Raw genomic sequence first — 200290 nt, 5'->3', positions numbered from 1 at the left:
CACCGACGTCGATGGCGACGCGCTGACCTATGCGGTCACGACCGCGCCGGCGAACGGCAGTGTCACGGTCAACCCCGACGGCAGCTATACCTACACGCCGAACGCCAACTTCAACGGCGCCGACAGCTTCACCGTGACGGTGAGCGATGGCAATGGCGGCACGGTGCTGGTGACGATCCCGGTGACGGTCACCCCGGTGAATGACGTACCGGTCGCTTCGGCGCCGCCGGTTTCGACCCCGGAAGATACGCCGGTGAGCGGTCAGGTCACGGCCTCGGATGCCGATGGCGATCCGCTGACCTACGCCGTCACGACGGCGCCCGCGAACGGCACGGTCACACTCAACCCCGACGGCAGCTATACCTACACGCCGAACGCCGACTTCACGGGCAACGACAGCTTCACCGTGACGGTGAGCGACGGCAATGGTGGCACCGTGCTGGTCACCGTGCCGGTCAGCGTCGGTGCGGTGAACGACGCGCCGGTCGCGTCCGCGCCGCCCGCGACGACGCCGGAAGACACACCGGTCGGCGGACAGATCTCGGCGTCGGATGCCGACGGCGACCCGCTGACCTATGCGGTCACGACCGCGCCGACGCACGGCAGCGTGACGGTCAACCCCGACGGCAGCTACACCTATACGCCGGATGCCAATTTCAACGGCGCCGACAGCTTCACCGTGACGGTGAGCGACGGCAACGGCGGCACGGTGCTGGTGACGGTCCCGGTCACGGTCACGCCGGTCAACGATCTCCCCGTCGCATCGGCACCGCCCGTCTCGACGCTCGAAGACACGCCGGTCAGCGGCCAGATCGCCGCATCGGACCTCGACGGCGATATGCTTGGCTATGCGGTCACGACCGCGCCGACTAACGGCAGCGTGACGGTCAACCCCGACGGCAGCTATACTTACACGCCGAACGCGAATTTCAACGGTGCCGACAGCTTCACCGTGACGGTCAGCGACGGCAATGGCGGTACGGCGGTGGTGACGATCCCCGTCACCGTGACGACGGCGAACGATGCCCCGGTCGCCTCGGCCCCGCCAGCGACGACGCCCGAAGATACGCCGGTCAGCGGCCAGATCACCGCGTCGGACCCCGACGGCGATCCGCTGGCCTATGCCGTCACCATCGCGCCGACGCATGGCAGCGTGACGGTCAATCCCGACGGCAGCTACAGCTACACGCCCGACGCCAATTTCACCGGTGCCGACAGCTTCACCGTGACGGTGAGCGACGGCAACGGCGGCACGGTGCTGGTCACGATCCCGGTCACCGTCACGCCGGTGAACGACGCGCCCACCGCGTCGGCGCTGTCGATCACGACGGGCAGGGATGTACCGGTTTCCAGCCAGATCGTCGCCGCGGATGTCGATCGCGACCCGCTGACCTATGCCGTCACAACACCGCCAGCCAACGGAACGATCGTCATCAATCCGGACGGCAGCTACACCTATACGCCCGGCGCCGGTTTCACCGGAAACGACAGCTTCACAGTCACGGTGAGCGACGGCAACGGCGGCACCGCGCAGGTGACGATCCCCGTCACCGTTATAGCGGTGAACGACGCGCCGGTCGCGACCGCGCCGCCGGTGTCGACGGCGGAAGATGTCCCGGTCAGCGGCCAGATCGCCGCATCGGACCCCAACGGCGACCCGCTGACCTATGCGGTGACGACGCCGCCCGCGAACGGCGTCGTGACGGTCAATCCCGACGGCAGCTATACCTACACCCCGAACGCCGATTTCAATGGCAGCGACAGCTTCATCGTGACCGTCAGCGACGGCAATGGCGGGACGGTGCAGGTTGCCATCCCGGTGACGGTCAACCCCGCCAACGACGCGCCGGTCGCGTCGGCGCCACCCGTTTCGACGGCCGAAGATACGCCGGTGAGCGGCCAGATCGCCGCATCGGATCTCGATGGCGACGCGCTCGGCTATACGGTGACGACGGCGCCGGCGAACGGCGTTGTCACGATCAATCCCGACGGCAGCTACACCTACACGCCGAACGCGAACTTCACCGGCGGCGACAGCTTCACCGTGACGGTGAGCGACGGCAACGGCGGCACCGTGCTGGTGTCGATCCCGGTGACGGTGATCCCGGTCAACGACGCGCCGGTCGCCGCGGCGCCGCCCGCGACCACGGCCGAAGACACGCCGGTGAACGGTCAGATCGCCGCATCGGACGCCGACGGCGATCCGTTGGCCTATGCCGTATCCATCGCGCCGACCCACGGCGTCGTGACGATCAATCCCGACGGCAGCTACACCTATACGCCCGATGCCGGCTTCAACGGTGCCGACAGTTTCACCGTGACGGTGAGCGATGGCAACGGCGGCACGGTGCTGGTGACGATCCCCGTGACGGTGACCCCGGTCAACGACGTCCCGGTCGCCTCCGCGCCGCCCGCGACGACCGCCGAAGACACGCCGGTGAACGGCCAGATCACCGCGTCCGATGCCGACGGCGATCCGCTGACTTACGCGGTGACGACGCCGCCGGCGAACGGCGTTGTCACGGTCAACCCCGACGGCAGCTACACCTACACGCCGAACGCCAACTTCAACGGGCCGGACAGTTTCACCGTGACGGTCAGCGACGGCAACGGCGGTACGGCTCTGGTGACGATCCCGGTGACGGTGACCCCGGTGAACGACGCGCCGGTCGCTTCGGCCCCGCCAGCGACGACGCCCGAAGATACGCCGGTGAGCGGCCAGATCGCCGCGTCGGACCCCGATGGCGACCCGCTGGCCTACGCCGTCACCACCGCGCCGACCCACGGCAGCGTTACGGTCAACCCTGACGGCAGCTACACCTACACGCCGAACGCGGGCTTTAACGGTGCGGACAGCTTCACGGTCGCGGTGAGCGACGGCAATGGCGGTACCACGCTCGTCGTCATCCCCGTCACCGTCACCGCGGTCAACGACGTCCCCGTCGCCTCGGCCCCGCCCGCAACGACTGCCGAGGATACGCCCGTCGGCGGCCAGATCACCGCGTCCGACGCCGACGGCGATCCGCTGACCTATGCCGTGACGACGCCGCCCACGAACGGCATTGTCACGATCAATCCCGACGGCAGTTACACCTACACGCCGAACGCCAACTTCAACGGCGCCGACAGTTTCACCGTGACGGTCAGCGACGGCAATGGCGGTACGGCGCTCGTCACCATCCCGGTGACCGTCACGCCGGTGAACGACGCGCCGGTCGCTTCGGCCCCGCCGGCGACAACGCCCGAGGACACGCCAGTGAGCGGGCAGGTTGCGGCCTCCGACGCCGATGGCGACCCGCTGACCTATGCGGTCACCACCGCGCCGACGCATGGCAGCGTGATGCTGAATCCCGACGGCAGTTACACCTATACCCCCGACGCGAATTTCAACGGTGCCGACAGCTTCACCGTGACGGTGAACGACGGCAATGGCGGTACCACGCTCGTCGTCGTCCCCGTCACCGTCACGCCGGTCAACGACGTCCCCGCCGCCTCGGCACCGCCCGCGACGACCGCCGAGGATACGCCGGTGAATGGCCAAGTCACCGCGTCGGACGCCGACGGCGATCCGCTGACCTACGCCGTCACGACGCCGCCCGTGAATGGCGTCGTCACGGTCAATCCCGACGGCAGTTACACCTACACACCGAACGCGAACTTCAACGGCGCCGACAGCTTCACCGTCACCGTGAGCGACGGCAACGGCGGCACTGTGCTGGTGACGATCCCGGTCACCGTCACGCCCGTCAACGACGCGCCGGTTGCGTCGGCGCCGCCGGCGTCGACGACCGCCGATCGGCCGGTTGGGGGGCAGGTCACCGCCACCGACGTCGATGGCGACCCGCTGACCTATGCGGTCACGACGGCACCGACGCACGGCAGTGTCACGCTGAACCCCGACGGCAGCTATGTCTTCACGCCGGAACCGGGCTTTGTAGGAAGCGACAGCTTCGCCGTCACGGTCAGCGACGGCAATGGCGGCACGGTTGTCGTCGTCATTCCGGTGACGGTGCTTCCGGCGAACGTCGCACCGATCGACGGCGACGAAAATGTCACCGCGCCGCAGGATGCGCCGGTGACCGTCCCCGTGCTGGCCAACGCCAGCGATGCCGATGGCGATCCGCTGACGGTGATTGCCGCGAGCGCGTCGGTCGGCAGCGTGACGATCAATCCCGACGGCACGATCACCTTCCTGCCGCCCGCGGGCTTCACCGGAACGGCTACGATCAGCTATACCGTGTCCGACGGCCGCGGCGGCGAAACCGTGTCGCAACTCGTCGTGACGGTGGTCAATGCCGGGGTCGACATGAATGCGCTGCTCGACGGGGGCGATCCCTTCGGCGATGAGGTCGAACCGCTGCGCCCCGCCGAACCCGGTGAGTATCGCGCGCCGCTGGTCGTCCTCGATGCCGTCAATGGCGTGCGTTCGCTGGGCGGCACGCCGATCTTCGGTTCGGCGCCGCCGCTGCTGACCGCGGTCAACGACATCGACCCGCTCAACGGTACGCGGTCGCTCACCGACGTGTCGCATCCGATCAACGCCGTCGTCCATTATCTCGACCGGTTCGCGCCGTTCCGGTCCGACGTCGACCGCCTGTTCGAAAACCGCTTCGACGCGACCGACATCCAGCGGCCCGAAGGCTTTTCGGTGCGCACCGTCGGCAGCGCCGATCACCAGTTGGTGATGGAATCGATCGTTCGCGGCCATGTGATCTATCTCGAGCTGCGCGACGAAGGGGAGGCCGATACGCCCCCGATCGTCGAATATCAGCTGCGGACGCGCGACGGCAGGCCGCTTCCCGACTGGATCCGCTTCGACGCGCGCGGGCTCGCGATCATCGAACGCCCGGCCGACGCCGACGAACTGCGCCTCATCGCGATCGGCATCCGCGCCGACGGAAGCCGTATCGAGGTGCCGGTGCTCATCCAGGGCGCGACGGGCGAGATCCAGCTCGATGCCCCCGTCGCTCGGCGCGAGGTCGGCGCCGCGGCGCCGCTGGGTGCGGTCATGGCGAGTGCCGGCGCGTCGAGTTCGTCCGAAACGGCCCTGCTTCTGGGGGCATTCGACGGTTAGATGGAACAGACTTCAGTCCCGTTCGTGTTGAGTACTTCGTTGGTAGTTTGAGGTGGGAGCAACGATGAATAGCAAATTTCTCCTTGGCGGAATGTCCACAGCGGTCTTGCTGGCCGGATGCACCGTCACGCCGAAACCGCTGACGCCGAGCGAAATCGCCACCACGGCCGAACGCAATATCCAGGCGGTCGATGCCGATCAGGAACCCGTCGGTGGGCCGATCGACCTCTATGAGGCGATGGCGCGCGCGCTCAAATATAACCTCGATTACAAGGTCGAGATGGCACAGGAAGCGCTCAAGGGGCGCGAACTGGACTCGGCGCGCTTCGACATGCTGCCGCAACTCGTCGCGAGTTCGGGCTATGCCGGACGCAGCAATTATTCGGGCGCCAGCTCGCTCTCGCTTCTGTCGGGGCGCCAGTCGCTCGAACCGTCGACTTCGTCGGAAAAGAATGTCTTCACGGCCGACCTCGGGCTCAGCTGGGACGTGCTCGATTTCGGCCTGTCCTATGTTCGTGCGCAGCAAAAGGCCGACGAGGTGCTGATTTCGATGGAGGCGCGGCGCAAGGTCGCCAACCGCATCATCGAGGACGTCCGGACATCCTATTGGCGCGCGGTCAGCGCCGAACGGCTGCTCAAGAAGCTCGGCGAACTCGAAACGTCGGTAACGACGACGCTCGGCAATTCGGAACGGCTGGCCGAACGCCGGCTGTCAGCGCCGCTCACCGCGCTCACCTACCAGCGCGAACTGGTCGACATCCAGATCCAGATCCGCCAGCTCCAGCGCGAACTCGTGATCGCGAAGGCGCAGCTCGCCGCGCTCATGAACCTGAAACCGGGGACGGAATTCACGCTCGTCCTCCCCGACCGCGCGCAAAAGCTGCCGGAAATGCGGCTCAGCGGCGAAGACATGATGATGACCGCGCTGCGCAACCGCTCCGAACTGCGCGAGGTGACCTATCGTCAGCGGATGACCGAGAAGGAGCTCGACGCCGTGCTCCTCCGCGCGCTGCCGAACCTCAAGGCGGTCGTGGGGCTCAACTATGATTCGAACGATTTCCTTTACAACAACGACTGGCTGAACGTCGGGGCGCGGGCGAGCTGGAACGTGCTCAACCTGTTCAAGCTGCCGGCACAGAAAAAGGCGGTGAAGGCGCAGCAGGAACTGCTCGAACAGCGGGAGCTTGCCCTGACCATGGCGGTGATCACGCAGGTCAATGTGTCGCGCGCGCGCTTCGGCCACCTGTCGCAGGAACTGCAGTCCGCCGACCATCAGTACCGGGTGCAGGACAAGATCATGTACCAGATCCGGTCGGGGCATAAGGCGGGCGCGATCAGCCAGCAGACGCTGCTGCGCGAGGAGATGAACACCCTCGTCAGCGAAGTGAAATACGACATCGCCTATGCGGCGGCGCAGAACGCCTACGCCAATCTTTTCGGCTCGATGGGGATCGACGACTTCGGCCCCGATGTCAGCGGGAAGGAGGATGTCGCGACACTCTCGGCATCGCTCAAGCGGCTGTGGCAGGACCGTGAAACGGCGCTCAGGCTAGATTGACGGGTAAAGGCATGAACAACGACAACGAACAGCCCGAAACGAACGAAGGCGGGAAACGCTGGGTCTATATCGCGGGCGGACTGGGAATCCTCGCGGCTGTCCTGTTCGCCGTTTCGCAAAGCGGCGCGCTCGACCGGTCGGTGCAATGGTCCGACGACCGCGGGTCGGTCCAGCCGGCGGCCGAACGTGTCGCGGCGACGCCCAAGCCGGTCGCGAAGCAAGCCGACCCGGTGGGCGAGGCACGCGGCATCGTCAAGGCCAAGCAGGAGGCGACGATCGCCTCGCGCATCACCGCGCGGATCACGTCGATGCCCTATGGCGAAGGCAAATCCTTCGGCAAGGGCGCCTTGCTTGCGAGCTTCGACTGCTCGCAGACGCGGGCGCAGCTCAACGCGGCGAACGCCGCGGCCGCCGCCTATCGCAAGACATACGAAACGAACGCCGAACTCGATCAATATGAGGCGGTGGGCAAGAATGAGGTCGCGGTTTCGCAGGCCAATCTCAACAAGGCTGTCGCCGAAGCCGCCGCGGTGTCGGCGCAGCTCAGCGATTGCGCGGTCTACGCGCCCTTCGCGGGAACGGTGGTCGAAGAGATTGCGCATGCGCGCGAAGTCGCCGCCAGCGGCCAGCCGCTGCTCAAGATCCAGAGCGGCGGGAATCTCGAGATCGAGCTGATCGTCCCGAGCCGCTGGCTGACCTGGCTCAAGCCAGGGACGCCCTTCCGTTTCACGATCGACGAGACCGGCCAGGAAGCGGGCGGCGTCGTCACGCGTTTCGGCGCGGCGGTCGATGCCGTCAGCAAGACGATCCGCGTCACCGCCGACATCACCGAACAGTCGGGCCTCGTCCTGCCGGGGATGAGCGGGTCGGCGCGGTTCCCCGAAGCGACGGCTGCCGCCCCGGCGGCGCCCGCCAAGGCCGCGAATGACAAGCAGTCCTGAACCCCGGCCAACGCCCCAGATCCATCGCGCGATCCCGCCCGATCAGGGAAGCCTTGCCGCCTTGCTGCAGTTCGAAGCCGAATTGCGCCGCTGGCCCACGGTTGCCGAACTGGTCTATCATATCGCCAACGAAACGCGGCGGATCATCGCATATGACCAGATGTTCGTCCTGCGCCATGCGCGGATAGGCGAGGGGTTTCAGGTTATCGCGGCGTCGAGCCTCGCGACCGTCGATCGCAACGCGCCGCTGATCCGTGCGGTCGAGCAGACGGTGGCGGCGCTGGGGGCGGGCACGTCGATCGACCAGCCGCGCGATTTCGATGCCCATGCCGTCCACGCCGATCCGGCGATCGTCGACTATCCGTTCACGGCGTGGCGGTGGCAACCTTTGCTCGATGCGAAGGGCACGGCATTCGGGGGCCTGATCGTGGCGCGCGCCGAACCGATGCGCGAGGGCGAGATCGTCCGGCTGGAGCGTATCGGCGAGACGGCGGGCCATGCATGGCGGGCGCTGGCGGGCGGCGTTCCGGTCCGGCGGATCAGGAAATTCGGCAAACGCGAGCGCCGCGGACTCGCCGTCCTGCTTGCCGGCATCGCGCTTTTCCCGGTGCAGATGACCGCGCTCGCCCCCGTCGAAGTGGTTTCCGCGCGCCCCTTCGTCGTCGCCGCGCCCTTTTCGGGCGTGATCGAACGGATCGAGGTCGCGCCCAACGCGGCGGTCAAGGCCGGACAGCCCGTGCTCACGCTGGACGATACCAAGGTCCGCAACGAGCTCGAACAGGCGGCCGAGAAGCTCGAAGTCGCGCGCGCGCGCGTCGAGCGCTCGACGAGCGCCGCGTTCGAGCCCGGCGACGAAACGCGCGACATCACGATCATGCGCGCCGAACTCGAGGTGGCGGAGGCCGATTACGCCTATGCGCGCGACCTGCTGGCGCGGTCGCATATCGTCGCGCCGCGGGCAGGGGTCGCACTCTACAGCGATCGTCGCGACTGGGAAGGCCGCGCGGTCAATGTCGGCGATCCCGTCCTCCAGATCGTCGACCCGAAGGAGGTCGAGCTGCGCATCGACCTGCCGACCAAGGAGCAGATGGAACTCGCGCCCGGCAATCAGGTGCGCGTCTGGCTCGACGCGCAGCCGCTGTGGGCGATCGACGCGCGGCTGCAAAATGTCAGCTACCAGTCGCGCCAGACGGCGAACGGCGTCCTCGCCTTCACCGTCACGGCAAAACCGCTGGGCAAGACGCCGCGGATCGGATCGCGCGGGACCGCCAAGGTGTACGGCCGCTGGGCCCCGCTCGGCTACGCGCTGCTCAGGCGCCCGATCGCGAGCCTGCGCCAGTATCTCGGCCTGTGACCGCGGCGGCGGCGCCCGCGTCGGTCAGCATCCCGCCGCTCCGGCAGGAACTGCGCATCGAACCCGGCGCGCCGCTGGTCACCGGCGCGCCGAGCTGGACGCTTTTCGACCCGATCAAGCACGCCTTCTTCCAATTGGGGCGCATCGAATTCACGATATTCTCCGCCTGGGCGAACGGGGCGCTCGACGGCATTCGCGACCGGCTGGCGGCCGATGGCCTCGACCCCGAGGAAGCCGGCGAGGCGGTCGGGCGCGTCGTCGAATTCTCGCTCGCGAACAACCTCACCATCGCGCCGATGCGCGACACCGTCGCCACCTTCACCACTGCGCGCGCCGCGCAGCGCAAGGCGTGGTGGAAGTGGATGGTCGACAATTACCTCTTCTTCCGCATCCCGCTCGTCCGCCCCGCGGCCTTTCTCGAACGCACGCTGCCGCGCGTCGCGCCGCTGTGGTCGCCGCTCGTGCTATGGGGTTTCGCGCTGCTCGCCGCCACCGGGCTCATCCTCGTGTCGCGCCAGTGGGACGCTTTCATGGCGTCCTTCCTCTATTTCTTCAGCTGGGAAGGGTTGATCGCCTACGGCATCGGCCTGTCGGTGGTGAAGGTCATCCACGAGCTTGGCCATGCCTATACCGCGACGCGCTTCGGATGCCGGGTGCCGACGATGGGGGTCAGCTTCCTCGTCATGATGCCCGTCCTCTACACCGACACGACCGCGGCCTGGCGGCTGACCTCGCGCCGGCAGCGTCTCGCGATCGATTGCGCGGGGGTCGGCGCCGAACTGATGCTCGCGAGCATCGCGACGATGCTCTGGGTTGTGTTGCCCGAGGGCAGCCTGCGCAGCGTCGCCTTCGTCACCGCGACGAGCAGCTGGGTGCTGAGCCTCGCGATCAACCTCAACCCGTTCATGCGCTTCGACGGCTATTATATCCTCTCGGACATGCTCGGCGTACCCAACCTCCAGCCGCGCGCCTTCGCGCTCGGGCGCTGGCGGCTGCGCGAGCTATTGTTCGCGCTCGGCGAGCCGGTGCCCGAAACCATGCCGACCCAGCTGCGCCGCACCCTCATCCTCTACGCCTGGGGGACATGGCTCTACCGGCTCGTGCTGTTCATCGGCATCGCGCTGCTCGTCTATCACATGTTCTTCAAGCTGCTCGGCATCATCCTGTTCATCGTCGAGATGGGGGTGTTCGTGCTGCGCCCGATCCTCGCCGAGCTCAAGGAATGGAAGCAGCGTCGCGGCACGATCCTCGGCTCCCGGCGCGGGCGGATCCTGCTCGGCGGCGGGGGCTTCCTCCTGCTGCTCGCCGCGCTGCCGCTCGATCGCCACGTCACCGCGCCGGGCGTGCTGACGCCGATCGGCGCTGCCCCGATCGTCGCCGGCGATCCGGCGCGCGTCGAGCGGGTGCTCGTCCGCAACGGCGACCGCGTGAAGGCGGGCGCGGTGCTGGTCGAACTCAGCGCCCCCGACCTCGTCAGCGCGGCCGCAGAAAGCAAGGTACGGATCGCGCAGCTTCAGGCGCAGCTCGACCGCGGCGGCGCCGATGAAAAGGATCTCTCCGATCGCGCCGTGATCGAGCGCCAGCTCGCCACCGAACGCACCGCGCTGCAGGGCTTCGAACGCCGTCAGGCGCGCCTGCAGCTCCGCGCGCCCTTCGCCGGCGTGGTCGCCGACCTTGGCAGCGAGATCCATCCCGGCCGCTGGCTCGGCGGCGCCGAAACCGTCGCGCGCATCGTCACACCCGACAGCTACGACGTGCAGGCCTTCATCGCCGAGGACGATATCGGCCGCGTCGCCGATGGCGCGCTTGCACGCTTCATCCCGAACGATCCGCTCATGGGCTCGCGCCCCGCCAAGCTGGTCGAACGATCCGCAAGCGCGGTCCAGTGGATGGACCAGCCGATCCTCGCCTCGACGCAGGGCGGCCCGATCGCGGTAGACGAGGATCCGTCGAAGGCGCTGAAGCCGCACGAGGCGCTCTACCGCATCCGGCTGCTCGCCGCGCGCGGCGCCGGCCCGATGCAGCCGGTTGCGGGTAAGGTGCGGATCGATGCCGAAGGGCAAAGCCTCGCCGGCCGCTTCCTCGGCTATGTCGCGCGTATCCTCCGGTCGGAGGCGTCGCTGACGGGGTAGGGCGAAATTGCCCGATTGATATTGTAATTGCGAATCGTTCTCGATAATGCCGCTGCATCGCAATTGACTCAAAGCCCCCGATGCACGCACCGACACCCTCGCGCCCGGCGACAAAAAAGAGCCGGAAAGCCTTTTGGCTGAAACAGCTGCACATGTGGCACTGGATGAGCTCGGCCGTCAGCCTGATCGGCCTGCTGCTGTTCGCGATCACCGGTTTCACGCTCAACCATGCCGCCGATATCGAGGGATCGCCCGTCGTCACGCAAGGGTCGGCACAGATGCCGCCCGCAATGCTGGCGCGGCTGAAGGCAGCAGTGCCCGACGCCGAAAAGGCGCCGTTGCCGCCCGCCGTGGCGAAGTGGGTCGAGGCGAGCTTTCCCGTCAAGGCGTCCGCCGAGGCCGAGTGGTCCGCCGACGAAGTCTATCTGCCCGCGCCGCGCCCCGGCGGCGACGCATGGGTCGCGATCGACCTTGCGACGGGCGAAGCGTCGAGCGAGATCACCAGCCGCGGCTGGATTTCCTATCTCAACGATCTTCACAAGGGCCGCAATTCGGGCGGCGAGTGGAGCCTGTTCATCGACATCTTCTCCTTCGCCTGCCTCGTTTTCGCGATCACGGGCCTGTTCCTCCTCCAGCTTCACTCGGCCAAGCGCAAGAGCACCTGGCCGCTCGTCGGGCTGGGGCTCGCCATTCCCGCCGCGATCGCGGTCATCTTCATTCATTAGGGAGTCCAGTCCATGCAGCTTTCCACCCCGGCACGCATCCTTGGCGGTACGATCGGCCTCGGCGCGGTGCTCGGCGCGCCAGCCTTTGCCGCCAACCCCGGCACGATGGATGTCACGATCAACATTCCGCGGCTGAAGGTCGCCGAATATCACAAGCCCTATGTCGCGATCTGGGTCGAAAAGGCCGGTGCGCCGGCAAAGACCGTCGCCGTCTGGTACGATTATGACATGAAGGCGAACGAGGGCACGAAGTGGCTTCGCGACGTCCGCCAGTGGTGGCGCGCCGCGGGCCGTTCGATGACCTTCCCCGCGAACGGCATCACCGGTGCGACGCGTGCGCCCGGCGCGCACAAGATCTCCTTCACCCGCGCGCAGCTCGGCGCCGCGGCCCCCGGCCAGTACACGCTGGTGATCGAGGCAGCGCGCGAAGTCGGCGGCCGCGAACTGCTGCGCATCCCCTTCACCTGGCCGGCAAAGGCCGGGGCAGGCGGGCGAGCCGCCGGGACGACTGAACTGGGCGCCGTTTCGGTCGCCTTCCGCTAAAAGCTGAAAGGACAGGGATATGAAGAAGCGAATTTGGGGTTTCGCCGCGACCGCCGCACTGGCCGCGCTGGTTGCCGTTCCGGCGTCGGCGCACCGTCAGTGGATGATGCCCTCGTCGACCGTCCTGTCGGGCGACGATGTCTGGGTCACTGTCGATGCCGCGGTATCGAACGATCTATTCTATTTCGAACATCAGCCGCTCCGCCTCGACGCGATGAAGGCATGGGCGCCCGACGGCAGCGAAGCGGCGATCGAGAACAAGGCGACGGGGCGTTATCGCAGCACGTTCGACGTCCATCTGACGCAAAAGGGCACCTGGCGCATCGCCTCGGTCGTCGACGGCGTGATGGGCAGCTATGATCTGAACGGCAAGACCGAACGCCTGCCGCGCGGTACGACGACCGCGAACCTCGCCGAGCGTATTCCCGCCGGCGCGACCAATGTGAAGACCGCCGAATTGAACAACCGCAACGAGATTTTCGTCACCGTCGGCGAACCGACGACGACGTTGTTCAAGCCGACGGGCAAGGGGATCGAGCTGGTTCCGGTGACGCATCCGAACGACCTGATCGCGGGTGAAGCGGCGACGTTCCAGTTCCTGCTCGATGGCAAACCCGCGGCAGGCCTGCCGGTCACGGTGATCCCGGGCGGCATCCGCTATCGCGACCAGCTCGGCCAGATGGACCTCAAGACCGGCGCCGACGGCAAGGTCGAGGTCAACTGGACCGAGCCCGGCCTGTACTGGCTGAACGTGACGACGCCGCAGACCGAACGCGAAGAGGGCGCCCCCGAGCCCGCGACGCCGCCGGCGCCGCAGCGCCGCGCGAGCTATGTCACGACGCTGGAAGTGCTGGCGCCCTGACCGACCGCATCCTCATCCCTCGCGCGTTGACGCCCGCGGCATTCGCGGCGCGCGACGCGGCGGCGGCCATCGAAAGCTTTGCCGGCGAGACGATGGGGACCAATTGGTCGCTGCAGGCGGTGTCCCCGCCTGCGGCGACCATTCACGGGGTCGAGGCCGCGTTCGACCTTGTCGTCGCGCAGATGAGCCAGTGGGAAAGCGGATCGGACCTGTCGCGTTTCAACCGCGCCCGGCCCGGCGCCTGGCACGATGTGCCCGGCGAATTCGCGCATGTCGTCGCGGCAGCGCTCGAGATCGCGCGCGCCAGCGACGGCGCGTTCGATCCGGCGATGGGCCGGCTGACCGATGCATGGGGTTTCGGCCCCTCGGGTCCCGTCGATCATATACCCGCCAACGTGGATGTCGCGGCCGACCGCGCGATCGAATATGATGCGGCGACACAGCGCCTGCGGCGCGGCGAGGGGGGCGCGCTCGACCTGTCGGGCATCGCCAAGGGCTATGGCGTCGATCTTGCCGCCGAATGGCTGCGCGATATCGGCGTGCGGCATTTCCTGATCGAGGTGGGCGGCGAATTGCGCGGCGAAGGCTTGCGTCCCGACGGCCAGCCATGGTGGGTCGATGTCGAAATGCCGCCCGCCTCGTCGATCCCGCCCTGGCGCATCGCGCTGCACGATTTGTCGGTCGCGACGTCGGGCAGCTACCGGCGCGGCTTCGACGTGGGCGGGACACGCTATTCGCACAGTTTCGATCCCCGGACCGGACGCCCGATCGTCAACGGCGTGACGTCGGTCACCGTGCTGCACCGTCAATGCATGATGGCCGACGGCTGGGCGACCGCGCTCACCGTGCTGGGGCCGCAGGCGGCGCTTGCGCTGGCTGATGCGCAGGGTCTCGCCGCCTGTATCGTCGCGGGCGACCGCGAACATATATCGCGCGCCTGGCGCGCCATGCTCGATTAGGGCGCGAGGCCGACTTCCTTCGTCATCCCGGACTTGATCCGGGATCCATCATTCCGGCGCCGGCGCGAATGGACCCCGGATCAGGTCCGGGGTGACGCGTTCATCTATATTCCGGCTCAGCTATCGGCCCAGAGCCGCAGCAAATTGTGATATACGCCCGTCAGGCGCACGACCGTTGCGTCGCCCTGGCCGAGAGTAGCGGCGGCACCCTGTACCCCCATGTCGAGATCGAACAGCAGGTTGCGCTGCGCCTGATCGCGCACCATCGACTGGACCCACATGAAGCTCGCGACGCGCGAGCCCGCGGTCACCGGTTCGACGCGGTGGACCGTGCTCGACGGGTAAAGCACCATGTGTCCGGCGGGCAGTTTCAGCCCCGGAGGTTCGGTCATGCCTTCGATGACCAGCCCGCCGCCTTCGTAACTGTCGGGATCGGTAAGGAAGAGCGTGGCCGACAGGTCGCTGCGGATCCGGAAATCGGTGCCGCGGCGCATCCGGATCGCATTGTCGATATGATCGCCGAAATTCTCGCCGCCGGCATAGCGGTTGAAAAAGGGCGGGTAGATTTTGAGCGGCAACGCGGCGGCGATGAAGAACGGCGAGCGGCCAAGCGCGTCGAGGATGATGCGCCCTGCTTCTGCCGCCGCTTCGCCGAATTCGGGCAGTTGCTGGTTGCGCTTGGCAAGCGCCGCCTGTGGGCCCGATGTCTCGTTGCCGTCGATCCAGTCGGCGGCATCGAGAATGGCGCGGAGCCTTGCGATGCCATCGGCGTCGAGCACGTCGGGGATGATGCGGATCATGCTACCGCTTCTAGGCGGAAAGGGGCGGGGACGGCAATCGCCGCGCCCGCCCCGATCGATCAGAAGTTATAGAAGAGGCTGAACACGGCCGAGCGCGATTCACCGGGGGTTGCCCAGCCGCCCGTCACCGCGCCCGTGGTGGCGTTCACATTGTTGCGGACGCCGGTGTAATAATCTTCGTCGGTGAAGTTGCTGACGTTCAGCTGCGCCACCAGCCCGTTCTTGAAGTCGTACGATACGAAGGCGCGATGGATCAGGTAATCGTCGACCGACAGCGGGGTGCGCTGCGCCAGATTGCGCTGGTGCGTCGTGAATTTGCCCTGATAGGACAGGCCGTAACCGACCTGCAGGCCGAACGGGAAGACATAGGTGGTGAACAGGCTGCCCGAATGCCGGGGCGTCTGGAACAGGCGGTCGCCGCGCTGCGGATCGGGAATGGCCGCGCTGTTGCCGCAGCCCGTGCTGCCGGGGTTGGCAAGGCAGAAGTCGGAAACGCTCTGCTTCACCTTGCCGTCGAGGTAGGTGTAGTTCGCGAAGATCGCCCATTCGGGGGTGACATTGCCGCTGGCGCCGAGCGCGATGCCGTCGACCCGCGAGCGTCCGTCGAGGATCTGGAGCGAAGAGGGCTGCGCCGGATCGTTCGAGGGCACGCGATAATTGGTGCGCTCGTTGCGGAAGACGGCTGCGGTCAGCAGCAGCTTCTTGTCCATCAATTCGGCCTTGGCGCCGAATTCGATGTTGCGGGCCTTTTCGGGCGCGGTTGCGCACGGGTCGGCCGCGGTAGGGCTGGTCGGCAGGCCGCAGCCGGCGCGGACGCTCGCCGAGGTCGGCGTCTTGGCATTGCCATAGGCGGCATAGAGGCTGACATTCTCGACCGGGTGGAACACCGCGCCAACGCGATAGGAGAAGAGATTCTCGTCGCTGACCTGGTCGATGCCGCGCGTATAGACCGCACCCGCCGCCGGGGTCGTCACGGTGTCGGCGCGGAAGACCGTGCGCGCATTTTCGTAACGGACGCCGCCGTTGATCTCGAACATCGGCGAGATTTCGACCGTGTCGAACGCATAGATCGCCCAGTTGCGCGTGTCGCCATAGCTGTTGCCGGTGCGAATATAATTGATCGGGCCGGTCCACACCGTGTTCGGATTCGACAGGCTGATCGGCGGCAAGGTCGGGTTGGGGAGCGCGCCGCCGGGATTGCGCAGCAGCTGCGCATTCTCGATCGAATAATCTTCCTGGCTGTATGATGCGCCGATGACCAGCGTGTTGAAGAAGCCGCCCTTGGCGCCGCTGGTGATCGTCAGGTCGGTCTGGTTGTGGATCAGGTCGTTGACCTGATCGCGGACGAGGCCACGCGGACCGCTCGGGTAATAAAAGCCGGGGTTCTGTCCGGGCAGGCAGGGAATGCCGACGGTGGTTGTGGCGTCCGGACCGATCGGCTGGCGTCCGTTCGCGAGGCAGAAAGTGCCCTGCGGTGCGCTCGTCTGGCTATATTGGTGGACGCGCTGCCAGCGGGTCAGGTTGCGGATCGAGACATTGTCGCTGAACGCGTGGCGGAAGGTCGCCGTCAGGCGGTCGACCTTGGTTTCCTGCTTGTCGAGGTTGACGATGCCGAAATAGTCGCTGTCGTCGATACCCGGAACCGGGCCGTCGTTGGCGGCGCCGAGGATGTAGGGAACACCATAGATCGGCGTATTGTCGTCGTCCTGGTGGATATAGGCGAGCGTCAGGCTGGTGTCGCTGTCGACGCCGATCGTGATCGACGGCGCGACGCCCCAGCGCTGATACGATTCGACGTCGCGGCCGGGCACGTCATTCTCGTGATACATGGCGTTCAGGCGAACCGCGACCAGGTCGCTGACGCGCCAGTTGCTGTCGACCGCCGCGCGGTAATAATTGTCGGTGCCGACCGCTGCCTGCACCGTCGTCGCGTTGCGCGCGAAGGGGATCTTGCTGACGAGGTTGATCGTGCCGCCGACGCTGCCCGATCCGTTGAAGACCGAGTTGGCGCCGTTATAGACTTCGATCTGCTGCAGGTTGAACGGGTCGGTACGGCTGTACTGCGCGCTGTCGCGGACGCCGTCGACGGTCAGGTCGTTGTTCGCCGAATAGCCGCGCAGGTTGATCGAGTCGCCATAACCGCCGCCGCCCTCGCCGGCGCCGAAGGTGATGCCGGGAATCGTCGACAGCGCATCGCGCAGCGTCAGCAGATTCTGCTGGCGGATCTGCTCCTGCGACACGACCGTGATCGTCTGCGGCGTATCGACGATGGGCGCCGTCGATTTGGGCGATTCCACTTCGGTTGCAAGCGTGCCCGAAACGACGATGTCGGACCGGCTGCCGGGCGCGTCCTGCGCGGCGTCGGCGGCAAAGGCCGGCGCGCTGATCAGGCCGCCCACGCAGGAGAGCGCGAGGAACGAGGCAGATGTCGATGGCTTCACGGTAAACCCCCTGTTTTATGTTCGGTTCGGGGCGCCGCTATTGAGAGTCGATTGCAATGTCAACCTTAATGAGAATCATTCGCGACATTGTCGCATATGCGCAACGATCGACAAATTGCGCCTACCGCCCTTCAAGCCACCAACTCTGCCGCCAGCCATATTGGCTAGCGACATTCTCGCCCGCGGCGTTGGTCGCGGGCCTGAACCGAAAGCGTTCCTCGATCAGGCGGCACGTCGTGGCGTCGAGCGAGGCGTCGCCGCTCGACCGGGTCACGCGGCATCCGCTCACGCGTCCGGTCGGCTGGATCGTGAAGCGCACCTCGACCTCGCCGCCGATCCGCGCGCGGCTCGCCTCTTTCGGATAGTCGCGGTTCCGGATCGCGCCGCTGATCCACACGGCCTTGCTCGTTCCGCCGGTGCCGTTCCCCGTGCCACCGGCCCCCGTGCCATCGCCCCGGCCGCCGGCGCCCGATCCCGGTCCGGCTCGGTCCGCGGCGCCCGCCGATGCGTCGTTGCCGGCACCGGGGTGGGGCGCGGCACTGACGGGCGGCACGATCGGCGGCAATTCAGTTTTCGGGGCGACGACCGCGGCGGCCTTGGCATGCTTGTTCGCCGCCGACGCCTTGCCGCTTGGCTTGTCCGCATTGACCTCTTGCGGGGCAGTCTTTTCTATTGGCGGTTCGGGCGCGCGAATGGCGATGGCCGTGATCGCCTCGCTCGCCCGGCGAACGACGGCAAGGTCGAGCCCGCTCGCAAGCCCGGCGCCGACCGCGACAGCGATCAGCAGCGCGCCTGCGCCCGCGAGCCCGTGCTGTTCCCTCGACAATTGCCCGCTATACGCCATCACGCTTCCCTGGGGGCATTTCGATGCCCGGAAGCGGCCGGTTTACAGGAATTCGTCTAGCGTGGACATGAACCGGTCGAACTGGTCGTGATGCAGCCAGTGGCCGGCATTTTCGAACTCGATTACGCTGGCCGTATTGAAATGCTGCAGTCGCCCGTCGCGTTCGGGGTTCGAGGCCCTGCTGTTCGCGCCGTAAAGCAGCAGGGTCGGGCAGGCGATCGCCCCCCACAGCGCGGCGATGTCGTCCTGCGGCATATCGAAGGCGGGCCAGACGTTGAGATAATTGTCGAACTTCCAGCTCCAGCTGCCATCCTCGTTCCGGCTGATGCCATGGATGGTCAGATGGCGTGCCTGCGCTTCGGTCAGATAGCTGTTCTCGCCCATCATCCGCGCCAGCGCGTCGTCGAGCGTCGCATAGCGACGCGGCGTGCGGCCGGCTGCCTGGCGCTTGTCGTCGATCCATTTGCGAAAGCGCTCGCCATATCCGGTCTTCGCGCGCTCGGCGATAACCTTCGGTGAGGGGCCGAGGCCCTCGATCGCGACCAGCTTGCTGACATTCTCCGGATAGAGGCCGGTATAGCGCAGCGCGACATTGCCGCCCATCGAGTGGGCGACGATCGAGAGCGGACCGAGGTCGAGCTGGTGGATCAATTGCGCGAGATCGTAGACAAAGGCGTCCATGGCGTAATTGCCGTCGGGTGACCACGCGCTGTCGCCATGGCCACGCAGGTCGGGGGCAATAATATGATAGCGATCTCGCAGCTTTTCGGCGACCCAGTCCCAGTTGCGGCAATGGTCGCGCCCGCCATGGACAAGCAACAGCGGCGGTGCATCGGGATTGCCCCAGTCGACATAATGAAGCTTCAGCCGCTGCGAGATGAAGCTGTTCGAGGTAGGACCGGCACTTGCCATCGGATCATCCTTGCTGTCTGTTCCAGTTTCAAAAGGCGACTGGTTTCGATCCGTCAACCCCGCATCGGTGCCATCGGCTGTCGAAGACGAAGCAAGGGAGAATAGCATGACGACATTCCGCGATAATCTGCTGGCCGGAAAGACCGCTTTCGTCGCTGGCGGCACAAGCGGCATCAACCTTGGCATTGCCAAGCGTTTCGCCGAACTGGGTGCGAAGGTCGCGGTGGCGGGACGCGATCCGGACAAGGCGGCCCGCGCCGCGGCGGATATCGGAAAAGGTGCGCTGGGCCTGTCGGGCGATGTTCGCGATTACGCCGCAATCCGCGGAGTGATGGAACGGGTGGCAGGCGAACTGGGGCCGATGGACATTGTCATTTCGGGTGCGGCGGGGAATTTCCTCGCGCCCGTGCTAGGCATGTCGGCGAATGCGTTTCGCACCGTCGTCGATATCGACCTTAACGGCACCTTCAACGTGTTTCGCGGCTGTCACGACCTGCTCAACCGTCCCGGCGCGTCGCTGATTGCGATCACTGCGGGGCAGGCGGTCAATGCTTCGGCGCTGCAGGCGCACGCCTGCGCGGCGAAGGCGGGGATCAATCAGCTGATTCGTGTGCTCGCGCTCGAATGGGGCCCGGAGGTGCGCGTAAACGGCATCTCGCCGGGCCCGATTGCCGACACCGAGGGGATGAAGCGGCTCGCGCCCGATGCCGAGACGCGCCAGTCGCACTATGACCGGATCGCGATGAAGCGCTGGGGCAAGATCGAGGAGGTTGCCGAATCGGCGGTGTTCCTCTGTTCGCCCGCCGCTGGTTATATTACCGGCACGATCCTCGACTGCGACGGTGGCAGCCAGATCGGCGATGCGTCGCGCGGCGACCTCGCCAAAGGAATGGCCTGAAAGCAAAAACGCCGCCAACCCATCGGGTGGCGGCGTTTTTAATGGTGGGCGTGGCAAGGATTGAACTTGCGACCCCTGCGATGTCAACACAGTGCTCTACCACTGAGCTACACGCCCATCCCTTGGGGTGACGCGCCCCCTAAAGGCCTCCGCGCAGCTTGGCAACCCCTTCGCGCAAGACCGTGTCGTTATTGTTGGCTGGACCGGTCGGCGCGACCGAACAGATTGTCGACTTCGCGCACCAGATCCTTGAGGTGAAACGGCTTCGACAGAAGCTTCGCCTGCGGTACATTTTCCTCGGCGCGCAGCGAAACCGCTGCGAAACCGGTGATGAACATGACCTGCGTTTGCGGTGCGGCCTTTGCCGTATGCTGCGCGAGCTCGATGCCGTCCATTTCGGGCATGACGATATCCGACAGCAACAGATCGAACGTACCCGAATCGATATAGGGCACAGCTTCGGTGCCGCGGTCGACCGCGGTGACATGATAACCGGCGCTGGTCAGCGCCCGCGCCAGATATTCGCGCATCACATCATCATCTTCGGCCAGCAAGATACGAATCATTCTGAAAACTGTCCCCAGAACCCGCGGCGCGCCGGTTCGGTCGGTCGCGCCCTCATCGAGAAGTCCTTCATAGCGTCAGAGATTTAACAAATTGACGCGGCGCTGGATTCATCGGGCTTTTTTTGCCACCCATCCACCATGCCGTCGTTCACCATCCCGCCTGCCGCCATCGCTGTCAACAGGCCCGCGGTGAGCGGTCCGGTGGTCGTGTCGGTCCCGCACGCCGGTCGCATCTATCCGCCCGAGATACTCGCGGCAGCACGAGTAGGACGTCCGGACCTCGAACGACTTGAGGACAGCTGGTGCGACCTCATCGCAGGCCGGGCGGCCGATGCTGGCGCGACAGTCGTCGAAGCGATGTGGGCACGCGCGGTTGCGGATCTCAACCGGGGGGAAGGGCAGATGGCGCCCGGCGAAGTCGCCATGCCGCTGCGATCGCAGTTTTCGGCGCCGGGCCGAAAGGAAAGGGCCGGGCTGGGCGTGGTGCCGACGCGGCTCGCCGATTGCGGCCCCTTGTGGAAGCGGCCGATCGATCATGCGGCCCTCCATTGGCGGCTCGAATCGTTTCACCGGCCCTATCACGCCGCCCTGACCGCCGAATTGGCAACTGCGCGCCGCCGATTCGGCCATGCGATACTGATCGACCTGCATTCGATGCCGCCAATTCCCCACGGCCAGCCCGGCCATGGTTCGCGGATCATCATCGGCGATCATTTCGGTGCGACCGCAGGTGAGTGGCTGGTCGATCGCGTGACGGCGCTGGCAGAGGGGCTGGGCGCTACCGTATCGCGGAATCAGCCTTATTCCGGCGGTCATATCGTTCGCACCCATGGCAGGCCCGCGCAGGGGGTTCATGCCGTTCAGATCGAGATCGACCGTAGCCTTTATCTTACACAGGACCGCCTGCCCGATACGGCGGCTGTGAGTCGATTGGCATGCTGGTTTGCGAATCTGGTGCGCGAGGTCGGACAAGAGCGGCCCGAATCCGAAATATTCCCGCAAGCCGCCGAATAAAAAACCACCTCGTACCGAAGTACGAGGTGGCCAGGGTCCAGGGAGGACGCACCCGCGTCAGTGCTGACGGGGTACTCGCCGCGATGGAAAGGGGGAAAACCATGGCGGCGTAATCTGAATTTAGGGGTTTGTGCGCCGACTTACAAGAAGAGACGGCGCAAAATATGCAATATGCAGGAAATTGGTCGGGGAGAGAGGATTCGAACCTCCGGCCCCTGCCTCCCGAAGACAGTGCTCTACCAGGCTGAGCTACTCCCCGACCGATCTGCGCGCCGACCGGGGTCGCCGCGAAGGCAGGGCGGTCCTCTAGACGTGCAATCTGCGAACTTCAAGCGCCAATCGGCACAACGAAGAGGATTGCTGGAACTAGAGCATTTCGGCAGTCCGAAAACTGAAATGACCGCCCACAACGAAAATCAGATGGTCGACCAGTTCGATGCCCAAGGTTCGCAGGAAAAGCGTGGCTTTCTGCGTCGTACCGATATCGGCTTCGCTAGGCCAAGCGCTGCCCGACGGGTGGTTGTGCGCCATGATGACAGAGGTAATGCTGTCGTCGAGGAGGACGCGCCAGCATCGTGGCACGATGACGCAGCGGCCGTTCGTGTCGCCATCGATACGGTGCAACCGGACCAGTCGCTCGAACGCATCGAATCCGGCGAAGATCAGCGTTTCGTGCTGGTCGTCGAACAAGGGGCGCAGCAACTGGTTCGCCACCAGATCCTCGGACTGACGCGTTACAAAGCCGGGGCGCTTGGTAGAATTGGACGCTTTGCCAACAGGCTCGAACTTGGTCATCGCCTTGGTCATGCGCTGGGATCGCGCGTTTCGAAATGCGTGACTGCCCCGCATCGGAGGCATTGTGACGTCTTGCCCGCTGGTCCCTTGTTCGCGTGCGACGCGGGGCCTAGCAAAGATGCACAAAAGCAGGGAGTGAGTCTTGCCTGAGTCCATCCATTATGAACTTCAATATCTCGACCTGATGCGGCGCATCTGGGTCGAAGGTGATGAGCGTGTCGACCGCACGGGCGTGGGTACGCGATCGCTGTTCGGCGAAACGATGCGATTCTCGCTGAAGAACGATGCCATCCCGCTGCTGACCACAAAGCGGGTCTATTGGAAGACAGCGCTGCGCGAATTGCTGTGGTTCCTGACGGGCGATACGAATATCCGCTCGCTTGTTGCGCAGGGCGTGAAAATCTGGACCGACTGGCCGCTCGACAAATATCGCCGTGAGACGGGCGACGCGATCAGCGCCGAGGATTTCGAGGCAAGGATCATCGCCGACGATGATTTTGCGGCGGCGTGGGGCGATCTGGGGCCGGTTTACGGTCATCAATGGGTCAACTGGCCGCGTTACGAACCGGCGGGCGAGGGGCTCTTCCGCCGGGCGGAGCGGGGGCACAACCAGATCGCCGCGCTGATCGACTCGCTGAAAAACAACCCCGGATCGCGCCGGCATATTTTCACCGGATGGAATGTCGCCGATCTTGATCGCATGGCGCTGCCGCCGTGCCACATGACCTATCAATTTCACGTCCGCAGCGACGGGGGGCTGTCGTGCCTGCTGTTCCAGCGCTCGTGCGATCTGGGGCTCGGCTTTGCCTTCAACGTGTTCGAGGCCGCCTTGCTGACGCGCATGGTTGCCGAACAGGCGGGCCTGCACGCGCATGAACTCGTGTGGACCGGCGGCGACGTGCATCTGTACCTGAACCATGCGGAGCTGGTCGAACAGCAGCTCTCCCGCGTGCCCGGAGGTGATCCGAAGCTTCGCATCCTTCGCCGTCCTTCGAGCATTTTTGACTATAGGTTCGAGGATTTCGTTGTCGAGGATTATGCGCCGCAAGCGCATATTTCCGCGCCTGTGGCGGTCTGACGACCGTCGTTGCATTCGTATGGCGACCGTAATAATATGTCGCCGCGTTGAAATATAACTAGGCGCGATTCGCGCCTTGAAGGACGAGGACATGCCCGAGACGGACCCCAAAAAGGATGTGGGGCGCCCGGCGAGCAATCTGCCGCCGCTGTCGCTTCATATTCCCGAACCGCGTTACCGCCCCGGCGATACGCCTGACTTCGGCGATATCGAGGTTCCGGCCGTCGAAGCGACGCCGCGCCCGAGCGAGGCGACCAAGCCCGATTCGATGCGCGAGCTGAGCTATGGCCTCGTCCGCGTGCTCGATTTCGACGGGCAGGCGAAGGGGCAATGGGATCCGAAGCTGTCGCCCGAACGGCTGCGTACAATGCTGCGCTATATGATGCTGACGCGGGCATTCGACGACCGCATGTTCCGTGCCCAGCGGCAGGGCAAGACCAGCTTCTATATGAAGTGCACCGGCGAGGAGGCGACTTCGGTGGCCTCGACGATGGCGATCGGGCGCGAGGATATGTGTTTCCCGAGCTATCGCCAGCAGGGCATCCTGATCGCGCGCGACTATCCGCTGATCCAGATGATGAACCAGATTTATTCGAATCGCGGTGACCATCTGCTCGGACGCCAGCTGCCGATCATGTATTCGGCACCCGAACATGGTTTCTTTAGCGTGTCAGGCAATCTCGCGACACAATATCCGCAGGCGGTGGGCTGGGCGATGGCGTCGGCGTCTAAGGGCGACAGCCGGATCGCGACCGTATGGTGCGGCGAAGGTTCGTCGGCCGAGGGTGACTTCCACTCCGCGCTGACCTTCGCGACCGTCTATAACGCGCCGGTCATCTTCAACATCGTCAACAACCAGTGGGCGATATCGAGCTTCTCGGGATTTGCCGGCGGCGAGCGCACGACCTTTGCCGCCCGCGCGGTGGGCTATGGTATCGCCGGGCTGCGCATCGACGGCAATGATCCGCTGGCGGTTTATGCCGCTACGCAATGGGCGGCGGACCGGGCGCGCACCAACAATGGCCCGACGCTGATCGAGCATTTCACCTATCGCAGCGAAGGCCATAGCACCTCGGACGACCCGAGCGCCTATCGCGCGGCCGACGAGGCGACCGCCTGGCCGCTGGGCGATCCGATCGCGCGGCTTCGCCAGCATCTCGAGACGATCGGCGAATGGGATGCCGAACGGCACGAGGCGCAGGCCAAGGAACTCGACGATCTCGTCAAGACGACCCAGAAGCAATCGGAAAAGCTCGGCATTCTCGGCCACGGCATGCATCAGCCGTTCGAAACGATGTTCCAGGACGTGTTCGAAGAGATGCCCTGGCACCTCAAGGAACAATGCGATCAGATGCTCGCCGAGCAAGAGGCCAAGTTCGGCCCCAATTGGAAGCCCGAATAATGGCTGAAACCAAAACCATGAACATGATCGAAGCGATCAACAGCGCCATGGACGTCATGCTCGCACGTGACCCGAACATGGTCGTGATGGGCGAGGATGTCGGCTTTTTCGGCGGTGTGTTCCGCGCAACCGCAGGCCTGCAGAAGAAGCATGGCAAGACGCGGGTGTTCGATACGCCGATCAACGAATGCGGCATCATCGGGGTTGCGGTCGGCATGGGGGCTTATGGCCTGCGCCCGGTCCCCGAAATCCAGTTCGCCGACTATATCTATCCGGGGCTCGACCAGCTCGTCAGTGAAGCAGCGCGCCTGCGCTACCGCTCGGCGAACGACTATATCTGTCCGATGACGGTGCGTACACCCTTTGGGGGAGGCATCTTCGGCGGCCAGACGCATAGCCAGTCGCCCGAAAGCATCATGACGCACATTTGCGGCGTAAAGACGGTGATCCCGTCGAACCCCTATGACGCCAAGGGGCTGCTGATCGCGGCGATCGAGGATAATGACCCTGTCGTATTCCTCGAACCCAAGCGCATCTACAACGGCCCGTTCAGCGGCTATTATGATCGCCCGGTCGAACCTTGGTCGAAGCATGACGCAAGCGCGGTGCCCGAGGATTATTACCGCATCGAACTCGGCAAGGCCGCGACGGTCCGTTCGGGCGAGGCGCTGACCATCCTCGCTTATGGCACGATGGTGCATGTCACCAAGACGATCGTCGAGGAAATGGGCGTCGATGCCGAGATCATCGATCTGCGCACTTTGCTGCCGCTCGACATCGATGCGATCGAGACCTCGGTGAAGAAGACCGGCCGCTGCCTGATTATCCACGAAGCGACGCGCACGTCGGGCTTTGGCGCCGAACTGGCGGCGCTGGTTCAGGAGCGCTGCTTCTATCATCTCGAAGCACCGGTCGAACGCGTCACCGGCTTCGATACGCCTTATCCGCATAGCCTTGAATGGGCCTATTTCCCCGGCCCGGTGCGCATCGCGACCGCGCTGACCAAGATTTTGAAGGACTGACGCCATGGCCCGTTATTCATTCCGTCTGCCCGACATCGGCGAAGGCATCGCCGAAGCCGAAATCGTCGCCTGGCACGTGCGTGTAGGCGAACGCGTCGAGGAAGACGCGCAGCTTGCCGACATGATGACCGACAAGGCGACCGTCGAAATGGAGTCGCCCGTTTCGGGCATCGTCGTCGAGCTGGCGGGCGAGGTCGGCGACCTGATCCCGATCGGATCGACGCTCGCGGTGATCGAGACCGATGGCGACGACGACGAAGTCGAAGCGCCGCCCGCCGATACGCCGGTCGAACAGGAAATTGTGGCGGAAACGCCCGGTGCCGAAGAGGTATCGGTCGCCGAGGTTGCTGCGCCTGCACCCGTCGCCGTGCCCGCGCCGACGCCGGCACCGGAGCCCGTCGCCGCTGCCGACCATAGTCGCGCTGTGCTGGCGTCGCCGGCGGTGCGCGCCCGCGCCAAGGATCTCGGCGTCGACCTCGGCCAGGTACAGGCCGAGGGCGACCGTATCCGCCATTCCGACCTCGACGCTTTCCTGCGCTACAGCGGCGGGCAGGGCTATCACGCGCCGGGTGCGAGCCGCGCCCGCGCCGACGAGCCGATCAAGGTTATAGGCATGCGCCGCAAGATCGCCGAGAATATGGCGGCGTCGAAGCGCGCGATCCCGCATTTCACCTATGTCGAGGAAATGGACGTCACCGCACTCGAAGAGATGCGCGCCGATTTGAACGCCAATCGCGGCGGGCGTCCGAAGCTGACGATGCTGCCTTTCCTGATCGTCGCGATCTGCCGCACCATTCCGCAGTTCCCGATGATCAATGCGCGCTACGACGACGAAGGCGGTGTCGTGACGCGTTATGGCGCGGTGCATCTGGGCATGGCGACGCAGACCGACGCGGGGCTGATGGTTCCGGTGATCCGCGACGCGCAGGACAAGAATGTATGGCAGCTCGCGAGCGAGATCACGCGCCTCGCCGAAGCCGCGCGCACCGGCAAGGCCAAGGTCGAAGAACTGACCGGCGGCACGCTGACCGTCACCTCGCTCGGCCCGCTCGGCGGCATCGCGACGACGCCGGTGATCAACCGTCCCGAAGTCGCGATCATCGGTCCGAACAAGATCGTCGAGCGCCCGGTGTTCGACGGCGACGACATCCGCCGCGCGAAGCTGATGAACCTGTCGATCAGCTGCGACCACCGCGTCGTCGATGGCTGGGATGCCGCCAGCTATGTGCAGGCGCTCAAGAAGCTGATCGAGACGCCGGTCCTGCTGTTCGCCGACTGAGCCTGACTGCCGTCCCCTGCCCGGGCGGGGGACGGCGGCTTGTTACAGCCCCAACCCGGCGAAACTCGTCTGGTCGAACTTCAGCTTGAAGGTCACATAGGCGCCCGAGCGCGAGAAGCGTGCATCTTCGAAATCGCGGTCGTGGAAGCCCGCGAAATTATAGCCGAAGGTGATGTTCGCATTCTTCATCGGCGCCAGCGTCACCGTCGGGCCGCCGGCCCAGCTCACCGTATCGGCGTCGGTGCCGACGCGCACGGTGCCCGACGCACCGACGTCGACATGTTCGCCAAGGTTGAAGCGGAAGTCGGCGCCGATCAGGTTCGACCAGCCCTTGACGTCGTCGGCGCCGAAGCGGTCGAAATTATAGCGCGTGCCCCAGAAGAGGCCGAATTCGGCGCGTTCATACCACATGCCGTCCTGACCGCGTTCGCCGAGCGGAGCCCAGTTCAGCGACAGGCTGTTGAGCAGGCGGCGGCTCGTCGCATCGCCGTCGATCGTCAGCGCGCCGCCACCGATCGGGCCGGGCTGGCCGGCGATCGCATCGCGTACCTTGTCCGACCGGAACTCGCTCTTGTTGAGCCACGAAACGCGTGAGTCGGCGGGGCGGTGCGCCCAGCTCATTTCGAAATTGATGACTTCGGTCGTCGGCGTGGTCCCGCTGCCGCTTGCCTTGGCATAAGTGAAGAGTGCCCCCAGCGCGCGGCCTTCGCCGAGCTGGCGGAGACCGCCGAGCGTCAGGCCGTAGCGGTTGGCGAGCTCGCCATCGCGATATTCGGCGCGGCCGGTCAGCGTCCAGCGGTCGGCCCGATAGGTCGCGCCGGTGCTGATCGCGATGAAATCTTCGGTCAGCGTGCCGCCGTTGCCGAGGAAGCCGCCCGATGCCACGGGCTGATCGACGTTGAGCACATCCCTTGCGCGCACGCCGCCGATGGTGCGGTTGCCATCGACCGACAGATCGACCGACCAGCGTTCGCCAAGCTTCAGCGACTGGGACAAGCCATAGGCGGCGAAGCTGCGCGGACCATATTCGCCGATTTCTTGGCTGTTTGCCGTCGCGAGCAGGCGCGCGCCGGCCCAGGGGGCCAGGTCGAAGCCGAGCCGCGCGGTGCGTGCCTTGATCGTATCGCCGTCGGCGATCTCGTAGCTGCCGACCAGATTGACGTCACGGGTAACCGCGAAGCGCGCGCCGAGGCGGTGACGGGTCGGGAAATCGACGCTGGCATCCTTGCCGCCCAGCGCAAATTCGGTCTGCGCGTCGAGTTCGAGGCGCTTGCCCATCAGGCGCTGCGTCGCACCGAGCTGGACGATGTTCGACCGGTTGCGCGTGCCGTCGGTTAGGCGGTCGTCGGCATGGGTCAGGCCGGCGCGTGCGACGGTGGTGCCATTGTCATATTCGGCGAGCATGCGCGCGGCGCGGCGGCGCGATCCGGTGTCGAGATAATCTTCCTGCCACGCGCTGCCGGTCAGCGAGAGCGTGCGGGTGGCGCGCAGGCGGGCGTCGACGCCGAATTTGCGCGTGCCATCCTCGCCGCGATTGAGCTGGCCGGCGCCGAAGCCCGACTCGCGCTCGCGGACATAGGCGAGGAAGTCGGCGTTGCTGCTGTGATGCTCGGCCTCGATCAGCCAGGCCTTGGCGGAGCCGGCAGCGGCCGCCCCGCCGTTTACGGACTTGGCGTCGCTGACCGCGAGTTCGGCGCGGACTTCGGTGTCGATATTCGGACGATAGCGCGCGTCGACGCCGCCAAGGTTGGTTTTGGCGTTGCCGTCCTCGTCGTGGATGAAGGTCGCGCCGACGCGGATCTTCTCGTCATTCGACTGGTAGCTGACGCGGCCACCGGCGTTGAGCACGCGCTGGCCGACGCCGTCCGTCTCATATTCGGCTACGATGAACTGAGGGTCGAGGTTCGACGAGCGGCTGAGCACGGGCTCGCGGAAACGGATCGTGCCTGACAGATAATCGATATCATAATCGACATGGCGCGACAGGCTGACGCTGTCGACGATGCGTTCGCTGTGCAACCGGTCGCGCGTTTCGATGACGATCCGTTCGCTGTTCGGCAGGATATCCTTCGCGCCGAGCTGGTACGGGCCGGTCAGGCCGTTGCCCTGGATTTCGTCGCGGCGGAAGCGGTACGGCGTATCGGCGACGAACGCCGTCGCGGCGATATTGCGGCCACGATATTCGGCCTTGCCGCCGTTCAGCGCGCGCTGGTAGCGGGCGAGTTCGGGTTCGGAAATGCCGGTCTCGATATCGCCGAACATCGCATAGAATTGCGGGCGTTCGAGGCGCAGATAGAGCTTGCGCACCGATGCGGCATCATAGCGTGTCTCGTTGCGGTCGGCGTAGATGGTATAATAGGCGCGCGGGTCGATCACGCCGCCGAAACGGGCGTCGTCCTTGTCCTTGTCGCTGTCATAGGCCAGCGTCATGAGCCATTTTCCGCGCACGCGGCCTTTGGCATAGAGGGCGAGGCGAGCATCGGCGTTGAGATCGTCGGTCGTTTCGGCGACGGGTTCCATGCGATCATCGAGCGTATTGTAGCCGAGCGTGCCCGCAGCAAAGCCGACGACGGTCCACGGGCGATTGCCGGGATCGAGCCAGGTCTCGATCGTCTGCTTGCGCGTGACCTTGTCGTCGCGAAAGTTGAAATCCATCGACAATGTGCCCGACGCGGTCGTCGGTTCCAGTTCGATATAGGCGATGCCGTCGTCGCCATCGATCTTCCACACCGGCTGCGCGCGTTCGAGCCCGGCAAGCTGGCGTGCTTGCTGCGCGTCGGCCTCGACCGCCGGATAATAGGGAGCGGGGACGGCGAAGTCGCCCGTCAGGCCGGCGCGAACCGGCTTGCCGTCGCGGTCGGTCAGGCGCACCGCGATCATCGGGCGGGTGACGCCATCGGCGACCAGCACCGACTTTTCGCGGATCAGCGACGCGCGCATCGGCGTGATCGAATAATGGACGCTGCGTTCGAGCGTTTCGACGGTAGCGCCGTTCGCGTCCTTTACCTCGGCGACAAGGCGGTTCTCGCCTTCGCGGATTTCAAGACCGCGCCACAGGCTGACAGCGACGCTGCCGTCGGCGGACTTGCTGGCGCCTTCAAAGGTCAGTTCGCCCGCGGGCTTGCCGTTGACGCGGAGCGAGACCGTCTGGCCCGGGACGTGCTTCACCGCCGCGCGGATCGCCTTGGCGCGCGGATTATGGTCGATTTCGGGGAAAATCCACGCGATGCCCGGCGCCTGGCCGGCAAGCCAGTCGCGACCGGCGCCGGCCGCTTCGGGATCGCTCAGCACCTTGGGCGCCTCGATCGCCGCCTGTTCGGGTGCCGCGCGCGGTTTGCCGGCGACGGCGCGGAAGTCGGCGCGCTTCAGCGAACCGCCGCGGCCCTCGACGAAGCGCGAGATGGCGCTGCCGGCACTCTGCGTCGAACGGGCGCAATCGACGGCTTCACGGTCGAGCGGCAGGGTCGACGGGTCGATCTGGACGACGTGGATGCCGGGGCGCACGCCCTCGAAATGATAACGTCCGTCCTCGTCGGTGACGGTGTAGCTGCCGTCCTGCAGCATGACGCGGACGCCCATGATGCCGTCGGCCTTGCCCGGATCGACGCTGCAGCCGCCGTCGGTGATCCGGCCGATGATCGTCATCCGGTCGCCAAGCTGGTCGCGTTTGATCGAAATCGTTGCTTCGGCGATGTTGCTCTGGGCCCCGCGATTGTCGATGGCGGTCGCGCGGTTGAGCGCGTTGCCCGGCTGCGCCGATACGATGACTTCGGCGAGATAGGTCAGCAGCGCCGAGCGCGATGCGGCAATGGTCGGGATCGTGACGGCAAATTCGCGTCCGTTGCCGGCGACATCGGCGGTCACGCGCACGCCGTCGACGCGGACGGTGTCGGGGCGCAGGCGCATGCCGGCAGGCAGCACGTCACGCACGGTGACCGCGCCCGTGTTGCGGCGCGCGTCGCGGTTGGCGACTTCGATGCGATACTGGATCACGTCGCCGGGCACCGCGACCTGTGTCGACGTCGTCTTGCGCAGGACAAGCGGCAGGCCGGGCTGGTCGACCGGAATGTCGACGCGAACGGGCGCGGGGCTGCTCAGCGTGAAGATATTGCCATAGCTCGCGCCGGTGATTTCGAACGGCAGGCCGTCGTCGGGACGCCGCAGCCCGGCGAGGTCGGCGGGGTTCGACTTCGACGGCGCAGTGAAAGGCGTGGGCGGTTCGACGACGAGGCGATAGCTGCCCGGCGCGACGAAGGGGAAACGATAGTCGCCCGGCGGGAAGCTGTACGTCGTGCCGCCGGCGTCGGTGACGCTCTGGCCGGTGACGACGCTCGACGGATAGGCGGAAACGCCATCGTCGCCGAACACCTGCGCCGGCTGTCCGGTTGCGGCATCGACGATCGTCACGCGGCTGCCGGGCACGGGGGTGCCGTCGCCGCTGTCGAACACGATGCCGAACGGGTCGACGAGGAAGTTGATCGTCGCGAGCGCGACAAGGCTGGCGTTCGCCTGGTCGGTCACGCGGAGCGTCAGCGGTGCACCGGGATTGACCGACAGGCGGCAATCGCCCTGCGTCACGGCAGGGGGGACGCCGATCGTGTTGATGATGCCGACGAATTCGCCGCTGTTGTTGGCGGTTTCGGTCAGCGTGATCTGTTCGCGATCGCCATTTTCCAGTTCGAGAACGACATCCAGCGCGTCACGCGCCTGCGGATCGACATTGGCCGATGCGAGCGTGACGCCGACGACCAGCACTTCGCCGGCGCGGAAATTGTTGGTGCCTTGCAGCGAGGCGGGGGCGGTCGAAATGCCTTCGTAGACGCCGCCAAGGGGGATGGTCGTGCTGATGCTGCGACCCACGGCGCGCGCGCACTGCGTCGGGGCGATCGGCACCGATTTGTTGCCGCTTCCGCTGGTCAGGCGATAGGTCGCGATCGTCGGCCGTTCAGGCGGGCGCGGGGCCACCGTCACATCGACGCGGTTCGACAGCGCCTGTCCGGGCTGCCCGTCATGCGTCCACTGCGCCGCCGCAGTGTTGGTGATGACCTGTGCGTTCGCCGCGGGTGCCGCGGGCAGCAGTGCTGCCGCGACCAGGGCGGTCACGAGGCCGAAATATTTGCTGGTGCGTGTCATCAGAAGCCCCGAAAGGAGCAGCGGGAGACGGTTTTCGGGCCGTACCCGCTGCTCCTGTCGTTACCCGATCAGTTGACGGTCGCGCGGAAGACGAGCGTGCGCGTCGCGCCCGCTGCCACAGTTGCGATCGTGCCCGACACGTTCGGTGCAGCATAGCTGCCGCCCGCGGCGCCGTCGGCGTTACAGGTGCCGCCGGTGACCGTGCCGTTGAGCAGGATCGTTCCGGCGTTGAACGTCAACTGGCCCGGTACGGGGTCGTTGATGATGACCGAGGTTGCATCGGCGCTGCCCGTATTGGCCACCGCAATGCAATATTCAACAACCGCGCCGGGGATCAGCTTCGGATTCGACGTATTGTTGAACGGATCCGAGATGACGCGGCTGGTCTTGGTGACCCCCAGCGTCGCTGTCTGTACCGTGTAATCGTCGTCATCGCTGTGCGACGCATCGCGTGCGATGTCGCCGGCCACGCCCGCGATGTCGGCAAAGACAGTGTCCTTGCCCGCGGTGTTCGCGCCCGTCGTTTCGGTGATCGCGCCGCCCATCGTACCGGGGGTCGCACCTTCACGCGCGGTTGCGCGCAGCGTCACGCCGGCAACGGCGTTGTTGGCAAGACCCGTCGGGATGTCGGCAACGACGAACAGACGGATCGCCGTATCGGTCACCAGTTCGTCGATATAGGTGACGAGCGTATCGCCCGCGTCCCAGCTGCCGACGGTTCCGGTCGACGTATTGTCGCGATAGATCCGGATATTGTTGGCATTGAACGTGTCGGTACCGCCATGCGCCGCAGTGCCGCCGACGAGCTGGGTCGCCGTGAGCGCAAAGTCTAGCACTTCGTTCGAGCTGTTCGTCAGCTGGAACGTCGTGACGGCGTTCGCCTGGCCCGGCACGACGTTGGTCGTGACCGTACCGACTTCTTCGACAAGCAGGTTGATCTTGCGGTCGACGGTGAAATTGTTCGACGCGCTTTGTTGAACTTGGCTGACGCCTCCGACTTGGAAATCGACGGTGGCGGTATTGGTGATCGTGGTACCGGCGGTCGTACCCGCGGCAAGTGCCGGGGTAGCGGCGACGCTCGAAAACGCCGCCAGACCGATGATACCTATATAAGTCAGCTTGCTGGTCATAGCTGAGCTCCTAGGCTTTATGTGGCCGCCGTTTCCCCACCGCTGGCGACCGTTAAGCGGTTTATTCTAAAGGGTTATTTGACAACCCCCCGAAACATGAGTTTGCCCGTCCCGCCGACCGGGATCGGATTCTGGAAGGCCCAGCGGATGTGCGTGACATCAGCGGGCTGGGCCGCGCGGCGGGAGCCATCGGCCATCGGTACTGCAAGGTCGGAAAGCAGTCCCCACTGCTTGCCGCCGTCGACCGAGACGAGGGGGCGCGAGTCGCCGGCATCCGCGAAGCGGACTGCCGCGGGCATCGGGTTGGTGATCACGAACTTGTCGGCGGGCTGGGCGCCGGCATTGCGATAGGCAAGCACGAAGACCAGCCTGTCGCCGGGAACGACGACCTTGGGTTCTTCGAGCAATATCTTTTGCTTGCCCTGGGCGTCGGTCGACACGCGTTCGACGAATACGCTGTTGTCGAGCGCCACCTGGTTCGCGGCGAAGGCTTGCGCCGGCATCAGGGCCGCAAGCAGAAGGAAAAGAGCCGTGCGCATGCGCATCTCCATCAGTCGATCGTGGTTCGGAAAGTGACGGTACGGGTCTGGCCGCCGGCGACGGTGCCGAGCGCGACATTGACCCGCGTGCCGTTATAGTCGCCGGCATCGCCGTCGGCGGCGTCGGACAGGCCGCTGCCACCGAGCGTGATCGAGCCGGGGACATAGGTCGTGTCGGCAGGAATATTGTCGGTGATCGCAAGGCCGCTCACCGAACCGCTGCCCGCGACGGTTGCGACAATCGTATAAGTGATCGTCGCGCCGGGGATCGGATCGGCGGTGTTCAGCGAATTGGTCACGACCGCCGATTTGACGAGTGTGACAGTCGCGGCGGAAACGACGAACGCGCCGGCGTCCTGGCCGTCGGCCCCGGTCGAGCCAACGACGGCATCGCCGCCGCCTTCGCCGCGGCCCGCAAAGCTGGTTCCCGGCGCGCCGGTCCCGGTCTTTGCGGCTGCGACGAGGCTGACGATGCCGCGATTGCCGTCGACAACCGTTCCCGGCGTCGTCGCGAGGACGAAAACGGTGATGCTCTGGTCGGGGTTGAGCGACGGATCGTTCGCGCCCGGCGTATAAAGCGTATCGGTGCTGGCGTCGAAAACGCCGTCGCCATTGTCGAGATAGATTTGCGTGACGGCGGGGTCGTAATTGTCGCCGCCGGCGTTCGCGATCGTCGTCAGGCCAAATGCCTCGACGCCGTTGCCGTTGTTGGTGACCGAGAAGGTCAGCACCTGGCCGGTTGCGCCCGGCGTCGTCGGAACGTCGGCCGGGTTGCTCGAATCGACCGTGACGTCGAGCAGTTCATCGACGAGCAGGTCGACGCGGTTCGAATCGACCGTCGTTGTGCCGCCGCCGGTATCGAAGCTCGCCGATGCGGTATTGCTGATGGTCGAACCAGCACGAGTGCCGGCGGCTTCGGCCTGCATCGGCAGCGCAAGCACGGCCAGCAGGGCGAGTGCTGAACAAGAGGGAAGAAGCTGATGCTTCGCGCCCCCCACAGGCGCTTTCATCATCGCTGATACTCCAAAAGGTTGGTCCTTGGAGCCTTCAGTCGCGGAAAAAGGGTAATTTCTGGTTAAAAAGCAGGGAGCAACACGGCTTCTGTTCCAAAGCGGGACATGGCGCTGGGCGGTTTCGTCGCAAAACGGGGCGACTGGCGCGACAAGTAAAGCTCGCGTAAGACGAGGCGGTTAACAAGGAGACGTGGGGTGGCAGAGGACAGGGGAGGCAAAGACATGCGCTCACCGCGTTCCAACCCGCTGCGTCAGATCGAGATCGACGATTTCCGTCGCGACCGGCTGCTGGCGGCCCTCGCGCTCATCCTCGGCGCCGCGTTTTGCCTCGGGCTTCCCTTCGCCTTGCAGGCCGGAGCCGAATTCTTCCTGCCGCTGACCGCCGCAATCGTGATCGCCATTGCACTCGTACCCTTGCTCGAATGGCTCGAGCGTCGCGGCATGCCGTCGGCGCTGGCGGCCTTCTTCGCGCTCGCCGCCTTCCTCGCGATCATCAACGCGGCGCTCGCTATTATCGTGGTGCCGGCGACGGGCTGGTTCGCGCGCATCCCTGAATCGATCCCGCGTATCCAGAGCAATCTTGCGCCGCTGATCGACTTCTATTCGACGCTGCAGCGTTTCGTGGATCGTACATTGGCATCGGTGGCAAGCGGGACCGAGGCAACCGCACAGGCGGTCGCGGCAACCGCGCCGACCTCGGTCGTCGATTATTTCATCACGTCGGCGCCGGCGGCGGCGATCCAGCTCTTCTTTGCCGTACTGGTCATCTTCTTCTTTCTGTCCAGCTGGACGCGGCTGCGCAAAGGCACGATTCGGCGGCGCGGCAGCTTTGACGGCGCAATGCAGACCGCGCGCGTCATCCAGAATGTCGTCGACGCAACCGCCGACTACCTGGCGACGATCACGATGATCAATGCGATATTGGGCCTGACGGTAGGCCTCTTGCTCTGGGCGCTGGGCATGCCGTCGCCTTTCATGTGGGGCGGGATCGTCAGCATCTGCAATTTCGTGCCCTATCTGGGGCCGATCGTGGCGGCCGTGCTGCTCGGGCTTGGCGGCTTGATGACCTTCGACGCGGTAGGGCTCGCGCTGTTGCCGGCGCTGATCTTCATCGGCGTCCATCTGGTCGAGGCGAATCTGATCACCCCGCTGGTGCTCGGCAAGCGACTGACGATCAATCCGTTGCTGATTCTCGTGTCGCTGAGCTTCTGGGGTTGGGTGTGGGGAACGCCCGGCGCACTGCTCGCGGTTCCGCTGCTGTTGATCCTGCAGACCGTGCTCGCGTCGACAGGCACGCCGGATCTGGCGGGTTTCCTCTTCGAACATGGCACGCTGACGACCACTGACGAGGTGCGCGATCGATTAAATCGCACACAGGATGAAAGCGACGGTTGACAGGTCGGGGCAGGGGCCATATTGGCGCGGCTCCCAAGCGCACGCGGGTGTAGCTCAGTTGGTTAGAGTGCCGGCCTGTCACGCCGGAGGTCGCGGGTTCGAGCCCCGTCACTCGCGCCATTCCTTCGATTTTCGAACGGAATGGCCCCCGCCGCTTGGGACCTTTCTCTCTTCTTAGATCGGGAATACGAAGCTGCGCATCAGGCGCGCCATCGCCCGAGTTCCATCCAGCGCAGCAGCGGCTTCAGCGGTGCGATCCAGACGATTCCGGCGACAAGATAGAATATCGCCTGCACCAGCACCGGCCAGGTTCCGACCCATGGCGACAGGCTGACGACGATCGCCGTCCACCCGGCGATCAATGCGAGGATCAGGAACATCCCGGCGGGTTTGCGCCAGCTCGGCTGCGGATTGGCTGGGTCTTGGTTCACAAACGGTCTCCGCAAAGAATGAATTCCTGCTCGGTCAAAATCGCGTCGAGCGCGATATCGGTCGATTCGCGCGGCGTAGCGTCGATTTCCTGCACCGACCAGCCGATACCGATGCGAAGCGCGCCGGGGTGGGCCGCGAAATAGCGGTCATAATGGCCGCCCCCCTGACCGATACGGCCGCCACGCCGGTCGAATCCCACCAGAGGACAGAAGATGATGCCGGGAATCGCCGCCCAAGCGTCGCCCAGCGGCTGCTGTGTGCCCCATGGCCCTTTTTCGAGCGGGTCTGTTTGCCGCCAGATGCGAAAGTCCATGGTGTCGATGCGCGCGGCATGGTGGGGCAGGGCAAGCGCGCCAGCATCGGCAAGGCCCGCAAACATCGGGAGGATGTCGGGTTCGTCGCCCCACGCCGCATAAGCGCCGACAATGGCATGATCGGCGAGCAGCTCCGAAAGCGGCGCGGGCAGCGCGCGAAAGGCGGCAAGCTGCGCCATGTCATCGAGATTCGCCGCGAAATGCCTGCGCCGAAAGCGAAGTCTTTCGCGCAGTTTCCGTTTTTCCTGGACGAGGTCGGCGGACAGGTCGGTCATCGCTTCCTCGGGAGCTTGGCGGGCAGGTTGGCGGGACCACCGTAGTCGTTTGCCGGAAAATCCTCTGACGCCAGTAACGTCAGGTGGGGACCATGTACGTCGGACCAGGGTCCGGGCAGGGACAGCCCCCTTGGATGATGTATCGCCTCAGGGATATTCGCAACGGCTCGTGCAGGGCAGTGCCCGCCGCCCCCTATGTAGGAGCGCGGCCCGCTGGGCTCAAGGGAGTTGCTCGACTTTCGTCGCCAGCGTTTCGATGCGATCGGCAATCTGCAGGAGCGCGCGGTCGTTCGACGAATTGCCCGAAGGCGCCGCTGCCGGTGCATTCTGGCGTGCCGCTTCCAGTTCTTTCAGCGCCGCCTGCTCGCGCGCCAGCGCCTCCTTCAATTCATCGCGCGCGGCCGCTTCGCGGCTTTCGGCAAGCGCGACTGCCGCGCGAAGCGAATCGGACTGCGGTTCGGTCTTTTCGACCTTGGTACGTGCTTCCTGCGCCTCGTCTGCCAGCATCAGCGCGGCGAACAGCAACTGTCGCACCTCGGTGCCGCCCGGCATCGTTCGGACCTTCTCGTCGACGACTGAAGCAAGCTGGATCAGTTGCGCTTCCTGCCCGTCGGCGCAATGCACATCATAGGGGCGTCCGGCGATGGTCAGTTTGACGTCAGCCACGCTTGGCCTCCGCGATCAGCAGGTCGAGTTCTCCGATCACCGCAGCGACTTCAGCCTTCAGCGCCGACTGGTCGGCGGCCGGTGCTGCAACGGCGGGTGCAGGGCGGTTTCCCCGATCGGCCAGGGCTTTTTCGATGCGGCTCAGCGCGCGTTCGATACGGCCGATGGCCAGGCTGGATTCGTCGAGATCGAGTTCCATGCCAAAGAGGTAGCAGCGCCGAGGGAGGGGCGCAATCGCCTGTCCGCGCCCGAATGCGCCAGAATTTGTGCGGCAATATGCCGCGAGCGGTTGACTCCTGACCCTACCCCCGCAAAGGGCTGTCCCCACCGAATCCGGTCATCTTCACATCCTTTCCCGGGGGACTTATGACACTGCCCGAACGTCAGCTCGCCAACGCGATCCGTGCGCTTGCGATGGACGCCGTACAGGCCGCAAACAGCGGTCATCCGGGGATGCCGATGGGCATGGCCGACGTCGCCACCGTGCTTTATTCGGATTATCTGAAATTCGACCCGACCGACCCGAAATGGGCCGATCGCGACCGATTCGTCCTGTCGGCCGGCCATGGTTCGATGCTCGCCTATGCGACGCTCAACCTCGCGGGCTATGCGCGTCCGACGCTTGATGACATCCGCAATTTCCGCCAGCTGCACAGCCCGTGCGCCGGGCATCCAGAGAATTTCGAGCTCGAAGGCGTCGAGACGACGACGGGGCCGCTGGGGCAGGGCCTCGCGACCGCGGTCGGCATGGCGATTGCCGAGCGGCATTTGAACGCGATCTATGGCGACGATCTTGTCGATCATCGCACATATGTGATCGCGGGCGACGGGTGCCTGATGGAGGGCATCAACCACGAAGCCATTGGTTTGGCTGGGCATTTGCAGCTGGGACGCCTGATCGTGCTGTGGGATGACAACAAGATCACGATCGACGGATCGACCGACCTGTCGACGAGCGAGGATATCGGCGCGCGCTATGCGGCGACGGGATGGCACGTCGAAAGCTGCGACGGCCATGATCCCGCGGATATCCGCCGTGCGATCGATGCCGCGCTGACCGACAATCGTCCGTCGCTGATCGCATGCCGGACGATCATCGGGTTCGGCGCGCCGAACAAGCAGGGCACGTCGGCGACGCACGGCGCGCCGCTCGGCGCCGACGAGATCGCGGCGGCGCGCAACGAATTGGGCTGGACCGCCGAACCTTTCGTCATTCCCGCCGACATCGCTTCGGCCTGGGCCGCGTTCGGCGAGAAGGGCAAGAAACTTCATGCCGATTGGAACGATCGCCTCGCAACCAGCGAAAAGAAAAGCGATTTTGAGACGCGTCTGAGCGGCAAGGTCGTTCCGGGCGATGCCTTCAAGGCCTATCTCGACGGGCTCGTCGCTGAGCCGCCGAAGGTCGCGACGCGCAAGGCGTCGGAGAATACGCTGACCGCGCTCACCGCCGATATCGCATCGCTCGTCGGCGGCAGCGCTGACCTCACCGGTTCGAACAACACCAAAACGTCGTCGACCAAGCCTCTGACAAAGAATGACTATTCGGGGCGCTATATCTATTACGGCATCCGCGAGTTCGGCATGGCCGCGGCGATGAACGGTATGGCACTGCACGGCGGCGTCGTCCCCTATGGCGGCACCTTCCTCGTGTTCGCCGATTATTGCCGCGCCGCGATCCGCCTGTCGGCGCTCCAGCAGCAGCGCGTCGTCTATGTGATGACGCACGACAGCATCGGTCTTGGCGAGGATGGGCCGACGCACCAGCCGATCGAGCATCTCCAGTCGCTGCGCGCAATGCCGAACCTGCTCGTCATGCGACCTGCCGACGCGGTCGAGACCGCCGAATGCTGGGCGCTCGCGCTCGCGCAGGAAAACCGGCCGTCGCTGCTCGCGCTTACCCGTCAGAATCTTCCCCCGCTGCGTCATGACGTCACGGAAAATCTTTGCGCGAAAGGCGGTTACCGCCTGCGCGATGCCTCGGCTGCGCGCAAGGTCGTGCTCGTCGCGACCGGCTCGGAAGTGTCGCTTGCGATCGAAGTCGCCGACAAGCTCGAGGCTGCGGGTCGCGGCACCGACGTCGTCTCGATGGTGTCGACCGAACTCTTCGACGAACAGACCGCGGCTTATCAGGCCGATATCCTGCCCGACGATGCGCTGATTGTGTCGATCGAGGCGGGCACGACGTTCGGCTGGGAACGCTATACCGGCCACCATGGCCTACGCTTTGGCATCGACAGCTTTGGCGCATCGGCGCCGATTGAAGACCTATTCAAGCATTTCGGCCTTACCGCCGACGCTATCGCACCCCAGATCCTGGCAAAGCTCGGCAATTAAGGACCGGCTTACCCCACGCAGAAAGGACCCATCGACATGGCAGTGAAAGTCGCAATCAACGGTTTCGGACGCATCGGCCGCAACGTGGCGCGCGCCATATTGGAGCGCACCGATCACGATCTCGAACTGGTGTCGATCAACGATCTGGCCGACGCCAAGGCGAACGCGCGCCTGTTCCAGCGCGATTCGGTCCATGGCCCGTTCAACGGCACCGTCGAAGTCGACGGCAACGACCTGATCGTCAACGGCAAGCGCATCCAGGTGACCGCCGAGCGCGATCCCGCCAAGCTGCCTCACGCCGCCAACGGCATCGACATCGCGCTCGAATGCACGGGCTTTTTCACCGACCGCAAGGGCGGCCAGGCGCATCTCGACGCGGGCGCCAAGCGCGTCCTGATCTCGGCCCCCGCCAAGGAAGTCGACCTGACCGTCGTCTATGGTGTGAACCACGACAAGATCGGGCCTGAGCATGTGATCGTGTCGAACGCGTCGTGCACCACCAACTGCCTCGCGCCGCTGGCCAAGGTGCTGCACGAAAAGATCGGCATCGAGCGCGGCCTGATGACCACGATCCACGCCTACACCAACGACCAGAAGATCCTCGACCAGATCCACTCGGATCCGCGCCGCGCCCGCGCCGCCGCGATGTCGATGATCCCGACCTCGACCGGCGCCGCGGTTGCCGTCGGCCTCGTCCTGCCCGAACTCAAGGGCAAGCTCGACGGCTCGTCGATCCGCGTCCCGACCCCCAATGTCTCGGTCGTCGACCTGACCTTCACGCCCAGCCGCGACACGACCGCCGAAGAAGTCAACAAGCTGCTGAAGGAAGCCGCCGAAGGCGAACTCAAGGGCGTGCTCGGCTTCACCGACGAGCCGCTGGTCTCGATCGATTTCAACCACGACGCGCACAGCTCGACGATCGACAGCCTCGAAACCGCGGTCATCGACGGCAAGCTGGTGCGCGTGCTCAGCTGGTACGACAATGAATGGGGCTTCTCGAACCGCATGATCGACACCGCAGGTGTGATCGCCAAGTTCCTCTGAACCAAAGGGAAATGTCGATGACCGCGTTCAAAACCCTCGACGATATCGGTGACGTCACCGGCAAGCGCGTACTCGTGCGCGTCGACCTCAACGTCCCGATGATCGATGGCGCGGTCGGCGACAAGACGCGGATCGAGGCGGCGATGCCGACGATCCGCGAATTGTCCGACAAGGGCGCGATCGTCCTGCTGCTCGCGCATTTCGGTCGCCCGAAGGGCGCAAAGAACCCGACGCAGTCGCTGAGCCTCGTCATGGGCGGGGTCGAAGATGTGCTCGGCCATTCGGTCATGTTCATCCCCGAGGCCGTCGGCGAGGGCGCCAAGGCGGGCGTCGCGGTGCTGGCCGCGGGCGACGTCGCGGTGCTCGAAAACACGCGCTTCTATCCCGGCGAGGAAAAGAACGACCCCGCCTTTGCCGACGCGCTGGCCGAGATCGGCGATTTTTACGTCAACGACGCCTTTTCGGCGGCGCACCGCGCGCACGGTTCGACCGAGGGCGTCGCGCACCGGTTGCCCGCCTATGCGGGCCGCGCGATGGAAGCCGAGCTCAAGGCGCTCGACGCCGCGCTCGGCAATCCCGCGCATCCGGTGGCTGCGGTGGTCGGCGGCGCGAAAGTGTCGAGCAAGATCGACGTTCTGCGCAACCTTGTCGGCAAGGTCGATCATCTGATCATCGGCGGCGGGATGGCGAACACCTTCCTCGCCGCGCGCGGGGTCGATGTCGGCAAGTCGCTGTGCGAACATGACCTCGTCGATACCGCCAACGCCATTTTCGACGCGGCCGATGCGGCGGGCTGCACCATCCACCTGCCCTATGACGTCGTCGTGGCAAAGGAATTCGCCCCGAACCCGCCGACGCGCACCGTGAATGTCCACGAGGTTGCGGCCGACGAAATGATCCTCGATATCGGCCCCGCCGCGGTCGAGGCGCTGGCCGATGTGCTCAAAAACTGCCGCACGCTGGTCTGGAACGGCCCGCTCGGCGCGTTCGAGACGCCGCCGTTCGACGCTGCGACCGTCGCGCTGGCGAAGACCGCCGCGGCCCTGACGCGCGAAGGCTCGCTGACGTCGGTCGCGGGCGGCGGCGATACGGTTGCCGCGCTCAACCACGCCGGCGTCGGCAAGGACTTCACCTTCGTTTCCACGGCCGGCGGCGCCTTCCTCGAATGGATGGAAGGCAAGCCGCTTCCCGGCGTGGACGCGCTCAAAGCCTGATTTTTCTCGCGTATTTGCATCCCGGCTACGGGGTCGCTATGCGCACCGCCACATACGTATGCAAACCACCGGAGATCCTATGACCACCGTCAATGCCGCCATGCTCGACCAGATCAAATCGGGGCAGGGTTTCATCGCCGCGCTCGACCAGAGCGGCGGTTCGACGCCCAAGGCATTGAAGGGTTATGGCATCGAAGCCGACGCCTTTTCCAATGATGAAGAGATGTTCGCGCTGATCCACGACATGCGCAGCCGCATCGTCACCGCACCTTGCTTCAACGGCGACAAGGTGATCGGCGCGATCCTGTTCGAACGCACGATGGACGGCGACGCCGGCGGCAAGTCCGTCCCCGCGCTGCTCTGGGAACGCGGCGTGGTGCCGTTCCTGAAGGTCGACAAGGGTCTGGAAGACGAAGCCGACGGCGTCCAGCTGATGAAGGCGAACCCCGGCCTCGACGACCTGTGCGAGCGTGCGGTGTCAAAAGGCGTGTTCGGCACCAAGATGCGCAGCGTCGTCAACCTCGCCAACCCGGTCGGGATCAAGGCGATCGTCGAGCAGCAGTTCGCCGAAGCCGCGCGGATCGCCGCGCACGGCCTTGTCCCGATCATCGAACCCGAAGTGAACATCAAGAGCGCCGAACGCGACGCTGCCGACCGCCTGCTGCTCAAGGAAATGCTCGCCGCGCTCGACGCGTGGACCGGCGCGCCGGTGATGCTGAAGCTCTCGCTGCCGACCGAAGCGGGGCTGTTCCAGCCGCTCGTCGATCATCCCAAGGTGCTGCGCGTCGTCGCGCTGTCGGGCGGCTTTGCGCGTCCCGAGGCGTGCGTCGAACTGGCGAAGAATCCCGGCATCATCGCGAGCTTCAGCCGCGCGCTGCTGGAGGATCTCCGCCACCAGATGAGCGACGAGGAATTCAACGCCTCGCTCGGCGGCGCGATCAACGAAATTCACGCGGCCTCCGTGGCCTGAAGTGATGGGAGAGAGGTGGCAAGCCGTCGACGATTATATCGCCGGCAAATTGCTCGGCGCGGACGATGCGCTTGCCACCACCCTCGCGAACAATGAAAAACAGGGGCTGCCGCCGATCGACGTGTCGGCGGCGCAGGGCAAGATGCTCTTCCTGCTCGCGCAGATGGCCGGCGCACGGCGCATCCTCGAGGTCGGGACGCTCGGCGGCTATTCGACGATCTGGCTTGCGCGGGCCCTGCCCGAGGGCGGATCGCTCTTGACGCTCGAACTCGAGGCGCATCACGCGCGCGTTGCGCAAGCGAATCTGGAAGCTGCGGGATTGGCCGGCAAGGTCGAGATCCGCGTTGGCCCGGCGATCGAAAGCCTGGCGGCGATGACCGATGAGGCACCCTTCGATTTCGTTTTCATCGACGCCGACAAACAGAGCAATGTCCGCTACGTCGAAGAGGCTATCCGGCTTGGCCGGTCCGGCACCACGATTATCGTCGATAACGTCGTGCGCGAGGGCGGGGTGCTGGAGGCGGACAGCGACGACGAACGCATCGTCGGCACGCGCGCGCTGTTCGATAGGCTGAGCGACAACCCGCGCCTCGACGCGACCGCCATCCAGACGGTCGGCGCCAAGGGCTGGGACGGGTTCGTGCTGGCGCGGGTGCGCTAGGGCCGCCCTTCATATTTCGTCATCCCGGCGAAGGCCGGGATCTCACCGTAGCGTTTCGATCCACCGAAGAGATCCCGGCCTTCGCCGGGATGACGATCAACGGGAGGCGGGGCTTAGAGCCCGCCCGCGAAGCGGAACGAGAAGCGATAATCCGACGGCTTGATCGTCACATTGGTCATCTTTTCGGGTCGCACCGATTCGAGCGTGAACTGGCCGTCGGCCAGCTGGACCGGCTCACCGAGCGTCGCTTCGAACGGCTGCTTCTCGCCATTGCCGCGAATCCACACCATCTTCACCCGCACGCGGCCCGCCCACACGCAGCGCGCGTTCATCGGGCAACGGCTGTCCTCGACCACTTCGACCGGCTGGACGAGCGGGCCGTCGACATAGGCCTTCTGGCCGAGCGCGACGTCGCTGCCGCCCTGCAGCGGCGCGGCTCGCGTCGTGGCGCAGGCGGAAAGGGCAAGGGCGGCGGGGAGGGCGATGATCGCGAGGCGGTGTATGTTCTGCATTTGCCCGCCTGTGACGTCGCCGCTATGAACGCGCCATGAAAGCACCGACCTGCCAACTCTATCTCATTTCGCCGCTCGACGTCGGCGGCGATTTTCCCGATCGGCTCGCCGAAGCGCTGGGCGCCGGCCCGGTTGCCGCGTTCCAGTTTCGCGTCAAGAATATCGACCAGCATGAGGCGGCGCGGCTTGCCGAGCCGTTGCAGGCGCTTTGCGCCGCACATGAGGTGGCGTTTATCGTCAATGACGATGTGGCGCTGGCCAAGCGGCTGGACGCCGACGGCGTCCATCTCGGGCAGGACGACGGCGACCCCAAGGAAGCGCGCAAGATCTTGGGCCAGCAGGCGCAGATCGGCGTGACCTGTCACGCAAGCCGCCACCTCGCGATGGAAGCGGGCGAGGCGGGCGCCGATTATGTCGCATTCGGTGCCTTCTTCCCGACGACGACCAAGGCCGTCGAGCACCAGGCCGACCCTGAAATCCTCGAGTGGTGGCAGGGCATGTTCGAACTGCCCTGTGTTGCGATCGGCGGGATTACCGTCGAAAATGCGCCGGCGCTGATCGAAGCGGGGGCTGATTTCCTTGCGGTGTCGGGCGGCGTCTGGGCGCACCCCGAAGGCCCCGGGGCGGCGGTGCGCGCGTTCGGCGCGCTTCTCGAAGATCAGCCCGCCGGGTAGTCGCGCCCCGGCGTCTTCGGCTCCCTTTTCGGGGCGGGCGATGCCGCCGCATCCTTGCGCCAGCCAAAAAGGCCGGCGCAAGGTGCCCCGCGCGACGAAGATGCTGCGGTGCCGCGAGGCGGCTTCGGCGTCAGGTCGGAAAGATCGATACTCATCATGCCGGCCGATATGGCCTTGATGCCCGGCGATATATTGGACCGATGCGTCAAAAGGAAATCGGCCCGTCGCTTTTGGCGTTTCGGTCCAATGGCCAGCGGTTTATGGCTTTTCGCTTGCGCTGGGCGCAAGGCGCCGCAAGACACGGGCGGGGAGATTTTTGATGACCGAAACGACTACGCCGACGTCTCGCGGCCGCGAACTGACGATCCGGGCTATCCTGCTGGGCGGCCTGCTCACCTTGGCGTTCACCGCGGCGAACGTCTATCTGGGGCTGAAGGTCGGATTGACCTTTGCGACCTCGATCCCGGCGGCGGTCATTTCGATGGCGCTGCTGCGCTATATGGCCGGGTCGACGATCCTCGAGAATAATATCGTCCAGACGATCGCAAGCGCCGCGGGCACGCTGGCGGCGATCATCTTCGTGCTGCCGGGGCTCGTCATGGTCGGTTATTGGCAGGGCTTCCCGCTCATCGAAACCACCGCGATCACGATGCTCGGCGGCATATTGGGCGTGCTCTTCTCGGTGCCGCTCCGCCGCGCGCTCGTCGTCGATTCGGACCTGCCCTATCCCGAAGGCCGCGCCGCCGCCGAAGTGCTGCAGGTCGGTGCGGCGAGCGCCGAGGGTGCCGAGGAGAATAAGGCGGGCCTGTCGGCGCTGGTGTGGAACAGCCTCGTCGCCGCGGGCTTCACGCTGCTCACGCAGATGAAACTCGCCGGCGCCGAGGTCGCGCGCTGGTTTGCCGTGGGAAGCGGCGCGACGGGGATTGCGGGCGGGCTTGCCTTCGCGCTCTTCGGCGTCGGCCACCTTGTCGGGCTGTCGGTCGGCATGGCGCAGCTCGTCGGGCTGATCACCGGCTGGTGGGTGTTGCTGCCGATCCTGACGCAAGGCGGGGTGGGCGACCCCGAAACGCTGGCGAATACGGTATTCCGCGCCGATGTGCGTTTCTTCGGCGCGGGGGTGATCGCGATTGCCGCGATCTGGACCTTGATCAAGATCGCGGGTCCGGTGATCGGCGGCATCCGCTCGGCAATGGCCGCGTCGCGGGCGCGGCAGGGCGGGCAGGCGCTGGCGATCGAAGAACAGGATATGTCGATCAACTGGGTGTTCGGCGGTTCGCTGTTCCTGATGCTGCCGATCGGCGTGCTGCTCTGGTCCGAACTGTCGGGCGGACCGCTCGCGGGCGCGTCCTTCGCGCTGATCGCGGGGGCGATTCTCTTCATCGTCATCGTCGGGCTGATGATCGCGTCGGTCACCGGCTATATGGCCGGGCTGATCGGGGCGTCGAATTCGCCCGTTTCCGGCATCGGCATCCTCGCAATCATCGCCTCGTCGCTGCTCCTGCTCGGCTTGCTCGGCCGGGGCGGGGGCGAGGCCGAAGTGAGCGCGATGGTCGCCTATGCGCTAATCGTCACGGGGCTCGTCTTCGGAATCGCGACGATCTCGAACGACAATCTCCAGGATCTGAAGACCGGCCAGCTCGTCGGCGCGACGCCTTGGAAACAGCAGGTCGCGCTGATCATCGGCGTGATCTTCGGTTCGCTCGTCGTGCCGCCGGTGCTCAACGTGCTTAACGAGACGCTGGGGTTCGTCGGCGCGCCGGGGGCAGGGCCGAACGCGCTCGCCGCGCCGCAGGCGGGGCTGATCTCGTCGCTCGCGCAAGGGGTGCTCGGCGGCGATCTCAACTGGACGATGCTCGGTTACGGCGCGCTTGCGGGGGTCGGCTTCATCATTGTCGACGCGCTGCTCGGCCGTGCGGGCAAGCTGCGGCTTCCCCCCCTGGCGATCGGGATCGGCATCTATTTGCCGATGGCGGTGATCCTGCCGGTGGTGATCGGCGCGGTCGGCGGCTGGTTCTACGACCGCTGGGCGGCGAAGCGCCCGAACGCGAGCTTCGCGCACCGCATGGGCGTGCTCACGGCGACGGGCATGATCGTAGGCGAAAGCCTGTTCGGCGTGCTTTATGCGGGGATCGTTGCGGGGAGCGGCAGCGATGCACCGCTGGCGGTCGTCGGCGACGGCTATGCGCCCTATGCGCCGTGGGTCGGCCTGATCCTGTTCGTCGGGCTCGTCTGGCTCAGCTACCGGCGGACGCGCGCGATGGTTGTCGCCACGCGCTGACACCGAGCTTGCCCTTCGGCGCGCGCGCGGCTAAAGGCGCGCACCTGTACCGGTGCCCGCGGGGTGCCGGCCTGCTCTTTCCATCCTTGAACAGCGAGTGTGCGCGATGAAGATCACCGGCGTTGAAATCCGTCCCGGCAATATTATCGAATATGAAGGTGGCATCTGGAAGGTCACCAAGATCCAGCACACCCAGCCGGGCAAGGGCGGCGCCTATATGCAGGTCGAAGCCAAGAACCTGATCGACGGGCGCAAGCTCAACAACCGTTTCCGCAGCGCCGACACGGTCGAAAAGGTCCGCCTCGACACCAAGGATTTCCAGTTCCTCTACGCCGAGGGCGACGACCTGGTGTTCATGGACAAGGATACGTTCGAACAGATCAACATCGGCAAGGATGTCGTCGGCGAAGCGCATGAATTCCTGCAGGACGGCATGGACGTCGTGCTCGAGCTTTGGGAAGAACGCCCGATCTCGGTCGAACTCCCCGAAACGATCGAAGCGACGATCGTCGAGGCCGATGCGGTCGTGAAGGGCCAGACGGCGTCGTCGTCGTACAAGCCTGCGATCCTCGACAATGGCGTGCGCGTAATGGTGCCGCCGCACATCACGAGCGGAACGAAGATCGTCGTGCATGTGTACGACCGCGAATATGTCCGCCGCGCCGACTAACTGAAATCACCGCCCGCGCGATCGGGCGGGTGGAGATTTGACATGGCCGTATCCGGCATCATCACCGTCATGGAACGCGCCGCGCGCAAGGCCGGCACGAAGCTGCGCCGCGACTTCGGTGAGATCGAGCATCTGCAGGTCTCGCAAAAGGGCCCCGCCGATTTCGTGTCGAAGGCCGATCAGGCCGCCGAGCGCACGCTCTATGACGAGCTGACCCACGCGCGTCCGGGCTGGGGCTTCAAGATGGAAGAGGCCGGCGAGATCGAGGGCGAATATGGCAAGCCGCGCTTCATCATCGATCCGCTCGACGGCACGTCGAACTTCCTTCACGCGATCCCGCATTTCGCGATCTCGATCGCGGTGCAGGAGCCGAAGCCGGGCGGCGGCTGGGGCGATGTGACGGCGGCGCTCGTCTACCAGCCCGTCACCGACGAAAGCTATTGGGCCGAACGCGGCCGCGGCGCGTGGCTCCACGACCGACGCCTGCGCGTCGCGTCGCGCCGGAACCTCAACGAATGCCTGATTTCGACCGGCATTCCGTACATGGGCCACGGCAATATGGCACAGTGGAGCCGCATTTTCGGTGCGGTCGCTCCCGAAGTCGCCGGCATCCGCCGCTTCGGCGCCGCCAGTCTCGACCTCGCATGGGTCGCCGCGGGCCGCTACGACGGCTTCTGGGAAAGCGACCTGCAGGTCTGGGATGTCGCGGCAGGCATGTTGCTCGTGCGCGAAGCCGGCGGCTTCGTTAGCGATTTCCGCGGCGGCGACCGCGCGATCGAGCGCAGCGAATTCATCGCCGGCAGCGCCGCGGTCCATTCGAAGCTGCAAAAGCTGGTTGCGGGCGCTCTCCGCAACGCCTGACCTATTCGTAGATGAAGTCGACGAAGACGGTCATCAGCTCGTTCCAAAGCTCGATATTATCGAGGAAAAGCGCCTTCGACATGCCGCCTGCGGCAAGGTTGAAGTCCATCCTGAGGCCGGCGTCGCCGCTGGCCTCAAACGCGGCGCGCCCGAAGCGGCGGTCGAGGTTGAACTGGTTCAACGTGGTGACGGTGGCTTTGCTGTCGCTGTAGAGCGTGTGGAACTGTAGCGAATCGCATTTCAGGCCGTTGGTGCAGCCGTAGAAATAGATGGTGAATTTGGTGCCTTCGTCGAACTGCGTTTGCAGCACCGGGTTGCCGTCGTCGTCCTTTTCCTGCTCGACCGGCATGCCGCGGGCCTTCAGCGCGGCGGTGATCGCTGCGGGATCGGCGGTCATGGTCTGCGCGGTGGCGGGTGTGGCGGCGGCGAAAAGGGCTGCCGACAGCGCAAACGTTGTCAGGCTTTTGATCGAAGACATGCAATTCCCCCAAAATGGCGCGACCCGATCGGTTTTGGATATCGCAGCGCAGCCGCCCTGACCAGCGGCATCTGCGGAATTTTGATGGTAAGGCTGTCGTAGGCCTGTCAGGCGTGGCCAGCGCTGCACGTCCTCCCCGCGAAGGGGAGGGCGGCAACCTCATTTTTCGAAAACATATTCACGAAAGCTGTCCATCAGCGACGCCCAGGTGTTGAAGGTCTCGCCGACATTTTCGCGCGGGATACCCGCGAAATCGAGGTCGACGTCCATTTCTAGCACCGGGTCGCCTTCGTCGTCCTTATAGGCGCGCGCGAAGCGCTTGTCCTTGTTCCAGCGGTTGAGCTTTTCGAGCGAGACGTCCTTCGCGTCGCTGAAACCCATATAATATTGCAGCGTCTTGCACTTCTTGCCCTCGGTGCAATTCATGAAAAGGACAAGGAATTTGAGGTCGTTCCGGCTGCTCTCGATATAGGGATCGTCGCCGGGTTTCGCGACGATCGTCGCGGGCCATCCCTGCGATTCGACGATCGCCTTGATCGTTCCCGGGCTGGTCGCGTTGATCAGTTCGGCCTGCGCCGGAGTCGCGGCGAAAAACATGGTCGCACCGAGGGCGAGGGCGGCGCGGGCGGCAATTGGTCTCATGGAAACTCCCTTCATCGAAGCCGCGTCCGAAAGGCGCGGCATACCGACCCTTTTTATCTGGGGTATCACAGCGATAGCGGCTGTCGCCAGCGTACATTATGCCTTTGGTCACACAGGATACGAAAATCCTGCCCGCAGCGCTTGCGACGCGCGGCTTCGTGGCCTAAAGCGCCCCCGATAAACGGGTGCAAAGACACCCCAAAACACTGAACTGCGAGCTCCCATGGTCGATCTGACGCAATATTTGCCGATTCTGATCTTTCTGGTCGTCGCCGTCGGCTTGTCCTCCGCCTTCGTGTTCCTGCCGATGGGCGTCGCGCGGCTGACAGGGGCGCACAAGCCCGATCCGGCGAAGCTGACCGAATATGAATGCGGTTTTCCCGCTTTTGAAGATGCGCGCAGCCAGTTCGACGTGCGTTTCTACCTCGTCGCCATCCTTTTCATCATCTTCGACCTCGAAGCGGCCTTCCTCTTTCCTTGGGCAGTCAGCCTCGAGGAAATCGGCTGGGCCGGCTGGGCCACGATGATGATCTTCCTCGCCGAACTCACGCTCGGCCTTGTGTACGCGTGGAAAAAAGGCGCGTTGGATTGGGAATGAGCACTTCCAGCATCATCATGCCCGGCCAGATGCCGGTCGCCCCGGGAACGAACCCCGATCAGGGATTTTTCGACGACCTCAACAGCGAAGTCGGCGACAAGGGTTTTCTCGTCACCTCGACCGAGGATCTGTTCAACTGGGCACGCACCGGTTCTTTGTGGTGGATGACCTTCGGTCTCGCGTGCTGCGCGGTCGAGATGATTCACGTCAACATGCCGCGTTATGACATGGAGCGCTTCGGCGCCGCACCGCGCGCATCGCCGCGCCAGTCGGACGTGATGATCGTCGCGGGCACGCTCTGCAACAAGATGGCGCCTGCGCTGCGCCGGGTTTACGACCAGATGTCGAACCCGAAATATGTCATCTCGATGGGCAGCTGCGCCAATGGCGGCGGCTATTATCACTACAGCTATTCGGTGGTGCGCGGCTGCGACCGCATCGTGCCCGTCGACATCTATGTCCCCGGCTGTCCGCCGACCGCCGAAGCCTTGCTCTATGGCGTGATGCAGCTGCAGCGGAAGATCCGCCGCACCGGGACGATCGAACGCTGATGGCCAGCCCCGCTCCCCTGGTCGCGCCCCGCGAGGGCATTGCTGCTGCGCTCGAGAAGCTGCTCGGCGACGACCTGATCGTCCATGTCTTCGCCGTCGGCGAGGATAGCATCACTGTGCGCCGCGAAGCCGTCGCGGGCGTGATGGTCCTGTTGCGAGACCAGCTCGAATATCAGTCGTTGATGGAAATCGCCGGGATCGACTATCCCGACCGCGCCGAGCGGTTCGAAGTGGTCTATCACCTGCTCAGCGTCACCAAGAACCATCGGCTGCGCGTCCGCGTCTGTACAGACGAGGCGACGCCGGTGCCGAGCATTGTTCCGGTCTGGCCGGTCGCTGGCTGGCTCGAACGCGAAGTGTTCGACATGTATGGCGTGTTGTTCGCAGGCAATCCCGACCTGCGCCGCATCCTGACCGACTATGGTTTTCAGGGGCATCCGCAGCGCAAAGACTTCCCGCTGACTGGCTATATCGAGCTGCGTTATTCGGAAGAGGACAAGCGCGTCGTGTACGAGCCGGTGAAACTCGCGCAGGATTTCCGCAACTTCGACTTCCTCAGCCCATGGGAAGGCGCCGATTATGTGCTGCCGGGCGACGAGAAGGCGGGCGGGACGGGCGAAGCGCCGGGCAAGGGCGCGCCGTCGCCGATGACCGCGCAACAGGTGAAGGTCGCCGACGACAAGGCCGAAAAGAAGGCTCCGCCGCCGACGCCCAAGACCACCGACAAGCCCGAGCAGACCGGCGCGGGTGCGAAGGCGAATATCAAGGCGGCGAAGACCAGCCGCGATGGCGCGAAGGCAACCTCGGCCGCCAAGGCGAAGACGCCGGCGACGAAGAAGGCGGAAAAGGCCCCCACCAAGCCGAAGGCTCCCGCCAAACCGCGCAAGCCCAAGGCCGGAGGTGACGCATGACCGACTCTCCTTATGTGAAGCACCACGGCAGCGACATGTTCGAAGGCTATCCGGTCGACACCGCCGATACCGCGGGTGACCAGGCCGTTACCAATTACACGATCAACTTCGGCCCGCAGCACCCTGCGGCGCACGGCGTGCTGCGCATGGTGATGGAGCTCGACGGGGAGATTATCGAGCGTGTCGATCCGCACGTCGGGCTGCTCCACCGCGGCACCGAAAAGCTGATCGAGTACAAGACCTATTTGCAGGCGCTGCCCTATTTCGACCGGCTCGACTATTGTTCGCCGCTCGGCATGGAGCATTCATATGTGCTCGCGATCGAGAAGCTGCTCGACCTCGAAGTGCCCGAGCGCGCGCAATATCTGCGCACCTTGTTCGCCGAGCTGACGCGCATCTGCAACCATATGCTCAATATCGGGTCGCACGTCATGGACGTCGGCGCGATGACGCCGAACCTTTGGGTGTTCGAGCTCCGCGAGGATTGCCTGAACTTCTTCGAGCGTGCTTCGGGCGCGCGCATGCACTCGGCCTATTTCCGTCCGGGCGGCGTCCATCAGGACGTGCCCGAGCGGCTGCTCTACGACATCGGCGAATGGTGCGAAAAGCGCCTGCCGAAGCTGTTCGGCGACGCGATGAGCCTCGTCATCGACAACCGTATCTTCAAGCAGCGAAACGTCGACATCGCGACGGTGAGCAAGGAAGACGCGCTGGCATGGGGCTTCTCGGGCCCGATGATCCGCGGCAGCGGCATCGCATGGGATTTGCGCAAGTCGCAGCCTTACGACGCCTATGCCAAGATGGAGTTCGACATTCCTGTCGGCACGCGCGGCGACTGCTACGACCGGTTCATGGTCCGCGTGCAGGAAGTCTATCAGTCGGCGCGCATCATCCTCCAGTGCCTGCGTGACATGCCGACCGGCCCGATCGCTAGCCTCGACCGCAAGGTCGTACCGCCGAAGCGCGGCGAGATGAAGCAGTCGATGGAATCGCTGATCCATCACTTCAAGCTTTATACCGAGGGTTTCCACGTCCCCGCGGGCGAAGCCTATGTCGCGACCGAAAGCCCCAAGGGCGAATTCGGCGTCTATCTGGTCAGCGACGGCACCAACAAGCCGTATCGCTGCAAGATCCGCCCGACGGCGTTTTCGCACCTGCAGGCGATGGACATGATGTCGAAGGGCCATATGCTCGCCGACACCACCGCGATCATCGGCGCGATCGACGTCGTGTTCGGGGAGTGCGACCGGTGAGGTTGTTCTGTTCTCTCACTTGTGCCGTGGCCATGGCGTCTACGGCATCGGCGCAAGAAGGGGCGCTCGCTGCTGCTCGGTTTCCTGCTGCTTTATCAGCCAAAACAACGACATCGTTGTTGGGCATATTCACTACTGACGCGGATTTCTTCGAACACGGCGAAACTTGGCAAGATGTACGAACCGTTCCTGCCGTTCAGGTGCATGAGCGAGGCATTCGAGAATGCACGTTCATTAAAACGACTGTGGCGCCCGATGAATATGTATCCAAGTCTCTATTTAAATGTTCGAAAAATGGCAATTCTCCGTATTTCGTCAGAGTTGAAGAATACGAGGGTAAAATTTTTCGGGTGGTTGGCTCCTACTCGGAGCGTCCGCCGATGAAGCCCATATTGGTACCCCCTCCCGTATACGTACCTCCTCCGCCCGAAGTGAAATGACTTATGGCTGACGCACCCCAAATTCCCGATGAAGCCGAAACCCGCGCGCGCTGGGGCGCGTTTGCGTGGACGGCCGAAAATGCCGAGAAGGCGAAGCAGGTCATCGCGCGCTATCCCGCGGGGCGCCAGCGTTCGGCGGTGATGCCGCTGCTCGACCTTGCGCAGCGCCAGGTCGGCGCCGAGACGCAGACGCAGGGCTGGCTGCCCGTGCCGGTGATCGAATATGTCGCCGCCGCGCTCGATATGCCTTTCATCCGTGCCTATGAGGTCGCGACCTTCTACACGATGTACAATCTCGTCCCCGTCGGCCGTTATCATGTGCAGGTCTGCGGCACGACGCCGTGCCTGCTGCGCGGGTCGGACGATGTGATGGCGGCGTGCAAGAACCGCGGCATGACCAAGGGCAAGACCACCCCCGACGGGCTGTTCACGCTGACCGAGGTCGAGTGCATGGGCACCTGCACCAATGCGCCGATGGTCCAGATCAACGACGATAATTACGAAGACCTCGACTACGACAGCATGACGCGCATCCTCGACGCGCTCGCCGCCGGTGACACGCCGAAGGCGGGGACGCAGGTCGCGGGGCGACATACGAGCGAACCCGAAGGCGGGCCGACGACGCTGAAAGAAATGGTGTCGTCGAACCATGATTACCGGAAGGCCTGGTGATGGACTTGCAAAAAATCCTTCACCTGATCGTCCTGATCGTCTTCGTGATGATCGCTTTCGTCGCGATCGCCTTTGTCATGAAGGTCGCGTTCAGCGTCCTGCACCTGGCGCTGGTCGTCGCGATCATCCTCGCGCTCTATTTCGGCGCCGAGACCCTGTTCGGAAAGGGGCGCCGCTGATGCTCGCCGACAAGGATCGCATTTTCACCAATCTCTACGGTTTCCAGCCGTGGAACCTCAAATCCGCGCAGGCGCGCGGCGATTGGGACAAGACCAAGGATTTGATGAGCCGCGGCCAGGACGCGATCATCGAGGACATCAAGGCGTCGGGCCTGCGCGGCCGCGGCGGTGCGGGCTTCCCGACGGGCCTCAAATGGTCGTTCATGCCGAAGGAGCCGCGCGCCGACCGCCCGAGCTTCCTCGTCATCAACGCCGACGAATCCGAACCCGGGTCGTGCAAGGACCGCGAAATTATCCGCCACGATCCGCACAAGCTGATCGAAGGCGCGCTGATCGCAGGCTATGCGATGCGCGCGCGTGCGGCGTACATCTATATTCGCGGCGAGTTCATCCGCGAGGCCGAAACGCTCTTCGCCGCGGTGCAGGAGGCGTATGACGCCGGCCTGCTCGGCAAGAACGCCGCCAAGTCGGGCTATGATTTCGACGTGTTCGTCCACCGCGGCGCCGGCGCGTATATCTGCGGCGAAGAAACCGCGATGATCGAAAGCCTCGAGGGCAAGAAGGGCCAGCCGCGCCTCAAGCCGCCGTTCCCGGCGGGTGCGGGCCTCTATGGCTGCCCGACGACGGTGAACAATGTCGAGAGCATCGCGGTCGTCCCGACGATCCTGCGGCGCGGCGCGACCTGGTTCTCCTCCTTCGGGCGCGAGAACAACAAGGGCACGAAGCTCTTCCAGATCAGCGGCCATGTGAACAAGCCGTGCGTCGTCGAGGAAGAGATGGGCATCACCTTCCGCGAACTGATCGACACGCATTGCGGCGGCATTCGCGGCGGTTGGGACAATCTGCTCGCGGTGATCCCCGGCGGCTCGTCGGTTCCGCTCGTCCCCGCAGCCGAGATCATGGACGCGCCGATGGACTTCGACGGGCTGAAAGCGGTCGGATCGGGCCTCGGCACGGCGGCCGCGATCGTGATGGACAAGTCGACCGACGTCGTTCAGGCGATCAGCCGCATCAGCTATTTCTACAAGCATGAAAGTTGCGGCCAGTGCACGCCGTGCCGCGAAGGCACCGGCTGGATGTGGCGCGTGATGGAGCGCCTCCGTACCGGCGACGCCGACATCAGCGAGATCGACACTTTGTTCGACGTCACCAAGCAGGTCGAAGGCCACACGATCTGCGCGTTGGGCGATGCCGCGGCGTGGCCGATCCAGGGCCTGATCAAGCATTTCCGCCCCGAAATCGAACGCCGCATCCGCGAGAATGGCGGCGCGCTGGAGGCAGCCGAATAATGCCTAAAGTTACCGTAGATGGTGTAGAACTCGACGTCCCGCAGGGCGCGACCGTTCTGCAGGCGTGCGAGATGGCGGGGAAGGAAATTCCGCGCTTTTGTTACCATGAGCGCCTGTCGATCGCCGGCAATTGCCGCATGTGCCTTGTCGAAGTGTCGCCGGGTCCGCCGAAGCCGCAGGCGTCGTGCGCGCTGCCGACCGCCGAAGGGCAGGTGATCAAGACCGACAGCCCGATGGTGAAGAAGGCGCGTGAAGGGGTGATGGAGTTCCTGCTCATCAACCACCCGCTTGATTGCCCGATCTGCGATCAGGGCGGCGAATGCGACCTGCAGGACCAGTCGGTTGCCTATGGCCGCGGCGCGACGCGCTATGACGAGAACAAGCGGGCGGTCACCGAGAAATATATGGGTCCGATCGTCAAGACGGTGATGACCCGCTGCATCCAGTGCACGCGCTGCGTCCGCTTTGCGGAGGAAGTTGCGGGCGTGGAGGATGTCGGCGCGATCTATCGCGGCGAGAATATGCAGATCACGTCGTACCTCGAACGCGCGGTCGGCAGCGAATTGTCGGGCAATATCGTCGATCTCTGCCCGGTCGGCGCGTTGACCAGCAAACCCTATGCGTTCGAAGCGCGTCCGTGGGAGCTCACCAAGACGCTCGGCATCGACATGATGGACGCGGTCGGCACCAATGTCCGCATCGACGCGCGGGGCCGTCAGGTCCTGCGCGTGCTGCCGCGGGTCAACGACGACGTGAACGAGGAATGGGCGAACGACAAGACGCGCCACCATGTCGACGGCCTGACCCGTCGTCGCCTCGACCAGCCTTATGTTCGCGTGAACGGTGCGCTCCAGCCCGCGAGCTGGGCCGAGGCCTTTGCCGCGATCAAGGCGGTGAACGCCGGTTCGTCGGTCGCCGCGATCGCGGGCGATCTTGCCGATTGCGAGACGATGTTTGCGGCGAAGTCGCTCGTGACCGCGCTCGGCGGCACCCTGCTCGAAGGGCGCCAGACGGGGCTCGACTATGACGTCACCAGCCTGTCGGCGGTCAATTTCAACACCGGCATCGCCGAGGCCGAAAATGCCGATGTGATCCTGCTCGTCGGCACCAACCTTCGCTGGGAAGCGCCGCTGATCAACACGCGCATCCGCAAGGCGGTGTGGAAGAAGGGCGCGAAGGTTTTCGCCATCGGCCCCGAAACCGACCTTACCTACAAGACCGAGTGGCTTGGCGACGATGCTTCGCTGGTTGCGAAGCTGCCGAAGCATGTGACCGACGCGCTGAAGGGCGCTGAGCGGCCGATGCTGATCTTCGGCGGCGGCGCGCTGTCGGTTCCCGGCGTCCACGGCGCGGGCCTCGCGCTCGCCAAGGCGGTCGACGCGGTCAAGGATGGCTGGAACGGCTACAACGTCGTCCATTTCTCCGCCGCGCGCATGGGCTCGCTGATGCTCGGCTACGGCCTGCCCGGCGGGATCAAGGATGTAATCGCGGCGAAGCCGAAGCTTGCCTTCTTCCTCGGCGCCGACGAGGTCGATTTTGCGGCGCTGCCCGACACGTTCAAGGTCTATGTCGGCCATCACGGCGACAAGGGTGCGCATGCGGCCGACGTCATCCTGCCCGCCGCGGCATGGACCGAAAAGGACTTCATCACGGTCAACACCGAGGGCCGCGTCCAGCGCAGCGACAAGGCGGTGTTCGCTCCCGGCGACGCACGCGAGGACTGGAGCATTTTCCGTGCTTTGGCCGATGCGCTTGGCGTGTCGGTCGGCTTCAACAGCTTTGCCGAATGCCGCGCCGCGATGATCGCTGCCGTGCCCGCGCTGGGCGTCGAAGGCATCGCCGACTATGGCTGGACGGTACCCAAGCTGCCCGTCAAGCCCGAGGCGCGCGCGATCCCGTCGCCGATCAAGGATTTCTACCTCACCAACGCCATCTGCCGCGCGTCGCCGACGATGCAGCGCTGCTCGGAAGAGCTGGTCCATGGCGCAGACTTTGCGGAGGCCGCGGAATGACCCCGGTGCATGCGATCGCCAGCGTGCTGCTGGTCGGGATGGGCTATTCGGTGTGGCGCGGGTTCAACCCCAAAGGCAAGTCGGAAAAGCCCGGGCCGCATAACGGCTGGCGCAACCAGGAACATGCCGCACGCTCGACGGCAAAAGCAGTCGTGCCCGACGGCTGGACGGTTCCGCCCCATCAGTCGGATAGCGCCGAGAGTGGAGGGGACGGCAAATGACCGAGACCTTCATCTCGTGGGGCATGGACGCCGACTGGGCGTGGGGCGTCGCGACGATTTGCGGTATCCTGCTCATCGCGCTGCCGCTGATGCTCAGCGTTGCGATGATCATCTATGCCGACCGCAAGATCTGGGCGGCGATCGCGCTGCGCCGCGGCCCGAACGTCGTCGGCCCCTTCGGCCTGCTCCAGTCGTTCGCCGACGGTTTGAAAGTCTTCCTTCAGGAAACGATCATCCCGACTTCGGCCAACCGCGGGCTGTTCCTGATCGCGCCGATCATCACCTTCACCGTGGCGCTGCTCGCGTGGGCGGTGATCCCGTTCAATTCGGGCGCGGTGCTCGCCGACATCAACGTCGGTCTGCTCTACATCCTCGCGATCTCGTCGCTCGGCGTTTATGGCGTGATCCTGTCGGGCTGGGCGTCGAACTCGAAATATCCCTTCTTTTCGGCGATGCGCGCTTCGGCGCAGATGATCAGCTATGAAGTCTCGATCGGGTTCATCCTGATCGGCGTCGTACTCTTTGCCGACAGCTTCAACATGAACGAGATCGTCAAGGCGCAGCAGGGCCACGGGCTCGGCTTCGTCAACGCCTTCGGCTTCAACTTGCTGCTCTTCCCGCTCGCGGTGATGTTCCTGATCTCGGCGCTTGCCGAAACCGCGCGCGCGCCGTTCGACCTCACCGAGGCCGAAAGCGAGCTCGTCGCAGGCTATCAGACCGAATATTCGTCGATGAGCTTCGCGCTCTTCTGGCTCGGCGAATATGCCAACGTCCTCCTGATGTGCACGCTCAACGCGGTGCTCTTCTGGGGCGGCTGGCTGCCCCCGGTCGACTGGGCCCCGCTCTACGCCGTCCCCGGCATCATCTGGCTGTTCGCGAAGATCCTGTTCTTCTTCTTCGTCTTCAGCTGGGTCAAGGCGACCGTCCCGCGCTACCGCTATGACCAGCTGATGCGGCTGGGCTGGAAAATCTTCCTGCCGATTTCGCTTCTCTGGATCTTCCTGATCTCCGGCTATCTGATGCTGACGAGGTACGGGGCATGAGTTTGCTCATTGCTCTTTTGGCTTCGGCCGCCTTGCCCGATGTCGCGGGGTCTTATGACTGCCAGTTGCAAGATCGCGGCTCGGTTCATGCGTTGCGTCTCCGGATTGAAAACGCCGGTGATACGCAATTCTGGACGATCACTTCGCCTGCTGAATCGAGCTTGACCGCCAAGAGGCAGAAGGCTCGCTATAACTGGATGAATGGCGACGGAACGGTAACGCCGCGTGTTTTGATCAAGACGAAGCGTGGTGAGCTGAATTTCGAGTTTTCCCGGAAAGAATCGGCGTTGGCCATGGACGTTTTCGATCATCGCGTCTTCGCGATCGTCCCGGGAGGGCCGACGGAAGAGGAGCATACAGGCTTCGGCTCCGGGCTCTGCAGCGCCATTGTCGACAGCAAGTCCCAAGCAGGTAAATTATGAGCACGATCGCCCATCTCGTCAAAAGCTTCACGCTGTGGGAATTTGTGAAGGCGCATGCCCTCACGCTGAAATATTTCTTCAAGCCGAAGGCGACGATCAACTATCCGTTCGAGAAGAACCCGCTGTCGCCGCGCTTCCGCGGTGAGCATGCGCTGCGTCGTTATCCGAACGGCGAGGAACGCTGCATCGCGTGCAAGCTCTGCGAAGCGGTGTGTCCGGCGCAGGCGATCACGATCGAGGCCGAGCCGCGCGAAGACGGCAGCCGCCGCACAACGCGCTACGACATCGACATGACCAAGTGCATCTATTGCGGCTTCTGTCAGGAAGCGTGCCCGGTCGATGCGGTGGTCGAGGGGCCGAACTTCGAATTCGCGACCGAAACGCGCGAGGAACTGCTGTATGACAAGGCCAAGCTGCTCGCCAATGGCGACAAATGGGAACGCGCGATCGCGGCGAATCTTGCCGCCGACGCGCCCTATCGATAAGGGCGCGCGCACATGATCCAGCTCATTGCCTTTTACCTGTTCGCGACCATCGTCATCGCCTCTGCGGCGATGGTGATTTTCGCGCGCAACCCCGTCCACAGCGTCATGTGGCTCATCCTCGCCTTCTTCAACGCAGCGGGCCTGATGCTGCTCGCGGGCGCCGAATTCATCGCGATGCTGCTCGTCATCGTCTATGTCGGCGCGGTCGCGGTGCTGTTCCTGTTCGTCGTCATGATGCTCGACATCGATTTCGCCGAACTGCGCGCCGGTTTCGTGCGCTACCTGCCGCTCGGCGCACTCGTTGCGATCATCCTTGCCGCCGAGCTCATCTTTGCGGTCGGCGCATGGAGCGCGGGCGGAGTCGACCTCGCAGCGCGCGCCGCGCCGGCGGTGACCGACAAGAGCAATATCCAGCAGATCGGCGAACTGCTCTACACGAAGTATATCTTCCTGTTCGAGGCGGCGGGCATCGTCCTCCTCGTCGCGATGATCGGCGCGATCGTGCTGACGCATCGCCAGCGTGGCGGCGTGCGTACCCAGAATATTTCGGCACAGAACCGGCGCCGTCCCGAGGACGCAACGCGCCTCGTCGATCCGGGCGTCGGGCAGGGGATGGAACTGTGATTTCGGTCGGCCATTATCTCGCCGTTTCGGCGGTGCTGTTCACGCTCGGCGTGCTTGGCATCTTCATCAACCGCAAGAATATCATCGTCATCCTGATGGCGATCGAGCTCATCCTGCTCGCGGTGAATATCAATCTCGTCGCGTTCAGCGCGGCGCTGAACGACCTCGTCGGGCAAGTCTTCTCGATGTTCGTGCTGACCGTCGCCGCGGGTGAAGCCGCGATCGGTCTGGCCATTCTCGTTATCTATTTCCGCGGCCGCGGCACCATTGCCGTCGACGATGCCAACCGGATGAAGGGGTAAGCCGGTGATCCAGGCGATCGTTTTCCTGCCGCTCTTGGCGGCGCTTGTTGCAGGGCTTGGCCAGCGCGCCATCGGCCCCTTCGCATCGAAGCTGGTTACCACCGGCGCGCTGTTCACCAGCTGCGCGCTGAGCTGGCCGATCTTCCTGTCGTTCGTGTTCGGCACGGGGCAGGCCGAAGTCGTGACCGTGCTGCACTGGGTCAGTTCGGGCGCGCTCCAGTTCAACTGGGAGCTGCGCGTCGATACGCTGACCGCGGTGATGCTCGTCGTGATCACGACGGTGTCGGCGCTCGTCCACCTGTATAGCTGGAGCTATATGGAGGAAGACCCGGACCAGCCGCGCTTCTTCGCTTATCTCTCGCTCTTCACCTTCGCGATGCTGATGCTCGTGACCGCGAACAATCTGGTCCAGATGTTCTTCGGCTGGGAAGGCGTCGGCCTGGCGTCGTACCTGCTGATCGGTTTCTGGTACAAGAAGCCGAGCGCCAATGCCGCGGCGATCAAGGCGTTCGTCGTCAACCGCGTCGGAGACCTTGGCTTCATGCTCGGCATCTTCGGCACCTTCCTGGTGTTCGGCACCGTTTCAATCCCCGAGATCCTTGCGGCCGCGCCGGGCATGGCGGGCAGCAGCATCACCTTCATGGGCATGCGTCTCGACACGATGACGATCCTCTGCCTGCTGCTGTTCATCGGCGCGATGGGCAAGTCGGCACAGCTCGGCCTGCACACCTGGCTTCCCGACGCGATGGAAGGTCCGACCCCGGTGTCGGCGCTGATCCACGCCGCGACGATGGTCACCGCGGGCGTCTTCATGGTGTGCCGTCTGTCGCCGATGTTCGAAACCGCGCCGATCGCGCTCGGGGTCGTCACCTTCGTCGGCGCCGCGACCTGCTTCTTTGCCGCGACGGTCGGCACGACGCAGTGGGACATCAAGCGCGTCATCGCCTATTCGACCTGTTCGCAGCTCGGCTACATGTTCTTTGCGGCGGGCGTCGGCGCCTATGGCGCGGCGATGTTCCACCTGTTCACGCACGCCTTCTTCAAGGCGCTCTTGTTCCTTGGTGCCGGTTCGGTGATCCACTCGATGCACCACGAGCAGGACATGCGCTATTATGGCGGCCTCAGAAAGCATATCCCGATCACCTTCTGGGCGATGATGATGGGCACGCTGGCGATCACCGGCGTCGGGATCGCGGGCGTCGCGGGCTTTGCCGGCTTCCACTCGAAGGACGGCATCCTCGAGGCGGCCTTCGCTGCGGGCGGCGGCGGTCAGATCGCCTTCTGGGTCGGCATCTTTGCCGCGTTGCTGACAAGCTTCTATTCGTGGCGCCTCGTCTTCCTGACCTTCTACGGCAAGCCGCGCTGGGAACAGAGCGAGCATATCCAGCACGCGGTGCACGACGATCACGGTCATGGCCATGACGATCATGCGCATGCGGCGCACGACGATCATCATCACCATGACGCGAACAGCGACGGGACGGCGGGCTATCACCCGCACGAAAGTCCGTGGCCGATGCTGGTGCCGCTGGTCGTGCTGTCGATCGGGGCGATTTTCGCGGGCTTCGTCTTTGCGCACCCGTTCATCTACCCCGAGGAAGGCATGGCGTTCTGGAAGGGGAGCATCGCGTTCGACGAGCATCTGATGCACGCCGCGCACGAAGTACCGACCTGGGTGAAGTGGACGCCGTTCACGGTGATGGCGATCGGCCTGTTGCTCGCGTGGAACAGCTATATCCGCAACACCAGCCTGCCGGGGCGCTTCGTGGCGCAGTTCAAGCTACTCCACCAGTTCCTGTACAATAAATGGTATTTCGACGAGCTTTATAACGTCCTCTTCGTGAAGCCCGCCTTCTGGCTCGGTCGCTTCTTCTGGAAGAAGGGTGACGAAGGGACCATCGACCGCTTCGGCCCCGATGGCGCCGCGGCGCTCGTCGCTGGGGGGACCCGTCTCGCGGTCCGACTGCAATCGGGTTATGTTTATGGATATGCGTTTGTGATGCTGCTCGGTCTTGTCGGCCTCGCCAGCTGGGCCATGGTGAATTTCCTGTGAGCGGCGGCGTCGGTCTTCTCTCGCTGATGCTGGCGATCCCCGCGGTCGCCGCCATCGTCTGCCTGTTCGTCGGCGACCGAAACGCCCGGCTGGTCGCGCTCGCCGCGACGCTGGTCGACTTCGCGTTCGGCTGTGTGCTGTGGGCCCGCTTCGACATCGGCGGCGCGCAGTGGCAGTTCGTCGAACGCGCCGACCTGTTCGGCCGTTTCCAATGGGCGCTCGGCATCGACGGCATGGCGCTGATGCTCATCATGCTCAGCGTCTTCCTCATGCCGCTCTGCATCCTCGCGAGCTGGGACGCGATCAAGAGTCGCGTCGGGCTCTACATGGCGATGTTCCTGATCATGGAAGTCGTCATGATCGGCGTGTTCATGGCGCAGGACCTGCTGCTCTTTTACATCTTCTTCGAAGCCGGCCTGATCCCGATGTATTTCATCATCGGCATCTGGGGCGGTGCGAACCGCAAATATGCGGCGTTCAAATTCTTCCTCTACACGTTGCTCGGTTCGGTGCTGATGCTGATCGCGATGATCGCGATGATCGCCGAAGCCGGTACGACCGACATCCCGACGCTGCTGAACTATAATTTCCCGCCGGCGATGCAGACCTGGCTGTGGCTTGCCTTCTTCGCCAGCCTTGCGGTCAAGATGCCGATGTGGCCCGTCCACACCTGGCTTCCCGACGCGCACGTGCAGGCGCCGACGGCAGGTTCGATGATCCTGGCGGGCGTGCTGCTGAAGCTCGGCGCCTATGGTTTCATCCGCTTCATGATGCCGATGTTCCCCGACGCGTCGGCGCAGCTGATGTGGATCGTCTTCGGCCTGTCGATGATCGCGGTCGTCTACACCAGCCTCATCGCGCTGGTGCAGAGCGACATGAAGAAGCTGATCGCCTATTCGTCGGTCGCGCACATGGCGATCGTCACCGCGGGCCTGTTCGCGTTCAACCAGCAGGGCATCGAGGGCGCGCTGATCATCATGCTCAGCCATGGTGTCGTCTCCGCCGCGCTCTTCTTCTGCGTCGGCGTGATCTATGACCGGCTCCACACGCGCGAGATCGACCGTTACGGCGGGCTCGCGGTGAACATGCCGGCCTATGCGATCTTCTTCATGCTGTTCACCATGGCGTCGATCGGCCTGCCGGGCACCAGCGGCTTCGTCGGCGAGTTCCTGAGCCTCGCCGGTATTTACGAAGCCTCGAGCTGGGTTGCTTTCGTGTGCACGACCGGGATCATTCTCGGCGCCGCATACATGCTTTATCTCTACCGCCGCGTCGTGTTCGGCGAACTGACCAAGGACGATGTGAAGGCGATGCCTGACCTCAACGCACGCGAATGGGCGATCCTCGCGCCGCTGGCTGCCGTGGCGCTGTGGATGGGCGTCTATCCCGAAAGCTTCCTCGCGCCGATGCGCGGTGACGTGACCACGGTGGTCGCGCGCCTTGCCCCGGCCAAGCCCGCGGGCGACGCGCATCTTGCCGCAGGCAAGCCGAAGCCCGCCAAGGCCCATGGTGAAGCCGCCCACGGCTCCGCCCATGCGGGAGGCGCCCAATGACCGCCGATCTCGCGCTCATCTGGCCCGAACTGATCCTGACGATCGGCGGGCTGATCACCCTGATGCTGGGCACCTTCCTTGGCGATCGCCAGGTCGGCATCTACCAGCTCAGCGCGCTGCTCACGCTCGCCGCTGCGGCGGCTGCCGTCGTGGCGCTGTTCGGCGTCAACGCGACGGTCTTTTCGGGCACGCTTTCGGTCGACAGTTTCGGCGGTTTCGCCAAGCTGCTGATCTATGCCGCCAGCTTCGTAAGCATCCTCGTCGCCCCGCGCTTTTTTACTGGCGGGATGCGCGCCGAATATCCGACGCTGATCCTGTTCGCGGCGCTCGGCATGGGGATCATGGCCTCGTCGCGCGACCTGATGACGCTCTACGTCGGGCTCGAGCTCAACAGCCTTGCCGCCTATGTGCTCGCGAGCTTCATGCGCACTGACGACCGGTCGAGCGAAGCGGGCCTCAAATATTTCGTCCTCGGCGCGCTGGCGTCGGGCATGCTGCTTTATGGTATTTCGCTGCTTTACGGCTTCACTGGCACGACCGATTTCGCGGGCATCGCGAAAGTGCTCGGCGGCGATCTCAATATCGGGCTGATCTTCGGCATCGTGTTCGTACTTGCGGGCCTTGGCTTCAAGATCAGCGCCGTGCCGTTCCACATGTGGACCCCCGACGTCTATGAGGGCGCGCCCACGCCGGTGACGACCTTCTTCGCCAGCGCGCCCAAGGTGGCGGCGATGGCGCTGATGACGCGCGTCGTGATCGACGCGATGGGCCCCGCGGTCGGCGCTTGGCAACAGATCATCATCTTCCTCGCGCTCGCGTCGATCATCCTCGGCGCGGTCGGTGCGGTCGGGCAGAAGAATATCAAGCGCCTGCTGGCCTATTCGTCGATCAACAACGTCGGCTTCATGCTGATCGGCCTTGCTGCGGGCACGCAGGCGGGGGTCGAGGGCCTACTGACCTATCTGCTCGTCTATATGGTGACGACGATCGGCGCGTTCCTGATCGTGCTGCAGTTGCGCGATCCGTACGGCAATCAGGTCGAAAGCATTCCGGCGCTCGCGGGCCTGTCGCAATATCGCCCGGGCCTCGCCGCCGCGATGTCGGTATTCTTGCTCAGCCTTGCCGGCATTCCGCCGCTGTTCGGCTTCTGGCCGAAATATCTGGTGTTCGAAGCGGCGGTGAATGCGAACCTCGTGCCGCTCGCGGTGGCGGGTATCGTCGCCTCGGTGATCGGCGCCTTCTATTATATCGCCATCATCAAGACGATGTATTTCGACGACAAGCTCGACGTCGAAGTGGTCGACGGCGGCAATATCGTCGAAGGTTCGATCGTCACGGTCAGCGCGTTGTGGCTCTCGGTCATCGGCTATCTGTTCATTCCCGTGCTGGCGGCGATGTCGGCGAACGCCGCGTCGGTGCTCTTCTGATCCCGCCGATCGAGCGGACGCAGCAGACCGGTTCGACCAACGCCGACCTGCTGGCACGGCTGGCAGGCGGCGAGCATATCGGCGAGGGGCATTGGCTCGTCGCCGATCGGCAGACCGCCGGGCGCGGGCGTCTGGGCCGCGCATGGGGCGACGGGCAGGGCAATTTCATGGGCTCGACCGTCGTCCACCTGACGGTCGGCGATCCGTCGGCGGCGACGCTTGCACTGGTTGCCGGCGTCGCACTGGCGAAGACGGTGGCCGCGCTCGCCCCAGGGCTCGACGCGCAGCTCAAATGGCCCAACGACCTGCTGGTGGACGGAGCGAAATGCGCCGGCATATTGATGGAGCGTACCGGTAATTCGGTGGTCATCGGCATCGGCGTCAATCTGGTCGTCGCGCCCGAACTGCCCGACCGCGTGACTGCGACGCTTGCGGGCAAGGGCGTCGACATCGACCGCGACTATTTTTCCGAGGTGCTGGCGATCGCGATGGTCGACGCGCTGTGGACCTGGCGACAGGAAGGCATCGGCAGCATCATCCGCGCGTGGGTGCCGCAGGCGCATCCCGTGGGGACGCCGCTCCGCGTTTCCGAGCAGGAGATCGACGGCTTTTTCGACGGCCTCGCCGACGATGGCGCGCTGCGCTTGCGCCTGAGCGGCGGCGAGACCATGGTGATCCATGCGGGAGACGTCGAGTTACGGCGCCCCGTGGAGGGGAGTTGAAAATGCTGCTCGCGATCGATGTCGGCAACACCAATGCCAAATTCGCGCTGTTTCGCGGCACCGAGCTGCTGGCGCGCTGGCGCATTGCGACCGACGACCGGCGGACCGCCGACGAATATATGGTCTGGCTCGACCAGTTGATGCGGATCGAAGGGCATGACCGTGCCGATGTCGAGGCGGTCATCATCTCGACCGTCGTGCCGCGCGCGCTTCACAATCTCCAGCTGCTCGCGCATAAATATTTCGGCGTCGACGCGCTCGTTGCCGGGCGCGAACCGGTGACTTGGGGCATCGCGCTCAAGGTCGACGAACCGCAGTCGGTCGGCGCTGATCGTGCGGTCAACGCGATTTCGGCGCAGGCGGTCGAGCCCGGCAAGGACAAGCTCGTCATCAGCTTCGGCACCGCGACGACGCTCGACCATATCGGCGCGGACGGTGCCTATCTCGGCGGTATCATCGCGCCGGGCGTCAACCTGTCGCTCGAGGCGCTCGTGGCCGCAGCCGCGAAGCTTCCGCGCATCGCGATCGAAGCGCCGGCAACGGGCAGCGTTATCGGGCGTACCACCGAAAGCCAGATGCTGATCGGCGTCTATTGGGGCTATGTGTCGATGATGGAGGGCTTGATCGCGCGCATGAAGGCCGAAATCGGCAAACCGCTTACCGTGATCGCGACCGGCGGGCTTGCGACTCTGTTCCAGGAACAGGGCCAGCTGTTCGACCGCATCGAGCCCGATTTGACGCTGAACGGCCTGATGTATCTTTATAACCAACGGAACAAAGACATATGACGACTCCGGGCAAGGAGCTGCTTTTCCTCGCACTCGGCGGATCGGGTGAGATCGGCATGAACGCCAATCTCTACGGCTGCGACGGCAAATGGATCATGGCCGACCTTGGCGTGACCTTTGGCAGCCATGATTACCCCGGCATCGACATCGTCATGCCCGACCTCGAATTCATCGAGGATCGCAAGAAGGACTTGCTCGGCATCGTGCTGACGCACGGGCACGAGGATCATATCGGCGCGATCCCCTATCTCGCCGCCGAACTCGGCGTGCCGCTTTATGCCAACCGCTTCACCGCGGGGCTGATCGCACACAAGCTGGCCGAAGAGGGGCTGGAAAAAGAGGTCGAGATCAAGGCCGTCGATATCGACGACAGCTTCCGGCTGGGGCCGTTCGGCATCCGCCTCGTTCCGCTCGCGCACTCGATCCTCGAAATGAGCGCGGTGGTGATCGACACGCCCTATGGTCGGGTCTTCCACACCGGCGACTGGAAACTCGACGAGGAACCGATCCTCGGGCAGCCCGCCACCGCGGCGGCGCTGACCGCGATTGGCAATGAGGGCATCGATGTGCTCGTCTGCGATTCGACCAATGCCTTCAACGTCGATGCGTCGGGGAGCGAAGGCGGCCTGCGTAAGGGGTTGGAGCAGGCGGTGGGTGCAGCAAAAGGCCGGGTCGTCGTCACGACCTTTGCTTCGAACGCGGCGCGTCTTGCGACATTGGGCGCGGTAGCCAAGGCGACGGGGCGCACCTTGTGCGTCGCAGGGCGTTCGCTCGACCGCATCCTCGGCGTGGCGCGTTCGGTCGGTTATCTCAAGGATTTCCCGCCGACGGTCGATTTCGACGAGGCGATGCGCCTGCCGCGCGACAAGGTGATGGTGATCGCGACGGGCGGGCAGGGCGAACCGCGTGCGGCGCTCGCGCGCATGGCGGCCGATATCCACCAGATCAAGCTCGAGCCGGGCGACACGGTCGTCTTCTCGTCGAAGCAGATTCCGGGCAACGAGGTCGCGATCGGGCGGATCATGAACCAGCTCGCGGCGAAGGACGTGTTGACCGTCACCGAAAAACAGGCGCATATCCATGTCAGCGGCCATCCGGGCCAGCCCGAACTCGCGGCGCTTTACGGCTGGCTACGGCCCAAGCTCGTCCTGCCGGTGCATGGCGAGATCCGCCACATGCACGAACAGGCGCGCTTCGCGCTCGAAAAGGGCGTGCCGGATGCGCTGGTGCAGGAAAATGGCGACCTTGTGCGGCTCGCGCCGGGACCCGCGAAGATCGTCGAGCGCGTTCGGGCGGGCCGGCTGATCCTCGACGGCGACGTCATCCTGCCCGCCGACGGCGAAACGATCAACGAACGGCGCAAGCTGTCGCTTAACGGCCATATCACCGTGGCGGTCATTTTCTCGGACAAGCGCTTCGTCGAAAGCGCGGTCAGCTATCGCGGCGTGCCCGTCGAGGACGAGCGCGCAGCCTTTATCGACGAAATGCGCGAAGCCGCCGAACAGGCCGCGACCGGCCCCGCGCGCGACGAGGAAAAATTGCGCGAGGCGATCCGCCTTGGCGTGCGGCGCGTCGCGACCGACTGGACGGGCAAGAAGCCCGTCGTCGACGTGATGCTCGTCGACATCTGAGCCGGAGGCAAACGCGATGAAATGGACTTCGGCGCTCGCCATCTACCTGCTCTTCTGGGCGTTCAGCGCCTTTTTCGTGCTGCCCTTCCACGGCCGCCGCGCGAGCGACGATGCGACGCCGCTCGTCCGCGGGCAGGAACCGGGCGCGCCTGCCACCTTTCGTCCGGGCCGCATCCTGCTCCAGATGACGATCGCCGCGACGATCGCCTTCGGGCTCTACTACACGGCCTATGTGAACGGCTGGGCCGATCCCGACGTGCTGACGGGGCGCGCCTGAGTTCCCCCCGGGTAAAGCCAATCGGCGGCGTCGATTTCGGCACAGAAAGCAGACTGTCAGCCGTCCTGGTGCTGCGAATTGGCCATAGTGTTGAAGCGCGCCTCGCCTATCTCTGAAGAATGGCTGGACGCGAAGCGGTAGACGAATGTCGCCACAACGGCTGTGCCAAGCAGGATCAGTCCCGGAACAATCATCCCCCCGGGCCAATCGACATCTCCCGAAAGAAATATCGCTGCGGCGATGCCGCAAATTGCGACGACGGCCGTGCCGCTGCGCGCTGGGCTCAAATCGCGATAAGCCTGCTTGTTGCCGGGGGCCGTGGCGCACCACGCGACAAATAATATCCACCATCCGATCTGGACGACGTTCGTCAGATCTCTCAGTTCTTCCGTCGGCGAGATGCGTGCCGCGACATATGAGGCGAGAAGCCAAGCGCCCGTAGCCATCAGGAAAAGGCTTTGCATGACCGGCCTCCAGAACTGTCTGGTAGCAAAATTGCGAATTGAGATATTCATTGGCATCCCCGCGAACTGGTCATCAAGGCAACCGCCCGGCGTCGGTTATCAACCGCTACCGCCGACCACGCTGTCGCCCGCAGGTCAGCCCCGCAGGCGGTCGATCGACTGCGCGAGCGCGACGTAGAGCTTGCCGATATCGGACGAAAGCAGGGTGACGCTGATCGCCGATCCGTCGCGTGCGCCGATCAGGAGACGCAGCATCGCTTCGAAATCGTGGATAAACTGGTTCACCGACGCGTGGAAGCCATTGTCGGCCTGATAGAGGCGCAGGATTTCCTTGGCCTCGCTATTTTCGATGAGCTTGACCGCGCGTCGGGCAAAGACGCCGCGGTCGCCTTTCAGATAAGCGTCCCACGCGGTGTCGCTGACTTCGGTCGACATGATCTTGGTGACGTCGATCGCGGTCGATTTGAGCGCTTCGGTGAGCAGGCCGACCTGTTTCGCGAGCGAATCGCGGTCCGACGCCGCGATCGCCTGTTCGGCTTCGCTGACGCGCTGTTCGACGCTCGCGCTGGTGTCCATGATCGTGATCAGCTGGCGCATCAGCCGGTCGGCAGCGCCGTTGGCGGCGGCAACCGCGCGCGCCGATGCCTCTTCGATCGCGGTCAGCTGCGCCATCACCTCATTCTTGAACGCGGCATCGATCGCGCCCGTAGCGGTCGCCTGCATCGCGTCGCGCGCGCCCGAAACCAGCTTGTCGAGCGTCAACCGCGCTTCGTCCGCCGCCGAATCGGCGGTGGCGCGAACCTCGCCGAGCGTCGCGATCATGCGCGCGCCGCCCTGTTTGGCAAATTCGTCGGCGCCGTCGCGCAGCTTGGCGAGCGCGGCCTCGGCATCGGCGAGCGAGCCGTTGATGCGGTCGACCAGTTGCTGCTGGCTCGCGGCATGGGTCGCCATCTGCGCTTCGTTCGTCTTGAGCGTCGCCTGGACGGCGTTGACATGCGACATCGTCGATTGCGCGACGAGTTCGGACGCCTCGAGCAAGGGGCGCAACTGCGCCAGCGCGGTTTGCGTCGTCTTGCCGTGCGAGGTGATGCGATCGAGCGCGTGCGGCAGGGTTTCGTCGAGTTCGCGGGTCACTGCATCGAGCGCGAGGAGTAGCGATTCGGCGTGGGTGATCAGCTGGTGCGCCGACGCGTTGCCGCTCTGCACTTCCTGCATGAAGGCACCGAGCTGGGACTTGGTGTCGTCGATCGCGCGGCCGATGACGCCGGTGCTTGCGCTGACGCTGACGTCGAGGACCTCGAGCTGCTGCCCGACCTCGGCGACATGCGCGGTGATGCGCGAGGCGAGGGCGTCGCTGGCATCGGCGTGCGCGACAAGCTGCGCACCCATCGCGTCGCCGGCATCGCGGGCGGCCGCGAGCTTCTGGTCCATCTGTGCGGCGGCGGCGTCGACGCCGTCGCGGAACGCCTGCCAGCTCTTGTCCATCTCGCCAGTCACGGTGGCAATGGTCGACGTCATGTCGTTATGCGCTGCCGCGGCGACCTCGGTCATCCGGGCCAGCGCCGCGCCGTGCGCGTCGGTGACCTGCGTCGACGCCGCGAGCAGGTCCGATTCGGTTTCCTTCGCCTGTCCTTGCAGCGCGACGATCGCCTCGAGGATAGTCGCGGTCGAGGCCTCGCCCGCCTGCGCGGTTTTCGCGGCTTCTTCGCCCAGCGCCGCGAGGCGCGCTTCGAGGTTGGCGCCCTGCTGGTGCGCGACGAGGCCCGCTTCGCGGAAATTCACCGCCAGCCGCTGCGCGACGTCGTCGATCCGCGGCAATCCGGCGAGCAGCCCATCCATCCGCTGCATCGCGACATCGCCCGACCGCGCGAGCTGGTCGTGCGCGTTGGCGATCACCGATGCGTTGCTCGCGAGCTTGTCGCTGCTTTCGTTAAGCCGCAGCACAGCGTCGAGGCCGAGCTGCTGCACGATCCTTGCCTGCTCGCCGAGCTGCTTCTGCGCATCGGCGAGATGGAGGCCGAGCGAGTGCATCGACTGGTTCAGCGCCAGATTTTCGGCGCGGAGCGCGCCGGTCACCCGCGCGAAACGGGCCTGTTCGGAGCGGCTCGATCGCAGCAGGCTCATCCAGAGCACCGCAAGCAACGTCAGCGGCATCGCGATCGTCGCGACCAGCGCCGGCCAGTCGGAAAGCGCAGGACTGCGGGCGAAACCCTCGGTCGCCACGGCCAGCGCGAAACCGGTCCAGCCGATCGCCAGCAGGATGAGCAGGGCAGGCGCGGCGCGATCGCGCCAGGCCGATGGCGGGGCCGCGTCGTCGTCCGGTTCGGCTTCGGCCAGCGAGGACATGTCGAGCCAATCCCGTTCGGCGGGGGCCTCCGTGTCCGGGGCACGCGCGGTTTCGGCCGCTGCGGTTTCGACCGTCGCGGCGCTGTCTGCTTCCGGGTTTGCCGCGGAATCCCGCCACAATCCGACGATTTTCTTTTCCCCCGTCATCCGGCCATCTTAGCATCAAATGACCGTCTTGAAACGGAAACTTAACCACGGGCGGGCAAAGCTGTGGAATGTCGTTCGATAGCGGCCCCCTTGACCGGTACCTCAGCTCGGCGATCGGAGACGATCAGGCCGTGGCGTTGGACCTGCGCGGCGCCTTCACCGGCAGCGCGCGCGACCTGGCCGACCTGATGCGACGGGCGCGCTGCGACGCCAATTGGGAAGTTGCGGCGCTGCGTCTGAAAGGGCTGGCCGCTACCTTTGGCATCATATCGCTGATCCAGCTGGCCGAAGACGCGATGTCGGGCGCCCCCGGTGATCCCGCGGTCCTTCGCCAGATCAATCAGGCGATCGACGAAATCTGACCGGCCAGCCGGGTTCAATTCCGGTTCAGCCGTCCACGTTCAAAGAAATATCGATGCCGGCTGTCTTGCCTTGGCAACGCGACGGGTTTAGCCGCGTTAAGGACGCGCGGCCGAGCCCTCTTTTGCGTTGGTGCGGGTAGGGCGAGGCGACCGATTCTGAGGAGAGATTTCGATGTTCACCCGTTTTCGCACGATGCCCTTGACGGCGATGGCCGCAGTGCTGGGCTGCGCGCTGATGACGACGGCACCGGCTGCCGCACAGGACAAGCCGAAAAAGGAAAAGAAGAAGGAAGAGTCCAAGGGCGGCGGGATTTCCGTGAGCAAGGGATTCATGCCGGCGGCCAAGAAAATGGAAGACGCGAACAAGGCGAAGGACGCCGCTGCATTGCAGGCGGCCCTTGCCGAAGGTCAAACGACGGCGACGACCCCCGACGATAAATATCTGGTCGGCTTCTACCAGCTCCAGCTCGGCCTGACGAACAAGGATCAGGCGCTGCAGGGGCAGGGGCTCGATGCGATGCTCGAAAGCGGAAAGGCACCGGCCGAAAGCGTCGGCGTGTATAATTTCTATTCGGGCAATTTCGCCTATGGCGCGAAGAATTACGCGAAGGCGATCCAGCGTCTCGAAGCCGCCAAGGCGGCCGGGTCGACCGAGTCCAGCCTGTCGGCGATGCTGATGGACAGCTATCTGAACGCCGGCCAGATCGACAAGGGCTGGGAAATCGCCAAGGCCGGCATCGATTCGGCGCGCGCAGCAGGTACGCGCCCGTCGGAAGAGCTGTATGTGCGTCCGGCGCAGGCGTTCCAGAAGGCGAACCGCACCAACGAGATGCTCGATGTGCTGGCGATGCGCGTGCAGGATTATCCGACCCCGGCAACCTGGCGCAACACGCTGTATATCGTCCTGCAGCAGGCCGCGGGCGACAAGGACCTGACGCTCGACATCCTGCGCCTCATGAAGGCGACCAACTCGATGCTGCAGCGTCCCGAATATCTCGAATATTCGGCGATGGCGGTCGAGGCGGGTTTCCCCGGCGAGGTGGTTGCCGTGATCAAGCACGGGCAGGGGAATGGCGTTATTCCCAAGACCGACGCGCATTTTGACAAAATCCTCGAATCGCAGGAACCGCGCGCTGCAACCGACGCGGCCGCTGTTGCAGCGGACGCCAGCAAGCCTGCGACGCTCAGCAATCCCAAGGCGGCCCGTGCGACCGGCGACGCGCTCGTCGGCAATGGCGAGCCGGCCAAGGCGATCCCGCTTTACGAGGCAGCGCTGAAGGCGGCCCCGGGCGACGCGCTGATCCAGTACCGCCTCGGCGTGGCGCAGGCGCTCGCCGGGCAGGGCGATGCCGCCGCCGCCAGCTTTGCGAAGGTGCAGGGCAATCGTCAGCGTCTTGCACAGCTCTGGACGATCCGCGCCAAGGCCGGTGCCGCGCCGGCGGCCGCGCCCGCAGCTGCGGCGCCGACGACGGGCGACTAAGCCCTTCGGCCCTTCGGCCAAAAAAAGGGGCGCCGTTCCCGATCGGAACGGCGCCCCTTTTTACTGGGTTCCCGAAAAGCCGGCGTTCAGGATTCGACAGGGATCCCGGCAAGCTGTTTCGCGGTGCGAATCGTCAGCGACGTCTTCACGCTGGTCACGTTCGGCGCCGAGGTCAGGTGGGCGGTCAGGAAGGACTGGAAGCTCTGGAGGTCGCGCGCGACGACTTTGAGCAGAAAGTCGATTTCGCCGTTCAGCATATAGCATTCGCGCACTTCGGGGAGGCCGCCGACATAATCCTCGAACGCCTTCAGATCGGATTCGGCTTGGCTGCGCAGGCTGACCATCGCAAAGACGGTGATACCATAGCCAAGCTTCGCCGCATCGAGGTCGGCATGATAGGAACGGATGACCCCCGATTCCTCGAGCGCGCGCACGCGGCGGAGGCATGGAGGCGCGGTCAATCCCACCATCTGTGCAAGTTCGACATTCGTCATTCGCCCGTTTTTCTGCAGCTCGCCCAATATCTGCAAGTCGATCTGATCGAATTTCTGACTAGCCATCGTTGAAACATCCGCTTTCCAAAACTGCGATGACCATAATATTATTTCAGGCGAATGCAATTGTCCCACAATGCGACGCGGATGGTTAAGGCACTTTCATGACCGGGGGATTCACGCTAGCCGGTAAGCATATCGTAACCAACGACCGAGGGTGTGGGGCTGGCTTCGCGTGACTGCTGACTCGATGATCGCGACCATCTTGCGCCAGGCGCCGGCGGACCGACGCGCGAGCATCGCGGCGTGGCGGCAACTCTCCGATATTCTGGCTCAGCGCGGCAATCAACTGGGTGACGACGATATTCGTCGCAGCCTCCACGCGCTCGCCGTCCTGCGGCCGCAGGTGCCGGAATCGGTCCGTCGCGACAGCGCCCGCGCGATTGCGCGGCACGGCCGCTTTGCGCCGCTCGTCGCCTTTTACGCCAACGACGTGCCTGCGGTTTCGGCGATCATGCTGCGCGACACACGCCTGACCGATGCCGACTGGCTGGCGTTGCTCCCCGCAACGGGCGCAATGGCACGGTCGGTGCTGGCCGGACGCAGCGACCTGCCCGACGGCGTCCGCCGTGCACTCGCCAGCCTCGGCAGCGGGTCGGTGGCCCTGCCGCAGCCCGCAGTCGTCGAAGCCGTCGCCGATACGCCGCCGCCGGCGGCCGCGGACGAGATCGAACCGGTGGCCGAGAGCGCGCCGAGCCAGATCAGCGAACTGGTCCGCCGCATCGACAAATATCAGTCGTCGCGCGGGCAGCCGACGGTCGCCCGCCCGCCGCGCGCGGCATTCCTGTTCGAAACCGGCCCCGACGGGGTGATCCACTGGGTCGAAGGCGTCACACGCGGTGCGGTGATCGGCCTGTCGATCGCCGATGCGGCCTTTGGCGGCGAACCCGGGACCGACGGCGTTGCCGCCGGCGCCTTTCGCCAACGTGCCGAGATCATCAACGCCCGCATGATCCTCGAAGGAACGCCCGCCGATGCCGGCGAATGGCGCTTTTCCGCCTTGCCATGGTTCGATCCGGCGACGGGGCAGTTCCGCGGCTATCGCGCGAGCGCACGCCGTCCGAACCGCAACGAGACGCCCTATGGCCGGCAGGCGCCCGAGGATTCGGGCGACTCGATTCGCCAGCTCATCCACGAATTGCGCAGCCCGCTGAACGCGATTTCGGGTTTCGCCCAGATCATTTCGGGGCAGATGTTCGGGCCGGTCAGCCAGAATTATCGTGCGATGGCCGAAACGATCGTCGCCGATGCGGCGTCGGTGCAGTCGATCATCGACGATCTGGAAACCGCCGCGCGCAGCAACACGGCGCCGGCAGCGGTGCCGGCGAACAGCGCGGTCGATATCGGTGCGATCGTCACGCAGGTCGAAGGCGATCTGGGGCCGCTGCTGGCCGAACGCCGGATCGATCTTAGTATTTCGCGCGTCGGGGGCGGGTTCATCGGGCTGATCGACGATGCCAACGCGCGCCGGATGGTCGGCCGGCTGCTCACCGCCCTCGTCGATATATCCGAACCGGGTGCGATCCTCGTCGGCCAGCTGGTCACCGAAGCGCCGCACGACGACATGCTGCAACTGCGGATCGTCCGTCCGGCCACGATCCGCTTTGCGACGTCGACCGAGTTGCTCGATCCCGGTTTCAGCCCCGAAGGCGAAGCGCCCGGCGCCGCCGTCCTCAGCCTCGGTTTTTCGCTCCGGCTCGTCGACAGCCTTGCCCGCGGGTCCGGCGGACGGCTCGATATCGGGCATAACGCCTTGACCTTGCACCTGCCCTCCGCCAACTCGAGAACCGAGGTCGAGCTGGAAGTCCAGCAAGGCGAATAGCCCGGGGCGGGCGAAGGGGAGCATGTGAAGCCTGCGGGCAATTTCTTTGCAAATCCGGCCGCATCGGACCTGATCGAACTGGCCGCGGACGAGAGTCCGCGTTTCTGGGTGACGATCGATACCGAAGAAGATTTCGACTGGAACGCGCCCTTCGCGCGGACGGGGTTCGGGCTCGCCTCGGTTCCCGCGCTGGCCGACTGCCAGAGTTATTTCGAGCGCGCCGCTGTGTGCCCGATCTACCTTGTCGACTGGCCGATCGTCGCCGACGACCGGGCGGTCGATATTCTCGGCGCGGCGCAGCAGGCGGGCCATTGCGAGATCGGCGCCCAACTCCATCCCTGGGTCACGCCGCCGCACGACGAGGACGTCAATGCGCGCAACAGCTATACGGGCAACCTGCCTGCGGACCTGCAACGCGCGAAAATGACCGCTTTGCGCGACGCGATTCGCGATCGGTTCGGCGTCGCCCCGACGGCGTATCGGGCGGGCCGTTACGGTTTGGGCCCCGACACCGCGACGATGCTCGCCGAGCTGGGATTTCGGTGCGATACGTCGGTTCGTGCGGGGTTCGATTATCGCGCCGGGCATGGGCCCAATTATCGCGACGCGCCGCTCCATCCCTGGTGGGTACGCACCGGGGCGGGCGCCGTGCTCGAAATGCCCGTTACGACGGTTTTTGCGGGGCTCTTCGGTCGCGCGGGGCGCTGGCTCTATCATCGCACCTCGTCGAACAGCCATGCAGCGCTGGCGCGGCTCGGGCTTGTCGAGCGGATCGCGCTGACGCCCGAAGGCATCCCGGCCGAAAAGGCGTGCGAGGCGATCGATATCGCGATCACGGCGCGCCTGCCGGTGCTGAATTTCTCCTTCCATTCGCCATCGCTGCAACCGGGGAACACGCCCTATGTGCGCAGCGACGCCGACCTCGATCTTTTCTATCGCTGGTGGGACGTCGTGCTCGACCATCTTGCCCGCCGCGGGGTCGAGGCGACGACGGTCGACGGGATATTGGCGATGGCGGGGCGCAAGGCCGCCCGCTGATCGTTGGCGCTTGCCAATGCGGCTCGGCCTCCGCTATCGCCCGCACATCCCCGCCGGGATAGGGGGGGCCTGTAGCTCAATGGTTAGAGCTGGCCGCTCATAACGGCTAGGTTGCGGGTTCGAGTCCTGCCGGGCCCACCATTTTCCAGAGACGACGATGCCCTTAGGGCTTACCGCGAATGCGCTGCGCCGCCGTCATATCCTTCAGTGCCTGCGTTCGCATGTCGAGTTCGCGCTTTTCGGAATCGGAGAGACCGTCGCGGCCATAGCGCTCGGCGAGCGATGCAATCTGCCGCGCTTCGCGGCGCAAGGCCCGCGCATCGCTTTTCGACAAGGCCCTGTCATCGCGTCCGCGCGCGATGCGCTCGCGGGTTTCGCGAAGGTCGTGCCCGAGCGTCGAGCCGCCCGGCTGTGTCCCCATATCGGATATGCCGGGGATGCGGTCGCTCGCGGGCGGGGTCCGCGGCATGAACTGCGCCTGCGCCGCAGCGGGCGCGAGCAGCAGCACGGCAACGATCATCAAACGCATGGCGGTTCCTCCTCTGATTTCGGGATGTTTCGCCGCCGGCCATGAATTTGCGCTTAATCGGAACGTGTCGCGGCAAGGCCTGAATTTCCCTTGCAAAATGCAACCGATGGCGGTCCATTGCGCGCCGACAAGAAGGAGAGGGACATGGGGAAACGGCGGACGATCCTGCTCGGTGGACTGGCGATCGTGGCGGTCGCAGCAGGCGTGGTCGGCGTGCGCACCGCGACCTTCGCGCCGACGGATATTGCCGATGGCAGCGATATCCGTCTGGCAGCGGCGCCGAAATATGATCTGGACGCCGCGGTCGCGCATTTGAGTGCGGCGGCGCAGATCCGGACGATATCGCATCAGGACCCCGCCGAGAATGAGGTCGCCGAATGGGACCGGCTGCACGCGTGGCTGGCAACCACCTATCCGGCGACGCACCGCGCGATGACACGCACCATCCTGCCGAACCGGACGCTGATCTATCACTGGCCGGGCAGCGATGCCGCGCTCGCCCCGATCATCGTGATGGCGCACCAGGATGTCGTGCCGGTGACCGAAGGGACCGAGGGCGACTGGAAATATCCACCCTTCGCCGGCACGATCGCCGAACAGGCGGTGTGGGGACGCGGCACGGTCGACGACAAGGGATCGCTGGTCGGGCTGTTCGAGGCGATCGAGGCGCTTGCGGTTCAGGGCTTCCAGCCGAAACGCGGCATCTATCTCGTGTCCGGCCATGACGAGGAAGCCGGCGGATCGGGCGCGGTGGCGGCCGCCGCGAAGCTGAAGGCCGAAGGCGTCAAGGCGCTGTTCACGCTCGACGAGGGCAGCGTCGTGCTGCGCGACACGCCGATCATCGATGGTCCGGCGATCCTGATCGGCGTCGCCGAAAAGGGCTATGCGACGCTTAAGGTCACGGCCAATGCGCCGGGCGGGCACAGTTCGATGCCGCCCGCTGAAACCGGCGTCACGACACTGGCGCGCGCGGTGCTCGCCATCACCGACAAGCCTTTCCCGACCGAGATGCGCGGCCCCGGTGCGGGGATGGTCGAGGCGCTGGCCGCGCACAAGGGCGGGACGACCAAGATGGCGGTGGCGAACCAGTGGCTGTTCGGCCCGCTCCTGAAAGGGCAGCTTTCGGCGTCGCCATCCTCGGCGGCAGCCTTTCACACCACGATCGCGCCGACGATGCTGCAGGGCAGCCCCAAGGAGAATGTCCTGCCGCAATCGGCGAACGCGCTCATCAACTATCGCATCGCGCCGTGGAACAGCTCGGCCGACGTGATGGCGCGCGCCAAGGCCGCGGTCGGCGAGGCGCCGGTGGAGCTCAGCTGGGTCAAGCAGCCGAACGAGCCTTCGCGCGTTTCTTCGAGCAGTTCGCAGGGGTGGAAATATATCGTGGCGGCGGCGCGCGCCGATGCGCCCGATGCGGTCGTCGCGCCCTATCTGGTCGTTGCCGCAACCGACAGCCGCAGCATGGAGCCGATTTCGCAGGATGTATATCGCTTCATGCCGATGCACTTCACGTTGAAGCAGACGGCGATGATCCACGGCACCAACGAACATATGACCGTCGACAGCTTCAAGCGCATGATCGACTTTTATGCGCGGCTGATCGCCACCTCGGCAGGATAGCGGCGGGCAAGGGCGGTCAGGTGAGTGCTTCGATCGCCCTGCGGCGCGGCATGGCGGCGGCCATCGCGCGGCGCACCGACGGGAACAGCGCGGCAGTGACCAGCGCCGCAGCCAGGCTGAGCGTCCAGTGCCCGCCGAGATTCTTGACGAGCATCATCGCGGGCACATGAACGGCATAAAGCGGGAAGGAAAGCGCGCCGGCCACGGTCAGCATTGGCGACCAGCGCGAGCTTGCGGGAAAGCGGAGGCCGCCCGCCACGATCATCGGGCAGGCGACGGTGATGAAGAGCAGGTTTGCGACCCACGAGACATCGGCCATCAGCATCGATGCGCCGAAAAACAAGGGCATGGCGAGGAATGCGAAGCCCGGCGAACAGGCGATCGCGGGCTCGTCGCGCCAACTGCGCCAGAGGATGATGCCGATCGTGTAGGACAGCAAGACGCGCGGCAGGCCGAACAGGAAATTGTCGGGCCGCGAGCCCACATCGAGACCGTCGGTGCGGCCGCCGAGGACGAAGATGACGCCGGCGATGGCCGCAACGGCGAACAGGGTCCGCGTGCGCAGTCGCTGCAAGACGAGGACGTGGACCAAATTGGCCGCCAGCTCGAAAAGGATCGACCAGGCCGGGACATTGAGCGGAAAGGCGAGAATACCGACGAACCAGGGAATGAACAGCAGGTTGAGCAGCATCGGCAAGACATCGCCGGCGGGCAGCAGCGTCCACGCTTCGACCGCACCGATCAGCCCGCCGACCGCCATGGTGGGCCAAAGGCGTCGCAGGCGGCTCGCCATGAATGTCGCGGCGGCCGACGAGCCTTGCCAGCGTGTCTCGTAGGTGCGGGCCATCACATAGCCGCTGAGCATGAAGAAGAAGTCGACCGCCAGAAAGGCGTTGCCGCGCGAGGCGTCGAACATCAGGACATGAAGATGATATCCGAGCACCGCAAATGCCGCGATGCCGCGCAAACCGTCCAGTCCTGTCAGTCGATCCCCCATCCGCGTCTCTTAGGCTGCGAGCAGAAAATTTCCGTTAAGCATGCCGCAAGGCAGGCATGCCATCGTTTCCGCTTGCCCTTTGAGAGGGCGAAACCTAAGGCGCCCGCAGCGTCGGGGAGTGGCGCAGCCCGGTAGCGCGCTTGCTTTGGGAGCAAGATGTCGCAGGTTCGAATCCTGTCTCCCCGACCATTTTCCTCGCTATTCCTTATCCTTCGCGGGCATTTTTGCGCGTCTCGATCGCGTTCTTGGCGGGGGCACCGGTGCGATCGCCACGCCGGTCCGTGCATCGACGGCCCCGTGCAGGCGGGCCGGATCGACTTCCAGTCCGGCGGCCCAGCGGGCGAGGTCGATCGGGCGATAGTCGGGCAATTTGCGCCAGCGATCGAAGACGCTGCCGTCGATCGTTTCATTGGCGGTCAGCCAAGACCCTTTGGCATCGTGCGCCGCGGGCGCGGCGATCCGGCGATGGAAGCGCCGCCCGAGTTTCAGGATCGGGTAAAGCCCGCGCAGGAACGCACGAAAACTGTCGTGGATCGGGGCCGCGATCTCATAGCCCGTGGGCACCACATTGCCGCGATAGGCAAGGCCGAGCGCGCCCGCCTTTTTCATCAGCCAGGCGAGCGGCAATTGCGGCATGTCGTCGCCGCCGATCCCGCCCCCGACATTGGCATGTGCCCCCGCGAACCAGCGTTGCTCGACGATCGTCGGGCGCACACGGCGTTTGCCGGGCGGGTCGGGGATCGCGGGGGTGAAGCGCGTCCAGAGCGTCGGGGCGAAGGCCGCGCGATGCTCGTCGAGCGCGAGCGCGTGATAGGCGTGCTCGAATATCGCCGAAAGCCGCGTGTTGTGGAACCCGAAGCGCCGGCGGCTGAGGCCGCGGATATTGCCGAAGGGAACGCCGAGCGCGCCGACGGTGTCCCACACCCCGATCATCTTGATCGGTACGCGGCGCGAATGGCGCAGCAGGCGTTTTTCCTGCGGCGGCAGGTCCTTCGTCTGGTGAAGTTCGACGAAGGAAGCCGCCTTCGCGTCGAGCCGATAGCGTTCGTAGAGTTCCTCGACCGACAGCGGCGATCCGGGGCGCAGCAACCCGCAGCGGGCGATCATCCCCGCGACGCTGCGCGCGGTGAAGGCGCCGCGGCTGAAACCGAACAGGAAGATCTGGTCGCCCTGGTCATAATGACCCATCAGCCAGCGATAGGCGCCAATGACATCGCGATCGAGCCCGTGGCCGAGGATACCGCCGCGGATCTTCTCGCCGCGCGGCGTCCCGACGCCGGCGGTATAATAGCAAAGCTGCGGAATACCTGCCGCATCCCTGGACGCGATGAGCTGGCTGAGCCGCCAGACGCTGGTATTGTCTTCGGAACTGTTCCAGGTGCCGTCGAGCAGGAGGATGAGGCGCTTGCCGGGCGTCGTTACGGCTGATTTTCCCATCGTGCGGCACTCTCCCGTTCGGCCGGCGACGGTCTCTCACATCCCGATGACCCCATCAAGGCACCGGCGCCCAAAAAGCGGACGCAAAAAAAAGCGGCCTTCCCGAAGGAAGACCGCTCTTTTTCGTTTCAGTCATTGCCCCGAAGGGCTGCGACTTACTTCTTTTCTTCAGCCGGGGCAGCAGCCGGAGCAGCTTCAGCCTTGGCGGCGTCAGCGGCCGGGGCAGCAGCAGCGTCGGCCGGAGCAGCAGCTTCGGCGCCAGCAGCGGCAGCGTCGGCACCAGCGGCAGCGGCTTCGGCGCCAGCAGCAGCGGCGTCGGCGCCTTCTTCAGCAACCGCTTCAGCGGCCGGAGCTTCGGTGGTGGCTTCTTCAGCAGCCTTTTCACCGCAAGCGGCGAGGGCGAACATGCTGGCAGCAACGGCGATAGCAGCAAACTTCTTCATGATGTGTGGGCTCCCTAAAATGCCTTTCGCGTCCCGGAAACTTTCCCGTTCCGCGAGCGGCGGGATTTAGCCGTTCCGCATGAATCGTCAACAAAAATAATTGAGATGGTCGGCGCGCGCGGAAATCTGTCATTTCTCCGTAACAGTCACGGAAGCTCGGACTCCTCGCTATCGGCGAGAATCGCCAGAACCGCCGACCAAACCACAACATTCTGCCGCAATTGTGCGGGATCGATCTTGTCCAAAGTATCGTCGGGCGTGTGGTGAATGTCAAAATATCGTGTCCCGTCCTGTGCCAGATCGACCGCGGGAACGCCCGCCTGAACGAGCGCTCCGATATCGGCGCCGCCGTTTGCCGGCTGTTTTCCGCGGACGACCCCGAAAGGCGCCACGGCGGCGGCGAGACGATCCGCAAGCCCCTTGGCGCTGTCGGGCAGTTTGAAGTCGATCCGCCACACACGGTCGGCGCCGAAATCGGATTCGAGCGCGACGGCGTGCTTTTCCGTGCCATGCTTTTCGAAATAGGCCTTGCCGCCGAATACGCCGACCTCTTCGGCGCCCGCCCAGAGGATACGGATCGTCCGGCGCGGCTGGCCGGCGCTCATCACATGTTTCGCCGCGGCCGTGACGATGCCGCAGCCTGCGGCATCGTCGATCGCGCCGGTGCCGAGGTCCCAGCTGTCGAGGTGGCAGGCGATAATCACGGGCGAGGCGGCGGGATCGCTCCCCGGGACTTCGGCGATGACGTTGCCCGAATGTTTCGTGCCGAGATTCTGCGGCGTCAGGACGAGCTTCATGCGCAACGGCTCGGCGACATAGCCCAGCGCGGTTTCGGTCTTGCGCATCTGCTGCGCGCGTTTCCACTGGCGCACCAGCTGGTCGGCGTCGGGGTTCGAGATCGCGCCGGCCGGGATCGGCTTCACGCCCGCTTCGAAATTGGTGCCGCCGGTGTGCGGATTGCGATGATCGTCGGTCCCGATCGCGCGGATGACGGTTGCGATCGCGCCTTTTTTCGCGGCGATATTGGCGCCGACGAAGCGACCGCGACCATAAGCGCCATAGCCGCTGCCGTCCTGCGCGGGCGCCATCTGGTGATCGATGAAGACGATCTTGCCCTTCACCAGATGCTCGGGCGCGGCAACCAGCGCGTCGAAGCTTTCGAAATAGGCGATGTCGCCCTCGATCCCCTTGGGGCCGGTCGAAGCACTGGTGCCGAGTGCGGTGATCGCGAGTTTCTGCGGCAGGAAGGGGCTGGTCAGCCAGGCCTGTTCGTCGCCGCGCACCCACACCGGCATGTCGAACTGTTCCTCGCGGACGTTGGCGAAGCCCATCGCCTGCAATCGCGCGACGGCCCAGCGCCGTGCCGCCGCTTCGGATTCGGTCCCGGCCATGCGTGGCCCGATTTCGGTGGTCAGATCCTCGGTGATCGCCCAGGCGATATCTTCGCCGCGCTGCGCCAGTTCGGCGGCGCCCGGCGGCGGCGGGATGGAGGCCGAGGCGCTGGCGGTGGCGAGGAGGAGGGTGGCGAACCCGGCGAGGCGGGCAAGGGGAAGCGAGGCTGTCATGTCGCCGTCGTAACGGTACGCCTCGCCCGCGCAAGCGCCGATTGCCAACCGCGCGCCCATTCGCTAACCGGCGCGCAACATTTCTCCCGGCCGCCCCCGCGCGGCCCAGCCAGACTCCGGAGCATTTCCCATGGCCGCCCAATATAGTTTCGTGATGAAGGGTCTGACCAAGACCTATCCCGGCGCGCAAAAGCCGACGCTCAACAATTTGAGCCTGCAATTCTACCCCGATGCCAAGATCGGCATCGTCGGCCCGAACGGCACGGGTAAATCGACGCTGATGAAGATCATGGCGGGCATGGACACCGAATTTTCGGGCGAGGCCTGGCCGGGCGAGGGGATCACCGTCGGCTATCTGGCGCAGGAGCCCGAACTCGACCCGACCAAGACGGTCAAGGAAAATGTCATGGATGGCGTCCGCCCGGTCGCCGACATGATGGATCGCTTCAACGAGATCAGCGCGCTGATGGCCGACCCGCCCGCCGACGCCGATTTCGACGCGCTCATGGAAGAAATGGGCACGCTGCAGGAAAAGATCGACGCGGTCGACGGCTGGACGCTCGACAACCAGCTCGAAATCGCGATGGAAGCGCTCCGCTGCCCGCCGGGCGACTGGGGCGTCGAAAATCTGTCGGGCGGTGAAAAACGCCGTATCGCGCTCACCCGCCTGCTGCTCGAAAAGCCCTCAATCCTGCTGCTCGACGAACCGACCAACCACCTCGACGCCGAAAGCGTCGCCTGGCTCGAGAAGCATCTCGTCGACTATCCGGGCAACGTCATCCTCGTCACCCACGATCGCTACTTCCTCGACAATGTCGTGAACTGGATCCTCGAACTCGATCGCGGCCGCTATTTCGTCTACGAAGGCAATTATTCGACCTATCTCGAAAAGAAGGGCAAGCGCCTCGAACAGGAAGCGCGCGAGGACGCCGGTCGCCAGAAGGCGATCAAGGACGAGCTCGAGTGGATCCGGCAGTCGCCCAAGGCGCGTCAGGCCAAGTCGAAGGCGCGTATCAAGTCGTTCGACCAGCTGGTCGAAGCGCAGGAAAAGCGCACGCCCGGCAAGGCGCAGATCGTCATCCAGGTGCCCGAACGCCTCGGCGGCAAGGTGATCGAGGTCGAGGGCATTTCCAAGGCCTATGGCGACAAGCTGCTGTTCGAAGACCTCTCCTTCTCGCTGCCTCCCGGCGGTATCGTCGGCGTGATCGGTCCGAACGGTGCGGGTAAGTCGACGCTGTTCAAGCTGATCACCGGGCAGGAAACGCCCGACAGCGGCAGCGTCGCGATCGGCGACACCGTTCGCCTTGGCTATGTCGACCAGAGCCGCGACGCGCTCGATGCGAACAAGAATGTCTGGGAAGAAATCTCGGGCGGACACGAGTTGATGAACATCGGCAAGCACGAGATGCAGACGCGCGCCTATGTCGGTGCGTTCAACTTCAAGGGCGTCGACCAGCAGAAGAAGGTCGGCCAGCTGTCGGGCGGTGAACGCAACCGCGTCCATATGGCGAAGATGCTGAAGCAGGGTGGCAACGTCCTGCTGCTCGACGAACCGACCAACGACCTCGACACCGAAACGCTCGCCGCGCTCGAAGAAGCGCTCGAAAATTTCGCGGGCTGCGCGGTGGTCATCAGCCACGACCGCTTCTTCCTCGATCGCCTCGCGACGCACATCCTTGCGTTCGAGGGCGACAGCCACGTCGAATGGTTCGAGGGCAATTTCGAAGCCTATGAGGAGGACAAGATCCGCCGCCTCGGCGATGGCGCGACGCGCCCGCACGCGACGTCGTACAAGAAGCTGACGCGCTGACCGGCATGGCGGGGGAGGCGGCGCCCATATCGTCGGGCGCGATCCGCATGGATGCGGACGCGCTCAACGGCTTTCTGGAAGCGGCCTTTCCGCATTCCGAACCTGGTTCGCGCGGACATGTCGTGTCCGCCGCGCCGGGGTTTGTGCAAGCGCGGATGGATCCGACCGACAAGGCGCTGCGTCCCGGCGGTCTGATCTCCGGTCCGACGCAGATGGGCTTCGCCGACATGGCGGCCTATGCGCTCGTCCTCGCGCATATTGGCCCCGTCGCGATGGCGGTGACGAGCGCGCTCAATTACCAGTTCCTGCGCCCATGCCGGCCGGGGCCCCTCTTTGCCGACGCCCATATGCTGCGCCTCGGCAAGCGGCTGGCGGTAATGGATATCCGCATCTGGACCGACGACGCCGACAAGCCCGTCGGGCAGGCGAATGTGACCTACGCGATCCCCTGAGATAGCCGATCCCGGATCGGTGCGGGTCGGCGGAAAACGGGCAGCCGCCGCCTGACCGAACCGGTTCCGTTCGTCGCGGCTGTGAGGCAGGTCACTGAAATATCTTAATGCCATGCAACCATGTCATGCCCCCGCGTGTTCGGCGGCTGGGCGATAGGGTCAACCCTTGCGGAGTGCATATCATCGAACCGAGAATCTGGATCGGCTACGGGCTGATCATCCTCATGGTCGCGGCCATCGCGCTAGCGACCGCCTATTTTCGCTATAACTCGCCCCAGCAAAAGGCGCGGCGCTCCGAACTGCGCGAACGCGAGCGCTATCAGGAACGCTTTCCGGGATAGCGCACCGTCCGGCGATCAATAGTCCAGCGACGGATACCAGCCGGTCCCGCGCCCGCCCGGCGTCAGGTCGAGGATGTTCCATAGACTCGCGATATCGGGCGCATCGCGCGGGTCCTGCCCGGGATCGGCCATGTCGGCGGTCATGTCGCTCTTCCAGAACAGCCGGACCTCGCTTCCGCTCCTCTTGAACACCGCAAGCGCGGGATTCTCGCTGCCATCGGCGTTGAGCAGGCGAAAGTCCCGCGCATAATCGTCGCCGACCAATTGAACGAAATCGAGCGCCTGCCAGCCGCGCTCGTCGGCAAAGGCCTGCTGGCGTTCGACGGGGCTCCGGCCGAGGACATGGAATGCGACGCGCCGCTTGATGTCGTTGACGTTGCCGTCGACCGAACCCAGCCAGTTGGTGCACATCGGGCAAGGCCGGTCGCGTTCGGGTCCGTACATCCAGAAATAGGCGACCAGCGTGTCGCGGCCACCGAACAGGTCGGATAGCCCGAGTTCGATCCCCTCGTTCAGCCTGAAGCGATAGTCCTTCATCAGCGGCCCGGGCGGCAGCGCCCGGCGCTGCGCCGCGACTCGGGTTATCCTGCGCCGCAGGTCGATTTCCTCCGCAAGCAGCGACTTGCGCGCCCTTGTATAGGATTCGTCTTCGCCGGGAAAAGCATGTCTGCGCGAAGCAAGCGCCGGCGCAGCCAGCGGGGTTTGGCGAAGGGCCATCAAATTCTCCTTTTTGCAGGAGAACGTGCCGTTAACGCCATTGTTGCACTTATGTTTCGCCGCTGCCCGCAGCTATGGGGCGTTTCGTCGCCTCAGGCGGGCGGCACTTCCCACAGCATCAGCTTGGTAGCCTCGACATTCTCGCGCGCCTTCGCGCCTTCAAGCCGGGTAAGCTTCGCATCGCCCTTGAGCGCGCTCATTTCGAACATCGCGTCGATCACGACGACCTCGCCGGCACCAACCTCGATCTCCATCGCGCCGGCGTTGGCCATGATGCCCTTGGCCATCGCGGCGTGCAGTCGGTGCGCGCCCGGCGCGACGTCGGCCATCAGCATCTGGCCCGATTTGATCTGGCCCTTCGCATTGTCGTCGAGGACGACATTCATTCCCTGCAGCGCGGCGACGAAACCGCGGCGCGTGATATAGATGCGCGCCTTGCCTTCGGGCGCGCGCATCGCCCGGGCGTCGGCGAGCGCCGCCGTGTCGGCCTTTTTACCCGACTTGTTGGCCGACAGCGACCAGACGATCAGCCCGACGATTGCGACAAGGGTAACGACCGAAAAGGTCAGCATCGCGCCGGTCGAAAGCGATTGCGCAAGAGCGGGGCCGAGGAACGCTCCGACGATCGCCGCGACAAAGATCATCGTCACCCAGAATGTATTCTTGCTCATCTCGCCCTCCTGTTCAGGCGGGAGAAAATTCTCCCGTCGCGTCGTCCATGAGGTGCAGGACCCCGTCGCCGATTGCGAAGAATGCCCCGCGCAGCGTCAGCGCCCCGCGCCGTTCCTTTTCCTGAATGCAGGGAAAAGTTCTGAGATTGTCAATGCTTACTCGCACAGCCGCCATTTCCATCGCCCGCCCGGCTTCGCGGGTGTCGAGGTCCGCGTGGCTGCTCCGCACCGTTTCGCTGGCCTCGTCGAGCATCGCGATCCAGTCGGCGATGAAGCCGCCACGTCCCGGTTCCGCGCCTTCCATCGATTTATGGAGTGCGGCATGACAGCCTCCGCAAAGGCCGTGGCCCATCACTACGATTTCCTCGACCTTCAGGAACTGGACGGCAAATTCGAGTGCGGCCGAGACGCCGTGACGTCCGGGCGTTGTTTCGAATGGCGGCACCAGTGCGGCGACGTTGCGCACGACGAAAATCTCGCCGGGGTTGGTGTCGAAAATCTGCGAAGGTTCGGACCGGCTGTCCGAACAGGCGATCACCATCACTTTCGGCGATTGTCCTACCGCAAGCTGTTCCCAGCGTTCGCGTTGCTGTGCCCAGCCGCCGTTACGGAAACGGCGGTATCCATCGATCATGTCTGCAAAGTGAGTCATGGACGCGCCTTAGCATAGGTAGAGAGGTTGAGAAGAGGCGCGTGCACGACTATGTGGGCGCCATGAACGCTCCCGCATCGCCCGTACAGCCCGCGTCGACTCCCAGCCAGCGCGCGCGCAAGCCCGACTGGATCCGCGTCAAGGCGCCGACCAGCCCCGGTTATGCCGAAACGCGCAAGCTGATGCGCGAGCTCAACCTGCATACGGTGTGCGAGGAAGCGGCGTGTCCGAACATCGGCGAATGCTGGACCAAAAAGCATGCGACGGTGATGATCCTCGGCGACACCTGCACCCGGGCCTGCGCCTTCTGCAACGTCAAGACCGGCATGCCGCGTCCGGTCGACCCGCTCGAGCCCGAGCATACGGCGATCGCGGCGGCGAAGATGGGGTTCAGCCACATCGTCATCACCTCGGTCGACCGCGACGACCTGCCCGACGGCGGCGCGAGCCAGTTCGTGAAGGTGATCAACGCGCTGCGCCGCGAAACGCCGCAGACGACGATCGAAATCCTGACGCCCGACTTTCGCAACAAGCCCGAGAGTGCGGTCGCCGCGATCGTCGATGCACGGCCCGACGTGTACAACCACAATCTCGAAACCGTCCCGCGGCTCTATCCGACGATCCGCCCCGGCGCGCGCTATTATGCGTCGCTGCGCCTGCTCGAAAGCGTCAAGCGCCGCGATCCGTCGATCTTCACCAAGTCGGGCATCATGCTCGGCCTCGGCGAAGAGCGGATGGAGGTCCACCAGGTGATGGACGACATGCGCAGCGCCGACATCGATTTCATGACGATGGGCCAGTATCTCCAGCCGACGCCGAAACATGCGAAAGTCGCGGAGTTCGTGACCCCGCAGGCGTTCGATGCCTATGCGCAGATCGCGCGCGCCAAGGGTTTCCTGCAGGTAGCGTCGTCGCCGCTGACCCGCTCGAGCTACCACGCCGGCGACGATTTCGAACGCATGCGGGCGGCGCGAGAGGCGCAACTGGCGCGCGTCAAGGCGGACTGACCAACCTTTGCCGCGGCATCACGAAACCCGCGTCCTGCCGTATAGCGACGAGCAGATGTTCGCGCTCGTCACCGATATCGAGCGCTATCCCGAGTTTTTGCCCTGGGTGATCGCGCTGCGCCTGCGCAGCGACAGCGAGCATGAAACGGTTGCCGACATGATCGTCGGCTTCAAGGGGCTGCGCGAAAGCTTTTCGTGCCGCGTCCACAAACAGCGCCCGGGCGAGGTGGTGGTGAGCTACATCGACGGGCCGATGAAGCATCTCAACAATGAATGGCATTTCCAGCCCGCCGACGGTGGCGGCTGCCGGGTCGATTTCATGGTCGATTTCTCGTTCCGCAGCCGCATGTTCGAGGCGCTCGCGGGACAGATGTTCGACAAGGCGCTGCGCAAGATGATCGCGGCGTTCGAAACGCGCGCCGACGAACTTTACGGCGCCGGTAGCGCGATATCCTCCGACGGCCGCAACCCGTCCTTTTCGGGCTGAAGCAGGTCGAGCGCGAACAGCGTCGCGGCCTGGCGGATGCTGGCGCGGTCGCCATCTTCGAACTGCACGCGCTGGGTGAAATAATCGTCGGGATCCTGCCCGCGCAGCGCGCGGGCGAATACCACCAGTCCGACCGGCTTTTTCTCCGACCCGCCGCCGGGGCCGGCGATGCCGGTGATCGCCACCGCGACGTCGGCGTCGCTGTTCGCCAGTGCTCCCGCGGCCATCGCCCAGGCGGTCGCCAGCGACACTTCGCCAAAGGTTTCGATAATCTCGCTGCTGACGTCGAGCTGGGTCTGCTTGGCATGCGCCGAATAGGTGATGAAGCCCCCGGAAAACACATCCGAGCTGCCCGCTATGTCGGTCAGCGCCACGCTCACCATGCCGCCGGTGCAGCTTTCCGCGACTGCGACCTTGCGGGCGACGGCGCGGTTGTTGGCGAGGACGCTCGTAGCGAGTTCGTCGCGCGCGGCGAGGCGCGCTTTTTCGACAGACTGCAAGGTTCAATTCTCCGGAAGTTTCAAGGTTGCGACGGCCTGGGCCGCTATCCCCTCGCGGCGGCCGGTAAAGCCCAGCCGCTCTGTCGTTGTCGCCTTCACACTAACCCGTTCGAGGGGAATCGCAAGGATTTCGGATATCCGCGCCCGGATCGCCGGCCGGTGCGGACCGATTTTGGGCGCTTCGGCGATGATTGTCAGGTCGACATGATCGATCCGTCCGCCGCGCGCCGCGACGCGCCCGGCGGCAAAGGCGAGGAAGCGGTGCGACGCGGCGCCGCGCCATTGCGGATCGCTCGGCGGGAAATGGTCGCCAATATCGCCGTCGGCGAGCGCGCCGAGGATCGCATCGGTCAGTGCGTGAAGCCCGACGTCGGCATCGCTATGGCCTTCAAGTCCATGACTATGTGCGATTTCTATCCCACCGATCCACAGCGGTTTGCCTGTCACGAGGCGGTGGACGTCATATCCCATGCCGACCGCGGTTCGCGTCATCGTGCCAATCCCCAATAGTCCCGCGAGGATCGCCATATCCTCGGCATATGTCAGTTTGTGGAGCCGTGCGTCGCCTGGCATCGCCACCACTGCAACCCCCAGCCGGCGCACGAGCTGGGCGTCGTCGGTCGCGGCCACGCCGGCGGCCCCGGCGTGCGCGCGGCGCAGCGTGCCGAGGCGGAATGCCTGCGGCGTCTGGACGCGGGCGAGCGCACTGCGATCGACCACGTCGCCGGCCGCATTGCCCGATTGCGCGACGAGCGTGTCGGGCACCGGCAGGGTCGGGATCGCAGCGTCGGCGTCGTGCAAGGCCGCCAGCAGGCGGTCGACGACGTCGGCGGTCAATCCCGGCCGCGCGGCATCGTGGACGAGGACGAGCGCGTCGTCCCCCCAGTCGGCGAGCGCGGCGAGCGCATTGCCGACCGAATCCTGCCGTTCCGCGCCCGGGGCGGCGGAAATCCAGCCACCGGGCAGGGGGGCAATCGCCGCTGTGACGTCGTCGTCCGCCACCATCACGCCCGCCGAAATCGCATCATGTCCCGCCAGCGCATCGAGGCTCCAGCGCAGGACCGGTTTGCCGCCGAGCGGTTCGAGCTGTTTCGGGCGGGCGAAACCCGCGCGCGTTCCCCGGCCGCCAGCGAGGAGTATCGCCGCGACGCGCGGGGCAGGGGAAGGGGCGGACTCGGACATCAGCCGCGCCGGTTAGCGCAGCCGCGCCTTGCGGGAAAGCGGCTTAGCGTGTAGGGGCTGCACAAAATTTAGGCAATTCGAACGAAAGCTCCCCGCCATGGCGCCGCTCAGGCCCATCCAGATCGGCAATATCACCATCGCGGATCCCGTGATCCTCGCGCCGATGACGGGCGTCACCGACCTGCCGTTCCGCAAGCTCGTCCGCTATTATGGCTCGGGGCTCAACGTGACCGAGATGATCGCAAGCCAGGCCGCGATCCGCGAGACGCGCCAGTCGATCCAGAAAGCCGCCTGGGACCCGGTGGAAGAGCCGGTGTCGATGCAGCTCGTCGGCTGCACGCCCTATGAAATGGGCGAGGCGGCGAAGCTCAACGAGGATCGCGGCGCGTCGATCATCGACATCAACATGGGTTGCCCGGTGCGCAAGGTCACCAACGGCGATGCGGGTTCGGCGCTGATGCGCGACCTCAAGCTCGCCGCGGCGCTGATCGAAAGCTGCGTGAAGGCCGTATCGGTCCCGGTGACGGTCAAGATGCGCATGGGCTGGTGCCATGACAGCCTGAACGCCCCCGAGCTCGCGCATATCGCCGAGGATCTGGGGGCGAAGCTCGTCACCGTCCACGGCCGCACGCGCAACCAGATGTACCGCGGCGAGGCCGACTGGGGTTTCGTGCGCAGCGTCAAGGATGCGGTGTCGATCCCGGTGATCGTCAACGGCGACATCTGTTCGGCCGACGATGCGAAGACAGCGCTAGCGCAGAGCGGCGCCGATGGCGTCATGATCGGGCGCGGCGCCTATGGCCGCCCCTGGCTGCTCGGGCAGGTGATGGCGGCGCTGCGCGGCGAGGCCGAACGCCCCGACCCCGGCCTCGACGAACAATATGACGTCATCACATCGCATTACCGGGCGATGATCGACCATTATGGCGAGATGACCGGCGTCAATATGGCGCGCAAGCATCTCGGCTGGTACGTCAAGGGACTGCACGGCTCGGCCGAGTTCCGCAACAAGGTCAACCAGATCCCCGACAGCAAGGGGGTCCTCGATGCGCTCGAAGCCTTTTACGGCCCGCATCTTACCAAGGCCGCTGCGTGAGCGCTCTGACGTCGAGCATCCCGAGCTTCGACCATGACGAGCTGATCCAGTCGCACCCTGTTCCGACCCTGCTGATCGATGGCGGGGGCGTGGTATTGTTCGTCAACGCCGCCGCCGAACAGCTTTGCAACATGAGCCGGTCGGCGATGGTCGGGCGCGTCGTCCATGACGTCATCCATATGGACCGCAACTATCGCCAGCGGATGAGCGACGCCGCGACGTCGGCGCTTTTCGCGCATCGCACGGAGATTTCGGTGGGCGGGCGCAAGGCGGTCTTCGTCGACATGCAGATGGTCCCCTATGGCCACAGCGGCCATCGCATCCTCGCGCTGGTGCCGTCGCAGAGCGATTCCGAACTGATGGGCGGCGCGATCGGGCGGTCGGGCCGCGCGGCGGGCGCGGCCGCATCGATGCTGGCGCACGAGATCAAGAACCCGCTCGCCGGGATCAAGGGCGCGGCGCAATTGCTCGCGCGCAAGACCGACGCGGCGGGCGAACGCTTCACGACGCTGATCTGCGCCGAGGTCGACCGCATCGCGACGCTGATCGACCAGATGGAGCATTTCTCGCGCGGGCAGCCGATCGCCTGCGGTCCGATCAACCTGTACCAGCCGATCCACCAGGCGATGGAAACCGCGCGCGCGCGCCAGTTCCCCGGCGTCCGGTTCGCCGAGGATTTCGATCCGTCGCTGCCACTGGTGCACGGAAACCATGACGCCATGGTGCAGATATTGCTCAACCTCGTGACCAACGGATGCGAGGCGCTCGGCGGACGCGACGATGGCGTCGTGCGGCTGACCACCGCGTATCGCCACGGCCTGTCGATCGACAATGGCGACGGGCGCGGGCGGATCGCGTTGCCGATCGAGGTCAGCGTCAGCGACAATGGTCCCGGCGTGCCCGCCGATATCCGCGGCGACCTGTTCGACCCGTTCGTGACGACGAAGCGCGAAGGGCGGGGGCTTGGCCTTGCGCTGGTCGCCAAGCTGGCGCGCGACATGGGCGGGACGGTCCAGCATATCCGCGACGGCGACTGGACGCGCTTTCGCGTCCACCTTCCCGTCGCGCAAAAGGGACGATCGGCATGAGCAAGGGCAAGACCATCCTGCTGGTCGAGGACGATCCCGCGATCGCGATGATCATCCGCGAAACGCTGGTCGGCGAATGCGCACATTTCGCGTCGGTCGCGAGCATCGCCGAACGCAACGCCTGGCTCGCCGACAACCGTCCCGACCTCGTTATTTCGGACGTCGTCCTGCCCGACGGCGACGGCATCGACTCGCTGCCCGGGGCGGGCGTCGACGCCGGCACACCGGTCATCGTCCTGTCGGCGCAGAATACGCTCGACACCGCGGTGCGCGCGACGGGGATCGGCAGCTATGATTATCTGCCCAAGCCGTTCGACCTCGACGAATTGACTGCGAGCGTCCGCGCCGCGCTCCAGCGGCGTGCCGAGCCGGCGGTCCGGGCCGACCCGGCACAGGCCGACAGCCATGGGCTCGTCGGGCGCGCGCCTGCGATGCAGGCCGTGTACCGCACGATCGCGCGGCTCGCGTCGAACGACCTCGCGGTGCTGATCCTCGGCGAATCGGGAACCGGCAAGGAAGTCGTCGCGCGCGCGATCCACGCCACGGGCCTTCGCCGTGCCGGCCCGTTCGTCGCGATCAACATGGCCGCGATCCCGCGCGAATTGATCGAGGCCGAGCTGTTCGGGCACGAAAAGGGCGCCTTTACCGGCGCGCACAGCCGCAACGCGGGCCGCTTCGAACAGGCGGCGGGCGGCACGCTGTTCCTCGACGAAATCGGCGACATGCCGCTCGAGGCGCAAACACGCCTTCTGCGCGTGCTGCAAAGCAACGAATATTCGACCGTCGGCGGCAACCAGGCGCTGCGCGCCGATGTTCGCGTGATCGCGGCGACGCACCGCGACATGCGCACACTCGTCGCCGATGGCCGGTTCCGCGAGGATCTGTTCTACCGGCTCAACGTCATCCCCGTCACATTGCCGCCGCTCCGCGACCGGCGCAGCGATATCGCGGCGCTCGTCCGCCATTTCGTCGAGACGGGGCGCGCTTCGGGACTACCCGACCGCCAGTTCGCCCCCGCCGCGATGCAATGGCTCGAACGCTACGACTGGCCGGGCAATGTCCGCGAGCTGGGCAATGTCGTCCAGCGGCTCGCGGTGCTGTCGCGCGATACCGTCGTCACGGTGCGCGACGTCGAGACCGTGCTGCACGAAAGCGGCGAGGGTGGCGGCGCGGTCGAACCCGCAGTGCTTATCGCCCGCGCGGTCGACGACTGGGCGCGCGAACAAATGGCGGGCCCCGCGGGCGACGGCGATATCCACGAACAGCTCGAATCGATCGTCGAAGCGGCGCTGTTCCGGCGGGTCCTGCGCGACGTGCGCGGCAACCAGCTCGAAGCCGCGCGACGTCTTGGCATCAACCGCAACACGCTGCGCAAGCGGCTCGGGCAGCTCGATATCGACCCTGCGCACCCCTGAGGGCGACGATAAACCCGGAATCGGGGCATTTGGGCGACACGCGCGCAAATTGTGTGTTTTCTATGCAACAGGTTTGTCGTAACGCAGCAACAATGGCGCAATCCTCCTCCTTGGCTTTCGATATGGATTCGGACGGTCAGGAAGTGCGCTCGGGCTTCTGGCGCTTTGCGGCGCCCGAATATTACACGCTCGCCGTGATCGTCAGCGTGGCGGTGGCCACCTACATTTTCGTGACCGGCGATGCGCAGAGCGAACGGTTGCTGACGCCCGCGCTCGTCGCTGCGATCATGGTTGCCAACCTCGTACCCGCGATGGCGCTGATCGTGCTGATCGGCAGCCGCGTCGCGCGCGCGCGCGCGGTCCGGTCGATGGCGGGAGGCAACGGCCGCCTCCATGTCCGGCTCGTCGCGCTGTTCTCGCTGATCGCAGCAGCGCCGACGATGCTGGTCGTCATCTTTGCCTCGCTGCTGTTCCAGTTCGGCGTCGACTTCTGGTATTCGGACCGCTCGCGCGGCATGTTCGAAAATGCGGCGAACCTCGCGCAGGCTTTCTATGAAGACAGCCAGCAATCGGTGGGTGCGAACACCGTCGCAATGGCGAAGGATCTGGGCGGGTATCTCGACCGGTTCCCGATCGATAGCAGTTCCTTTTCGGATGCGTACCTGCAGCAGGTGGTGGTTCGCGAACTGAATGAATCGGCGATTATCGAAATCGGGTCCGACGGTATCGCCCGCACGCCGGTGATGATCGACCCCGACAATCGGGCCGCGGAGGCGCGGATCTCGCCGGCAATGGTGGCGCAGCTAAATGCCGGCGAAAATGTCATCGTGACCCGCCAGAGCGACCGGATCGAGGCGGCGACGCGCGTTCCCGGACGGAAAAATGCCTATCTCTACGCGTCGCGCGACGCAAATTCGCTGGGGCTGCAACAGTTCGAGCGCGCGAGCACCGTGCTTGCCGATTATAATGCGCTGTTCGAGCGGTCGCAGCTCCTGCAGTTGCAGTTCAACGGGGCATTGTATCTCGGTTCATTGCTGTTGCTCGCGCTCGCCGTGATCGGCGCGATCGTTGTGGCCGATCGGATCGTGCGACCGCTCGGGACGCTTGTCGGTGCCGCAAGGACCGCTGCGGGCGGCGACCTGTCGGTGCGCGTTACGCCGTCGACGCGTAACGACGAAATTGCCGTACTGACGGTGGCGTTCAACCGCATGACCGAGCAGTTGCAGGGGCAGACCGGTGCGCTCGTCAGCGTCAACGAACAGCTCGAGGCGCGGCGCAGCTTTATCGAGGCGGTGCTCAGCGGCGTGTCGTCGGCGGTGGTTTCGGTCGATGCCGACCATCGCATCCTTCTGGCGAATGCCGCGGCCGAGCGGCTGATCTGCCAGTCGGCCGAATGCCTGACCGGGCGCCCGCTCGAGGAGGTCGCGCCCGAACTTGCGCGGCTGCTGACCGGCGACGAACGCGAAGGGATCGTCCAGCTCGCGCGCAACGATGCCGAACCCGCGACGCTTGCGGCGAAGGCGGTGGCGCAGGGCGACGGCTTCGTCCTGAGTTTCGAGGATATCACCCAGCAATTGCTCGACCAGCGCCGCGCTGCCTGGTCCGACGTCGCGCGGCGTATCGCGCACGAGATCAAGAACCCGCTGACGCCGATCCAGCTCGCCGCCGAACGGCTCCAGCGGCGCTTCGGCGACAAGGTCGAGGGCGATGCCGCGACCTTCCGCAAGCTCACCGACACGGTGATCCGCCAGGTTCACGACATGCGGCGGATGGTCGACGAATTTTCGAGCTTTGCGCGCATGCCGAAACCGACCTTCGGGGTCGAGGATGTCCGCGACATCCTGCGGCAGGCGGTGTTCCTGTTCGAGGTCGCCAAGCCCGATATCGTCTTTGCGATCCGTACGCCCGACGAAATCGAACCGCTCGTCTGCGACCGCCGCCTGCTGTCGCAGGCAATGACGAATATCGTCAAAAATGCGGTGGAAGCAATTGAAGAAAAGACGAAAAATTCGGAAGAAGTGCCCGTCGGTCACGTTGATGCCGAGCTCGCGATAGCGCCGGGCGGCGAATTGCTGATCCGCGTGACCGACGACGGCATCGGGCTTCCCGAGGCGCGCGACGCGATCGCCGAACCCTATATGACGACGCGGCAGGGCGGCACCGGGCTCGGGCTCGCGATCGTCAAGAAGATCGTCGAACAACATTATGGCGAACTGGAATTTTCCGACAATCCGGCGGGGCAGGGAACGCGCGTGACGCTGACGCTCCACCCCGACCGGTTAAGGCCGCTGGCCGGACGTGGCGGGGAAGCCGGCTTGGGACAAGGTGAATCGGTTCCCGGACGCATCCGGAACCGGCAGGACAGAGAAGATCATGGCGCTTGATATTCTGATCGTCGACGACGAACGCGACATCTGCGACCTCGTCGCCGGGGTCATGGAAGACGAAGGCTATGAGGCGCGAACCGCCTCCGACAGCGATTCGGCGCTCGAAGCGATCCGCCAGCGGCGCCCGTCGCTCGCGCTGATCGACGTCTGGCTCCAGGGATCGCGGCTCGACGGGCTGGGGCTGGTCGAGGCGATCAAGGCGTTCGACCCGACGCTGCCGATCATCGTCATTTCGGGGCATGGCGGGCTCGACACCGCGGTGGCGGCGATCCGCCGCGGCGCGTTCGATTTCATCGAAAAGCCGTTTGAGGCGTCGCGCCTGCTCCACCTCGTCGCGCGCGCGACCGAGAGCGAGCGGTTGAAGTTCGAATATGAGCAGCTGCGCGAAAAGGCGGGGCCCTCGGACGAACTCACGGGAACGAGCGCAGCGATCAACAATGTCCGCGCGACGCTGAAGCGCGTGGCGGGGACGGGAAGCCGCGTGCTGATCACCGGCGCGCCGGGCGTCGGCAAGGAGGTCGCCGCGCGCGTGCTGCACGGCTGGAGCGGGCGGCAGAATGCGCCGTTCCGCGTCATTTCCTCGGCGCGTATGGATCCCGAAACGGTCGAGACCGAATTGTTCGGGTCGGAAGCCGAGGATGGATCGATCCGCGTCGGGCTGCTCGAACAGGCGCATGGCGGGACATTGTTCCTCGACGAGGTCGCCGACATGCCGCTGACGACGCAGGGCAAGATCCTGCGCGTCCTCACCGACCAGAGCTTCGCGCGCGTCGGCGGGCGCACGATGATCCGCGTCGATGTGCGTATCATTTCGGGGTCGGCGCGCGACCTGATGACCGAAATCGCCGAAAGCCGCTTTCGCGAGGATCTCTATTACCGGCTCAATGTCGTGCCGGTGCATATCCCGCCGCTGCGCGAGCGGCGCGACGATATCGCGAGCCTGTGCGACCATTATATCCGCCGCTACGCCGCCGACCGCCGCGTCCCGCCGCCCGAGATCAGCTCGGAAGCGATGGCGGCGCTGCAGGCGCATGAATGGCCGGGCAATGTCCGCGAACTCAGGAATGTGATCGAGCGCGTGATGATCCTCGCGCCGAGCGACCGGCTGAGCCGCATCGATGCCGACATGCTGCCCGCCGAACTTGTGCGCGGGGGGACCGATATCCTGCCCAATTCGGAATCGATCACGGCGATCCCGCTCAAGGAGGCGCGCGAGAATTTCGAACGCGAATATCTGCGCATCCAGATCAACCGTTTTTCGGGCAATATCTCGCGCACGGCGAGCTTTATCGGGATGGAACGCTCGGCGTTGCACCGCAAACTGAAACTTTTGGGCCTTACCGAGAGTTCGGACGGCGACGGCTGATGGCTTTGCGCTAGACGTTCCGTATACTTTGCCGCATAGTGCGGCGCTCAAGAAGGTCAAAGATGCCGGGGCTACCGAGCATCGAAACGCGGCTTCGCCGCCAAGAACAGGAGGCAAATATGTCCGATAAGAATCAGAATCTCCAGGATCTTTTCCTCAACGCCGTCCGGCGTAGCAAGACCCCGGTGACCATGTTCCTGGTCAAGGGCGTCAAATTGCAGGGCATCATCACCTGGTTCGACAATTTCTCGTTGCTGCTTCGCCGCGACGGGCAGTCGCAGCTTGTCTACAAGCATGCGATTTCGACCGTGATGCCGTCGCACGATTTCGATCTGGCGCTGCTCGGCGACAATCTGCGCGATGCGCCTGCCGGCAAGGGCAAGGCATTGCAGGATGTGTTCCTGAACGCGGTACGCCGTTCCGACGAATCGGTGACGATGTTCCTCGTCAACGGCGTGATGCTGCAGGGCGATATCGTCGCGTTCGACCTGTTCTGCATGCTGCTTGAGCGCGAGCGGCAGGTACAGCTTGTCTACAAGCACGCGATTTCGACGGTTCAGCCGAACGGGCCGATCAACCTGACCGATAATGGCGAGGCTGACGGCGAGACGGACGACGCCTGATCGACCCGCCAAAAAACTTGATCGCCGACAATGAAGACGAGGTAACGCGCGGCGCCGCCGCGCTTGTCGTCGTGCCCGAATGGCATAGCCAGCACCTCGCGCGCGACCTCGACGCGCGCGCCGAGGAGGCGAGGGGGCTCGCGCTCGCGATCGGGCTCGACGTCGTTGCGGTCCATACGCTGCGGCTGCGCCAGACGCGCGCGGCGACGCTGCTCGGCGTTGGCCAGATCGAGGCGATCGCGCCCGACATTGCGGCGAAGGGCGTCCAGCTCGTCGTCGTCGATGCCGCGCTCAGCCCGATCCAGCAGCGCAATCTCGAAACCGCTTTCGGTACCAAGGTCATCGACCGCACCGGCCTGATCCTCGAAATCTTCGGCGAGCGCGCCGCGACCGCCGAGGGGCGATTGCAGGTCGAACTCGCGCATCTCGACTATCAGGCGGGGCGGCTCGTGCGCAGTTGGACCCACCTCGAGCGTCAGCGCGGCGGTTTCGGCTTCCTCGGCGGCCCCGGCGAAACGCAGATCGAGGCCGACCGGCGGATGATCCGCAACCGCATGGCGCGCATACGGCGCAGCCTCGAGGATGCGCGCCGCACGCGCCAACTCCAGCGCTCGAAGCGCCAGCGCGCGCCCTGGCCGGTCGTCGCGCTCGTCGGCTATACCAATGCCGGAAAATCGACTTTCTTCAACCGCTTGACCGGAAGTGACGTCATGGCAGAAGACATGCTCTTCGCGACGCTCGATCCGACGATGCGCGAAATCGGGCTGCCGGGCATCGAAAAGGCGATCCTGTCGGACACCGTCGGTTTCGTGTCCGACCTGCCGACGCAGCTGGTCGCGGCTTTTCGCGCGACGCTCGAGGAGGTCACGACCGCCGACCTGATCGTCCATGTCCGCGACATCGTCCATCCCGACAGCGAAGCGCAATATGACGATGTGCGTGCGATATTGGACTCGCTCGGCGTCAATGGCCCGCAGGACGATGGGGAGGGCGATGCCCCCGCCGCGGTTCCGCAGATCGAAATCTGGAACAAGATCGACACCGCCGATGCCGATGCGCGCGCGGCGGTCGAGGAGATGGCGGCGCGGCGGCCCGACGTCGCGGTCATTTCGGCGGTGACGGGCGAGGGCGTCGAAGCCGCGCGCGTCCTGATGGCGTCGCAATTGACCGCGCAGCACAAGGTGCAGCGCATCTATCTGAGTTACAGCGAGGGTGAGGCGGCGGCGTGGCTTCACGCGCGCGGCGAGGTTTTGGCCGACGAGCCGCAGGACGAAGGCCATGTGCTGACCGTCCGGCTCGACCCCGCGGACAGCGCGCGTTTCGAGCGGTTATGGCCGGCGAGGGTCAGCCCCCCTGGAGACGTTCCGCGGCCTTGACCGCGATCCAGTGATCTTCCTGCACATCGAGTGACAGCCCGGCCAGGCTGCCGCCGGCGCGCTCTTCCATGGCTGCAAAGCGCCGCGCGAATTTCAGATTGGCATCGCGGAGCGCGCTTTCGGCATCGATGCCGAGCTTGCGGGCATAGTTGACGACCGCGAACAGCAGGTCGCCGACTTCTTCGTGCCGCTCGGCATCGTCGGTTGCCGCGGCAACCTCGGCCAACTCCTCGTCGATCTTTGCACGCGGCGCGTCGGTATCGGGCCAGTCGAAACCGACGCGTGCGGCGCGGCCCTGCAGCTTTTGCGCGCGCAGCAACGCGGGCAAGGACAAGGCCACGCCGGCGAGCGCGCTCGTCGGTCCGTCGACGGCGCGCTCGGCTGCCTTGATTTGTTCCCATTGCTGACGGACATCGTCGGTCTTGCCGTCGCCGAAGATATGCGGGTGCCGGCGTTCCATCTTGTCGCTGATCGCATTGGCAACATCGTCGAAACTGAACAGGCCTTCGTCGGTTGCGATCTGGCTGTGAAAAACGACCTGGAGCAGCAAGTCGCCAAGCTCGTCACAAATCGCCGCCGGATCGCCATTCGCAATGGCATCCGAAACCTCATAGGCTTCCTCGATCGTATAGGGCGCGATCGTCGCGAAGCTCTGCGCCAGATCCCATTCGCATCCGCCGTCGGGATTGCGCAGCTGCCGCATGATGGCGAGCAGGCGGTCGACGGGGGAGAGCGTTGCGGTTTCGGTCATGGTCTGGATCAACTTTGGAACGAGGCTCTTTCGGGCCGGATGGAAACGAGCCGGGGCAGTGTGCGGGCGCCGGGATAATGCAATGCTGCGCTGGTTCAAAGGGGGCTGTTGATAACAAGGGAGGAAAAGGCTGCAGGCGCGCGCGATGATCCCTAGCCGCCTCGCGCCTCTTGACGTCGCGGCGTCAAAAATGACCTTCTCGATCGGCCGGTGCGCGGTCGCGGCACCGCCCGCCGCACCCCCGGCACGACGGACCTGATCGCGTTTCCCTCGATTATCGCTTCGCTATAGGCCGTCCATAAGTGGTATAAGCGGCAGGAGCGATTATGGGCGTCCAATCTTTTGGGCAGGGCGAAAGCGATGTTGCTCACCTCGCACCGGCTGGTGCCGCCGCGCCGAACCTCGCCGATCAGGTGCTCGGACTTCAATATTGCCGCCTCGGCATCCTGTCGCTGATGCGGTTGCAACTCGCCTTCGAGCGCGGTGACCGGTCGCGGGTACTGGAGGTCATCGATGAGCTCCATGCGCTCGATGCCGAGGTCGAGCATCTGGTGGGGTCGCTTCCCGCAGCAGGAGAAGACGAACGGCTGACATCGGTCGCTCGCCGACTGAAGTCGGACAAGATGGCTGCGACTTTCGAAAAACTCGCGCTGGCGAGCGGTATGAGTGGCCCGGGGCTGGTGCACGCGCCCGCATCGTTGCCCCGCAACGCCGACGCCGATCAGTGGCGCGATGCTCCCGATGAAGTTTCCGTCTGGCCGCCGGCGGAAAGTCCCGCCCGAAGGTTGATACGCGAATATGCCGTTCCGGGCGCCCTGCTGCTCGGCATTTTGGTGGCCGTGGCCATATTGCTGCTGAGCTAGGGTCGCTAACGGGACGCGCGTTTGACCATCTGCCCCAGCATGTCCTTAAGATCGTATGCTTCTTCGATCGCCGAAAATTGCCCCTTCAGTGCCGCAAGCCTGAGCAAGGAGGCCGTTTCGCCGCGTCGGTCGCGGGGATCGAGATCGCTCCGAAAAGCGAGCTCGGTCACCAATGACGTCACGAATTCGGCCGCAGCCGGCAGCCCCATATCTTTGAAGCCGGCACGGGCAGCGGACCAGCTGAGAACGCGAGCGTTGTCCGGCACATGATCGCGCAGTGCCGAAGACAGGTATGAAATCACGACTGCGGTATTCCAGAGTCTGCTCTCGCTCGTTGAAAGCGTCGACGCGCTCCCGGCAGCGACCTTTCGCCCTATCGCGTCGAGTGCCGATCCGAGATTTGCGGGATTTGTTCGCTCCGGGAGCATGATCCGCCTTTCGGTCGCGCGAAAACGAGCCAGCAACAGGGCGATCAGCATGGACGTGTCCGCTGTGGGCGCGCCGCTTCGCTCGTGGCAATTCGGGCAGGACTAAGCATGCTCGATCTTGCAGCGATATCGGGCAGGGCCAGCGCGATATCCGCCTGACCGACCGCTTCGCCGACGAGAATCAGCGTCGGGGCGCTTGCCGCGAAGGACCCGGTGGCGAGTTCGAGCAGGGCGAGTCGCGTCGCCAGCCGCCGTTCGTCGGGGCCGCTGACGTCACACGCGATCATCACGGGCGTGTCGCCCGCCATGCCAGCGCGCATCAGGCCGCGCATGATCGCGCCCGCCGCGTCGCGGCCCATGTAGAAAGCGAGGGTCGACCCACCGCTGGCGAGAGAGGTCCAGTCGATGTCGAGCGCCGCGCCGCGCTTGCTGTGCGCGGTGACGAAGCGGACGTCGCGGGAGACGCCGCGTAGCGTGAGCGAGATACCGGCAGACGCCGCTGCGGCGCAGGCGCTTGTGATGCCGGGGCAGATATGAACGGCATAACCCGCCGCGCGGAGCGCCGCCAGTTCCTCGCCGGACCGGCCGAAGATCGAGGGATCGCCACCCTTCAGGCGCACGACCCTTTTCCCGGCTGCCGCTGCCTCGACAAGCATTGCGTCGATCGTCCGCTGATCCTTCGAATGCCGCCCCGACCTTTTGCCGACGCTGACGCGCTCGGTGTGTCGGGGGATCAGTGCCAGCACACCATCGCCGACGAGCGCGTCGTAAAAGACGATGTCGGCGCGCCCGATCAGGCGGACAGCTTTCATCGTCAGCAGGTCGGGATCGCCGGGGCCGGCGCCGACCAGCCATACGGTGCCGGGCGTAAAATCGTCAGGCTGCATTGCTGGTCTCCTCGGCCAGGATGCGCGCGAGCGCGGGGCGGCACGAGCCGCAATTGGTGCCGGCGCCGATCGCGGCGCCGATGGCGGCGGTGTCGGTCAGCTTCTGGTCGCGGATCGCCGCGACGATGGTCTTGAGCCCGATGTCGAAGCAGACGCAGATGATCGGGCCTCGGTCGGCCTGTACCCCGGGCGCGCGGCCGGCGAGCAGGGTGGGGGCGACCTCGGGCGCCGCCAGCTGGCCGATCAGCCAGTCGCGCGGGGGCAGTTCGCCGCTCTCGGTAACGAAGAGCGCGCCGATGAGGCGGCCGCTCGCGACGATCGCGATGCGCCGCGTGCCGCGCGCGGCGTCCTGCGCCTCTATGCGCTCGCCCTTGGGGAGCAGGGCCTCGATGCTCTTGAGGTCGCCGTTGCCGGCGATCTCCCACAGCACCCCCGACGGCACCGCGACGCGCGTCGCCCACAGGCAGCGCGGGGTGCCGGCAAGTTCGCGCGACAGGAGCAGGAAGCCGCGCCATTTGGGGGTGACGGCGGCGATCGATGCGGGGGTGCGCTTGAACCCCGGCTGGCCCGACACCGGATCGACGAGCGGGCGGGGCAGCAGCCCGGTGCGGCCGCCGCTCGCGGTGCGGTCGGTCCAGTGGATCGGCACGAAAAGCTCGCCGGGGCGCTGGCCGGCGTGGAAGGCGACGCGGTAGAGGCTGTCGCCCTGGGGCGTTTCGACGCGCGCCAGACCGCCGTCGGTCAGCTCCAGCCGCGCGGCGTCGTCGGGGTGGACTTCGACGAGTGGCTCTTCGCGGTGGCGTGCGAGCTTGGGGGCGAGGCCGGTGCGCGTCATCGTGTGCCATTGGTCGCGGTAACGCCCGGTGTTGAGCGTCAGCGGCCATTTGGCGAGCGGTTCGGGGAGCGGCTTTTGCGCAACGGGAACGAGGCGCGCGCGGCCGTCCTCGGTTGAGAAGCGGCCGTTGGCAAAGGGATGGTCACCGCCCCAGCGAAAGGGCTGCATTGCGTCATAGGCGGCGGTACCGCCCAGTGCGGCGCCGGGCAGCGCGAAGAGGCGGGCGCCGTCATTGTCGTAATTCGACAGGCGGCAATGCTCGCGCCAGATGTCAGCGGGGCGGTCGTAGGCAAAGGCGGTCTTCCACCCCATGCGCCGGCCGATCTGCTTGACGATCCACCAGTCGGGCATCGCCTCGCCGGGGAGCGGAAAGAGCGCGCGCTGGCGGCTGATCGTGCGGTCGCTGTTGGTGACGGTGCCGTCCTTTTCGCCCCAGGCTGCGGCGGGCAGGCGGACATGCGCGAAGGCGCCCGTGTCGGTCTTTTCGATCACGTCGCTGACGACAACGAAGGGGCAGGTCTTGAGCGCGTCGCGCACCGCATTGCCGTCGGGCATCGACACGGCAGGGTTGGTCGCCATCACCCACAGCGCCTTAATCCGCCCCTCGCCGATCGCGCGGAACAGGTCGACGGCTTTCAGGCCCGGCTTCTCGGCCATTGTCGGCGAGGCCCAGAAACGCTGGACGCGGGCGCGGTTCTCGGGCGCGAAATCCATATGGGCGGCGAGGGTCGAGGCGAGTCCGCCGACCTCGCGCCCGCCCATCGCATTGGGCTGGCCGGTGATCGAGAAGGGCGCCGCCCCGGGCTTGCCGATGCGCGCGGTCGCGAGGTGGAGGTTGAGGATGGCGTTGACCTGGTCGGTGCCGGCGGTTGCTTGGTTGATCCCCTGGCTGAACAAAGTGACGGTGCGCGGGGTCGCCGCGAACAGTTCATAGAAACGCCTGAGGTCGGCGGCGGGGACATCGCAAATGCGCGCCACCGACCACAGGTCATTCCCCTCTCCAAGCTTGTCCCAGAAATCGGCGGGCACCGCGACATGGGCGGCGAGATAGTCTTCATCGACGATACCGGTCTCACGGCAATGCTGGAGCAGGCCGTTCATCAGCGCGACGTCGCTGCCGGGGCGGATGGCGAGGTGCAGGTCGGCTTCCTCGGCGGTTTCGGTGCGGCGCGGGTCGATGACGACGAGCTTGGCGCCCGCCTCGCAGCGCGCGCGGATGCGCTGGTAGACGATCGGATGGCACCACGCCGTATTGCTGCCGACGAGGACGAACAGGTCGGCGGCGTCGAGATCGTCGTAGGTGGCGGGAACGATGTCCTCGCCGAAGGCGCGGGTGTGGCCCGCGACCGCGCTCGACATGCAGAGGCGCGAATTGGTGTCGATGTTCGCGGTGCCGATGAAGCCCTTCATCAGCTTGTTCGCGACGTAATAATCCTCGGTGAGGAGCTGTCCCGAAATATAGAAGGCGACGCTGCCCGGACCGTGGCGCGCGATCGTCTCGTTGAAGCGCTTCGCGACGAGGTCGAGCGCCTTGTCCCAACTTGTCCGCTTGTTGCCGATCATCGGATGGAGGAGGCGGCCCTCCAGCCCGACCGTCTCGCCGAGATGCGTGCCTTTCGAGCAGAGGCGGCCGCGATTGGCGGGATGATCGGGATCGCCCGCGATCTCTACGCTCCGTGCGCCCGTCACCGTCGCGCGGATACCGCAGCCGACGCCGCAATAGGCGCAGGTGGTGCGGACCGCCTCGACCATCAGGCCGCGGCCTTTAGCGTGCCGGCTCGGCAGATGAGGACGCGGCCGCCGTCTATCTTGACCGGGACGGTCGGGGTGCAGCCCTTGTCCTCGCCGAGCGCTTCGCCGGTCGACAGGCTGATCCTCCAATTGTGGAGGGGGCAGGCGACGGCGCCGCCATGGACTATGCCCTGGCTTAACCGTCCATGCTTGTGCGGGCAGCGGTCGAGCAATGCGAAGACCTTGCCCTCGGCGGTGCGGAAGACGGCGATGTCGTCGCCGCCTTCGACCTGCACGGTGCGGCTGCCGCGCACGGGGATCTGGTCGACCCAGCCGATATCGAGCCATTCGGCGGTGCTGGTCATGCGATTTCCTTATGCGGGGTGAAGCGCGCCATCGGCGCGTGATGTTCGGCCTCGGCGCCCTCGGCACGCTGCGCCCAGGGGTCGTCCTGCGAAAAGCTTTGCGAGTAGAGGAAGCGCGCGCGCAGCGCCTCGCGGCCCGGTTCATCGTCGACGATGCGCGCGACGATATGGGCCAGCCCGACGCGCTCGATCCACGGCGCGGTGCGTTCGAGGTAGCGCGCTTCCTCGCGGTAGAGCTGGATGAAGGCGGCGCAATAATCCATCGCCTCCTGCTCGGTCGCGACCTTGCAGAGCAGGTCGGTGGCGCGGACATGGATGCCGCCATTGCCGCCGACGTGCAGCTCGTAGCCGCTGTCGACGCAGACGACGCCGAAATCCTTGATCGTCGCCTCGGCGCAGTTGCGCGGGCAGCCGGAGACCGCGATCTTGAACTTGTGCGGCATCCAGCTGCCCCAGCTCATCCGCTCGAGCTTGACGCCGAGCCCGGTCGAATCCTGTGTGCCGAACCGGCACCATTCGGACCCGACGCAGGTCTTCACGGTGCGCAGCGCCTTGCCATAGGCGTGGCCCGAGACCATGCCGGCGGCGTTGAGATCGGCCCAGACCGCGGGCAAATCCTCCTTTTTGATCCCGAAGATGTCGAGCCGCTGGCCGCCGGTGACCTTGACCATCGGCGCGTTATATTTCTCGACCACATCGGCGATCGCGCGCAGCTCGGTCGGGTTGGTGAGCCCGCCCCACATGCGCGGGACGACCGAGTAAGTGCCGTCCTTCTGTATATTTGCGTGGAGGCGTTCGTTGACGAAGCGGCTCTGCTGGTCGTCGACATACTCGCCGGGCAGCGCGCAGAGCAGATAGTAATTGAGCGCGGGGCGGCACGACGAGCAGCCGTCGGGGGTCGTCCAGTGCAGCTTCTGCATCACCTCGGGGATCAAGCGCATCGCCTGCGCGACGATTTCGCGGCGGACGTCGTCGTGGCCGAAGCTGGTGCATTTGCACATCGTTTTCGGCCCCGACTGGACATCGTCGCCCAGCGTCAGCGCGAGCAGATTTTCGACGAGGCCGGTGCAACTGCCGCAGCTTGCCGAGGCCTTGCAGGTGCCGCGCACCGCGTCGAGGCTGTGCGCGCCCTTGGCGATGCACGAGACGACCTGGCCCTTGGTAACGCCGTTGCAGCCGCAGATTTCCGCATCGTCGGAAAGCGCCGCAACGGCCGCCTTAGGGTCCGCCGCGCCGCCTCCCGCGGCGAAGGCCTGGCCGAAGATCAGCAGGTCGCGGAGATCGGAGACGTCCTCCTGCTTCTTGAGCAGGTCGAAATACCAGCTGCCGTCGGCGGTGTCGCCGTAGAGCACCGCGCCGACGATGCGGTCGTCCTTGACGATGACGCGCTTGTAGACGCCTCGGCTCGCGTCGCGGAGCACGATATCCTCGCAGCCGTCGCCGCCCGAGAAGTCGCCCGCGGAGAAAACGTCGATGCCCGAGACCTTGAGCTTGGTGGAGGTGACCGAGCCGCGATACCCGCTGTGCTGTTCGACCAGCCCGTCGGCGAGGCTGCGGCACATGTCCCACAAGGGTGCGACAAGGCCGTAGACCTGCCCGTCATGCTCGACGCATTCGCCGACCGCGAGCACCGCGGGGTCGCTCGTCACCATATGATCGTCGACCTGGATGCCGCGCCCGACCGCGAGGCCCGCATCGCGGGCGAGGGCGACCGAGGGGCGGATACCCACCGCCATGACGACGAGGCTGGCGGGGATCAGGGTGCCGTCCTTGAGCTCGACGCCCTCGACCTTGCCGTTTCCAACGATTTCTGCCGTGTCAGCGCCGGTCAGGATCGTCTGGCCGCGCGCTTCGAGAGCATTTTTGAGCAGCCAGCCGGCGGCTTCGTCGAGCTGGCGTTCCATCAGCGTCGGCATCAGGTGGATGACCGTGACCTTCATGCCGCGCAAAGACAGGCCATGCGCGGCCTCGAGCCCGAGCAGGCCGCCGCCGATCACAACGGCGTCGCCGCCCGCGTCGGCGGCCGCCAACATGGTGTCGACATCGTCCATGTCGCGGAAGGCGATCACGCCGGGGAGATCCTTGCCGGGGACGGGGATGATGAAGGGATCGGAGCCGGTGGCGATCAGCAGCTTGTCATAGCTCTCGACGAGCCCGCTGCGCGTCGTTACCGTCTTCGCCGTGCGGTCGATCACCGCGACCGGATCGCCCGCGACGAGTGCGATGCCATTGTCGGCGTACCATGCGGCGTCGTTGATCACGATGTCGTCGAAGCATTTCTCCCCCGCGAGCACGGGCGAGAGCATGATGCGGTTGTAATTGACGCGCGGTTCGGCGCCGAAGATCGTCACGCGGTAGCGGTTCGGATCGCGCGAGAGCAGTTCCTCGACCGCGCGGCAGCCGGCCATGCCGTTGCCGATGACGACCAGATGCTCGCGCGTGTCGGCGTCGGGTTTGAGGGGGCGGTGTTCCATCAGAGCATCCAGTCCAGTTGCAGCCAGAATTTGTCGGTGTCGGTGGCGAAAGTGTCGGCGTCGTAGTGCGCGTAGCGCGCCGAGGCGGTGAATTTGCCGAGCTTGGCGCTGGCGAGCAGGTCGATTTCGTCGCCATAGGAACGCGAGGCGCGGTCGCTGCGATAGTCGTGGTAGACGGCCTGCAGGGTTACCGCCCTGAGAGGCCCCACCGCCTTCCAGCCCCAGCCCGCGCTCGCATAAAGATTGCGGACGCCGTCGGGCGGGGTGACGAGAAATTTGTCGGCCCAGCCCTGGAATTTGAACCCCGTCGCGAGCGGGGTCTGGAAGCTGGTGAGCGCAATTCCGTCGCCGGCTCCAAGTACCTCGTACCCGACGCCGACGCGGGGTCCGCCAAGATCGACCGCGACATCGGCGAGCCAATAGTCGGCGGCATAGTCATTGGGGTTGCGGTGCCAGTCGGACTGGCGCGCATAGCTCAGCTGATAGGCGAGCTTGGCCTCGCCGAGCGGCTGGCTGCCGTCGAGTCGGACGCCATAACTCTGGCTCGACATGCGGAAGCCCTGCATCGCGGCCTCGTCCTGATCGACCAGATAGGCGAAGGCGGCGATTTTGCCGGCGGGGGTCTGCACGCTCAAATTGGCGAAGAGATTGTCGCCCGATACCGCCTGCTGCCGTGCGCCCGTACCGTCGATCCCCCAGATCGTGCGGATGCTCCACGCATAGGCGATATCGGCCTTCACGCCCTTCACCGGGGTGACCTCGGCGCGCACTGCGTCGAAGCTCTGGCCATTCTGGCGAAATCCGACCGAGCCCACGAAACGTTCGTCGTCGAAACCGAGCCGCTGCCGTCCCGCGGTGATTGCAAAGGCGGGCGCGGCATAGCGAAGCTGTGCACGCGACAGGCCGATATTGTCGGGATCGGCGACCAGCGGCCGCGTCGCGGCGCCGTGGAGGCCGTCGAAATAGTCGTCGACGATGGCGAGATTGCCCTGGCCCTCGACCAGTGCCGACCAGCGCCCGGCCTTTGCCTCGACTCCGGCGCGGACGCGCAGGGTGAGCGCGTCGGCGCCGGCGGCGAGCCCGTCCTGATCGACATTTTCATAGCGGATGCGGGCTTCGCCGAGGGGTTTCAGCACCACCTCCTCGGCGTGCGCCGTCCCGGCCGGCGCGAGCGCCAGCAGCAGGATGAGGGTGCGGTCCATGTTTAGATCCGCACGCCTTCGGCGGCGCCCCAGGTCGCGCGCCAGTGACTCTTGACGAACATCAATGCCACCAGCGCGAGCACCGCCAATCCGGCAAAGATGTAGAAGCCCGGCGCGAAGCTGCCGTTCCATTGTTTTGCAAAGCCGAGCGAGGAGGCGAGGTAGAAGCCGCCGACCCCGCCCGCCATGCCGACAAGGCCCGTCATCACGCCGATCTCGGCCGAGAAGCGCTGGGGCACGAGCTGGAACACCGAGCCGTTGCCCGTACCGAGCGCGAGCATCGCGATCACGAACAGGCCGAGCGCGGCGGGCAGCGTCGCGGCCTGCGGCACCCCGGCGAGCGCGAGCGCGGCGACGACGAACACCATCATCAGCGCCTTCACCCCGCCGATGCGGTCGGCGAGCGCGCCGCCCATCGGCCGTACCAGCGACCCCGCAAAGACGCAGGCGGCGGTGCAATAGCCCGCCATCACCGGGGTCAGGTGGAACTGGTCGGTGAAATAGATCGGCAGCGAGGCGGCGAGCCCGACGAAGCCGCCAAAGGTCACCGAGTAAAAGGCCATCAGCCACCAGGCGTCGGCGGTCTTCAGCGGCTCGAAATAGTCGATCAGCTTCTTCGGCGCCGGCGCGTTCGGCGCGTCCTTCGCCATGATGAGATAGACGAAAAAGACGATCGTCAGCGGGATGCAGGCGAGGCCGAGCACGGCGTTCCAGCCGAACAGCTTGGCGAGACCCGGGGCGAAGAGCGCGGCGAGCACCGTGCCCGAATTGCCCATGCCGGCTAGCCCCATCGCCTTGCCCTGATGCTCGGGCGGGTACCAGCGGCTGGCGAGGGGGAGGGCGATCGCGAAGCTCGCGCCCGCAAAACCGAGGATCACGCCGAGCGCAAGCGTGCCCGTGAAGCTATGAACGCCGAAGAACCACGCCGTGAACAACCCCGCGATGACGATGAGCTGGCTGATCGCGCCTGCACGTTTCGGTCCGATGCGGTCGACGAGCAACCCGTTGACGACGCGCAGCACTGCACCGGCGAGCGTCGGGACAGCCACCATTAGCCCCTTTTGCGCTGGCGTCAGGCCAAGGCCTTCCGAAATGGCGGGGGCGAGGGGACCAAGAATGACCCAAACCATGAAAGCGAGGTCGAAATAGAGAAAGGCGGCGACCAGTGTCGGCCAGTGGCCGCTCGCCCAGAAGCCCGATTTGGGTGCCGTGGCGCCCGAGGTTGCAGTCGTCATCGTCCGTCCCCTTTGTGACGGGCAATAAAAAAGCCGCCAGGACGGCGGCCACGCGGGCGCATCCTGACGGCTTCATTGCCTGTTGGGATATCGGGGAAAAGGCTCCCCGTCCGCCTGCGGTTCGATCCCCTCGTTGGAACCGGCGCCGCCTTGTCCTGCCCCGGCAGCCTTGCCGAGTGCGATTAAACTGCCTGATTCGCCGAGTTGCCGCAAGCGCTCATTTCGCAGGTGCAGCAAAATGATGAAAGCTATGGAAGTTCAGTAAGATAGGTCTCGATATCGTCGGGATCGAAGGCGCGGCCGTCGAAAAAACGGTCGCTGCCGAGCGTGAGGCGGCCCTGCGTCGAACCCGCGCCGATCGGTTCGTCGAGCCCGCCCTCGAGCTTCGAACTCGCGCCGGGGAGGGGAGCACCCGACCCCGCAAGCGCGGCGCGATAAACGTCGGGCCGGAAGACATGGCCGGCCGCGGCGGCCTCGCTTGCGTCGAACGCCATATAGTCCCAGCGGACCATCTGCGAGTAGAGCCACGCGGCCTGGCTGCGCCAGGGGAAGTTGGCGGCCTCGCGATACTGGAACATGAAGTCGGGATAGTGGATCGGCTCGCCGCCGGGGACGAGGCGGATGCGGTCGGTAATCGCGCGCAATATGGCATCGCGCGGCGCATCGAGATATTCGGGCCGCGCCAATATGCCGGCGCTTTCCTCGGCCGCGCCGGGTTCGACGAAATGCGCCGCTGCCGCATGCAGCGCGCGGACGAGCGCTTCGATCGCGTCGCGGCGTTCATCGAGAACAGTTTCGCGCATCGCGAGCACCTTCTCGACGCCGCGGCGCCAGATCTGTGCCGTTGCCAATGCAATATGCCCGACCCCGCGATCGACCGCGATCGAGTTCCACGGTTCACCGACGCAGATGCCATCGACCTCGCCCGCCGCGAGCGCATCGGCGGCGAAAGGCGGACTGGTGACGACGATTTCGATATCCTGATCGGGACGAATGCCGACGCCAGCGAGCCAATAGCGCAGCATGTAATTGTGGCTCGAATAGCGATGGACGACGCCGAAGCGCAGCGGTTTACCTGCCGCAGCCCTGTCGGCGGCGATGCGCTTCAACGCTGCGCCGATGGCGAGGGGATCGCCTAGCGCGCCGCCCAGTCCAACCTCATGCGCGAGCCGGGCGGAGAAGGTGACGGCATTGCCGTTGAGACCGAGAACGAAGGGTACCGCGAGCGGCACGGCGGGCCGGTCTTTCCCGAGCGTTGTTGCGATGGCAAGCGGCGCGATCATGTGGGCGGCATCGGTATGGCCATAGAGCAACCGGTCGCGCACGGTCGCCCAGGTCATGTCGCGGACAAGGTCGATGGCGACGCCCTCGGCGGCCGCAAAGCCGAGTTCGTGCGCGAGGATCGGCAGCGCGGCGTCGACCAGCGGCAGGAAGCCGATACGGAAACGCTCGCCGGTCATTCCATGTCTCCCATCAGCGCTTCGCTGGTGACGATCGCTTCTGCGATTTCCGAAATGCGGCGGTTGGTGCGCATCGCCTGGCCGCGGAGCAACGCATAGGCTGCGGGTTCATCGATCTGTCGGCGCTTCATCAATATGGCCTTGGCCTTGTCGGTCACCGCGCGCTCGGCGAGCGCATTCTTGGCATCGTCGAGTTCGCGCTGGAGTCGCGAGAAGGCCTGGAAGCGACGCACGGCGAGGTCGATCACGGGCTTTATCCGCTGCTTCGACAGTCCGTCGACGACATAGGCCGACACCCCGGCATCGATCGCAGCGCCGGTCGCCTCGGCGTCGCTCTGGTCGACGAACATGGCGATCGGCCGCGCCAGCGCGCGCGACATGGCGAAGAAATCCTCGAGCAGGTCGCGGCTCGGGTTTTCGAGATTGATAAGGACAACCTCGGGCTTGGCAGCTTCTATCTGCGCGACCAGCGGTCCCGCAGGATCGATGAGCATGAGGTCGTCGAGGCCGGCTTCGCGCAGGCCATCCGAAATGATGGCGGCGCGCGTCGTGCTCGTATCGATGATCGCGATCCTCATGATCGCGCCTTTACGCTGCGGCGCACAAATCTGCCAGTGACTTTCGCCTGCGAGAGCTTTTGTAAGCGAAAAGCCGGCAAAGCTTGTAATTTTCGGTTCCATCCGCCGAGCGGAGGCGCGGGCAAGCCGTTTGCGTCGTGCATTGGATTGCAGGCTGTAGCGGCAGGTAAATGGGTGAGGCGAGCCATTGTCGAGCTCAGGAAGCGGATTACATTTATCCGATAATATATATTATGTTAAATTAAGTGGCATCGCGGGGAGAAGCCCCTGCGTCAGGTCACCGCCTGCCATGTGCGGATCACCAGAAACACCAGTCCGAAGATCGCCACCCATGCGAGCGCCATCTTGATCCAGTCGGCCATCGGCAAGCGCCGCGCGAGCAGCGAACTCAGCACCAGCGCGAACGCGCCGGCAAACCACAGGATCTGGACGGTCGTGTCTCCGGTCATAGCTGCACCTCCAATCCGTCATATCCGGGCTCGACGCCCGGCGGCAATTCGCCCGCAAGGTCGTCATAATCCATCGTATTGTCCATATGCGTGATGATCGCGCGCGGATTGCCGACCTTGGCCAGCGCTTCGAGCGTCATCTGAAGATGCGGATGCGTCGGATGCGGATAGCGGCGCAACGCGTCGATCACGAACAGGTCGACGCCTTGAAAGAAATCGACCATCTCGTCGGTGAATTTAGAAAAATCAGTGGCATAGGCGACTTTGTGGGCGCCGTCGCTGAAGATCAGGCCGCTCGCCTTGATCGGCCCGTGCGGCATTTCGATCGCCGACACTTCGATCGGTCCGATCGATTGATGATCGAGCAGGTCGATCGCATCGACCGACGCGGGATAGCCCGCATTGCCTGCAAAAGCATAGGAAAAGCGCCACTTGAGCGTCTCAAGGACATGATAGCGCGCGTAGCAGGGCACCGCCGAACCGCGCAGGTGCATCACCTGGCGCAGGTCGTCGAGCCCATGGGTGTGGTCGGCATGCTCGTGCGTCCAGATCACGGCATCGACCTCGCCCACCTCGGCCGCGAGCAATTGCAGCCGCATGTCGGGGCTCGTGTCGACGAGGATGCGGAAGCCGCCGAGCGAAATCAGGATCGAGGCGCGGCTGCGCAGGTTGCGCGGATTGTCGGGGTCGCACTGGCCCCAGTCGTTGCCGAGCCGCGGGACACCCGAAGAGGTGCCGCTACCGAGAACACGAACCTTCACGACGAATGTGACGTCATGGCGCCGCCTTGGAAAAAAGCGTGTAAAAATTGATGCTTGTGGCCTCGGACAGCGCCTCGCGATCCGCGCCGCGCAGATCCGCCAGAAAGGACAAGGTGTCGGCGACGAACGCGGGCTCGCCGGTCTTGCCGCGGTGCGGGACGGGGGCAAGGAAGGGCGAATCGGTTTCGATCAGCAGCCGGTCCTGCGGTAGCCATTTCGCCGTCGCCTGCAGATCGGCCGCGTTCTTGAACGTCACGATCCCCGAGATCGAGATATAGAGGCCAAGGTCGAGCGCCTTGCGCGCAAAATCGTCGCTCGCGGTAAAGCAGTGGATCACGCCGGGGAAGACCGCCCTGCCCATCTCCTCGCCGAGCAGCGCCAGCGTGTCGTCCTCGGCGTCGCGCGTGTGAACGATGATCGGCAATCCGGTCGCCTGCGACGCGTGGATGTGGCGGCGGAAACTGTCCTGCTGCCGCACGCGGTCGCTCTTGTCGTAATAATAGTCGAGCCCGGTCTCGCCGATGCCGATCACGCGCGGGTGCGCTGCGCGCTCGACCAGCTTCGCCGTGTCGACGTCGGGATGATGGTCGGCGTCGTGTGGATGGATGCCGACGCTCGCCCAGACATCAGCATTGGCTTCGGCGGCGGCGAGCACATCGTCCCACTCGCTTTCGCGCGTCGCGATGTTGAGCATCGCGGTGACGCCCTTCGCCCGCGCGCGCGCCAGCACCTCGCCCTGCTGCTCGGCAAGCCCCTTGTAATTGAGGTGGCAGTGCGAATCGACGAGCATCAGGCCTCCCCTTCCCCTTCTCCGCCAATTTCGTCGGCGGGCAGTTCGAGGCGCGGGAAGATCGGGACCGGCTGGCTAACGGTGAAGCCGCTGGCCGCCAGTTTCGCGAACCAGTCGATATCGGCCAGCGCGGCGGAATCGCGCGCATCCGCGGCGATACCCATCTGGTCGAGCAGCTTGTCGGCCGCCGCCGGCACGACCGGGCGGATCGCGATCGCCAGCGTGCGGACCGCCTGGAACAGGGTCATCAACACCGCGCGCATGCGGTCGGGATCGGTCTTGCGGAGCGCCCACGGCGCCTGCGTGTCGACATATTGGTTGCACGCGAAGACGGCGCGGATCCAGTCCTCGATGCCGACCGAGAAAGCGAGCTGTTCGAATTCGCGCGGCAGGCGCGTGTGCGCCATATCGGACACGTCCGCGATCAGGTTGATATCATCCTCTGCAGCTATCCAGTCGTTAGACAGAACGCCGTCCAAATTCTTGAAAATCATCGACAAGCTGCGCTGCGCCAGATTGCCGAAGCTGTTCGCAAGGTCGGCGTTGGCGGTGCGCACGATCGCCTCGGCCGAATAGCTGCCGTCCTGGCCGAAGCTGACTTCGCGCAGCAGGTAATAGCGCAGCGCATCGACGCCGAAGCGCTCGGCGAGTTCCATCGGGTCGACGACATTGCCGAGCGACTTCGACATTTTCTCGCCGCGGTTGAGCAGGAAGCCGTGCCCAAAGACCTGCTTGGGCAGCGGCAGCTTCGCGCTCATCAAGAAGGCTGGCCAGTAAACCGTATGAAAACGAACGATATCCTTGCCGATCATATGGATGTCGGCGGGCCAGAACTTGCCCCACTCGCTATCGCGATCGGGGAAGCCGAGCGCCGACATATAGGTGGTGAGCGCATCGACCCAGACATACATGACATGGCCCGGCGAACCCGGGACGGGCACGCCCCAGTCGAAGCTGGTGCGCGAAACGCTGAGATCCTTGAGCCCGCCCTCGATGAAGCGCAGTACTTCGTTGCGGCGGCTTTCGGGGCGGATGAAGTCGGGATTTTCGTTATAGAGCGCGAGCAACTTGTCCTGATAGTTCGACAGGCGAAAGAACCAGCTTTCCTCGACCGTCCACTCGACCGGGGTGCCCTGCGGCGAGAGCTTGGTCTCCCCTTCCCCCTGCACGAGCTCGCTTTCGTCGTAGAACGCCTCGTCGCGGACCGAATACCAGCCTTCATAGCGGTCGAGGTACAGGTCGCCATTGGCCTCCATCGCGCGCCACAGCGCCTGCGACGCTTCATGATGCGCGGGGTCCGACGTGCGCATGAAATGGTCGAAACTGATATTCAGCTTGGCGTACATCTCACGGAAATATCCCGACATTTCGTCGGCGAGCTCGATCGTCGGGCGGCCTTGGTCGCGCGCCGTCTGGTACATTTTCAGGCCATGCTCGTCGGTGCCGGTGGTCAGCCGCACGTCGCGGCCGCGCGCGCGCTGGAACCGCGCCATGACATCGGTGGCGATCGCTTCATAGGCGTGGCCAATATGGGGGCGACCATTGGGATAGCTGATCGCGGTGGTGATGTAGAAGGGGGCTTTGTTTTCGGACATGCGCGCGCCTTAGCCGCTGGCGCGCGCAAGGGAAAGCGTCAGCGTGCCGGCTGGCCCGCCCTTGGCGCAAGTTCGGCGAGGCAGTTTCCGATTTCGAACCCGACCATCGCGCCGTCGTAGGAACCACGGATCGCGTCGCGAACTGTGCGCTGGACGCGGTCCCACTGCGCGAGGACGGGCGCGATCTCGGCGACGGGGCGTTCGCGCGCGATCCGTGCGAGCAGTCCCGGAACGATATCGATCACCAGTTCGAGCCGCGCGCGATTGCTCGTCCCGCCGACCTCGCGCGCGAGCGCTTCGCGCAGCCGGTTTTCGGGGTCGCCACCGGTCGCGATGGCGAGCAGTTTCTTTTCCATCGCGGCGACGTCGCTGTCGATCAGCGCCAGCGCCTTGCCCGGCACCCCGCCCGACGCGGCGACGATCGCGCGGACCTCGGCCATTTCGAGCATCGGGCGCAATTCGTGCAGCCACGCCGTCATGACGTCACGGTCAACAGGTTGAAAACGCAGCATTCTGCACCGCGACCGGATCGTCGGCAGCAAACGCCCCGGCGAATGGCTGACGAGCAGGAACAGCGTCTTTGCCGGTGGTTCCTCGAGCGTCTTGAGCAGCGCGTTGGCGCCGTCGGTCTCGAGGTCGTCGACCGCGTCGACGATGATCACGCGCCATTCGCCGAGCGACAGCGACAGGTGCAGGCGGCGGATCATCTGGCGCACCTGTTCGATCGTGATGTTGCGCGCGAGTTCCTTGCTCTTGTCCTTGGGCTGGCGCGCCAGGCGCAGGATTTCGGGATGGTTTCCCGCATCGACCAGCCGCCCCGCCGCTTCGTCGCCCGGATCGTCGAGGGTGATTGCCTGCCCGTCGCCACCGCGCCCGTGGGTGACGAGGAAGCGCGCGACGCGTTCGGCAAAGACGCCTTTCCCCATCCCCTGCGGCCCGGCGAGCAGCCAGGCGTGATGCAGCCGCCCGCCCTGCCAGGCTTCGGCAAAGGCCTTTTCGGCATCCTGATGGCCGATCATCAGAGCCATTCATCGAGTTCCGCCAGGATCGCCGCCGTCACCCTTTCGGCGGGCGCATCGGCATCGACGATCCGCCAGCGGTCGGGTTCGGCCTTGGCCATTTCGACGAAGCGTGCGGCGAGCCGCGCCTGATAATCGGCGGGTTTGCTACCCATGCGGTCGCTGCCGCCGCGCTCGGTCAGCCGCCGGGCGGCTTCGTCGGCGCTCACGGTGAGCAGGAAGGTCCGGTCGGGAAGCAGTCCTTCGGACCCGAAGCCGTGCAGCGTCATCAGGTCGGCGTCGGTGATCCCGCCGCCGCCGCCCTGATAGGCGCGGCTCGAATCGACGAAGCGGTCGCACAGCACCCAAGCGCCGCGCGCCAGCGCCGGGCGGATCAGGCGCGCGACATGGTCGGCGCGTGCGGCGGCGAAGAGCAACGCTTCGCTGCGCGCATCCCAGCGGTCGTCGCTGCCTTCCATCAGCAGCGAGCGGATCGCTTCGGCACCCGCGCTGCCCCCGGGCTCGCGCGTCGCGACGACCTCGATCCCGCGCGCTTCGATCGCGGCGGCGAGCGCGCGGATCTGCGTCGACTTGCCGACCCCCTCGCCACCTTCGAGCGTGATGAAGCGCCCGGTCACAGTCCGGTCAGCCGGTAGAATCCCGTCCGTGCGCGCGCCCACCACCCGCCTTCGCCGACGTCCGCGGCGGCGAGCAGCGGCGTCGTCTGCGGCGGCAGGCCGTCGGGCGTGACGATGAGGTCGGCCACCGGCGTCCCGCGCGTGACGGGCGCCGACAGGGGAGCATGGGAACGCATGACGACGCGGTAGCCCCCGGCATAGCCTTTGGGAACTGTCATCCGCACCGCCATCCCCGTTTCGGTCGCGACCGCGGGCTTCGCGCCCTTGCCGACGTCGAGGCGGCCGACGCGCGCGCCGGCGGGCACCAGTTCGCGGCCCTCCCACGCGTCGAAACCCCATGTCATCAGCCGCTCGGCCTCGTCGCGCCGCGCCTTTTCGCTGCTCATGCCTGCGACGACCATGATCAGCCGGCGGCCGCCGCGCTTCGCCGAACCGAGGAAGCAATAGCCCGCTTCGGCGGTGTGCCCGGTCTTGAGGCCGTCGGCGCCCTCGAAGCGGCCGAGGATCGGGTTGCGGTTGGGCTGGACGATCGGCTTGCCGTCGGGCGAGGTGCCGTGCTGGAGCTTCGGCATCGAGAAATAGCGCGCATAGCCGACCGGATGGTCGCGGATCAGCCGGTCGGCGAGCGTGATCAGGTCGGCCGCGCTCACCTTGGTCACGCCGCCGTCGGGCCAGCCGTTGGGCGTCCCGAACCGGCTCGACGTCATCCCGATGTCGGCCGCTACGACATTCATTCTTTTGACGAATGCCTCTTCGCTGCCGTCGATCCCGACCGCGAGCACCGCCGCCGCATCATTGCCCGAAACGGTGATCAGCCCCTTGAGAAGTTCGTCGACCGACACCTTTTCCTTCGGGCGCAGGAACATCGTCGACCCGCCGGTGCTGCCGTTCCATTTCTTCCACGTCGCCTCGCCGACGGTGAACTGCTTGTCGCGGCTGAGCTCGCCCTTCTTGATCAGGTCGAGCACGACATAGGCGGTCATCACCTTCGCCATCGAGGCGGGGGCAAAGCGTTTGTCGGCGCCGCGCGAAAAGAGGATCGCACCCGAATCGAGATCCTTCAGCATCACGATCGGCGCCTGCGTGACGTAAAGCGGGCGGCTCACAGGGCCATTCTTCACCGGCGCGTTTTTAACCGGCGCATTCTTCGGGCGCGCGTCGCCCGCCGACGCCGCCGGAAAGGCGATCGCCAGCGCGGCGAACGTCAGCACCGCCGCGCCGCCTTTCGCGAAACCATGGATCTGCCGCATGCGCCCGGCCGTCACCGGTCGCGCTGGACCACTGCGTCGCGGAAGCCCTTGGCCTTCGCCTTGCCCAGCGCCCCCTGCGCTTCGGCATCGCTCGCGAAGGGCCCCATGCGCACGCGCCAGAGCTTGCCCGCTTTCGCCACCGATCCGCCGACCGATTTGGCGGCGGCGTTGGCACGCGCCTCGCTGCTGAACGCGCCGACCTGCACGACATATTTGCCGCCGATGACCGTCTGCGCGGGCTTGGCAGGCGCCGGCTTCGCCGCCGGTGCGGGTTTTGCGGCGGGCTTCGTCGTTCCCGGCCCTTCGACGATGAAACGGTCGTCGCCGGGCTTGGCCTTACCCGACGCAATCGGTGCCGCCGGCTGCGCCACAACGGGGGCGGGAGCGGCCGCCACGCCCTTTGGAACGGGCAGGTCCTTCACCTTTCCGCGCAGGATCGCGAGCAGCGAGCCGGGCGTCGCGATCCGCTCGCGAACCGGCCCGCCGGCGCGAAGCTGCGCGCGTTCGGCGGCGGGCGGGCTCGTCCGGCGCACGCGCACAGCCGATACGCCTTCACTGAGGCCGAGTTGGTCGGCGGCGCCGCGCGACAGGTCGATCAGCCGGTCGTTCGCCATCGGCCCGCGATCGTTGACGCGGACAAGGATGGTGCGCCCGGTATCGAGCGCGGTCACCTCGACATAGCTTGGCAGCGGCAGCGTCTTGTGCGCCGCACTGATCCCCGCCGGGTCGAACGTCTCGCCGTTCGCGGTCGGCCGCCCGGCAAGCTCTTCGCCATACCAGCTCGCATAGCCGACCTCGTCATAATCGGCGACGTCGGCGGGGGTGTAGGTCGTGTCGCCGACCTTGTACGGATCGCCGATCTTGACCGGCCCGTCGACCACGCCCGACGCGGCGGATGCCGGTGCCGGGCCCGCCGCCGGACCGCCTTCGCGCTTGCCATCGAAACTGCCACAGCCGGCGAGCATCACCATCGCCCCGGCCAACAGGCCCCCGCCCTTAACGATCGATTTCATCCGCCAGCAACCCCACAGATAGTGCGTAAAAATTGGAACAATTATAGTCCAATATCGCACGATAATTACCAGTCAGCAAATAGGCTGTCCGGCCGGGGCCATCGGGTTCGAGCAAGGTCGCCTGGATATTGCCGTCGGGCCAGCGGCCGTTCACCGGCTGGAGGCCCGCCGCGCGCCATTCGGCCATCGAGCGCCAGCGGCTGTGACGGTCGAAAACGCGCGGGCAGCGCGTCGGGGTCAGCCGGTTGGCGACCGCGCCGCGGTTGAAGCCCGCGGGAACCGTCACTGCGACGCCCCACGGCTGGCCGGCGCGCCAGCCGGCGTTGCGCAGGTAGGACCCGATCGATTCGATCGCATCGGCCTCGCTCGACCAGATGCGCGCGACCCCATCGCCATCGCCATCCTCGGCGACGCGCAGATAGACCGACGGCAGGAATTGCGGGTAACCGAACGCCCCCGCCCAGCTGCCTTTGAGCGCGCTGCGCGGCACGCCCCGTTCGACCATCACCATCGTCGCGATCAGCTCGGGCTCGAACAGCGACCGGCGGCGCCCTTCATAGGCGAGCGTCGCGAGCGCTTCGGGCAGGTCGAAATTGCCCGTCACCTGCCCATAGGCGGTTTCGTGGCCGTAAATCGCGATCATGATGCTTGTCGGCACGCCGGTGCGTTGCTCGATCCGCGACAGCAAGGGCAGCAGCCGGTCGTGGACGCGGCGCCCGCCGCCGATGCGCGCGGCGTCGACATGCTTGATCCGGTACGGGGCAAAGGCCGGGATCGGCGTATTCGGATTGGGCGGCGCGCCGAGATTGTCGCGGTCGAGCGCGACGACGCGCGCATTATAGCTCAGCCCTGCCGTCACCCGGTCGAACGTTGCGCGCGACACGCCGCGCGCCTGCGCCTTCGGCCACAGCGACTGGACATAGGCGTCGAACCCGCTGTCGCCGCTCTGCGCGTGCAGCGGCGCCGATGCGGTGAGCAGCCACGCCGACAGGAAGGCGGCGGCAAAGGCGAAAAGGCGTCTGATTCTGAAAATGATAGCGTGCATGATGTCCCCACCCATAGGGCGTGTCTCGCACAGATGCGAGCGGCTTGGCCACCCCGGCGCGAGACGGGCCGAGTCATACGCGCGGTGGACGGAATGCCGTCATCTTTTGCTTGCCGCCGCGCGGGCGCGCGCTATGGCGGCGGGCATAGGACAGGTGGCCGAGTGGTTTAAGGCAGCGGTCTTGAAAACCGCCGTGGGTGCAAGCTCACCGTGGGTTCGAATCCCACCCTGTCCGCCAGCTACGCGTCCAACTTCATCGACTGGCTGGCGACATAAAAGTGTCGCGGTTAAGCAAGATTCGCGACCTTGTTTATAATGTCATCAAAAAATCCGTAGTTAGATTTGAAATATAGAAATTTCCTTTAAGTAGACGGCTTCAAAGATCTTGTGGGGGGGCTTATGGGAGATGCCGGAATCGGCGTTGCAGTGTGGTTTGTTACATTAAGCGACCAAGCCGGATCAATGCTCGACGAATTGTCAAAAATGGCAACAATTGTCGGTGCGATTTCGGTCGTAATCGCTTTTCTTGCATATCGGTCCAGCAATCGCCAAGGCCAACAAAATCACATAAATGCCCTGTTTCGTGAGATGCTCACGCTGGAAATCCAGCATTACGGCACGACCTACTCAAATAACGATAAATTGGAGGCGCGGAAAAAGCTGGTCTCGCACAAAATGTGGGTACTCGAGGAGCTATGGCTTTGGCTTATAAGATATAGGCGGGAACTACGCCGATGGTTTTATCCATGGAAGAAGGATCATTTGGAAGCGGAAAAAAACTGGCTGGAAACGATCAAGTTTCACCTTCGCAATCTGAGCGCGGCGGATATTGAAAGCTGGAACATGGCAAGAGATTGCTATGTCATGAGCTTCCAGTCGCTCGTCGATTGTTACGGCGGAGCCGGAAACGAAGCAGACGAAAAGCCATCGTTGGCAGTGCGCGGACCTCGTCGAGATGGAAAGTATCAGATTGTAGCGATTGCCGAGATGCCGCTCAACGAGCCCTATGACACTTTCCCTTCTGCGCACTCCGCTCTGAACCGGATTACCAACAACACGGGGCGGCTCTAATCGTTCGACAACCTCCCCAACTTCGCCGCCCGAATATCCTTCTTCAGCACCTTCCCCACCTTCGAGCGCGGCAGGTCGTCCCAGATTTCGAGCTCCTTCGGCGCCTTGACGCTGCCGATCGCGGCCTTGACTGCGGCGATCAACTCGTCGGGGTCGGCCTTATGCCCTGCCCGCAGCTGCACCACCGCGCACACGCGCTCGCCCCATCTGTCGTCGGGCAGGCCGAAGACTGCGCCGTCCTGCACCGCGGGCTGCGCGAGCAGCGCCTGTTCGACTTCGGCCGAATAGACGTTGAAGCCGCCGGTGATGATCATGTCCTTGGCGCGGTCGACGATGAAGAGGAAATTGTCGGGGTCGAGATAACCGATGTCGCCGGTGCGGTGCCAGCCGTTCACCGTCGCCTCGGCGGTCGCCGCCGCATTCTTGTAATAGCCGTCCATGACGAGGCTGCCGCGCACGACGATCTCGCCGCGCTCGCCCTGCGCTACTTCCCTGCCCTCGGCATCGATGATCGCGACGCGGACGAGCGGGCCGGGCTTGCCCGCCGACGACAGGCGATGGCGCGCGACCGTGCCGTCGGGGTTGAAATGATCCTTGGGCGCCATCATCGAGATCATCATCGGCGCCTCGGTCTGCCCGAAAAGCTGCGCCATCACGGGGCCGAGCTTGCCGATCGCCTCTTCGAGCCGCGCTGCCGAAATCGGCGCCGCGCCGTACCAGAAGCATTGCATGGCGGAGAGGTCGGTCGCGGGCAACGCCGGATGATCGAGCAGCATATAGATCAGCGTCGGGGGCAGGAAGGCGTGCGTCGCGCGGTGCCTTGACGCCAGAGTCAGGAACTCGCCGATGTCGGGATAGGGCATGATCACGATCTCGCCGCCATGCGCCATGATCGGAAAGGCGAGCACGCCCGCCGCATGGGTGAGCGGCGCCATCGCGAGATAGACCGGCCGCCCCTCGAACGGATAACCCATCAGCGTCAGCGCGGTCATCGCCTCGAGGTTGCGGTTGGTGAGCATCACCCCCTTGGGGTGCCCTGTGGTGCCGCCGGTTCCGGGCAGCATCGCCAGGTCGCTGACGGGCGCCGCCGCGAACGGGACTTCGGCGACACCCGCCAGCCACTGGTCGAGCGAGGGAGCGAAGGACTGTTCGGCGTCGAGGCAGACGAGTTGCTCGAGCTTCGGCAGGTCCTTGCGCAACGCATCGACCAGTTCGGTAAATTTGCTATGGAAAAACAGCGCCGCACAGTCGAAGTTATCGAGGACATAGGCATTTTCCGTCGCCTCGTTGCGCGGGTTGATCGGGCACCAGACCGCGGCGGCGCGCGAGATGGCGAAGACGCAGGCAAAGGCGATGGGATCATTGCCCGACAGGATCGCGACATGCTTGCCGGGCGTGATCCCGGTGCCGTTCAGCCCGCGTGCGACACGGTGCGTCAGCGCCTGTACCTCCGAATAGGACAGGCTTTTGCCGTCCATCGTCAGGCACGGTGCTTCGGGACCCAGCGACGCCCCCTTGTCGAGCCAGTCAACCAGCCGCATCGCCGCCCTCCCCTCAGTCGTGGACCGTGACGATCGGCTTCAGCACCAGCCCGAACTGGCGCAGCGCGCCGAATATCTCGCGATGCCCGAACGCCTGGCACGCCGATGCGAAACCGGCGCGGCGCGGCGCCTGCTGCAGCAGGTTTGCCGCCGCCCAAGCCTGCATCAATCCGGTCTGCTTGTAATTGCAATTGCCGTGCAGCAGGACATGCACGCGGCCGAGCGGCCCCGAGGCATAGACCGAATCGATGCTGGTATTGAGCCGCGGATTTTCGCGCGGCGGCATGTCGCCTTGCACCGATTCCGCCATCTTCGACAACGCGGCCTCCTGTTCCTCGAAGGGCAAGGGCTTGATGTCGGTATCGATCATCTTCGTCATGTTGACGACATTGTCCATCACCTCGCGCGCGAAGACGCCGCCATAGACCTTGACCGTCGAGACACGCGGGTCGTCCTTGAACCACAAGGGATGCGAGGTGCCACCCCACGGCAGGGTGAGCGCGGTGGCATGCTGGCCGGGAACTTGGCACTCGGTCGTGGTCAGCGTCGGCCACTGCACATATTGATTATTCTCAAGATAATACCAGTCGGCCTTGAGGATGGTGAAGATCGTCTGGACCGAGGCATAGGTCGGGAAGCCCTTCCACAGCACGAGCATGTCGAGCGTGTCGAGCCCGGGCATGGTTTCGAGCGCGATGTTCGCCGCGATCTCGCCCGTCGTGTACATGTGCGCGACACACGGCGAGAGGAGCAGGCCCTTCTTCGCAAAACCCTCGCCCCATTTTTCCTGTGCGAGCATCATCCAGTCCTGCTCGCCCGTCGTGTCGAGATAATGGACGCCGGCGGCAAGGCACGCCTCGACGGTCTCGGGGCCATATTTGATGAAGGGGCCGACCATGTTGCACACGACCTTTGCGCCCTTGAACAGCTTGGTCAGCGCCTCGACGCTATGTTCGACCTCGGCGACCTCATAATCTGCGGTCTCGATGCCGGGGACCTTGTCCATCACCTCCTGCACGCGTTTCTTGTCACGCCCGGCGGCGATGAAGGGAATGCCCAGCTCGCGCAGATATTCGCAGACGAGGCGGCCGGTGTAGCCCGAGGCGCCATAGACGATGACCGGTTTCTTGCTCATGATACCCCAATCCCTCTCTGGATAATGTGTGCGGTCAGACCGCGGTGTAGCCGCCGTCGACGATCAGCTCGCTGCCGCACATGTACGCGGCGTCGTCGCTGGCCAGGAACAACAGCGGGCGCGCGATCTCGCGCGTCGTCGCCATCCGGCCCAATGGAATGGCGGCGGCGGTCGCGGCAGCAAAGCCTGCCGCCTCGTCGCCCAGCGCGCCGACCGCATCGGCGACCAGTTTGGTCTCGCAATAGCCGGGGTGCAGCGAGTTGATCCGCACCGGCCAGCCCTTGCGCGCGCAATCGACCGCGACCGCCTTGGTCAGCATCGCGACCCCGGCCTTGCTGGCGTTGTACGCAGGGAAGAGCGGCTCGGCGACGTTCGCGGCGATCGAGGCGACGTTGACGATTGTCCCGCCCTGTTCCTTCATCGCCTCGATGCCGGCGCGAACGCCAAGGAAAACGCTCTCCAGATTGACCGCCATCAACCGCTGCCATTCGGCAAGGTCGGTCTCGACGACCGATTTCAGGAAGCCCATGCCGGCATTGTTGACGAGGATGTCGAGCTTGCCCTCGCGCGCCACCACATCGGCGATCAGCGCGGTCCATCCGGCTTCGTCGGCGACGTCCTGCCACCGCGCTTCGGCTTTCAGCCCTTCGGCGCGGATCGCCGCGGCGGCGGTTTCGGCCTCGTCGGCGTCGATATCGGTGATCGTCACCGAGGCGCCCTCGCGCGCAAATTCCTGCGCGGCAGCGAGCCCGATGCCCCTTGCCGCCCCCGTGATCAATACGCTCTTGCCCGTAAATCGCATCATACGACGCTCCTCTGTCAAATTTCGGGGTCGGGAACGGCGGACGGGAGGGGTGTCCGCCGTTCCCTGCTCCGGGAGGTTCAGAAGCTGAACGTCGCTTCGACGCCGTAGGTGCGCGGCGTACCGCGGTTCAGATAATCGAGCCCGAAGACGTCGATGTTGAGCCCGTAGGTGTAATAATATTTGTTGGTCAGGTTCTTGACCCATGCGCTCACCGACAGATTGTCGTTGGCCTTGTACGTCAGGCGGCTGTTGAGCAGCCAGTAACCCGGATTGCCGCAGGTGAAGGCAACGCCGGCCAGGCGGACCGCGCCGGGTGCGCCGGGCTTGTCGCACGGATCGAGCCCGTAGTCGCCGAAGGCATCGAAATAATATTTGCCCATATAGCTGGCGTCGCCGCGCAACGTCAGCTTGCTGTCGCCCTTGTCGAAGATGTCCCAGTCGAACCCCGCGTTGAACGTGACCTTCGGCGCGTTCGGGAAGGGATTGCCGTTGACGTTGCGGGTGAACTGCGTCGCGGGATCGTTCGGGTCGACGACATTGCCCTTATATTTGCTGTTGAGATAGCCGAACGACGCATTGAGTTGCAGCCCGTCGACCGGCGCGACGGTCAGTTCGGCCTCGCCGCCCCACACGCGACCGTTGGCGCTGCGCGTGAAGGTGGTAGCGCCGACGACCTGCGTCGTCTGCTGGTTCGAATAGTCATAATAGAAGCCCGCGAGGTTGAGCTGCACGCGCCGGTCGAGGAACTGGGTCTTCAGGCCGCCTTCATAGGCGTTCACCTTTTCGGGCTTGATATAATAGACCTGGTTCGTGCCCTGATAGGCGAGGCCGTTGTAGCTGCCGCTGCGATAACCGCGGCTGTACTGGATGTAACCCATGATATCGTCGGTGAACTGGTAGCTGACATTCGCCCGGCCGGTCAGGCGGTTCGCCTTTTCCTGCAGGTTCGTCGTCGGCAGGTTGGGATCATAAGGGAAGGCATAGGGGATCAGGTTGACCACCGGCGTCACGCCGTCGAGCGCGTAGATGATCGTGCTGCCGTTGCGGAACTTCACCTTGTCCATCGTGTAACGAAGGCCGACCGCCACGGTCAGCTTGTCGGTGGCCTTCCATGTGAGGTCGCCATAGATCGCCTTCGACGGGCGCTGGATGTCGAACCTTTGTTCGCCCATGATCGGCCCGAAGGGCCCAGCGCCGGCGGCAAGGCATCCCTGATAATAGGCGCCGCCCGCCGGGAAGTTGCCGCTGTTGTTGATCGCGGCATCGGTCTGGTACGCGACCAGCGTTCGCGCATCGAAAAAGCCGTTCGGGTTGACGACAACGGGATCGCAGAAGCCGGCCGAACCCGGAGTCAGCGTTGGATCGAGCGCGAAGGCGGGCAGCACGCGGATCGAGTCGGGAGTCCCGATCGGGGCGTTATTGTAACTGCCGGGAACGCCCAGCCCCAGCAGCAGCGGCCGCAATTCGCCGAAGAAGTCGGGCTCGTTGCGCGTCTTGATTGTGTCCTTGCCGTAATAGAGGCCGCCGACGAAATCGATATTGTCGTCGGAATAGTTCAGGCGCAGATCCTGATTGAAATTCTTGCTGCGGCTGTTGAACCGGATCGAGCAGACATTGAGCGGCGAGCCGTCGCAGTCGTTCGGCGAGATGCTGTATTTGCCCGTGTCATAGCCGGTGATCGAGGTCAGTGTGAAATAGTCGTTGAGCTCCAGCGCGATGTTGAGCGCGACGCCCTTCGACGATGAAAGCGACTTGCCACCCTGATCGGCGGACACCTCGTTCTTGCCGAGCGCGCGGCCGCCGTTCATCGCAGGATTGAAGCGCGAATAGCCGACGATATCCTCGCCGTTCGCGAACTGGCCGATCGAATAGGCGTTGGCCGTCCACGGATCGTCCTTCGCCGCATAGACTTTCAGGTTGATGTCGAGCGTATCGGACGGCTTCCAGCGCAGCGAAATGCGGCCGGCCATCGAATCGGTTGTCGCCGCATCGCGGCCTTGCGCCGGATTATATTGCCAGCCGTCGCCCTTCGCGACCGTCCCCGCGACGCGAATGCCGAGCACGTCGGGGATCAGCGTCTTTTCGAAGCCGCCCTCGACCGTCTTGGTGTCGTAATTGGCATAACCGATGGTGAAATAGCCCTCGTCCGCCCCCAGTTCCGGCTTGCGGGTGAAGAAGCTGATCGCGCCGCCCGTCGTGTTGCGGCCATAGAGCGTGCCCTGCGGTCCGCGCAGCACCTCGACGCGGTCGATATCGTATAGCTGCCCGCCGTGGCTGGCGCGGAAGCTCTGGTAGACTTCGTCGACATAGACGCCGACCGGCGATGCGGTGGACGCCGAAAATTCGTTCGCGACCGAAATCCCGCGCAGCGAGAAGTTCGGCTGCGTCTTGCCATAGGGGGTTGATATCTGGAGGCTCGGCACCGCGCCCATCAGGTCGGAGGTTTCGTTGATGCCGCGCGCGGCGAGCGCATCGCCGCCGATCGCCGACACCGCGGCGGGAACATCCTGCAAATTCTGTGCGCGTTTCTGCGCGGTGACGACGATTTCGGCGATGCCGCCGCTGCCGGCTTCGGGCGCGGCTTCCGGCTCTTGTGCAAAGGCAACGCCCTGCCATCCGAACAACATGGTGGTGGACAGGCAACCAGCCAGAATCGCTCTTTTCGTCACGCCTCTTCTCCCATGGTTCGGGACCATTCTGTGTGGACCCTTCGATAGTTAGCGAGGCTATGGCGCCGACCCTGCGATGCACAGACCGGGCGGCGGGGGGACCGATGGGGGGGACGCTTGCGGCCGGCGCCCCATGGCTATAGCCATGACGGCAGATGGAGGGCGAAGATATGACCATCCAGCCGGGATTGAGGATTGAACCAAGGGCGCAGGACCGCGCCGCGACGGAGCGCCCGGTGCGGGCTGCCCGGGGCAAATTCGCCCCGCCCCGTTTCCCCGCCGACCTGGTCGGGACCGAACGATGGCAGGGCTGGCTCGAAACGCTGGCGGCGCACGAGCTTTGCCTTGTTCGCGCTCCGGCCGGATATGGCAAAACCGCCTTCGCCGCGACGCTGTTCGCCAAGGCGCGCGAAGCGGGCTGGTTCGCGGGCTGGGTGTCGTTCGACCGCGACGACAATGAATCGGCCGCGACCGGTCATCTGTTCGAAGCGGTGCGATTGGCCTGCGGCGCGGCGCCCGACGAGGGTCCCGCCGATACGTCGGCGGCCATCCCGGCGGCCGTCCTGTCCACGGCGTTGGCCGACCTGATCGACGACAGCGACCGGCCCGTGCTGCTTGTGCTCGACGATGTCGACCGCCTCACCGACGCGCGCCTCATCGAGGTGCTGGGCGGATTGCTGCGCCACCCCCCCGCCCGGCTGCGGCTGGTCCTGTCCAGCCGCGCCCTCCCCGCCATCGATACCGACGACGTCGCACGGCGCGGCATGGCGCTGTCTGTCGGTGCCGCCGAACTCGCGCTGACCGATGACGAGGTGCACGCCTTCCTGCAGGCCGGCGGCAGGGGCGTCGACGGTCAGGCGACCGCCGCGATCAACGCCATGTTGCAAGGCTGGCCGGCCGGGCTACGGCTCGCGGTGCGTCATCCCGGCCGCGACGTCTTGCCGCCGCAGATCGACCTTCATCTCGCGCCGGTGATCGCCAGCCTGACTGATGCCGAGCGCCGCTTCCTGCAACGCTGTGCGGTGGTCCCGGAGCTAGGCGCCGAACTCGGCCAGCTGCTGGGCGGCGACAAGGACAGCGCGGCCATGCTGCGCGACTTTGCCGCCCGCGGGCTCTTTGTCGAACCGATTGCCGGATCCGGTGACCGGTATCGCATCCATCCGGCTTTTCGCGCCGCGCTCGGCCGGTATCCGGGCGCTGCGGATTCTGAGACGCGCATCCAGTTGCACCGCGTCGCCATGCGCCATTTCGCGGCGCAGCAAATGCATGGGCTCGCCGCCGACCAGGCGATGCTCGCAGGCGACGCCGCGCAAGCGGCGACACTTCTGGCCGAAATCGCCATGCCGATGTTGATGCGCGGCGAATTGACGGCGCTCGGCGCGTGGATGGAGCGTTTGCCGGCGGCCGAGATCCTTGCCGTTCCTGCGTTGCTGCACGCGCAAGCCTGGCTCTTTGCGCTGACGGCGCATCCCGACGCGCGCGCGGCGATCGCGGCGCTCGATGCCGGCGGCGCTACTGCCGAAGCGCGAGCCGTAGATATCGTGCACCGCGCCTATGCAGGCGATCGTCTCGCCGACGTCGTCGAGACATGCGACCAGTTGCTCGCCGCACCCGACGGGCTCTCCGCCATGGCGGCCGCGATGATCCGCACGGTGCTCGCACATGGCGCATTGAAGCGCGGGCTGTTCGGCCTCGTCCACGATGCCGTCCGTCCGTTGACGCGGCGCGAACCGAACGGGTCGCCGGACCTGCCGCTGGCGCTGGCGACCTGCACAAGGGCCGCCCTGTCGCGCGCGCAGGGGCAACTCGACGATGCCGAACGCCTGCTGCGCGACGGTCGGCCCCTGTCTTCGGACGACAGCCTTGCGGCCGCGCTCGTCGATGCCGCGCTGGCGCGCTGCTGCTACGAGCGCGACGATATGGCGGCGGCCGCCGCGCTCGCGGCCTCTGCGCTGCCCGCAATCGAACGCAGCGCGTTTCAGGATGCGACGATCCCCGCCTTCCTCGTCGCCATCCGCGCCGCAACGCATGATGGACAGACGGGCAAGGCGGCGTCGCTGATCGACCGGGCCGAACGCATCGCCTTCGAACGCGACTGGGCGCCGACGAAGGCCATGTGCCTCGTCGAGCGCGCCAGGCTTCGCCTTCCGCAGACGATCGACGCCGAATCCATCGTCGCCACCGGCGAAGAAGAGGCTGCCGTTCTCGATCCGCTGTCGGCGCAGGCCCGCGCCTTTGCCCTGCTTTCCGAAATGCGGGCCTATGAAGCGATCGCCAACGGCGACCGCCCGCGCCTGACGACGGTCGCCGAACGGCTGCTTCGCCTCGCATCCAACGCCGACGATGCCGAGTTGCGCGCCACCGCGACGCTGCTCAATATCCTGCCGCAGCTCAGTGGCCGCTGCGACAAGATGGTCGAGCTGGAGACCGTACGTTTCCTCAATCACGCCGCCAGCGTCGGCTTTCGTCGGACGATCGTCGATCTTCTTGACGTCACCGGGGTGCGCGCGGTGCAGAATTTCTGCAGCGAGGCCTATTCGTCGGGGTCGTTCCTCGCGCTGCTGAAACTTGTCGAGCCCTCGCGCCGCAACCCGGCGCTCGAGGGCGCTTATGCGGCCGCACCCGGCGAAGCCTTCTCCTTCCTCACCGAGCGCGAGATCGAGATTTTGAGCGCATTGAACGCCGGGGAGTCGAACAAGGAAATCGCGCGGACGCTGCAACTCGCACCCGAAACGGTGAAATGGCACCTCAAGAATGTCATGCGCAAACTGCGTGCGAACAGCCGCGAGGAAGCCGTGCAAAATGCCTCTACGCTGGGCCTGAACCTGATCGAGGTGCCCGTGCGGCACTAGTTCGCCGAAACGGAAAATTTTTTCCAAGGCTGCGCCGTATCGGCTCCGTCCTGTGGTTGTCGCCGGGAAAAACCCGGCCCCAGATCACAAGAGGAACCCGATGCGTAAGATTTTGCTAGCGTCCACCAGCCTGGCCGCCATGTTGGCGGCGCCCGCCGCAGCCGAAACCGTGATCGGCAACGCACTCACCGCACCGATTCGCACTTCGACGGTCAAGGGTGGTACGGACGCGGACGATGCGCGCCTCGCCGCATCGGGTTCGATCAAGCCGACCACCTCGGGTCCGGCGATCACGATCGACAGCAATCACAAGGTGGTGAACGAAGGCACGATCGAATTCATCAACATCAACGGCGCGACCGGTATCTTTGCGAACGGCGGCGTGACGAGCGGGATCACGATCGCGACCGGCGGCAAGATCAATCTCGGCGAAACCTATGCGCCGACCGATATCGACAATGACGGCGACATCGATGGTCCTTTTGCCGTCGGCAGCAACCGCGTCGGCATCGCGACCGGCGGCGCCTTCACCGGCAATATCACGAACAATGGCGTCATCACCATCAAGGGCAATGACTCGGCGGGTATCCGCTTGGGCGGTCCGCTGACGGGGAATTTCGTCAACAACGGCACCGTACAGGTTCTCGGCGACCGTGCGCTCGGTATCGGGCTTCAGGACGTCACCGGCAACGTCCGCCTCGCCGGCGAAATCAGCGGCACGGGCGTCGATGCGATGGCTGCACGGCTTGCCGGCAATATCTCGGGCGCGCTCGTCGTCCAGGGCAATCTGACCGCGACCGGCTACCGCACGGTGACCCCGCCCTCGGATCCGTCGAAGCTCGACGCCGACGACCTGCTGATCGGCGGTCCGGCGCTGTCGATCGAGGGCAATGTCGGCGGCGGTATCATTCTCGCCATCCCGCCCAAGGACAGCAGCACGACCGATAACGACGAGGACAAGGACGGTATCGAGGATTCGAAGGAAGGCATCGCTTCGGTGCGCTCCTTCGGTTCGGCGGCCGCGATCCGTATCGGTTCCGCGACGCAGGCGGTGACGATCGGCCCCGTCGCGGGCACCGGCACCGGCTTCGGCATGATCATCGACGGTTCGGTCCTCGGCAACGGCCTCTATGCCGGCAAGGACGGCAATGCGATCCAGGTCGGCGGCCTCGGCGGTGCGGTCACGATCGCGGGCGGTCTCGGCATCGGCAGCGCGGGCACCGTCTCGGCACAGTCGAAGGACGCCGCCGCGACCGCCATCCGTTTTGGCAATGGCGCGACGACCCCCGAAATCCGCAACGCGGGCAAGGTCGAGGCGGTCACCGGCGGCAATGCGGCCGGCGCCATCGCGACCGCGGTACTGATCGAAGCCGGCGGCGACGTCGCGACGATCCGCAACAGCGGCTCGATTTCCGCGAAGACGGGCGGTGACAACGGCACGGCGCGTGCGATCGTCGACTTGTCGGGCAAGGTGACGACGGTCGAGAACAGCGGCGCGATCAGCGCCACGGGCGCGGCCGCCTCGTCGGATCGCAATATCGCGATCGACCTGTCGGCGAACGGCACCGGCGCGACGGTCAAGCAGACCGCGGTTGCTTCGGGCATCACCGCACCCAGCATTGTGGGTGACGTTCGCTTCGGCGGCGGCAACGACATCTTCGACATCGCCGACGGTTCGATGAAGGGTGACAGCTTCTTTGGCGCCGGCAACAACAAGCTCGCGCTGTCGGGTGACGCGACCTACGACGGCGCGGCGCAGTTCGGCGCGGGCAGCGACAATGTTACGCTCGCCGGCACGTCGAAATTCGGCGGCGTCATCGATTTCGGCGGCGGCAGCGATACGCTCAGCATCGGCGGCACCTCGGTCTTCTCGGGTAGCCTCCTCAATTCGCAGGGCACCGCGGTGACGGTCGCCGGCGGCACCTTCGACATCGGCGGCGCCGCGACCATCGCGTCGCTCGCTGTGACCGACAAGGGCACCTTCGGCGTGAAGCTCGACACCGGCAACACCGGCACCGCGCTTCAGGTGACCGGAAACGCCAGCTTTGGCGCCGAATCGAAGCTGCTGCTCAAGCTTTCGAGCATCGAGCAGGCCGAAGGAAAACACGTCGTGCTGAGCGCCGGGTCGCTCACCGGCGCGAACAACCTGACGGCGTCGCAGACGCTCCTGCCCTTCCTGTACAAGGGTACGCTGTCGTCGAACGCGACGCAGCTCATCGTCGACGTGTCGCGCAAGAGCACCAGCGAACTCGGGCTCAACCGTTCGGAATCGGGCGCCTTCAACGCGGTCATCGACGCGGTCGTCGCCGACCAGAAGATCGAAGATGTGTTCCTTGGCATCCGCGACGGCGAGCAGTTCAAGGCCCAGCTCGGCCAGATGCTCCCCGAACATGAAGGTGGCGTTTTCGAAACCGTCACCACGGGCTCGCGCGCGCTGGCTCGCCACCTCCAGGATCCCAACGCGCCGTTCCAGGACGAGGGCAAATGGGGTTACTGGATCAACCAGGCCGTGTGGGGCACCTCGAAGAGCGTGGGCAACACCGCGAGCTACGACGTCAGCGGCTGGGGCATCTCGCTCGGCGCAGAGATCGAAAGCGACGCCGGCAATTTCGGCGGCTCGATCGCCTATCTCAGCGGCAAGGACGGCAATGGCAGCAACGCCAACGAAGTGAGCACCAGCCAGTTCGAAGGCGCGCTGCACTGGCGCCTGCGATCGGACGGCTTCATGGCGAACGCCCGCATTTCGGGCGCGCCGATCAGCTTCAAGGGCACCCGCATCTTCCGCGCCGAAGCCGGCGCCGAGGACATCGAAAAGACGATGAAGGGCAAATGGGACGGCACCCTGTGGTCGGCCTCGGGTTCGCTCGCCTATGACGCGCGCGCCGGCGGCCTCACGATCCGCCCGATGGTCGCGGTCGATTATTACAAGCTCAAGGAAGACGGCTATCAGGAAACCGGCGGCGGCGACGCGCTCGACCTCAAGGTGCTGAGCCGCGACAGCGACGAACTCGCCGTGTCGGGCACCGTTGCTATCGGCATGGATTTCGGCGGCGCCGACGAATATGACGGCTGGACGCGCTTCGAACTCGAAGGCGGGCGCCGCCAGATCGTGGGCGGTACGCTGGGCGCGACCACCGCCTCGTTCAAGGACGGCACGCCGTTCACCCTTGTTCCCGATGATCGTACGAGCGGCTGGGTCGGCCGTTTCCGCGGCATCGCCGGCAATTCGGCCTTCCAGGTCGCCGGCGAAGTGTCCGCGGAAGAACAGCAAAGCCATGTCGGCTGGGCGTTCCGTGCCAGTTTGCGGGTCGGCCTCTAGCCCCCCGGCCCGGCCCGCATGCAAGGGGGAAGCGACCTCCCTACCCTCGCTTCCCCCTTGCTCAGGAAAAACGAACGAAGAAACCGATGCTTGCACTCGCCATCCCTTCCACCTCTTCACCGCGGTTGCGCGGCGGGGCGTTGGCGCTATATGACGGCGTCGTCAGGGGGACGTATGGCGCACAGCGGGATGGCGCCGACCGGCAAAAGATGGCGTTCCAAAGCAAGCAATCCATGACCAGTTCGCACGATCGAACCGACGCCGCACAGGGCATCGAAGGCGTCCTGCTCGCCAACCGGACCCGCATCATCCGTTTCCTCGAGGTGCGCGGTGCCGGCGATGCGGCCGAGGACCTGTTCCAGGACCTTTGGATGCGGCTGACCGACCGGCGCACCGGCCCGATCGCCGAGCCGCTGTCCTATGTCATGCGCGCCGCGAACAACCTCATGCTCGATCGCTACCGTTCGGCGCGGCAGAGCGAACTTCGCGACAAGGCATGGGGCGAAGCCTCGGCCCAGCACAGCCCTTCGACCGAGGCGTCGCTGATCTCGCGCGAACAGCTGGCGCTCGTCGAAACCGCCATCACGGCGACCGGCGACCGTCCGGCCCGCATCTTCCGCCGCTTTCGCGTCGACGGCATCCACCAGCGCGATATCGCGAACGAATTGGGGGTCAGCCTGAGCACCGTCGAAGCCGACTTGCGCAAAGTCTATGCAACGCTTGCCGCGCTACGGAGGCAGTTCGATGCAGGCTGATGCGAACAACGCCGCCGAGGCGCGCGCGATCGACTGGCTGATCCGCCAGCGCGACCCCGGCTTTACCGATTGGGACGGCTTTGCCGACTGGCTGGCCGAAGACCCCGATCATGCCGCGATCTACGATGCGGTTGCGAGCCTCGATCAGGACCTCGACGCCCTGCCCCGGACGCCGGCCCGTCCGGTGATGCCGCTGCAGGACGAACAGCCGCGCGGTCCGTCGCGCCGCGCCTGGTTCGGCGGCGCGGTCGCGGCCGCCTTTGTCGGCGTGATCGGCATCTCGAACCTCGGCCTGTTCGGCGACCCGAACCGGATCGAAACCGCAGCGGGCGAACATCGCACCGTGACGCTCGCCGACGGGTCGAAGATCGAGATCAACGGCGGCTCGGTGGTGGAGATCGACAAGGATCGCCCGCGTTTCGCCCGGCTCGAATCGGGCGAGGCGATGTTCCACGTCGTCCACCGCGAAGGCGATCCCTTCGTCGTCGAAACGGGCGGCGACCGGATCGTCGATCTCGGCACCGCATTCAACGTCGTTCGCCGTGCGCGCCAGACGAGCGTCGCGGTGTCCGAAGGCGTCGTCCTCTACAACCCCGATCGCGACAATGTGCGCGTGGTCGCGGGCAAGGGAATCGATGCGCGCGACGACGACGGCAAGGCGCCTGCGGTCAAGGACGTCGATATCGCCAGCGTCGGCGGCTGGCGCACCGGTCTGCTCGTCTATAACGGCACGCCGCTGTCGGTGGTGGCAGAGGATCTGAAACGCACCGCCGGAATGCAGGTCAGTATTGCCCCCGATGCGGCCGACCTGTCGTTCCGCGGCGCGCTGATCGTCGACAACGACCGCGGCCGCACGATCGCCGATCTCGCCGCGCTGTCGGGGACGAAGGCCGAGCGGCAGGGCGATGGCTGGATTTTGACCCGCTGACCATGACGTCACGCCTTTCCCCCTGCCTCTTCGCTGCCACGACGGCGATCCTGCTGGCCCTGCCCGCGCAGGCGCAGGCGAGTGAGGAACGCGCGTTCGATATCCCCAAGGGCAATTTGTCGAGCGTGCTGCCCGTCGTCAGCCGGCAGGCGGGAGTCAGCATCAGCGTCGTCGATGCGAAACTGTGGCGTGCGCGCGTCAAACCGGTTCGCGGACGGATGAGCGTCGACGAAGCGATCCGGCGCCTGCTCGCGGGGTCCGACGCCCGCGCGGTGCGCGTCAGCGCGACGAGCTGGCGGATCGAACGCCGCCCGCCGCCGCCGCGTGTCGCCTATCGCGCCGAACGTCCGCCCCGACAGGCGCCGCAGCCCCGCGCGCGCGAACCATCGAATGACATGGTCGCGGCGGCGCATGACGAAATCATCGTCACCGCGTCGAAGACCGACCTTCCCTATTCGCACTTTGCGGGCGTCGCCACCCAGCTGGATGGCGGCGATTTGGCGTTTGGCGGCGAGCGCGGCATGGATTCGATCCTGTCGCGCACCGCCACCGTATCCTCGACCCATCTCGGTTCGGGGCGCAACAAGCTGTTCATCCGCGGCATCGCCGATTCCAGCTTCACCGGCCCGACGCAATCGACCGTCGGCCAGTATCTGGGCGACATTCGCCTCGCCTATAACGCGCCCGATCCCGACCTCCGGCTTTACGACGTCGACAATGTCGAAATCCTCGAAGGGCCGCAGGGCACGCTCTACGGCGCCGGATCGCTCGGCGGGATCATCCGCGTCGTGCCCAAGGCGCCCGATCCGCGCGCGATGTCGGTACAAGCGATTGCCGGCGTCTCGGTGACGCAGCACGGCGACCCCGGCGGCGACATCGCCGCGATCGCGAACCTGCCCGTCGGCGAAAACGGCCATGCGCTGCGCCTCGTCGGCTATATGCTCACCGACGGCGGCTATATCGACAATCCGATGCTCGGACAGAATGACGTCAATCGCGTCCATGTCCGCGGTGGTCGCGGCACCTTCCGGTTCGAGGCCGGCGACGACTGGACGATCGACCTGGGCGGCATCTATCAGGTCATCAAGTCCAACGACGCGCAATATGCCGACAAGGACGCGCCGCCGCTCGTGCGCAACTCGCTGGTCCAGCAGAATGCGAAGGCGCGCTACGCGCTCGGCACCGTCGTCGTGATGAAGGACTGGGGCGACCTCCGCTTCCAGTCGTCGAACGCCTATATCGAACACCGGCTGTTCGAACGTTTCGACGCGACCGTCCCCGACGGCGTACAGGCGGGGGCGGTCGATATCGAGCGCCTCTTCTCGCCCTATGACGTCAGCCTGATCAGCAACCGCCCGCGCGTCCTCGACCAGCGCAACGCGACGCGCATGTTCGTCAGCGAAAACCGCCTGTCGCGTCCCTATCACGACGGGCTCGGCTGGGTCGTCGGCGTCAGCTTCATCGACAATCGCGCGCGCCAGACGCGCGATTTCGGCATTGCGGGTTTCGGTTCTGCAGGCTTCACCACCACGCTGCCCGCGCGGGCCGAGGCGGCGGGGCCGCCGATCGAACTGCCGCAGGCCGAAGTCAGCCTGCGCGGGATCAGCGCGATCCTGCCGGGCGTGACCAACCGGATCACCGAAGTCACCGGCTATGCCGAGGCGACGGTCGAACTGATGCCGAATCTCATCGCGACGGGCGGGCTTCGCCTCTCGCACGCGCGGCTCGGCGGGACGGCAGAGGGCTTTTTCCTCGCGCTCGATCCGGCGCAGCGCGCGACGACCGCGTCGCGCAACGAAACCGATCTGCTCCCCTCCTTTTCGCTGCTCGCGACGCCGCTCGACAATGTCCGGCTCTACGCCCGCTATCAGGAGGGTTTCCGCCCCGGCGGGCTCGCGGTCGACGGCAATTTCGTCCGCCGCTTCCTGAACGATCAGGTACGGACGTGGGAGGCCGGGGTGCGCTTCGGCGACAAGGGGCACAGCCTGCTCGACGCCAGCCTCGCGCTCTCCTACAGCCGCTGGCGCAACATTCAGGCCGATTTTATCGACAGCAACGGTTTTCCGACCACCGCCAACATTGGCGACGGACGGATCACCAGCCTGTCGGGCACGATCGCGATGCGGCCGACCGACGCGCTGACCTTCGAACTCGGCGCGGTATACAACCACAGCCGCGTCGACGATTTCTCACCGCAAATCCTGCCCGTCTATGACGCCGCGCCGACCCGGCTCGGCCGCATTCCCAACGTCGCAAAACATGCCGTCCGCGGCTCGGTCAACTATGCGACGGTGATCGGCGACGAGGATTTCCGCATCAACGGCTGGGCCAGCTATATCGGCCCGTCGCGCCTCGGCATCGGCCCTGTGCTCGGCGAAAGCCAGGGCGATTATGTCGACACCGGCCTCGCGATGCGCGTCGGCAACGAACGCCGTGGCCTGTCGCTGACGCTGACCAACCTCTTCGACTCGCGCGGCAACCGCTTCTCGCTCGGCACGCCCTTCGTCGAAGGCAACGAAGGCTTCCTCACCCCCCTCCGCCCGCGCACGCTAAGGATCGCCGTCGACGTCGCTTATTAGCGGGCGTCGGCTGTGGGGTGGGGAGCGGACGCCCCACATACTCGTCATCACGGACTTGATCTGGGATCTATTAGCGCGACGACCGCTCGCGACCCCGCATGAAGTCGGATGCGTCGCGTATCTCGGTCGAAACCGACGGCACGCCTTACCCGCCCAATCTGTGCCGGGAGTAATGGCGAAGGCGCTTCGCCTCGTCGTTTCGGATCGATTTAAGCCAATCGGCGCGCTGGTCCGCTGTCATATCGGGCGGCATTGTCCAGGTGCAGGCCTCGAAAATCTTGTCGACCATTGCCCTTGCCTCCGATCGCGAGAGAGGTTTCGCACTGCCGGCCAGCCGCGCATCGGCTTCCTTCCCGGTGCATCGGGAAAAATCCCCGACCCAAGGGAATGGGGTCGTCGAATTGGCGGACAGCGGAATGATGGTCGCGATGGCGGCAAGGGAAATGGCAATCCGCTTCATGGTCGCACCTAGTAGTCGATAGGATCGGAATGCCCCTCCCCGCCGGAGAGGGGCGCGCCCGATCAGTCGGCGAGCGCGATCCGCTCGTACCGGTCCATATGATGATCGACGCTGCCGAACTGGCCTTCGATCATCGTCGACCGCTTGAAATAATGGCCGATCGCCAGTTCCTGCGTGATGCCGATGCCGCCGTGCGTCTGGATCGCATTCTGCCCGACGAAATTGGCGCCGCGCCCGACCTTCGCCTTGGCGGCGGAGACCGCCGCCATACGTTCGTTCGCGGGCAGGCCCAGCTTCAGCGTACCCATGATCGTCATCGACCGCGCCTGTTCGACCTCCATGAACATGTCGACCATGCGGTGCTGCAGCACCTGGAACTTCGCGATCGGCACGCCGAACTGCTTGCGCTGCTGCGTATATTCCAGCGTGCCTTCGTGCAGTTTCTGCATCACGCCGGTCGCCTCGGCACAGACGGCCACCGTCGCCTCGTCGACGATCTGTTCGACGATCGGCAGGCCGGCGCCCTCGCCGCCCAGCAGCGCGTCGGCAGGAATCGCGACATTCTCGAAATAGATTTCCGACGCGCGGTTGCCGTCCACGGTCGGATAGTCGCGGCGGACGATGCCGGGAAGATTCGCGTCGATCAGGAACAGCGACACACCGTCCTTGTCGCGCTGGCCCCCGCCGGTGCGCGCGGTGACGAGCAGGTGCGTCGCCCAGGGCGCGGCATAGACGACGCCCTTGTGGCCGTTCAGCACATAGCCGGCACCGTCCTTCTTCGCGGTGGTGCGCAGGTTCGCGAGGTCATAGCGGCCCTGCGGTTCAGCATAGGCAAAGGCGATGATCGCGTTGCCCGCGATGATCTCGGGGATCATCGCATCGGCCTTCGCGCCGCCGACGGCCTTCAGCGCGCCGCCCGCGATAACCACGGTCGGAAGATAGGGCTCGATACCGATGACCTTGCCCAGCTCCTCCATGACGATCGCATTTTCCAGCGCGCCGCCGCCCAGCCCGCCATGCTCTTCGGCGAAAGACGCGCCGAGCATGCCGAGTTCCTGCGCGAGCGCGGTCCAGATCGCCGGATCGCGGCCGCTGTCCGAATTGATGAACTTCTGGCGCGTTTCGAAATCATAGGTGTCGCCCAGAAAGCGGGCGAGCGTGTCGCGGATCATGTCCTGCGTTTCGGTGTAGGTGAAATCCATTCTTCTATTCCCTAATTTCACCGTCACCCCGGCGAAGGCCGGGGTCTCAAGCTCGAAGCGTTGAGATTCCGGCCTGCGCCGGAATGACGTCAATTTTCAGAGCCCCAAAACCATCTTCGCGATGATGTTGCGCTGGATCTCGTTCGACCCGCCATAGATCGTCGTCTTGCGCGTGTTGAAATAGGTCGGCGCGGCGCGATGGGCATAATCGGGCCCGATCGGATGCTCGTTGTCGCCCTCTCCAAACCCGCGGAAATAGGGCGCGCCATAATGGCCGACCGCTTCCAGCGTCAGCTCGGTCAGCCGCTGCTGGATTTCGCTGCCCTTGATCTTGAGCAGGCTCGATTCCGGCCCCGGACCGCGCCCGGCGTTCGGACCCGCCAGGCTGCGCAGTTCGGTGAACTCGAGCGCGGTCAGGTCGATCTCGAGGTCGGCGAGCTTGCGCTTGAAAAAGGCATTGGCGATCAGCGGCTTGTCGCCATCAAGTTCGGTGCGGGCGATCGCCTTCACCTTTTCGATGCCGCGCTTCGATGCCGCGACGCCGGCGATGCCGGTGCGTTCGTGCGCGAGCAGGAACTTGGCGCAGGTCCAGCCCTTGTTCTCTTCGTAAACGCGCTGCGACTGCGGGACGCGGACGTCCTCCAGCCACACTTCATTGACTTCATGCTCGCCGCCCAGCGTGATGATCGGGCGCACGGTGATGCCCGGCGATTTCATGTCGATCAACAGGAAGCTGATGCCTTCCTGCTGCTTCGCATCCTTGTCGGTGCGGACGAGGAAGAACCCCCAGTCGGCGTGCTGCGCCAGCGTCGTCCAGGTCTTCTGTCCGTTGACGATATAATCGTCGCCGTCGGGGACCGCCGTCGTGCGCAGGCTGGCAAGGTCCGAACCCGAACCCGGCTCCGAATAGCCCTGGCACCACCAATCCTCGCCCGACAGGATGCGCGGCAGGAAATGGGCTTTCTGCTCGGGCGTGCCGAAGGTGTAGATGACGGGGCCGACCATCGCGAGGCCGAAGGGCATCAGGCGGATGCAGTCGGCGCGCGCGGTCTCTTCGGACCAGATGAAACGCTGCGTCGGGGTCCAGCCAGTGCCGCCATATTCGACCGGCCATGCGGGCGCGATCCAGCCCTTCTTGTGCAGGATCTTGTGCCAGACAAGGAAGTCTTCCTTGGACAGCTCCTCGCCTTCATCCTGTTTTCCGCGGAGTTCCGCGGGGTAATTTTCGGCGATGAACTGGCGTACTTCCTGCTGGAAGGCCAGGTCTTCGGGGCTGAACTCCATGTCCATGACGATTCTCCCTTGGGCAATTTCGCCCTTATATTGTCGGTTCACGCTTACGTAAAGGTAAGTTGTAATTTGCTACGCGATGCGCGGCAACTTCGCCAACTTCCACCCCCATGTCCAGCGCGCCGTTGACGCGCGCGGCAAGGGGCACCAAGCGCCGGCCCGGGTTATCGATGGACTATGCGTCAGCCCGCAGGTTTACGCGTGACGAGGACGACCGCGCCTTCGCTGGCATAGGCACCGCGTATCTCGGCGATAGACAGCGTCACGTCGAGCGCGGCGCCTTCGCGCGTCACGATCTGCGACGCGATGCGCGCAGGCTCGCCGCTGCGGAAAACACCCTCGATCGCCTCCGAAAATGCTGCGCGGCAGCCGACTGAAAGCAGCGCGGAAAAACGTACGCGCCGGATCGCCGCGGCATCGACGCCGACCATCGACGTCAGCGTGTCGTTCGCCGCATCGATCGTCTCGCGCACCGACAGGCGCGCATGGCCGATCGCTCCATCGACATCGACCGTGGTCGCCAACGCCTGTCGCATGTCGCCGGCGGCAAGGCTTTCCATCGCTTCGCTGATGTCGCGCAACAGGATTGCCCCGCCTGCCGGTAACGGGACAAGGTCGACGTGCAGCCACTGGCGCGGCCGCAAGATTCCGGGCAGGTCGCCCGAAAATCGCTCGCGATGATCGATCAGCCGGATGATCCGCTGGAACAGCAGGCTCTCGCCGAACTGGGGCAACGCCGATGCGAGATTGTCGCCGATCAATGTCGCCGTTGCGCGCTCGATCATGTCGCTCGCTACGGGATTGACCGAGAGAATACGCCACTGGCGATCGATGACGATGATTCCGTCGCGCACGCACTCCACGAGCATGGCGAGCGACGCGCTGAGTTCGCTTTGGGGCGTCGCATTCATCGCATCGCCGCCATCGAGGCGGCGGTAATCGTCAAGCGAGATCAGCACATGCGCATCCTTGCCATGATGCGTTACGACCACCGGCTTTCGCGCCGATTGAAGCCGCCAATTGGCAAAACCCCGGATGAAGTCTGCCGCCGAAACACGCTGCGGCTCTTGCGCTGCCGTCATTATGCCCTCCCCGATCACGGGACTCTATGGGCTCCTTATGGTGGGCAGGGCGCGGGTTTGGCCGGATTATGCGTCCGCTTTGGCGCCGCGACGGCGCGATCAGACCAGCTTGGCCTTTCCGCAGCGCAACGCGTTGATGCGCGCGTCGGCCTGCCCCACCTGCACGCCGAGCAGGCCGGTGAGGTCCGAGAGAACCGTGTCGAGCACCGGCGCGGCTAGTCCGACGGTCTCGCCGACCGTCGCCGTCAATGCCTTGAGGTTAAGTCCCAGCCCCAGCACATTGACGTGGAGCTCCATGCGGTCCGCCAGCGATTTTGCGGCGCCCGCTACCAAACCGGTGCTCGATACGGTCTTCACCTGCCCGTCGTCGATATCGCGGCGCGAAAAGGCGACCGGTTTCTCGTTCAGATCGGACAGGACCAACTCGGCTTCGGCATCGACGCTGGCCAGCGGCAGTTTGACGACGCGCGCGCGCTTCGGATCGAGTGGGCGTTGCATATTCTGGAAATCGGCCTCGTCGACTGTTCCGATCGCCACCATCGCCGGCGAGGTAACGACTGCGAGCGACACGGCGGCGCTGCTGTTCGCGGTGCAGTCGATGTCCGAAATCCGGGCCGAAGCCGATCCGAGCTCGGCGAGTATCGGCAGGTGAATGCTTGCCAGCGGGGTTGTCACGCGGGTGTCGAGCTTCAATCGGACCTGCGCCGTCCGAACGATCACATCGTTGGTATCGGTCACCGCGATCAGCGGCGAATGGGCAGGCGGCTCGCCGATCATCAAGGCGACGTCGATCCCCGAGCCGCCCGGAAGGTTGCTGGCGAGCGACAGATCGACCTGCCGGTTCGCATTGCCGAGCAGCAACATGCTGCGCAGCAGGCTGAGCGCGTTGACCTTGACCGGGTTCGCGGCGTCGACCCTGACGCTCGACGATCGCGGGCCGAGGTCGATGGCGCGTGAAGGCAAAAGGCTGTGGGGCAAGGCGCTGTCGGCAATATGTTCGAGTGCGGTTGCTGCCCGACCATCCGAGGCGCGCGCCAGCGCGGCCACGACCTGCGGCATCGTCACTTGCGTGTCGAGCGTCTGGCCAAAGGTCAGGACGTCGGCACCGATCTCGGTCCGCAACGCGTCGGAAAAGGCGAGCAGGTCGATATCGGCGCTCGCAAGCGCATTATAGTCCATGAGCGAAAGATTGAGCTGGCTGCCGGTCAGCCCCGACAGCAACGCATTCGGGAGGCCGCCATTGACAGCCGCGACACGGGAGCCGAGCGAAAAGGCGGCATAGCCGCGCCGCGCGCCGGTCGCGGTGGCGCGGATGATGCTGTCGTGTCGCCCGGTCAAAAAGCTGCCGAAGAAGAGCGGACGGTCGCGGGTTAAAGTGACCCGCACCGCGTTTGGCGACGCGCCGCCTCCGGCGAAGCGCTGCTCGGCTTCGACACGGGGGTCTGCGACATAGGTGCCGGGGGTCAGGGCAGCGATCCGGATGCCGCAATCGCAATTAGCCGCGATGATGCGTTCGGCCGCGGCGCGCTCCTCGCCGAGCCTTCCGGCTGCCGCCATCGCTGCCGCGTCGGCGATCCCCTGCAGTTTCCTGCGGTCGAGATAGAGCGAGCCGACATCGACCGCGAGCGCCGCCGATCCGATAAGCATCATCATCCCGAAGGCGACCGAGATGCTGATGCCGGCACGGCAGTCGCGAGCCAGTCTATGGAAAGAGGAGGTTGCCGACATGTTCAGTCCACCGGCAGTTCGAAGGTTGCGCGAGCCCGGATGATGTCGCCCGGCGAAGGCACAAAGGCCGATCGCACGAAGCTGTCCTCGGGCACGGTGAAGGCGACAGCGACAGTAATCGCCTCCGCGGTCTCCGAAACGGCAATGACATGCGTTCCGCGCACCGCTTGCAGGCTCCGTCCGACCGCGCGGGTCGCGACGGCCCGGCGGTCGGCAGCGTCCAGTCCGACGATTGACGCGCGGGCGCCGTCGTTCGCCGCTTGCTGGACGCTATGCGCGAGCATGAAATATTGGCCGTAGACGAGAACGCCCATCAGCAGCGCGAGGAGCAGCGGCAATACCAGCGCCATTTCGACGATGGCGGCGCCGCGCTCCTCGCGCGCCAGGGTAAGGCCGTTCGGGGCCGGGAAGCGGACGCGCCGCGCAAGTCGGATCGAACCTGTCATGCCGCAAGCATGGCGAGGCGAAATAAAAGCGGCGTCGAGAAAGCCCGGCGCCGCTTTTGCAGATTTTACATATTCATCGCCTACATTGATCGGCCCGATTCTGGCAGATCGGCGGTGGAAGCTTAAACAAACCTAATTGCAGCACGGGGCCTCGATGCGAAAATTGCGCATCATTCCGCGTCCTGCAACTTGTCCTGCGTCCTGAGGTCGAAGTCCGAGGCGTCGTGACGTTCGTGAAGCTGGCTTGCCGGATCGCCCATCACGCGATTGACCATCCGGCCGCGCTTCACTGCGGCGCGCGCCGCGATCTGATCGGTCCAGCGCTGGACATTCTTATACTCTTCGACCTGCAGGAACTCGCCGGCGTCATAGACCAGACCCTTGGCGAGCGCGCCATACCAAGGCCAGATGGCCATGTCGGCGATCGAATAGTCGGCGCCGGCGATATAGTCATTGTCCGCGAGGCGACGGTCGAGCACGTCGAGCTGGCGTTTCACCTCCATCGCATAGCGGTTGATCGGATATTCCTGCTTGAAGGGGGCATAGGCATAGAAATGGCCGAAGCCGCCCCCCAGAAACGGCGCGCTTCCCATCTGCCACATCAGCCAGGACAGCGTTTCCGCGCGCAGCGCGGGTTCGGTCGGCAGGAAAGCGCCGAACTTCTCGGCGAGATAGATCAGGATCGCGCCCGATTCAAAGACGCGGATCGGATCGGCCCCGCTCCGGTCGACCAGCGCGGGAATCTTGCTGTTGGGGTTGGCGTCGACGAAGCCGCTCGAAAACTGGTCGCCGTCGCCGATCTTGATCAGCCAGGCGTCATATTCGGCGCCGCTATGGCCGGCTGCCAGCAACTCCTCGAGCATCACCGTGACCTTGACGCCGTTGGGTGTGCCGAGCGAATAAAGCTGCAGCGGATGCTTGCCGATCGGCAGATCTTTGTCGTGCGTCGGTCCGGCGATGGGGCGGTTGATGTTGGCGAAACGACCGCCGCTTTCCTTGTCCCAGGTCCAGATTTTCGGCGGCACATATTCGCTGTTGTCGGTCATCGGAGGCTCCTCGGCTGACTTCTATACTGACCGGTAATTTAATTGGCGATCGCCGTTTGTCTACCCTTCGCGCTTCAAATAATCTTTGCGGCGCGCAAAGCCGAAATGGCTTCGGGGTCATATCCGATCTCGCTTAGGATTGCGTCGCTATGCTCGCCCACCAGTGGGGCGCGCTGCGTTCCGGCCTTGTCGTTCCCCGACAGGCGGATCGGTGCGCGGATAACCGGGATTTCCTTTGCCGCACCGGGATATATGACCGGCTCGACGAGCTTCATCGCGACGACCTGCGCTTGGTCCAGCGCTTCGCCCGCCCGGAGGACGGGCGCCGCCGGGACCCGGGCGGCCGCCAGCTTGGCGATCGCGTCGGCGCTCGTCCGCTCGATGCACCAGCGCTGCATGATTGCGCTCAGTTCCTCGCCGTTGTCGCCGCGCAATATGTCGCTGGCATAGAGCGGGTCGCCGACCAGTTCGGGGCGGCCGACCAGTTCGGCCCAGCGCGCAAAGATCGGCGCGCCGACGATCTGGGTCACGATCCACCCGTCGCGGGTACGGAACAGGTCGGTCGGGCCCGAGCTGAAGCTGCGGTTGCCGATGGGCAGACGATCTATACCGTTGAGCGCGTGGTCGATGGTAAGGGCATTCGACAGTGCCAGCGCGGTGCCGAGCAGCGACCCCGAGACGCATTGCCCCTCCCCGCTCGTCTCGCGCTCGCGCAGCGCGAGCAAGACGCCGAACGCGCAATGGAGTGCGGTGCCGAAATCGACATAATTGACCTGCGCGCGATAGGGCTGGTCGTCGGTTCCGGTCAGGTGAACCGTTCCCGACATCGCCTGTCCCACCGCATCGAAGCCGACGCGATCAGCAAGCGGCCCTTCGCTGCCGAACGCCGACGCGGTGGCGAGGATGATACGCGGGTTGATGGCAGCGAGACTGTCATAGTCTAGTCCGAGCTTGACCATTGCGTCATGCGGGAGATTGGCGATCACGACGTCGGCGGTTTCGACGAGGCGGCGGACGATCTCGCGTCCTTCGTCGCTGCCGGGCTTCAGCGTCAGGCAGCGCTTGGCGCGGTTCATCTGCATGAACATCGCGCCCGAACCGTCTTCGGCGACCGGCACCGTATAGCGGTCGTCGTTGCCGCCCGGCGCTTCGATACGGATCACGTCGGCGCCATAATCGGCAAGCAATGCGGCGCAATAGGGACCGGCGATGTAGCGGCCGAAGTCGAGTACCCTAATCCCCTTTAGCGGCACGCCCGTCCCCTTCCCGATCCTGATCTTTCGACCCGGCTAGCAGTCGCCCGTCGACGCTGCCAGTCTTTCGTCGAAACCTGTCGCTTGCATGTTCGACGCCGGGGCATATGGTATACGAATATTTCAAACAGGGGATGCTTCATGACGCGCTTCGCTCTCGCTCTCGCGGCGACTTTGGCTTGTTCGACCTCCGTGTGGGCACAGACTGCACCGTCGGCTCCGGCCGCCGATGCCAAGCCGGAGAAATGGAACGTCAACGCGCCGCCGGGCATGACGACGCGCAAGGTACCGATCGCGGTCGACGAGGGTAGCTGGATGAACGTCGATGTCGCACCGGACGGCCGTACGATCGCGTTCGACATGCTGGGCGACATCTACACCATGCCGATCGAGGGCGGGACGCCGACGCGGATCGCCGAAGGGCTCGCCTATGAGCATCAGCCGCGCTTCTCGCCCGACGGCAAGCGGATTGCCTTTGTCTCGGACGCCGGCGGCGGCGACAATATCTGGCTGATGAACCGCGATGGCAGCGACAAGCGCCAGCTCAGCAAGGAGGATTTCCGCCTGCTCAACCAGCCGAGCTGGAGCCCCGACGGCCAGTTCATCGTCGCCAAAAAGCATTTCACCACGGGACGGTCGCTCGGCACCGGCGAGGTGTGGATGTATCATGTCTCGGGCGGGGCGGGGGTTCCGTTGGTCAAGAAACCGAACGAACGCCACCAGAAGGAGCTGGGCGAACCGATCTTCGCGCCCGACGGCAAGGGTGTCTACTATACGCGCAACGTCACCCCGGGTCCCATCTTCGAATATGCGCAGGACAGCAACACCGATCTGTTCCACATCGAACGTTACGACCTGAACGACGGGGAAGTGACGACGGTCGCAGCCGGCCCGGGCGGCGCGGTTCGGCCTTCGCCCTCGCCCGACGGCAAGCGCCTCGCCTATGTCCATCGCGAGGGCACCCAGTCCAAGCTCTACATAAAGGATCTCGCGTCGGGCGCCGAGCGCAAGATATATGACGCGCTCGACCAGGATGTTCAGGAAACCTGGGCCGTCACCGGCGTCTATCCGAATATGAGCTGGACCCCCGACAGCAAGGATGTTGTCTTCTGGGCGGGCGGCAAGTTGCGGCGCGTCGGTGCGGATGGCGGCGACGCGCGCGTCATCCCCTTCGCCATCAAGGATGACCGCGTCATCATCGATTCGACGCATCCGACCGTCGAGGTCGCTCCCGAAAGCTTCACGACAAAAATGCCGCGCTGGGCCGAAGTTTCGCCCGATGGGCGCAGCGTCATATTCGAAACCCTCGGCAAGCTGTGGGTGAAGCCGGCTACCGGCGGCACCGCGCGGCGGTTGACGGCGGCGAAGGACGACGCTTTCGAACTCTGGCCAAGCTGGTCGCGCGACGGGCGGCAGGTCACGTTCGTCCGCTGGACCGACGCCGGGCTTGGCGAGGTGCATGTCATCGCCGCCAGCGGCGGTGCGTCGCGCAAGGTCACGACGATGCCCGGCCATTTTGCCGAACCCCGTTTCTCGCCCGACGGCAAGACGATCGTGCTCGAAAAGCGCGCCGGCGGCGGCCTGCGGTCCGAACGCTGGGGCGAAAATCCCGGCGTCTATCGCGTCGCCGCCACGGGCGGCGCCCCCGAACGCGTCAGCGACAATGGCGCGAAACCGCAATTCGGCGCTGCGAACGATCGCATCTTCATGGTCGCCAGCGCCGACGGCAAGAGCCAGCTCGTCAGCACCGACCTGCATGGGCAGGACAAGCGCGTCCATGCCAGCGGCGAACTCGTCAGCGACTATGAAATCTCGCCTGACGGCCGCACGCTCGCCTTTCGGCAGAATTATGACGCCTATGTCACTCCGCTCATGCCGGGTGGGCAGGATGTGTCGCTGGGCACCAAGAGCGGCGCGCTTCCGGTAACGCGCGTCAGCGGCGGCGGCGCCGACTATATCCATTGGTCGAACGGCGGTAGCCGCCTTCACTGGAGCCGCGGGCCGACGCTGTACAGTGCCGATCTCGGTAGATTCTTCGCCAACGCCCCGACCGATGACAAGGCGCCAAAGTTCACGCCGCCGACCGAAGGCGTCTCGCTCGCGATGACGCAGGCGGCGGCGAAACATAAGGGTGTGGTGGTCGTGACCGGCGCAAAGATCGTCACGATGGCGACAAAAGACGGCGGTATTATCGACAATGGTGCGATCGTGATCGAGGGCGACCGCATCACCGCGGTCGGTCCGGCGGGCGCGATTACAGTGCCCGCAGGTGCGACTACGGTCGATGCGAAAGGCAAGACGATCGTCCCGGGCTTCGTCGACGCGCATGCGCATGGGCCGCATGGCGACGACGAGTTGGTGCCGCAACAGAACTGGTCGGAAATCGTCAATTTGGCGATGGGCACGACCACCAGCCACAATCCATCGTCGCGGGCATCGGAAATCTTCGTTTCGTCGGAAATGCAGCGGGCGGGGCTGATCCTTGCGCCGCGCATCTTTTCGACCGGCGAAGTCATCTATGGCGCGAAAGCGGCGGGTATTTACGCCGAAATCGACAGCTATGAGGATGCGCTCGCGCATGTCCGCCGCCTGAAGGCGCAGGGTGCGCATAGCGTCAAAAACTATAACCAGCCGCGCCGCGAACAGCGCCAGATGGTCGTGAAGGCCGCGCAGGCCGAAGGCATGGAGGTGGTGCCCGAGGGCGGGTCGCTCTTCACCCAGGACGTGACGCTGATCCAGGACGGCAATTCGACCGTCGAGCACAATGTGCCGCTGCACGTCTTTTACAAGGATCTCGTCCAGCTCTGGGGCCAGACGACCGTCGATTACACGCCGACGCTCGTCGTGACTTATGGCGGCCCGGCGGGCGATCCCTATTGGCGCGCGCACACAAATGTATGGGAACAGCCCATCCTGTCGCGCCACGCCCCCCCGGCGGAACTGGCGGCAAACAACAAGCGCCGCGTGATCGCGCCCGAGAGCGATTATGTCGACGATGATTCGGCGCGCCAGTCGTGGAAGATCGCCGAAACCGGCCGCATGGTCTCGATCGGTGCGCATGGCCAGCAGGCAGGCCTTGGCGCGCATTGGGAAATCTGGTCGTTCGTGCGGGGCGGCTGGAGCAATATCGACGCCCTCCGTGCCGCGACGATCATGCCGGCAACCTCGCTTGGTTATGCAAAGGATGTCGGGTCGCTCGAGGCAGGAAAATTGGCCGATCTCCTGATTCTCGACGCCGATCCGACCGAGAATATCCGCGCGACCGAGCAGATTCATCGCGTCATGCTTGGCGGGAGGCTCTACGATCCGCTGACGATGAACGAGGCCGAAACGGGCACACGCAAGCGCGGGGCCTACTGGTGGGAAGCCGACAAACCCTGAATCTTGCACGCGGTCCGTCGCTTTTGTGACTAGAGGGTTGCAACGACGACGGACCGCCGCTAGGGGCGTCACCTCTCAGCGAGGAGAGTTGGCTGAGTGGTCGAAAGCGTCGCACTCGAAATGCGAAGTGCCGGCAACGGTACCGAGGGTTCGAATCCCTCACTCTCCTCCATTTTTCTTGAGATTTGACCACATTCAGCCACGCCCGGTAGGGCACGGCGAGCTATCGCCCTTGAACGGTCGTCGAATCGTCATAGATTGAGATCATGACGCCCGAATCCTCTTCTGAACTTCCCGCAACCGTTACTGCGCCGCTGGTCGGCCGTGCCCGCTTTGCGCCCGGCGATATTGTGCGGCACCGCATGTTCGATTTCCGCGGTGTCGTATTCGACATCGATCCGGTCTTTGCGAATACCGATGAATGGTATGAAGCGATCCCGGAGGAAATCCGGCCATCAAAAGAGCAGCCCTATTATCATCTGCTCGCCGAGAACGGCGATTCGTCATATATCGCTTACGTCAGCCAGCAGAACCTGGTCGCCGATGGCGACAGCGGACCGATCGATCATCCACAGATCGACGCGATGTTCGACGGATTGGAGCGCGGTCGCTACCGCGTTCGCGCGATCCACCGTCATTAAGATCGTCAGGCTTTCAGCTTCCAGCCCGAAACGAGCAGGCGGTAGGTCAGCAGTCCAAGCACGATATTGACCGCGACCAGCGCAAGCACGGCGGTCAGGACCGGATTGGCGATCGTCGAATCGACTGTCCCGATGAAGCCGTACCGAAAGCCCATGATCGCATAATAGACGGGGTTGCCGTGGGCGATCGTCTGGAACCAGGGCGCTAGCTTGTCGACCGAGTAAAAGGTGCCCGAAAGCAGGGCCAGCGGGGTGACGACGAAATTGGTCACGGCAGCCGCATGATCGAATTTCTCGGCCCAGACCGACGTGATCAGTCCCAGGAAGCCCAGCATCGACGCACCGAGCACGCCGAAGACCGCTACGGCCCACAGATGGTCGGGTATTACATGGACTCCCGGCCACAGCAGCATGGCGAGCCAAAGGGCACAGCCGACGAGGATGGCCCGAGTGATCGCCGCGCCGATGAGCGCGATGATCAGTTCGCCGACGGCAAGCGGCGGCATGAGATAATCGACGATCGTCCCCTGAATCTTGCCCACGAGCAACGAAAAGCTGGAATTGGCAAAGCTGTTCTGGAGCATCGCCATCATGATGAGACCCGGTGCGATGAAATCCGCAAAGGGTACGCCGATGACGGTTCGCCCCGCTCCGCCCAGCGCGACAGTGAAAATGACGAGGAACAGCAGCGTGGTGATCGCGGGTGCCCAGATAGTTTGCAGCTGGACCTTGAAAAAGCGCCGCACCTCCTTGACATATAAGGCCTGCATACCCCGAACGTTCAGGGTGTGGATATGAGGTACGCCGGGTTCGGCAAAGCTTGAGGTCGCGGCGGAATTTGTCGAGTCGGGGCGCGAAATTTGGGGCTGGTCGTTCATGGCGTTCTCGCCTATCGCCTCCCCGATCTTACCGCAAGCTGGGCAGCGATCGATGCCGGTTCCAAAGAGCCGGTAACATGGGGTCGTCATACCGCCCGCGGCGTGGAATGATAAGGAATTGAACATGTCATGGACCGATGAGCGCATCGAAAGCTTGCGCACCATGTGGGAAAAAGGGCTGACCGCCAGCCAGATCGCCGACGAACTCGGCGGTGTCAGCCGCAACGCGGTCATCGGCAAGGCGCATCGTCTTGGCTTGAAATCGCGTCCGTCGCCGGTCAAGGCGACCGAGAAGGTTGCAAAGCCGCCGAAGCCTGCAACGCCCGCCGCGCCGAAGCCGGCTGCGCCCGTTGCGGCCGCTCGTCCCGCCGCCCCCGTTGCGCCGCGGCCCGTCGCGGCCGCGCCCAAGCCCGAGCCCCGGCCTCCGGTCGAGGCATCGGACGAAGGCGGCGCCGACCCGGCGCCGAAGCCCGATGCACCACGCATCGTTTCGATCGGTCCCGGCGGCTTTATTCGTCAGGGTCCCGGCGACCAACAGGCCCCGATCCCGCCAGCGCCGCCGCGCCGGCTGGTGCCCGCGAAGCCGAGCCCCGAGATCGCCGACAAGACGAGCCTGCTCGACCTCAATGATCGCATCTGCCGCTGGCCGATGGGCCATCCGGGCGAGCCCGACTTCCATTTCTGCGGCGAAGCGGTGAACCCCGGTTTCCCCTATTGCGTCGAGCATTGCGGCCGCGCCTATCAGGCCCAGCTGCCGCGCGGAACGCGCCGCCCGCCCCCGCCCCCGCCCTTCGGTGGTCCCCGGGTTCGTTAAGACGCGTCCGGTGAAGCCCTTCGGGCAGGATTTCGAATTTGCCCGTGCACTTGGCCTGCAAATGGTCGAGCGCGGCGACGGGCATTGCATGATGGCGATCGACATCGATCGCCATCGGCATTTCAGTCCGCAAGGCGCAGCGCATGGCGGTGTGGCCTATTCGCTTGCCGATACGGCGATGGGCGGCGCCTTGACCAGCCTGCTCGCCGACGACCAGTGGTGCGCAACGCTCGAGATCAAGTTCAACTATCATGTCCGCGTCGGCGAAGGTCGCCTGACCTGCGAAGCGCAGGTGCTGCATCGCGGCAAGCGCGTCGCCAACATCGACGCGAAACTCTATCAGGACGGACGTCTGGTCAGCAGCGCCAACGGCAATTTCGCCATTTTCGCGGCGCCGGACTCCTGAAACGCGAAAGGCGCCGGATCTTTCGACCCGACGCCTCCCGTTCCCGCTCCCAAGAGGTCAGAAGCGGAAGCTCAACGAACCGCGGACACTGTGCGTGCGGAAGTGCGGATTGCTGCGCTGGATATCGGTGCCACCACCATCGAGGAGGAAGGGATTGGTCGGCGGCGCGGTGCCCGCGCCGACGTTCACGACATAATCCTTATCTTTGAGATCGGTGTAGAGATATTCGAGTCCGACAGCGATATTCTTCGTCACCATGACTTCGGCACCGCCGCCTGCGGCATAGCCCCATGCGTTGGTGCGGCCATTGTCGGCAAAGCTGTTGGCGGTGTTGCTCGTCGTGAAACGGTTATCGAGCTTTGCATAGGCGGCGCCGCCAGTCACATAGAAGAGCGCGCCGCCGCCGGGCGTGTAGCCGGCACGGAGGCGTGCGCCCGCCTGCCAGTCGGCTTCACGGCTCATCGTATAACGCGCGGGCGTCGTAGAAAAGCCGCTGACGCTGTCGCGTGCTTCGCTCCGCCCGGCTTCGAGTACTGCGCCAATGACGAAATTGCCCATGCGCTTGTCGTAACCGAGGCGACCGAAATATTCGGGGCCGTCCTTGTCGTTTTTACACCCGAGGTTGGCGGTGCCGGTCGCGGCACCGTTACAGAAACCCGGCGAGAAAGCGTTCGCGCCGCCCGACGTGGTCACCTGATCGCCGTAGGTTCCGTCGCGGTCGGTGTCGAAGATCAGCGTTTCGCCCCGATCGCTGCCCTGCAGCGTACCGCCGCCGACGATGCTGACATAGGGGCCGTTGAAATCCTGTGCGGTGTCGCGGTCGTCCTGTGCCATTGCCGGCATCGCTGCCGCGCTGGCCGCAAGCGCGGCAAGGAGAGAGAGGTTCCTCATTTTTTTACTCCACTTTTTGAATGACTTTGCAGTCGGCCTCTCAACCCGCCGCTAGCATTCAAGGTTCCCTTAAAGCACAGAAACGCGATGAGCCGAGTGGCGCGCGGCTGCCAAAACCGCCCTTGCCAGCCGGCTTTCCCGGCTCCTATAGCTAGGCCATGAGTCACGATTTGTTCGACGCCGCAAGCCCCGCCACCGACAGCTACAATGCTTCGCAGATCGAGGTGCTGGAGGGGCTCGAACCCGTCCGGCGACGTCCCGGCATGTATATCGGCGGCACCGATGAGCGGGCGCTTCACCATCTGGCCGCCGAAATCATCGACAACAGCATGGACGAGGCGGTCGCCGGTCACGCGAGCCGTATCGAAATCATCCTCGACGTCGGCAATCGCCTGACGGTGATCGACAATGGTCGCGGCATGCCCGTCGACCCGCATCCCAAATTCCCGGGCAAGTCGGCGCTCGAGGTCATCATGACCATGCTCCACTCGGGCGGCAAGTTCGAGGGCAAGGCCTATGCCACGTCGGGCGGCCTTCACGGCGTCGGGGTCAGCGTGGTCAATGCGTTGTCGACCGACACCGTGATCGAGGTGGCGCGTAACAAGCTTTTATACCGCCAGCGTTTTTCCCGCGGCACGCCGCTAGGCGGTTTGGAAGAACTCGGCCCCACGCCCAACCGGCGCGGGACGAGCGTCAGCTTTGTTCCCGACCCCGAAATTTTCGGCGACCATGGGCGCTTCAAGCCGCAACGCCTCTACCGCATGGCACGCTCGAAGGCCTATTTGTTCGCCGGCGTCGAAATCCGCTGGAAATGCGCGCCCGAGCTGATCGGCGACGACACGCCGGCCGAAGCGACCTTCCAGTTCCCCGGCGGTCTGGCCGATCATCTCAAGGAACAGATCGGCACGCGCGAATGCGCCACCGCCGAACCCTTCATCGGGCGGCAGGATTTTCCGGGCGATCAGGGCCGTGCCGAATGGGCGATCGCCTGGCCGCTCTGGTCCGACGGATCGTATAGCTGGTATTGCAACACCATCCCCACGCCCGCGGGCGGAACGCATGAGGCAGGGCTGCGCGCCGCGCTGACCAAGGGATTGCGCGCGTTCGGCGAGCTGATCGGCCAGAAGAAGGCGGCGCAGATCACCGCCGAAGACGTGTTCAACGGCGGCGAGATGATGCTGTCGGTGTTCATTCGCGACCCGCAGTTCCAGAGCCAGACCAAGGACCGGCTTTCGAGCCCCGAAGCCGCGCGTCTCACCGAAAATGCGGTGCGCGACCATTTCGACCATTTCCTGTCGGACAATATGGACCGCGGCCGCGCGCTGCTGGGTCTCGTTCTCGACCGGATGGACGAAAGGCTGAAGCGCAAGGCCGAACGCGAGGTCAAGCGCAAGACCGCGACGAGCGGCCGCAAGCTGCGCCTTCCCGGTAAGCTCACGGATTGCGCGAACGACGGCCCCGAAGGCACGGAATTGTTTATCGTCGAAGGCGACAGCGCGGGCGGCAGCGCCAAGCAGGCGCGCGACCGCAAGACGCAGGCGATCCTGCCGATCCGCGGCAAGATTTTGAATGTCGCGAGCGCCAGTGCCGACAAGATCCGCGCCAATCAGGAAATCGCCGACCTAGCGCTCGCGCTGGGGTGCGGGATGCGCAAGGATTGCGACGCCGACCGGCTTCGGTATGAAAAGATCGTGATCATGACCGATGCCGATGTCGACGGCGCGCATATCGCGACCCTGCTGATGACCTTCTTCTTCCAGGAAATGCCGGACATCGTCCGTAACGGGCATGTCTATCTGGCGCAGCCGCCGCTTTATCGCCTGACCGCGGGGAATGTGTCGGCTTATGCGCGCGACGACGCGCACCGCGCCGAACTCGAGGCGACGCAGTTCAAGGGCAAGAAGGTCGACGTCGGCCGCTTCAAGGGGCTGGGCGAAATGAACCCGGGCCAATTGAAAGAAACGACGATGGATCCGGCGACGCGCTCGCTGCTGCGCGTCACTCTACCGCAGGAATATGAGGAGCGGCACCTCGTCAAGGATCTGGTGGACCGGTTGATGGGCAAGCATCCCGAACATCGTTTCCAGTTCATCCAGGCCAATGCCGCGACGCTCGACGAGGCCGCAATCGACGCCTGACCCGAAAAATCGCGTACCCGCTGTCAGAAAAGTCCGTCGCTGTCGACTAACAGGCTGACGCGGGTGCGGACTGGAGATTTCGGGTGAATGAAGCCGAGCAGGACAGGTTGTTTGCCGACGCCATCGGGCGCTTCGGCGGCGCGCTTGCCCGGATGGCGCGAGGCTATGAAGCTGATGCCGACCTTCGTCGCGACCTTGAACAGGATATCCAGATCGCGCTCTGGCAAAGCTTCGCGGGGTTCGACGGGCGCTGCGCTCTCAGCACCTGGGTCTGGCGCGTCGCGCATAATCGGGCGACGTCGTACATCATGGCGCGGCGCCGCCACACGCGGCGGCGCTGGACCAATATCGAAGATATCGAACTGGCTTCCGACGATCCCAACCCGTTCGACCGTGCGACCAGCGAGCAGGCGCTGGCACAAATCCTGTCGATCATCGACCGGCTCGACCCGCCCGACCGGCAAATATTGCTGCTTTATCTCGAGGGAATCGCCGGCGCCGAAATAGGCGAGATTACGGGTGTGTCTCCCGATGCCGTCGCAACCAAAATCCATCGTTTCAAGGCCACGTTGACTCGCCGCTTCGCCCAATCGGGAGACGCATTATGATCCGCTCCGACGACAATGAATTGTATCGCCTCTGGCAGGGAGACGATAGCCAGCTCGAACCGTTGCCGCTCGCCGAGATCAAAGCGCGTGCCGCCAAGCTTGGCCGCGCGATCGGAAAACGCAATCGCCGCGAATATGCCGCTGTTGCCTTTGTCGTGCTGATTTTCGGGTTTTACACGCTGATCCTGCCGGGAATGCTGCTCAAGGCTGGCAGCCTGCTGGTGATCGCAGGAAGCCTGATCGTGGCATGGCAACTCGCGCGCCGGACTTCGCGCGCGGACCTGGTGGCCGAAGCCACCGATATCCGCCTTCATTATCGCACGCGGCTCGAAGTCGAGGAGCGCATGCTGGCCAGCGTCGGGCGCTGGTACATTGGCCCGCTCGTCCCAGGCCTCGCCGTTTTTATGACTGGGCTCGTCGAGGCGGGCGGCTTCGACAGCTTGATCGGCTTTGCTGCTTTTGCAGCGGTTCCAACGCTCGTCATTCTAGGCATCTGGTTGCTCAACCGAAAGGCGGCGGCCATGCTTCGCCAGCAGATCGACCGGCTCGATGCGACGGCGCCAGAGATTGAAGGAGAGAAGAAATGAACCGTTTCCCGCTGTTGGCAATGGCTGTTGCAGGTCTGCTATGTGCGACAGCCGCGCCAGCCACCGCGGTCCAGCCATCGTCCCCGGCTATGCCCGCCGGGCAGACGGCATTCGACATGCGTGCGTCGCAACTCGTCGACCTTTTGACCGGAAAACTCGCCTTTGCGTCCTATTTCGACCCGTCTTTTCAGTCGGCAATTCCCGAAGCGCAGTTCAAGACGATCAGCGCCAGTCTGATCGCGCAATATGGCCAGCCGGTTGCCGTCGAAAAGGCGACGCCGACGAGCGGCGGTTCGGGGACGGTTCTGCTGCGCTTCGCGAAGGGCGTCGCGACGATCTTGCTCGATGTCGGGACATCGGGGGACCAGCGGGTCACGGGGCTTCGCGTTACGGGTTTTGCGGTGGCCGATGACAATTATGACAGGATCGCCGCCGAGATCGCTGCGTTGCCCGGCCAGACGGGGTTCCTCGTTGCCGAATTGAACGACACGGACATCCATCCGGTCGCCGCCGCAAACACCGACCGGCAATTCGCCATCGGCTCGACGTTCAAACTCTATATTCTGGACGAACTGGCGGCGCAGGTCGCGGCGGGCAAGCGGCGATGGTCGGATGTGGTGCCGCTGTCGCATTTCAGCTTTTCCTCCGCCGGCACCGCAAACTGGCCCGCCGACACGCCGGTGACGCTCCAGACGCTCGCGAACTGGATGATTTCGGTGAGCGACAATGGCGCGACCGACACGCTGATCCACCTGCTCGGCCGCGAAGCGATCGAGGCGCGGATGCGTTCGGCGGGACACAGCGACCCGTCGCGCAACGTCCCTTTCCTCACGACGGTCGAGGCCTTTGCGCTCAAAGGAAATAATTTCAACGATCTGCGGGCAGAGTTTATCAAGGGCGATGATACCGCGCAGCGCAAGTTGATCGACGGAAATCGGGATCGCCTGACGCTCGCCAATGTCGACGGGGTGAGCTTCACCGCCGGGCCGCGCTTCATCGACAGCCTCGAATGGTTTGCGAGCCCGAACGACATCGCGCGATTGATGGTCGACCTGCGCGCGCGGGGTTCGAAGACGCTGCTCGAAGCCATGGCGATCAACAATGGCGTCGGCCCGGTCGCCGCTGCCGACTGGAGCTATCTCGGCTACAAGGGTGGATCGGAGAATGGCGTCCTGTCGATGAGCCTGCTCGGGCGGCGCAAGTCGGACAGCAAATGGTTCGTCGTCACCGCGAGCTGGAACAACCCCGACACCAATGTCGACACCGGTCCCCTGATCGGGCTCGTCACACGGTTGCTCGCGCTCGCAGCGCATGACCGGCATGCAGCGCCAGCGTCAGGCACGCTGCCAGCAACACGGCGTCCTTGAACAGGAACTGGGCGGTCGAGCCCATGAACGGGAAACCATAGCCTTCCTCCCACAATGGCACGCCGAAGCTGAAGCTGAGCGTGACGAGGAAGGTGGACATGCCCATCAGCCCGCCGATCAGCCCCGCACGATGCGACCAGGCTCCGAGGGCGATCAACGCGCCGGTCGCGAGTTCGATCGTGCCGATGACATTGCTCGTCCCCTGTACGCCGATCAACGGATACATCCATGAGAACAGCGGATAGTGCATCGCGATGTCCGCGACCCCTTCGGCTTCGTAGGCGGCGAATTTGGCGATCCCGAAAAGAGCGAAGATGAAGACCATCGACCAACGTAGCGCGCCGATCGCGAAGGTCTGAGACGGCAGTTTGTCCAGAATTTTGAGCATGAATGTCCCCGGTAATGGTTTCGGGGTTATTCGGGCGCTGCCGCGGCCCGGTTACATCAGGCGGCAGTTAAAGCCGCAACCAGCGCCTTGACCTTCGCCTGTCGCCACTGCGGGGTCGGCGCGACGAGCCAATAGCCGCGCTTCACGGCGACGCTGTCGCCGACCTGCCGGACGCGGCCTGCCGCGATGTCGGCCTCTGCAAGCATCGCAGGGACATTCGCCTGCCCCAGCCCGTTCGCCGCCGCATCGATCGCGAGTCCCGCATCGCCGAGGCGGAGTGCGGGTTCGCCGTCGCCCGCCGGGCATCCGGGCCAGGCGATCCGCGTATCGCTGGCGCTGCCGGGACCCGCCACCGTGACCATCATGGCCTCGGCGAGCGCGATGCCTTCATGCTCGCCCGCGCCGTCGGTCCAGAAAATCGCGAGGTCAAGGTTCGCTTCGGTAAAATCGATCCCGCCGTCGGCCGACACGAGCGTGAAGCGCACATCGGGTGCCTGCTGGCTGTAGCGCGCCAGCCGCGGTGCGAGCCATTTGGCGGTCAGATCGCGCGGCGCGGCGATCGTCAGCGACTGCGACGACTGCCCGGCCTGCATCGCACGCACCGATTCCTCGAATTGCAGGAAACCTTGCCGCAGTGCGTCGAGCCCTGCATCGGCCTCGCCGGTGAGTTCGAGCCCCTTGGGTGTGCGGCGGAACAGCACGACGCCGAGCATATCTTCGAGCGCGCGGATCTGCTGCCCGACGGCGGCGGGTGTCACCGCAAGCTCGTCTGCTGCGCGCGTGAAGCTCAAATGGCGGGCAGCGGCGTCGAAGACGCGCAGCGCGTTGAGAGGCAGGTGGGTGCGCTTCATGACGCGGTCGCAGGCGCCACGAGCGGGAAATGCGGGATGGCGACGAGCATTTGCGATCCGTCGCCGAGCTCCATGGCATAGCTTCCCACCATCGATCCCTCGGGGGTCGGCAACGGGCATCCCGACACATAGTCATAGGCACCGCCGGGGACGATCAAGGGCTGTTCGCCGACGACGCCCTCGCCCTCGACTTCGCTGATCTGGCCACGGCCGTCGCTGATACGCCAGTGGCGGCTCAGCAACTGCACGGCGTCCTCGCCATGATTTTCGACGCGCACATGATAGGCCCAGAACCAACGCCCCAGCGCCGGGTGCGATTGTTCGGGCAGATAGCTGACCGCCACCCGGACGGTGATCGACCCGGTGGTCGCCGCAAAAGGGAAGAAGGAGTCGATCATCTACGCGCCAACGTCGCTCAAAGCCCGACCTTGGTCAATGCCTGGTCCAGATCGGCGATCAGATCGCGCGGGTCTTCGAGCCCGATGTTGATGCGCAGCATGCCCTCGACGACGCCCATGTCGGCGCGCGCCTCGGCGCTGACACCATAGTGCGTCGTCGATGCGGGGTGACAGCAAAGGCTGCGCGAGTCGCCGATATTGTTCGAAATATCGACGAGTTCGAGCGCGTTGAGCAGCGCCATCGCCTGTTCGCGGCCGCCGTCGAGAATGAAGGAAAAGATCGGTCCGCACGCCTCCATCTGGCTCATCGCGAGATTATGCTGCGGATGGCTGGCAAGCCCGGGGTGGAGCATGCGCGCCACGCGGTTTTCGATCGCCTTGCCGACCGCGAGCGCATTCTCGGACTGGCGGCGCGCACGGAGGTCGAGCGTTTCGAGCCCCTTGAGCACGACCCAGGCGTTGAAGGGCGAGAGGTTGGGCCCGGTGTTGCGCTGGAACGGCAGCAGCACGTCGTTGATGAACTTTTCGGTTCCGCAAACCGCGCCGGCGAGCACCCGGCCCTGCCCGTCCATCAGCTTCGTCGCCGAGTAAGCAACGACGTCGGCGCCGAAATCCATCGGCCGCTGGAGCACCGAGGTTGCGAAGGCATTGTCGACCACGGTGGTGATCCCGTGCGCCTTCGCCAGCGCACACACATGCTTGATGTCGACGATGTCCATCGTCGGGTTCGCGGGGGTTTCGAAGAAAAAGACCTTCGTGTTCGCCTTGATCGCCTTTTCCCAGGCGTCATTGTCGCGGCCGTCGACGACGGTCGTTTCGATCCCGAAACGCGGGCAGAGATGGTCGACGAGCCAGCGGCACGAACCGAAAGCGGCCTTGGCGGCGACGATATGATCGCCCGCCGAGAGCTGGCACAGCAAGGCCGTTGTCATTGCGGCCATGCCGGTCGCCTGCGCACGGCATGCTTCGGCGCCTTCCATCAGCGCGATCCGCTCTTCGAGCATCGCCACGGTCGGGTTCTGCAGGCGCGAATAGGTCATGCCCTGTTCTTCGCCCGCGAAGCGCGCCGCGACTTCTTCGGCGCTGTCATAGGTGTAACCCGACGAGAGGAAGAGCGCTTCCGAGGTTTCGCCATGCTCGCTGCGCCAGGTGCCGCCGCGCACCGCCTGCGTCGCCGGATGCCAGTTGCGTGTCTTGTTGCGGTCGAGGCCTGTCGTCTTCTTCATCTTCTTATCCGTTCAAAACCGAAACAACCGCATCGCCCAATGCGGCCGTTCCCATATTGCCCCCCAGATCGGCACCGCGGCACCCGTCGGCGAGCACCTTGGCTACCGCCGCCTCGATCCGCGCCGCGCTCGCCTCGTCGTCGCCCGAATGGCGGAGCAGCATCGCGAGCGACAGGATCATCGCCAGCGGATTGGCTACGCCCTTGCCCGCTATATCGGGCGCGCTGCCGTGGATCGGCTCGTACAGCCCCTGCTTGCCTTCGCTCAGCGACGCCGAAGCGAGCAGGCCGATCGACCCGACGCACATCGATGCCTGATCGGACAGGATATCGCCGAACAGATTGCCGGTGACGACGACGTCGAACTGGCCGGGATTGCGCACGAGCTGCATCGCGGCGTTATCGACATACATGTGGCTGAGCGTCACGTCGGGATATTCAGCCGCGACCTCGATCACGACATCGCGCCAAAGCTGCGAGGTTTCGAGCACATTCGCCTTGTCGACCGAGCAGAGCCGCTTCGCCCGCCCCTGCGCCGCGCGGAAGGCAACATGGGCGATGCGTCGCACTTCGCTCTCGCTGTACGACATGATGTCATAGCCTTCGCGCTCGCCGTTCGCGGTCGTGCGCGTGCCCTTTTCACCGAAATAGACGTCACCGTTGAGTTCGCGGACGATCAACAGGTCGATCGCCGACGCGACTTCGGGACGCAGCGCCGAGCTATCCTCGAGCCCCGCGAACAGCTTGGCCGGGCGCAGATTGGCGAAGAGGCCGAGTTCCGAGCGCAGACCGAGGATGGCCTGTTCGGGGCGCAGATGGCGTTCGACATTGTCGAAGCGCGGATCGCCGACGGCACCAAAGAGAAGGGCGTCCGCGGCCTTCGCCTTGGCCAGCGTCTCGGGCGGCAGCGGGTGCCCGGTCGCTTCATAGGCGGCTCCGCCGACGAGCGCGCGGTCGAGCATCACGGGAAGCGCAAGCGCGTCGAGGACCTTTTCGGCCTCCGCCATGATTTCCGGACCGATACCATCGCCAGCCAGCAGCAGGATTTGCACTATGTCGCCCTTTCGTGTCTCGCCAGCCGCTTAGACAGCGGCGACGCGTCACGCAACCGCCCTGCCCAGCCGATCGACCAATCTTTCCCTTACGGTCAGCAAGTCGCGGTTGCGGCCATCGAGGACATCGCGGTCGAGGAAGTGGCCGGTGATGACGAGGCTGTCGATGACGTCGCCCATCGTCGGGCTGGCGTCCTGCCCGCGCAGGAAGGGCGGCAGGCGAAAGAGGCGATCTTCATACCCCGCCGCCGCGCCAATGCTCACTGCGCCGCCCGATTTGGGGCTGACGAAGGCCAGATCGGTCGAAAACCCCGTCACGACACATTCTTCGAGGTTGAGGCCGAAACCGAGTTCGGCGAGCAGGAGCAACTCGTAGCGTGCCAGCGCCGCCGCCCATTGCCGCGCGGACGAGGCGACCCCGATCGCGTCCAGCACAGCTGACAACGCGGAATAGAGCGAGGGATAGGGCTGGCTTTCGGGAAGCGTCGCCGCGGTCAGGCTCGTCACCCAGTCGAGCGCCGTAGCGGCGAGCGGTTCCGCGAGGAGCGGCGCGCGACTCTCCAGCAATTCGACCGTGGCGCCGCCAAGCTGTTCCTCGGTACGCGCGCGCAATTCGAGCGCCACCAGATTGCCCGGCACGAGGATCGGCCGCAATCGCCGCGAACGTCCGCCGCGTACATAGCCGGCGACGAGCCCCGCTTCCCGCGTCAGCGCGCGCAGGATCGCCCCATGCTCGCCATGCGCACGCACCGCGCAGACGATCGCATCGGCGGTCAGGCTGGCCAAAGCACCATCTGCGTCTGTGTCACCAGCGCGACCTCGGCCCCCTCTTCGGTGCGGATGCGCGTCTGCCAGACCGACAGCCGCTTGCCGATCTTCACGGGCGTCGCCTCGCCGACGAGGACCGATCCGACCGGACCCGCGCCGAGGAAATTGGTCTTGCTCTCGATCGTCGTCGTGCCGCTGGCGCCTTCGGGCAGCGTCAGAAACGCCCCCACCGCGCCAAGGCAGTCGGCGAAGGCCATGATCGCGCCGCCATGCACGATACTCCCCGCCGTACAGATTTCGGCCCGAACGGGCAGCTTGCCCGCAATACGGTCCTTGCTGCCTTCGTGGATCGTGACCCCGAGCGTTCCCGCAAGCGGCATGGCTGCTGCAAAATCCATAAAACTCCCCTCACCGTCCCGAATGATAGAAATCGTGCACCGCTTGCGCGACCGCCGCGCTGACCCCCGGTGCCTTCTGCAAATCCTCGAGGCTGGCGCCGCGCACCGCGCGCGCGGTACCGAAATGCATCAACAGCGCCTTCTTGCGCGACGGGCCGATGCCGGGCACCTCGTCGAGCGGCGACGCCCCCATTGCCTTGGCGCGCTTCTGCCGGTGCGCACCGATCGCGAAGCGGTGCGCCTCGTCGCGCAGCCGCTGGATGTAGAAGAGCACCGCATTGTTCGGCGGCAGCGTGAATTCGCGCCCGTCGGGATGATAGAAGGTCTCGCGCCCGGCGTTGCGATCGGGCCCCTTGGCGACGCCGACATAAGTGAGATCGTCGATGCCGAGTTCGGCAAGCACCGCGCCCGCCGCCGAGACCTGTCCCTTGCCGCCGTCGATCAGCACGAGGTCGGGCCATTCGCCCTTCGTCCGCTCGGGATCCTCCTCGATCGCACGCGCAAAGCGGCGCTCGAACACCTCGCGCATCATTGCGAAGTCGTCGCCCGGCTGCGTTTCGGCGCGCTTGATATTGAACTTGCGATAGGCGCCCTTGATCCAGCCCTCTGGGCCCGCGACCACCATGGCGCCCAGCGCGTTGGTGCCCTGGATATGGCTGTTGTCGTAAATCTCGATCCGCTGCGGCGGATTTTCGAGATCGAACAGGTCGGCGAGCTCGCGGCCGAGTTTCGCCTGGCTGCTGCTCTCGGCAAGCCGCCGGTCGAGTTCCTCGCCCGCGTTGCGCACCGCCTGTTCGAGCAGGCGGCGACGGTTGCCGCGTTGCGGCACGCTGATTTCGACCTTCCGGTTCCCGCTTTCGCCCAATGCTTCGGCGAGCAAGGCGCTCTCCTCGGGCTCCCGGTCGACAAGGATCAGCTTCGGCGGTGGCACGCCTTCGTAGAATTGCATCAGGAAGCTCGCCATCACCTCTTCCTCGGGCACGCCCGATACATGCGCGGGAAAGAAGCTGCGGTGCCCCCAGTTCTGCCCGCCGCGGATGAAGAAGCCCGCGATGCAGAGCTGCCCGCCCTTCGCCGCAAGTGCAAAGACGTCGGCGTCGCCGAGCCCGTCGGCGTGGACCGACTGGCTGCCCTGGATGAAGGTCAGCGATTTCAGCCGGTCGCGGATCACCGCCGCCTGCTCATAATCCATCGCGTCGGCGGCCTTGGTCATCGCGGCGCCCAGCCGCTTTTGCACTGCGGTCGAGCGGCCTTCGAGGAAGTCCTGCGCGTCGTTTACCAGCCCGGCATAATCTTCCTTCGAGATGCGGTCGACGCACGGCGCGCTGCACCGCTTGATCTGATAGAGCAGGCACGGCCGCGACCGGTTGGCGAAGAAGCTGTCGGTACAGCTGCGCAAGAGGAAGGTCTTCTGCAACGCGTTGAGCGTCTGGCCCACCGACCCTGCGCTTGCGAACGGGCCGTAATAACGGCCCTTGGCGCGCCGCGCGCCGCGATGCTTCTGCACGCGCGGAAAATCATGGTCGGTGCGCAGCAGGATGAAGGGGAAGCTTTTGTCATCGCGCAGCAGCACATTGTACGGCGGGCGATAGCGTTTGATCAGTTGCGCTTCGAGTAGCAGCGCCTCAGCCTCGCTCGTCGTCGTGACGATCTCCATCGCGCGCGTCTGCGACACCATGCGCTGGAGCCGCTGCGGCAGGCGCGCGACCTGTGTATAGTTGGTCACGCGGTTCTTGAGCGCCCGCGCCTTGCCGACATAGAGCACGTCGCCGCGTGCATCGAGCATCCGGTATACCCCGGGCCGCGTCGGCAATTTGCGCACGACGCTGCGGATCGCCTCGGCGCCGCGCTCAAGGTCGGGCTGGTCGCCCTCCCCGTCGCCGCCGCGGATCACATAGGTCGCTTTTTCTTCGTTGAATCGGTCGGGAGCGTTCGGGCGGGCCATGATTTTCCATGTAGGCGATGGCGATGCGACCCGCCATAGTGTGCGAGGTAAAAGCTCATGGGAGGGGTCGCATGGATTTACGAGGAAAACTTGCGCTGGTTACCGGCGGCAGCGACGGCATCGGGCGCGAGATCGCGTTACAGCTCCAGGGAGCAGGCGCCGACGTGATCGTCACCGGGCGCTCGGCCGAGAAGCTGCAGGCGATGGCATCGCTGGGCTTCGGAACCATCGCGAGCGACCTGTCGACGCCGGAGGGCGTCGAAGCGGTCGTGGCCGGCATGGCCAGTAAACCGCTTGCGTTGCTGGTCAACAACGCCGGGGTCGGCAGCGCGTACGATGTCAACAGGGTCGAGACGCTGGAGAGCGCCGCGCATTGCATCCGCACCAACCTCGACGCGCCGATCGCGCTCTGTACGCGGCTGTTGCCAACGCTGCGCGCGCAGCCAGAAGCCACCATCGTCAATGTTACCTCGGGCCTCGCGATCGCGCCGAGCACCGGTGCGGTCTATTGTGCGACCAAAGCGGCGCTACGCAGCTACACCCAGTCGATCCGAGCGTTGCTCAAGGGGACGAGCGTCCATGTGATCGAGGCGCTGCCACCTGTGGTCGAGACGAACATGACTGCGGCCCGCGCAGGCAAGAAGATGAGCGCGCACGACTGCGCCGCCGAGATCGTCCGGGGCATCCGCACCGGCAAGAGCGAGGTCAACGCAGGAATGGTGAAGATTTTGCAGCTCGTCCACAGCATCTCGCCCGCGCTCGCGCGGCGCATCATGATCCGGTTCTGAGGGAGCCGCGGGCCATGATTACGCTCTATGGCGAGGGTCGGGGTTTCCGGGTCGCCTGGCTGCTGGAAGAGATGGGGCTGCCGTACCGGGTGCGGCAGGTCGACCTGCTCGGCGGGATCGAGAACGACCAGGAATTCCTCGCGATCAATCCCGCCGGCTTCATTCCCGCGATCGTCGATGGCGACACGGTCATGGTCGAATCGATCGCGATCATGGAATATCTGCTCGCGCGCCATGGGCCGAGCCCGTTCGCCCCGGCGCCCGACGATCCCGTCTTTCCGGTCTATCAGCAGTTCCTGCACATGGGCGAGGCGGGGCTTGCGGGGCCGGTCAATACCATCGTCGCGACCAAGATACTCGCGCCCGAAGCCGAACAGGAGAACTGGACCGTCGGCTGGGCGCTCGATATTTTCAGGAGCCGGCTTGGCCTCGTGACGCGCCAGCTTGCGAAGACGCCCTATGTCGCGGGCGGCAATTTCTCCGCCGCCGATATTTCGGTCACCTATGCGCTTCAATTCGCGCAGCGCACGATCGGCTTCGCCCTTGGCGCGGCGGAGCTCGATTATATCGCACGAACGACCGCGCGGGCGGCCTACGGGCGTGCGATGGACAATTTTCCCGCGACGAAAGCGTGGGTCGCGGGACTTTCGACACCATAGTCGACGATCGACTGAAGGGCTGGTGCGACCGGGTTGGCGCTTGGCTTGCCGTGGCTCCCGCAACGCGTCTTATCGGTGCGCGATGCCCTGAAGTGCCGTGAGATATGCACAAAGCAAAACGCCCGCGGAAATCCGCGGGCGTTCTGTTTCCAGCCATGTCGTCGCGGCTCAGGCCTTGGCGACGCCCGCAATAGCCTGATCGACCAGCGCCTTGTCGGCCTTGGCGTCATGCTTGTCGGCGATCAGCTTCGCCGCGGCGTCGGTCGCTGCCTTCGCTGCCGCAGTGCGGACTTCGGCGAGCGCGCCGGCCTCGGCCGCGGCGATGCGGTCCTCGGCCATCTGCTTGCGGCGCGCGATCAGCGCGGTCGCATCGGCCTTTGCCTTCGTGACGAGCGCTTCGGCTTCGGCATCGGCGCGGGCACGCATTTCGTCGGCTTCTTTCGCCGCATCGGCGAGCTTCGCTTCATATTCGGCCTTGAGCGATTCCGCGTCGAGGCGGAGCTGTTCGGCTTCGTTGAGCTGCTTCGAAATCTCGGCGATGCGCTTGTCGAGCATCGCGCCGATCGCTTTCGGCACGCCCTTCCAGACGAGGATGCCGAGGAAGACGAGCATCGCGATCGAGACCCAGACGGTCGCGTCCATGCCGAACGCCTTGGGCGTGGCATGCGCTTCGCCAGCGGCTTCCGAAAGGATGACGAGGAAATTAGCCATGGAGCACCGCCTTCACCGCTGCCTTGGCATCGGCCGCGGCAACCTTTGCGCCCGACAGCTTGGCGACGAGATCGCCTGCCGCTTCGGCCGCGACCGATTCGATTTCGGCCATGGCCGACATGCGCGCCGCAGCAACGTCGGCCTCGGCTGCCGAGAGCTTTTCGCCCAGTTCGGCGTCGACCTTGGCGAGACGCTTTTCGGCGTCCTTTGCTGCCTTGTCCTTGGCTTCGGCGACCGCCTTCTGCGCGGCGGCGCGGCTTGCGTCACCCTGCTGGCGATAGCTTTCCTCCAGCGCGTCGGCTGCGGCATGGGCTGCCTTCGCCGCCGCCAGATCGTCGGCCACCTTGCGGTCGCGCGCATCCACCGTCGCTTCGATCTTGGGCAGCATGCCGCGGCCGATCACGACATAAATGCCGGCGAACACGACCAGCAGCCAGAAAAGCTGCGAGGCAAGATACCAATTGTCAGCGGTTAGCTGGGCTATCTGGGGCATGAAAGGCGAACCTTAGTTATTCTGGAAACCTGCAGCGAGGCCGGTCCCGCCGGGGCCGGCCTCGCCAAATATCGTCGAAATCAGACGACGAAGAGCAGGATCATCGCAACGACGAACGCCAGCAGGCCGAGAAGTTCGGCAGCGGCGAAGCCGATGAACAGGCGGCCCTGCTGGCCGTCGGCGGCTGCCGGGTTGCGCAGTGCGCTTTCGAGGAAGCTGCCGAAGACGTTACCCACACCGATGGCGGCCATGCCGGCACCGATAGCGGCGAGACCTGCACCGATCAGCTTTGCTGCTTCTGCGTCCATTATACTACTCCTTGGATGTAAGCGTTTATTATAAAACGGAAATTAGTGAAGATTGACCGCGTCGTTGATGTACAGCGAGGTCAACAGGGCGAAAACATAGGCCTGGATGCCGGCGACGAGCAGTTCGAGCGCGCTGATGCCGATCATCAGGGTGAAGCTGAGCACCGACACGATCGAACCGAGCCAGAGCGTTTCGGCGTTGAAGCCGTTGATCACGAAACCCGAGAGCACTTTCAGCAGGACGTGACCCGCGGTCATCGCGACGAAAAGACGCAGGCCGAGGCTGAACGGGCGAACCATGAACGACACGAACTCGATCGGCGCGATGATCGGGATCATCGGGAGCGGCGTTCCGTGCGGCACGAAAAGCGAGAAGAAATGGAGGCCATGGCGCCAGAAACCGACGACAAGGACGATCGCGAAGCTGATCAGCGCGAGGACGCCGGTGATCGCGATATGGCTGGTGACGGTGAAGGGGTGGAGCCCCAATACGCCCAGCGGCAACATGCCGAGCAGGTTGCAGAAGAGGATGAACATGAAGAGCGAGAAGACATAGGGCGTATATTTGCGGCCTTCGGTGCCGATATTCGCCATCATCATGCTCGAAATGAAGCCGGTAAAGCCTTCGACCGCGGCCTGCCAGCGGCCCGGAACGAGCTGGCGGCGCATGCCGCCCCACATGAAGATGCCCAGCGCGATCGCCGCGATGACCATCCACAACGCGCTGTTGGTGAACAGGACTTCATGCCCGCCGAGGTTGAAACCGCCGCCAAGCGGGGTCACCTCGAACTGGTGCATCGGGTCGATCTTGCCGGATTCCGCCGCCACTATTCACTCCACGCGTCTGGCGAGGCGGCCGGGGGCCGTCCCGCTGAAGAATTTCGTTTGCGCCCGGCTATTTGCGAGGCGTCGAAGATATGCGGATGATGTTCCGGAAGGCCACGACGATCCCCATGAACAACATCCCCAACAAGCCCCAGGGCGACGTTCCCGCGAAGCGGTCGATCAGCCAGCCGAACAAGGCACCGCCGATCAGTCCGCCCAGCAGTTCGGCCAGAACGCGGTTGCCGAGCCGGTAATTGGCATCGGATTCCGGTCCGGCGTTCACCGCGGTCCGTTTCGCTTCTGCGGCTTCGGCCCGGTCCAATCGCTCTTCGAGCGAGACCAGGCGCGAATCCTCCGAAGTTGGTTCCGGATCGCTGCCGTTCCCCGTCATTTGTGCCATCCTCCTGAAACAGAGCCGATATTCATCGATTCCGCCTGCGAAAAAAGGCCCGAAAATTCGGGGGACCCCTAAGGCGCGGTCCGTTTAGGAACGACGCCCGATTAAGTCAATGCTTGTGCGCAGGTGCACAAAAAAGGACCCGCGCAGGTGCACAAAAATGCCGCCGCGTTTAGGGGCGCGGCGGCATCTGAGGACCCTGGGGTCCCGGAATTCTGGTCGGGCCGCTTACGGGCAGCGTGCGTCGCGCTCGGGCGGGCTGCCGTCGCGGGTTTTCCATGCGCCGCCGGGCGTCTGGTATTTCTCGCCCGCCTTGGTGTTCGCGATCAGGTTGCAACCGCTGGTAAAGGCGAACTGTTCGACCGTGCTGCCGGTCGACTGCGCGCTCGCGGTATAGGCGGCCTTGCGCTTGATGTTGAGATCCTGGACCAGCGCGCGGATCGCCGGGGTCGGCGTGGTCGCGAACCCCAGATAGCCATCGGGCTGTTCGCCGATCTGGCCGGCGGCGCGCGCGGCGGCATAGGCGGGATCGCGCTGCGCCATCGCCGACGGCACCGCGAGGGCAACGGCGGCGGTCGCCGCGATTGCAGCAAGGGCCAGCCCGGTCGGTTTCCACATAGTCTTACGCATTACATTCTTCCCCATCAGAATATCTCGCTATTCTGCTCGATGAGCTTCTTGGCATCGCCATCTAGCCTGTACACCACTTCCTGACGGATGTTGATGTTCAGGTTTATTTCGATCGGCTTGTCGGGTGTGTCGATCTGGACGCAACCCGCAAGGGCTCCCATCAGGGTTGGCGCACCGATCATCACCGCAACAGTCCGACCACCGATGGCCAGCCTCCTTGCTCCAGTCTTGGTTATATTCATCGCATGGGCTCGCTTTCTGGAGGCTGAACGGGTTGACGCGCGCCTTTTGCGGCGGCTTCGGCTTCTTCCTGCGCCCGCATCAACGCGGGCAGATTCTGTTCGATCAGCAGCGACGGGTCGTAAAATCCCTTCGCCGAAGTCAGCAACTGGCGGAACGGCGCCCGGATCTTCACATTGAAGACGAGCGGCAGTTTGGCGACCTGGTTGGTCAGGAAATTACGCGTCGCGCCTTCGCCCTGCCCCACGCCACCAAAGCGGATATCGGTCACCATTTCGCCGTCGAGGTCCCCGTTGAGGATGATCGTCAGATCGTCATATTTGAGGCTGCGCAATGCGCCAAAGGCAAAATTGGCGATCGTGCCGAGGTTGCGGTTCGACAATTCGCCGACATAGGCAAGCGTGCCGCCACCGCCGCGCGAATCGATCCGTCCACCCACGATCCGCCCACCGAGCCCGTCGAATTCAACCGGCAGTGTTCCGTCGAACACGCCCGTCGCATTGATATTGTCGAAACCGAAGCTCTGCAGGAACACCGCTGCGTCGACGCCGACGATGTCGAACGACAGCCGGCGCGCATTCTCCGCGCTGAAATCGAGCGTTGTCGGATGCAGCAGCAGCTTGCCGCCGCCAAAGGGCCAGCTTCCGCCTTCCACCCGCACGCGATTGTCGCCGAGCAAGCGATATTCGATTTGACCGTCGAGCACCGGGATGCCGGGGTTTACTTCCTTGATCTTCGCGATCTGCCCGGGCGCGGTCCTGAGGCCTATCAGGTCGTCGAAGCTGATCGTCGTCGTGAGGCCCGTTACCGGGCCGAATGCCGCAGCCAGGCTGGCATCGGCGGTCGCGAAGGTGCCGCGGCTCGTGACCCCGTCGGCGGTCCATTCGATCCGCCCGTCGCCGACCACCGATCCGCGGACATTGGCGACGACGCCGAGTGCGAGACTGGTCAGCTGATCGGGCTGGAACGCTTCATTGAACCGCAGTTCCTTGACGGTCAGATCGGCCGATCCGCTGCTATCGGACAGCCGGTGGCGGATCAGCGTGTCGAGAATCTTGGTGCCGGTCTTTTGTTCGTTGAAACCGGCCTTCGCCTCGATAATGCCGTTCGCGAAACGCAGGTTCGCATCGTTGCTGACGAGCGGAAAGAAGCGCGGATCGGGCGCGGCGTCGGTGAGCCGCAACCCGCCGTCGAGCGTCAGCGTACCGTTCGTAAAGCGCCATTGCCCGGCTATCTCGCTCATATCGAGCGGCACCGCGCCGATCTTGCCGCTCGCGCCGCGCAAGTCGCCGGCCATTCCTTGCGGCGTCGCTCGCCCGGTCAGGCTGTCGGCGGCAAAACGCGTCGCGCTTTCGCCCTCGCCCAGCCGGATGTCGGCGCGCGCGAGCGACCAGCGCATCGCTGACAGGTCGATGTTTGCCGGACCGCTTTTCAGGCTGAAGGGCGAACTGCCGCTCGATCCGCGCAGCGCAATGCCGGGAATGCGGATGTCGCCGCGCACGCCGCCGGGACCGGCGCTGAGCAGCGGCGCGCCGGGGCGGCTGCACAGGTCGATCGCGCTCCCACCCAGCCGGAAACCGCTGATCTCGATCCGGTCGGCCGCGACACGGCTGCATCCGCCGTCGAGCGCGAGCGCTCCCGTCGGCGCGAGATAGCCGCGCAAGGGCACGGTGAGCCGTTCGACGCGCCCGCCCGCAAGCGGGCCCCACAGGGTCGCTTCCGTGGCAAAGCGCATCAGCCCGCCCGCGCCGCCGGAGAAGCGCGCCGGCGTCAGCGCGAGGCGCGCCGTTCCGGCGCTATAGGGATCGAGGTTGGCGAGCCCCGTCACCTTCCCCTCGGGGCTGCGGTCGATGCTCAGCGTTCCCGAAGGCAGGTCGCCACCAGCGATACTCCAGCGCCCAGTCGCGATGACCGCAGGCTCGTCGGCGCCATAGAGATAGCCGATACGGCTGTCGGTGCTGCCTACGAAGCGTGCGCCGCTCGCGCTGGTCAATTCAGGCGCGATCAGGTCGACGCGCGCGGTGGGCCCTTCGCCTGCAATGGCGAAACCCGCGCTGCCGCTCGCGTCCGCCAGAACGCGGCTCAGCGCGCCGACGGCCTTCTCCGCGAGCGGGCCGATCGGGGTTCCGGTCAGCGCGCGCGCACTGTCGGCGATCGAGCGGCGCAACGCAGCACTGCCGCTTGCCCGCCCGAAGCCGATCCTGCCATCGAACTTGGGTGCAGCGCTGCCGACGCTGCCTTTGGCATCGAGGCTGACCGTCGCGGCAGCGAAATCGGCACCGCGAAGGCGCGCCATATCGGCGTCGATGTCGAGATCGGTCTTTACCGAGGTGCCGGCGAAACGCGCCAGCACGCCAAGCCGGTCGGCTTGCAGGGGGCCGGCGACAAGCTGCGCGATGCTGGCATCGGCCTTGCCCTTCCAGCTTTGGAGGTCTTCGGACAGCGACAGATCGAGCGCGACTTGCGGCGAAGACGCCGACACGCCGGCGTCGGGACAGGCGAGGCCGCCGCCGCGCAGCGGCCCGACAAGCTGCGGGCGAACGTTGCGCACGAGGACGGTGCCATAAAAGCTCACATTCTCGCCGCTGCAGCCCGCTGCGGCGATACGCGGCGCCACCAGCGCGAGCTTGCCGGTGAAATCGCGGCGCAGGTTGCCGCCGCCATTCAGCGCCGCGCCGATATCGCCCCATGGCGTTTCGACGCGCGCCCGCGCGTCGCGCAGAACCGTCGACAGGTCGGGCAAGGCGAAGGGATCCTTGCTTTCCGGGTCGCGAAACTTGTCGAGCGACCCGAACGACAGGCGCCCATCGACGAAGCGCCCGTAAAGGCGAACGCCGTGGGCATGGATCCCCGAGACATAAGGGCCGCCCCAACCATAGCCCAAGAGGACTTCGACGCGCTTTGCCGTCAGGTCCGGGCGTTTCGGATCGCCAATGACGATGTCGGACAATATCTCGCTGCGAAAACCGATCCGGTCGATCGTATAGCGCGCCGGAACACCGCGACTGTCGAGCTGGTCGCGGATGAATTCGTCGGCGATCGGTTCGCGCGCGATCCAGACGCCCGCGACCAGGATGATAACCGCTCCGGCCGTCAGCCAGCGCTTCTTGAACAACAAGGTCCGATATTTGAATTGCGGCTGCGCGCCGTCCGCCAGATCAGTCATGGGAATTCGGCCGATGACGTCATGGCTGAAAATCTCGTCCCTCGACCCGAACCCCGTTCAAGGCACAAACGCCGGAAATCCCGTTTCGATGCAGGAAATTGATCCGGTTCGCCATCATCCCGTCCTATGAGCGTTGAGTGGACCTCACAAGGCGGTTATTGCGAGCGCATGGGGGATACGCCGGATCATCAGGGCCATCGTGCGCGACTGCGCTCGCGCCTGCTCGAGGACGCCGACGGCCTCGCCGATTACGAACTGGTCGAATATCTCCTCGCCCTCGCCGTCCCGCGGCGCGACACCAAGCCGCTGGCAAAGGCATTGCTGCGCGAGTTCGGCTCGCTGGCGCAACTCGTCAGCGCCGATCCCGAATCGCTCCGCCGCATCGACGGGCTCGGCGACACGGGGATCGCGGCGCTGAAGATCGTCCAGGCGGCGAGCCTCCGCCTGCTGAAAGGCGAGTTTCGCGACAAGCCCCTCCTCTCGAGTTGGGACGCGCTGCTCGATTGGCTACGCGCCGACATGGGGCCGATCGATGTCGAGCGGGTTCGCGTCCTCTATCTCAATTCGCGCAACATGCTGATCCGCGACGAACTGGCGAGCGAGGGGTCGATTGACCAGTCGGCCATCTATGTTCGCGAGATTATAAAACGGGCGCTGGAACTGGGCGCGTCGGCGATCATCCTCGTCCACAATCATCCAAGCGGCAGCCCCGAGCCGAGTAGGCAGGACATTGCGATTACAAAGGATATCGCGGGTGCGGCGGCGAAGCTGGGGATAGCGCTTCACGACCATATCATCATCGGTGGAGCCGATTATCGAAGCTTCCGGGCGATGGGGCTGCTTTAGTCCGATTTGACATCGCCGGTCCGCGGCCACATCATCGTCGTCATGCAGATTCGATGCGGCCTTTTCCGCTTCCGCCACCATGGGGGACAGCTTCTCGCGGGCATTTAGCCCCGGGTTCCGGCGCGATCGCCCCGAGCCCGGGGCACCTTCCGTCAAAAGATATTGCCGCGCGTGGCCGTGTGTCGCGCGCTAGCCGGAAAGTCCGCGCCATGAGTCAAAATAAAAACGGGGCCGCGATGCCTCATATCCGCATGATCGACAGCGAGGCCGACGCGTTGACCGAATTGACGTTGCAGCAGCAGCGCGACTCGGTGCGCTTTTACGACCTGCTGCTCGACGAAATCGATCGCGCCGCGATATGCAACCGCTCCGAAATTCCGACCGACGTCGTCACGATGGGATCGAGCGTCACCTTCCTCGACGAAAAGAGCGGTGCCGAACGAACCGTGCGCCTCGTCTATCCTGCCGAAGCCGATATCGCTGCCGGACGGATGTCGATCCTGACCCCGGTCGGTGCAGGGCTTATCGGTCTCAGCGTCGGCCAGTCCATCAACTGGCCCGATCGTGGTGGCACCGAGCACCGGCTGACCATCGTCGCGGTCGAACAGCCAGCTTAGCGGACGCCGAACAGCGATGCAGCCGCCGGATCGCTCCGACGGCTGCACCACCCCGCGGGACGCCGTTAGGCGCCGCGCGACAGGAAACCGGTCAATTCGGTCTTGTTGACACCGCCCGACTTGTCTCCATCGGCGGAGGCAAAGGCCTGTCCGATCCAGGTTTTGACGTCGGCCGATTCAGGGTCGACGCTCGGGTCGGTTGCGGTGCGCAGCTTCTTCATCCACGCGCCGAATTCGGTTTCGTTGAGATCGCCATTCTTGTCCCCGTCATAGGTCGGGAATTCCTGATCGACGATCTGCGCGATCTGCGTCGGCGTCGCGGCCGACCCCAAAGGCGCCGGCTGGCTTGCAGCTGCCGGGGGGCTCGACGCGTCGGGCGCCGGGGCCGGCGTCGTCGCGGTGTCGGCCGGCGGGGTCGTCGAAGTGGGACCCGGCGCCGGTTCAGTGGCGGTCGGCGGGCTTGCCGGATCGGCCGGCGGGGTCGACTGGGCCAGCGCCGGGAAGCTGACGGCGGCAGCGCCGATCAAAAGCATCTGTTTCAACATGATCTTACTCCTCTTCGGGAATGGGCTGGTTACCGGGGCTTCGCCTCGGGCTCAGGCTCGGGCGTCGTGGTATCGTCAGCCGGGGGCGTGGGTTCTGCAGTGGGCGGGGTCGGCGTCGGAGCGGCATCCTCGGTGGGCGCCGCATCGTCCGACGGCGTCGCGTCTTCGGCCGGCGGGGTCGTGCTGTCCGGCGCAGGCGTCGTGGTGGTGTCGGTCGGAGCCGGCTGCGACTGCGTGGTCGGTGCCGGTTCTTCACCCGCAGGTGCAGTGGTCTGGGCGAGGGCCGGGAAGCTGATGGCGGCGGCGCCGATCAAAAGCACTTGTTTCAACACAATTATTCTCCTGTAACGGCGACGTTTCTGGCGGTTGCGACCTGTCGCCAATTGGATGGGGCATGAAGGCAACCCACCGCATTTGCGCAAAGTTGCACCGCGCCGGATTTGGCGAAACGCCCTGTCCCTGCTACGGGGCGCCCCGTCGCGATTCCGCAGGGATTCCGCGATAAGGTGCCCGAAAAGGAAGGAAATTCAATGGTTCCGCGTTACGCACGGCCGGAAATGACCGCGATCTGGTCGGCCGAGAATCGGTTTCGCATCTGGTTCGAGATCGAAGCGCACGCGACTGACGCCCTTGCCGAGCTGGGCACCGTTCCGAAATCTGCCGCGAAGGCGCTGTGGGACTGGTGGGCGACGAACCCCAGGATCGACGTCGAAGCGATCGACGCGATCGAGGCGGTCACCAAGCATGACGTCATCGCCTTCCTGACATGGGTCGCCGAAAATGTCGGCGAGGAGGCGCGCTTCATGCATCAGGGCATGACCAGCTCGGACGTGCTCGACACCTGCCTTGCGGTCCAGCTCAGCCAGGCCGCCGATATCCTGCTCGCCGATCTCGACGCGCTGCTCGAGGCGATCAAGCGCCGCGCCTATGAGCACAAGCTGACCCCGACGATCGGCCGCAGCCACGGCATCCACGCCGAGCCTGTGACCTTCGGGCTCAAGCTCGCCGAGGCCTATGCCGAATTCTCGCGCTGCAAGCTCCGCCTGCAGGCCGCGCGCGCCGAAATCGCGACCTGCGCCATCTCGGGCGCAGTCGGCACCTTCGCCAATATCGACCCGCGCGTCGAGGCGCGTGTCGCCGCCAAGCTCGGCCTTTCGATCGAACCCGTGTCGACGCAGGTCATCCCGCGCGACCGCCATGCGATGTTCTTCGCCGTGCTCGGCGTCATCGCCTCGTCGATCGAACGCCTGTCGGTCGAGGTCCGCCACCTCCAGCGTACCGAAGTGCTCGAGGCCGAGGAATATTTCTCGCCGGGGCAAAAGGGCTCGTCGGCGATGCCGCACAAGCGCAACCCGATCCTGACCGAGAACTTGACCGGCCTCGCGCGCGTGGTGCGCAGCGCGGTCACGCCCGCGATGGAGAATGTCGCGCTGTGGCACGAGCGCGACATCAGCCACTCCTCGGTCGAACGCTTCATCGGCCCCGACGCGACGATCACGCTCGACTTCGCGCTCGGCCGCCTGACCGGCGTCGTCGACAAGCTGCTCGTCTATCCCGAACGGATGCAGAAGAATCTCGACCGCATGGGCGGTCTCGTCCATTCGCAGCGCGTCTTGCTCGCCCTGACACAGGCTGGCGCAAGCCGCGAGGAGAGTTACGTCCTCGTCCAGCGCAACGCGATGAAAGTCTGGGAAAGCGACGGCCAGCTGTCGCTGCTCGAACTGCTCAAGGCCGACGCCGACGTCGCTGCGAAGCTCTCGGCCGACGAACTGACCGCGCTGTTCGACCTCGGCTATCATATGAAGCATGTCGACACGATCTTCGACCGGGTCTTTGGCGCGGCATAGTGACGCTGGAATCCCGCGCTAATCTGTCTTAGGGTCGGCGCGGGACCAGTGAAGGAGCAAGACAAGTGGGAATCCTGCGGACGATCATCTGGGTTTTGCTCACAGCCGTTCTGGTCATTTTTGCGATGGCCAACTGGATACCGGTGACCGTGACCATCTGGCCGGGCCAGGTTCTCGACACCAAATTGCCGGTGCTGATCTTTGCGGCCTTCCTGATCGGCAGCGTTCCGATGTGGATTGCGCTCCGCACGACGCGCTGGTCGCTCAAGCGCCGCCTCGATGCCAGCGAACGACAGGCTGCCGACCTGCGCGCGCTCGCCAACCGACCCGTCGAGGTCGAGGTAACGCCCGCAACGACGCCGGTGCACGATGTTCCGCCCGCCCCCACCGACCTTTTTCCAACGGACAAGCCATGACCTCTCCGCTTTATCTCGCCATCGACACCCCGCACCTCGATGCCGCGTTGACGCTGGCGCAGAAGGTGCGGCGCCACGTCGGCGGGTTGAAGCTGGGCCTCGAGTTTTTTTGCGCCAACGGGCATCATGGCGTGCACGAAATGGCAAAGCTCGGCTTGCCGCTCTTCCTCGACCTGAAACTGCACGACATCCCGAACACGGTCGCAAAGGCCATTCAGGCGCTCCGCACGCTCGAACCCGCGATCCTGACGGTGCATGCCGCGGGTGGCCGGGCCATGCTGGAAGAGGCGAAGGCGGCAGCCGGGCTGAACACAAAGGTCGTCGCGGTCACGGTGCTGACCAGCCTCGATGCGCCCGACTTGGAAGATATCGGTGTCGGTGGAACCCCGCATGACCAGGTCGTCCGCCTTGCGGCATTGGCACGCGAATCGGGCTGCGACGGGATCGTCTGTTCGGGACAGGAAGTGAAGGCCGCCCGCAAGGCCTGGCCGGGCGGCTTTTTCGTCGTCCCCGGCGTGCGCCCCGCCAACGGCAAGGTCGGTGACCAGAAGCGCATCGTCACGCCGGCGCAGGCGATGACCGATGGCGCCTCGATCCTCGTCGTCGGCCGCCCGATCAGCCAGTCGGCCGACCCCGACCTCGCCGCGCGCGAGATCGAAGCGACGCTCTAAACAGTTTCCAATTCCCGTTCGTGTCGAGCAAAGTCGAGGCACTTGTCGGAGTAGCGCAAGATCGAGGGCCATCTCGACTTCGCGCGGTGCGAACGGACAAATCGAGTCTGACCATGCCCCCTCTCGTCAAAATCTGCGGCCTCAAGACCCCCGAAGAAGTCGATGCGGCGATCCGCCATGGCGCGACGCATATCGGCCTCAATCTGTACGCGCCGAGCCCGCGCTACATCGACCTCAAGACCGCCGCCGATCTTCGCCGCCGCGCGGGACAGGGAGGCGTCAAGGTCGCGCTGCTTCTCGTAAACGCATCGCAGCAGGAAACCGGCGATGCGCTCAGCAAGGTCCGCCCCGACATCATCCAGTTTCATGGCAACGAAACGCCCGAATGGCTTGCGGCCGTCAAGCGGCTCGTTCCCGCCGAGGTCTGGAAGGCCGTGGGGCTCAAAGACGCCGGGACGCTAGAACGCATCCAGCAATATCGCGGAATTGCCGACCGCATCCTGTTCGACGCACCCGCGGCGGCCATGCCGGGCGGAACGGGGACGCGCTTCGACTGGTCGCTGCTCAAAAACCACCGGCACATGATGGATTGGGGCGTCGCGGGCGGCCTGACGCCGGGCAATGTCGCGCAGGCAATCGCCGAAACCGGCGCGCCGCTGGTCGACGTTTCGTCGGGGGTCGAAAGCGCGCCGGGCGTGAAGGATGTGGACAAGATCGCCGCTTTCCTTAAAGCCGCCGGTCGATGACCCAGCTTCCCAACAGCCTTCGCACCGGGCCCGACGAACGCGGCCATTTCGGGCAATTCGGCGGCCGCTATGTCGCCGAAACGCTGATGCCGCTGATCCTCGACCTCGAGCGCCACTATCGCGCGGCGCAGGTCGACCCGGCGTTCAAGGCCGAATTCGACTATCTGCTCAAACATTATGTCGGCCGCCCGAGCCCGCTGTGGTTCGCCGAGCGGCTGACGAACGATCTCGGCGGCGCGAAGATCTACCTCAAGCGCGAGGATCTCAACCACACCGGCGCGCATAAGATCAACAATTGCATCGGCCAGATTCTGCTCGCGAAGCGGATGGGCAAGACGAAGATCATCGCCGAAACCGGCGCGGGACAGCATGGCGTCGCGACCGCGACCGTCGCCGCGCTGTTCGGCCTGCCCTGCACCATATTCATGGGCGCGGTCGACGTCGCGCGGCAGCAACCGAACGTGTTCCGCATGAAGCTGCTCGGCGCCGAAGTCGTCGCGGTCGAGAGCGGCGCGAAGACGCTCAAGGACGCGATGAACGAGGCGCTGCGCCACTGGGTCGCGAACGTCCACGATACCTTCTACATCATCGGCACCGTCGCGGGCCCGCACCCCTATCCCGAACTCGTCCGCGACTTCCAGTCGGTGATCGGCGACGAAGCGAAGGCCCAGATCCTCGAAGCCGAAGGCCGCCTGCCCGACATGCTGATTGCCCCCGTCGGTGGCGGTTCGAACGCGATCGGGCTGTTCCACCCGTTCCTCGACGACGAAGGTGTCGAGATCGTCGGCGTCGAAGCCGCGGGCGAAGGCCTCGACGGCAAGCATGCCGCGAGCCTCGCGGGCGGCCGCCCCGGCATTCTCCACGGCAACAAGACCTATCTGCTGCAGGACGAGGACGGGCAGATCACCGAAGCACACAGCATCTCGGCGGGCCTCGACTATCCGGGGATCGGCCCCGAGCACAGCTGGCTCCACGAAATCGGCCGCGTGCGGTACGAGCCCGTCACCGACGACGAAGCGCTCGCGAGTTTCCAGAAGCTGACCAAGCTCGAAGGCATCATCCCCGCGCTCGAAAGCGCGCATGCGATCGCCGCCGCCGAACGCATTGCGCCGACGCTGGGCAAGGACAAGATCATCATCGTCAATTGCTCGGGCCGCGGCGACAAGGACATCTTCACCGTGGCCGATGCGTTGGGGGTGGAACTTTGAACAGCCGTCAGAAATTCGGACTGGCACTGCTGCCCGTCGCCGTTGCGATCTACATGGTAGGTAGGATGGGCTGGGCAGCCAATGGCATGGTATTCTACGGCGTGATCGGCCTTTTGCTGGCTATAAAAATAGCCATGATCGCATTCAAACTTCGCCATGAGTCCAGTCATGACTGATCGCTTCGCCGCCACCTTCGCCCAGCCGCGCCCCGCGCTCGTAGCCTTCATCACAGGCGGCGACGGCGACACCGCCGCGAACCTCGACGCGCTCGTCGCGGGGGGCGCCAATGTGATCGAGCTCGGCATGCCCTTCACCGACCCGATGGCCGACGGTCCCGCCATCCAGGCCGCAAATCTGCGCAGCCTCGCCAAGGGGACAACGACCGCCGACCTGTTCGCGATCGCCGCCGCCTTCCGCCAGCGCCACCCCGACGTCCCGCTTGTCCTGATGGGTTACGCCAACCCGATGACGATCCGCGGCCCCGAATCGTTCGCCGCCGAATGCGCCAAGGCCGGCGTCGACGGCGTCATCTGCGTCGACATCCCTTCGGAGGAAGACGCCGAACTCGGCCCCGCGCTCCGCGCCGCCGGCGTCGACCTGATCCGCCTCGCCACCCCGACCACCGACGCTGCGCGCCTGCCCGATGTGCTGAACGGCGCCAGCGGCTTCCTCTATTATGTTTCGGTCGCGGGCATCACCGGCCAGCAGCAGGCGGCGCAGGCGAGCATCGAGGATGCCGTTGCGCGCCTCAAGGCTGCGACCGACCTGCCCGTCGCGGTCGGTTTCGGCGTCCGCACCCCCGCACAGGCCGCCGAAATCGCCAAGGTTGCCGACGGCGTCGTCGTCGGTTCGGCCTTTATCGACATCATTGCCGAGCATGGCGACGCCGCGGCGCCGCATGTCGAGGCTTTCACCCGTACCCTCGCCGATGCTATCCACGGCGCAAAGGAGATCGCCGCATGAGCTGGCTCGACCGCGTTCGCAACGCGCTGCCCTTCGGGGCGAAACGCGACACCGCCGACAATCTCTGGCACAAATGCCGCCAGTGCCAGCAGATGGTATTCGTCAAGGAATGGGAAGACAATCTGAATGTCTGCCCGCGCTGCGACCATCATGACCGCATCGGCGCCAAGGAACGCTTCGCGCAGCTGTTCGACGGCGGGCTCCACGAGCTGATCGCCGCCCCCGCCGCTCCCGAGGATCCGCTGAAGTTCCGCGATACGAAGAAATATGTCGATCGCATCAAAGCGGCGCGCACGCAGACCGGCGACCGCGACGCCTATCAGAATGCGTTCGGTCGCATCTCGGGCAAGGGTGCGGTGATCGGCGTGCAGGACTTCGCTTTCATGGGCGGGTCGATGGGCGTCGCTGTCGGCGAAGCCTTCGTCGCGGGGGTCGAGGATGCGATCCGGCGCGGCGTGCCCTATATCGCGATCACCGCTGCCGGGGGCGCGCGGATGCAGGAAGGCACGTTGTCGCTGATGCAGATGCCGCGCGCGACGGTGGCGCTCGCGCGCCTGCGCCGTGCGGGTCTGCCCTATATCGTCCTTCTCACCGATCCGACCACCGGCGGCGTCACTGCCAGCTATGCGATGCTCGGCGATATCCAGATCAGCGAACCCAAGGCTCTGATCGGCTTCGCGGGCCAGCGCGTGATCGAGAATACGATCCGCGAAAAGCTGCCCGAAGGCTTTCAGCGCGCCGAATATCTGCTCGATCACGGGATGATCGACATGGTCGTCCACCGCAAGGAACTACCCGAAACACTGGGCCGCCTGATCGGTTATCTGGCGCCCGAAAAGGCCGCCTGACTTCAGACAATCGGCGGCCCCTATTTTCCCGTTCGCCCTGAGCTAGTCGAAGGGCTGTTCTTTCTACTGACGTCACTGGAAGAACGGTGCTTCGACAAGCTCAGCACGAACGGATTTGGGATAGCTTCAGGTTCAATCGCGCCATGCCCGACCACGCCCACTCGTCCGACCCAGCGGTCCAGGCGCAACTCGATCGCCTTGCCGCGCTGTCGCCAAGCCGCGACATCCTGGGCCTCGAACGCATCGCCGAGCTTTGCGCGCGGCTCGGCAATCCGCAGCTCCAGCTTCCGCGGACTTTCCATGTCGCAGGCACCAACGGCAAGGGATCGACCTGCGCCTATCTGCGCGCGATCCTCGAAGCGCAGGGCCGCCGGGTCCACGCCTATACCAGCCCGCACCTCGTCCGTTTCAACGAGCGCATCCGTCTTGCCGGGACGCTGATCGACGACGCGCTGCTCGCCGCCCTGCTCGAAGAAGTGCTCGACGAAGCCGCCGACCTGCAAGCGAGCTTCTTCGAAGTCACGACCGCCGCCGCCTTCCTCGCCTTCGCGCGCATCCCCGCCGACGACTGCATCATCGAGGTCGGCCTCGGCGGTCGCCTCGATGCGACGAATATCATCCCGCCGCCGGCGGTAGCCGGGATCGCTTCGCTCGGCATCGACCATGAGGCCTTCCTGCTCGCCCCCGAAGCCGGAACGCCCGACGATCCGGCCATGCGCATCGCGTGGGAAAAGGCCGGCATCATCAAGCCCGACACGCCAGTCGCCACCCTCGCCTATGCGCCGCCCGTGCGCGACACGATCGCGGCCAAGGTTGCCGAGGTCGGCGCGACGCTCTTCCCCGAAGGCGACGGCTGGACAGTCGAGCCCGAAGGCGATGCCTTCCGCTGGTATTCGAAACTGGGTTCGGTCGTTCCCCTGCTCCATCCGCGCATGGCGGGAGCGCATCAGATGCGCAACGCGGGACTCGCGATCGCCATGCTGCGCCTCGCGCCCGAACCGCAGCCCGATGATGCAGCCATCGGGGCGGGCGTCGCAAAGGCCTTCTGGCCGGGCCGGATGCAGCGTCTCGGCGCCGGACCGCTCACCGCGCTCGTGCCCGGCGACACCCAGGCATGGCTCGATGGCGGCCATAATCCCGATGCCGGCGTCGCGCTCGCAAAGGCGCTCGAGGACCATGCGCCGCTCCACATCGTCTGCGGCCTTTTGCGCAACAAGGATGCCATGGGCTTCCTGCGTCCTTTCGCGGATCGCATCGCCTCGTTTCAGGCCGTCCCGATCCCGGGGCACGAGCATCATGACCCGAAAGGTCTCTGCGATCGGGTCCGGACGGACCTGAGTATCGCCGATGTCCAGCCGTGCGACGATGTAAACACGGCACTACGCCATATCGCCGATCATCGCCCGCGAGCCGACGTGCTGATCTGCGGCTCGCTCTATCTTGCGGGCGTCGTGCTCGACCTCAATGCGGAGTGGCCGGACTAGCGTAGTTCGGCCAGCGTACGCTTCACCCAATCGTACATTTCGGCTTCGGCTTTCAATGTCACCGGCGGTGTGCGCTTCATGCGCTGTTCGACTTCTCGAAGCACCGACAGCGCGCCAGCCTTGTCGCCCTTGCCAATCAGGATGCCAGCGATCCGGCAGCGGATTTCATCGCCCGGTACCCGGCCCACGATCTCGCGGTAGATGGCAAGCGCGTCGTCCGTCCGCCCATCGGCTTCGGCAATCTTCGCGGTCAGCAGTGCGCGCCGGTCGATTTCGGTTCGCGAGATCGTTTCGGGCAGTGCGTCGATCGCTTTCAGCGCCTCTGCCAGCTGGCCTGCCTCATAGGCCGCCTCGGCGATCCGCATCCCGATGGTCCGGTCGGCGTGCGGCGAGAGCCGTTCGGCCGCCCGAAACTGCGCAAGCGCTTCCGCATGGCGCCCGCGTTCCATCAGCGCATCGCCATATTCGATCCGGTTCCCGGCGGTGTCGCTGAACTCCGCGGCGTCGCGCGCTTCGCGAATGCGGCGTTCGGGGTCCATCTTGTCGGCGATCTTGGTCCGGGCTTCGCGCACCCGCCGATCACGCGGCAATCCGGGCAGGATTTCAACGATGAAATAGGCAAGGACCCCGACCATCGGCAGGAATGCGATCGCCATGATCCACGCCGTGTTCCGTCCGGTCCGGAACACATGCACGATGCACAGCACTTGCAGCACGATCGAGATGAGGAAGAAATGCATCCGGCTAGGTGGCGGTGCTGCCTTCGCGCGCGGTTCCCGCTGTCCCGACCGACGCATCGACCAGCCCGCTGCGCATCATGATCCAGAACAGGATGATGCCGGGAAGCGCTGCGACGACGGTGAACAGGTAGAAGTTCACATTGCCGAACTGTTCCATCATCGCGCCCGCCGTCGTACCGGTCAGGAACCGGCCGACGATGCTCGCGGCCGAACTGATCAGCGCATAATGCGCGGCCGTAAACCGAAGGTCGCAGAGCGCCGAGAAATAGGCGACGACGACGACGCCGCCGATGCCGCTGGCGATATTTTCGAAACCGATCGCGCCTGCGAGCCCCCAATTGCTGTGGCCGGCGGCTGCGAGCAGCGCGAAGCTGAAGTTGCTGATCGCCATCAGGATCAGGCTGATGAGCACCGACCGCTTCATTCCCAGCTTTGCATACATGATGCCGCCGATGAAGATGCCGATCAGATAGGCCCAGAAACCGATGCCGACGTCGTAGATCGCGATCTCGTCGTTGCTGAACCCCAGATCGTCGAGCAGCAGGCGCAGCGTGAGGTTCGCCAGCGTGTCGCCGATCTTGTGGAGCAGGATGAACAGCAGCACGAGCCAGGCGCCGTGGCGGCTGAAAAATTCGGTGAACGGTCCGACGATGCCCGCGATGATACCCGGGCGCCCTTCGCGTTTCACCGCCTCGCGGTGGCGTTCGGGCTCGCCGACCCAAAAGGCGGCAATCACGGCAGGAAGCGCGAACATCGCGCAGGCGAAATAGGCGGCTTCCCAGCCCTGCCGCGCAGCGAGGAACAGCGCGAGCGCGCCGGCGCCGGCGGAGCCGATGCGCCAGCCATATTGCGACATGCCCGACCCGACGCCGAGTTGTTCGGGCTTCAATATTTCGATGCGATAGGCGTCGATCACGACGTCGAAGGTCGCACCGGCAAAGCCGACGAGGACGGCGCCGATCGCCATCTCGAAGAGCGCTGCGAATTCGCCCTCGCGGCCCATGCCGAACCATTGCATCAACTGGCCGACCGGCGATTGCCCGACATGCTGCGGGTCGACCATCGCGAGGTTGAATACCGCCAGCATGACCATCGTGGCGGTCAGGATCAGCCAGGACACGCGCTGGCCGAGCCCGCCGATGACCGGCAGGCGCACTGCGTCAACCACCCACGCCCAGAGCGGCTTGAGATTATAGACGAGAAAGGCGAGCGAAAAGGCGGTGATCGACGATTTTTCAAAGCCGTCTTGCGACAGTCGCGTCGTCAGCGTCGCGCCGATCATGGCATAGGGGAAACCCGAGGATACGCCGAGCAGCAACGCCGCGAGCGGCGCGCGCTCGAGATAGGGCCGGATGCTGCTCCACCAGCTTTGCGGCGGCGGCGTCATGCTATCAGACTGCACAGTCACTTCCTCCCTCGCACGGTCCGACGGAGGACGCGCTTATGCCTTGGCCAAGGCCTAAAGCGTCGGAAGCAAATTGGAAGCGGCTATTTCACGCGCCGCCGCGCTTACGCCGCGGCGGGTCGCCAGAAGGTGGTGAGGCCGCTCACCTTGCGCGGCGCCTCATTCCTGCACGCCATCGATTCGACAGCGCGCAGCGCGGCAACGAGCGCCGACGCGCTGTGCGGTTTGCCAAGGCACGCGACGGCGATGTCGGCGGCATCGTTCGGGCACTGTCCGGTCACCAGCAGCACCGCGATTCCGCGGTCGCGTGCCAGCCGGGCGACTTCGCGTCCGGTCATGTCGCCGGCAAGGCCAAGGTCGAGGACAAGCGCGTCGATCTGTTCGCCGGCGATGATCGGCACGGCGGCTTCGCCCGAATCGACCGTCGCGACAATGTCGTACCCGCTGTGTTTCAGCGTGTGCTCATTGTCGAAAGCCGTCAGCGGATCATCTTCGATGATCAGCAAACGCTTGATGCAGGTCGGGCGATGGCCAAAGAGCATGAGGACTCCTTTAACGTCGCCATGACTCGCTCGATGCCTTCCTGCAAGATCGCTTCTGCTTGCCATCGACGAAGCGGGTCTTTTCCGGCTATGAGCGTGCTCACAAGGCAACACTATTTTCCCGAATAACGACAAGAAAGCCGCATCCGTTCCGATGACGACACGCCGTCCAACCCGCCCCGCGCCCCGCTCGGCGCCCAAATCCGCTGGCGATCGCGACGCCTCCCCAGCTGGTCAGCGCGGCCGCCGCGCCGCGCGCGGCGCCGCCTCCGCGCTCAAATCGAAACCGGCCGAAGCCGAACGCGAAGACGGGCCGCAGCGGATCGCAAAGCTGCTCGCGCGCGCAGGCGTGGGGTCGCGCCGCGATGTCGAGCGGATGATCGAGGAAGGCCGCATCGCGCTGAACGGCCAGCTGGTCGTCCAGCCGGCGCCGCTCCTGTCGTCGCTCGACGGCTTAACGGTCGACGGCAATCCGGTCGCAAAACCCGTATCGACGCGCCTCTACCGCTTTCACAAGCCCGCCGGCTGCATCACCGCGGCGCGCGATCCCAAGGGGCGCAAGACGATCTACGATCTGTTGCCCAAGGATCTGCCACGGCTGATGCCGGTCGGTCGCCTCGACTATAATACCGAGGGACTGCTCCTCCTCACCAACGACGGCGAATTCAAGCGCCAGCTCGAACTGCCGGCGAGCGGGGTCGAGCGCACCTATCGGGCGCGTGCGTTCGGCGATATCAGCCAGGCACAGCTCGAGGAACTGGCGCTGGGGATCGAGATCGACGGCGTCCGTTACGGCAAGATCGATGCCAATCTCGAACGCCGGACCGGGCGCAACCAGTGGGTCGAAATGACGCTGACCGAGGGCAAGAACCGCGAAGTCCGGAAGGTTCTCGAACATTTCGGGCTGCAGGTCAGCCGCCTCATCCGCACGCGTTACGGCGCCTTTGAGCTGGGCGGCATGCCGCTCGGTGCGGTCGATGTCGTGCCGCGCGACGAATTGTTCAAATTCCGCCGGCAGATGGGATGATGCGGATCATTTCGGGGGAATGGCGCGGCCGCAAGCTGCTCGCGCCGAAGAATGATGCAACGCGTCCCACGGCGGACCGCACCCGCGAGACGCTGTTCTCGATGCTGACGAGCCGCCTCGGCAGCTTCGAAGGTCTGGTCGTCGCCGATCTTTTCGCCGGATCAGGCGCGCTCGGGATCGAGGCGCTGTCGCGCGGCGCCGAGCAATGCCTGTTCGCCGAACAGGACCGCGACGCGCTCGACGCGCTGCGCAAGAATCTCGGAACCCTTGGTGCTAGCTCGCGCGCCGACATTCGCGCCGGATCGGTGCTGGGCCTTGGCCCGGCCAGGCGCAGCTACGACCTGCTGATGATCGACGCGCCCTACGATACGGGCGCGGGCAGCGTCGCGCTCGACAAGCTCAACCGGCTTGGCTGGATCGGCCCCGACAGCTGGATATCGATCGAAACGGCGCACAATGAGGGCGTCGATATCGCAGGCTTCGAGATCGACGCGATACGCAAGGTGGGCAAGGCAAAGCTGACGCTGCTCAGGCCAGCGTAGCGGCTTTGATCGCAAGAAGCGGGATGCCCACCATCCGGTCCGGCGCTAGGTCCGCGCGATGACCGCGCCGATCAACTTCCGCATGGGCACCGCCGAATGGGGGATACTCGTCCTGCTCTCGATCCTGTGGGGTGGGTCCTTCTTCTTCCTCGGGGTCGCGCTGCGCGAAGTGCCGCCGTTCACCCTCGTCCTCGCGCGCCTTGCCCTGTCGGCGCTGCTGATGCTCGCCTTCATGGCGGCCACCCGCCGCTCGATCCCGCGCCGGGCGGGATTGTGGCCCGCGCTTTTCCTGCTGGCGCTGCTCAACACCGCGCTCCCCTTCTCGCTCTTCGCTTATGCACAGACCGAGATCGCCAGCGGGCTCGCGTCGATCCTCAACGCCACCACGCCGCTATGGGGCGTGATCGTCGCGCATCTCTTCACCCCCGACGAGAAGGCGACGCACGGCAATCTCGTCGGCGTCGCTGCGGGTATCGCGGGGGTGGCGGTGATGATCGGAGGCAGCGCCTTTTCGGGCCCGCATGCGAGCCTGCCGGCGCAGCTCGCCTGCCTCGGCGCGACCTTCTGCTATGCGCTCGCGGGCGTCTATGGCCGCCGCTTTCGCGACTGGGGCGTCGGCCCGCTCGACGTCGCGACGGGACAGCTGATTGCGGGCGCTCTGCTCATCCTTCCCGTCGCGCTGCTGATTGATGCGCCTTGGCGGCTCGCTTTGCCCGGCGCGACGACGCTGTTCGCCGTGGCCGGGCTCGCGTTGCTGTCGACGACAGTGGCCTATTTCCTCTATTTCAGCCTGATCGCGCGCGCCGGTGCCACCAATGCACTGCTCGTTACCTTGTTGATCCCGGTGACGGCGATCCTGCTCGGCACCCTGCTGCTGGGCGAAACGCTCCTCCCGCGGCACTGGGCGGGCATGGTGCTGATTGCGGCGGGGCTTGTCGCGATCGACGGCCGCCTCTTCGACCGGCTCCGCGCCCGCTAGGCGTTCTGGCGCCGTACCATCAACAGTCCCAGCCAGCTCACCAGGCCGGCCAGCGCAAGGTACAGGCCCACCGTGGTGGTTCCGCCCCGTTCGGCGAGCGCCTGCGCGATGATCGGCGCCATCGCGCCGCCGAATATGCCGCCGGCATTGAACGCGACCGACGCGCCCGTATAGCGAAGCTGCACCGGGAACAGTCCGGTGAGCCAGCTGCCGAGCGGGCCGTAAACGAGCCCCATGACGAACAGCGCCGAAGCGAGGCCGAAGAAGATCAGCGGCCAGCTACCCGAACCGAGCGAAGGGCCGAACAGGAAACCGATGAGCACGGTGGCGCCGCAGCCCCACGTCAGCACCTTTTGTTCGCTCGACGCGTCGCTCCAATAGCCTGCGAAGATGATCCCGACCGCCATGAACAGGATCGCGCCGAGCTGGTTGAGCAGGAACTGTTCCTTTGGATATCCGAGCGTCTGCGTCCCGTGGCCGAGCGCGAAACTCGTCGCGAGATAGAAGATCGCGAAACAGGCGACGACCGCGAAGGTCCCCGCGAGCGTCGCAACCAGGTGATGGCGGAGCAGGTCGCCGATCGGTACCGCAACCGGCGCCTCCTTCTCCAGCGCGTCCGCAAAGTCCGGCGTCTCGCCGATCTTGAGCCGCACCCACAGCCCCAGCCCGACGAGGATCGCCGACAGCAGGAACGGGATGCGCCAACCCCATGCGGTGAAATCGGCATCGCTGAGCCCGAGGCCGAGCAGCAAGAACAGGCCGTTGGCGGCGATGAAGCCCACGGGTGCCCCCAATTGGGGGAACATGCCGAAGCGCGATTTCCATCCCGGCGGCGCATTCTCGACCGCCAGCAATGCCGCCCCGCCCCATTCGCCGCCGAGTCCGAAGCCTTGCCCGAAGCGCAGGATGCAGAGCAGGAGCGGCGCGACCCAGCCGACCATCGCATAGGTGGGCAGGAAGGCGATCAACAAGGTCGACGCGCCCATCAGCATCAGCGAGGCGACCAGCGTCGATTTGCGCCCGATCCGGTCGCCATAATGACCGAACACGACCGCGCCGACGGGACGCGCGAAAAAGGCGAGCCCGAACGTCATGAAGCTGTACATCAGCTGCGCCGAATCCGAACTCTCGGGAAAGAACAGCGGTCCGAACACCAGAGCCGCCGCAGTGCCGTAGATATAGAAATCATAGAATTCGACCGCCGTGCCGACGAGGCTCGCGGTCAGGATGCGCCGATGCTGGCGATAGGGTGCTAGATCCAAGGTAGACGACCCTCCCGATTTCTTTGATTCGGGCTGCTTTGGACGCGATGGAGCGCTGCACGCAAGGCGAAAAGCGCATCCGCCATGCTGGACAGCACGGCCGCTGTTCCCTAATCGTTCGCGCGTGAACACGCCTCCTGCCTCGACGCCCGACCTGAATCGCCCCGACCCGTCGGATCCGCCCTATCTGCAAGGGCTCAACGGCCCGCAGCGGCAGGCGGTGCTGACAACCGAGGGACCGGTGCTGATGCTGGCGGGTGCGGGTACCGGCAAGACCGCGGCATTGACCGCGCGCCTTGCGCATATCATCGCGACGCGCCGCGCATGGCCGTCCGAGATTCTCGCCGTGACCTTCACCAACAAGGCGGCGCGCGAGATGCGCGAGCGCATCGGGCGGATGATCGGCGACGCGGTCGAGGGGATGCCCTGGCTTGGCACCTTCCACAGCATCGCGGCGAAGATGCTCCGCCGTCACGCCGAACTCGTCGGGCTGCAGAGCAATTTCACGATCCTCGACACCGACGACCAACTGCGTGTGCTCAAGCAGCTGATCCAGGCCGAAGGACTCGACGAGAAGCGCTGGCCCGCCCGCCAACTCGCCGGGCTGATCGACAAGTGGAAGAACCGCGGTCTCGTCCCCGCCGATCTCGATGCGGCCGACAAGGAATCCTACGCCGACGGCAAGGGGCAGCATTTCTATGCGCTTTATCAGGCACGACTGAAGACGCTCAACGCCTGCGACTTCGGCGACCTGTTGCTTCACATGCTCGTGATATTGAAGACGCACCGCGATGTGCTCGAGCAATATCAGGAGCGCTTCAAATATGTGCTCGTCGACGAATATCAGGATACCAACGCCAGCCAGTATCTCTGGCTCCGCCTGATCGCGCAGGCGCGCAAGAATATCTGTTGCGTCGGCGACGACGATCAGTCGATCTATTCGTGGCGCGGTGCCGAGGTCGCGAATATCCTGCGCTTTGAAAAGGATTTTCCGGGCGCGACGGTCATCCGGCTCGAACAGAATTACCGCTCGACCCCGCAGATCCTGGCGGCGGCATCGGCGCTGATCGCGCAGAACAGCGATCGCCTCGGCAAGACGCTCTGGACCGAGCTCGAACCGGGCGACAAGTTGCGCGTCGTCGGCGTGTGGGATGGCCCCGAGGAAGCGCGCCGCATCGGCGAGGAGCTCGAAACGCTCCAGCATCGCAAAATCAGCCTCGACCGCACCGCGATCCTCGTCCGTGCGCAGTTCCAGACGCGCGAGTTCGAAGACCGCTTCATCGCGATCGGCATGCCGTACCGCATCGTCGGCGGCTTTCGCTTCTACGAGCGCGCGGAAATCCGCGACGCGCTCGCCTATCTGCGCCTCGTCCAGTCGGCGGCCGACGATCTGGCGTTCGAACGCATCGTCAATGTTCCCAAGCGCGGGCTCGGCGACAAGGCGCTCGCGCGCATCCATCAGTTCGCACGCCACGAACGCGCGCCGCTGTTCCACGCCGCGTCGCGGATCACCGAAACCGATGAATTGACACCGCAGGCGCGGCGCCAACTCGCCAATTTCGTCGCGCAGATGCGGAACTGGCAAGCCAAGGCGAACGAGCTGTCGCATCCCGAGCTGACGCAGCTGATCCTGGACGAATCGGGCTATACCGCGATGCTGCAGGCCGACCGCAGCGCCGAGGCCGCAGGCCGGCTCGAAAACCTCTCCGAACTCGTTCGCGCGATGGAGGAATATGACTCGCTCGAAGCGTTCCTCGAGCATGTCAGCCTCGTCATGGATCGCGATAATGACGATCAGACCGAGACGGTCACGATCATGACGATTCACGCCGCGAAGGGGCTGGAATTCGATCATGTCTTCCTTGCCGGGTGGGAGGACGGTGTATTCCCGTCGCAGCGCTCGATGGACGAAGGCGGCATCGCCAGCCTCGAGGAAGAACGCCGCCTCGCCTATGTCGCGATCACGCGGGCGCGGCAGCGGGCAAGCATCTATCACGCCGCGAACCGCCGCATCTACGGCCAGTGGATGAGCAGCATCCCCAGCCGCTTCATCGCCGAAATTCCGCCCGAACATGTCGACAGCGAGAACAGCTTCGGCGGCGGGCAGAGCCTGTGGCGCGCCAACTGGTCGGCGCAGGGCGACCCCTTTGCGCATGTCGCGGAACGCCAGCCGGCGCGCACGATGACGCGGGGTCCCGCATGGCAGCGTGCCCTCGCCTCTTCGTCGACGGTCACGCGGGCCCCCGCGCCCAGCGAGAAGGGACCGGCGGCATCGGTCGGCGCCAAGGCGCGGTCCGATCTCGCGATCGGGATGCGCGTGTTCCATGAGAAGTTCGGTTACGGCGAAATCATGGATATCGACGGTAACAAGCTCGAAGTCGAATTCGATCAGGCGGGCAGCAAGCGGGTGCTCGACAGCTTTATCAAGCTTGCCTGATTCTTATTGTCAACTATATCGGTTATGATATGCCATCTCCCGCGGCCAACGAGTCGCGTTTTGGGAGAATCTGCATGCGAAATAAGCTCTTAGCGGGCGCGATGGCGCTCGCCTTGGTCGGCTGCTCGGAAAAGGCGGCCGAAGAAGCTGCAACAAATGATAGCTCCACCACCACCGAAACGGTCGCCGAAGAGGCACCTGCCGATGCCGCAACAGCACCCCGGATCGGTATCGAAGCCGCTCCCGGCGTCGCCTTCGACTATAATTATGTTTTCCGCCTCGCCGACAATCGCATCGCCAAGGTTCAGGAAGAACATGCCGCGGCCTGCGAAACATTGGGCGTGCAGCGCTGCCGTATCGTCGATGTCCGCTACCAGCTCACCGACGAAAAGCTCGTCGAGGCGCAAACCCAGTTCAAACTCGAACCCGGAATCGCCCGGAGGTTCGGAGCCAATGCGATCGACAGCGTCGAAAAGGCCGAAGGCGTACTTGCCGATGCAAGCGTTGCGGGCGAAGATGTGGGAACCGAAATTCTGGCGTCGCAGCAGCGCAGTGCCGGCTCCGAAGCCGAGATTGCGCGCCTCGAAGAGCGGCTGAAAGCGGGCGGGCTCGACAAGCGCGAGCGTGCCGAATTGCTGGCCCAGATTGCGGGGCTTCGCGGACAGGTCGGTAGCGAGCGTCAGGCGCGTCGCAGCGGCGAAGCGCGGATTGCCTGGACCAGCGTCGCCTTCAACTATGTCAGCGACGGCGGCCTTCCCGGCATAGGACATGAAAATCCGTTCGCCGACGCCGGAGCGACGCTGATGCGCAGCGGCAGCACGGCGCTCACTTTCACCTTGACCCTTGGTGCGGCGCTGCTGCCCTGGGCCCTGCTGCTGGGGCTGATGGCGGCTTTCTGGCGCAGCCGGTTCATGGTTGCTGTTCGCCAGCAGATGCGCACGAAGCCTGCGGCGCATGATCCGGCGCCGCCGCCAGCGAACTGACGCCGCGCGGGCGTCGCTTGCAAAGGTCCGATGCTGCGTTATGGCTGAGCCATGACGCAGCAGACGACATGGCTGGACCAGTTTCGCGACGCCCAACGCCGCGGCGATACCGCCGCCGAGGGGGCGGCACTGACGACCGCGATCCGCCTCGATCGCGGCAATATCGCCGCCATTCTCGCGATGGCCGAACTCCAGCGGCGCCTACACGACGACCGCGCCGCGGCGACCTTCTACCGCCTTGCGCTGGGCACGGCGGCCAATGCCGGCAGCGTGCCCATGTCGCTTCACGCGGGGCTGGAACGCGCCGAGCAGTTCCTGATCGCGTCCGAACGCGCCTTTGCGGATCATCTGCTCGGCCAGCTACGCGATGCCGGGGTCGACGCACGCTCGGCGTCCCCGCGCGTGGCCGAAGCGCTTCGGATGCTCGCGGGCGAGCAGCAGGTCTATCTTCAGCAGCCGAGCATGTTCTATTTTCCGGGACTCGCGCAGCGTCCCTTCTTCGATCGCGCGGCGTTCGACTGGGTTCCGGCGCTGGAGGCCGCGACCGATGCCATACGTGGCGAATTGCTGGCCCTGATCGAAAATGCGTCGGATCGTTTCGGCCCCTATGTCACGGCGAGCCCCGACCGACCGCCGCCGAACAATCCGTTGCTCGACAAGCCCGACTGGGGTGCGGCCTGGCTGTGGAAAGACGGCGTGGTCGCCGAAGGAATGGATGCGCTCTGCCCCGCCGCGCTTGCCGCGCTTGCACTGGCACCGCAGCCGGTCATCCCGGGACGGGCGCCGCTGGCGCTGTTTTCGCGGCTGACCTCCGGCACGCATATCCAGCCGCATCATGGCATGCTCAACACGCGCCTTATCTGTCATCTGCCGCTGGTCGTGCCGGAGAATTGCGCGCTCCGCGTCGGCCCCGAAACGCGCAGCTGGCGCGAAGGCGAGCTGATGATTTTCGACGACAGTTTCGAACATGAAGCATGGAATCGCGGCGCCAGCGACCGGACGATCATGCTCTTCGAGATATGGCGTCCCGATATCGATGCTGATGAGCGTGAACAGCTGACCCGCATTTTCTCCGCCATCGACAGCTACGCCGAGCAGTGAAAGCCGCAAGGCAGAGAGAACAATCTTCGGGACGATGGCGTGGAGGGTCGCTGGTGGAGCCGAGGGGAATCGAACCCCTGACCTCTGCAGTGCGATTGCAGCGCTCTCCCATCTGAGCTACGGCCCCGCGACGGGCGGGGTCTTAACGGCACCGCATGGCGGTGGCAACGGCTTTCTGGCGATGGCCGCCGAATATGGGAATGGGGGATTCCGATGGCCAAGGCATGGCATTTGATCAGCCGTCCGCACGGGCTGCCGACGACGGATAATTTTGCGCTTCGGGAATTGCCCGACGCCCCGCTCGAAGTCGACCAGCTCCGCGTGCGCAACCTGTGGCTGTCGGTCGATCCCTATATGCGCGGGCGCATGAACGACGCGAAAAGCTATTCGGCCAGTTTCCAGATCGACCAGCCAATGACTGGCGGCGCGATCGGCGAAGTGATCGAAAGCCGGATGGACGGATTTGCCCCCGGCGACTTGATCCTCCACATGGGCGGCTGGCGCGACGGCGGGATCATCGGCCTCGATATGATGCCGAACAAGCTGCCGGCCGAGGCGCTGGCGGCGGGGCTGACGCCGCAGACCTTCCTGCACAATATGGGGCTGACGGGCGGTACGGCATGGATCGGACTGCTGCGCATCGCGGCAGCGAAGCCGGGCGACACGGTCTTTGTCTCGGCGGCGGCGGGTGCGGTGGGTTCGGCGGTCGTCCAGATCGCCAAGGCGCGCGAAATGATCGTGATCGGCTCGGCGGGCGGCGCGGATAAATGCGCGTGGGTCGACGACCTTGGTGCCGATGCGACGATCGATTACAAGGCAGGGCCGGTGCTCCCCCAGCTTGCCGCCGCGCTCGAACGCCTCGGCAAGCCCGGCATCGACGTCTATTTCGACAATGTCGGCGGCGAGCATCTCGACGCCGCCTTTGCGACCGCGAACGATTTCGCGCGCTTCGCGATTTGCGGCATGATCGACGTCTACAACGACGGAAAAGCGCAGGAGATGAAATATCTGATCCGCTCGATCCCTGCGCGGATCCGGATGGAAGGCTTCATCTACACCGACCAGTTCATCGACTGCATGGAAGAATTCTACGCCGACATGGGCGGCCTGATCGCGAGCGGCGCGGTCACGATCCGCGAGACGGTACACGCGGGACTGGAAGCGGCGCCCGATGCCTTCCTCGGGCTGTTCAAAGGCGCGAATATGGGAAAGATGCTGGTTCGGCTCTAAGCACGCGAGTTCCGCAATCATGCTTCGCTTGCGGCAATCATGTCCTGAAGCCGGCGAATGATGGCGCCGATCTGGCCGGAAGCGAGGAGTCCGGGGCCCAGCGGACCCGATCGGTCCGTGCCGACCAAGGGAAGCGCCCGAAGCGCGGCCAGCACATCGGCCGACATTTGTGTGCGTTGCCACTCCATCTCGGTCTGTGTCGCCTCGGGCCGCTCCGGAACCCCCAGTTTGACGGCCAGGACGGCATAGGCTGCCGCTCCCAACGCATGGGCGCCCATATGGCAGACTGCCGATGCCTGCCCCGCAGCCCGCGCCGCAGCCGTAGCCGCCGGCGATTTCGCGGCGATGCTGCCTCCGCCGAAGCGCTGGCGTATTCCCGCCGCAGCGTCCAGTTCACCGGTCGCGAACGCACGCGTCCGGACGATTGCGGCGCGCGGGCGATCGTCGTCGGGGCAAGCCGTCTCGAACAGCCATAAGACGCGGTGGGCGCACGCGGCAGCCCATTCGGCGACCAAGCGCCGGTCGGACAGGCTCAAGCTTTGCGCCGAGTCAGCCATGGTTGCTCGAACCCGGTGCTTCGACAGTCCGCCGACTAGCTCCCGAAACCGACCGACAGGAAGCCCGGCATCGGACCGTTCCAGCCGTCGTCGGGGCCGTCATCGTCCTGCTGGCGCTGGCGGGCGGGTGCCGGTTTGCGGTCGTCTGCCTTGCGCGCGGCCTTCGGTGCCGGCTTTTCGGTCTGCTCGGGGCGTTTCGCCTTGCCGCCGCGGCCACCGCGTTCGCGGCGCGGTTCGCGCTCTTCGCGCGGCTCGTCCTTGGCAGGCGCGGCTTCGGCCGTGCCCGCGTCATGAACCGGGATCTTGTACCCGGTCAGCTTCTGGATGTTGTCGATCGCTTCATCGTCCGACGCGGTCACGAGCGTGAACGCCCTGCCCTTTGCGCCGGCGCGGCCCGTGCGGCCGATACGATGGACATAATCGTCGGGATGCCAGGGCGCATCGAAGTTGAAGACGTGGCTTACGCCCTTGACGTCGAGCCCGCGCGCCGCGACGTCCGATGCGACGAGAATATTGATCGTGCCGTTCTTGAACCGGTCGAGTTCGGCGATCCGGCTCGACTGGTCCATGTCGCCGTGGATCTCGCCCGCCTGATAGCGGTGACGCTGGAGCGACTTGGCCAGTTCGCGCACCGTGGTCTTGCGATTGCAGAAAATGATCGCGGTCCCGATGTCCTCGGCCTCAAGCAGGCTGCGCAGCGTATCGCGCTTGCCGCGTTCGGACGTCTTGACGAGGAACTGCTCGATATTCTCGTTCCGGCTCGCCGGACGCGCGACTTCGATCGTCTTCGGGTTCGACAGGAATTTGTCGGCGAGCTTCTTGATCGGCGGCGGCATCGTTGCCGAGAAGAGCAAAGTCTGCCGATTCGCGGGCAGCTTGGTGCAGATATTCTCGATGTCCGGGATGAAGCCCATGTCGAGCATCCGGTCCGCTTCGTCGATGACGAGCAGGTTGCAACCAGTGAGCAGGAT

General features: G+C 65.1%; 185 protein-coding genes and 8 tRNA genes (1 of these 193 cut by a window edge). 103 read left to right on the top strand and 90 right to left on the bottom strand.

From position 1 onward, the window contains the following. The 9 genes from VGU00_RS16400 to VGU00_RS16360 all read left to right on the top strand — a co-directional run. Window positions 1-5074: tandem-95 repeat protein (locus tag VGU00_RS16400; protein ID WP_327470404.1), on the top strand; the 5074-nt coding region annotated here is incomplete at its 5' end. Between the two features lie 64 nt (window positions 5075-5138). Continuing rightward, a complete protein-coding gene (locus VGU00_RS16395) occupies window positions 5139-6632 on the top strand; it encodes a TolC family protein (protein ID WP_327470402.1) in 1494 nt (497 codons plus the stop codon). A gap of 11 nt (window positions 6633-6643) precedes the next feature. Beyond that, window positions 6644-7573: an efflux RND transporter periplasmic adaptor subunit gene (locus tag VGU00_RS16390; RefSeq protein ID WP_327470400.1), complete on the top strand. Its 930-nt coding sequence runs from the start codon at window positions 6644-6646 to the stop codon at window positions 7571-7573. Further along, window positions 7557-8927: an efflux RND transporter periplasmic adaptor subunit gene (locus VGU00_RS16385; protein WP_327470398.1), complete on the top strand. Its 1371-nt coding sequence runs from the start codon at window positions 7557-7559 to the stop codon at window positions 8925-8927. Before VGU00_RS16390 ends, VGU00_RS16385 begins: the two co-directional genes overlap by 17 nt. Continuing rightward, a complete protein-coding gene (locus VGU00_RS16380; RefSeq protein ID WP_327470396.1) occupies window positions 8924-11059 on the top strand; it encodes an HlyD family efflux transporter periplasmic adaptor subunit in 2136 nt (711 codons plus the stop codon). Before VGU00_RS16385 ends, VGU00_RS16380 begins: the two co-directional genes overlap by 4 nt. A gap of 80 nt (window positions 11060-11139) precedes the next feature. Next, window positions 11140-11784, top strand: coding sequence for a PepSY-associated TM helix domain-containing protein (locus VGU00_RS16375; RefSeq protein ID WP_327470394.1), 645 nt, complete (start codon window positions 11140-11142; stop codon window positions 11782-11784). Between the two features lie 12 nt (window positions 11785-11796). Continuing rightward, a complete protein-coding gene (locus VGU00_RS16370; RefSeq protein ID WP_327470392.1) occupies window positions 11797-12327 on the top strand; it encodes a DUF2271 domain-containing protein in 531 nt (176 codons plus the stop codon). A gap of 19 nt (window positions 12328-12346) precedes the next feature. After that, on the top strand, window positions 12347-13189 hold the full coding sequence (locus VGU00_RS16365; protein WP_327470390.1) for a DUF4198 domain-containing protein: 843 nt from the start codon (window positions 12347-12349) through the stop codon (window positions 13187-13189). Between the two features lie 26 nt (window positions 13190-13215). Beyond that, a complete protein-coding gene (locus tag VGU00_RS16360; RefSeq protein WP_327470388.1) occupies window positions 13216-14148 on the top strand; it encodes an FAD:protein FMN transferase in 933 nt (310 codons plus the stop codon). A 116-nt stretch (window positions 14149-14264) separates the two neighbouring features. On the opposite strand, the gene VGU00_RS16355 is transcribed toward VGU00_RS16360, so the two are convergent. The 4 genes from VGU00_RS16355 to VGU00_RS16340 form a co-directional block, all read right to left on the bottom strand. Further along, a complete protein-coding gene (locus VGU00_RS16355; RefSeq protein ID WP_327470386.1) occupies window positions 14265-14948 on the bottom strand; it encodes a Fe2+-dependent dioxygenase in 684 nt (227 codons plus the stop codon). Window positions 14949-15007: 59 nt separating this feature from the next. Further along, window positions 15008-17389, bottom strand: a complete 2382-nt coding sequence (locus VGU00_RS16350) for a TonB-dependent receptor (protein WP_327470383.1) — start codon at window positions 17387-17389, stop codon at window positions 15008-15010. A gap of 121 nt (window positions 17390-17510) precedes the next feature. Continuing rightward, window positions 17511-18233 (bottom strand): TonB family protein, encoded by a 723-nt coding sequence (locus VGU00_RS16345; protein ID WP_327470381.1) that lies wholly within the window; start codon window positions 18231-18233, stop codon window positions 17511-17513. Between the two features lie 42 nt (window positions 18234-18275). Then, entirely contained in the window at window positions 18276-19145 is an 870-nt protein-coding gene (locus VGU00_RS16340) for an alpha/beta hydrolase (protein ID WP_327470379.1), read from the bottom strand. A gap of 106 nt (window positions 19146-19251) precedes the next feature. Here VGU00_RS16340 and VGU00_RS16335 point away from each other — a divergent pair, with 106 nt between their 5' ends. Continuing rightward, window positions 19252-20043: an SDR family oxidoreductase gene (locus VGU00_RS16335; protein ID WP_327470377.1), complete on the top strand. Its 792-nt coding sequence runs from the start codon at window positions 19252-19254 to the stop codon at window positions 20041-20043. Between the two features lie 42 nt (window positions 20044-20085). Here VGU00_RS16335 and VGU00_RS16330 read toward each other — a convergent pair. Together VGU00_RS16330 and cpdR are read right to left on the bottom strand one after the other, a co-directional pair. Next, a tRNA-Val gene (locus tag VGU00_RS16330) sits at window positions 20086-20160 on the bottom strand. A gap of 71 nt (window positions 20161-20231) precedes the next feature. Then, window positions 20232-20609 carry a cell cycle two-component system response regulator CpdR gene (gene cpdR, locus VGU00_RS16325; RefSeq protein ID WP_053554171.1) on the bottom strand — a complete coding sequence of 126 codons (378 nt, stop codon included), beginning with the start codon at window positions 20607-20609 and terminating at the stop codon, window positions 20232-20234. Between the two features lie 138 nt (window positions 20610-20747). On the opposite strand from cpdR, the gene VGU00_RS16320 reads away from it, so the two are divergent. Next, on the top strand, window positions 20748-21623 hold the full coding sequence (locus VGU00_RS16320; RefSeq protein WP_327470374.1) for an N-formylglutamate amidohydrolase: 876 nt from the start codon (window positions 20748-20750) through the stop codon (window positions 21621-21623). Between the two features lie 182 nt (window positions 21624-21805). Here the strand turns inward: VGU00_RS16320 and VGU00_RS16315 are convergent. Together VGU00_RS16315 and VGU00_RS16310 are read right to left on the bottom strand one after the other, a co-directional pair. After that, a tRNA-Pro gene (locus VGU00_RS16315) sits at window positions 21806-21882 on the bottom strand. Window positions 21883-21989: 107 nt separating this feature from the next. Further along, complete coding sequence (locus tag VGU00_RS16310; RefSeq protein ID WP_327470372.1) at window positions 21990-22430, bottom strand: JAB domain-containing protein; 441 nt, start codon at window positions 22428-22430, stop codon at window positions 21990-21992. A 130-nt stretch (window positions 22431-22560) separates the two neighbouring features. Here VGU00_RS16310 and thyA point away from each other — a divergent pair, with 130 nt between their 5' ends. The 4 genes from thyA to VGU00_RS16290 all read left to right on the top strand — a co-directional run bounded on the left by thyA (window position 22561) and on the right by VGU00_RS16290 (window position 27199). Then, on the top strand, window positions 22561-23496 hold the full coding sequence (gene thyA, locus VGU00_RS16305) for a thymidylate synthase (RefSeq protein WP_327470370.1): 936 nt from the start codon (window positions 22561-22563) through the stop codon (window positions 23494-23496). Between the two features lie 91 nt (window positions 23497-23587). Further along, entirely contained in the window at window positions 23588-24898 is a 1311-nt protein-coding gene (locus tag VGU00_RS16300; RefSeq protein ID WP_327470368.1) for a 3-methyl-2-oxobutanoate dehydrogenase (2-methylpropanoyl-transferring) subunit alpha, read from the top strand. Then, complete coding sequence (locus VGU00_RS16295) at window positions 24898-25920, top strand: alpha-ketoacid dehydrogenase subunit beta (protein ID WP_327470366.1); 1023 nt, start codon at window positions 24898-24900, stop codon at window positions 25918-25920. The genes VGU00_RS16300 and VGU00_RS16295 overlap by 1 nt, the downstream gene beginning before the upstream one ends. 4 nt (window positions 25921-25924) lie before the next feature. Continuing rightward, the gene (locus VGU00_RS16290) at window positions 25925-27199 is read left to right on the top strand and encodes a dihydrolipoamide acetyltransferase family protein (protein WP_327470364.1); all 1275 of its coding nucleotides are present in this window, start codon (window positions 25925-25927) and stop codon (window positions 27197-27199) included. 42 nt (window positions 27200-27241) lie between these two features. On the opposite strand, the gene VGU00_RS16285 is transcribed toward VGU00_RS16290, so the two are convergent. The 4 genes from VGU00_RS16285 to VGU00_RS16270 form a co-directional block, all read right to left on the bottom strand. Beyond that, window positions 27242-32332 (bottom strand): hypothetical protein, encoded by a 5091-nt coding sequence (locus VGU00_RS16285; RefSeq protein WP_327470362.1) that lies wholly within the window; start codon window positions 32330-32332, stop codon window positions 27242-27244. A 68-nt stretch (window positions 32333-32400) separates the two neighbouring features. Beyond that, on the bottom strand, window positions 32401-33462 hold the full coding sequence (locus VGU00_RS16280) for a hypothetical protein (protein ID WP_327470360.1): 1062 nt from the start codon (window positions 33460-33462) through the stop codon (window positions 32401-32403). Between the two features lie 74 nt (window positions 33463-33536). Beyond that, the gene (locus tag VGU00_RS16275) at window positions 33537-34001 is read right to left on the bottom strand and encodes a hypothetical protein (protein WP_327470359.1); all 465 of its coding nucleotides are present in this window, start codon (window positions 33999-34001) and stop codon (window positions 33537-33539) included. Window positions 34002-34012: 11 nt separating this feature from the next. Then, complete coding sequence (locus VGU00_RS16270) at window positions 34013-35014, bottom strand: hypothetical protein (protein WP_327470357.1); 1002 nt, start codon at window positions 35012-35014, stop codon at window positions 34013-34015. Between the two features lie 222 nt (window positions 35015-35236). Between VGU00_RS16270 and VGU00_RS16265 the strand changes: the two genes are divergently transcribed. Beyond that, window positions 35237-36409: an AI-2E family transporter gene (locus VGU00_RS16265; protein WP_327470355.1), complete on the top strand. Its 1173-nt coding sequence runs from the start codon at window positions 35237-35239 to the stop codon at window positions 36407-36409. Window positions 36410-36452: 43 nt separating this feature from the next. Then, window positions 36453-36529, top strand: a tRNA-Asp gene (locus tag VGU00_RS16260). A gap of 80 nt (window positions 36530-36609) precedes the next feature. On the opposite strand, the gene VGU00_RS16255 is transcribed toward VGU00_RS16260, so the two are convergent. The 4 genes from VGU00_RS16255 to VGU00_RS16240 form a co-directional block, all read right to left on the bottom strand. Beyond that, window positions 36610-36840 carry a DUF2842 domain-containing protein gene (locus VGU00_RS16255; protein ID WP_327470353.1) on the bottom strand — a complete coding sequence of 77 codons (231 nt, stop codon included), beginning with the start codon at window positions 36838-36840 and terminating at the stop codon, window positions 36610-36612. Further along, window positions 36837-37430, bottom strand: coding sequence for a 5-formyltetrahydrofolate cyclo-ligase (locus VGU00_RS16250; RefSeq protein ID WP_327470351.1), 594 nt, complete (start codon window positions 37428-37430; stop codon window positions 36837-36839). The genes VGU00_RS16255 and VGU00_RS16250 overlap by 4 nt, the downstream gene beginning before the upstream one ends. A 219-nt stretch (window positions 37431-37649) precedes the next feature. Further along, entirely contained in the window at window positions 37650-38096 is a 447-nt protein-coding gene (locus tag VGU00_RS16245) for a cell division protein ZapA (RefSeq protein WP_327470349.1), read from the bottom strand. Then, window positions 38089-38295, bottom strand: coding sequence for a hypothetical protein (locus tag VGU00_RS16240; protein WP_327470348.1), 207 nt, complete (start codon window positions 38293-38295; stop codon window positions 38089-38091). The genes VGU00_RS16245 and VGU00_RS16240 overlap by 8 nt, the downstream gene beginning before the upstream one ends. Before the next feature lie 167 nt (window positions 38296-38462). On the opposite strand from VGU00_RS16240, the gene tkt reads away from it, so the two are divergent. The 5 genes from tkt (at window position 38463) to VGU00_RS16215 (ending at window position 44319) form a co-directional block, all read left to right on the top strand. Next, window positions 38463-40430: a transketolase gene (tkt, locus tag VGU00_RS16235; protein WP_327470347.1), complete on the top strand. Its 1968-nt coding sequence runs from the start codon at window positions 38463-38465 to the stop codon at window positions 40428-40430. Between the two features lie 36 nt (window positions 40431-40466). Continuing rightward, a complete protein-coding gene (gene gap, locus VGU00_RS16230; RefSeq protein ID WP_327470345.1) occupies window positions 40467-41474 on the top strand; it encodes a type I glyceraldehyde-3-phosphate dehydrogenase in 1008 nt (335 codons plus the stop codon). Between the two features lie 17 nt (window positions 41475-41491). After that, window positions 41492-42688, top strand: a complete 1197-nt coding sequence (locus tag VGU00_RS16225; protein WP_327470343.1) for a phosphoglycerate kinase — start codon at window positions 41492-41494, stop codon at window positions 42686-42688. 100 nt (window positions 42689-42788) lie between these two features. Then, on the top strand, window positions 42789-43658 hold the full coding sequence (locus VGU00_RS16220; RefSeq protein WP_327470422.1) for a fructose bisphosphate aldolase: 870 nt from the start codon (window positions 42789-42791) through the stop codon (window positions 43656-43658). 4 nt (window positions 43659-43662) lie between these two features. Beyond that, window positions 43663-44319 (top strand): O-methyltransferase, encoded by a 657-nt coding sequence (locus VGU00_RS16215; protein WP_327470420.1) that lies wholly within the window; start codon window positions 43663-43665, stop codon window positions 44317-44319. A 113-nt stretch (window positions 44320-44432) separates the two neighbouring features. On the opposite strand, the gene VGU00_RS16210 is transcribed toward VGU00_RS16215, so the two are convergent. Further along, on the bottom strand, window positions 44433-44831 hold the full coding sequence (locus VGU00_RS16210) for a hypothetical protein (protein ID WP_327470341.1): 399 nt from the start codon (window positions 44829-44831) through the stop codon (window positions 44433-44435). A gap of 35 nt (window positions 44832-44866) precedes the next feature. On the opposite strand from VGU00_RS16210, the gene thiE reads away from it, so the two are divergent. The 4 genes from thiE to VGU00_RS16190 all read left to right on the top strand — a co-directional run bounded on the left by thiE (window position 44867) and on the right by VGU00_RS16190 (window position 49314). Then, window positions 44867-45505, top strand: a complete 639-nt coding sequence (gene thiE / locus VGU00_RS16205) for a thiamine phosphate synthase (RefSeq protein ID WP_327470339.1) — start codon at window positions 44867-44869, stop codon at window positions 45503-45505. Between the two features lie 319 nt (window positions 45506-45824). Further along, the gene (locus tag VGU00_RS16200; RefSeq protein WP_327470337.1) at window positions 45825-47783 is read left to right on the top strand and encodes an OPT family oligopeptide transporter; all 1959 of its coding nucleotides are present in this window, start codon (window positions 45825-45827) and stop codon (window positions 47781-47783) included. 106 nt (window positions 47784-47889) lie between these two features. Beyond that, window positions 47890-48453: an elongation factor P gene (efp, locus tag VGU00_RS16195; RefSeq protein WP_327454965.1), complete on the top strand. Its 564-nt coding sequence runs from the start codon at window positions 47890-47892 to the stop codon at window positions 48451-48453. A gap of 42 nt (window positions 48454-48495) precedes the next feature. Continuing rightward, window positions 48496-49314, top strand: coding sequence for an inositol monophosphatase family protein (locus VGU00_RS16190; protein WP_327470335.1), 819 nt, complete (start codon window positions 48496-48498; stop codon window positions 49312-49314). Between the two features lies 1 nt (window position 49315). Here the strand turns inward: VGU00_RS16190 and VGU00_RS16185 are convergent, their stop codons facing one another. Beyond that, a complete protein-coding gene (locus VGU00_RS16185) occupies window positions 49316-49792 on the bottom strand; it encodes a YbjN domain-containing protein (protein WP_327470334.1) in 477 nt (158 codons plus the stop codon). Between the two features lie 159 nt (window positions 49793-49951). Then, entirely contained in the window at window positions 49952-50389 is a 438-nt protein-coding gene (locus tag VGU00_RS16180; RefSeq protein WP_327470332.1) for a YbjN domain-containing protein, read from the bottom strand. Between the two features lie 268 nt (window positions 50390-50657). On the opposite strand from VGU00_RS16180, the gene VGU00_RS16175 reads away from it, so the two are divergent. The 21 genes from VGU00_RS16175 (at window position 50658) to VGU00_RS16075 (ending at window position 69887) form a co-directional block, all read left to right on the top strand. Continuing rightward, on the top strand, window positions 50658-51032 hold the full coding sequence (locus tag VGU00_RS16175) for an NADH-quinone oxidoreductase subunit A (RefSeq protein ID WP_037510808.1): 375 nt from the start codon (window positions 50658-50660) through the stop codon (window positions 51030-51032). Next, a complete protein-coding gene (locus tag VGU00_RS16170) occupies window positions 51029-51583 on the top strand; it encodes a NuoB/complex I 20 kDa subunit family protein (protein WP_409437928.1) in 555 nt (184 codons plus the stop codon). Before VGU00_RS16175 ends, VGU00_RS16170 begins: the two co-directional genes overlap by 4 nt. Continuing rightward, window positions 51583-52494: an NADH-quinone oxidoreductase subunit C gene (locus VGU00_RS16165; RefSeq protein WP_327470329.1), complete on the top strand. Its 912-nt coding sequence runs from the start codon at window positions 51583-51585 to the stop codon at window positions 52492-52494. Before VGU00_RS16170 ends, VGU00_RS16165 begins: the two co-directional genes overlap by 1 nt. A 35-nt stretch (window positions 52495-52529) precedes the next feature. After that, the gene (locus tag VGU00_RS16160) at window positions 52530-53747 is read left to right on the top strand and encodes an NADH-quinone oxidoreductase subunit D (RefSeq protein WP_327470418.1); all 1218 of its coding nucleotides are present in this window, start codon (window positions 52530-52532) and stop codon (window positions 53745-53747) included. Between the two features lie 443 nt (window positions 53748-54190). Next, entirely contained in the window at window positions 54191-54859 is a 669-nt protein-coding gene (locus tag VGU00_RS16155; RefSeq protein ID WP_327470327.1) for an NAD(P)H-dependent oxidoreductase subunit E, read from the top strand. Beyond that, window positions 54859-55038: a hypothetical protein gene (locus VGU00_RS16150; protein ID WP_327470325.1), complete on the top strand. Its 180-nt coding sequence runs from the start codon at window positions 54859-54861 to the stop codon at window positions 55036-55038. Before VGU00_RS16155 ends, VGU00_RS16150 begins: the two co-directional genes overlap by 1 nt. Next, the gene (nuoF, locus tag VGU00_RS16145) at window positions 55038-56327 is read left to right on the top strand and encodes an NADH-quinone oxidoreductase subunit NuoF (RefSeq protein ID WP_327470323.1); all 1290 of its coding nucleotides are present in this window, start codon (window positions 55038-55040) and stop codon (window positions 56325-56327) included. Before VGU00_RS16150 ends, nuoF begins: the two co-directional genes overlap by 1 nt. Further along, window positions 56327-58339: an NADH-quinone oxidoreductase subunit NuoG gene (nuoG, locus tag VGU00_RS16140; protein ID WP_327470321.1), complete on the top strand. Its 2013-nt coding sequence runs from the start codon at window positions 56327-56329 to the stop codon at window positions 58337-58339. Before nuoF ends, nuoG begins: the two co-directional genes overlap by 1 nt. After that, on the top strand, window positions 58336-58560 hold the full coding sequence (locus VGU00_RS16135) for a hypothetical protein (protein ID WP_327470319.1): 225 nt from the start codon (window positions 58336-58338) through the stop codon (window positions 58558-58560). The genes nuoG and VGU00_RS16135 overlap by 4 nt, the downstream gene beginning before the upstream one ends. Then, the gene (nuoH, locus tag VGU00_RS16130; RefSeq protein ID WP_327470317.1) at window positions 58557-59603 is read left to right on the top strand and encodes an NADH-quinone oxidoreductase subunit NuoH; all 1047 of its coding nucleotides are present in this window, start codon (window positions 58557-58559) and stop codon (window positions 59601-59603) included. The genes VGU00_RS16135 and nuoH overlap by 4 nt, the downstream gene beginning before the upstream one ends. After that, entirely contained in the window at window positions 59600-60025 is a 426-nt protein-coding gene (locus VGU00_RS16125) for a hypothetical protein (protein WP_327470315.1), read from the top strand. Before nuoH ends, VGU00_RS16125 begins: the two co-directional genes overlap by 4 nt. Beyond that, entirely contained in the window at window positions 60022-60510 is a 489-nt protein-coding gene (nuoI, locus tag VGU00_RS16120) for an NADH-quinone oxidoreductase subunit NuoI (protein ID WP_327470313.1), read from the top strand. Before VGU00_RS16125 ends, nuoI begins: the two co-directional genes overlap by 4 nt. A gap of 12 nt (window positions 60511-60522) precedes the next feature. Beyond that, entirely contained in the window at window positions 60523-61134 is a 612-nt protein-coding gene (locus VGU00_RS16115) for an NADH-quinone oxidoreductase subunit J (RefSeq protein WP_327470311.1), read from the top strand. Beyond that, a complete protein-coding gene (nuoK, locus tag VGU00_RS16110; RefSeq protein WP_058456728.1) occupies window positions 61131-61436 on the top strand; it encodes an NADH-quinone oxidoreductase subunit NuoK in 306 nt (101 codons plus the stop codon). The genes VGU00_RS16115 and nuoK overlap by 4 nt, the downstream gene beginning before the upstream one ends. A gap of 4 nt (window positions 61437-61440) precedes the next feature. Continuing rightward, window positions 61441-63489, top strand: a complete 2049-nt coding sequence (gene nuoL / locus VGU00_RS16105) for an NADH-quinone oxidoreductase subunit L (protein ID WP_327470305.1) — start codon at window positions 61441-61443, stop codon at window positions 63487-63489. Window positions 63490-63515: 26 nt separating this feature from the next. Next, window positions 63516-65042: an NADH-quinone oxidoreductase subunit M gene (locus VGU00_RS16100; RefSeq protein ID WP_414713563.1), complete on the top strand. Its 1527-nt coding sequence runs from the start codon at window positions 63516-63518 to the stop codon at window positions 65040-65042. Continuing rightward, on the top strand, window positions 65039-66469 hold the full coding sequence (nuoN, locus tag VGU00_RS16095) for an NADH-quinone oxidoreductase subunit NuoN (protein ID WP_327470301.1): 1431 nt from the start codon (window positions 65039-65041) through the stop codon (window positions 66467-66469). Before VGU00_RS16100 ends, nuoN begins: the two co-directional genes overlap by 4 nt. Next, on the top strand, window positions 66391-67191 hold the full coding sequence (locus VGU00_RS16090; RefSeq protein WP_327470299.1) for a biotin--[acetyl-CoA-carboxylase] ligase: 801 nt from the start codon (window positions 66391-66393) through the stop codon (window positions 67189-67191). The genes nuoN and VGU00_RS16090 overlap by 79 nt, the downstream gene beginning before the upstream one ends. Before the next feature lie 2 nt (window positions 67192-67193). Continuing rightward, window positions 67194-67979: a type III pantothenate kinase gene (locus VGU00_RS16085; protein WP_327470297.1), complete on the top strand. Its 786-nt coding sequence runs from the start codon at window positions 67194-67196 to the stop codon at window positions 67977-67979. Then, entirely contained in the window at window positions 67976-69610 is a 1635-nt protein-coding gene (locus VGU00_RS16080; protein ID WP_327470295.1) for a ribonuclease J, read from the top strand. Before VGU00_RS16085 ends, VGU00_RS16080 begins: the two co-directional genes overlap by 4 nt. A gap of 16 nt (window positions 69611-69626) precedes the next feature. Further along, window positions 69627-69887 carry a DUF1467 family protein gene (locus tag VGU00_RS16075; RefSeq protein WP_327470293.1) on the top strand — a complete coding sequence of 87 codons (261 nt, stop codon included), beginning with the start codon at window positions 69627-69629 and terminating at the stop codon, window positions 69885-69887. A gap of 56 nt (window positions 69888-69943) precedes the next feature. On the opposite strand, the gene VGU00_RS16070 is transcribed toward VGU00_RS16075, so the two are convergent. After that, on the bottom strand, window positions 69944-70351 hold the full coding sequence (locus tag VGU00_RS16070) for a hypothetical protein (protein ID WP_327470291.1): 408 nt from the start codon (window positions 70349-70351) through the stop codon (window positions 69944-69946). A 135-nt stretch (window positions 70352-70486) separates the two neighbouring features. Continuing rightward, window positions 70487-72844 carry a hypothetical protein gene (locus tag VGU00_RS16065; RefSeq protein ID WP_327470289.1) on the bottom strand — a complete coding sequence of 786 codons (2358 nt, stop codon included), beginning with the start codon at window positions 72842-72844 and terminating at the stop codon, window positions 70487-70489. A 131-nt stretch (window positions 72845-72975) separates the two neighbouring features. Between VGU00_RS16065 and VGU00_RS16060 the strand changes: the two genes are divergently transcribed. After that, complete coding sequence (locus VGU00_RS16060) at window positions 72976-73206, top strand: Hpt domain-containing protein (RefSeq protein WP_327470287.1); 231 nt, start codon at window positions 72976-72978, stop codon at window positions 73204-73206. A 172-nt stretch (window positions 73207-73378) separates the two neighbouring features. Continuing rightward, window positions 73379-74686: a tetratricopeptide repeat protein gene (locus VGU00_RS16055; RefSeq protein WP_327470285.1), complete on the top strand. Its 1308-nt coding sequence runs from the start codon at window positions 73379-73381 to the stop codon at window positions 74684-74686. A gap of 86 nt (window positions 74687-74772) precedes the next feature. Here VGU00_RS16055 and VGU00_RS16050 read toward each other — a convergent pair whose 3' ends face one another. Continuing rightward, entirely contained in the window at window positions 74773-75246 is a 474-nt protein-coding gene (locus VGU00_RS16050; protein ID WP_294030425.1) for an Lrp/AsnC family transcriptional regulator, read from the bottom strand. A gap of 169 nt (window positions 75247-75415) precedes the next feature. Between VGU00_RS16050 and VGU00_RS16045 the strand changes: the two genes are divergently transcribed. The 3 genes from VGU00_RS16045 to VGU00_RS16035 all read left to right on the top strand — a co-directional run bounded on the left by VGU00_RS16045 (window position 75416) and on the right by VGU00_RS16035 (window position 78241). Next, the gene (locus VGU00_RS16045) at window positions 75416-77062 is read left to right on the top strand and encodes a histidine kinase dimerization/phospho-acceptor domain-containing protein (RefSeq protein WP_327470282.1); all 1647 of its coding nucleotides are present in this window, start codon (window positions 75416-75418) and stop codon (window positions 77060-77062) included. 24 nt (window positions 77063-77086) lie between these two features. Then, window positions 77087-78100 carry a polysaccharide deacetylase family protein gene (locus VGU00_RS16040; protein ID WP_327470280.1) on the top strand — a complete coding sequence of 338 codons (1014 nt, stop codon included), beginning with the start codon at window positions 77087-77089 and terminating at the stop codon, window positions 78098-78100. Window positions 78101-78165: 65 nt separating this feature from the next. Further along, a tRNA-Ile gene (locus VGU00_RS16035) sits at window positions 78166-78241 on the top strand. Between the two features lie 22 nt (window positions 78242-78263). Here the strand turns inward: VGU00_RS16035 and VGU00_RS16030 are convergent. Next, a complete protein-coding gene (locus VGU00_RS16030; protein WP_327470278.1) occupies window positions 78264-78629 on the bottom strand; it encodes a hypothetical protein in 366 nt (121 codons plus the stop codon). A gap of 144 nt (window positions 78630-78773) precedes the next feature. Between VGU00_RS16030 and VGU00_RS16025 the strand changes: the two genes are divergently transcribed. Continuing rightward, on the top strand, window positions 78774-80249 hold the full coding sequence (locus tag VGU00_RS16025; RefSeq protein ID WP_327470276.1) for a M20 family peptidase: 1476 nt from the start codon (window positions 78774-78776) through the stop codon (window positions 80247-80249). A gap of 16 nt (window positions 80250-80265) precedes the next feature. Here VGU00_RS16025 and VGU00_RS16020 read toward each other — a convergent pair whose 3' ends face one another. After that, the gene (locus VGU00_RS16020) at window positions 80266-81246 is read right to left on the bottom strand and encodes an acyltransferase (protein WP_327470274.1); all 981 of its coding nucleotides are present in this window, start codon (window positions 81244-81246) and stop codon (window positions 80266-80268) included. Window positions 81247-81358: 112 nt separating this feature from the next. Here VGU00_RS16020 and VGU00_RS16015 point away from each other — a divergent pair. After that, window positions 81359-81435, top strand: a tRNA-Pro gene (locus tag VGU00_RS16015). A gap of 9 nt (window positions 81436-81444) precedes the next feature. On the opposite strand, the gene VGU00_RS16010 is transcribed toward VGU00_RS16015, so the two are convergent. The 3 genes from VGU00_RS16010 to VGU00_RS16000 form a co-directional block, all read right to left on the bottom strand. After that, a complete protein-coding gene (locus VGU00_RS16010; protein WP_327470272.1) occupies window positions 81445-82683 on the bottom strand; it encodes a DUF2235 domain-containing protein in 1239 nt (412 codons plus the stop codon). Between the two features lie 55 nt (window positions 82684-82738). Then, on the bottom strand, window positions 82739-83068 hold the full coding sequence (locus VGU00_RS16005) for a hypothetical protein (RefSeq protein ID WP_327470270.1): 330 nt from the start codon (window positions 83066-83068) through the stop codon (window positions 82739-82741). A 204-nt stretch (window positions 83069-83272) separates the two neighbouring features. After that, entirely contained in the window at window positions 83273-84691 is a 1419-nt protein-coding gene (locus VGU00_RS16000; RefSeq protein ID WP_327470268.1) for a M20/M25/M40 family metallo-hydrolase, read from the bottom strand. A 130-nt stretch (window positions 84692-84821) separates the two neighbouring features. Here VGU00_RS16000 and ettA point away from each other — a divergent pair, with 130 nt between their 5' ends. The 3 genes from ettA (at window position 84822) to VGU00_RS15985 (ending at window position 87294) form a co-directional block, all read left to right on the top strand. After that, window positions 84822-86501: an energy-dependent translational throttle protein EttA gene (gene ettA, locus VGU00_RS15995; RefSeq protein ID WP_327470266.1), complete on the top strand. Its 1680-nt coding sequence runs from the start codon at window positions 84822-84824 to the stop codon at window positions 86499-86501. Between the two features lie 5 nt (window positions 86502-86506). Beyond that, complete coding sequence (locus VGU00_RS15990) at window positions 86507-86953, top strand: PaaI family thioesterase (RefSeq protein ID WP_327470264.1); 447 nt, start codon at window positions 86507-86509, stop codon at window positions 86951-86953. Window positions 86954-87126: 173 nt separating this feature from the next. Continuing rightward, the gene (locus VGU00_RS15985; RefSeq protein ID WP_327470262.1) at window positions 87127-87294 is read left to right on the top strand and encodes a hypothetical protein; all 168 of its coding nucleotides are present in this window, start codon (window positions 87127-87129) and stop codon (window positions 87292-87294) included. Between the two features lie 15 nt (window positions 87295-87309). Here VGU00_RS15985 and VGU00_RS15980 read toward each other — a convergent pair whose 3' ends face one another. The 3 genes from VGU00_RS15980 to VGU00_RS15970 all read right to left on the bottom strand — a co-directional run bounded on the left by VGU00_RS15980 (window position 87310) and on the right by VGU00_RS15970 (window position 89334). Then, entirely contained in the window at window positions 87310-88011 is a 702-nt protein-coding gene (locus VGU00_RS15980; RefSeq protein WP_327470260.1) for a DUF899 family protein, read from the bottom strand. Between the two features lie 92 nt (window positions 88012-88103). Continuing rightward, the gene (locus VGU00_RS15975) at window positions 88104-88682 is read right to left on the bottom strand and encodes a hypothetical protein (protein WP_327470258.1); all 579 of its coding nucleotides are present in this window, start codon (window positions 88680-88682) and stop codon (window positions 88104-88106) included. 13 nt (window positions 88683-88695) lie between these two features. After that, window positions 88696-89334 (bottom strand): carbonic anhydrase, encoded by a 639-nt coding sequence (locus VGU00_RS15970; RefSeq protein ID WP_327470256.1) that lies wholly within the window; start codon window positions 89332-89334, stop codon window positions 88696-88698. 62 nt (window positions 89335-89396) lie between these two features. On the opposite strand from VGU00_RS15970, the gene lipA reads away from it, so the two are divergent. Both lipA and VGU00_RS15960 read left to right on the top strand, forming a co-directional pair. Beyond that, window positions 89397-90341 carry a lipoyl synthase gene (gene lipA, locus VGU00_RS15965; RefSeq protein ID WP_327470254.1) on the top strand — a complete coding sequence of 315 codons (945 nt, stop codon included), beginning with the start codon at window positions 89397-89399 and terminating at the stop codon, window positions 90339-90341. Between the two features lie 7 nt (window positions 90342-90348). Continuing rightward, window positions 90349-90828: a type II toxin-antitoxin system RatA family toxin gene (locus VGU00_RS15960; RefSeq protein ID WP_327470252.1), complete on the top strand. Its 480-nt coding sequence runs from the start codon at window positions 90349-90351 to the stop codon at window positions 90826-90828. Here the strand turns inward: VGU00_RS15960 and VGU00_RS15955 are convergent. Further along, the gene (locus VGU00_RS15955) at window positions 90771-91328 is read right to left on the bottom strand and encodes a CinA family protein (RefSeq protein ID WP_327470250.1); all 558 of its coding nucleotides are present in this window, start codon (window positions 91326-91328) and stop codon (window positions 90771-90773) included. The two genes, VGU00_RS15960 and VGU00_RS15955, sit on opposite strands and share 58 nt — an antisense overlap. A gap of 3 nt (window positions 91329-91331) precedes the next feature. Then, window positions 91332-92510 carry a 2-C-methyl-D-erythritol 2,4-cyclodiphosphate synthase gene (gene ispF / locus VGU00_RS15950; RefSeq protein ID WP_327470248.1) on the bottom strand — a complete coding sequence of 393 codons (1179 nt, stop codon included), beginning with the start codon at window positions 92508-92510 and terminating at the stop codon, window positions 91332-91334. Between the two features lie 97 nt (window positions 92511-92607). On the opposite strand from ispF, the gene dusB reads away from it, so the two are divergent. From dusB to hflX, 7 genes are all read left to right on the top strand, one after another. Then, the gene (gene dusB / locus VGU00_RS15945; RefSeq protein WP_327470246.1) at window positions 92608-93606 is read left to right on the top strand and encodes a tRNA dihydrouridine synthase DusB; all 999 of its coding nucleotides are present in this window, start codon (window positions 92608-92610) and stop codon (window positions 93604-93606) included. Continuing rightward, on the top strand, window positions 93603-94694 hold the full coding sequence (locus VGU00_RS15940; RefSeq protein WP_327470244.1) for a two-component system sensor histidine kinase NtrB: 1092 nt from the start codon (window positions 93603-93605) through the stop codon (window positions 94692-94694). The genes dusB and VGU00_RS15940 overlap by 4 nt, the downstream gene beginning before the upstream one ends. Then, window positions 94691-96109 (top strand): sigma-54 dependent transcriptional regulator, encoded by a 1419-nt coding sequence (locus VGU00_RS15935; protein WP_327470242.1) that lies wholly within the window; start codon window positions 94691-94693, stop codon window positions 96107-96109. Before VGU00_RS15940 ends, VGU00_RS15935 begins: the two co-directional genes overlap by 4 nt. 110 nt (window positions 96110-96219) lie before the next feature. Continuing rightward, the gene (locus tag VGU00_RS15930) at window positions 96220-98493 is read left to right on the top strand and encodes a sensor histidine kinase (RefSeq protein WP_327470240.1); all 2274 of its coding nucleotides are present in this window, start codon (window positions 96220-96222) and stop codon (window positions 98491-98493) included. After that, window positions 98483-99862, top strand: coding sequence for a sigma-54 dependent transcriptional regulator (locus VGU00_RS15925; RefSeq protein ID WP_327470238.1), 1380 nt, complete (start codon window positions 98483-98485; stop codon window positions 99860-99862). Before VGU00_RS15930 ends, VGU00_RS15925 begins: the two co-directional genes overlap by 11 nt. 62 nt (window positions 99863-99924) lie before the next feature. Further along, window positions 99925-100485 carry an RNA chaperone Hfq gene (hfq, locus tag VGU00_RS15920; protein WP_414713556.1) on the top strand — a complete coding sequence of 187 codons (561 nt, stop codon included), beginning with the start codon at window positions 99925-99927 and terminating at the stop codon, window positions 100483-100485. Window positions 100486-100502: 17 nt separating this feature from the next. Then, window positions 100503-101861, top strand: coding sequence for a GTPase HflX (hflX, locus tag VGU00_RS15915; RefSeq protein ID WP_414713555.1), 1359 nt, complete (start codon window positions 100503-100505; stop codon window positions 101859-101861). Here hflX and mazG read toward each other — a convergent pair. Beyond that, the gene (gene mazG, locus VGU00_RS15910) at window positions 101830-102612 is read right to left on the bottom strand and encodes a nucleoside triphosphate pyrophosphohydrolase (protein ID WP_327470414.1); all 783 of its coding nucleotides are present in this window, start codon (window positions 102610-102612) and stop codon (window positions 101830-101832) included. The genes hflX and mazG overlap by 32 nt on opposite strands. 326 nt (window positions 102613-102938) lie before the next feature. Here mazG and VGU00_RS15905 point away from each other — a divergent pair, with 326 nt between their 5' ends. Further along, on the top strand, window positions 102939-103475 hold the full coding sequence (locus VGU00_RS15905) for a hypothetical protein (protein WP_327470234.1): 537 nt from the start codon (window positions 102939-102941) through the stop codon (window positions 103473-103475). Window positions 103476-103480: 5 nt separating this feature from the next. Here the strand turns inward: VGU00_RS15905 and VGU00_RS15900 are convergent, their stop codons facing one another. The 18 genes from VGU00_RS15900 to VGU00_RS15815 form a co-directional block, all read right to left on the bottom strand. Further along, on the bottom strand, window positions 103481-103954 hold the full coding sequence (locus VGU00_RS15900) for a hypothetical protein (protein ID WP_327470232.1): 474 nt from the start codon (window positions 103952-103954) through the stop codon (window positions 103481-103483). Beyond that, window positions 103948-104790: a uroporphyrinogen-III C-methyltransferase gene (gene cobA / locus VGU00_RS15895; RefSeq protein ID WP_327470230.1), complete on the bottom strand. Its 843-nt coding sequence runs from the start codon at window positions 104788-104790 to the stop codon at window positions 103948-103950. Before cobA ends, VGU00_RS15900 begins: the two co-directional genes overlap by 7 nt. After that, the gene (locus tag VGU00_RS15890) at window positions 104780-107377 is read right to left on the bottom strand and encodes a molybdopterin-dependent oxidoreductase (RefSeq protein ID WP_327470228.1); all 2598 of its coding nucleotides are present in this window, start codon (window positions 107375-107377) and stop codon (window positions 104780-104782) included. The genes cobA and VGU00_RS15890 overlap by 11 nt, the downstream gene beginning before the upstream one ends. Continuing rightward, a complete protein-coding gene (gene nirD / locus VGU00_RS15885; RefSeq protein WP_327470227.1) occupies window positions 107377-107721 on the bottom strand; it encodes a nitrite reductase small subunit NirD in 345 nt (114 codons plus the stop codon). The genes VGU00_RS15890 and nirD overlap by 1 nt, the downstream gene beginning before the upstream one ends. Next, a complete protein-coding gene (nirB, locus tag VGU00_RS15880; RefSeq protein WP_327470225.1) occupies window positions 107718-110195 on the bottom strand; it encodes a nitrite reductase large subunit NirB in 2478 nt (825 codons plus the stop codon). Before nirB ends, nirD begins: the two co-directional genes overlap by 4 nt. Further along, window positions 110195-111397, bottom strand: a complete 1203-nt coding sequence (locus tag VGU00_RS15875) for a hypothetical protein (protein ID WP_327470223.1) — start codon at window positions 111395-111397, stop codon at window positions 110195-110197. The genes nirB and VGU00_RS15875 overlap by 1 nt, the downstream gene beginning before the upstream one ends. A gap of 2 nt (window positions 111398-111399) precedes the next feature. Further along, window positions 111400-112632, bottom strand: a complete 1233-nt coding sequence (locus tag VGU00_RS15870) for a nitrate/nitrite transporter (RefSeq protein WP_327470221.1) — start codon at window positions 112630-112632, stop codon at window positions 111400-111402. A 248-nt stretch (window positions 112633-112880) separates the two neighbouring features. Continuing rightward, window positions 112881-114092 (bottom strand): CmpA/NrtA family ABC transporter substrate-binding protein, encoded by a 1212-nt coding sequence (locus VGU00_RS15865; protein WP_327470219.1) that lies wholly within the window; start codon window positions 114090-114092, stop codon window positions 112881-112883. Further along, window positions 114089-114670, bottom strand: a complete 582-nt coding sequence (locus VGU00_RS15860; RefSeq protein WP_327470217.1) for an ANTAR domain-containing response regulator — start codon at window positions 114668-114670, stop codon at window positions 114089-114091. Before VGU00_RS15860 ends, VGU00_RS15865 begins: the two co-directional genes overlap by 4 nt. Window positions 114671-114942: 272 nt before the next feature. Beyond that, window positions 114943-115119: a hypothetical protein gene (locus VGU00_RS15855; RefSeq protein WP_294029530.1), complete on the bottom strand. Its 177-nt coding sequence runs from the start codon at window positions 115117-115119 to the stop codon at window positions 114943-114945. Then, window positions 115116-115880, bottom strand: coding sequence for an MBL fold metallo-hydrolase (locus VGU00_RS15850; RefSeq protein WP_327470215.1), 765 nt, complete (start codon window positions 115878-115880; stop codon window positions 115116-115118). Before VGU00_RS15850 ends, VGU00_RS15855 begins: the two co-directional genes overlap by 4 nt. A gap of 13 nt (window positions 115881-115893) precedes the next feature. After that, complete coding sequence (locus VGU00_RS15845) at window positions 115894-116670, bottom strand: TatD family hydrolase (protein ID WP_327470213.1); 777 nt, start codon at window positions 116668-116670, stop codon at window positions 115894-115896. After that, the gene (gene metG / locus VGU00_RS15840) at window positions 116670-118265 is read right to left on the bottom strand and encodes a methionine--tRNA ligase (protein WP_327470211.1); all 1596 of its coding nucleotides are present in this window, start codon (window positions 118263-118265) and stop codon (window positions 116670-116672) included. Before metG ends, VGU00_RS15845 begins: the two co-directional genes overlap by 1 nt. Before the next feature lie 38 nt (window positions 118266-118303). Further along, on the bottom strand, window positions 118304-119293 hold the full coding sequence (locus tag VGU00_RS15835; RefSeq protein WP_327470209.1) for a DNA polymerase III subunit delta': 990 nt from the start codon (window positions 119291-119293) through the stop codon (window positions 118304-118306). Next, complete coding sequence (tmk, locus tag VGU00_RS15830; RefSeq protein ID WP_327470207.1) at window positions 119284-119901, bottom strand: dTMP kinase; 618 nt, start codon at window positions 119899-119901, stop codon at window positions 119284-119286. The genes VGU00_RS15835 and tmk overlap by 10 nt, the downstream gene beginning before the upstream one ends. Then, on the bottom strand, window positions 119898-121151 hold the full coding sequence (locus VGU00_RS15825) for a D-alanyl-D-alanine carboxypeptidase family protein (RefSeq protein WP_327470205.1): 1254 nt from the start codon (window positions 121149-121151) through the stop codon (window positions 119898-119900). The genes tmk and VGU00_RS15825 overlap by 4 nt, the downstream gene beginning before the upstream one ends. A gap of 11 nt (window positions 121152-121162) precedes the next feature. Then, window positions 121163-122164, bottom strand: a complete 1002-nt coding sequence (locus VGU00_RS15820; protein ID WP_327470203.1) for a septal ring lytic transglycosylase RlpA family protein — start codon at window positions 122162-122164, stop codon at window positions 121163-121165. Continuing rightward, window positions 122148-123209, bottom strand: a complete 1062-nt coding sequence (locus VGU00_RS15815) for a lytic murein transglycosylase (RefSeq protein WP_327470201.1) — start codon at window positions 123207-123209, stop codon at window positions 122148-122150. Before VGU00_RS15815 ends, VGU00_RS15820 begins: the two co-directional genes overlap by 17 nt. A gap of 148 nt (window positions 123210-123357) precedes the next feature. Between VGU00_RS15815 and VGU00_RS15810 the strand changes: the two genes are divergently transcribed. Both VGU00_RS15810 and VGU00_RS15805 read left to right on the top strand, forming a co-directional pair. After that, window positions 123358-123447 (top strand) — tRNA-Ser (locus VGU00_RS15810). 161 nt (window positions 123448-123608) lie between these two features. Next, window positions 123609-124280: a hypothetical protein gene (locus tag VGU00_RS15805; RefSeq protein ID WP_327470198.1), complete on the top strand. Its 672-nt coding sequence runs from the start codon at window positions 123609-123611 to the stop codon at window positions 124278-124280. Here VGU00_RS15805 and VGU00_RS15800 read toward each other — a convergent pair. The 4 genes from VGU00_RS15800 to VGU00_RS15785 form a co-directional block, all read right to left on the bottom strand. Next, a complete protein-coding gene (locus VGU00_RS15800) occupies window positions 124277-125821 on the bottom strand; it encodes an AMP-binding protein (protein ID WP_327470196.1) in 1545 nt (514 codons plus the stop codon). The genes VGU00_RS15805 and VGU00_RS15800 overlap by 4 nt on opposite strands. 13 nt (window positions 125822-125834) lie before the next feature. Beyond that, the gene (locus tag VGU00_RS15795) at window positions 125835-126956 is read right to left on the bottom strand and encodes a DUF5938 domain-containing protein (RefSeq protein ID WP_327470194.1); all 1122 of its coding nucleotides are present in this window, start codon (window positions 126954-126956) and stop codon (window positions 125835-125837) included. Window positions 126957-126990: 34 nt separating this feature from the next. Then, window positions 126991-127761 carry a glucose 1-dehydrogenase gene (locus VGU00_RS15790; protein WP_327470192.1) on the bottom strand — a complete coding sequence of 257 codons (771 nt, stop codon included), beginning with the start codon at window positions 127759-127761 and terminating at the stop codon, window positions 126991-126993. Window positions 127762-127838: 77 nt separating this feature from the next. After that, window positions 127839-130430, bottom strand: a complete 2592-nt coding sequence (locus VGU00_RS15785) for a TonB-dependent receptor (protein ID WP_327470190.1) — start codon at window positions 130428-130430, stop codon at window positions 127839-127841. 236 nt (window positions 130431-130666) lie between these two features. Between VGU00_RS15785 and VGU00_RS15780 the strand changes: the two genes are divergently transcribed. From VGU00_RS15780 to VGU00_RS15760, 5 genes are all read left to right on the top strand, one after another. Continuing rightward, window positions 130667-133282 carry a LuxR C-terminal-related transcriptional regulator gene (locus VGU00_RS15780; RefSeq protein ID WP_327470188.1) on the top strand — a complete coding sequence of 872 codons (2616 nt, stop codon included), beginning with the start codon at window positions 130667-130669 and terminating at the stop codon, window positions 133280-133282. 100 nt (window positions 133283-133382) lie between these two features. Continuing rightward, on the top strand, window positions 133383-136601 hold the full coding sequence (locus tag VGU00_RS15775) for an autotransporter outer membrane beta-barrel domain-containing protein (RefSeq protein ID WP_327470186.1): 3219 nt from the start codon (window positions 133383-133385) through the stop codon (window positions 136599-136601). A 233-nt stretch (window positions 136602-136834) separates the two neighbouring features. Continuing rightward, on the top strand, window positions 136835-137356 hold the full coding sequence (locus VGU00_RS15770) for a sigma-70 family RNA polymerase sigma factor (protein ID WP_327470184.1): 522 nt from the start codon (window positions 136835-136837) through the stop codon (window positions 137354-137356). Further along, entirely contained in the window at window positions 137346-138284 is a 939-nt protein-coding gene (locus VGU00_RS15765; protein ID WP_327470183.1) for a FecR family protein, read from the top strand. Before VGU00_RS15770 ends, VGU00_RS15765 begins: the two co-directional genes overlap by 11 nt. Window positions 138285-138286: 2 nt before the next feature. After that, on the top strand, window positions 138287-140863 hold the full coding sequence (locus VGU00_RS15760) for a TonB-dependent receptor (RefSeq protein ID WP_327470181.1): 2577 nt from the start codon (window positions 138287-138289) through the stop codon (window positions 140861-140863). A 145-nt stretch (window positions 140864-141008) separates the two neighbouring features. Here VGU00_RS15760 and VGU00_RS15755 read toward each other — a convergent pair whose 3' ends face one another. From VGU00_RS15755 to VGU00_RS15720, 8 genes are all read right to left on the bottom strand, one after another. Further along, a complete protein-coding gene (locus VGU00_RS15755; RefSeq protein ID WP_327470179.1) occupies window positions 141009-141323 on the bottom strand; it encodes a hypothetical protein in 315 nt (104 codons plus the stop codon). Between the two features lie 62 nt (window positions 141324-141385). Then, window positions 141386-142525 (bottom strand): acyl-CoA dehydrogenase family protein, encoded by a 1140-nt coding sequence (locus tag VGU00_RS15750; protein ID WP_327470177.1) that lies wholly within the window; start codon window positions 142523-142525, stop codon window positions 141386-141388. 96 nt (window positions 142526-142621) lie between these two features. Continuing rightward, on the bottom strand, window positions 142622-143815 hold the full coding sequence (locus tag VGU00_RS15745) for an acyl-CoA dehydrogenase family protein (protein WP_327470175.1): 1194 nt from the start codon (window positions 143813-143815) through the stop codon (window positions 142622-142624). Window positions 143816-143997: 182 nt separating this feature from the next. Then, window positions 143998-144897 (bottom strand): PAS domain-containing protein, encoded by a 900-nt coding sequence (locus VGU00_RS15740; RefSeq protein ID WP_327470173.1) that lies wholly within the window; start codon window positions 144895-144897, stop codon window positions 143998-144000. Between the two features lie 99 nt (window positions 144898-144996). Further along, a complete protein-coding gene (locus VGU00_RS15735; protein WP_327470171.1) occupies window positions 144997-146550 on the bottom strand; it encodes a TadG family pilus assembly protein in 1554 nt (517 codons plus the stop codon). A gap of 77 nt (window positions 146551-146627) precedes the next feature. Next, window positions 146628-147071: a TadE/TadG family type IV pilus assembly protein gene (locus VGU00_RS15730; RefSeq protein WP_327470169.1), complete on the bottom strand. Its 444-nt coding sequence runs from the start codon at window positions 147069-147071 to the stop codon at window positions 146628-146630. A 170-nt stretch (window positions 147072-147241) separates the two neighbouring features. Then, complete coding sequence (yghU, locus tag VGU00_RS15725; RefSeq protein WP_327470167.1) at window positions 147242-148117, bottom strand: glutathione-dependent disulfide-bond oxidoreductase; 876 nt, start codon at window positions 148115-148117, stop codon at window positions 147242-147244. 74 nt (window positions 148118-148191) lie between these two features. Further along, window positions 148192-149370 (bottom strand): CoA transferase, encoded by a 1179-nt coding sequence (locus VGU00_RS15720; protein WP_327470165.1) that lies wholly within the window; start codon window positions 149368-149370, stop codon window positions 148192-148194. 141 nt (window positions 149371-149511) lie between these two features. Between VGU00_RS15720 and VGU00_RS15715 the strand changes: the two genes are divergently transcribed. The 3 genes from VGU00_RS15715 to hspQ all read left to right on the top strand — a co-directional run bounded on the left by VGU00_RS15715 (window position 149512) and on the right by hspQ (window position 153392). After that, complete coding sequence (locus VGU00_RS15715; protein WP_327470163.1) at window positions 149512-152751, top strand: amidohydrolase family protein; 3240 nt, start codon at window positions 149512-149514, stop codon at window positions 152749-152751. An 82-nt stretch (window positions 152752-152833) separates the two neighbouring features. Further along, a tRNA-Ser gene (locus VGU00_RS15710) sits at window positions 152834-152923 on the top strand. Between the two features lie 94 nt (window positions 152924-153017). Continuing rightward, window positions 153018-153392, top strand: a complete 375-nt coding sequence (hspQ, locus tag VGU00_RS15705) for a heat shock protein HspQ (RefSeq protein WP_327470161.1) — start codon at window positions 153018-153020, stop codon at window positions 153390-153392. A gap of 5 nt (window positions 153393-153397) precedes the next feature. On the opposite strand, the gene VGU00_RS15700 is transcribed toward hspQ, so the two are convergent. After that, complete coding sequence (locus VGU00_RS15700) at window positions 153398-154270, bottom strand: ABC transporter permease (protein WP_327470159.1); 873 nt, start codon at window positions 154268-154270, stop codon at window positions 153398-153400. A gap of 124 nt (window positions 154271-154394) precedes the next feature. Between VGU00_RS15700 and VGU00_RS15695 the strand changes: the two genes are divergently transcribed. Both VGU00_RS15695 and VGU00_RS15690 read left to right on the top strand, forming a co-directional pair. Further along, complete coding sequence (locus tag VGU00_RS15695; RefSeq protein ID WP_327470157.1) at window positions 154395-155084, top strand: GcrA family cell cycle regulator; 690 nt, start codon at window positions 154395-154397, stop codon at window positions 155082-155084. Between the two features lie 10 nt (window positions 155085-155094). Next, window positions 155095-155490 carry a PaaI family thioesterase gene (locus VGU00_RS15690; protein WP_327470155.1) on the top strand — a complete coding sequence of 132 codons (396 nt, stop codon included), beginning with the start codon at window positions 155095-155097 and terminating at the stop codon, window positions 155488-155490. 57 nt (window positions 155491-155547) lie between these two features. Here VGU00_RS15690 and VGU00_RS15685 read toward each other — a convergent pair whose 3' ends face one another. Beyond that, window positions 155548-156381, bottom strand: coding sequence for an outer membrane protein (locus VGU00_RS15685; RefSeq protein WP_327470153.1), 834 nt, complete (start codon window positions 156379-156381; stop codon window positions 155548-155550). Between the two features lie 158 nt (window positions 156382-156539). On the opposite strand from VGU00_RS15685, the gene parE reads away from it, so the two are divergent. From parE to VGU00_RS15665, 4 genes are all read left to right on the top strand, one after another. Then, complete coding sequence (gene parE, locus VGU00_RS15680) at window positions 156540-158519, top strand: DNA topoisomerase IV subunit B (protein ID WP_327470151.1); 1980 nt, start codon at window positions 156540-156542, stop codon at window positions 158517-158519. An 83-nt stretch (window positions 158520-158602) separates the two neighbouring features. Then, window positions 158603-159127 carry a sigma-70 family RNA polymerase sigma factor gene (locus VGU00_RS15675; protein WP_327470149.1) on the top strand — a complete coding sequence of 175 codons (525 nt, stop codon included), beginning with the start codon at window positions 158603-158605 and terminating at the stop codon, window positions 159125-159127. Next, on the top strand, window positions 159124-159714 hold the full coding sequence (locus VGU00_RS15670) for a hypothetical protein (RefSeq protein WP_327470147.1): 591 nt from the start codon (window positions 159124-159126) through the stop codon (window positions 159712-159714). The genes VGU00_RS15675 and VGU00_RS15670 overlap by 4 nt, the downstream gene beginning before the upstream one ends. 116 nt (window positions 159715-159830) lie before the next feature. Next, on the top strand, window positions 159831-161081 hold the full coding sequence (locus tag VGU00_RS15665) for a serine hydrolase (protein WP_327470145.1): 1251 nt from the start codon (window positions 159831-159833) through the stop codon (window positions 161079-161081). On the opposite strand, the gene VGU00_RS15660 is transcribed toward VGU00_RS15665, so the two are convergent. From VGU00_RS15660 to uvrC, 8 genes are read right to left on the bottom strand one after another with little or no spacing between them, the layout of a single operon-like run. Further along, a complete protein-coding gene (locus tag VGU00_RS15660; RefSeq protein WP_327470143.1) occupies window positions 160999-161469 on the bottom strand; it encodes a DUF417 family protein in 471 nt (156 codons plus the stop codon). The two genes, VGU00_RS15665 and VGU00_RS15660, sit on opposite strands and share 83 nt — an antisense overlap. 56 nt (window positions 161470-161525) lie before the next feature. Further along, the gene (locus tag VGU00_RS15655) at window positions 161526-162320 is read right to left on the bottom strand and encodes a LysR family transcriptional regulator (RefSeq protein WP_327470141.1); all 795 of its coding nucleotides are present in this window, start codon (window positions 162318-162320) and stop codon (window positions 161526-161528) included. Then, complete coding sequence (gene apaG, locus VGU00_RS15650; RefSeq protein WP_327470139.1) at window positions 162317-162718, bottom strand: Co2+/Mg2+ efflux protein ApaG; 402 nt, start codon at window positions 162716-162718, stop codon at window positions 162317-162319. The genes VGU00_RS15655 and apaG overlap by 4 nt, the downstream gene beginning before the upstream one ends. A gap of 17 nt (window positions 162719-162735) precedes the next feature. Next, a complete protein-coding gene (locus VGU00_RS15645) occupies window positions 162736-163944 on the bottom strand; it encodes a trans-sulfuration enzyme family protein (protein ID WP_327470137.1) in 1209 nt (402 codons plus the stop codon). 4 nt (window positions 163945-163948) lie between these two features. Beyond that, the gene (leuB, locus tag VGU00_RS15640) at window positions 163949-164995 is read right to left on the bottom strand and encodes a 3-isopropylmalate dehydrogenase (RefSeq protein WP_327470135.1); all 1047 of its coding nucleotides are present in this window, start codon (window positions 164993-164995) and stop codon (window positions 163949-163951) included. A gap of 48 nt (window positions 164996-165043) precedes the next feature. Continuing rightward, a complete protein-coding gene (gene recO / locus VGU00_RS15635) occupies window positions 165044-165781 on the bottom strand; it encodes a DNA repair protein RecO (protein ID WP_327470133.1) in 738 nt (245 codons plus the stop codon). Further along, the gene (locus tag VGU00_RS15630; protein WP_327470131.1) at window positions 165769-166161 is read right to left on the bottom strand and encodes a PaaI family thioesterase; all 393 of its coding nucleotides are present in this window, start codon (window positions 166159-166161) and stop codon (window positions 165769-165771) included. The genes recO and VGU00_RS15630 overlap by 13 nt, the downstream gene beginning before the upstream one ends. A 10-nt stretch (window positions 166162-166171) precedes the next feature. Further along, window positions 166172-168106, bottom strand: a complete 1935-nt coding sequence (gene uvrC / locus VGU00_RS15625; RefSeq protein WP_327470129.1) for an excinuclease ABC subunit UvrC — start codon at window positions 168104-168106, stop codon at window positions 166172-166174. Window positions 168107-168177: 71 nt separating this feature from the next. Between uvrC and VGU00_RS15620 the strand changes: the two genes are divergently transcribed. Both VGU00_RS15620 and VGU00_RS15615 read left to right on the top strand, forming a co-directional pair. Then, window positions 168178-168894: an SDR family oxidoreductase gene (locus VGU00_RS15620; protein WP_327470126.1), complete on the top strand. Its 717-nt coding sequence runs from the start codon at window positions 168178-168180 to the stop codon at window positions 168892-168894. Window positions 168895-168908: 14 nt separating this feature from the next. Beyond that, window positions 168909-169553: a glutathione S-transferase family protein gene (locus VGU00_RS15615; RefSeq protein ID WP_327470125.1), complete on the top strand. Its 645-nt coding sequence runs from the start codon at window positions 168909-168911 to the stop codon at window positions 169551-169553. A gap of 168 nt (window positions 169554-169721) precedes the next feature. Here the strand turns inward: VGU00_RS15615 and VGU00_RS15610 are convergent, their stop codons facing one another. The 8 genes from VGU00_RS15610 to VGU00_RS15575 all read right to left on the bottom strand — a co-directional run bounded on the left by VGU00_RS15610 (window position 169722) and on the right by VGU00_RS15575 (window position 176323). Next, a complete protein-coding gene (locus tag VGU00_RS15610) occupies window positions 169722-170264 on the bottom strand; it encodes a F0F1 ATP synthase subunit B (protein WP_327470123.1) in 543 nt (180 codons plus the stop codon). After that, the gene (locus VGU00_RS15605; protein ID WP_327470121.1) at window positions 170257-170757 is read right to left on the bottom strand and encodes an ATPase; all 501 of its coding nucleotides are present in this window, start codon (window positions 170755-170757) and stop codon (window positions 170257-170259) included. Before VGU00_RS15605 ends, VGU00_RS15610 begins: the two co-directional genes overlap by 8 nt. Before the next feature lie 80 nt (window positions 170758-170837). After that, window positions 170838-171065: a F0F1 ATP synthase subunit C gene (locus tag VGU00_RS15600; RefSeq protein ID WP_003044110.1), complete on the bottom strand. Its 228-nt coding sequence runs from the start codon at window positions 171063-171065 to the stop codon at window positions 170838-170840. A gap of 42 nt (window positions 171066-171107) precedes the next feature. Continuing rightward, on the bottom strand, window positions 171108-171893 hold the full coding sequence (locus VGU00_RS15595; RefSeq protein ID WP_327470119.1) for a F0F1 ATP synthase subunit A: 786 nt from the start codon (window positions 171891-171893) through the stop codon (window positions 171108-171110). Between the two features lie 67 nt (window positions 171894-171960). Then, window positions 171961-172281 (bottom strand): AtpZ/AtpI family protein, encoded by a 321-nt coding sequence (locus VGU00_RS15590; protein WP_327470117.1) that lies wholly within the window; start codon window positions 172279-172281, stop codon window positions 171961-171963. Window positions 172282-172515: 234 nt separating this feature from the next. Next, window positions 172516-172917, bottom strand: coding sequence for a YdbL family protein (locus tag VGU00_RS15585; protein ID WP_327470115.1), 402 nt, complete (start codon window positions 172915-172917; stop codon window positions 172516-172518). A gap of 14 nt (window positions 172918-172931) precedes the next feature. After that, on the bottom strand, window positions 172932-173159 hold the full coding sequence (locus tag VGU00_RS15580) for a YnbE family lipoprotein (protein ID WP_327470113.1): 228 nt from the start codon (window positions 173157-173159) through the stop codon (window positions 172932-172934). Continuing rightward, window positions 173156-176323 carry a YdbH domain-containing protein gene (locus VGU00_RS15575; protein WP_327470111.1) on the bottom strand — a complete coding sequence of 1056 codons (3168 nt, stop codon included), beginning with the start codon at window positions 176321-176323 and terminating at the stop codon, window positions 173156-173158. Before VGU00_RS15575 ends, VGU00_RS15580 begins: the two co-directional genes overlap by 4 nt. Before the next feature lie 168 nt (window positions 176324-176491). Here VGU00_RS15575 and radC point away from each other — a divergent pair, with 168 nt between their 5' ends. Further along, window positions 176492-177169, top strand: coding sequence for a RadC family protein (radC, locus tag VGU00_RS15570; protein WP_327470109.1), 678 nt, complete (start codon window positions 176492-176494; stop codon window positions 177167-177169). Between the two features lie 236 nt (window positions 177170-177405). After that, a complete protein-coding gene (rnk, locus tag VGU00_RS15565; protein ID WP_327470107.1) occupies window positions 177406-177786 on the top strand; it encodes a nucleoside diphosphate kinase regulator in 381 nt (126 codons plus the stop codon). 65 nt (window positions 177787-177851) lie between these two features. Here rnk and VGU00_RS15560 read toward each other — a convergent pair whose 3' ends face one another. Together VGU00_RS15560 and VGU00_RS15555 are read right to left on the bottom strand one after the other, a co-directional pair. Continuing rightward, complete coding sequence (locus VGU00_RS15560; RefSeq protein ID WP_327470105.1) at window positions 177852-178331, bottom strand: calcium-binding protein; 480 nt, start codon at window positions 178329-178331, stop codon at window positions 177852-177854. Between the two features lie 29 nt (window positions 178332-178360). Continuing rightward, the gene (locus VGU00_RS15555; protein ID WP_327470103.1) at window positions 178361-178663 is read right to left on the bottom strand and encodes a hypothetical protein; all 303 of its coding nucleotides are present in this window, start codon (window positions 178661-178663) and stop codon (window positions 178361-178363) included. 198 nt (window positions 178664-178861) lie between these two features. Here VGU00_RS15555 and purB point away from each other — a divergent pair, with 198 nt between their 5' ends. The 9 genes from purB (at window position 178862) to VGU00_RS15510 (ending at window position 186514) form a co-directional block, all read left to right on the top strand. Continuing rightward, on the top strand, window positions 178862-180178 hold the full coding sequence (purB, locus tag VGU00_RS15550; protein WP_327470101.1) for an adenylosuccinate lyase: 1317 nt from the start codon (window positions 178862-178864) through the stop codon (window positions 180176-180178). A 65-nt stretch (window positions 180179-180243) separates the two neighbouring features. After that, window positions 180244-180594 carry a LapA family protein gene (locus tag VGU00_RS15545; RefSeq protein WP_327470099.1) on the top strand — a complete coding sequence of 117 codons (351 nt, stop codon included), beginning with the start codon at window positions 180244-180246 and terminating at the stop codon, window positions 180592-180594. Further along, the gene (pyrF, locus tag VGU00_RS15540; protein WP_327470097.1) at window positions 180591-181265 is read left to right on the top strand and encodes an orotidine-5'-phosphate decarboxylase; all 675 of its coding nucleotides are present in this window, start codon (window positions 180591-180593) and stop codon (window positions 181263-181265) included. Before VGU00_RS15545 ends, pyrF begins: the two co-directional genes overlap by 4 nt. Before the next feature lie 113 nt (window positions 181266-181378). Continuing rightward, window positions 181379-182011 (top strand): phosphoribosylanthranilate isomerase, encoded by a 633-nt coding sequence (locus VGU00_RS15535; RefSeq protein WP_327470095.1) that lies wholly within the window; start codon window positions 181379-181381, stop codon window positions 182009-182011. After that, complete coding sequence (gene trpB / locus VGU00_RS15530; protein ID WP_327470094.1) at window positions 182008-183219, top strand: tryptophan synthase subunit beta; 1212 nt, start codon at window positions 182008-182010, stop codon at window positions 183217-183219. Before VGU00_RS15535 ends, trpB begins: the two co-directional genes overlap by 4 nt. Further along, the gene (locus tag VGU00_RS15525) at window positions 183216-183395 is read left to right on the top strand and encodes a hypothetical protein (protein WP_327470092.1); all 180 of its coding nucleotides are present in this window, start codon (window positions 183216-183218) and stop codon (window positions 183393-183395) included. The genes trpB and VGU00_RS15525 overlap by 4 nt, the downstream gene beginning before the upstream one ends. Beyond that, window positions 183388-184182 (top strand): tryptophan synthase subunit alpha, encoded by a 795-nt coding sequence (trpA, locus tag VGU00_RS15520; RefSeq protein ID WP_327470091.1) that lies wholly within the window; start codon window positions 183388-183390, stop codon window positions 184180-184182. Before VGU00_RS15525 ends, trpA begins: the two co-directional genes overlap by 8 nt. After that, window positions 184179-185030, top strand: a complete 852-nt coding sequence (gene accD, locus VGU00_RS15515; protein WP_327470089.1) for an acetyl-CoA carboxylase, carboxyltransferase subunit beta — start codon at window positions 184179-184181, stop codon at window positions 185028-185030. Before trpA ends, accD begins: the two co-directional genes overlap by 4 nt. 143 nt (window positions 185031-185173) lie before the next feature. Then, window positions 185174-186514, top strand: coding sequence for a folylpolyglutamate synthase/dihydrofolate synthase family protein (locus VGU00_RS15510; protein ID WP_327470087.1), 1341 nt, complete (start codon window positions 185174-185176; stop codon window positions 186512-186514). Here VGU00_RS15510 and VGU00_RS15505 read toward each other — a convergent pair. From VGU00_RS15505 to VGU00_RS15495, 3 genes are all read right to left on the bottom strand, one after another. After that, complete coding sequence (locus VGU00_RS15505) at window positions 186511-187254, bottom strand: tetratricopeptide repeat protein (RefSeq protein ID WP_327470085.1); 744 nt, start codon at window positions 187252-187254, stop codon at window positions 186511-186513. The genes VGU00_RS15510 and VGU00_RS15505 overlap by 4 nt on opposite strands. 4 nt (window positions 187255-187258) lie before the next feature. After that, entirely contained in the window at window positions 187259-188641 is a 1383-nt protein-coding gene (locus VGU00_RS15500; RefSeq protein WP_327470412.1) for an MFS transporter, read from the bottom strand. 122 nt (window positions 188642-188763) lie between these two features. Next, entirely contained in the window at window positions 188764-189201 is a 438-nt protein-coding gene (locus VGU00_RS15495; RefSeq protein WP_327470083.1) for a response regulator, read from the bottom strand. 154 nt (window positions 189202-189355) lie between these two features. Between VGU00_RS15495 and VGU00_RS15490 the strand changes: the two genes are divergently transcribed. From VGU00_RS15490 to VGU00_RS15480, 3 genes are read left to right on the top strand one after another with little or no spacing between them, the layout of a single operon-like run. Continuing rightward, the gene (locus VGU00_RS15490; RefSeq protein ID WP_327470081.1) at window positions 189356-190228 is read left to right on the top strand and encodes a pseudouridine synthase; all 873 of its coding nucleotides are present in this window, start codon (window positions 189356-189358) and stop codon (window positions 190226-190228) included. Continuing rightward, on the top strand, window positions 190228-190770 hold the full coding sequence (gene rsmD, locus VGU00_RS15485) for a 16S rRNA (guanine(966)-N(2))-methyltransferase RsmD (RefSeq protein WP_327470410.1): 543 nt from the start codon (window positions 190228-190230) through the stop codon (window positions 190768-190770). The genes VGU00_RS15490 and rsmD overlap by 1 nt, the downstream gene beginning before the upstream one ends. A gap of 58 nt (window positions 190771-190828) precedes the next feature. Next, window positions 190829-191749: a DMT family transporter gene (locus tag VGU00_RS15480; RefSeq protein ID WP_327470079.1), complete on the top strand. Its 921-nt coding sequence runs from the start codon at window positions 190829-190831 to the stop codon at window positions 191747-191749. On the opposite strand, the gene VGU00_RS15475 is transcribed toward VGU00_RS15480, so the two are convergent. Then, window positions 191746-193011, bottom strand: coding sequence for an MFS transporter (locus VGU00_RS15475; RefSeq protein ID WP_327470077.1), 1266 nt, complete (start codon window positions 193009-193011; stop codon window positions 191746-191748). The genes VGU00_RS15480 and VGU00_RS15475 overlap by 4 nt on opposite strands. Before the next feature lie 154 nt (window positions 193012-193165). Between VGU00_RS15475 and VGU00_RS15470 the strand changes: the two genes are divergently transcribed. The 3 genes from VGU00_RS15470 to VGU00_RS15460 all read left to right on the top strand — a co-directional run bounded on the left by VGU00_RS15470 (window position 193166) and on the right by VGU00_RS15460 (window position 197532). Continuing rightward, window positions 193166-195448: an ATP-dependent helicase gene (locus tag VGU00_RS15470; protein ID WP_327470408.1), complete on the top strand. Its 2283-nt coding sequence runs from the start codon at window positions 193166-193168 to the stop codon at window positions 195446-195448. 74 nt (window positions 195449-195522) lie between these two features. Next, complete coding sequence (locus VGU00_RS15465; protein WP_327470075.1) at window positions 195523-196431, top strand: DUF4349 domain-containing protein; 909 nt, start codon at window positions 195523-195525, stop codon at window positions 196429-196431. A gap of 51 nt (window positions 196432-196482) precedes the next feature. Next, window positions 196483-197532 carry an aspartyl/asparaginyl beta-hydroxylase domain-containing protein gene (locus VGU00_RS15460; protein WP_327470073.1) on the top strand — a complete coding sequence of 350 codons (1050 nt, stop codon included), beginning with the start codon at window positions 196483-196485 and terminating at the stop codon, window positions 197530-197532. Window positions 197533-197583: 51 nt separating this feature from the next. Here VGU00_RS15460 and VGU00_RS15455 read toward each other — a convergent pair. Beyond that, window positions 197584-197659: transfer RNA gene (locus VGU00_RS15455), tRNA-Ala, on the bottom strand. Between the two features lie 86 nt (window positions 197660-197745). Between VGU00_RS15455 and VGU00_RS15450 the strand changes: the two genes are divergently transcribed. Then, on the top strand, window positions 197746-198762 hold the full coding sequence (locus VGU00_RS15450) for an NADP-dependent oxidoreductase (RefSeq protein ID WP_327470071.1): 1017 nt from the start codon (window positions 197746-197748) through the stop codon (window positions 198760-198762). A gap of 17 nt (window positions 198763-198779) precedes the next feature. Here VGU00_RS15450 and VGU00_RS15445 read toward each other — a convergent pair whose 3' ends face one another. Both VGU00_RS15445 and VGU00_RS15440 read right to left on the bottom strand, forming a co-directional pair. Next, complete coding sequence (locus VGU00_RS15445) at window positions 198780-199319, bottom strand: putative immunity protein (protein ID WP_327470069.1); 540 nt, start codon at window positions 199317-199319, stop codon at window positions 198780-198782. A 35-nt stretch (window positions 199320-199354) separates the two neighbouring features. Continuing rightward, on the bottom strand, window positions 199355-200290 hold the 3' portion of the coding sequence (locus tag VGU00_RS15440) for a DEAD/DEAH box helicase (protein ID WP_327470067.1). The gene runs 423 nt beyond the window's last position; 936 of the gene's 1359 nt are visible here — the last part of the coding sequence; the start codon falls outside the window, past its right edge; it ends in the stop codon at window positions 199355-199357.

It is taken from the genome of Sphingopyxis sp. (assembly GCF_035944815.1).
Classification (GTDB): Bacteria; Pseudomonadota; Alphaproteobacteria; order Sphingomonadales; family Sphingomonadaceae; genus Sphingopyxis.
Note: the sequence above shows the minus strand (reverse complement) of the source record. Positions and strands in the feature narration are given on the sequence as shown.

Bases quoted from the DNA above. Each gene is read 5' to 3' on its own strand.
- VGU00_RS16395 (WP_327470402.1), top strand. From the start codon at position 5,139: ATGAATAGCAAATTTCTCCTTGGCGGAATGTCCACAGCGGTCTTGCTG.
- VGU00_RS16390 (WP_327470400.1), top strand. From the start codon at position 6,644: ATGAACAACGACAACGAACAGCCCGAAACGAACGAAGGCGGGAAACGC.
- VGU00_RS16385 (WP_327470398.1), top strand. From the start codon at position 7,557: ATGACAAGCAGTCCTGAACCCCGGCCAACGCCCCAGATCCATCGCGCG.
- VGU00_RS16375 (WP_327470394.1), top strand. From the start codon at position 11,140: ATGCACGCACCGACACCCTCGCGCCCGGCGACAAAAAAGAGCCGGAAA.
- VGU00_RS16370 (WP_327470392.1), top strand. From the start codon at position 11,797: ATGCAGCTTTCCACCCCGGCACGCATCCTTGGCGGTACGATCGGCCTC.
- VGU00_RS16365 (WP_327470390.1), top strand. From the start codon at position 12,347: ATGAAGAAGCGAATTTGGGGTTTCGCCGCGACCGCCGCACTGGCCGCG.
- VGU00_RS16355 (WP_327470386.1), bottom strand. From the start codon at position 14,948: ATGATCCGCATCATCCCCGACGTGCTCGACGCCGATGGCATCGCAAGG.
- VGU00_RS16345 (WP_327470381.1), bottom strand. From the start codon at position 18,233: ATGGCGTATAGCGGGCAATTGTCGAGGGAACAGCACGGGCTCGCGGGC.
- VGU00_RS16340 (WP_327470379.1), bottom strand. From the start codon at position 19,145: ATGGCAAGTGCCGGTCCTACCTCGAACAGCTTCATCTCGCAGCGGCTG.
- VGU00_RS16335 (WP_327470377.1), top strand. From the start codon at position 19,252: ATGACGACATTCCGCGATAATCTGCTGGCCGGAAAGACCGCTTTCGTC.
- cpdR (WP_053554171.1), bottom strand. From the start codon at position 20,609: ATGATTCGTATCTTGCTGGCCGAAGATGATGATGTGATGCGCGAATAT.
- VGU00_RS16320 (WP_327470374.1), top strand. From the start codon at position 20,748: ATGCCGTCGTTCACCATCCCGCCTGCCGCCATCGCTGTCAACAGGCCC.
- VGU00_RS16310 (WP_327470372.1), bottom strand. From the start codon at position 22,430: ATGACCAAGGCGATGACCAAGTTCGAGCCTGTTGGCAAAGCGTCCAAT.
- VGU00_RS16300 (WP_327470368.1), top strand. From the start codon at position 23,588: ATGCCCGAGACGGACCCCAAAAAGGATGTGGGGCGCCCGGCGAGCAAT.
- VGU00_RS16295 (WP_327470366.1), top strand. From the start codon at position 24,898: ATGGCTGAAACCAAAACCATGAACATGATCGAAGCGATCAACAGCGCC.
- VGU00_RS16290 (WP_327470364.1), top strand. From the start codon at position 25,925: ATGGCCCGTTATTCATTCCGTCTGCCCGACATCGGCGAAGGCATCGCC.
- VGU00_RS16285 (WP_327470362.1), bottom strand. From the start codon at position 32,332: ATGACACGCACCAGCAAATATTTCGGCCTCGTGACCGCCCTGGTCGCG.
- VGU00_RS16280 (WP_327470360.1), bottom strand. From the start codon at position 33,462: ATGACCAGCAAGCTGACTTATATAGGTATCATCGGTCTGGCGGCGTTT.
- VGU00_RS16275 (WP_327470359.1), bottom strand. From the start codon at position 34,001: ATGCGCACGGCTCTTTTCCTTCTGCTTGCGGCCCTGATGCCGGCGCAA.
- VGU00_RS16270 (WP_327470357.1), bottom strand. From the start codon at position 35,014: ATGATGAAAGCGCCTGTGGGGGGCGCGAAGCATCAGCTTCTTCCCTCT.
- VGU00_RS16265 (WP_327470355.1), top strand. From the start codon at position 35,237: ATGCGCTCACCGCGTTCCAACCCGCTGCGTCAGATCGAGATCGACGAT.
- VGU00_RS16250 (WP_327470351.1), bottom strand. From the start codon at position 37,430: ATGACCGACCTGTCCGCCGACCTCGTCCAGGAAAAACGGAAACTGCGC.
- VGU00_RS16240 (WP_327470348.1), bottom strand. From the start codon at position 38,295: ATGGAACTCGATCTCGACGAATCCAGCCTGGCCATCGGCCGTATCGAA.
- tkt (WP_327470347.1), top strand. From the start codon at position 38,463: ATGACACTGCCCGAACGTCAGCTCGCCAACGCGATCCGTGCGCTTGCG.
- gap (WP_327470345.1), top strand. From the start codon at position 40,467: ATGGCAGTGAAAGTCGCAATCAACGGTTTCGGACGCATCGGCCGCAAC.
- VGU00_RS16225 (WP_327470343.1), top strand. From the start codon at position 41,492: ATGACCGCGTTCAAAACCCTCGACGATATCGGTGACGTCACCGGCAAG.
- VGU00_RS16220 (WP_327470422.1), top strand. From the start codon at position 42,789: ATGCTCGACCAGATCAAATCGGGGCAGGGTTTCATCGCCGCGCTCGAC.
- VGU00_RS16215 (WP_327470420.1), top strand. From the start codon at position 43,663: ATGGGAGAGAGGTGGCAAGCCGTCGACGATTATATCGCCGGCAAATTG.
- VGU00_RS16210 (WP_327470341.1), bottom strand. From the start codon at position 44,831: ATGCAGAACATACACCGCCTCGCGATCATCGCCCTCCCCGCCGCCCTT.
- thiE (WP_327470339.1), top strand. From the start codon at position 44,867: ATGAAAGCACCGACCTGCCAACTCTATCTCATTTCGCCGCTCGACGTC.
- VGU00_RS16200 (WP_327470337.1), top strand. From the start codon at position 45,825: ATGACCGAAACGACTACGCCGACGTCTCGCGGCCGCGAACTGACGATC.
- efp (WP_327454965.1), top strand. From the start codon at position 47,890: ATGAAGATCACCGGCGTTGAAATCCGTCCCGGCAATATTATCGAATAT.
- VGU00_RS16190 (WP_327470335.1), top strand. From the start codon at position 48,496: ATGGCCGTATCCGGCATCATCACCGTCATGGAACGCGCCGCGCGCAAG.
- VGU00_RS16185 (WP_327470334.1), bottom strand. From the start codon at position 49,792: ATGTCTTCGATCAAAAGCCTGACAACGTTTGCGCTGTCGGCAGCCCTT.
- VGU00_RS16180 (WP_327470332.1), bottom strand. From the start codon at position 50,389: ATGTTTTTCGCCGCGACTCCGGCGCAGGCCGAACTGATCAACGCGACC.
- VGU00_RS16175 (WP_037510808.1), top strand. From the start codon at position 50,658: ATGGTCGATCTGACGCAATATTTGCCGATTCTGATCTTTCTGGTCGTC.
- VGU00_RS16170 (WP_409437928.1), top strand. From the start codon at position 51,029: ATGAGCACTTCCAGCATCATCATGCCCGGCCAGATGCCGGTCGCCCCG.
- VGU00_RS16165 (WP_327470329.1), top strand. From the start codon at position 51,583: ATGGCCAGCCCCGCTCCCCTGGTCGCGCCCCGCGAGGGCATTGCTGCT.
- VGU00_RS16160 (WP_327470418.1), top strand. From the start codon at position 52,530: ATGTTCGAAGGCTATCCGGTCGACACCGCCGATACCGCGGGTGACCAG.
- VGU00_RS16155 (WP_327470327.1), top strand. From the start codon at position 54,191: ATGGCTGACGCACCCCAAATTCCCGATGAAGCCGAAACCCGCGCGCGC.
- VGU00_RS16150 (WP_327470325.1), top strand. From the start codon at position 54,859: ATGGACTTGCAAAAAATCCTTCACCTGATCGTCCTGATCGTCTTCGTG.
- nuoF (WP_327470323.1), top strand. From the start codon at position 55,038: ATGCTCGCCGACAAGGATCGCATTTTCACCAATCTCTACGGTTTCCAG.
- nuoG (WP_327470321.1), top strand. From the start codon at position 56,327: ATGCCTAAAGTTACCGTAGATGGTGTAGAACTCGACGTCCCGCAGGGC.
- VGU00_RS16135 (WP_327470319.1), top strand. From the start codon at position 58,336: ATGACCCCGGTGCATGCGATCGCCAGCGTGCTGCTGGTCGGGATGGGC.
- nuoH (WP_327470317.1), top strand. From the start codon at position 58,557: ATGACCGAGACCTTCATCTCGTGGGGCATGGACGCCGACTGGGCGTGG.
- VGU00_RS16125 (WP_327470315.1), top strand. From the start codon at position 59,600: ATGAGTTTGCTCATTGCTCTTTTGGCTTCGGCCGCCTTGCCCGATGTC.
- nuoI (WP_327470313.1), top strand. From the start codon at position 60,022: ATGAGCACGATCGCCCATCTCGTCAAAAGCTTCACGCTGTGGGAATTT.
- VGU00_RS16115 (WP_327470311.1), top strand. From the start codon at position 60,523: ATGATCCAGCTCATTGCCTTTTACCTGTTCGCGACCATCGTCATCGCC.
- VGU00_RS16100 (WP_414713563.1), top strand. From the start codon at position 63,516: ATGCTGGCGATCCCCGCGGTCGCCGCCATCGTCTGCCTGTTCGTCGGC.
- nuoN (WP_327470301.1), top strand. From the start codon at position 65,039: ATGACCGCCGATCTCGCGCTCATCTGGCCCGAACTGATCCTGACGATC.
- VGU00_RS16085 (WP_327470297.1), top strand. From the start codon at position 67,194: ATGCTGCTCGCGATCGATGTCGGCAACACCAATGCCAAATTCGCGCTG.
- VGU00_RS16080 (WP_327470295.1), top strand. From the start codon at position 67,976: ATGACGACTCCGGGCAAGGAGCTGCTTTTCCTCGCACTCGGCGGATCG.
- VGU00_RS16075 (WP_327470293.1), top strand. From the start codon at position 69,627: ATGAAATGGACTTCGGCGCTCGCCATCTACCTGCTCTTCTGGGCGTTC.
- VGU00_RS16070 (WP_327470291.1), bottom strand. From the start codon at position 70,351: ATGCAAAGCCTTTTCCTGATGGCTACGGGCGCTTGGCTTCTCGCCTCA.
- VGU00_RS16065 (WP_327470289.1), bottom strand. From the start codon at position 72,844: ATGACGGGGGAAAAGAAAATCGTCGGATTGTGGCGGGATTCCGCGGCA.
- VGU00_RS16055 (WP_327470285.1), top strand. From the start codon at position 73,379: ATGTTCACCCGTTTTCGCACGATGCCCTTGACGGCGATGGCCGCAGTG.
- VGU00_RS16050 (WP_294030425.1), bottom strand. From the start codon at position 75,246: ATGGCTAGTCAGAAATTCGATCAGATCGACTTGCAGATATTGGGCGAG.
- VGU00_RS16030 (WP_327470278.1), bottom strand. From the start codon at position 78,629: ATGCGTTTGATGATCGTTGCCGTGCTGCTGCTCGCGCCCGCTGCGGCG.
- VGU00_RS16025 (WP_327470276.1), top strand. From the start codon at position 78,774: ATGGGGAAACGGCGGACGATCCTGCTCGGTGGACTGGCGATCGTGGCG.
- VGU00_RS16020 (WP_327470274.1), bottom strand. From the start codon at position 81,246: ATGGGGGATCGACTGACAGGACTGGACGGTTTGCGCGGCATCGCGGCA.
- VGU00_RS16010 (WP_327470272.1), bottom strand. From the start codon at position 82,683: ATGGGAAAATCAGCCGTAACGACGCCCGGCAAGCGCCTCATCCTCCTG.
- VGU00_RS16000 (WP_327470268.1), bottom strand. From the start codon at position 84,691: ATGACAGCCTCGCTTCCCCTTGCCCGCCTCGCCGGGTTCGCCACCCTC.
- ettA (WP_327470266.1), top strand. From the start codon at position 84,822: ATGGCCGCCCAATATAGTTTCGTGATGAAGGGTCTGACCAAGACCTAT.
- VGU00_RS15990 (WP_327470264.1), top strand. From the start codon at position 86,507: ATGGCGGGGGAGGCGGCGCCCATATCGTCGGGCGCGATCCGCATGGAT.
- VGU00_RS15980 (WP_327470260.1), bottom strand. From the start codon at position 88,011: ATGGCCCTTCGCCAAACCCCGCTGGCTGCGCCGGCGCTTGCTTCGCGC.
- VGU00_RS15975 (WP_327470258.1), bottom strand. From the start codon at position 88,682: ATGAGCAAGAATACATTCTGGGTGACGATGATCTTTGTCGCGGCGATC.
- VGU00_RS15970 (WP_327470256.1), bottom strand. From the start codon at position 89,334: ATGACTCACTTTGCAGACATGATCGATGGATACCGCCGTTTCCGTAAC.
- lipA (WP_327470254.1), top strand. From the start codon at position 89,397: ATGAACGCTCCCGCATCGCCCGTACAGCCCGCGTCGACTCCCAGCCAG.
- ispF (WP_327470248.1), bottom strand. From the start codon at position 92,510: ATGTCCGAGTCCGCCCCTTCCCCTGCCCCGCGCGTCGCGGCGATACTC.
- dusB (WP_327470246.1), top strand. From the start codon at position 92,608: ATGGCGCCGCTCAGGCCCATCCAGATCGGCAATATCACCATCGCGGAT.
- VGU00_RS15935 (WP_327470242.1), top strand. From the start codon at position 94,691: ATGAGCAAGGGCAAGACCATCCTGCTGGTCGAGGACGATCCCGCGATC.
- VGU00_RS15925 (WP_327470238.1), top strand. From the start codon at position 98,483: ATGGCGCTTGATATTCTGATCGTCGACGACGAACGCGACATCTGCGAC.
- hfq (WP_414713556.1), top strand. From the start codon at position 99,925: ATGCCGGGGCTACCGAGCATCGAAACGCGGCTTCGCCGCCAAGAACAG.
- mazG (WP_327470414.1), bottom strand. From the start codon at position 102,612: ATGACCGAAACCGCAACGCTCTCCCCCGTCGACCGCCTGCTCGCCATC.
- VGU00_RS15905 (WP_327470234.1), top strand. From the start codon at position 102,939: ATGGGCGTCCAATCTTTTGGGCAGGGCGAAAGCGATGTTGCTCACCTC.
- VGU00_RS15900 (WP_327470232.1), bottom strand. From the start codon at position 103,954: ATGCTGATCGCCCTGTTGCTGGCTCGTTTTCGCGCGACCGAAAGGCGG.
- cobA (WP_327470230.1), bottom strand. From the start codon at position 104,790: ATGCAGCCTGACGATTTTACGCCCGGCACCGTATGGCTGGTCGGCGCC.
- VGU00_RS15890 (WP_327470228.1), bottom strand. From the start codon at position 107,377: ATGGTCGAGGCGGTCCGCACCACCTGCGCCTATTGCGGCGTCGGCTGC.
- nirD (WP_327470227.1), bottom strand. From the start codon at position 107,721: ATGACCAGCACCGCCGAATGGCTCGATATCGGCTGGGTCGACCAGATC.
- nirB (WP_327470225.1), bottom strand. From the start codon at position 110,195: ATGGAACACCGCCCCCTCAAACCCGACGCCGACACGCGCGAGCATCTG.
- VGU00_RS15875 (WP_327470223.1), bottom strand. From the start codon at position 111,397: ATGGACCGCACCCTCATCCTGCTGCTGGCGCTCGCGCCGGCCGGGACG.
- VGU00_RS15870 (WP_327470221.1), bottom strand. From the start codon at position 112,632: ATGACGACTGCAACCTCGGGCGCCACGGCACCCAAATCGGGCTTCTGG.
- VGU00_RS15865 (WP_327470219.1), bottom strand. From the start codon at position 114,092: ATGACCGGCGAGCGTTTCCGTATCGGCTTCCTGCCGCTGGTCGACGCC.
- VGU00_RS15860 (WP_327470217.1), bottom strand. From the start codon at position 114,670: ATGAGGATCGCGATCATCGATACGAGCACGACGCGCGCCGCCATCATT.
- VGU00_RS15855 (WP_294029530.1), bottom strand. From the start codon at position 115,119: ATGACCGGAGACACGACCGTCCAGATCCTGTGGTTTGCCGGCGCGTTC.
- VGU00_RS15845 (WP_327470213.1), bottom strand. From the start codon at position 116,670: ATGCTCGTCGATTCGCACTGCCACCTCAATTACAAGGGGCTTGCCGAG.
- metG (WP_327470211.1), bottom strand. From the start codon at position 118,265: ATGTCCGAAAACAAAGCCCCCTTCTACATCACCACCGCGATCAGCTAT.
- VGU00_RS15835 (WP_327470209.1), bottom strand. From the start codon at position 119,293: ATGGCTCTGATGATCGGCCATCAGGATGCCGAAAAGGCCTTTGCCGAA.
- VGU00_RS15825 (WP_327470205.1), bottom strand. From the start codon at position 121,151: ATGCGGCAGATCCATGGTTTCGCGAAAGGCGGCGCGGCGGTGCTGACG.
- VGU00_RS15820 (WP_327470203.1), bottom strand. From the start codon at position 122,164: ATGAAATCGATCGTTAAGGGCGGGGGCCTGTTGGCCGGGGCGATGGTG.
- VGU00_RS15815 (WP_327470201.1), bottom strand. From the start codon at position 123,209: ATGCACGCTATCATTTTCAGAATCAGACGCCTTTTCGCCTTTGCCGCC.
- VGU00_RS15805 (WP_327470198.1), top strand. From the start codon at position 123,609: ATGGGAGATGCCGGAATCGGCGTTGCAGTGTGGTTTGTTACATTAAGC.
- VGU00_RS15800 (WP_327470196.1), bottom strand. From the start codon at position 125,821: ATGCGGCTGGTTGACTGGCTCGACAAGGGGGCGTCGCTGGGTCCCGAA.
- VGU00_RS15795 (WP_327470194.1), bottom strand. From the start codon at position 126,956: ATGAGCAAGAAACCGGTCATCGTCTATGGCGCCTCGGGCTACACCGGC.
- VGU00_RS15790 (WP_327470192.1), bottom strand. From the start codon at position 127,761: ATGATGCGATTTACGGGCAAGAGCGTATTGATCACGGGGGCGGCAAGG.
- VGU00_RS15775 (WP_327470186.1), top strand. From the start codon at position 133,383: ATGCGTAAGATTTTGCTAGCGTCCACCAGCCTGGCCGCCATGTTGGCG.
- VGU00_RS15770 (WP_327470184.1), top strand. From the start codon at position 136,835: ATGACCAGTTCGCACGATCGAACCGACGCCGCACAGGGCATCGAAGGC.
- VGU00_RS15765 (WP_327470183.1), top strand. From the start codon at position 137,346: ATGCAGGCTGATGCGAACAACGCCGCCGAGGCGCGCGCGATCGACTGG.
- VGU00_RS15760 (WP_327470181.1), top strand. From the start codon at position 138,287: ATGACGTCACGCCTTTCCCCCTGCCTCTTCGCTGCCACGACGGCGATC.
- VGU00_RS15755 (WP_327470179.1), bottom strand. From the start codon at position 141,323: ATGAAGCGGATTGCCATTTCCCTTGCCGCCATCGCGACCATCATTCCG.
- VGU00_RS15750 (WP_327470177.1), bottom strand. From the start codon at position 142,525: ATGGATTTCACCTACACCGAAACGCAGGACATGATCCGCGACACGCTC.
- VGU00_RS15745 (WP_327470175.1), bottom strand. From the start codon at position 143,815: ATGGACATGGAGTTCAGCCCCGAAGACCTGGCCTTCCAGCAGGAAGTA.
- VGU00_RS15740 (WP_327470173.1), bottom strand. From the start codon at position 144,897: ATGACGGCAGCGCAAGAGCCGCAGCGTGTTTCGGCGGCAGACTTCATC.
- VGU00_RS15735 (WP_327470171.1), bottom strand. From the start codon at position 146,550: ATGATGATGCTTATCGGATCGGCGGCGCTCGCGGTCGATGTCGGCTCG.
- VGU00_RS15730 (WP_327470169.1), bottom strand. From the start codon at position 147,071: ATGACAGGTTCGATCCGACTTGCGCGGCGCGTCCGCTTCCCGGCCCCG.
- yghU (WP_327470167.1), bottom strand. From the start codon at position 148,117: ATGACCGACAACAGCGAATATGTGCCGCCGAAAATCTGGACCTGGGAC.
- VGU00_RS15715 (WP_327470163.1), top strand. From the start codon at position 149,512: ATGACGCGCTTCGCTCTCGCTCTCGCGGCGACTTTGGCTTGTTCGACC.
- hspQ (WP_327470161.1), top strand. From the start codon at position 153,018: ATGACGCCCGAATCCTCTTCTGAACTTCCCGCAACCGTTACTGCGCCG.
- VGU00_RS15700 (WP_327470159.1), bottom strand. From the start codon at position 154,270: ATGAACGACCAGCCCCAAATTTCGCGCCCCGACTCGACAAATTCCGCC.
- VGU00_RS15695 (WP_327470157.1), top strand. From the start codon at position 154,395: ATGTCATGGACCGATGAGCGCATCGAAAGCTTGCGCACCATGTGGGAA.
- VGU00_RS15685 (WP_327470153.1), bottom strand. From the start codon at position 156,381: ATGAGGAACCTCTCTCTCCTTGCCGCGCTTGCGGCCAGCGCGGCAGCG.
- parE (WP_327470151.1), top strand. From the start codon at position 156,540: ATGAGTCACGATTTGTTCGACGCCGCAAGCCCCGCCACCGACAGCTAC.
- VGU00_RS15670 (WP_327470147.1), top strand. From the start codon at position 159,124: ATGATCCGCTCCGACGACAATGAATTGTATCGCCTCTGGCAGGGAGAC.
- VGU00_RS15665 (WP_327470145.1), top strand. From the start codon at position 159,831: ATGCGTGCGTCGCAACTCGTCGACCTTTTGACCGGAAAACTCGCCTTT.
- VGU00_RS15660 (WP_327470143.1), bottom strand. From the start codon at position 161,469: ATGCTCAAAATTCTGGACAAACTGCCGTCTCAGACCTTCGCGATCGGC.
- VGU00_RS15655 (WP_327470141.1), bottom strand. From the start codon at position 162,320: ATGAAGCGCACCCACCTGCCTCTCAACGCGCTGCGCGTCTTCGACGCC.
- apaG (WP_327470139.1), bottom strand. From the start codon at position 162,718: ATGATCGACTCCTTCTTCCCTTTTGCGGCGACCACCGGGTCGATCACC.
- VGU00_RS15645 (WP_327470137.1), bottom strand. From the start codon at position 163,944: ATGAAGAAGACGACAGGCCTCGACCGCAACAAGACACGCAACTGGCAT.
- VGU00_RS15630 (WP_327470131.1), bottom strand. From the start codon at position 166,161: ATGGATTTTGCAGCAGCCATGCCGCTTGCGGGAACGCTCGGGGTCACG.
- uvrC (WP_327470129.1), bottom strand. From the start codon at position 168,106: ATGGCCCGCCCGAACGCTCCCGACCGATTCAACGAAGAAAAAGCGACC.
- VGU00_RS15620 (WP_327470126.1), top strand. From the start codon at position 168,178: ATGGATTTACGAGGAAAACTTGCGCTGGTTACCGGCGGCAGCGACGGC.
- VGU00_RS15615 (WP_327470125.1), top strand. From the start codon at position 168,909: ATGATTACGCTCTATGGCGAGGGTCGGGGTTTCCGGGTCGCCTGGCTG.
- VGU00_RS15610 (WP_327470123.1), bottom strand. From the start codon at position 170,264: ATGGCTAATTTCCTCGTCATCCTTTCGGAAGCCGCTGGCGAAGCGCAT.
- VGU00_RS15605 (WP_327470121.1), bottom strand. From the start codon at position 170,757: ATGCCCCAGATAGCCCAGCTAACCGCTGACAATTGGTATCTTGCCTCG.
- VGU00_RS15600 (WP_003044110.1), bottom strand. From the start codon at position 171,065: ATGGACGCAGAAGCAGCAAAGCTGATCGGTGCAGGTCTCGCCGCTATC.
- VGU00_RS15590 (WP_327470117.1), bottom strand. From the start codon at position 172,281: ATGACGGGGAACGGCAGCGATCCGGAACCAACTTCGGAGGATTCGCGC.
- VGU00_RS15585 (WP_327470115.1), bottom strand. From the start codon at position 172,917: ATGCGTAAGACTATGTGGAAACCGACCGGGCTGGCCCTTGCTGCAATC.
- VGU00_RS15580 (WP_327470113.1), bottom strand. From the start codon at position 173,159: ATGAATATAACCAAGACTGGAGCAAGGAGGCTGGCCATCGGTGGTCGG.
- VGU00_RS15575 (WP_327470111.1), bottom strand. From the start codon at position 176,323: ATGACTGATCTGGCGGACGGCGCGCAGCCGCAATTCAAATATCGGACC.
- radC (WP_327470109.1), top strand. From the start codon at position 176,492: ATGGGGGATACGCCGGATCATCAGGGCCATCGTGCGCGACTGCGCTCG.
- rnk (WP_327470107.1), top strand. From the start codon at position 177,406: ATGCCTCATATCCGCATGATCGACAGCGAGGCCGACGCGTTGACCGAA.
- VGU00_RS15560 (WP_327470105.1), bottom strand. From the start codon at position 178,331: ATGTTGAAACAGATGCTTTTGATCGGCGCTGCCGCCGTCAGCTTCCCG.
- purB (WP_327470101.1), top strand. From the start codon at position 178,862: ATGGTTCCGCGTTACGCACGGCCGGAAATGACCGCGATCTGGTCGGCC.
- pyrF (WP_327470097.1), top strand. From the start codon at position 180,591: ATGACCTCTCCGCTTTATCTCGCCATCGACACCCCGCACCTCGATGCC.
- VGU00_RS15535 (WP_327470095.1), top strand. From the start codon at position 181,379: ATGCCCCCTCTCGTCAAAATCTGCGGCCTCAAGACCCCCGAAGAAGTC.
- trpB (WP_327470094.1), top strand. From the start codon at position 182,008: ATGACCCAGCTTCCCAACAGCCTTCGCACCGGGCCCGACGAACGCGGC.
- trpA (WP_327470091.1), top strand. From the start codon at position 183,388: ATGACTGATCGCTTCGCCGCCACCTTCGCCCAGCCGCGCCCCGCGCTC.
- accD (WP_327470089.1), top strand. From the start codon at position 184,179: ATGAGCTGGCTCGACCGCGTTCGCAACGCGCTGCCCTTCGGGGCGAAA.
- VGU00_RS15510 (WP_327470087.1), top strand. From the start codon at position 185,174: ATGCCCGACCACGCCCACTCGTCCGACCCAGCGGTCCAGGCGCAACTC.
- VGU00_RS15505 (WP_327470085.1), bottom strand. From the start codon at position 187,254: ATGCATTTCTTCCTCATCTCGATCGTGCTGCAAGTGCTGTGCATCGTG.
- VGU00_RS15500 (WP_327470412.1), bottom strand. From the start codon at position 188,641: ATGACGCCGCCGCCGCAAAGCTGGTGGAGCAGCATCCGGCCCTATCTC.
- VGU00_RS15495 (WP_327470083.1), bottom strand. From the start codon at position 189,201: ATGCTCTTTGGCCATCGCCCGACCTGCATCAAGCGTTTGCTGATCATC.
- VGU00_RS15490 (WP_327470081.1), top strand. From the start codon at position 189,356: ATGACGACACGCCGTCCAACCCGCCCCGCGCCCCGCTCGGCGCCCAAA.
- rsmD (WP_327470410.1), top strand. From the start codon at position 190,228: ATGCGGATCATTTCGGGGGAATGGCGCGGCCGCAAGCTGCTCGCGCCG.
- VGU00_RS15480 (WP_327470079.1), top strand. From the start codon at position 190,829: ATGACCGCGCCGATCAACTTCCGCATGGGCACCGCCGAATGGGGGATA.
- VGU00_RS15465 (WP_327470075.1), top strand. From the start codon at position 195,523: ATGCGAAATAAGCTCTTAGCGGGCGCGATGGCGCTCGCCTTGGTCGGC.
- VGU00_RS15460 (WP_327470073.1), top strand. From the start codon at position 196,483: ATGACGCAGCAGACGACATGGCTGGACCAGTTTCGCGACGCCCAACGC.
- VGU00_RS15450 (WP_327470071.1), top strand. From the start codon at position 197,746: ATGGCCAAGGCATGGCATTTGATCAGCCGTCCGCACGGGCTGCCGACG.
- VGU00_RS15445 (WP_327470069.1), bottom strand. From the start codon at position 199,319: ATGGCTGACTCGGCGCAAAGCTTGAGCCTGTCCGACCGGCGCTTGGTC.